The 163,989-nt window shown below is 43.3% G+C and carries 148 protein-coding genes, 14 tRNA genes, 1 other RNA gene, 2 pseudogenes and 1 riboswitch; of the genes and pseudogenes, 67 read left to right on the top strand and 98 right to left on the bottom strand.

Features of this window, described 5'->3' with window-relative positions:
• Both C3420_RS03305 and C3420_RS03300 read left to right on the top strand, forming a co-directional pair.
• The coding region (locus tag C3420_RS03305; protein ID WP_146048144.1) for a transposase family protein at window positions 1–339 on the top strand (339 nt) is incomplete at its 5' end.
• A 51-nt stretch (window positions 340–390) separates the two neighbouring features.
• Window positions 391–1,263, top strand: a complete 873-nt coding sequence (locus tag C3420_RS03300) for a hypothetical protein (RefSeq protein WP_103799685.1) — start codon at window positions 391–393, stop codon at window positions 1,261–1,263.
• Between the two features lie 37 nt (window positions 1,264–1,300).
• Here C3420_RS03300 and C3420_RS03295 read toward each other — a convergent pair.
• The 4 genes from C3420_RS03295 to coaD all read right to left on the bottom strand — a co-directional run bounded on the left by C3420_RS03295 (window position 1,301) and on the right by coaD (window position 2,610).
• Window positions 1,301–1,377: transfer RNA gene (locus tag C3420_RS03295), tRNA-Met, on the bottom strand.
• Between the two features lie 72 nt (window positions 1,378–1,449).
• An RNA gene (rnpB, locus tag C3420_RS03290) (RNase P RNA component class A) lies at window positions 1,450–1,827 on the bottom strand.
• Window positions 1,828–1,853: 26 nt separating this feature from the next.
• Window positions 1,854–2,117: a YfhL family 4Fe-4S dicluster ferredoxin gene (locus C3420_RS03285; RefSeq protein WP_008305083.1), complete on the bottom strand. Its 264-nt coding sequence runs from the start codon at window positions 2,115–2,117 to the stop codon at window positions 1,854–1,856.
• 1 nt (window position 2,118) lies between these two features.
• Window positions 2,119–2,610, bottom strand: coding sequence for a pantetheine-phosphate adenylyltransferase (coaD, locus tag C3420_RS03280; RefSeq protein WP_103799684.1), 492 nt, complete (start codon window positions 2,608–2,610; stop codon window positions 2,119–2,121).
• 139 nt (window positions 2,611–2,749) lie between these two features.
• Here coaD and smpB point away from each other — a divergent pair, with 139 nt between their 5' ends.
• Complete coding sequence (gene smpB, locus C3420_RS03275; protein ID WP_008305081.1) at window positions 2,750–3,229, top strand: SsrA-binding protein SmpB; 480 nt, start codon at window positions 2,750–2,752, stop codon at window positions 3,227–3,229.
• A gap of 59 nt (window positions 3,230–3,288) precedes the next feature.
• Here the strand turns inward: smpB and C3420_RS03270 are convergent, their stop codons facing one another.
• The 3 genes from C3420_RS03270 to rluD are packed head-to-tail and all read right to left on the bottom strand — an operon-like array spanning window position 3,289 to window position 5,723.
• Window positions 3,289–3,849: a flavodoxin family protein gene (locus tag C3420_RS03270; protein ID WP_008307619.1), complete on the bottom strand. Its 561-nt coding sequence runs from the start codon at window positions 3,847–3,849 to the stop codon at window positions 3,289–3,291.
• Window positions 3,850–3,889: 40 nt separating this feature from the next.
• Window positions 3,890–4,630 carry a peptidoglycan editing factor PgeF gene (gene pgeF / locus C3420_RS03265; RefSeq protein ID WP_008307617.1) on the bottom strand — a complete coding sequence of 247 codons (741 nt, stop codon included), beginning with the start codon at window positions 4,628–4,630 and terminating at the stop codon, window positions 3,890–3,892.
• A gap of 40 nt (window positions 4,631–4,670) precedes the next feature.
• Entirely contained in the window at window positions 4,671–5,723 is a 1,053-nt protein-coding gene (gene rluD, locus C3420_RS03260) for a 23S rRNA pseudouridine(1911/1915/1917) synthase RluD (protein WP_008307615.1), read from the bottom strand.
• Between the two features lie 71 nt (window positions 5,724–5,794).
• On the opposite strand from rluD, the gene C3420_RS03255 reads away from it, so the two are divergent.
• Together C3420_RS03255 and C3420_RS03250 are read left to right on the top strand one after the other, a co-directional pair.
• On the top strand, window positions 5,795–6,784 hold the full coding sequence (locus tag C3420_RS03255) for an outer membrane protein assembly factor BamD (RefSeq protein WP_004814916.1): 990 nt from the start codon (window positions 5,795–5,797) through the stop codon (window positions 6,782–6,784).
• 190 nt (window positions 6,785–6,974) lie between these two features.
• Entirely contained in the window at window positions 6,975–8,909 is a 1,935-nt protein-coding gene (locus tag C3420_RS03250) for a DNA primase (protein ID WP_103799683.1), read from the top strand.
• Window positions 8,910–8,974: 65 nt separating this feature from the next.
• Here C3420_RS03250 and hemA read toward each other — a convergent pair whose 3' ends face one another.
• Window positions 8,975–10,258 carry a glutamyl-tRNA reductase gene (gene hemA / locus C3420_RS03245; RefSeq protein ID WP_103799682.1) on the bottom strand — a complete coding sequence of 428 codons (1,284 nt, stop codon included), beginning with the start codon at window positions 10,256–10,258 and terminating at the stop codon, window positions 8,975–8,977.
• 79 nt (window positions 10,259–10,337) lie between these two features.
• Here hemA and C3420_RS03240 point away from each other — a divergent pair, with 79 nt between their 5' ends.
• The 11 genes from C3420_RS03240 (at window position 10,338) to panD (ending at window position 16,439) form a co-directional block, all read left to right on the top strand.
• Window positions 10,338–12,050 carry a tetratricopeptide repeat protein gene (locus C3420_RS03240; RefSeq protein WP_034425016.1) on the top strand — a complete coding sequence of 571 codons (1,713 nt, stop codon included), beginning with the start codon at window positions 10,338–10,340 and terminating at the stop codon, window positions 12,048–12,050.
• Between the two features lie 7 nt (window positions 12,051–12,057).
• Window positions 12,058–12,639 (top strand): lipoprotein insertase outer membrane protein LolB, encoded by a 582-nt coding sequence (gene lolB / locus C3420_RS03235; RefSeq protein ID WP_004814911.1) that lies wholly within the window; start codon window positions 12,058–12,060, stop codon window positions 12,637–12,639.
• 22 nt (window positions 12,640–12,661) lie between these two features.
• Window positions 12,662–13,492, top strand: coding sequence for a 4-(cytidine 5'-diphospho)-2-C-methyl-D-erythritol kinase (gene ispE, locus C3420_RS03230; RefSeq protein ID WP_004814910.1), 831 nt, complete (start codon window positions 12,662–12,664; stop codon window positions 13,490–13,492).
• Window positions 13,491–13,565 (top strand) — tRNA-Gln (locus C3420_RS03225). Before ispE ends, C3420_RS03225 begins: the two co-directional genes overlap by 2 nt.
• 26 nt (window positions 13,566–13,591) lie before the next feature.
• A tRNA-Gln gene (locus tag C3420_RS03220) sits at window positions 13,592–13,666 on the top strand.
• 18 nt (window positions 13,667–13,684) lie between these two features.
• A tRNA-Gln gene (locus C3420_RS03215) sits at window positions 13,685–13,759 on the top strand.
• Between the two features lie 91 nt (window positions 13,760–13,850).
• Window positions 13,851–13,925 (top strand) — tRNA-Gln (locus C3420_RS03210).
• 36 nt (window positions 13,926–13,961) lie between these two features.
• Window positions 13,962–14,915 carry a ribose-phosphate pyrophosphokinase gene (locus C3420_RS03205; RefSeq protein ID WP_008307606.1) on the top strand — a complete coding sequence of 318 codons (954 nt, stop codon included), beginning with the start codon at window positions 13,962–13,964 and terminating at the stop codon, window positions 14,913–14,915.
• A 100-nt stretch (window positions 14,916–15,015) separates the two neighbouring features.
• On the top strand, window positions 15,016–15,312 hold the full coding sequence (rplY, locus tag C3420_RS03200; protein WP_004814908.1) for a 50S ribosomal protein L25: 297 nt from the start codon (window positions 15,016–15,018) through the stop codon (window positions 15,310–15,312).
• A gap of 19 nt (window positions 15,313–15,331) precedes the next feature.
• Entirely contained in the window at window positions 15,332–15,913 is a 582-nt protein-coding gene (gene pth, locus C3420_RS03195) for an aminoacyl-tRNA hydrolase (protein ID WP_008307605.1), read from the top strand.
• A gap of 145 nt (window positions 15,914–16,058) precedes the next feature.
• Window positions 16,059–16,439, top strand: a complete 381-nt coding sequence (gene panD / locus C3420_RS03190; RefSeq protein ID WP_008307603.1) for an aspartate 1-decarboxylase — start codon at window positions 16,059–16,061, stop codon at window positions 16,437–16,439.
• Window positions 16,440–16,510: 71 nt separating this feature from the next.
• Here panD and C3420_RS03185 read toward each other — a convergent pair whose 3' ends face one another.
• Window positions 16,511–17,095 carry a GDYXXLXY domain-containing protein gene (locus tag C3420_RS03185; protein WP_008307601.1) on the bottom strand — a complete coding sequence of 195 codons (585 nt, stop codon included), beginning with the start codon at window positions 17,093–17,095 and terminating at the stop codon, window positions 16,511–16,513.
• Window positions 17,092–18,897, bottom strand: coding sequence for a DUF2157 domain-containing protein (locus tag C3420_RS03180; protein ID WP_005222921.1), 1,806 nt, complete (start codon window positions 18,895–18,897; stop codon window positions 17,092–17,094). The genes C3420_RS03185 and C3420_RS03180 overlap by 4 nt, the downstream gene beginning before the upstream one ends.
• A gap of 170 nt (window positions 18,898–19,067) precedes the next feature.
• A riboswitch (FMN riboswitch) is annotated at window positions 19,068–19,222 on the top strand.
• A gap of 106 nt (window positions 19,223–19,328) precedes the next feature.
• On the opposite strand from C3420_RS03180, the gene ribB reads away from it, so the two are divergent.
• Window positions 19,329–19,988, top strand: coding sequence for a 3,4-dihydroxy-2-butanone-4-phosphate synthase (gene ribB / locus C3420_RS03175; RefSeq protein WP_004814903.1), 660 nt, complete (start codon window positions 19,329–19,331; stop codon window positions 19,986–19,988).
• A gap of 65 nt (window positions 19,989–20,053) precedes the next feature.
• Here the strand turns inward: ribB and C3420_RS03170 are convergent, their stop codons facing one another.
• On the bottom strand, window positions 20,054–20,665 hold the full coding sequence (locus C3420_RS03170) for a LysE family translocator (RefSeq protein WP_005222924.1): 612 nt from the start codon (window positions 20,663–20,665) through the stop codon (window positions 20,054–20,056).
• A gap of 44 nt (window positions 20,666–20,709) precedes the next feature.
• On the bottom strand, window positions 20,710–21,198 hold the full coding sequence (locus C3420_RS03165) for a DUF1289 domain-containing protein (RefSeq protein ID WP_005222926.1): 489 nt from the start codon (window positions 21,196–21,198) through the stop codon (window positions 20,710–20,712).
• A gap of 188 nt (window positions 21,199–21,386) precedes the next feature.
• On the opposite strand from C3420_RS03165, the gene C3420_RS03160 reads away from it, so the two are divergent.
• From C3420_RS03160 to C3420_RS03140, 5 genes are all read left to right on the top strand, one after another.
• Window positions 21,387–22,319: a rhodanese-related sulfurtransferase gene (locus tag C3420_RS03160; protein WP_004814900.1), complete on the top strand. Its 933-nt coding sequence runs from the start codon at window positions 21,387–21,389 to the stop codon at window positions 22,317–22,319.
• A 207-nt stretch (window positions 22,320–22,526) separates the two neighbouring features.
• A complete protein-coding gene (locus tag C3420_RS03155; RefSeq protein WP_004814898.1) occupies window positions 22,527–22,805 on the top strand; it encodes a hypothetical protein in 279 nt (92 codons plus the stop codon).
• Window positions 22,806–22,889: 84 nt separating this feature from the next.
• The gene (locus C3420_RS03150; protein ID WP_005222928.1) at window positions 22,890–23,507 is read left to right on the top strand and encodes a DedA family protein; all 618 of its coding nucleotides are present in this window, start codon (window positions 22,890–22,892) and stop codon (window positions 23,505–23,507) included.
• A gap of 30 nt (window positions 23,508–23,537) precedes the next feature.
• Window positions 23,538–23,960 (top strand): ABZJ_00895 family protein, encoded by a 423-nt coding sequence (locus tag C3420_RS03145; protein WP_008307594.1) that lies wholly within the window; start codon window positions 23,538–23,540, stop codon window positions 23,958–23,960.
• 185 nt (window positions 23,961–24,145) lie between these two features.
• Complete coding sequence (locus C3420_RS03140) at window positions 24,146–24,586, top strand: ABZJ_00895 family protein (RefSeq protein ID WP_034593118.1); 441 nt, start codon at window positions 24,146–24,148, stop codon at window positions 24,584–24,586.
• A 79-nt stretch (window positions 24,587–24,665) separates the two neighbouring features.
• Here the strand turns inward: C3420_RS03140 and C3420_RS03135 are convergent, their stop codons facing one another.
• Window positions 24,666–25,190 carry a YecA family protein gene (locus C3420_RS03135; protein ID WP_004814890.1) on the bottom strand — a complete coding sequence of 175 codons (525 nt, stop codon included), beginning with the start codon at window positions 25,188–25,190 and terminating at the stop codon, window positions 24,666–24,668.
• Window positions 25,191–25,262: 72 nt separating this feature from the next.
• A complete protein-coding gene (locus C3420_RS03130; RefSeq protein ID WP_004814888.1) occupies window positions 25,263–25,469 on the bottom strand; it encodes a PA3496 family putative envelope integrity protein in 207 nt (68 codons plus the stop codon).
• A 398-nt stretch (window positions 25,470–25,867) separates the two neighbouring features.
• On the opposite strand from C3420_RS03130, the gene rpoD reads away from it, so the two are divergent.
• The 6 genes from rpoD (at window position 25,868) to C3420_RS03100 (ending at window position 32,438) form a co-directional block, all read left to right on the top strand.
• On the top strand, window positions 25,868–27,754 hold the full coding sequence (rpoD, locus tag C3420_RS03125; protein ID WP_008307589.1) for an RNA polymerase sigma factor RpoD: 1,887 nt from the start codon (window positions 25,868–25,870) through the stop codon (window positions 27,752–27,754).
• Between the two features lie 113 nt (window positions 27,755–27,867).
• Window positions 27,868–28,155: a YbeD family protein gene (locus tag C3420_RS03120; RefSeq protein WP_004814884.1), complete on the top strand. Its 288-nt coding sequence runs from the start codon at window positions 27,868–27,870 to the stop codon at window positions 28,153–28,155.
• A 167-nt stretch (window positions 28,156–28,322) separates the two neighbouring features.
• A complete protein-coding gene (gene lipB, locus C3420_RS03115; protein ID WP_005222932.1) occupies window positions 28,323–28,982 on the top strand; it encodes a lipoyl(octanoyl) transferase LipB in 660 nt (219 codons plus the stop codon).
• A gap of 75 nt (window positions 28,983–29,057) precedes the next feature.
• The gene (locus C3420_RS03110) at window positions 29,058–29,591 is read left to right on the top strand and encodes a hypothetical protein (RefSeq protein WP_005222934.1); all 534 of its coding nucleotides are present in this window, start codon (window positions 29,058–29,060) and stop codon (window positions 29,589–29,591) included.
• Between the two features lies 1 nt (window position 29,592).
• Window positions 29,593–30,777, top strand: coding sequence for an iron-containing alcohol dehydrogenase (locus tag C3420_RS03105; protein ID WP_103799681.1), 1,185 nt, complete (start codon window positions 29,593–29,595; stop codon window positions 30,775–30,777).
• A 269-nt stretch (window positions 30,778–31,046) separates the two neighbouring features.
• Window positions 31,047–32,438, top strand: a complete 1,392-nt coding sequence (locus tag C3420_RS03100; protein ID WP_005222946.1) for an APC family permease — start codon at window positions 31,047–31,049, stop codon at window positions 32,436–32,438.
• A gap of 81 nt (window positions 32,439–32,519) precedes the next feature.
• On the opposite strand, the gene C3420_RS03095 is transcribed toward C3420_RS03100, so the two are convergent.
• The 8 genes from C3420_RS03095 to rplU form a co-directional block, all read right to left on the bottom strand.
• A complete protein-coding gene (locus C3420_RS03095; RefSeq protein WP_051064890.1) occupies window positions 32,520–32,909 on the bottom strand; it encodes a hypothetical protein in 390 nt (129 codons plus the stop codon).
• Window positions 32,910–33,082: 173 nt separating this feature from the next.
• Window positions 33,083–33,559 carry a tRNA (cytidine(34)-2'-O)-methyltransferase gene (locus C3420_RS03090; protein ID WP_103799680.1) on the bottom strand — a complete coding sequence of 159 codons (477 nt, stop codon included), beginning with the start codon at window positions 33,557–33,559 and terminating at the stop codon, window positions 33,083–33,085.
• A 37-nt stretch (window positions 33,560–33,596) separates the two neighbouring features.
• Window positions 33,597–34,970: a siroheme synthase CysG gene (cysG, locus tag C3420_RS03085; protein ID WP_103799679.1), complete on the bottom strand. Its 1,374-nt coding sequence runs from the start codon at window positions 34,968–34,970 to the stop codon at window positions 33,597–33,599.
• Between the two features lie 71 nt (window positions 34,971–35,041).
• Entirely contained in the window at window positions 35,042–36,313 is a 1,272-nt protein-coding gene (gene serS / locus C3420_RS03080) for a serine--tRNA ligase (protein ID WP_103799678.1), read from the bottom strand.
• Between the two features lie 100 nt (window positions 36,314–36,413).
• On the bottom strand, window positions 36,414–37,169 hold the full coding sequence (locus C3420_RS03075) for a DUF3298 domain-containing protein (protein ID WP_103799688.1): 756 nt from the start codon (window positions 37,167–37,169) through the stop codon (window positions 36,414–36,416).
• Between the two features lie 173 nt (window positions 37,170–37,342).
• Complete coding sequence (lolA, locus tag C3420_RS03070; protein WP_005222953.1) at window positions 37,343–38,035, bottom strand: outer membrane lipoprotein chaperone LolA; 693 nt, start codon at window positions 38,033–38,035, stop codon at window positions 37,343–37,345.
• A gap of 240 nt (window positions 38,036–38,275) precedes the next feature.
• Window positions 38,276–38,530 (bottom strand): 50S ribosomal protein L27, encoded by a 255-nt coding sequence (rpmA, locus tag C3420_RS03065; RefSeq protein ID WP_004814861.1) that lies wholly within the window; start codon window positions 38,528–38,530, stop codon window positions 38,276–38,278.
• 19 nt (window positions 38,531–38,549) lie between these two features.
• Window positions 38,550–38,861 (bottom strand): 50S ribosomal protein L21, encoded by a 312-nt coding sequence (gene rplU / locus C3420_RS03060; protein WP_004814860.1) that lies wholly within the window; start codon window positions 38,859–38,861, stop codon window positions 38,550–38,552.
• A gap of 456 nt (window positions 38,862–39,317) precedes the next feature.
• Between rplU and sdsA the strand changes: the two genes are divergently transcribed.
• The 8 genes from sdsA to C3420_RS03020 all read left to right on the top strand — a co-directional run bounded on the left by sdsA (window position 39,318) and on the right by C3420_RS03020 (window position 50,811).
• The gene (sdsA, locus tag C3420_RS03055; protein ID WP_103799677.1) at window positions 39,318–40,295 is read left to right on the top strand and encodes an All-trans-nonaprenyl-diphosphate synthase; all 978 of its coding nucleotides are present in this window, start codon (window positions 39,318–39,320) and stop codon (window positions 40,293–40,295) included.
• Between the two features lie 15 nt (window positions 40,296–40,310).
• On the top strand, window positions 40,311–42,353 hold the full coding sequence (locus C3420_RS03050) for a site-specific recombinase (protein WP_103799676.1): 2,043 nt from the start codon (window positions 40,311–40,313) through the stop codon (window positions 42,351–42,353).
• Between the two features lie 744 nt (window positions 42,354–43,097).
• Complete coding sequence (locus tag C3420_RS03045) at window positions 43,098–44,366, top strand: efflux RND transporter periplasmic adaptor subunit (RefSeq protein ID WP_071320206.1); 1,269 nt, start codon at window positions 43,098–43,100, stop codon at window positions 44,364–44,366.
• A 12-nt stretch (window positions 44,367–44,378) separates the two neighbouring features.
• Window positions 44,379–47,555, top strand: coding sequence for an efflux RND transporter permease subunit (locus C3420_RS03040; RefSeq protein ID WP_071320205.1), 3,177 nt, complete (start codon window positions 44,379–44,381; stop codon window positions 47,553–47,555).
• On the top strand, window positions 47,555–49,021 hold the full coding sequence (gene adeK, locus C3420_RS03035) for a multidrug efflux RND transporter AdeIJK outer membrane channel subunit AdeK (RefSeq protein WP_103799675.1): 1,467 nt from the start codon (window positions 47,555–47,557) through the stop codon (window positions 49,019–49,021). Before C3420_RS03040 ends, adeK begins: the two co-directional genes overlap by 1 nt.
• A 137-nt stretch (window positions 49,022–49,158) precedes the next feature.
• Window positions 49,159–49,956, top strand: a complete 798-nt coding sequence (locus C3420_RS03030; RefSeq protein WP_103799674.1) for an RsiV family protein — start codon at window positions 49,159–49,161, stop codon at window positions 49,954–49,956.
• A gap of 57 nt (window positions 49,957–50,013) precedes the next feature.
• On the top strand, window positions 50,014–50,370 hold the full coding sequence (locus tag C3420_RS03025; RefSeq protein WP_103799673.1) for a YbjQ family protein: 357 nt from the start codon (window positions 50,014–50,016) through the stop codon (window positions 50,368–50,370).
• Between the two features lie 3 nt (window positions 50,371–50,373).
• Window positions 50,374–50,811, top strand: coding sequence for a YbjQ family protein (locus tag C3420_RS03020; protein ID WP_103799672.1), 438 nt, complete (start codon window positions 50,374–50,376; stop codon window positions 50,809–50,811).
• Here the strand turns inward: C3420_RS03020 and def are convergent, their stop codons facing one another.
• Entirely contained in the window at window positions 50,812–51,300 is a 489-nt protein-coding gene (def, locus tag C3420_RS03015) for a peptide deformylase (protein ID WP_103799671.1), read from the bottom strand.
• Window positions 51,301–51,617: 317 nt separating this feature from the next.
• Here def and C3420_RS03010 point away from each other — a divergent pair, with 317 nt between their 5' ends.
• Window positions 51,618–52,895, top strand: coding sequence for an MFS transporter (locus C3420_RS03010; RefSeq protein WP_103799670.1), 1,278 nt, complete (start codon window positions 51,618–51,620; stop codon window positions 52,893–52,895).
• Window positions 52,896–52,948: 53 nt separating this feature from the next.
• On the opposite strand, the gene C3420_RS03005 is transcribed toward C3420_RS03010, so the two are convergent.
• Together C3420_RS03005 and C3420_RS03000 are read right to left on the bottom strand one after the other, a co-directional pair.
• Window positions 52,949–53,446: a DUF2505 family protein gene (locus tag C3420_RS03005; RefSeq protein ID WP_005236909.1), complete on the bottom strand. Its 498-nt coding sequence runs from the start codon at window positions 53,444–53,446 to the stop codon at window positions 52,949–52,951.
• Between the two features lie 138 nt (window positions 53,447–53,584).
• Complete coding sequence (locus tag C3420_RS03000) at window positions 53,585–53,857, bottom strand: hypothetical protein (protein ID WP_103799669.1); 273 nt, start codon at window positions 53,855–53,857, stop codon at window positions 53,585–53,587.
• Window positions 53,858–54,014: 157 nt separating this feature from the next.
• On the opposite strand from C3420_RS03000, the gene C3420_RS02995 reads away from it, so the two are divergent.
• Window positions 54,015–54,896 (top strand): alpha/beta fold hydrolase, encoded by an 882-nt coding sequence (locus C3420_RS02995; protein ID WP_103799668.1) that lies wholly within the window; start codon window positions 54,015–54,017, stop codon window positions 54,894–54,896.
• Between the two features lie 34 nt (window positions 54,897–54,930).
• Here the strand turns inward: C3420_RS02995 and C3420_RS02990 are convergent, their stop codons facing one another.
• Window positions 54,931–55,416 carry a hypothetical protein gene (locus tag C3420_RS02990; RefSeq protein WP_103799687.1) on the bottom strand — a complete coding sequence of 162 codons (486 nt, stop codon included), beginning with the start codon at window positions 55,414–55,416 and terminating at the stop codon, window positions 54,931–54,933.
• Window positions 55,417–55,806: 390 nt separating this feature from the next.
• On the opposite strand from C3420_RS02990, the gene C3420_RS02985 reads away from it, so the two are divergent.
• Window positions 55,807–56,253, top strand: a complete 447-nt coding sequence (locus C3420_RS02985; protein ID WP_034701751.1) for a GNAT family N-acetyltransferase — start codon at window positions 55,807–55,809, stop codon at window positions 56,251–56,253.
• A gap of 13 nt (window positions 56,254–56,266) precedes the next feature.
• On the opposite strand, the gene C3420_RS02980 is transcribed toward C3420_RS02985, so the two are convergent.
• The 5 genes from C3420_RS02980 to C3420_RS02960 form a co-directional block, all read right to left on the bottom strand.
• Window positions 56,267–58,102 (bottom strand): diguanylate cyclase, encoded by a 1,836-nt coding sequence (locus C3420_RS02980; protein ID WP_103799667.1) that lies wholly within the window; start codon window positions 58,100–58,102, stop codon window positions 56,267–56,269.
• 173 nt (window positions 58,103–58,275) lie between these two features.
• Window positions 58,276–58,614, bottom strand: a complete 339-nt coding sequence (locus tag C3420_RS02975) for an FKBP-type peptidyl-prolyl cis-trans isomerase (protein ID WP_103799666.1) — start codon at window positions 58,612–58,614, stop codon at window positions 58,276–58,278.
• Window positions 58,615–58,714: 100 nt separating this feature from the next.
• Entirely contained in the window at window positions 58,715–59,338 is a 624-nt protein-coding gene (locus C3420_RS02970) for an MgtC/SapB family protein (protein WP_103799665.1), read from the bottom strand.
• A gap of 89 nt (window positions 59,339–59,427) precedes the next feature.
• The gene (locus tag C3420_RS02965; RefSeq protein WP_103799664.1) at window positions 59,428–59,958 is read right to left on the bottom strand and encodes a YaeQ family protein; all 531 of its coding nucleotides are present in this window, start codon (window positions 59,956–59,958) and stop codon (window positions 59,428–59,430) included.
• 100 nt (window positions 59,959–60,058) lie between these two features.
• Window positions 60,059–61,063, bottom strand: a complete 1,005-nt coding sequence (locus C3420_RS02960; protein WP_103799663.1) for a CobW family GTP-binding protein — start codon at window positions 61,061–61,063, stop codon at window positions 60,059–60,061.
• Between the two features lie 389 nt (window positions 61,064–61,452).
• Here C3420_RS02960 and C3420_RS02955 point away from each other — a divergent pair.
• Window positions 61,453–61,707: pseudogene (locus C3420_RS02955) on the top strand (hypothetical protein).
• Between the two features lie 327 nt (window positions 61,708–62,034).
• Window positions 62,035–63,639, top strand: a complete 1,605-nt coding sequence (locus tag C3420_RS02950; RefSeq protein ID WP_103799662.1) for a bifunctional 3-(3-hydroxy-phenyl)propionate/3-hydroxycinnamic acid hydroxylase — start codon at window positions 62,035–62,037, stop codon at window positions 63,637–63,639.
• 74 nt (window positions 63,640–63,713) lie between these two features.
• Here the strand turns inward: C3420_RS02950 and C3420_RS02945 are convergent, their stop codons facing one another.
• The 7 genes from C3420_RS02945 to C3420_RS02920 all read right to left on the bottom strand — a co-directional run bounded on the left by C3420_RS02945 (window position 63,714) and on the right by C3420_RS02920 (window position 69,623).
• A complete protein-coding gene (locus tag C3420_RS02945) occupies window positions 63,714–64,331 on the bottom strand; it encodes a glutathione S-transferase family protein (RefSeq protein WP_103799661.1) in 618 nt (205 codons plus the stop codon).
• A 129-nt stretch (window positions 64,332–64,460) separates the two neighbouring features.
• Complete coding sequence (locus tag C3420_RS02940) at window positions 64,461–65,354, bottom strand: LysR substrate-binding domain-containing protein (RefSeq protein ID WP_103799660.1); 894 nt, start codon at window positions 65,352–65,354, stop codon at window positions 64,461–64,463.
• Window position 65,355: 1 nt separating this feature from the next.
• Window positions 65,356–66,558, bottom strand: coding sequence for an MFS transporter (locus C3420_RS02935; protein ID WP_103799659.1), 1,203 nt, complete (start codon window positions 66,556–66,558; stop codon window positions 65,356–65,358).
• 31 nt (window positions 66,559–66,589) lie between these two features.
• On the bottom strand, window positions 66,590–67,153 hold the full coding sequence (locus tag C3420_RS02930) for a TetR/AcrR family transcriptional regulator (protein WP_171260588.1): 564 nt from the start codon (window positions 67,151–67,153) through the stop codon (window positions 66,590–66,592).
• Between the two features lie 132 nt (window positions 67,154–67,285).
• Window positions 67,286–67,807, bottom strand: coding sequence for an acyl-CoA thioesterase (locus C3420_RS02925; protein ID WP_004814807.1), 522 nt, complete (start codon window positions 67,805–67,807; stop codon window positions 67,286–67,288).
• 296 nt (window positions 67,808–68,103) lie between these two features.
• Complete coding sequence (locus C3420_RS17360; RefSeq protein WP_004814805.1) at window positions 68,104–68,280, bottom strand: hypothetical protein; 177 nt, start codon at window positions 68,278–68,280, stop codon at window positions 68,104–68,106.
• A 344-nt stretch (window positions 68,281–68,624) separates the two neighbouring features.
• A complete protein-coding gene (locus C3420_RS02920) occupies window positions 68,625–69,623 on the bottom strand; it encodes a patatin-like phospholipase family protein (protein WP_005222992.1) in 999 nt (332 codons plus the stop codon).
• A 122-nt stretch (window positions 69,624–69,745) separates the two neighbouring features.
• Here C3420_RS02920 and chrA point away from each other — a divergent pair, with 122 nt between their 5' ends.
• A complete protein-coding gene (chrA, locus tag C3420_RS02915; RefSeq protein ID WP_005222995.1) occupies window positions 69,746–70,954 on the top strand; it encodes a chromate efflux transporter in 1,209 nt (402 codons plus the stop codon).
• A gap of 51 nt (window positions 70,955–71,005) precedes the next feature.
• Here the strand turns inward: chrA and C3420_RS02910 are convergent, their stop codons facing one another.
• The gene (locus tag C3420_RS02910) at window positions 71,006–72,481 is read right to left on the bottom strand and encodes an alanine/glycine:cation symporter family protein (protein WP_005222998.1); all 1,476 of its coding nucleotides are present in this window, start codon (window positions 72,479–72,481) and stop codon (window positions 71,006–71,008) included.
• Between the two features lie 55 nt (window positions 72,482–72,536).
• Complete coding sequence (gene gltS / locus C3420_RS02905) at window positions 72,537–73,775, bottom strand: sodium/glutamate symporter (protein ID WP_005223001.1); 1,239 nt, start codon at window positions 73,773–73,775, stop codon at window positions 72,537–72,539.
• Window positions 73,776–74,665: 890 nt separating this feature from the next.
• Here gltS and C3420_RS02900 point away from each other — a divergent pair.
• Window positions 74,666–75,373 carry a nitroreductase gene (locus tag C3420_RS02900; protein ID WP_005223003.1) on the top strand — a complete coding sequence of 236 codons (708 nt, stop codon included), beginning with the start codon at window positions 74,666–74,668 and terminating at the stop codon, window positions 75,371–75,373.
• Window positions 75,374–75,421: 48 nt separating this feature from the next.
• Here C3420_RS02900 and C3420_RS02895 read toward each other — a convergent pair whose 3' ends face one another.
• Window positions 75,422–76,630 (bottom strand): multidrug effflux MFS transporter, encoded by a 1,209-nt coding sequence (locus C3420_RS02895; protein ID WP_103799658.1) that lies wholly within the window; start codon window positions 76,628–76,630, stop codon window positions 75,422–75,424.
• A gap of 150 nt (window positions 76,631–76,780) precedes the next feature.
• Here C3420_RS02895 and yccS point away from each other — a divergent pair, with 150 nt between their 5' ends.
• From yccS to C3420_RS02875, 4 genes are all read left to right on the top strand, one after another.
• Window positions 76,781–78,955, top strand: coding sequence for a YccS family putative transporter (gene yccS, locus C3420_RS02890; RefSeq protein ID WP_103799657.1), 2,175 nt, complete (start codon window positions 76,781–76,783; stop codon window positions 78,953–78,955).
• An 85-nt stretch (window positions 78,956–79,040) separates the two neighbouring features.
• Window positions 79,041–79,601, top strand: a complete 561-nt coding sequence (locus tag C3420_RS02885; RefSeq protein WP_004814787.1) for a YcxB family protein — start codon at window positions 79,041–79,043, stop codon at window positions 79,599–79,601.
• 166 nt (window positions 79,602–79,767) lie between these two features.
• Entirely contained in the window at window positions 79,768–82,404 is a 2,637-nt protein-coding gene (locus tag C3420_RS02880; protein ID WP_103799656.1) for a PepSY domain-containing protein, read from the top strand.
• A gap of 101 nt (window positions 82,405–82,505) precedes the next feature.
• A complete protein-coding gene (locus tag C3420_RS02875; RefSeq protein ID WP_103799655.1) occupies window positions 82,506–83,288 on the top strand; it encodes a YdcF family protein in 783 nt (260 codons plus the stop codon).
• A gap of 25 nt (window positions 83,289–83,313) precedes the next feature.
• Here the strand turns inward: C3420_RS02875 and C3420_RS02870 are convergent, their stop codons facing one another.
• The 12 genes from C3420_RS02870 to C3420_RS02815 all read right to left on the bottom strand — a co-directional run bounded on the left by C3420_RS02870 (window position 83,314) and on the right by C3420_RS02815 (window position 86,304).
• On the bottom strand, window positions 83,314–83,775 hold the full coding sequence (locus C3420_RS02870; RefSeq protein ID WP_103799686.1) for a DUF2750 domain-containing protein: 462 nt from the start codon (window positions 83,773–83,775) through the stop codon (window positions 83,314–83,316).
• Between the two features lie 73 nt (window positions 83,776–83,848).
• Window positions 83,849–83,924: transfer RNA gene (locus C3420_RS02865), tRNA-Val, on the bottom strand.
• Window positions 83,925–84,026: 102 nt separating this feature from the next.
• Window positions 84,027–84,103 (bottom strand) — tRNA-Asp (locus C3420_RS02860).
• A gap of 23 nt (window positions 84,104–84,126) precedes the next feature.
• A tRNA-Val gene (locus C3420_RS02855) sits at window positions 84,127–84,202 on the bottom strand.
• Window positions 84,203–84,233: 31 nt separating this feature from the next.
• Window positions 84,234–84,310, bottom strand: a tRNA-Asp gene (locus tag C3420_RS02850).
• A gap of 13 nt (window positions 84,311–84,323) precedes the next feature.
• Window positions 84,324–84,399, bottom strand: a tRNA-Val gene (locus tag C3420_RS02845).
• 21 nt (window positions 84,400–84,420) lie between these two features.
• Window positions 84,421–84,497, bottom strand: a tRNA-Asp gene (locus C3420_RS02840).
• A 49-nt stretch (window positions 84,498–84,546) separates the two neighbouring features.
• Window positions 84,547–84,623, bottom strand: a tRNA-Asp gene (locus C3420_RS02835).
• A 49-nt stretch (window positions 84,624–84,672) separates the two neighbouring features.
• Window positions 84,673–84,749: transfer RNA gene (locus C3420_RS02830), tRNA-Asp, on the bottom strand.
• A 29-nt stretch (window positions 84,750–84,778) separates the two neighbouring features.
• Window positions 84,779–84,854, bottom strand: a tRNA-Val gene (locus C3420_RS02825).
• Window positions 84,855–85,397: 543 nt separating this feature from the next.
• Window positions 85,398–85,904: a cell wall-recycling L,D-carboxypeptidase ElsL gene (elsL, locus tag C3420_RS02820; RefSeq protein ID WP_103799654.1), complete on the bottom strand. Its 507-nt coding sequence runs from the start codon at window positions 85,902–85,904 to the stop codon at window positions 85,398–85,400.
• Window positions 85,905–85,908: 4 nt separating this feature from the next.
• Window positions 85,909–86,304, bottom strand: coding sequence for a YbaN family protein (locus tag C3420_RS02815; protein WP_008307518.1), 396 nt, complete (start codon window positions 86,302–86,304; stop codon window positions 85,909–85,911).
• 88 nt (window positions 86,305–86,392) lie between these two features.
• Between C3420_RS02815 and C3420_RS02810 the strand changes: the two genes are divergently transcribed.
• From C3420_RS02810 to dapE, 3 genes are all read left to right on the top strand, one after another.
• Window positions 86,393–87,241, top strand: a complete 849-nt coding sequence (locus C3420_RS02810) for a DUF1853 family protein (protein ID WP_103799653.1) — start codon at window positions 86,393–86,395, stop codon at window positions 87,239–87,241.
• 138 nt (window positions 87,242–87,379) lie between these two features.
• Window positions 87,380–87,529 (top strand): entericidin A/B family lipoprotein, encoded by a 150-nt coding sequence (locus tag C3420_RS02805; protein ID WP_004814773.1) that lies wholly within the window; start codon window positions 87,380–87,382, stop codon window positions 87,527–87,529.
• A gap of 124 nt (window positions 87,530–87,653) precedes the next feature.
• On the top strand, window positions 87,654–88,790 hold the full coding sequence (dapE, locus tag C3420_RS02800; RefSeq protein ID WP_103799652.1) for a succinyl-diaminopimelate desuccinylase: 1,137 nt from the start codon (window positions 87,654–87,656) through the stop codon (window positions 88,788–88,790).
• Between the two features lie 73 nt (window positions 88,791–88,863).
• Here the strand turns inward: dapE and C3420_RS02795 are convergent, their stop codons facing one another.
• The 6 genes and pseudogenes from C3420_RS02795 to pilG form a co-directional block, all read right to left on the bottom strand.
• A complete protein-coding gene (locus tag C3420_RS02795) occupies window positions 88,864–89,325 on the bottom strand; it encodes a hypothetical protein (RefSeq protein ID WP_008307514.1) in 462 nt (153 codons plus the stop codon).
• Between the two features lie 3 nt (window positions 89,326–89,328).
• Window positions 89,329–93,828, bottom strand: a complete 4,500-nt coding sequence (locus C3420_RS02790) for an Hpt domain-containing protein (RefSeq protein WP_103799651.1) — start codon at window positions 93,826–93,828, stop codon at window positions 89,329–89,331.
• A 168-nt stretch (window positions 93,829–93,996) separates the two neighbouring features.
• The gene (locus tag C3420_RS02785) at window positions 93,997–96,066 is read right to left on the bottom strand and encodes a methyl-accepting chemotaxis protein (protein ID WP_071321158.1); all 2,070 of its coding nucleotides are present in this window, start codon (window positions 96,064–96,066) and stop codon (window positions 93,997–93,999) included.
• A gap of 45 nt (window positions 96,067–96,111) precedes the next feature.
• Complete coding sequence (locus C3420_RS02780; RefSeq protein WP_004814765.1) at window positions 96,112–96,648, bottom strand: chemotaxis protein CheW; 537 nt, start codon at window positions 96,646–96,648, stop codon at window positions 96,112–96,114.
• Between the two features lie 5 nt (window positions 96,649–96,653).
• Window positions 96,654–97,022, bottom strand: coding sequence for a response regulator (locus C3420_RS02775; RefSeq protein WP_103799650.1), 369 nt, complete (start codon window positions 97,020–97,022; stop codon window positions 96,654–96,656).
• A 30-nt stretch (window positions 97,023–97,052) separates the two neighbouring features.
• Window positions 97,053–97,435: pseudogene (gene pilG, locus C3420_RS02770) on the bottom strand (twitching motility response regulator PilG).
• A gap of 307 nt (window positions 97,436–97,742) precedes the next feature.
• Here pilG and C3420_RS02765 point away from each other — a divergent pair.
• From C3420_RS02765 to C3420_RS02750, 4 genes are all read left to right on the top strand, one after another.
• Window positions 97,743–98,402 (top strand): hypothetical protein, encoded by a 660-nt coding sequence (locus C3420_RS02765; protein ID WP_071321157.1) that lies wholly within the window; start codon window positions 97,743–97,745, stop codon window positions 98,400–98,402.
• 51 nt (window positions 98,403–98,453) lie between these two features.
• Complete coding sequence (locus C3420_RS02760; RefSeq protein WP_103799649.1) at window positions 98,454–99,587, top strand: efflux RND transporter periplasmic adaptor subunit; 1,134 nt, start codon at window positions 98,454–98,456, stop codon at window positions 99,585–99,587.
• A 21-nt stretch (window positions 99,588–99,608) separates the two neighbouring features.
• The gene (locus C3420_RS02755) at window positions 99,609–102,716 is read left to right on the top strand and encodes an efflux RND transporter permease subunit (RefSeq protein WP_103799648.1); all 3,108 of its coding nucleotides are present in this window, start codon (window positions 99,609–99,611) and stop codon (window positions 102,714–102,716) included.
• Between the two features lie 96 nt (window positions 102,717–102,812).
• Window positions 102,813–104,531, top strand: coding sequence for a proline--tRNA ligase (locus C3420_RS02750; protein WP_103799647.1), 1,719 nt, complete (start codon window positions 102,813–102,815; stop codon window positions 104,529–104,531).
• A 54-nt stretch (window positions 104,532–104,585) separates the two neighbouring features.
• Here C3420_RS02750 and C3420_RS02745 read toward each other — a convergent pair whose 3' ends face one another.
• From C3420_RS02745 to C3420_RS02705, 9 genes are all read right to left on the bottom strand, one after another.
• Complete coding sequence (locus tag C3420_RS02745) at window positions 104,586–105,989, bottom strand: hypothetical protein (RefSeq protein ID WP_005223032.1); 1,404 nt, start codon at window positions 105,987–105,989, stop codon at window positions 104,586–104,588.
• 117 nt (window positions 105,990–106,106) lie between these two features.
• The gene (locus C3420_RS02740; RefSeq protein WP_103799646.1) at window positions 106,107–108,347 is read right to left on the bottom strand and encodes a DUF6160 family protein; all 2,241 of its coding nucleotides are present in this window, start codon (window positions 108,345–108,347) and stop codon (window positions 106,107–106,109) included.
• 29 nt (window positions 108,348–108,376) lie between these two features.
• A complete protein-coding gene (locus C3420_RS02735; RefSeq protein WP_005223035.1) occupies window positions 108,377–109,102 on the bottom strand; it encodes a hypothetical protein in 726 nt (241 codons plus the stop codon).
• A gap of 12 nt (window positions 109,103–109,114) precedes the next feature.
• A complete protein-coding gene (locus C3420_RS02730; protein WP_103799645.1) occupies window positions 109,115–111,277 on the bottom strand; it encodes a hypothetical protein in 2,163 nt (720 codons plus the stop codon).
• 235 nt (window positions 111,278–111,512) lie between these two features.
• Window positions 111,513–112,082 carry a dCTP deaminase gene (gene dcd / locus C3420_RS02725; protein WP_004814752.1) on the bottom strand — a complete coding sequence of 190 codons (570 nt, stop codon included), beginning with the start codon at window positions 112,080–112,082 and terminating at the stop codon, window positions 111,513–111,515.
• Window positions 112,083–112,207: 125 nt separating this feature from the next.
• A complete protein-coding gene (locus tag C3420_RS02720) occupies window positions 112,208–112,801 on the bottom strand; it encodes a LysE family translocator (RefSeq protein ID WP_004814751.1) in 594 nt (197 codons plus the stop codon).
• A gap of 438 nt (window positions 112,802–113,239) precedes the next feature.
• The gene (gene apbC, locus C3420_RS02715; RefSeq protein ID WP_103799644.1) at window positions 113,240–114,523 is read right to left on the bottom strand and encodes an iron-sulfur cluster carrier protein ApbC; all 1,284 of its coding nucleotides are present in this window, start codon (window positions 114,521–114,523) and stop codon (window positions 113,240–113,242) included.
• 280 nt (window positions 114,524–114,803) lie between these two features.
• Entirely contained in the window at window positions 114,804–115,553 is a 750-nt protein-coding gene (locus tag C3420_RS02710; protein ID WP_103799643.1) for a hypothetical protein, read from the bottom strand.
• Window positions 115,554–115,937: 384 nt separating this feature from the next.
• The gene (locus C3420_RS02705; protein ID WP_103799642.1) at window positions 115,938–116,741 is read right to left on the bottom strand and encodes a hypothetical protein; all 804 of its coding nucleotides are present in this window, start codon (window positions 116,739–116,741) and stop codon (window positions 115,938–115,940) included.
• A gap of 184 nt (window positions 116,742–116,925) precedes the next feature.
• Here C3420_RS02705 and metG point away from each other — a divergent pair, with 184 nt between their 5' ends.
• From metG to C3420_RS02685, 4 genes are all read left to right on the top strand, one after another.
• Window positions 116,926–118,983 (top strand): methionine--tRNA ligase, encoded by a 2,058-nt coding sequence (gene metG / locus C3420_RS02700; protein ID WP_103799641.1) that lies wholly within the window; start codon window positions 116,926–116,928, stop codon window positions 118,981–118,983.
• Between the two features lie 138 nt (window positions 118,984–119,121).
• Window positions 119,122–119,478 carry a hypothetical protein gene (locus C3420_RS02695; protein ID WP_004814739.1) on the top strand — a complete coding sequence of 119 codons (357 nt, stop codon included), beginning with the start codon at window positions 119,122–119,124 and terminating at the stop codon, window positions 119,476–119,478.
• Between the two features lie 296 nt (window positions 119,479–119,774).
• The gene (locus C3420_RS02690) at window positions 119,775–120,743 is read left to right on the top strand and encodes an MBL fold metallo-hydrolase (RefSeq protein ID WP_213064663.1); all 969 of its coding nucleotides are present in this window, start codon (window positions 119,775–119,777) and stop codon (window positions 120,741–120,743) included.
• Window positions 120,744–121,192: 449 nt separating this feature from the next.
• Entirely contained in the window at window positions 121,193–122,380 is a 1,188-nt protein-coding gene (locus C3420_RS02685; RefSeq protein WP_103799639.1) for an ammonium transporter, read from the top strand.
• Between the two features lie 67 nt (window positions 122,381–122,447).
• Here the strand turns inward: C3420_RS02685 and C3420_RS02680 are convergent, their stop codons facing one another.
• Window positions 122,448–123,071 (bottom strand): LysE family translocator, encoded by a 624-nt coding sequence (locus C3420_RS02680; RefSeq protein WP_103799638.1) that lies wholly within the window; start codon window positions 123,069–123,071, stop codon window positions 122,448–122,450.
• A 111-nt stretch (window positions 123,072–123,182) separates the two neighbouring features.
• Window positions 123,183–123,362: an NF038215 family lipoprotein gene (locus C3420_RS02675; RefSeq protein WP_004814732.1), complete on the bottom strand. Its 180-nt coding sequence runs from the start codon at window positions 123,360–123,362 to the stop codon at window positions 123,183–123,185.
• Between the two features lie 176 nt (window positions 123,363–123,538).
• Between C3420_RS02675 and C3420_RS02670 the strand changes: the two genes are divergently transcribed.
• Entirely contained in the window at window positions 123,539–124,414 is an 876-nt protein-coding gene (locus tag C3420_RS02670; RefSeq protein ID WP_103799637.1) for a 1-aminocyclopropane-1-carboxylate deaminase/D-cysteine desulfhydrase, read from the top strand.
• Here the strand turns inward: C3420_RS02670 and C3420_RS02665 are convergent.
• Window positions 124,411–124,737 carry a DUF4870 family protein gene (locus C3420_RS02665; protein WP_008307481.1) on the bottom strand — a complete coding sequence of 109 codons (327 nt, stop codon included), beginning with the start codon at window positions 124,735–124,737 and terminating at the stop codon, window positions 124,411–124,413. The two genes, C3420_RS02670 and C3420_RS02665, sit on opposite strands and share 4 nt — an antisense overlap.
• A gap of 183 nt (window positions 124,738–124,920) precedes the next feature.
• Between C3420_RS02665 and C3420_RS02660 the strand changes: the two genes are divergently transcribed.
• A complete protein-coding gene (locus tag C3420_RS02660; protein ID WP_103799636.1) occupies window positions 124,921–126,120 on the top strand; it encodes an NAD(P)/FAD-dependent oxidoreductase in 1,200 nt (399 codons plus the stop codon).
• A gap of 30 nt (window positions 126,121–126,150) precedes the next feature.
• On the opposite strand, the gene C3420_RS17355 is transcribed toward C3420_RS02660, so the two are convergent.
• From C3420_RS17355 to eat, 7 genes are all read right to left on the bottom strand, one after another.
• Entirely contained in the window at window positions 126,151–126,303 is a 153-nt protein-coding gene (locus C3420_RS17355) for a hypothetical protein (protein ID WP_004814723.1), read from the bottom strand.
• 124 nt (window positions 126,304–126,427) lie between these two features.
• Window positions 126,428–126,595 (bottom strand): hypothetical protein, encoded by a 168-nt coding sequence (locus C3420_RS17350; RefSeq protein WP_171294434.1) that lies wholly within the window; start codon window positions 126,593–126,595, stop codon window positions 126,428–126,430.
• 68 nt (window positions 126,596–126,663) lie between these two features.
• Window positions 126,664–128,493, bottom strand: a complete 1,830-nt coding sequence (locus C3420_RS02655; protein ID WP_103799635.1) for a mechanosensitive ion channel — start codon at window positions 128,491–128,493, stop codon at window positions 126,664–126,666.
• Window positions 128,494–128,697: 204 nt separating this feature from the next.
• Window positions 128,698–129,072 (bottom strand): hypothetical protein, encoded by a 375-nt coding sequence (locus C3420_RS02650; protein WP_004814718.1) that lies wholly within the window; start codon window positions 129,070–129,072, stop codon window positions 128,698–128,700.
• Window positions 129,073–129,206: 134 nt separating this feature from the next.
• Complete coding sequence (gene eutC, locus C3420_RS02645) at window positions 129,207–130,025, bottom strand: ethanolamine ammonia-lyase subunit EutC (protein ID WP_103799634.1); 819 nt, start codon at window positions 130,023–130,025, stop codon at window positions 129,207–129,209.
• A 9-nt stretch (window positions 130,026–130,034) separates the two neighbouring features.
• Window positions 130,035–131,420, bottom strand: coding sequence for an ethanolamine ammonia-lyase subunit EutB (locus C3420_RS02640; RefSeq protein ID WP_004891714.1), 1,386 nt, complete (start codon window positions 131,418–131,420; stop codon window positions 130,035–130,037).
• A 25-nt stretch (window positions 131,421–131,445) separates the two neighbouring features.
• Window positions 131,446–132,888 (bottom strand): ethanolamine permease, encoded by a 1,443-nt coding sequence (eat, locus tag C3420_RS02635; protein ID WP_103799633.1) that lies wholly within the window; start codon window positions 132,886–132,888, stop codon window positions 131,446–131,448.
• A 150-nt stretch (window positions 132,889–133,038) separates the two neighbouring features.
• Between eat and C3420_RS02630 the strand changes: the two genes are divergently transcribed.
• On the top strand, window positions 133,039–133,461 hold the full coding sequence (locus tag C3420_RS02630; protein ID WP_004814711.1) for a hypothetical protein: 423 nt from the start codon (window positions 133,039–133,041) through the stop codon (window positions 133,459–133,461).
• Window positions 133,462–133,638: 177 nt separating this feature from the next.
• Here C3420_RS02630 and C3420_RS02625 read toward each other — a convergent pair whose 3' ends face one another.
• Entirely contained in the window at window positions 133,639–134,400 is a 762-nt protein-coding gene (locus C3420_RS02625; RefSeq protein ID WP_004814709.1) for a ferredoxin--NADP reductase, read from the bottom strand.
• Window positions 134,401–134,485: 85 nt separating this feature from the next.
• Between C3420_RS02625 and gigC the strand changes: the two genes are divergently transcribed.
• The gene (gigC, locus tag C3420_RS02620) at window positions 134,486–135,364 is read left to right on the top strand and encodes a LysR family transcriptional regulator GigC (protein ID WP_004814707.1); all 879 of its coding nucleotides are present in this window, start codon (window positions 134,486–134,488) and stop codon (window positions 135,362–135,364) included.
• A gap of 81 nt (window positions 135,365–135,445) precedes the next feature.
• Here the strand turns inward: gigC and C3420_RS02615 are convergent, their stop codons facing one another.
• The 16 genes from C3420_RS02615 to C3420_RS02540 all read right to left on the bottom strand — a co-directional run bounded on the left by C3420_RS02615 (window position 135,446) and on the right by C3420_RS02540 (window position 152,257).
• Complete coding sequence (locus C3420_RS02615) at window positions 135,446–135,808, bottom strand: hypothetical protein (RefSeq protein WP_103799632.1); 363 nt, start codon at window positions 135,806–135,808, stop codon at window positions 135,446–135,448.
• 202 nt (window positions 135,809–136,010) lie between these two features.
• Window positions 136,011–136,304 carry a cold shock domain-containing protein gene (locus tag C3420_RS02610; protein ID WP_103799631.1) on the bottom strand — a complete coding sequence of 98 codons (294 nt, stop codon included), beginning with the start codon at window positions 136,302–136,304 and terminating at the stop codon, window positions 136,011–136,013.
• 83 nt (window positions 136,305–136,387) lie between these two features.
• Entirely contained in the window at window positions 136,388–137,023 is a 636-nt protein-coding gene (gene upp / locus C3420_RS02605; RefSeq protein ID WP_004814701.1) for a uracil phosphoribosyltransferase, read from the bottom strand.
• Window positions 137,024–137,150: 127 nt separating this feature from the next.
• Window positions 137,151–138,695 (bottom strand): NADH-quinone oxidoreductase subunit NuoN, encoded by a 1,545-nt coding sequence (nuoN, locus tag C3420_RS02600; protein ID WP_005223070.1) that lies wholly within the window; start codon window positions 138,693–138,695, stop codon window positions 137,151–137,153.
• A gap of 3 nt (window positions 138,696–138,698) precedes the next feature.
• Complete coding sequence (gene nuoM, locus C3420_RS02595) at window positions 138,699–140,312, bottom strand: NADH-quinone oxidoreductase subunit M (protein ID WP_004814697.1); 1,614 nt, start codon at window positions 140,310–140,312, stop codon at window positions 138,699–138,701.
• A 1-nt stretch (window position 140,313) separates the two neighbouring features.
• Window positions 140,314–142,203, bottom strand: coding sequence for an NADH-quinone oxidoreductase subunit L (nuoL, locus tag C3420_RS02590; RefSeq protein ID WP_103799630.1), 1,890 nt, complete (start codon window positions 142,201–142,203; stop codon window positions 140,314–140,316).
• On the bottom strand, window positions 142,200–142,508 hold the full coding sequence (gene nuoK, locus C3420_RS02585; RefSeq protein WP_004814693.1) for an NADH-quinone oxidoreductase subunit NuoK: 309 nt from the start codon (window positions 142,506–142,508) through the stop codon (window positions 142,200–142,202). The genes nuoL and nuoK overlap by 4 nt, the downstream gene beginning before the upstream one ends.
• Window positions 142,508–143,026 carry an NADH-quinone oxidoreductase subunit J gene (gene nuoJ / locus C3420_RS02580; RefSeq protein WP_171058617.1) on the bottom strand — a complete coding sequence of 173 codons (519 nt, stop codon included), beginning with the start codon at window positions 143,024–143,026 and terminating at the stop codon, window positions 142,508–142,510. The genes nuoK and nuoJ overlap by 1 nt, the downstream gene beginning before the upstream one ends.
• Entirely contained in the window at window positions 143,026–143,568 is a 543-nt protein-coding gene (gene nuoI, locus C3420_RS02575) for an NADH-quinone oxidoreductase subunit NuoI (RefSeq protein ID WP_004814689.1), read from the bottom strand. Before nuoI ends, nuoJ begins: the two co-directional genes overlap by 1 nt.
• 18 nt (window positions 143,569–143,586) lie before the next feature.
• Window positions 143,587–144,603, bottom strand: coding sequence for an NADH-quinone oxidoreductase subunit NuoH (gene nuoH, locus C3420_RS02570; RefSeq protein ID WP_004814686.1), 1,017 nt, complete (start codon window positions 144,601–144,603; stop codon window positions 143,587–143,589).
• Window positions 144,604–144,606: 3 nt separating this feature from the next.
• Entirely contained in the window at window positions 144,607–147,285 is a 2,679-nt protein-coding gene (nuoG, locus tag C3420_RS02565; RefSeq protein WP_103799629.1) for an NADH-quinone oxidoreductase subunit NuoG, read from the bottom strand.
• Between the two features lie 11 nt (window positions 147,286–147,296).
• Complete coding sequence (gene nuoF / locus C3420_RS02560; protein WP_103799628.1) at window positions 147,297–148,628, bottom strand: NADH-quinone oxidoreductase subunit NuoF; 1,332 nt, start codon at window positions 148,626–148,628, stop codon at window positions 147,297–147,299.
• Window positions 148,625–149,134: an NADH-quinone oxidoreductase subunit NuoE gene (nuoE, locus tag C3420_RS02555; RefSeq protein ID WP_004814680.1), complete on the bottom strand. Its 510-nt coding sequence runs from the start codon at window positions 149,132–149,134 to the stop codon at window positions 148,625–148,627. Before nuoE ends, nuoF begins: the two co-directional genes overlap by 4 nt.
• 14 nt (window positions 149,135–149,148) lie before the next feature.
• On the bottom strand, window positions 149,149–150,936 hold the full coding sequence (gene nuoC / locus C3420_RS02550) for an NADH-quinone oxidoreductase subunit C/D (RefSeq protein ID WP_004891702.1): 1,788 nt from the start codon (window positions 150,934–150,936) through the stop codon (window positions 149,149–149,151).
• A gap of 88 nt (window positions 150,937–151,024) precedes the next feature.
• On the bottom strand, window positions 151,025–151,705 hold the full coding sequence (locus C3420_RS02545; protein ID WP_004814676.1) for a NuoB/complex I 20 kDa subunit family protein: 681 nt from the start codon (window positions 151,703–151,705) through the stop codon (window positions 151,025–151,027).
• A 6-nt stretch (window positions 151,706–151,711) separates the two neighbouring features.
• Entirely contained in the window at window positions 151,712–152,257 is a 546-nt protein-coding gene (locus C3420_RS02540) for an NADH-quinone oxidoreductase subunit A (protein WP_071321033.1), read from the bottom strand.
• 402 nt (window positions 152,258–152,659) lie between these two features.
• Here C3420_RS02540 and C3420_RS02535 point away from each other — a divergent pair, with 402 nt between their 5' ends.
• Window positions 152,660–153,016, top strand: a complete 357-nt coding sequence (locus C3420_RS02535) for a hypothetical protein (protein ID WP_071321034.1) — start codon at window positions 152,660–152,662, stop codon at window positions 153,014–153,016.
• 93 nt (window positions 153,017–153,109) lie between these two features.
• Here the strand turns inward: C3420_RS02535 and bfmS are convergent, their stop codons facing one another.
• Both bfmS and bfmR read right to left on the bottom strand, forming a co-directional pair.
• Window positions 153,110–154,777, bottom strand: coding sequence for a sensor histidine kinase BfmS (gene bfmS, locus C3420_RS02530; RefSeq protein ID WP_103799627.1), 1,668 nt, complete (start codon window positions 154,775–154,777; stop codon window positions 153,110–153,112).
• A 42-nt stretch (window positions 154,778–154,819) separates the two neighbouring features.
• A complete protein-coding gene (gene bfmR / locus C3420_RS02525; protein WP_004891693.1) occupies window positions 154,820–155,536 on the bottom strand; it encodes a response regulator transcription factor BfmR in 717 nt (238 codons plus the stop codon).
• 554 nt (window positions 155,537–156,090) lie between these two features.
• On the opposite strand from bfmR, the gene C3420_RS02520 reads away from it, so the two are divergent.
• From C3420_RS02520 to C3420_RS02505, 4 genes are all read left to right on the top strand, one after another.
• Window positions 156,091–158,925, top strand: coding sequence for a ribonucleoside-diphosphate reductase subunit alpha (locus tag C3420_RS02520; RefSeq protein ID WP_103799626.1), 2,835 nt, complete (start codon window positions 156,091–156,093; stop codon window positions 158,923–158,925).
• Window positions 158,926–159,259: 334 nt separating this feature from the next.
• On the top strand, window positions 159,260–159,538 hold the full coding sequence (locus tag C3420_RS02515; protein ID WP_004814665.1) for a hypothetical protein: 279 nt from the start codon (window positions 159,260–159,262) through the stop codon (window positions 159,536–159,538).
• A gap of 292 nt (window positions 159,539–159,830) precedes the next feature.
• Window positions 159,831–161,114 carry a ribonucleotide-diphosphate reductase subunit beta gene (locus tag C3420_RS02510; protein ID WP_004814661.1) on the top strand — a complete coding sequence of 428 codons (1,284 nt, stop codon included), beginning with the start codon at window positions 159,831–159,833 and terminating at the stop codon, window positions 161,112–161,114.
• 146 nt (window positions 161,115–161,260) lie between these two features.
• Window positions 161,261–161,809 carry a toll/interleukin-1 receptor domain-containing protein gene (locus C3420_RS02505; protein ID WP_103799625.1) on the top strand — a complete coding sequence of 183 codons (549 nt, stop codon included), beginning with the start codon at window positions 161,261–161,263 and terminating at the stop codon, window positions 161,807–161,809.
• A gap of 41 nt (window positions 161,810–161,850) precedes the next feature.
• On the opposite strand, the gene C3420_RS02500 is transcribed toward C3420_RS02505, so the two are convergent.
• Window positions 161,851–163,917: a TIR domain-containing protein gene (locus C3420_RS02500; RefSeq protein WP_103799624.1), complete on the bottom strand. Its 2,067-nt coding sequence runs from the start codon at window positions 163,915–163,917 to the stop codon at window positions 161,851–161,853.
• Window positions 163,918–163,989: the final 72 nt, after the last annotated feature.

Genomic DNA, 163,989 nt, shown 5'->3' with positions numbered 1-163,989 from the left:
GATTTCGGTGCAGTGCATGATTTCGAGTTGTTCAAACGCAATTTAAACCAGATTCCTTTTGGGGCTTTTATCCTTGCAGATAAAGGCTATCAGGGGATTTATGTGTTGTATCCGAATAGCCTGTTGCCATTAAAAGCCAAAAGACGCTGTAAATTGGATCCCGAACTAAAAATCTATAATCAGGAAATCAATAAAAGAAGAATAGCAATTGAGCATGTATTTGGCAGTCTAAAAACTTTCAAGATCCTTGCTGAGCGTTATCGAAATAGAGGTAAAAGGCTTGGTTTGAGATTCAATTTAATCGCTGGAATCTACAACTTGGAACTGAGCAAAAAATGATTTATGAAAGAGGTCTATTATATTTATTCCAAATAATTATTTTGAATAAATATGCAACTTTCAACTAAAACACTGGAAAAACTGCGCGAACTTATTAATGAAACTACCGAATATAGATCCGGCCCTAAAATTATAGATTTTTTTTCGGCTTTTGATTACACAGATGTATATGGTCAAGGTTTTCCATCAAGATGGGCATACACAGATTCTCGTTTAGCAAAGATAAATAGTAGCGAAAAGATAAAAATCTGCATTCAAAGACTCTTTAATCCTATTAATTATATGGATGACCTAAAGAGATTGGATACGCTAATAGCTGATTTTAATAAGTATCTTCAATTTGATAAATTTCTAGTTGTTCGAAAAAACACAGAAATTCATCTTAAACCTATTCATGAAATAAATCTCGATGAAAACTTACATACAGAAAAAGAATATCTAGAAAATAACTTTATTAAACACGAATTCAAAGTTGATTACTCACAACTCAATTTAATACCAACACTACTTCCTGTAATTGATAGTCGAATGCGAGAAATTGAAAAAGCATTTAAAGCAGAAGCGTACTTATCAGTAGTCTTACTAGCAGGTAGCACACTAGAAGGATTATTCTTAAATATTGCATCCTCAAACCCTAAGGTTTTTAATTTATCTCCACATAGTCCTAAAAAAGATGGAAAAGTTAAAAATTTTGATCAATGGACGCTCAATAATTTTATTGAAGTATCCCATTCCATTGGAATAATCGAGAAAGATACCTATAGATTCAGCAAAGAATTAAGAGATTTTAGAAATTATATTCACCCATTTCAGCAAATGACTGAAAGATTCTCACCTAGAGAACAAACAGCAAAAATTTGTCTACAGGTCTTAAAATCAGCCATCTCAGATATTCAAACTAACAAAAATAAATTTCAGCCATAAAAAAACCCACTCAATCGGAGTGGGTTTTTTCAGAATATGGTGGCTATGACGAGACTTGAACTTGTGACCCCCGCATTATGAGTGCGGTGCTCTAACCAACTGAGCTACATAGCCTTAAACTGTGCGCGCATTATGAGTTTTTCTAAAAAAAACGTCAACCCCATAATGCACTGATTGATCAAAATTTGGTGAAGTGAGCCGATAAGCCGGGTTCTGTCGAGAACGATCATTCCTCTAGGCGTACAATCACTCATACGCTCAAGCGACCTACCCGGATCCAGCATGGGCCATGCCTAAAGGATCCCTATTTGGTCTTGCTTCCAGTGGGGTTTACCATGCCATGAACTGTTGCCAGTCATGCGGTGCGCTCTTACCGCACCCTTTCACCCTTACCTCCGATTCCGATTGCTCAGAACCATAATGAAGGCGGTCTACTCTCTGCTGCACTTTCCGTCGGCTCACGCCGCCCAGGCGTTACCTGGCACCTTGCCCTATGAAGCCCGGACTTTCCTCCCCTGCTTCAATCACGGAGATCTCCACAGCAGCGATCGTCTGGCTCACTTCGAGCCGCATAGTACCAAATCTGGCGACTAATTGCTTGATGTTTTTTGAGCAGTCAGTTTTTCATACTTGGCCTGAAGCTCCTCACGCGTCTCGGCATGGTTCGGATCAAGCGGGATACAGTCCACAGGGCAGAATAACTGGCACTGTGGTTTGTCGTGATGCCCGACGCATTCTGTACATAAGTCCGGGTTAATTTCATAGATGACTTCACCCATGAAAATTGCCTCATTCGGACAGACAGGTTCACAGACATCACAGTTGATGCATTCATCGGTGATATATAAAGACACGCTACCAACCTTGCTGAAGTTTACGCTCGAAGGCTTCAACCACGTTTGGCGGAACAAACTTGGTCACATCACCTCTTAAACGAGCAATTTCACGCACCAATGTGGATGAAATAAAAGAATATTGCTCTGAAGGGGTTAAAAATACCGCTTCAAAATGTGAATCCAGCTGACGGTTCATATTGGCCAACTGAAATTCATACTCAAAATCTGACACTGCACGCAGACCACGCAGAACTGCTGTAGCATTCTGCTCACGGAAGAAATTCACCAGTAGGCCATCAAATCCTACAAATTCAACATTGTTCAAATGGCTCAACGACGCTTGGGCCAGCTCAACTCGCTCTTCCAGACTAAATACCGGATTCTTGTGATGTCCAATCGCAATTGCAACCACCACTTCATCAAACATCTTTGCTGCACGGGTCACCAGGTCAATATGGCCATTGGTGATCGGATCAAAGGTCCCCGGATAAATCACACGAGTTTTAGACATCCATTTGTACTCTGTTTGTTATGTAGAATCTTATTTTAGCAAAAACTTGTTTTTTTGGTGAATAATCCTCATTAATTTAAAAAACTTCACCTTATTTCTAGTTGCGGTACAATAGCAGCACGTTTGGAAGTATCAGATTATGGCGAAAGCATCTATTGTAGTAAAAAAAAATAATGGCGGTACCATTGCACTGAATAAACGTGCCCGCCACGATTATTTTATTGAAGAGAAATTTGAAGCGGGGCTTTCATTAAAAGGCTGGGAAGTCAAATCAATGCGTGCTGGTCGTATGACCATCGTAGAAAGTTATATTACCTTTAAAAATGGTGAAGCTTTCCTGTTTGGTGCCCAGATTCAGCCGCTATTGAGCGCGTCTACCCATGTGGTACCTGAAGCGACGCGTACCCGTAAACTGTTGCTGAATCGCCGTGAAATTGAAAAACTTCTGGGTGCAATTAACCAGAAGGGTTATTCATGCGTACCACTGGCTTGTTACTGGAAAGGTCCAAATGCCAAACTGGAAATTGCCTTGGTAAAAGGTAAACAGCTGCATGACAAGCGTGCAACTGAGAAAGACCGTGACTGGCAACGTGACAAAGCGCGAATTTTCCATCGATAATGGTTACATAATACCTATAAAAAAACCTCCATAAAATGGAGGTTTTTTTATGAATCCAACTAAGCCTTCAGATTCATACGGGCCAGCGTCAAGGCAATATATTCACCGAACCACAGCGCAGTTTTTAAATCCCCTTCAGGTGGGGTTACTTCAACAGGTGCATTGTCAGATTGGGTCATGAGGCCCAGAAAGCTCGACATGCGATTCAAATCGGTAGTGGATCGACCTGTCGGCATTAACGGTAGACCTGACCACAACATGCCATGTTGCATCGCAAACAGATTAATCTGCTGCAAGACAGCCAGCTTGTCCCCACTTAAGCCACCACCATTGGTAAAAGCTGCTGCCAGCTTGCCTTGCCAGCTACGTGCCAGCCAGCGCTTGGACGACTGCTCCATAAATAACTTCATGGCAGAAGTCAGACTACCCATATAGGTCGGACAGCCAAATACAATTGCATCGGCAGCGTCTAGCACCTCCCAATCCACCTGTTCCACATTCATCATATGCACTTGGACACCAGTTTTTTGTGCGCCTTTGGCAATGAAGTTTGCCACTTTAGCCGTGTGTCCATAAGGACTGTGATAAACAATCGCAACAGATTGGGAAGATAGGGACATAACAATCAAAAACCAAGAATTTCAATCAAGTTTAACATTTTCATGCCATAAACACGAATGTTGCCATGCGTCCGGTTTTGGCTTCACGGCGATAAGAAAAATATTCCTCTGGCTGGCGATAAGAACACTGATCCCCGCCCAATACGGTATTTATGCCGTGTTGCTGCAAGATATAACGCGCAATCGCATACAGGTCGGCATAATATTTACCTGCCTGTTCACCGGCCTGAAATGCACTGTCCAGTTCAGGATATTTACTACAAAAAGCAGCTTTTACTTCAGCGCCAATTTCAAAACATGGCTGACTAATGGCCGCCCCGAGCCAGGCCCAGGTCGGCGGAGTTTGCATGGCAGTAACTGTATTTTCCACAATCCCACCTGCCAGCCCGCGCCAGCCTGCATGTAAATTGGCAACTTCTGTGCCATCTGCATTTCCCAGTACCACAGGTAAACAGTCTGCGGTCATCATCATCAAGGCGTGCGCTTTGCGCTGCGTCACCAGACCATCACCGATCAGCGCCTCAAATGGCATCTTCTCATTGATGGTATGACAAATCGTGCTATGGGTTTGGGTCATCCAGGTGATTTTATCCACGCCAAAAGGCTGGAAGTCTTTTAGCAACTGGATGCGATGTTTTTGCACACGCGCCGGATTGTCATTGACATGCAATGCCAGATTAAAGCCCGCCAATTCTGGCTGCTCCGATGGCTGTACCTGTTCATGATGAACACGGGTCTGCCCTACATAAACGCCTTGAGGCAAACCTTGTACAAATTGCATGTCTCTTTCCTTTTAATGACCAATGCTGGAAATGAAGAAATTAATAAGCCTTGTTTTCGCTGCGCAGTACTTCAACCAGATTGGTGAAATCTTCTGGCCACGGCGCATTAAAGGTCATTTCTTCTTTGGTCCGTGGATGTTTCAGACCTAAAGTCGCAGCATGCAGTGCCTGACGTTTAAAGCCACGCAAGGTATCTTCAAGCAACTGTGAAGCACCGGCTGGCATACGGACACGCGGCATATACACCTGATCACCCACCAGACCATAACCGATATAGCTAAAGTGCACACGGATCTGGTGAGTACGACCAGTTTCCAGACGCGCTTGAACACGGGTAAAGTGCTGGAAGCGTTCTTTCACATTGTAATGCGTGACTGCATCTTTGCCACCTGGAAGTACGGTCATTTTGACACGATCTACCGGATGACGTTTGATTGGCTCATCAATGGTACCGCCGGCAATGATGTTGCCATACACAACCAGATCATAAACGCGGTACACCGATTTTTTCTCAAGCTGACGGCTTAAAGAGAATTGCGCTTCAAGGTTTTTCGCAACGACCAGTAAACCCGAGGTATCTTTATCGATACGGTGCACCAGACCGGCACGCGCCAGTTCTGCTGATTTTGGATAATGATGCAATAAGGCATTCACCAAAGTACCAGAACTATTGCCTGCACCCGGATGTACGACCATGCCAACTGGTTTGTTGACCACAATAATGTCATCATCTTCATAGATGATATCCAGTGGAATATCTTCAGGAAGGCTGCGGGTCTGTGCTTCAAGTTCAACATTTAATGTAAGCGTTTCAAAGCCATCACATTTATATTTAGGCTTTACAGGCTGGCCATTGACCAATAAATTACCGTCTTTGATCCACTGTTTCAGCTTTTCGCGGGAAAAATCGCTCCATACGAGCGCGGCAACCTGATCGATACGCTGGCCCAGATAGGTTTCATCCACTTGAAATTGCAACGCTAAACGTGTTGCAGTTGTGTCTGAAGTATGGTTATCTGCATCCTCAGAATCTTCAAGTAAATTAAAATCAGTTTCAGGGAAATTAGAATTGGAAGATTGTGCTTGACTCATTTGCTCATTCAGACAAAAGTGGTTTAATAGTGCAATTGTAGCTCATTGCCCGTATTAACAGAGGAATTTTTATGTCGCTACCACATTATAAAATGACAATGCTTGCAATTACGTTAGGCGTTGCATCGGCAATGGTAGGCTGTAGCAGTAATCCAACAAAAAAAGACGTCGTGGATAAAGGCCCTGAAGCCAGCGAACAGGTTTATATTCAAAAAGCACAAAAAGCGCTTGATCGTCAGCAATATAGTGATGCTGCACGTCAGCTTGAAGGTCTGGAAACCTATTTCCCTACCAGTCAGTATGCAGCTCAGGCGCAACTGGATCTGATCTATGTCAAATTCCAGCAAAAGGATTTTGAAGGTGCAGTAGCATTGGCTGAACGCTTCATCCGCCTGAATCCACAACATCCAAATGTGGACTATGCCTACTATGTGCGTGGTGTAGCCAACATGGAGCAGAACTATAACGGTCTGCTGCGCTATACCAAACTGAAACAGTCACACCGCGATGTCAGCTATCTGAAAGTGGCTTATCAGAACTTCGTCGATTTCATTCGTCGCTATCCTTCAAGCGAATATGCAGTTGATGCTGCTCAACGTATGAAGTTTATTGGTCAGGAACTGGCTGAGCACGAAATGAATGCGGCGCGTTTTAATATCAAGCGTAAAGCTTACCTTGCGGCTGTTGAACGTGCGCAATGGGTGATTGAACACTACCCACAAGTGCCACAAACTCCAGAAGCTCTGGCGACCATTGCCTACGGCTATGACAAGCTCGGTGATAAAGCCACTTCACAGCAATATATCGAAGTGCTGAAACTGAACTATCCAAATCTGGTGAATGCCGATGGTACAGTGGACTTAAGTTCAGCACGCAGTGAAGGCAGTTTCTTTAACCGTGCAACCTTAGGGATCTTCGGTAAAGAAGCGCGTACCTACTCAGGTTCTGACAATATTCCGGAACCAAAACAGGAACGCAGCCTGACCAATCGCATGTCATTTGGTTTGTTAGATCGCCCTAAAAACACTGAAACTGAACAGCCTGAGCCGACTGCTGAATAAGCCGACTGTTACAGGTGCAATTTTGCAAAGGGCAAGGTATCATACTTGCCCTTTTGCCATTTCTGAGCAGCGCTTGAACAAATCGTGCAAAAGGTATACAAAGGAATTTATATAGAGCCGGCTTAATTCCTACTCTTAATTTTTCAATGATTTACACCTTATAAACGCAGCACGAGAAGCTCAGCAGACTATGGCCATTCCTCAACATACGATTGATCAGATTCTCGATCGCACCGACATTGTCGATGTGATTGGTCAATTCGTGAAATTAAAAAAAACTGGCCGTACCTATTCGGGCTGTTGCCCTTTCCATCAGGAAAAATCGCCTTCTTTCCACGTTTACCGTGACAAGCAGTATTTTCACTGTTTCGGCTGTCAGGCCAATGGGAATGCCATCCGTTTTTTAATGGACATTGGCAACCGTAATTTCATTGAAGTGATGAAAGACCTGTCCAGTCAGACCGGCATTGAATTACCTAAAGATAATCAGGAATCCAGCAAGCTTAAATATAAGCGTGAAGCAGCGAAGCCTAAAGCTGCAACAAAACCGTCTGCGCCAAAGGCAGCAACCAATACATCCAATAATCAGAATCAGGCACCTTCAACTGCCAGTGATACTGCATCGGTCACCAGTTTTGACCCTTTTGCAGAGTTTAAGAATCCTGAACAGGATTACTATAGCGATCCGTTTGCTGCTTTTGAGCAAATGCCAATGCAGGACGCGCCTCAGGAAGGCAACCTGTTTGACCTATTGGAAAATATCGCACAGTTCTATGAGCGCCAGTTACCGAATAGTGCGAGTGCACAGCAGTATTTCCGCCAACGTGGCCTCAGTGCTGAAACAATTGCCTATTGGCGCTTAGGCTATGCACCGGAAGACTGGCAGCACCTGGAAAAAGCTTTCCCGCAGGATATTGAAGGTCTCAAGCTCTTAGGTTTGATTCGTACCAGCGACAATGGTCGTGATTTCGACCTGCTTCGTGACCGGGTGATTTTCCCGATTCGAGATGCGAAAGGTCGCGTGGTCGGCTTTGGTGGCCGTGCGCTCAATGATGAAATCAAGCCGAAATATATCAACTCGCCGGATTCGGAAGTTTTCCATAAGAATCAGTTGCTGTATGGCCTGTATGAGGGCCGTAAGCAGAAAGCCCAAGAGTGGCTGATGGTCGAAGGCTACATGGATGTCATTGCCTTGCAGCAATATGGCATTCATGGTGCTGTGGCGACACTGGGGACTGCCAGTAATACCGAACATCTGAATATCCTGTTCAAGCAGAATCATCGTATCACGATTGCCTTTGACGGTGATGCTGCCGGTCAGAAAGCGGCACGACGTACACTTGAGATTGCCCTGCCGTTACTCAATGATGGTCGTGAGTTGAAGTTCTTTGTACTGCCAAATGACCATGATCCAGATTCATTGATCCGTCGTGAAGGCATTGAAAACTTTCGCCGTCTATTAGATCAGGCTCCGCTGTTATCCGATTTTGTATTTGCTCATCTGGCCCAAAACCATGATGTGACCACACCTGAGGGTAAAAGCCAGGTCATGGCAGAGTTGCGTCAGCTAACCGAGCTATTACCAAAGCAAGGTTCTTATCGCTATCTGTTGCAACAGTTTTTCCGGGAAAAACTGGGCTTTAACCGCAAATGGCAACCCAAGGTTAATAATGACGCAAGCTTAAGCTTTAGTACTAAGATTGATGCTGAAGAATATGTAATTGCAATCTTGCTGAATCATCCCTATTTGTACATTCATTTTGAACCATTGCGTGCCTTGGTTTCACCGGACCAATTGCTCTATAAGATCTTGAATATTCTGAATGTGATTTTTGATGATCTACCAGATGATCCAGAATTGTCGACTTATTATGTACTCGGTGCCTGTGCCGCACATCACCATGAATTACAGCACATCCTGCAACATGCCAATGTCAGCGACTATACCTCTTCTCCTGAACAGGCAGACAAGCTGGCAGCTGATTTCTCGACCAAGCTGCAATATCAATGTTTAAAAAACAAGATTAAGTCGAAGAAATTTAGCAGTATTGAAGAAATGAAGAATCTGAAGTTGCAGATTTTTGAGATTGACCGGAAGCGTACGATGACACTGCTTGAAGAATAATTTTCTTATTTTAAGTTGAGTAATGGAGATCTGTAGATCTCCATTTTTTATTGGATCGAAAACATCTAGTGCTTTGGTTTACGGCGTTTTAGCATGACCTCATGCAAGGTATGCTGTACCATCTCAAAACAGCTCGGGTCTTCAGCTTTGGCCGCTTCACGCAGCACAATCGAAGTGGGATGTAGCAGCTTTTGAGTCAGACGATGTGATAAATCTGCCAGTACCTCTACAGCCAGATCACCTTTGGCAATACGTTGCATGGCATGGGCCAGTTCTTCTTCACGTAACTGTTCACCATAGTCACGATAGGCATGAATAGTGTCACCTGCCAGATTTACTTTCTGTTGGGTAACCAGTTCAGTTGCCAGCTGATTGACCATTACTTCTGCTTCAACCGCCGCCTGACGACGCTGTGCCAGGTTTTCCTCAATCACGCTTTGCAGGTCATCGACACCATAGAGATAGACTCCATCCAGCTTTTCAACCTTGGCATCGATATCCCGCGGTACAGCCAGATCAACCAGTAGCATTTGCTGGTAACGGCGTTTCTTTAATGCCGCTTTGACATCAGCAAAATGGATCACCTGATGCAGACTACCTGTACAACTGGAAATGACATCAGCACGATGCAGGTTCGCTGCCAGCTGATCAAATTCAATAATTTCAACATCGACACGATGCGCGATTTCCTGTGCCAGACTTTCAGCACGTGCGCGGGTACGGTTGCAGATAATGACCTTACCGACACCCATTTCCGCCAGATGCTTGGCCACTAGGCTATTCATTTCACCTGCGGCAACAATCATGACGGTCAGTTTTTCTGGCTTGGAAAAAACCTGAATCGCCAGCTGTGCCACCGCATACCCCATCGATACAGCATGACTCCCCACTGCAGTTTCCGAACGCACACGTTTGGCGGCATAGAAGGCATATTCAAATATACGGTTGAGGTTTGGCGAAACGGTATGAGCTTCTTTAGCCAGGGATAAAGCGGTTTTTACTTGTCCCAGAATCTGCGGTTCACCTAACATCAGTGAATCCAGACCACTGGCGACACGCATCAGATGTGTAACTGCCTGAGCATTTTCATAGCGATACACATGGTTTTGCAGCTGCTTGACATCAACCCCATTTTTTTGGGCGAGCCAGTTCAGCACCATGTCGACATTGTCAGACATCGCGTAGATTTCAGTTCGATTACATGTAGACACCACCACCATGTCATTCAGCTCAGGGTGCTGGCTTTGTTCAGCAAGCAAGACACTTAATTTTTCAGGATTAAAAGCAACTTGTTCACGAAGTTCTACAGAGGCAGTTTGATGGTTGACACCCAATGCAAAGAAAGACATATCAGGTCATCATTTCACTAAATTTATGCTATTGTGCAACATCGGTGTCATAAAAAGCATTACTTGGATCAAGAAAAAATTGCGATATATCAACAGCCGTGGTCACGGCCATACAATTAAGCAATATTCTACCACATTCTTACTTGTGGGTAGCATGGCTTCCACTGCCCAGCTTCAGGCAGCAGGAACAGTTTACCATGCCAACCCAAATTATGAAGCAATAAAACAGAGTATGATCGCCGAGTTTGCTTTAGCTTCCAACGACATTCCAACTGCACTACATAACTATACTGTGCTGGCCATCAAGAGCAATTCCACCACAGTAAAACAACGTGCCTTGAATGTTGCTTTGGAACATGATGATCTGCGTGCAGCCCTTGATATTTCGACACATTGGGTAGTTCAGGAACCACAAGATGTCCCAGCAATGTTCTATCTGGCGCATATCGCCTTAAAAGCCCACGAATATGAACTGGCAGCAGAAACCCTAGATAAAATTCTACAGATTGATGACAGTGCCGATCTGGAAGAAATTCTTGCAGGAATCGTCCCAACAGATACTGACGATCGAAATTATCTGATACAGGCACTCAGTTCCAGCAAAGCCAAAAATAACCCCTCTATTCTTGTCCTGGTCGCAGGACTGGAAGCCCAGAATGGTCAGTTTGAACAGGCACTGCTGACCATTAATCGTGCTCTAAAGAAGCGTCCCAGATCTACGGGCTATATTCTGCTGAAGGCCAATCTGTTACAGGCCTTAGATGACCAGGAACAGACCTTAAAATGGTATGAAAAAGCCAGCAACAAAAACCGCAACAATATCGAAGTGCGCCTGGCTGAAGTCAAATACCTGATCAAGCTCAATGAAACTAGATTAGCCCTGCAAAAACTGGAAACTATTCTAAAAAAATGGCCTACGCATGAAGAGGCCTTATTTATTGCAGGCCTGACCAGTATTGACCTTGAAGAGTACGACAAAGCAGAAAAATATTTGGTCGAACTGCGCTACTCAGATCAGTATCAGAATGAAGCTTATTATTATTTGGCGATTAATGCCGAGCGTAAGCAGCATTATGAAACTGCCAAGGCCTATTACCGTCTGGTGGATGGCAGCCTGTATACCGTTTCCAGGCGTAACATGATCTCTATCTTCAGCAAGCAGGAAAAACTGACAGATGCCCTGCGTTTCCTGACCCAGGAACGGGTTAATTATCCACAACATGCCAGTTTTCTGTATCTGGCTCAGGCAGATATCTTAAAAAAGATGGACAACAAGAAAGCTGCCCTGCGTCTACTGGAGGAAGCCAGCAACAATCTCCCAGATGATCCGGAACTGGTCTATGCTCAAGTACTATTGTTAGATCCACATCAGGATCGTCTTCTGCTCGATCAGTTGCTGAAACGCTTATTGAACATTGAACCGAATAATCCAGCTTATTTGAATGCCTATGCCTATACACTGGCAATGCAGAACCGTCGTCTGGAAGAAGCCCGTCGTTATGTCGAGCAAGCACTGGAATATGCTCCTGAGCAAGCCTCGATTTTAGATACCTTCGGCTTTATCTGCTATCAGCAAAATGACTTTGCTACTGCTGCTCTAGCTTGGGAAAAAGCCTACAACCTGAATCCGAGCGCAAAAATTGGCGTACGACTGGCTCGCTCACTGTACATGAACGGTGATATTGAACAATTCCAACAAGTCTTTAAACAATTACAACAAAATTATCCGGATGATCCTGAATTAAAGCAGCTTCATTCGTTATTGTTATCACCACCGATGAAAACGAGTTAATTCTATTATGCCTAAGCTTAGCCAGCTGGCCTGTTGCTTCCTTGCATCAGGCACTTTGATTCTGACCGGTTGTCAGCAGATTGCGCAACCCAAACAACCTGCCACATCGGCAATTCCAACTGCTGAAAATGAATTCCAGCTCCAAGGCAAGATTGGTGTGCGTACCCCACAACAAAGTGGCAGTGCCTTCTTTACCTGGGCACAGCAGCAGGAACAATTTGATATTGAACTGACGGGTATTCTAGGCGTAGGCAAAACCCAGATTTCTGGCCAACCTGGTCAAGTTTCACTGAATAGTGCCAAAACAGGTCTGATTAAAGCTGCTACACCAGAAGAGCTACTGCAACGTGCAACTGGCTGGCAGGCACCGATTACCCATCTGGTCGATTGGGTACAGGCTCGTCCTGCGACCAGCAATGCCCAATTGCAAAAAGATGATACTCAACGCATCAGCCAGATTATTGAAGATGGCTGGACCGTGGATCTCAGTTATGCAGCACAGGCACGTCTGCCAAACCGCCTGATTTTAAAACAGACACTTGGGAATGGCGGTGAAAACCGTATTACAATGGTGATTCAAAATCGTTAATGCATTTGATTGAAACTTAACCATGATTCGTGTTCCCTCGCCTTCTAAACTGAATTTGTTTCTCCACATTACGGGTCGCCGACCAGATGGTTATCATGAGCTGCAAAGTATTTTTCAGCTGATTGATTTGTGCGACTGGCTGGAGTTTGAGCAAACTGCAGATAAACAGATTCAGATTGAAGGGCTGGCATCTGTCGATCTGGAACAAAACCTGATCTATCGTGCGATTCAGGTGCTTAAACCTTATGCAAAAGCTTATTCGGGTCTAAAAATCCGTCTGGAAAAAAATATTCCGATGGGTGCTGGACTGGGTGGTGGTTCATCGAATGCTGCCACCACTTTAATTGTCGTGAACCAGCTTTGGGATTGTGGGCTAACAATTGAGCAGTTAGCTGAACTGGGTGTCAAGCTTGGTGCCGACGTGCCGATTTTTGTTTATGGCCGAAATGCATGGGCAGAAGGCATCGGTGAACACTTAACATTCATTGACTTAGATCAAAAACAGTTCATTGTGCTCAAACCTGACTGTTTTATCAGCACTCAACTGCTTTTTTCACAAAAAACGTTGACAAGAGACACGAAGAGCTCTAAATTTTGCGCCTATCAGATAACGCCATCTGATTTCGGAAATAACTTTGAGCCACTGGCAAGAAGCTTATATCCTGAAGTCGATGAAGCAATGCAGTATCTCGACCAGTTCGGTGTTGCAAAGCTTACAGGTACAGGTGCCTGCGTGTTTATCGAAGTAACTGAAAAGATGAATGTAACCAACATTCTTGAAAATGCACCATGTAAAGCTTACCTGGTGAATAGTTTACAAGAATCACCATTACGTCATTTTAAGGTTTGTTAGGGGTATCGCCAAGTGGTAAGGCAGCGGGTTTTGATCTCGCCATCCGTTGGTTCGAATCCAGCTACCCCTGCCATTTTTCACCTGTAGATGTACTGTAGTAGGGGCGTCGCCAAGTGGTAAGGCAGCGGGTTTTGATCTCGCCATCCGTTGGTTCGAATCCAGCCGCCCCTGCCATCTTACAGTCATCAAATTAGGGGCGTCGCCAAGTGGTAAGGCAGCGGGTTTTGATCTCGCCATCCGTTGGTTCGAATCCAGCCGCCCCTGCCATTTTCTCAAAAAAGACAGGACATGGTTTTGCAGTAAGAGTGTTAATTTACCTTGACACAATAGCGCAAAAATATTAAAGTTCTGCCGCATTAGGGGTATCGCCAAGTGGTAAGGCACCGGGTTTTGATCCCGGCATTCGTTGGTTCGAATCCAGCTACCCCTGCCATCTACTTCCATACATACCAACCGCCAAGGGTGCTTCATGCCCAATCTTGTCGTTTTTAGTGGAACCGCGCATCCACAATTCGCTCAAAAAGTCGTAAGTCACTTACATATTCCTCTAGGTGCTGCATCTGTTTCTACCTTTTCTGATGGTGAAATTGCTGTAGAAATCACTGAGAATGTACGTGGTAAAGACGTATTTATCGTACAACCTACTTGTGCCCCAACGAACGACAACCTAATGGAAGTCCTCGTGATGGCTGACGCGCTGCGTCGTGCAAGTGCTGGTCGTATTACCGCCGTTATTCCTTACTTCGGTTATGCCCGTCAAGACCGTCGTCCTCGTTCTAGCCGTGTACCAATTACCGCAAAAGTTGTTGCAGATATGCTGACGACTGTGGGTATTGACCGTGTAGTGATGATCGACCTTCATGCTGACCAAATCCAAGGCTTCTTCGATATCCCTGTAGACAACATCTACGGTACTCCAGCATTGCTTGCTGACTTACGTCAACAACAGCATCATAACCTGATGGTTGTTTCTCCTGACGTGGGGGGTGTAGTACGTGCTCGTGCTGTTGCGAAACAGATGGGTGATATCGACCTGGCAATCATCGATAAACGTCGTCAAAAAGCGAATGAATCACAAGTGATGCATTTGATTGGTGATGTAAAAGATCGTGACTGTGTCATTGTTGATGACATGGTGGATACAGCGGGTACGCTTTGCAAAGCAGCTGATGCATTGAAAACTTTTGGTGCTCGTAAAGTGGTGGCTTATGCAACTCACCCGGTACTGTCTGGTAAAGCGATTGAAAATCTTAAAAATTCTGTAATCGACGAATTGGTTGTAACTGATACCATTCCGCTTTCAGAAGAAGCTTTAGCTCTTGGTAAGATTCGCCAGGTTTCAGTAGCAAGCATGGTTGCTGAAACAATTCGTCGTATTAACAACGAAGAATCTATTAGCGCAATGTTCGATTCTTATCTATAATATAGCGCTGAATTTCCAAAGCCCTGCCATTTGGCGGGGCTTTCTATCACCGGATCGGTCGCAGGTCCGGTTCATTTAAAACTTAAATAGGATGTCTATCATGGCAAACTTCGTATTAAACGCAGAAGCACGTGAAGTAGCACAACAAGGGAAAGGTTCGAGCCGCCGCCTTCGTCATGCTGCTAAAGTTCCAGCGATCATCTACGGTGGCGAAGCTGCTCCTGTAGCTGTTACTCTTGAACTTCGTGAGCTTGTTAAAGCTTTAGAAAGCAATGCTTTCTTCGAAGAAGTTGTTGAAATCAACATCGACGGCAAAACTGAAAGCGTTAAAATCCAAGCGCTTCAACGTCACCCAGCTAAAAACACACCTATGCACGCTGACTTCAAACGCGCATAAGTGTTGATGGTGTAAATTAGTGTCAAATATTTCACTGATTGTAGGTTTGGGCAACCCAGGTTCTGAGTATGCCCAGACCCGCCATAATGCAGGCTTCTGGTTCGTAGAACGCCTTGCCAAACAATATGGCATTTCCCTCAAAAAAGACCCAAAATTCAATGGATTTAGCGGTCGTGGTAATATCGAAGGCCAAGACGTTCGTCTACTTCTTCCAACAACATTCATGAATCTTGTCGGTAAAAGTGTTGTTCCCTTTGCCAAATTCTATAATATCGCTCCTGAGTCAATCCTGATCGCACATGATGAGCTGGATATGAATCCAGGAATCATTCGCCTGAAAACTGGCGGTGGTCATGGTGGTCACAATGGTTTGCGCGATATCGTGCCGCACATCGGTCCGAACTTCCATCGCTTACGTATCGGTATTGGTCACCCAGGTTCTAAGGAACGCGTGTCCAGTCATGTACTGAGTAAGGCACCGAGCAGTGAGCAGACTTTAATGGATGACGCGATTGCACATGCCATGAATCGCATCAAGATGCTGGTCAATGGTGAAGTACAACAGGCCATGAACCAAATCAATGCCTATAAACCAAACTGATCATTCTATAAATTGTTGAATAATCTTTCTTGCCATCTTACGCATTTCAGAGCAAAATGCGTTTGCTCGATTGTTCACCATACAGCAAGCAAGATTGATTTAACCAAATGATCAAACTCTTAGGTCAACTCAGGGGACGCTAGCCATGCTATCTCGTTTATTAAAATGCAAAATTCACCGTGCTCACGTTACACATGCAGAACTACACTATGAAGGTTCATGTGCAATTGATGGCGTTTTGATGGATTTGGCTGGCATTCGTGAATACGAAGAAATTCATGTGTGGAACGTGACCAATGGTAAACGTTTTGCAACTTATGCAATTCGTGGCGAAGACAATTCAGGCATCATTTCAGTGAATGGTGGTGCTGCGCATCAGGCTGATGTTGGTGATATCGTAATTATTGCTACATTCGGTGATTTCACTGAAGCTGAAGCAAATGCCCACAAACCACGCCTTGTCTATGCAAATCCAGACAACACGGTGAACCACACAGCGAACTGTATTCCTGTGCAAGTAGCTTAAGTCCAAGATTTTAAAAAGCCCGCAATATGCGGGCTTTTTTATTGAAAAATACTTCTAAAAATAAACCTTAATTAACTGCCCTGTACCCAGTCTTTTTGGCTTTCGCAATTTAAAGCTCGCAGATTCTGATCTACCAGATTCGCCAATAAAGCCTGTCCATTATCTTTAACTTTAATCTCGGCATATTTTGCGTTGTGATAGCATGGCTCCAATCCTTCTGCAAACAGAAAGCTATTCGCTGCCGGATATAAATTGGCCAATCGGTTGGAAGGATTTTTTAGAAGCAAACGCGCGGAAGTTCCCTGATGAGTTTTTAAAAGATTTTCATCCAAGCTGGTTTGAATCACACGATGCTGATCATCTAGCTGCACATAGCTTAAAAGATGTGTCTGATCCTGAATACGCTTTTCTAAGGCTGCAATTTTCTTATCCGCTAAACCACCCTCTTCTCCACGGTCAGCTTCAGCATCACCCTCGAAATGCAGCTCATAATTCAGTGCCATATAATCGCCTTGCAAGATTGAGCGCGGATCGACCGGAGCAAGCTCAACAAAGATGGACTGGCTGTTCGCTAAATGATGTTCATGTTTGAGGATCAGCCCCACAAAGATCAGAATACTGAATCCGGCCAGAATCAGAGGAAGAAACTTTTTCATGCAGTTTCCTCCTGACCAGATCTAATCCTTACCTGCTTTAAGCCATAGACCATGCACCAAACCATGAGACCTGAGATGAAAATCGTGAGGCTCTTTACCAGGAAACTCAGCCCCAGATTGTAATACAGCATCCATAACCAAAAGATCAGCAATAAAATCGATAGGGCTTGAATCATTCGTTGCTGATAGACTACAGCCCAAGCCATGAGCAGCATAATGATAAAAATTTCAAAATAGCCCAACAGGATCAGTAATAAACCCAGAACCGGAATTAACCACAGCCATTTTTCAGAAAATTGTTGCCAGTTTTGCCAAATAAAACTGAACAACAATAAGCTCGGAAGAATATAAAACAGCAGAATTTGGTCAAAGCTGATCTGTCCGATGCTCTGCCAGTGCTCTAATCCGGTTACCGCCTGAACCACCGCTGAACCTGTCAGCATGGCAATCATCCAGAGAAAGATACTTTTCTGATAATGCGAAGATTGCCAATAATGAGCTGTTAGGAATAGTCCGATGAAAATGACATAGTTCAAGCTGGGTATGATACTGATCACGATATCATCATGTTTAAAAGAATTTTCTAAGATCAGAACCACGATTGCTAATGCATGGGTAATCAGCAGCTGCAGGGTCAAAATAGACCAGTGCATCCGTTTGATGATAGTAAGCCCCAGTATTAATAATTGCAGCAGCAAGACTACAACCATACTGTCGGTGAGCAGTTCTGTATGAATTAAAACTGCTGCCTGACCACAGATCCATAAGCAATAGGCAAACTGGCGCATAAAAACTGAAAGCTGCTGACCCTGCAGTTTCCAGGCGATGCCTATAAAGATGATCCCCATTAAGATTGAAAATGCTTCCCAGTAAGTCAGTAACAGGACTGCAAGAATAATCCCGGAAATCCAGGCACCGAGTGCCAGAGGAATCACGGAGAATTTGGTTTGTGGAAAAATTCTATTTAAAGCAAAACTGATTAAGGCAAACCAGCCAAAAATCAGCACAGCCAGCATAAATAGCCCAGCAGCTGAATTGGTCAGTTGATTTTCAACCAGTTCAAATACCCATAAGCTCACACTGGCAGCCAAACCTGCAATGAGAAGAATGGCTTCTAGCGCCTGATGTTTCCTATAAAAATAAAATGCGGCACCTGTCGGTAAAACAACTGAAGAAGCTAAATAGATCAGCTTAAAGTGATGGGTAAACTGCATCATGCTGCTGATCGAAATCACGATCACAAATGTGATAAACAGAAAACGTAGCAGCGAGTAATAGCGCATGGCATACGCAAAGCTAAGTGCTGTCAGCAAATTTAGACCAAGCAAATACAACCCTTCTGCTCTTCCCATCCAGAAGCTCTGTTTAAAATACAGATACAACATCAGCTGGCTCACTACGCAAAGCATGACAAAAATGCCAATATTGAAGCGATAGAGCCATGGTAGGAGCAAGGCTGACCAGAGCAGAAATAACAGATAACTATCTGCGCCAGTTTGATAAATCTGCCCAATCACTGCCAGACTTAAACCCAGCATGAGACCAGATACCGTATCCAGACTCTGTCTCACCCATTCCTGCTGGTCGAAGTAAATACTTGCTGCTGCACTACAGAATAAAATCAGCATCGGGATTGCCAGCTGAACCGGATCCGGTAGCATCCACCAGTTCGCTGCCATTAAATACAGCAAACTGACCGTGATGAGTGCCAAGCCCAAGATTTTTAAATAACGTAGTACTTCTACATTGCAGAACAGCAAGGGCGAAAATTGATTATTTCGAATCAGCTCAGTTTTATGCATTGTTAGAATGATTGAAGGATTTCTAATCTTCCTCACACCATAGCATGTTTCCAGTATTTTGCTAAAAACTTGGGTAATTCAGATTATCTGTTTTGTTTATCTAAAATTCTGCAAATTACTTTCCATTTCAACCATCCCATTTTTTTAAAATCAGGACTATAATGATCCTACATCGCTTCAGGGCGGGGTGTGATTCCCCACCGGTGGTAATTTCAGCTTGTTATAATCAGGCTTGAATCAGCCCACGAGCGGTCAATTTCGATTGATCTGCAGATCTGGTGCAAATCCAGAGCCGACGGTATAGTCCGGATGAAAGAAGACGAAAGCAGCACCAAGGCTGTATGCCGTGCATACACCTGTTTTTGCTATAAGCCTATTTTCACTCAGTCCTGAAATGTTCAATCATATTTTTAGTTTAGGTGAGCATTTCAATGTCAAGTTTGATTCAACCCGAAATTTTCTTTTCTGCTTTAGCCCCTGCTGAACAACGTATCCTTCAGGCACTCGAAGATCTCCGCCAAGGCAAACCTGTCCTGGTCATGGATGATTTTGACCGTGAAAATGAAGCCGATCTGATTGTGGCAGCTGAAACTTTAACTGTAGAAACCATGGCGCGTATGATTCGTGATGGTTCAGGCATCGTTTGCTTATGTCTGACTGATGAGCTGGCAAATCATTTAGAGTTGCCACCAATGGTACAAGATAACTCTAGTCAGTTTAAAACTGCCTTTACTGTAAGTATCGAAGCAGCAGAGGGTGTAACAACCGGTGTTTCTGCCAAAGACCGCACGACTACAATTAAAACAGCGATTAAAGACGGGGCAGTTGCCAGTGATCTGAATCGTCCTGGTCATGTATTCCCATTACGCGCCCGTGAAGGTGGTGTCTTAACCCGGCGTGGTCATACTGAAGGTACTATTGACCTTGCGCGTCTGGCTGGTTTAAAACCTGCCGGCGTGTTGTGTGAACTGACTAATCCGGATGGCAGCATGGCTTCTGGTATTCAGGTTCTGTCATATGCACAGACGCATCAACTAATCGTAATTACTATTGACGAACTGGTAAAGTATCGCCAGCAACACAATATATAAGTCTATTTAAAAAGAAAATCCCGGCATTTGGTTCGGGATTTTTTGTGTCATGTATATTGATTGAATTAACTGAAGATGGAATAAATTCCATACAGTGCAACCATTAACAAGATCAAGCCGCATAGCCCCAGTAAATGCGGATAAAGCTGAGACCGAGATAATCGCTGAAACCCCAGATACACCAGTGACAGGGTGAGGAAATCCAGAACAATCCAGCTGATTGTCAGAATCACCAAGCTTAAATCGAGGTTTGGGCTAATGCCTATAAATTGCGGAAAAAAGGCGGCAAAGAAAATAATATCCTTGGGATTAGAAATACCTACCAGAAAACCGGTACGAAAGCCGCCCTGTACAGGCTGCAGGCTTTGTGGTCCAGTTGATCCCTGCCCTTGCCAGACTTCCCTGAAAATCTGAATTCCCAGCCAGGCAATATACAAACAGCCAAGTAGCTTAATGCCATTCAGCCAATTTTCGTTAACAACCAGAAGACCTTTTAGACTGAGAATGGATAAACCAATCAGAACCAGTGAGGCAAAGTTAGTCCCGAAAATAGTCTGCAAGGCATGCTTATAGCCGCCTTTGAGCCCGGCACTAGCGACCAGTAACATTACTGGCCCGGGTGTCGCGATCATGATTACTACGGCCAGACAATACAGCAGATATTCGGTAATATTCACCCCATTCCTCCTTGTCTAATATAGTCAGTATAAAAAAAGAGGACCTACTCGTCCTCTTCTTCCATCTGGATCAGATGCTGACTCATCCCATCAGCACGCAAGAATGCCAGATCATAACTGGCTTTTGCCAATGCCAATACTCGACGTTCAAATTCATCCCAAATCGGACGTACCTGTTTGTAATGAATGCCTAGGCCACTCTCATCAGTCAAATGCCGGTTTTTTTCACACAATTTTAATGCATGATAGAGCTTACGCCCTTTACTGGCATCATCACGCAACCGCACCCGCTTGGACAATACAAATTTCTCGACATGGGCCATATCTGCCAGAGGCAGCATCGGGACTAGAATCTGATCAAGTTGAGCATCCAGACGTTGCCATACTGCGTTATGCTGTTCAGCCGTATAGGTATTCCACTGAATCACTTCATGATTAAAACGGCGACAACCGCGACATACCGCATCACCAAATACGGTCGAGCAACGCCCTGCACATGGGGTTAAAGATGCAATACGACGATCTGAACTCAAAACTTACTCCAACATTGCTGATCATTTCAGCACAGGCAGGTCTGTAATAATACCGGGTCGGGCAAGACTATACACGCTCTCCTGCATGAATTGAAGTCCCTATAAATGCTATGGGTTTTACTCGCATAATCATGCAAATCACGTTAAAATGTGCGCCTTTCAAATATCATGCTACGTTGGAGTATTCCATGAACGCTACTGTAGAACAGCTTGCACCTGTAGAACAGCAAGCGACGACTGGTTGGGTTGTTGCCGCACTTTATCAATTTAAGGAAGTTCAAGACCCCGCAGGTCTTCAGCAACGCCTCCTTGACCTGGTAAAAACCATCGACCTTTGCGGTACTCTAATTGTGGCAGGCGAAGGCATTAACGGTACCGTTGCAGGTAACCGTGAAGCCATCGACAAAGTACATCAGTTCCTTCTAAACGAAGGCTTCAACGAAATGGAATACAAGGAGTCTCATAGCTCTGACAAGCCATTCCGTAAAATGAAGATCAAACTGAAGAAAGAAATCGTGACGTTAGGGGTACCTGTTAAGCCACGTGATCTTGTCGGTCATTACCTTGATCCTAAAGAATGGAACGAGCTGATTGCGCGTGATGACGTGATTCTGGTCGATACCCGTAATGACTACGAATACAAGGCCGGTACATTTAAGGGTGCGATTGACCCGAAAACTGAAACTTTCCGCGAATTCCCGGAATACGTAAAACAGAATCTGGAACAGCACAAAGACAAGAAAATTGCCATGTTCTGTACAGGCGGGATCCGCTGTGAAAAATCAACCTCTTTACTTCTTCAAGAAGGCTTTACTGAGGTTTATCACCTGAAAGGTGGTATTTTGAAATATCTGGAAGAAACCCCACCAGAAGAGAGTCTATGGGAAGGTGAATGTTTCGTATTTGATGGCCGTACTGCCGTGACTCACGGTATGGAAGAAGGTCAAAATACTAAATGTCATGCATGTGGCTGGCCACTCACTCCCGAGGAAGCAGCCTTACCAAGCTATGAACACGGTGTATCTTGTGTGTACTGTATTGACAAAACAACTGAGAAGCAAAAAGAAGGCTTCCGTATGCGCCAGTCACAAATCCTCGCTGCAAAACGTAAACGTTTATAATGTGTAGAATGTAACTAGATGTATACAAGCCCTCATTTGAGGGCTTTTTTTTTTACACAAACTTCACAATCTAAATAAAAATCTCAACACGCTTTTACCAAGATTCCCCTTTAAAAAGAAAAAGTCTTGATAATCTATATACAGTAATCATTTTCCACCTAAGTGTTTAATTACTAAATATATTTTTTATATGAAAAGGAACACAAAATGGCAAAATCCTACGCAAAATATGAAGATAATATTGTTCAGTTTCAACGCAAGGATCAAGTAAAAGTACAGCGGACTGTTGAAGTCATGGACCAGCTGGAACATGAATCACATCTTTTTATTGTTGTGCTAGGAACTGTTATTGGTGCGATCTTAGCGCTATTTATTGGCTATCACATCAACACTGGCATCGTGCAATTTTTGCTATTAAGTATATTGCCAGTATTCAGTGCCTATCTGCTGCGTCGAGTTTATATCTATACCCTCACGCATAGCTGATTTGTGCGATCTACAATTTATCTACTTTACCCATTCTGGAATACTCCGTAGGATAAAAGCAGTATTTTCAATTAACTGCTGCTTATGAATCTAACTGACTGGATTATTTCTATTATGGAACAGCTGGGCTATTGGGGTATTGCCCTGCTCATGTTCCTCGACAATGTCTTCCCGCCTATTCCCTCTGAAATCATTATGCCATCTGCGGGCTATTCCGCGTCCCAAGGTCAATTAGTACTGGTCGGCGTGATCATTGCGGGTTGCCTCGGCTCCCTGCTGGCTGCTGCCTTACTTTACTGGATTGGTTATAAATTCAGTCATGAATCGATTTTCAGATTTGTCGACCGCTATGGTAAATATCTGTTTATTAAATCTGATGATGTAAAAAAATCTTTAGCATGGTTCGAGCAGTATGGTCATCGCATTGTTTTTGTTGGACGTATGATTCCCGCAGTGCGCTCCCTGATCAGTATTCCTGCTGGAATGAGTCGTATGCCCTTCTGGAAATTCATGTTTTATAGCAGCTTGGGAACAATCATCTGGACGACTTTTCTGGCCTGTATTGGATTTTATTTCGGCGAAAATCAGAACTTGATGCATCAGATTTTTAGCAAGGTCAGTTATATCATTATTGCAATTGTAGCGATTATTATCGGCTGGGTTCTGTACCGTAGACATCAACGCAAAAATCGTCCATCCTGAATAGTAAGTCCTGTTAAGGAGGCCAGAACGATGTCGCATTATCTTAAATATTTTGCAGCCGTTTATCTTGCCTTACTGGTTTTGGTTGGCATGATTGTGTATTGGTTAAACTTGGGTGCCATTATTTTCATTCCTGCATTAATTGCAGCAGCATTCTTGAGTGCCCGGCATTTTGTGCATAAGGAACTGCGTGTCCCTGACGCCAAGGAAAAAAATACCTTGGTCTGGGGCTCTACCATTATTGCCATGAGCCTTGGCTTTATTTTTATCTTGGTGATGATCTGGCTGCACCCTTATACCGAGGAAATTCTGCGCCGAATGAATTATACAGGCCGAGGCCCAAATTCATTTATTGTCGCTGCCTTGATTGCCTTGCATGCTGCCCTGTTTCATGTCGCCTATCATGGCTATACCCACTATAGCTTGGCTAAACAGCCAAAGAAACATGCTTAATTTCAATCGAGTTCAAATCATGTCACGTGATCCTTCTATGCTTCACGTGACATTCGTCGTATTCTTTTAATTTATCTTGCCGAATATTCGAGCAAATTATTAAAATAAACAAACTTGTTGGTATAGCTTTTCCCATTTTCAACCACACAAGCAACAACAATAAAAACACAATATTCGAGATAAAAATGATGATTAAAAAATATTTTGGCTATTTCACTATAGTTTATCTGGTCGCGATTCTGATTGTCGCTGGTTTAAATATGTTTATCGATTTGCCTGGCAGCAGCACTGCCATCCCGGCATTATTCGGTGCAGGGGCAGCGGCAGCGATCAAATTTGTTCAGGATCAACAGCGTCTACCAAGTGCTATAGAGAAAAAACAGTTAATTTGGGGGTGTCTAGGCATTAGCGTACTCATTGGCTTGATCTTATCCTTGTCAATATTGGGTATTGCAGAACAACGGGAAATTATCCTCGGTATGCTGGAATCTTTATCTTTTGGCATCTGGATAAGCGTATTGCTGCTAGGCTTGGCGATTCAATATGTTGTCCTTGCCTTATGTTTCGGCTGGATGAGTAAAAGCGCTCTTAAGGGTTTGGAAGCAAAAAAACAGGCCAAGGAATAACTGCTTAGCTTAAAATTACAGATATAAAAAAAGCAAATATGAAAAAAGCACCCGAAGGTGCTTTTTTCATTTGGGAGAATTAATCTGGTGTATGATACATCAGGTACAATTCATTCAGGTTTTCTGGAATTTCTTCCGCAAGCTCGTCCATTAATTGGCCATTACGACGGAAAGTTTCCATTTGTGGATCTTCTTCGTCAATTCCACTGAAGACCATGATTGGCAGAGTTAAATCCACCAGTTGTTCTTCAAATTCTTCTGCAAACCATGCTTCTTCGTTCAGGAACATGGCATCAACAAAGCCTACACTCCAGTCACCAAGACTTGATTCGGTATCTGCTTCCTCGATTTCAAACGGGAAAGTGATGCCTTCTTCATTGGCCAAGCTTTGACGGATAGATTCCAGCCATACTTTAACCTGTTCGATGATTGCTGCTGGAACTTTTTTCTGATTGTTATCAAAAAGCTCATCCAGCCATCTGTCAAACTGCGGACCTACTGCAATTGCACACAGGAAACCGTGAGTTGCCGCGAAATCCAGACCATACTCATTTTGGTCGCCATCCAGATAGTCACTCAACAGGTCTAAATCTAAAGCACTCATCTAATATCCAAACTTAGAAATTCCGAAAGGCCTAGCATAGCATTTATTCAGGCCATGCTAAATCCGAATTGCTTAATCTTCGTCGTCGAAGTCATCGTCATCGTCGAAGTCATAGTCAAAATCTTTGAGTTCGCGCTCGAGGCGGCGTTGAGTCAACAGGTCATCAATCAAACGACGTTTTTCCAACGACTCTTTTGCGCTGAGCTTGCTGGAAGCCTCATCGAAGCTAACATCATCATCACCGTAGTTATCATCTAGTTCAAAATCTGTAGAAGACACTAAAACTACCTCATTGTGAAAAATGTAAAGGGTCCTAGGCGCTATTTATCTTGCCTAAAAATACTTGTCAAGTTTTATTTAAATTTTAGTATCTTAAAATTGTAATTAGGGCTTTTTTTCCAAGTAAATTGTATGGCATGATATAATCCACCCTGCGTCCTTATATTTTTTGACTATTATATTTTTGGTCAGATACAGATACGCCGGGGCTGGACTTGAAAATAACAAATTCATCCCCATCTTAAATTACTGAATTTCATTTTAAATATTTTGTCAGACAGCCTCGATGCTGAATAATCTGATGAAATATGTAGGCTATTCACTAAATTTAATGAGCTTAAGTCGTGCAGAGTTGTACGATTTTTTACTGTCACAGATTCAACGAAGAGTAAGCAAAGATGAGCGATATGACTTCCCCTACTTCGCAAGTAGCGGCTCTGATTAGCCGAGGCAAAGAACAAGGTTATTTAACCTTCGCTGAGGTTAACGATCATCTCCCGGACTCAATCACAGAAAGTGAACAGATTGAAGATATCATTCAGATGTTGAATGACGTCGGCATTCCGGTACATGATCGCGCGCCTGAATCTGATGATGCGATGTTTGAGGATACTGCAGAAGCTGCCGATGAAGTTGCAGAAGAAGAAGCTGCAGCAGTACTTGCATCTGTAGAAAATGAGCCAGGTCGTACAACTGACCCAGTACGTATGTATATGCGTGAAATGGGTACTGTTGAACTTTTAACGCGTGAAGGCGAAATCAGCATTGCAAAACGTATTGAAGAAGGGATCCGTGACGTTCTTCACTCCATTGCTTACTGGCCAAATGCCGTAGAAGTTGTACTACAAGAATACAAAGATTATGAAGCTGGCGAACGCCGCCTGGCCGACCTGCTTTCAGGTTATTTAGACCCTGAAACTGATGATGATATTCCAGAAGTGCTGGAAGAAGTCGCTGACATCGAAGAAGATGAAGAAGCAACTACCAAGTCAACCAAAGATGTAAAACTGGATGATGAGGAAGATGAAGAAGAGTCTGACAGTGATGACGATTCTGAAGGTGACTCAGGTCCAGATCCAGAAATCGCTAAAGTTCGTTTTGCTGAACTTTCAGATGCCTGGAAAAATACCAAGGCTGTTATTGAAAAGCATGGCCGCAACAGCAAAGAAGCAGAAGACGCACTGCAAGCTTTAGCTACTGTGTTCATGATGTTCAAGTTCACACCGCGCCTGTTCGATATCATTTCAGAAATGATTCGTGGTACCCACGACCAGATCCGTAGTGCAGAACGTGAAGTAATGCGTTATGCAGTCCGTCGTGGCCGCATGGACCGTACCCAGTTCCGTACTTCTTTTCCGGGTCAGGAATCTAATCCAGCCTGGTTAGATGAGCAAATTGCAAAAGCGCCTGCTGATCAAAAAGCTTATCTGGAAAAAGTACGTCCTGACGTGCTAGCATTCCAGCAAAAGATTGCAGACATTGAAAAAGAACTTGATCTGAAAGTTCGTGACATCAAAGACATCGCCAAACGTATGGCGGTGGGTGAAGCGAAAGCGCGCCGTGCCAAGAAAGAAATGGTTGAAGCGAACTTACGTCTGGTCATTTCGATTGCGAAGAAATATACCAACCGTGGCTTGCAGTTCCTGGATCTGATTCAGGAAGGTAACATTGGTCTGATGAAAGCCGTAGACAAGTTTGAATACCGTCGTGGTTACAAGTTCTCGACTTATGCAACCTGGTGGATTCGTCAGGCGATTACCCGTTCAATCGCGGATCAGGCACGTACTATCCGTATTCCAGTACACATGATCGAAACCATTAACAAGATCAACCGTGTATCTCGTCAATTGCTTCAGGAAATGGGCCGTGAACCGACTCCGGAAGAACTGGGCGAACGTCTGGAAATGGATGAAGTGAAGGTTCGTAAAGTACTTAAAATCGCCAAAGAACCGATTTCGATGGAAACACCGATCGGTGATGATGAAGATTCGCATTTGGGTGACTTCATTGAAGACAGCAACATCACCTCTCCTGTGGATGCGGCAACGTCAGAAGGCCTGAAAGAAGCGACGCGTGAAGTACTGGAAAACCTGACTGAACGTGAAGCGAAAGTCCTGAAAATGCGTTTTGGTATCGACATGCCAACTGACCATACCTTGGAAGAAGTAGGTAAGCAGTTCGACGTAACCCGTGAACGTATCCGTCAGATTGAAGCGAAAGCCTTACGTAAGCTGCGTCATCCTTCCCGTTCTGAACACCTGCGTTCATTCCTTGAGAATGATTAAGATTTGATGCTTGTTCTGGAGACTTGAAATTTGTTTCAGGGTCTCCATTTTAACTAGCCAAGACAGACCCAAACGCCTGCATGATTGCAGGCGTTTCAAATAAGGGGACTACCATGTTAGACCGTACACCTTCTCGCGAATTACAGGAACATCTCTGGGTGTTCCCGATGGACTATCCGATCAAACTGATTGGCCTTGCTGGTATTGAGTTGCATCAGGCCGTAAATGAGATCTTTGTAAAGCATTTTCCTGAATTTGATGGCAGTAAAATGACCGTTACGCCTTCACGTACAGGTAAATATCATTCGATCACTGCACAGCTCCGTTTTCTAGAACTGGAACAAGTTCATGCGGTCTATGCCGACTTAGCCGCTTGTCCGCTGATCAAAACTGCGCTTTAAACCTGATTTTGCTTCATGCCAGGTACATAAAAAAACACGCTTATGGGCGTGTTTTTTTTATGCTTATGAATTTACTGTAGACAATGACGAGCAATCACTCCCCTATCTGCCGCTGAAATCATTATAATTATTGGCAGTATTTTTTAATCTTTCCAAGGACGCACACTGTGACTGATGCGGTTCAAAAACCCTGCCTGATTATTCGTCAATATAATGACCTGACTCCCTATGAAGACCGCTTTCTGGAAATGAAAGCCCTGACTGAAAACCGTGATGAAAACACCCCGGATGAGTTGTGGATTTTGCAGCACCATGATGTCCTGACTCAAGGGCAAGCGGGTAAGCCGGAACATATTCTGATGTCATCCAATATTCCGGTAATTCAGACCGATCGTGGCGGTCAAGTGACCTGGCATGGTCCGGGCCAGCTGGTGGCGTATTTTATGTTTGACCTGAACCGTCTTGGCTGGAATGTCCGTACGTTGGTGTCTTATGCCGAAAACCTGATGATTGAGCTACTCAAGAAGCATGATATTGAAGCCTATGCCAAACCGGATGCACCCGGTGTCTATGTCAATGAACGGAAGATTGGTTCCCTCGGCTTTAAAATCCGTAAAGGTCGCAGCTATCATGGTCTTTCCTTGAATATTGACTGTGACCTGACAGGTTTCCATACCATCAATCCATGTGGCTATGCAGGACTGGAAATGGTCCGCATTAACGACTTGGTCAACAACCCGCCAAAATTTGCTGACTTGTGTGTCGAAATTATTGAAACTTTAACCAGCAGCGGTTACTTTAAGGACGTTAGCGTCGAGCAAAGATAAAGCCTTTGCATTTCAACAATAAATAAATTAGAGTAATTACTCTAAACCAATAATATTCCAGGTAGGGATCATCACGTGATTGCAACTAAATCCGTTAAACCTGCTTTGCAACAGGCCTATGTCAAACTCATGATGGATGTGATTGGCAGAGGCTTAGTCATGGCAAGCCAGGTCGATGAAGAAATCAAAAAGGAAGTTGCCCAGTTTCCGGCGAATTTCAGTCTTTCCATGAAAGTCTTCCCCCACGGCCCGGCATTTATTGCCCGGGTTACTGAAGAGAAGCAACTTGAACTCGTGAAATCTATGGACACTGCACCTGACCTTACGATCACTTTTAAGCATCTGCATCATGCCTTTTTGGTCTTTTCATTTCAGGAAAGTACCTCACAGGCCTTTGCCCATGACCGCATGATTGCCGATGGTGATATCTCTTATGCTATTCGTCTGGTGCGTTGTCTGAATAAAATGGAAGCCTTGATTTTGCCGAAAATGGTGGCACAACTGGCTGTCAAAGAATATCCAAGTAATCTCAGCCTGAAAGAAAAATTAACTGAAGCAAGCAGCATCTATTTAAAAATTGCTCAATCTTATTTGAAACGGAGTGCCTAACATGACCAAGCCTTATTATGAATTTTTCTGTCCAGTCAAGGTGATTGCCGGTCATGCTGCGCTCGAACATATTCCGTTTGAACTCTCGACTTTAGGTGCCAAACGTCCACTCATCATTACCGATAAAGGCGTACGTGCCAATAACCTGCTTGTGCCGATTGAAGCTGCTTTTGAATCGACGGATGCAGAGATTGCAGCGATTTTTGATGATGTCCCACCCGATTCGAGCTTAGGTACAGTACGTCGTGCTGCACAACTATATCGTGACAATAACTGCGATGCGATTATTGCCATCGGTGGCGGTTCAGTTATCGATACCTCAAAAGCGACCAACATTCTGGTCTCTGAAGGTGGTGATGACTTGCTTAAATATTCTGGCGCACATAACCTGCCAAAGCCCTTAAAACCATTTTTCGTGATTCCAACCACGTCTGGAACAGGCTCTGAAGTAACCATGGTTGCAGTGGTATCGGATACTGAAAAGAACCTGAAAATGCCGTTCGCATCTTATTATCTGATGCCGCATGCTGCAATTCTTGATCCACGTATGACCCAGACTTTGCCACCGCATTTAACGGCAATGACTGCAATGGACGCGATGACCCATGCGGTTGAAGCCTATACCTGTATGGCAGCTAATCCGATTTCAGATGCTTATGCCACTGCAGCAGTGAAGAAAGTCAGTGAGAATCTGTTTAAGGTGCTGGATAATCCGTCTGATGCTCAAGGTCGTCTGGAACTGGCACAAGCTTCTACCATGGCTGGGATCGCTTTCTCGAACTCGATGGTTGGTCTGGTGCATTCACTCGGTCATGCGCTCGGTGCGGTGGCTCACTTGCCGCATGGACTATGTATGAACCTGTTCCTGCCTTATGTCCTGGAATACAACAAGGAAGTGAATGGTGGCAAGATTGCAGAGCTGCTTCTGCCACTGGCTGGCCCGGATATCTATGCACAGACCCCGGGGCATCTGCGTGCCAATAAAGCGATTGCAACCATTCAGGCGATGCGTGACCGTATTTATAGCCTGACTAAATTACCACGTACATTATGTGAAACAGGCAAGGTTTCTGAGGCACAACTGGATGAAGTTGCCGAGAAAGCATTAAATGATGGTTCCATCATTTATAACCCGAAAGAAGCCACGCTGGAAGATTTGAAAACCATCTTAAAAAAAGCTTGGTAATTCCTGAAAAATAAGCGAATATAGCGAAAATTTAGAGCCTGGTGTTTTTTTAAGCATCAGGCTTTTATCTTGCATGAAAATTTCATCATCAATCATGATAATTTTGGCATATTTCATGCTGTAGTAATCTCAAAAAAATTGCTAGCAAAAATGTTCATTCTAGAGTAGATTGGCGCGCTTTTGCTTAATTTGTAGGGGGGATCGTTCGTCTCAAACGATCCTTATTCAATATGACTGATCCTTGATCAACGATTAAGAGGATAACGCCGTTGACAAATTTCTCTGGGACTCAATCGGCAGCTAAACTGCAAAAAACGCTGGGACTCTGGCACATCATTATTATCGGTTTAGCTTATATTCAACCCATGACCTTGTTTGATACTTTTGGTCTGGTATCTGAAGAAAGTAACTTTCACGTTCCTACCTCTTACATTTTTGCACTGATTGCAATTTTGTTAACCTCTTTGAGCTATGGTCATATGATTCGTCGCTACCCATCTTCGGGTTCGGCCTATACCTATGCCCAAAAATCCATCCACCCAAATGTTGGTTTCATGGTGGGTTGGTCATCATTACTAGATTACCTGTTATCACCGATGGTCAATATCATCTTGGCTGTGATTTATCTGGAAGCACTTTTCCCAGATATGAATCATTGGGTCTGGGTCATTGGTTTAACAGCGTTCATGACTGCGATTAACCTCCGCGGTGCAAAATTTGTTGCCAACTTCAACAGTATGATTGTATTTGTACAGTTGGGCGTCATTGCATACTTCACCTGGATGGTTTATCAACTTCTGGAAGGTGGTGTAAATGCAGACGGCACATTAGTCGATGCAAAGTATCAATTATGGAGTTTAGAGCCATTCTGGAATGAGTTCACCTCTGTTGCTGCCTTGATTACCGGTGCAACCTTACTGTGCTTTTCTTTTACAGGTTTTGACTCTTTAAGTTCACTGGCTGAAGAAACCAAAGATACTGAAAAAACTTTGCCTAAAGCGATTTTCTTGACTGCATTAATAGCGGGTATCATTTTCATCATCAGTACTTACTTCATGCAGATCTTCTTCCCGAATGATCCAAAAACCTACTTTGAAGATATCGCTGCAACACAGCCTGATATTTTACAAGCAGTAGGTGGTGTGGCATTTAAGACAGTGGTACTTTACTTTGCGATTGTGACAGTTATGGCTTCTGGTATTTCAGCGCATGCGGGTGTGTCTCGTCTGATGTACGTAATGGGTCGTGATGGCGTAATTAACAAAAAAATCTTTGGTCACATCAGTCCGAAAAACTACACACCGTCATACAACATCCTGATCGCTGGTGCAGTTGCTTTAACTGCTGGTTTCATGGATCTTGACTTTGTCGTGTCACTGATCAGCTTTGGTGCGTTAACTGCATTCAGTTTCGTCAACTTGTCGGTGATTTCACGTTATGCACTGCGTGATGGCCGCACGAAGAGTGCCAAAGAGATCATGAATTTTGTCGTCGTTCCCTTACTTGGCTTCATTTCAGTGTTTGCATTATGGCTAGAAGTCGACGAAGCTTCGCTTAAATACGGTCTGATCTGGGCATTTGGCGGTATCTTGTACCTGGGTTATAAGACCAAAGGCTTCAAGCACCCTGCTCCTCAGCACAATGAATTTGATGATAAATAATATCCTTCTTATTCAAATAAAAAAGGCGCTTAGTGCGCCTTTTTTAGTTCTGATTTGTTTATTTTTTAGTTCAGTTCAAAATCATTTTAGACGACAGTTAAAGCCCATGCGGGTATCAACAATATTGTCTTTATAACCAAGCCGTTCGATAAATAGATTACGATTTTTTAAAACCTCCTGACTTTCAGGACTCAAACGCGCCTTGTTTTGTACAGCCAGATGATAGGTTTCATTCACCACACCCTGGAAGATATTACACACTTCCTGACGTTTTGGTTGATTCAGAATCCGTCCGCGCCAACTCCATTCAAAATCATCTTTGCTAAGGGTTTTACCCCAAGCTTCAATACGCTCATTCAGTTGCTGCTGCATCTCTGCCATACCCTGCCTGATTTCCTCCTGAGTAAGCGGTTTTACCTCTTCTACTGGCTGTTGTGGTTCTGGCTGTGCCTGGCTTGCTCCACTAAACATTAATAAAACCGCACAACTTGCTGTGATCCACCCCTTATTCAAGTTCTTTCCCTTTTTCCATGTTCTCAACTATTTATACCGAAGATAAGCCCAATGACCAACCACTGCACAAGCCTTGTTACATAAATAAAAAAAGCCACCAATTGGCAGCTTTTCTTAAAAAAAGAAACTAATTAAAGCATTTTAAACCCCTGCTGACGCCAGGCCTCGTACACAATCACTGCTGTCGCATTGGACAGGTTCAGACTACGCGAATTCTCAGCCATTGGCAGACGGATCCAGTGTTCTTTCGGAAACATCATACGCACATTTTCTGGCAGGCCGCGTGTTTCCGGCCCCATCAATAAAGCCACAGGACGATTTAAGTCTGAAGTATGTGGGGTTTCAGAACCTTTAGTCGTCAATGGATAGACCGCATCTGCACCAATGCCTTGAGAAGCCAAATCTACCAGACATTCTTCAATATTTTCCCAGATTTGCATATTGGCATATTCATGGTAATCCAGACCGGCACGTTTTAGCTTTTTGTCATCCAGTTCAAAGCCCAGCGGCTTGACTAAATGCAACTGTGCTCCCGTATTTGCGCATAGGCGAATAATATTACCTGTATTGGCAGGAATTTCAGGCTCATATAAAACAACATGGATCACAGCTTTTCTCTACTCTTGGGAGGAGTTAAGTGGTCGTTTACGACCACTTAAGTTTTTCACGTAAACGCACCACTTCACCAATAATGGTCAAAGTTGGTGCCTGAATATGGTGCTCATTCACTTTCGATGCAATATCTTGGAGCGTTCCCACCACTACTTTTTGCTCTGGTGTGGTGCCTTTTGAGACTAGGGCCACAGGCATATCTGGACGCTGACCATGCTCAATCAATTGTGCACAGATTTTTTCCAGTCCAACCAGTCCCATATACAGTACCAGTGTCTGGTTTTCATAGACCAGTTCATTCCAAGGCAGCTCTGGTGAACCCTCTTTTAAATGGCCTGTCAGGAAACGCACGCTTTGCGCATAATCACGGTGAGTTAATGGAATACCAGCATAGGCTGAGCAGCCAGACGCAGCAGTAATACCTGGAACAACCTGGAAAGCTACGCCCGCAGCAAACAGCTCTTCAATCTCTTCACCGCCACGACCAAAGATAAACGGATCACCGCCTTTTAGACGACAAACGCGCTTGCCTTCACTGGCATATTTTACCAGTAAGGCATTGATCCCTTCTTGTGGCACTGCATGATTAGATCGTGCTTTACCAACGTAGATCTTCTCTGCATCACGGCGGCACAAGTCCATGATTGATGCAGAGACCAGACGATCATAAATCACCACATCGGCTTGTTGCATTAAACGCAATGCTTTTAAGGTCAAGAGTTCTGGATCACCAGGACCTGCGCCAACGAGGTAAACCTCACCTTTTGGCTTTTGCCATTCCAGTAGTGCCTGTTCAATCAGATGATCAGCTTCAGCCAGATTGTCATTAAACACCTGTTCTTTCAAAGGACTAGCATAAAGCTCTTCCCAGAAAATACGGCGTTCATCTGGATTAGCAATCTTGGCTTTTACCGCGCTACGCCACTTCCCAGAGAATTCAGCCAGTTTACCCATACCATGTGGAATGGTGGTCTCTAGCTGGGTACGAATCTGACGGGATAACACCGGTGACGTGCCATTTGATGCTACCGAAATCACTAGCGGTGAACGGTCAATAATCGCCGGAACCATAAAGCGGCAATGCGGTGGATCATCTACACTGTTCACCAGAACATTTTCAGCTTCACAGGCATTAAAGACCTGACGGTTGACTTCAGCATCATCAGTCGCTGCAATCACCAGACGATAAGAGCGTAATGGAATTTCAGGATTGAAAGGTGCCTGAACATATTGGCCAGCAGTTGCTTGAATAATCTCAAGCAGAGCTGCTTCAATTTCAGGTGCAATTACCGAGATAACTGCGCCTGCTTTCTGTAGCAATACCGCTTTCCGGTACGCAATATGTCCACCACCAACAATCAGACAGGGTTGCTGCTGCAACTTTAACGAGATTGGGAAAATATCCACGAAAAGCCTCAAATATTTAGATCTGACTGTCTAAGCAATTTTCATGCACATTTTGGTGCATACACCGATATTTAGTCGATGTAAGTTGCACCACCCATGTACGGACGCAATACTTCAGGGATCTCAATTGAACCATCTGCACGTTGGTAGTTTTCCATCACAGCAAGTAAGGTACGACCCACTGCCAGACCTGAACCATTTAAAGTATGCACAAATTCAGTTTTCTTCTGGTCGGCCCGGTAACGCGCTTTCATACGACGTGCCTGGAAATCACCCATATTTGAACATGAAGAGATTTCACGATAGGTATTTTGGCTTGGTACCCAAACTTCCAAATCATAAGTCTTGGTTGAACCAAAGCCCATGTCACCGCCACACAGAATGATCTTACGGTATGGAAGGCCTAAAGCTTGCAAGATACCTTCTGCATGACCAGTCAAGTCTTCCAGTGCCTGCATAGAATCTTCAGGTTTTACGATCTGAACCATTTCAACTTTATCAAACTGGTGCTGACGGATCAGGCCACGGGTATCACGACCATAAGAGCCCGCTTCACTACGGAAACATGGCGTATGTGCAGCATATTTCAATGGCAGGCGGTCGGCATCAATAATTTCATCACGCACGAAGTTGGTTACTGGCACTTCAGCTGTTGGAATCAGATAAAATTCTTTTTCGCCTTGCAGCTTGAACAGGTCTTCTTCGAATTTGGGTAACTGACCTGTGCCACGTAGCGAATCAGCATTTACTAAATATGGTACATAGGCTTCGGTATAACCATTTTTGGTGGTATGCGTATCCAGCATGAATTGAGTCAACGCACGTTGTAGACGCGCTAAAGGGCCTTTAAGAACGCTGAAACGTGAACCAGTCAATTTAGTTGCTGTTTCAAATTCCAGACCGCCCATCATTTCACCCAGGTCAGTATGATCTTTGATTTCAAAATCAAATTCGCGTGGTGTACCCCATTTCAGGATTTCCACATTGTCAGACTCATCTTTACCTTCAGGAACAGATTCATCTGGCAAGTTTGGAATAGACAGGGATTTTTCTTCCAGTTCAGCTTGCAATTCAGCCAGTGCTGCTTCTGCTGCTTTAATTTCATCGCCAATTGCAGACATGCGTGCCATGATTTCAGACGCATCGCCACCAGCTTTTTTGATTTGGCCAACTTGTTTCGCACCCGCATTACGCTCAGCTTGTAGCGATTCAGTTTTAGACTGAATTTCTTTACGGCGAGCTTCAAGTGATGCCCACTCTTCGACATTCAGTTGAACACCACGTTTTGCCAAGGCTAAATTTACAGCCTCAATATTATTTCTGAGTAATTTCGGGTCGATCATAGCCAATCTTTAGATAAGAAAAAAACTGGCTATAGTGTAAGCTCTTAACGGCAAAAAATACAGTGACCTGGTGAATGGCTGCGCCTTATTAGCACAATATTTAAAGGGTTGTTTTTGGCAAAACGGATAAATATTCAGGTCGGATGATCCCGTTTAATGCCGTATAAGGTACTTTTAATTCTACCATTGCACTTGTGGACTTGCTCAACTCACCTGCTGGATAAATCAGTACCAAGCCTTGACTGTTAAAATAATAATTGTCACTTAATTCCAATTGCTTTGATGTTACTTGGGCACGATCCAACCAGTCTTTGTTTTCTTGATACAAGCTTTGTTTTAACTTTCCTTCAGTATTGCCCAGCATGATTTGATAAAGAGCCAGACGCTTCTTTTGCTTAAGGTCCAGATTGACGTATTCAGTATGAGATTGTGGCTGTGCTGCACGTTTAGGCTGATGAGCAGTTTTGAATATAAAAGTCACCAGATGACCATGCTGATTCAGGTAACTGGCCTGAATGGAACGCTGCTCAATAAATTTCGGCTGATCCTTTACTTTGATTTTATCAATGCTTACTTTCCTAAAGGCAACTGGTTCTGTACGCTGGATACGCTCTAGAAAATACTGGTCAATCCAAGCCATATTGGTATCTACAGTTTGCAGATCAAAGCGCACACAACGCTCTACTTCGCACACGACCTGATTAACACCTTTAACCGGAATGGTTTTGGATTGTATTTGCCCTGCTTCTTCTGTTTGCGCAGATGCATTGACTGAGGGCGTTTGAGGCTGACAGGCAAACAACCCAATATTTAAACATAAAATACAGCTAATCCAGCCGGTTTTAAATGAAGTCATTTTCATCCTAAGCACCTGAAATTTCATAATTTCATTGACTTGACTTTTGTTTATTCTAAAACGCCTGAATCTCCAGATATAGGCAAACCTTGTAATATCTCCAAATCCATTTCTATTATTGGCAAATAAAAAGCAACCCGAAGGTTGCTTTTTTATTTTGCTGATATTGATGCTTATTGATCAATAATGTCCGTTCCTTTAGGCGGTGTGAAATTAAAGGTAGATGCCGGAATGCTGGCATTCACTTTCACATTGCTAAAGTTGATATAAGTGGTTTGACCCAATGAATCTTCCAGAATCATCAGACTCGGTGCCTTGTTAGCGCCAAAGCTAATCGTCAGGCTTTCAAACACACCATCACTTGCCTTTGGATACAGCTTGTAATAGGTCTTGCCTTTGTTTGGCTGTGTCACACGATAAGACTGCATGATCTGGTTGGTATTTCCAGAGAGCAATAATGCTGGTGTATTGGAGACTTGTTCATCCAGGCTCTGACGAACGGCTTGCTGCAAGTCTGGGTCATAGATCCAGACAGTTTTTCCTGTGGTAGCAATTGTCTGTTTCGAAGGTGCCGTAGTTTCCCAATAGAATTTACCCGGACGCTGCACTTTCATCACACCACGAAAGGTCTGGTTCATGTGCTGGGCGCTCAAACCCTTTTTCTGAGTTGCTTTCGGATTGGTAATCTTGGTGGTTTGCTCAAAGTTTGCCGTTAAGCTACGGATATTACTGAGCTGCTTCACCAGATTGGCAGTGGCTTGCTGCTCCGTCGCTGCAGTTGCGGCAAATACAGTCGTGCTCATGACAGGAGCCAGTGTTGCCGCACCGATTGTTATGGCACATACAGTTTTACGAAGCATATTCATAATCTCACCTTTTTGTATTTGCATATCGCTATGTATCTAATGGCTCATCTTAAACGAATTTCAAAAACTAAGATGATAGAAAATAAGAAGTTTTGTATTGTTATTAATGCAAAATCCCTGCTTTTGTTCATCATGATGAAGATGAACGTTTATTCTTCAGCCATATGTTTCAGACTAACTCGTCAATCTTCAAGCATAAAAAAACCCACAGAATCTGTGGGTTTTTTCTATTGTCGCAGATTATGCTTCAACAGATACGTAGCGACGACCGAACTGGCCTTTCACTTCGAATTTTACTACGCCATCAGCAGTAGCAAATAAAGTATGGTCACGGCCCATACCTACGTTAACACCAGCGTGGAATTCAGTACCACGTTGACGAACGATGATGTTACCTGCAGTTACAGTTTGACCACCGTAAACTTTAACACCTAACATCTTAGGATTCGAATCACGACCGTTCTTAGTCGAACCACCGGCTTTTTTAGTTGCCATGTCTCATTACTCCTAGTAATTAGCCTGAAATGCTAGTAATTTTCAACTCGGTAAACCATTGACGGTGACCTTGTTGTTTACGGTAGTGCTTACGACGACGCATTTTGATGATGCGGATTTTGTCGTGACGACCATGGCTAACTACTTCTGCAGTTACTTTAGCGCCAGCTACCACTGGAGCACCGATTTGAATGCTTTCACCGTTTACAAGCATCAACACGTCATCAAAAGTAACAGTTGCGCCAGTTTCAGCTTTCAATAATTCAACTTTAAGGGTTTCGCCCTCAACTACACGGTGCTGTTTACCACCGCTTTGGATTACTGCGTACATAATGTACTCCAAATATGCCCGTGTCGTCGTGCCGATAAAGGGATATACCGGTCTTAAAACGTACGCCACTGGGGGTTATACAAGGGCAAAGATTTTAAGGGATATTCGTATAAACAACAAGCCATTTTATAGAAATATTGATGAACGCATTTATCCATCTCTTTGAGATTATACTAATTTTAGTAAAATCAGACACTCATGCAATTTTTCGCTACAAAAATCAACAGAGCCGGACGGTTATTTTTGAGTAGTATACTGAGCCACAAATTTCAGAGTACATGATCCGTAGAGGTAAATCGATAGAGTACAGTCAGCCACCAGAATCGGGCTGGATGGATTATATTCATCACAAAAAACTGATTTTTAGTGGAGTTTGTACGTTTCTTATGTTTCATGGATGTTATAAATTGTTAAACTATCGACTTGAGATTTACCAAACTAGAGGTTTCCTTTCACATGACCATCGACTTTAAGCAAGATATTCTCGCTCCTGTGGCACACGACTTTGCTGCGATGGACACATTCATTAATGAGGGGATTACTTCGAAAGTTGCCTTAGTCATGGCAGTGAGCAAACATGTGGTTGAAGCCGGTGGCAAGCGTATGCGCCCGATTATGTGTTTACTTGCAGCCAAAGCCTGTGGTGCAAATGAGCTGGATCAGCATCGTAAACTCGCAGCGATCATTGAAATGCTACATACTGCAACGCTGGTACATGATGACGTCGTGGATGAGTCCGGCCTGCGCCGTGGCCGTCCAACTGCCAATGCGACCTGGAACAATCAGACAGCTGTGCTAGTGGGTGATTTCCTAATTTCGCGTGCCTTTGATTTGTTGGTCGACCTTAACAATATGACCCTGCTCAAAGACTTCTCTACGGGTACCTGCGAAATTGCCGAAGGCGAAGTTCTGCAACTGCAATCGCAACATCAGCCAGAAACCTCAGAAGAAACCTATTTGAGCATTATTCATGGCAAGACTTCTCGCCTGTTTGAACTGGCGACCGAAGGTGCCGCTATTCTTTCCGACAAGACTGAGTTCCGTGAACCGTTACGTAAATTCGCCGGTCACTTCGGTAATGCTTTCCAGATTATTGATGACATTCTGGACTATACATCTGATGCTGAAACCCTAGGTAAAAACATCGGTGATGACCTGATGGAAGGCAAACCGACCCTGCCATTGATTGCTGCCATGAAGAATACTACAGGTGAATCACATGAAATTATCCGTCGCAGTATTGCAACGGGCGGAACAGATCATTTGGCAGAAGTCATCAAGATCGTAAATGATTCTGGCGCCTTGGATTATTGTCGCCAGCGTGCAACTGAAGAAACCGAAGCTGCGATCGCTGCACTGGATCTACTGCCGGATTCTGAATACCGTCAGGCGCTGATTAACCTAGCCAAACTTGCGCTTCATCGCATCCAATAGATACCTACCTCGCCTATGCATATTAAGTTTCTCGATATTTTCCAAAGCATGCAGCAACAGCTTGAGCAGCCTCAGGCAAAGCTGGATGAAAACCTGTTAATTGAACTCGTGAATCGTATACGACCAATAGACAGCAAGAATACCGAAGAAATAGAAGAAAAATTTCAGGCGTTTTTACAGTCTTTACTGATCACCCCCAATGCGGTTTCTACCCTGCAGACCTTTGTGCTGCGCGTGATTAACCGCTACAAACAGACCAGCCTGTTTTCTGATACAGGTATTTTATCCTTGGACGGTTTCTGGAATCAGCTCAATCAGCGTATTGGTGCACATATTCTGCCCATGATTCCGGATGATAAAAGCTTGCAGGAACTGATGCGTCGGGTATTTCATGAACGCAGTGACCGCTACTGGCTCGACTATCTGGCCGATGAAGACTGGCTGCGACTGTTTAGCGTGATGAATCAGGGTCATTCTAATCAGCCTGAAAAAACCCGGATTAAAGATGAACTGATCAAGGCACTGACTATCCTGTCATATCGCGTCAGTGGTATTGCCCTGCATCCTGAATTTATCAATGCCCAGCCTGAACTGATGGAATATGAATCGCCTTTTCTGATTCAGAACCGTGAGATCAATGAATTTATCCAGGAATATAAGAAGCGCTTTAATAATGTAGAACTGGTGGATTCAATCCTGCCACCAGACGCTTCCCAAGCTCTGGTCATGCTGGAGCAGTGTCACGATGTTGTCGCCAAAATTCGCCGCTCTACCAAACGGATTGGGGTCAGTGTCAGCCTGACCTATATGCTGGCCTTACTGGAACAGTGTCTGGAACGGATTGAAATCCTGCTGAATATGGTGCTGGATGATGATAACCTGCGTTATCAATCCATTGGCCTGTTTATCGCCGATATTACCGAAGCAATTTATAGTGAACGCAGTGTGCGTGCCTTACTGACTACCAATAGTGAACTCCTGGCTTTACAGGTGACTGAAAATGCCAGTAAAACCGGTGAACATTATGTAAGTACCGACAAGCAGGGCTTCCTGGCCATGTATAAGGCCGCAGCGGGTGCCGGGGTCATTATTGCCACTATGGCTACCCTGAAGATACTTATGGCACGTGTCACCATGGCACCGCTCATGCAAGCTTTTAGCTACAGCATGAATTACTCACTGGGCTTTATGCTCATCCATGTGCTGCATTTTACTGTAGCAACCAAACAGCCCGCGATGACCGCAGCTGCACTGGCTTCTACCGTACAACAGCGTAAAGGCTCTAAAACCGCGCAAATTGCTGAACTGGCCGCGTTGATCGTAAATATTATCCGGACCCAGTTTGTAGCAATCCTCGGGAATATTTCGATTGCCATACCCGTTGCTGCCTTGCTGACCTTTATGTGGGATGCAGCCCTTCATGAACCTTTAATGAATCATGCCAAAGCGGCCAAGACCTTACATGACCTGAACCCGTTTACTTCACTTGCGATTCCACATGCTGCGATTGCCGGGGTTTGTCTTTTCCTGTCTGGCCTGCTCGCAGGTTATTTTGACAATATGGCGGTATATCGTAAGGTCGGACCACGTCTGAAAGCCCATGCCCGTCTGGCTAACCTGATGGGACAAGAGCGTTTAAACAAATTTTCCGAATATATGGAACGTAATTTGGGAGCCTTGGGGGGTAACTTTATTTTCGGGATCATGCTCGGCAGTATGGGCACTATTGGTTTTATTCTCGGTATGCCGCTGGATATTCGTCATATTGCCTTTGCTTCGGCCAACTTTATTCAAGGACTGATAAATATTAATGGGCCTGATATTGGCCTGGTGGTGGTGTCGTTTCTAGGTGTTCTACTGATTGGTCTGACTAACCTGTTTGTCAGTTTTAGTCTGACCATTATTGTGGCATTACGTGCACGTCGGGTGCGTTTCGAACAATGGAAACCACTGGCGAAACTGGTCATGACCCACTTCCTGACTCGACCGAGCGATTTCTTCTGGCCACCAAAGCAAGATGTTGATATTGACGAAAATCATACAATCAGCAAAGGTTGAAACTGAGACAATTCTTGTTGATTTATCAACAGAATTACCTAATAAAAATATGGATTTTGTATAAATTACGCACACTTGAAAAAAAGTGTACTGACAAGTACACTTCAGGACAGACGGTTAACCGCTATCATGTCGGTTAGAAAGAACAAGGATATCTGGCATGCCCTACTTGTTGCTTTTTGTCGGTTTTTTTATTTAATTTTCAGTGTGTTCGTTCTTCTTGATTCAGTTTATAGCAAGTTTGATTTGCTGATTGCTGAATAAATAAAGTACTACACAGAGATCTGTCTGTATTAAATAACCGCAGCCATAAGGTGTCTGTATGGCATGCCATTTGTATTACTTTTAACCATCTGCTGGTGTATTGCCCCAGTTTGGTATAAAAAGTATGCAAACTTAATTTTATATGTATCGGAATTCTTGGAGGATTTATTCTCAAATGGCGACTTAAAATTCTCATTGCCTCAGTATGGCCTTCTGGATATTTCATAAATTGAACAATACAGATTGCCCATTCCAGTTATGTCGCTTGGTGATTTACATCAGCCAGCAATATCTTCCTCATAAACTGATGGTGTGATGGGCATAAGAATTTTAAAAAACCTTTGGTGAATATAGTTTCCTCCAGAAGTAATCGCCGACCGGAGTATAAGTTTTATTTGGATCTTGTCATTGTATTTAATTTTTTAAATACAATAAGTTACAAATAAAAAATTTAGATAAAAATCTAATCGAGGTGGAACAATGATGTCTGCAAAGCTTTGGGCACCTGCCCTGACTGCTTGCGCATTAGCAACAAGTATCGCGCTTGTTGGCTGTAGCAAAGATCCTAAAGAGGGCCAGCAAGCTGGTGCTCAACAGCAAATGCCACCGACTGAAGTTGGTGTGCTGGTTGCACAGCCACAAAGCGTTGAGCAGTCTGTTGAACTCTCAGGTCGCACAACAGCATTTGAGATTTCAGAAGTACGTCCACAGGCGACTGGTGTCGTGCTAAAACGCTTATTCAGCGAAGGCAGCTATGTCCGTGAAGGTCAGGCGCTGTATGAAATCGACTCTAGTACTAACCGTGCCACAGTGGACAATGCTCGTGCAGCAATTGCACGTGCTGAGGCAAATCTGGGCGTGTTACGTGTTAAAGAAGGTCGTTACCGTCAACTGGTTGGTACTAACGCGATTTCCAAGCAGGAATATGATGACATTGTAGCGCAGGTTAAACTGGCTGAAGCTGATTTGAATGCGAACCGTGCAACATTGCGTAATGCTCAAATTAACTTAGGCTATTCAACTGTACGTGCGCCAATTTCTGGTCAGACTAACCGTTCTTCAATCACTGCAGGTGCGCTGGTAACTGCAAACCAGCCAGAGCCGCTGGTAACCATTCAGCGTCTGGATCCAATCTATGTAGATATTAATCAGTCAAGCGCGGAATTGCTGCGTCTGCGTCAGCAGTTGAGTAAAGGTGACCTGAACAGCTCTAATAACACACGTGTGAAGTTAAAACTGGAAGATGGCAGCATCTATCCGGTTGAAGGCCGTTTAGCATTCTCTGATGCCAGCGTGAATCCAGAAACTGGTACAGTGACACTGCGTGCAGTATTCCCGAACAAGAATCACCTGTTGCTACCAGGTATGTTTGCTACTGCGCAAATCGTTCAGGGTGAAGTACCAAATGCTTACCTGATTCCTCAGGCAGCATTAACACGTACGCCTACCGGTCAAGCTATGGCGATGCTGGTGGGTGCTGATAATAAAGTGACTCCACGTCCAGTAACGACAGTCGGTACTCAAGGCAGCAACTGGATCGTGACTGAAGGTTTGAAGCCGGGTGATAAAGTGATTGTAGATGGTATTGCGAAAGTAAAACCGGAACAACAGGTCGTGGCTAAACCTTACCAGCCTCAAGCTGCTGCACCACAGGGTGCTGCACAACCCACTGCCCAACAACCTGGTGCAGCGCAAAAAGCGGATGATGCAAAAGAACAATCTGAACAAAAACCTGCTGCCAAAGCATAAGGAGTAAGGTTTATGGCTCAATTTTTTATTCATCGTCCTATCTTTGCCTGGGTGATTGCACTGGTCATCATGCTGGCAGGTATTTTGACCCTGACCAAAATGCCGATTGCCCAGTATCCAACCATTGCACCGCCTACAGTTACGATTTCTGCGACTTATCCAGGTGCATCTGCTGAAACGGTCGAAAATACTGTAACTCAGATCATCGAGCAGCAAATGAATGGTCTGGATGGTCTGCGTTATATCTCATCTAACAGTGCGGGTAACGGTTCTTCGTCTATTTCCTTGAACTTTGAACAAGGTGTCGATCCTGATATCGCACAGGTTCAGGTTCAGAACAAACTACAGTCTGCGACTGCACTTCTTCCTGAAGATGTACAGCGTCAGGGTGTGCGTGTTACCAAATCAGGCGCCAGCTTCCTGCAGGTATTGGCTTTCTATTCACCTGATGGCAGCATGAACGCCGATGATATCAAAGACTATGTAAATTCGAACATTTCTGAACCTTTAAGCCGTGTGGCTGGGGTGGGTGAAGTTCAGGTCTTTGGTGGTTCTTATGCTATGCGAATCTGGCTTGATCCAGCCAAAATGGCGAGCCTGCAAGTCACGCCAAGTGATATTGCGACTGCCATTCGTACCCAGAATGCTCAGGTCGCTGTGGGTCAGCTCGGTGGTGCACCAGCTGTTGAAGGACAAGTTCTGAATGCGACTGTCACCGCACAAAGCCTGCTGCAAACTCCAGAACAGTTCAGCAATATCTTCCTGAAAAACACCACTTCAGGTGCTCAAGTCCGTCTGGGCGATGTCGCACGTGTAGAACTAGGTGCAGACAACTACCAGTTTGATTCGAAGTTTAACGGTAAACCGGCTGGTGGTGTGGCAATTAAACTTGCCACTGGTGCTAACGCACTTGATACAGCCCAAGCAGTAGAAGAACGCTTAGAGCAGTTACGTCCGAACTATCCGCAAGGCATGGTCGACCAACTGGCTTTTGACACCACGCCATTTATTGAACTGTCGATCAAGAGTGTAGTTAAAACGCTGATCGAAGCAATTATTCTAGTGTTCCTGGTCATGTTCCTGTTCCTGCAGAACTGGCGTGCTACCATTATTCCAACCATGGCAGTTCCAGTCGTGGTATTGGGTACCTTTGCGGTGATTAACGTTTTTGGCTTCTCGATTAATACCCTAACCATGTTTGCCATGGTACTGGCGATTGGTCTTCTGGTCGATGACGCGATTGTTGTGGTCGAGAACGTCGAACGGGTCATGGTGGAAGAGCATCTGGATCCGGTTTCTGCAACTGAAAAGTCGATGAAACAGATTTCTGGTGCACTGATTGGTATTACCTCGGTGCTATCGGCAGTATTCGTTCCAATGGCTTTCTTCGGTGGAACCACCGGGGTTATTTATCGTCAGTTCTCGATTACGCTGGTCACAGCAATGGTCTTGTCGCTGATAGTGGCATTAACCTTTACCCCTGCCCTATGTGCGACCCTGCTGAAACAGCATGATCCGAACAAGCCGCAAAGTAATGGTATATTTGCGCGTTTCTTCCGCTGGTTTAATAGCAGTTTTGACAAGGTTTCTGTGAAATATCAGGGCGGCGTCAACCGTATGACTCACAGCAAGATTTTCTCAGGCGTGGTGTATGCCGTGGTACTGGGTATTATTGTGCTGTTATTCCAGAAACTGCCTTCTTCGTTCTTACCGGATGAAGACCAAGGTGTCGTTATGACGCTGGTTCAGTTACCACCAAATGCAACACTGGAACGTACTGACAACGTGGTTAACACCATGACGAATTATTTCTTGGAAAACGAGAAAGAGCATGTCGAGTCCGTGTTTAGTGTGGCAGGTTTCTCCTTTACCGGTGTGGGTCAAAACGCAGGCCTAGCGTTTATTAAACTGAAAGACTGGTCAGAGCGTAACAGTCCGGAAGCTCAAGTCGGTGCCATTATTCAACGTGGTATGGCGTTGAACATGATTGTCAAAGATGCATCTTATATCATGCCATTGCAGCTTCCTGCGATGCCTGAACTTGGTGTATCGGCTGGCTTTAACTTACAGCTCAAAGCTGCAAGTGGTCAAAGTCATGAGCAACTTCTGGCAGCACGTAATACGATTCTGGGGCTGGCAGCACAAGACTCGCGTCTCGCTGGTGTGCGTCCAAATGGTCAGGAAGATACTCCACAGTACCGTGTCATTGTCGATCATGCACAAGCCGGTGCACTCGGTGTCAGTGTTGCTGAAATTAACAGCACCATGAGCATGGCGTGGGGTGGTTCGTACATCAACGACTTCCTTGACCGTGGTCGTGTGAAAAAAGTGTACGTTCAGGGTGAAGCCAGCTCTCGTATGATGCCGGAAGACCTGAACCAGTGGTATGTTCGTAACAACCGTGGCGAAATGGTTCCGTTCTCGGCATTCGCAACGGGTGAATGGACTTATGGTTCGCCTCGTCTGGAACGCTATAATGGTGTATCTGCGATGAACATTCAGGGTACACCGGCACCGGGCGTGAGCTCAGGTGATGCAATGCGTGCGATGGAAGAAATCATTGCCAAGCTTCCTGAAATGGGCATGCAAGGTTTCGACTATGAATGGACTGGTCTGTCTCTGGAAGAACGTGAGTCTGGCGCACAGGCACCATTCTTGTACGCGCTTTCACTGTTGATCGTGTTCCTGTGTCTGGCTGCATTGTATGAAAGCTGGTCAATTCCATTCTCGGTTCTTCTGGTTGTACCACTAGGTATCGTGGGTGCATTACTATTGACCTTTGGCGGTATGATTCTGTTTAAAGACCCGAACCTGTCGAATAACATCTACTTCCAGGTAGCGATTATTGCCGTAATTGGTCTTTCTGCGAAAAACGCAATCTTGATTGTGGAGTTCGCCAAAGAGCTGCAGGAACAGGGCGAAGAGTTGTTTGATGCGACCCTGCATGCGGCAAAAATGCGTTTACGTCCAATTATCATGACCACTCTTGCCTTCGGTTTTGGTATACTTCCACTAGCACTTGCTTCAGGTGCCGGTGCGGGTAGCCAGCACTCCGTCGGTTATGGTGTCCTTGGTGGTGTAATCAGTTCGACTCTTTTAGGTATCTTCTTTATTCCTGTATTCTACGTGTGGATTCGAAGTATCTTTAAATACAAACCAAAACAACAAAATCAGGAGTACAAGTCGTAATGCAAAATATATGGTCTATTACAGGTCGTAGCATTGCGGTATCTGCCCTCGCGCTTGCTTTGACTGCATGTCAAAGCATGCGTGGCCCAGAGCCCGTTGCAGAGGCAAATATCCCAAGCAGTTATACCAATGCTTCAGGTACTTCTGTAGCAGAACAGGGTTATAAAGAATTCTTTGCTGACCAGCGCCTGTTACAGGTACTGGACTTGGCATTGACCAATAACCGTGATTTGCGTACTGCCGCATTAAACATTCAGCGTGCCCAACAGGCTTATCAGATTTCTGAAAATGACCGCCTGCCAACCATTGGTGCGAGCGGCAGCGTGTTACGTCAGGATACTGGCAGTAACAACCCGCAAAGCCGTGGCGCTGTAACGACTTATAATGTCGGTCTAGGCGTAACTGCATTTGAGCTGGATTTCTGGGGTCGTGTGCGCAGCTTGCGTGACAATGCACTGGATACTTATCTGGCGACTCAAAGTGCGCGTGATGCGACTCAGATTTCTCTGATCGGTCAGGTGGCCCAAGCATGGCTGAGTTACTCATTTGCCAATGCCAATCTGGCGCTGGCTGAGCAAACGCTGAAAGCCCAGCTTGAATCTTACAACCTGAACAAGAAACGTTTTGATGTTGGGATCGATAGCGAACTTCCAGTACGTCAGGCGCAAATTTCTGTTGAAACTGCGCGTAATGATGTTGCCAACTATCGCACCCAGGTGGCTCAGGCACAAAACCTGCTAAACCTGCTTGTGGGTCAACCTGTACCGGCTAACCTGTTACCGGCACAACGTGTTACCCGCATTACCTCTAATGCAGCACTAGGTGCTGGCTTACCAAGTGACCTACTGATTAACCGTCCGGATGTACGTGCAGCTGAATACCGTCTGTCTGCGGCAGGTGCCAATATTGGGGCTGCCCGTGCACGTCTGTACCCAACGATCAGTCTGACGGGTTCTGCAGGTTTTGCATCTGCGGATCTGGGTGATCTGTTCAAATCTGGCAGTTTTGCGTGGTCTATAGGCCCAAGTCTGGATATTCCAATTTTCGATTGGGGTACACGTCAGGCCAATATTCGTATTTCTGAAACAGATCAGCAAATTGCGCTGTCAGATTATGAAAAATCCATTCAGACTGCATTCCGTGAAGTGAATGATGCCCTGGCGGTACGTCAGAATATTGGTGACCGTATTGCTGCTCAACGCCGTCTGGTTGATGCGACTAACACGACTTACCGCCTGTCTCTAGCACGTTTCCGTGCCGGTATTGACAGCTATCTGACTGTACTGGATGCACAACGTGCTTCATATGCAGCGGAACAAGGTTTGTTATTACTTGAACAGGCGAATCTGAACAGCCAGGTTGAGCTGTACAAGAGTCTTGGTGGTGGTTTGAAAGTTAACACTTCAGACACCGTACCGTATCGCCCGTCTGTGACCGAACAGCGTCGTGCCGAACAGGCAAAATAAGCTTAATCTCTTTTTCAGAAAAGCTCACTTCGGTGGGCTTTTTTTATACGTTGGTCCAATAGCCGATATATTTTATTGAATCAAGAAATCTGTATACTCAATTGGATGAGACTTAACACTTTATAAAATGTAAATCGATGAAAAAAATATTGTTATCTGCCTTGGTAAGTTCAATTTTCTTAACCGCATGCCAACAAAAAAATACAGTAGATTCAAAACCTGAACCAACAGCGGAAACCGTCGCTGAAAAAGAAAGCTTACCGTTGATTAAGGCTAAAACTGAACGTGTACAGCTCAGTAAAAATGAAGTATGCCATCCAGCCAGTGAGGATGAGTTTGCCAGTTGCACTAAATATCATCTGCAAACAGTGAAAACGAATGTAAATTGGTTAAACCAATATTTTTTGGAGCGTTTACAAAAAGACCATGCTGAAGCTTTCGACAAATCACCTGCTGTAGAGGTCACTCTTGATCCTGAAATGCCATCAACCAACTACAGTACCACTGCTGTACGTTATATCGGTCAGCATTACAATATCGCAAACTTTACATACTTTTCCGAATATCACCCAGCAGGCGCTGCACATGGTATGCATCATAGTGACTACGTTATTTTTGATCTCAATACCAAGCAGCGTTTAAGCCTGAATGATATTTTGGCACCTGCAAGCAAAGAAAAACTCAAAACTGAACTTTACGAACATAATCGTGAGTGGCTTGAACAACATCATATTGAGCAAAATGCATTTGAAGTAAGTGATAATTTCTATTTCAATGCCAATGGAATTGTATTTGTCTATCCATTGTATGAATTGGCTTCTTATGCAGAAGGTATTACTGAACTTGAACTTCCCTATTGGTCAGCTCAAGGGGTGATCCAAACAAAGTATTTACCCCAGCTGCCTGAGTCATCTGAAGAAATTTATAATGACTAAACTATCTATTTTAAGTGTAATAATAATCAAAGTATTTTTTCTAATTTAGGGATATGAATGTTACTCAGCAATCTGGAATCTGTACCGGGACATACCATTCGCCAGCAAATCGATGTGGTCTATGGCAGTACTGTGCGCAGTAAGCATGTTGGACGTGATTTACTGGCCGGCCTGAAAAATATTGTCGGTGGCGAGTTGACCGCTTATACCGAATTACTGGAAGAATCCCGTCAGGAAGCCATGAACCGAATGATTGAAAAAGCTCGCAGTATGGGTGCCAATGCGATTGTAGGTATCCGTTTTTCTACCTCAAATATTGCCCAAGGTGCTTCTGAACTGTTTGTTTATGGCACAGCAGTCATCGTTGATCCGGTCATGCCTAAACTGCCTGATCCATTTCCACAGGCGAACTAATGCATGGATGGATTGATTGTACAGATTGTCATTTTCGCCATTCTGTTCAGCGTGGGTTTCGGTTTTGGTCGCTATAACGAGCGCAAGCATCTGCAATATCTGGATGAGCAGGAACAGCGTTTAGCTTATATCCGGGTCAATAATAGCCGTTTTAACGAATCTACATTCCCCGGTCATATGATCAGCAGCAATGTGGTCATTTCACATGATTACTTTAAATATGCGATTGCTAATGTGCAAAACATGTTAGGTGGTCGTTTGACCAGTTATGAGAGTGTCGTTGAACGGGCACGACGTGAAGCTATAGTACGGTTAAAACTGGAAGCAGAAAAAATGGGCGCTGACCAGATTATGGGAATCCGCCTCAGTACGACTGAACTTGGCATGCAAGGCGGTATGGTTGAAGTCTTTGCTTATGGCACTGCAATTCAGACCAAGTAATTATGCTTCTGCAAGCTTCTCTACAAATAGAATTCCATTCAGGTGGTCAATTTCGTGCTGTACAATTCGTGCCGGAAAGCCTTTGAACACTTGAACCATTTCATTTCCCTCTAACGTAAAATAACGTACCTGAATCTCTTCTGCTCGAACTACCTTCCCTCTTCGCTCGGGCACACTTAAACAGCCTTCCTCACCCAAGACTTGCGTAGCTGAGGCACTGATAATCTCCGGATTGATCATGGTCACAGCATCCATATACGGCGCATCCGGATAACGTAAATTGGGCCGTGATGCGACAATAATAATGCGTTTAGAGACATAAACCTGCGGTGCTGCAATGCCCACGCCCTGACGGTGCTGCATGGTTTCCATCAAGGCGCTGTTAAATTGCCGCAACCAGTCACTGTCAAATTCAGCCTGTGTGACCGGACTGGCAATTAGGGTTAAAACGGCCTCACCTTGCTGTGCCACTGCTAAGGTATTTGTCATCACGCTATCCTGTAATTTTTTCATCTAACTCTATCTTAGAAGGAAAATTACAGAATGAACACCATACTAAAATGAATAAATACGTCTAAAAAAGATAAGCTGTATTTTAAGTAATGTTTCGAACTCCAGCTTATTTTTGCCTTAAAAACTGCACTTAACAGGAAAATAATTAATCAAAACATTCCAAATTATTTTATTCATTTAAATTTTAATAACTTTTAGTTTAGATTAAACAAAGAAAGATTGATTATTCAAGAAAATAACCCTTCTTTAAAATCAGCACTCAAATCATGGATATTAAATAATGGAACGAGCACATGAATGCACAACCCTATCTGAGCCGTGCTGATAAACGCACCCTCGGACTATCGTCCCTAGGTGGTGCACTGGAATTCTATGATTTTGTCATTTATGTGTTCTACGCCAAATTGATCTCTGAACTGTTCTTTCCAAGTACCCTGAGTCCGTTTTGGACCATGCTAAATACCTATGGCATCTTTGCCGCAGGCTATTTCTTTCGCCCACTCGGCGGTGTGGTGATGGCGCATTTTGGGGATCTGATCGGTCGTAAAAGACTATTCAGTCTATCTATTTTGTTGATGGCGCTACCGACCCTCATGATCGGGATCATGCCAACCTTTGAAAGTATTGGTTATGCTGCACCATTGCTGCTGCTATTGATGCGTGTTGTTCAAGGTATTGCGATTGGTGGTGAAATTCCGGCTGCCTGGATCTTTGTGTCTGAGCATGTGCCTGAAGGCCGAATTGGGATTGCCAATGGCTTGCTGACCGCAGGCCTATCACTCGGAATTCTACTCGGTGCCCTAATGTCGCTGTTTATTTCCTTACAGTTCACTGAAGCGGAAATCAAAGACTGGGCTTGGCGCGTTCCCTTCATTCTGGGTGGAATTTTCGGTTTTATCGCTCTTTACCTGCGCAGTTATTTGAAAGAAACTCCAGTTTTTAAAGCCATGCAGGCGAAAAAAGAACTGGCGAAAGAATTACCGGTCAAGCAAGTGCTGTTAAGCCACAAAACTGCTGTAGGCATCGGGATGTTATTTACCTGGTTCCTGACCGGCTGTGTGGTGGTCTTGATTCTGGCGATGCCAAATTTACTGGTGGCCAGTTTTGGCTTCGAACGTGCTGATGCATTCAAGATGCAAAGTGCTGCAATCCTAATGCAAATGCTCGGCTGCATTATCGCTGGTGTACTGGCTGACCGTTTCGGTGCAGGGAAGGTCATTTTACTTGGCTCTATTTTTGTCGCGGCAATGGCTGGAATTTTTTATCACAGTCTGAGTCATGTTGAGGCGTCAACGGTGTTCATGCTTTACATGTTGCTCGGTCTAAGCTCAGGAACCGTGGGCATGGTGTCTTATAGCATGGTAAAAATGTTCCCGGCACAAATCCGTTTCAGCGGAATTTCATTTTCCTATAATCTGGCCTATGCGATTGCAGGTGGAATCACCTTGCCACTGGTGCAATGGTTGAGCCTGTATAGCAATATTGGCGCCCTGTACTATATCTGGACCGTTTGTCTAGTGACTCTCTTCACTGCCCTGCTTTACCGCAGCAAATTTGAAAAAACAGCCTAAAATAAAAAAGAGCCTGACTCACAGGCTCTTTTTCTAAGCGTGAAAATACGAGCTTAAGCTTTCAGATTCTTGCGTAGCTCATCTTCTACAATACTGATCTCGATTTCACTGAATTTACGAATTTCACCTTCGGCATGTTTTTCCAGCATGCCACCGACCAAAGGCACTTTCACATTCACCGTCCAGTTCAACTGGAACTGGATCTGCTGTTCATCACCTGTAACGGCACGCTGACATTTAGCTTCAATCGGCAGATTGGCACCTAGTTCCACGACTGAAGTCATTTCTTCTAGATTGCTAACATCGGTACGCTGCAAGCGAAACGCATCTTTCAGCAGTTTTTTGGCAATATCTGGGATTTTGACATCCAGATTGTAGGCACGTTTCAGGGTATACAGGTGTCCCTGCTTTTCTGAAACCAGAATTTCCATATTTTGAGCAGGGATCCGATGACAAACCGCTTCATGCAAACTGATGTCATTTGCCAGACGTTTAAACTCATCAATCGAAACACCGCGAATAATTGCATTTACGGTAAACTGGTGGGCCATATCTATTTTCCTTATTTTTATTAGGGGTTATGGACTCAAATTAAGTCAAATGAATCATCTGACAGAGAAGATAAGCTATTTAAGTCAATTTTACATCGGCTGTCATTATTTTTTTATTGAGAAAAATTGGCATTGAGGTCAATGTTTCCAGGCAATTTTTGCAGATATACAGGGTCCACAGCTGAGTAAAAGCTGAACTTCACAATACTCAATGACCGCATGAAATTCTTCTGCCCCATCATCTAGGCCGGAAGCATACCAGACCGTACCCGCAGGAAATTTCTTTAACCAGCTGGCCTTATAAAAATCAGAAACGGAATCAAACTGTAAATAGTGTTCCGGTTCTGCTTCAACCTGAGTCGCTAAAGCCATAAATTTCTGTAATTGTGCCTGATGAAAATCAATCAGCATGAGGCAGCCCTTCCTTTTGTATGAGGCGATTACATGCCATATAGGTAAGCATAGATGTCATTTACGACTCGTGAGTTTTGACATCATGGCTTAGATCAGATTAAAAATAATATAGATTCACCTCCCCTGATTCAATCCACGTATAAGGATATCCAGTATGCAACAAGGAAAAGTTCAGGTTGAAACCGTGCAGTTTCTGGCAGAAGATGGCTATACCTTAACCGGCAAGCTTTACCGCAGTGAATATGCCAAAGCCAATATTGTCATCGCCTGTGCGACAGGTGTTCCCCAAGCTTTTTACCGGCGCTTTGCCGATTATGCAGCACATGCAGGTTTTCAGGTACTGACTTTTGATTATCGTGGGGTGGCTAATTCTGCGCCTAAACGGTTAAAGAATTTTAAGATGTCCTATCTGGACTGGGGACAATATGATCTCAGCGCTGCGATTGATTATCTCAGACGAACCAGTCTAGACATTTATATGATTGGCCATTCCTATGGCGGACAGGCCTTGGGATTAAGCAAATATCATGATCGTATTGAAGCAATGTACTGCTTTGGCACTGGTGCTGGCTGGCATGGTTATATGCCTTTAACTGAAAGAATCAAGGTTCAGGTAATCTGGAATATTGTTTTTCCACCGATGGTGGCAGTGACAGGCTATTTGCCATGGAGCCGTTTAAATATGGGCGCCGACTTACCGCGTGATGTCTATCGTCAGTGGCGCAAATGGTGCAAAAATCCAACCTATTTCTTTGCCGATCCTGAACTGAAAGACCTACATGCCCATTATGCCGCGGTAAAAACACCTATTTATGCCGTAGCCGCACTCGATGATGCCTGGGCCTTACCTAAATCCAGACAAGCCTTTATACAACATTACCGTCAGGCCCCGTTGCATTATATTGATATTCAGGCGACCGATTATGGACTCAAACACATTGGACATATGGGTTATTTCCGTCAGGGCGCAGAACAGCTCTGGGATGAAGTGCTCGCCAAGTTCAGTGAATTACATCAACTCAAATATGCAGCTTGATTTTAGTCTCTAGAGTATTTAAGCATTTAGCTGCTTAAGCATAACGTGCCTGTTGAATATCGGTTCTGATTTCCTGACGGTGTTCCTCGCCGAAACGGTCGACATGGGCATAAAATATCCCATAACGGCCGACATAATATTCCAGTGACTGGTCATAAAAATTCCAGAAAATTGACCATTCGCCTAAATCCATCTGACGGATTTGTGTACCGGTATGCATCGGCATCTTACGGAGCAGTTCCTGCTGTAACTGCTCTGCTTCATTGCGATCCTGAATCTGAACCTGATGCTGGAAAAATAATTGCGCCACGTCATCAAACAGTTCCAGCTCATAGGCATCGACCACATGCAATGTTTCCTGAGACTCAGATTGACTCTCTTCAGTGCTACTGGAAATCGGGTCCGCTTTTTTGACACGTTTACTCTTTACATAACGCTGGGTTTTATAGATTTTCATGCCGATAAACCATATCGCATAAAGTATGAGCGCTAGACATGAAAAAATCAGGAATTTAAGAATCATTGATCATCTCGTGTGGTTAATTTTATTTTTATCACGGTCTGCCAATTCTTGATTTGGCGATCTTCTTTCAACTTAACACAAGTCTATTTTTTGTACAGCAAACTTAAGGATTTTTTTAGATCTTCTTGGATTTTTTCTTCAGTTGAGCCTTATTTCCCAGTATTCAATTTGAAATAAGGATCTAAAATCTTGTTAAAAATTAGAATGAATCCAGAAAGCCAATATTGATCAGGATAAATAAATCAGACAAATCACTACAGAATCGATCATCAACTTTGAATTCTTTAGCAAATGCACTCAAAAATCTACACGATTGGTATTTGTTTTTTTGAGCATTTTCCTTCAAATAAAAGGTCCCTCTTTATGGTCGAGTAAATGAATAAAATTATGATTCGTGAAGGGAAGATTCAAGATATACCTCAAATAATTCAGGTCATCCACGACAGTATTCAATCCTGTATTTTGGATCATCAACGTGAAGACAGCGTGATCCAACGCTGGCTGGAGCAGTTTAATCACGCCCAGCTGATTGTGGAAATGCTTTATAACGACTGCTGGGTGTATATTTTAAATGATCAGATTGTCGGCTTTTTGCTGGTCAGTGACACTGGAGAAATCCTGATGCACTATGTGGCTGCACGTTTCCAGCGACTCGGGTTTGGCACCCAGCTTTTTGATCAGATGCACAAATCCTTAGTGCGTAAAAATATCCATAAAATTAAAGTCCAATCGACTCAAACAGCTTTAAGTTATTATCAAAAAAACGGATTTTTCTCACCGAATCATCAATCGGAAAATGAAGAAAATTATCATTTATATAAATACGCTTTTTAAAATTAAAACTTTTTTATGTCATTTTAAGTTGATCTCGCCCTGCCTGCTTAGCCGCATATAACTGTACATCTGCCGCTTTCATCAGTGCATGAATATCTGGATATGGATGTGTTTGATCCATCCAGGAAATGCCCATACTGACCGTGACATAGGATTTATCATCTGTGCGATTTAAATGTTCAAATTGCTGTTCTCGGATCTTGATTAAAACTTTCTCCAGAGACTGTAAGGCTGCCTGAACAGGTACATCAGTGAGTAGAATCGCAAATTCTTCTCCGCCATAACGGGCTAAATAAGCGGATTCGGGAAGTACCGTCTGAATGACCTTGACCAGATTCTGTAAAATTTCATCTCCTTTTAAATGCCCATAATAGTCATTATAGTTTTTAAAATAGTCGACATCGAGCATGGCGAAAATCAGTGTACTGTGTGGATGTTGCTGACAGTATAAAAACTGCTGCTGGATTTGGTCATTTAAAGCACGACGGTTAAAGGCACCCGTCAAAGCATCAATATTCACCTGATGTTCGAGTTTGGCATTCAGTTCACGCAGTTGCTCGGTACGTGCTTTAACTTTCTGATCGAGTGAATTATTTAACTCTTTCAGATTCATGTTCAGCTGCTCTGTCGCATAGGTTTGATGGGCATAATTACGAGATTGTTGAAACATAATGATCAAGACATACAGGCTGGTCGAAATAAATGACAGATGCACGCTCTCAATTACATTCAGTAATACCAGATAATCATTAAGAAAGGTCACACACAAAAAGATGATGGCAAACAGGTTAGTGAACGAATATTCATCTCCTTGAGAAAGTGTCACATAAAACCCGTAAATAAAATTACCCAGTATCACCAGACCATAGATAACGCTATACAAAGCCAGACGCTCAAAAACTTCTGGTGTGCTAAACAAGGTTACTGCGATATTAAAAATTAGTAATCCCGCACCTACGTAATAAATTGAACGTCGGATATAACGTGGCTTAAACAGGTACATGTAGCTCAGGAAGAATAAGATTGCCAGAAAAGTGAACAGATATTCTAGACGAGCGCCCCATAACCAACTGATTTTACTTACAATGGCGTATGGATGTGGCGCAGAAAACAGATTATGCAGTGCCAAAAAAATAATAAATAAGCCAAAAATAAATACACTGCGGCTATTTCGCTCCACAGATCCGCGAAACAGGGAAAATAAAATGGTAAATAGTCCTACACCCAGCACTGTGCCACAGACCAAAGCAATACTCAGCATTTGCAACATAAACTGTCGGTTAATGGTCGCAGAAGGGCCAATTTTCAGAGGCTTTTCTAGTCCGCCATGTAAATTAGTATAGTTGGAAACCTGAATACTTAAGGTAAAATATTCATTCTGTGGCACAAAAGATGCGATCTTAGGAGCCTTTTCAGTCACCTGCCCTGTCGGGGTTTTACTGATTTTGCCAAGACGCAGCAAGATATCCCCATTTAAATAAATGCTATAAGCACCATACTGACTCGGAATCTGAATCGCTAAACGTTGTCCGATAAATTTTTTGGGAATTTTAAAATGGCTAATAAAAGTGCCATAAGTGGCATTGGTTCCGGTGAGACTCTTGAATGAAGCTGGAAGTTCAACTACTTGTGATTCGAGTTCAGGATCTGGTTGCTCAATGAACTGACGTGGATAGAACTGCCATTTGCCTTGCAACAAGGTGGTACTATCTTCATCAAATTTTAGTTCGGTGACCTCATTCTGATGAGCTAGGAAATAAGATTCTGGAGCAGCATCATATTGAGCCCACACGATCCGTGTAGTCCCCATCAAAAATATCAGCATCAACCACGATGCCAATATCAGCATAATCCCCCTAAACCTGAGCAAAAAGGCCATCCTGTAGCTACTGTTATTAATTCTAATGTACGTGGAATGTTGGATATTGCCAATGATTTTTCATATAAAAAAGCAGGATAACCGACGAGCTATCCTGCTGCTGAATTCCTGACATATTGTACTGTTCAGAAAGTCACATAATATCAGTCACGTGTTTTAACATCATACAGTTCGATTTCAAAAATCAGGTTTGAATTGGCCGGGATGATATTTCCCATTTTACGTTCACCATAAGCCAGATGAGCAGGTACGATCAGCTTACGTTTGCCCCCCACTTTCATGCCGACGATACCTTGATCCCAGCCTTTAATCACACGACCAGTGCCGATGACCGTCTCAAAATAATTACCACGATCCAGCGATGAATCAAACTTGGTTCCATCTTCCAGCCAGCCAGTGTAATGCGTGGTAATCAGTGCACCTTTTACCGCTTCTTTACCTTCACCCACTTTCAAATCAATAATTTCTAGCTCTTTGTTCATGACCAATATCCTTTCTCTGGCAAATACGCATAGTATAAACGGGATTAGGCAGAATTCCTTTAGCTTTAAGGTTTAAGGTTTAAGGTTTAAGGTTTAAGGTTTAAAAGCTGAGTTCCTGGATATTTGAATCATTCAGTAAATAGTTAGTCAATTTTTTATGATTTTCGGCGGAGCCAATTAAAATCCAGCGTCCACTAATACGATGTTCCGTTTTATGCTGCACACTGCGAACGACTTTCATATTATAAGTTTTAAATAATTCTTCGTATTGCTCTAAGGTTTTACGTTGATAAGGACAGATAATTCGGTAGGTACGTGCCTGACTTAAAGTTTCAATTCCCTCTTGGACATAGATCAGGAAAATCAGCACAATTAATACAATGAAAGTAGCAAACAGACTTAGCCATTCATAGCCTGCACCAGCTGCCATCCCTAATGCTGCTGTCATCCAGATGGTCGTCGCTGTCGTAATGCCTGAAATCCGGTTTTCATCTTTAAAGATAACTCCCGCACCAACAAAGCCCAAGCCAGTAAGGATATTGGCTGCAATCCGGTCCTGACTATCCAGACCAATTTTGATTGACATAATCGTGAACAAGCAGGAACTCAGACTGACCATGATCATGGTTCGCAAACCGGCAGACTTACTGCGATATTCGCGTTCTGCACCAATAATTGCACCAATACCGAGGGCAATGAGCAAACGATAAAGATCCGGATGCATATATTTATCCTTGTTTCATTTTTATTATTGTCAGGTATACGCAATTTCTGAATCAGGATACAAGCCGAGACTTGCATCCTTATTGGCTGTTATTGTAACTGTTCCCATTCAATTACAGCTTGGGCCTGATCACCGATCAAGGTCCACTCACCATCCATAACATTTAGTTGCAGTTGCATGGTACGTTCGCATAACTGTTGTACTGCTTCGGTGCTGGCAGTTGAAATTTTCCAGACCTCAACATTCGACAGCGTTTTCAGTTTGGAATTACGTTTATACCATTCATCAACTGAAGAACCATAAGCAACTACTGCGACCTGTTTGCAACGTGCGCTGGCTTTTTTGACTTTATCTTCGTCAGGACAACCCACTTCGATCCATTTCAATAATTGGCCAGTCAGGTCTTTTTCCCACAACGCTGGCTCATCAGTCTCAAACAGGTCTTTGGTAAATTCAAGTGCCTCGCCAGCAAAACGTGCATAAGCCAGAATACGTACCATCAGACGTTCAATGGTTTCCGAAGGATGCAGCGCCATCGTCAACTGATAGTCTTCATAACGATGGGTATCCATATCGGCAACATTCAAATCTGCCTTATAAATTGTCGCTTTTAACGCCATAACATAATCCTCAAATTTGGCGCCTAGCATATAAGATTTATTGCATTTTTGCTGGACAGATTTCGTCTTATCCAGCTATTTTCTCTGCGCAGATTTGAAGCTATTTTTCCTGATCAATCCGGCATTGCATTAAGGCGGTTTCAAATTCCAGCCAGTCACGTGAGGTCTGGTAAATCACTTCTACCCGGTTATCAATGCCTTCTTCAGCAGACTGATAATTAAACTGATCAGGATTGAAATTAAAGCTTTTCCAGCCCTGATTAGTATTAAAAATCCCTTTGATTCTGAGCCAATCCTGCTGCTCACAAAGCAGATCCAGCAGATCATAAAAATCAAACTGCCAGCGTTTTGGCAATTTCCAACCTGCCACCTGATAGCCTTGTGCACTTTCTACATAATGATAAGGCAACTGATGTACGATAGCCGGCACCTCTCCCAACACTTGGCGCTGTTGCTTGAGCAGTGGCTGGATCTGCCGTGGAGTACCCTGATAATCCTGTTTGATTTGCTCAATATCCAGCTGTCCGTTTTCTATCATCAGCCAGTGCTGGGCATATGGCTGATACTCAGCCTTGAGTTCAGTTAAAGCAGCATGATCAGTTTCAGTCATCAAGTCAGCATGGGAAATGACCACGATATTGGCAACTTTCAGCTGATCCGCATAAAGGTTCTGATGCGTCCAGTCCCGATCATGTAAACGTGAACCATCGACTACCGTGACCAAAACCTGCATTTTCAAATGACTCTGCCAATGCGGTTCGGTAAGCTGTTCCAGCAGTTGCCCGGGATGTCCGAGTCCTGTCGGTTCGATAAATAGCCGGTCCGGTTTGGTTTCTGACAATAGCCGGGATAAAGCAATCTGCATTGGCAACTGACTGCTACAACATAAACAGCCGCCGAGCAATTCTTTTACTGCATAGCCCTGATCCTGAGGCAATAATTGCTGGTCGACGCCAATCTGACCAAATTCATTCATCAGCACAGCCCAGACTTCCTGCTCCGGTTTCTGGCTCAGTAAATATTTTAATAAAGTGGTTTTACCGGCACCCAAGAATCCGGAAATGATGTGTACAGGAATAGGCTGCTGAGCGGCAAGAACTTTCAAAATTGATTCTCAAAGGTAGAATTAGAAGTAGTAAACCTGACTATTATAGAACACTGGACTCTTGCAAAAATATTCATACTTGGATGATTAGATTCTATTTATCTCGGTTCAAATAAAAATAACAGTCTGTAGTAAGTACTTATTAACCGTTAACTAGTTCACTTAAACGCTATATTTGAAATATTTACACACATTTCCAGCTAACAATTTCCTATACATTTAACAGAAGAAAACAAATTTCCAATGATTATATTTGCTTGGTTAACAGCTTCGTCCGGCTTTTGTTAATTGCTTTGCTCCATAAAATTTTCATGCTTAGGATGAATTCCTGCCGGATTGATGTGATGGTCATTCGGCAGTTTATAAATGTAATAAAAAGGATGCTCAACATGAAATATGCACAAATCTTACTTGCAACAACGCTTACTGCAGCCGCAGCTACCAGTTTTGCAGCAAACAACACCACTGACACGAAGACCACTGAGTAACAGAAAGTCACTGTGACAACTCAGGAACTTCCTGCAACGAATAACCCAAATCCAAATGTAACCACAGCTGGACCTGCTGACCAGCCTGCTGCGTCTGAAGCTGCTACAGAAGACAAAGATGGTAAAAAAACGACTAAGTCGACATCGACTCGTTAATCAGGTTTAAAGCAACATCTCGTGCAGTAAATCTCCAGTAGGTTTGACCTATGCTGCCGGATGTAGACTAAGGCTGAATCATGCAACTGCGTGATTCAGCTTTTTTATACCTTATAGGCTATTCACTATAGCCAGAAATGATCATAGGATTCATTCATCTTATGAATAAATTTAAATATTATTATTTATTATCAATAACTTATTAAAATAAAATTCTTTTCAACTAAATCTTTTTGATAGACATGACCTACTATGGACTAGCTTGTTTAGCGCTATTGATTGTTCCTTAATAGTCTCAATCCTGAATTGATGGAATGGACATTCGCGATGAGCAATACAAATTACACCACTGAAGTGGCGATTTTGGGGGCCGGCCCGGTAGGTTTAACAATTGCCAACTATTTAAGCAAACAGGGTGTACAGGTCACTGTGGTTGAACAGCTAGATAGTCTGATCGATTATCCGCGTGCCATCGGCATTGATGATGAATCCTTGCGTACCATTCAATCTTTGGGACTGGTTGATCAGGTCTTGCCGCATACGACCCCGAATCATGCCATGCGCTTCCTGACACCCAAAGGCCGTTGCTTCGCAGACATTCAGCCACTGACTCGTGAATTTGGTTTCTCCCGCCGTAATGCTTTCATTCATCCACAAGTAGATAACGTTCTGCTAGAAGGCCTCAAACAATATAAAAAAACTGAAGTACTTTTCTCTCGCCATCTGACACATTTCAGCCAGGATGCTGAGGGTGTAACTTTAAATGTTCAGACTAAAAATGGCAGCTTAGAAACCATTCGTGCGCAATACCTGATTGCCTGTGATGGTGGAAACTCTTATGTACGCCGTACCCTCAACATTCCATTCGAAGGTGAAACTGCGCCAAACCAGTGGATCGTGATTGATATCGATAATGACCCATTGGCAACCCCACATATTTATCTATGTTGTGACCCGGTGCGTCCTTATGTATCAGCTGCCCTGCCGCATGGCATTCGCCGCTTCGAATTCATGGTTATGCCAGGCGAAACTCAGGAAGAACTCAGTAAACCGGAAAATATTGCCAAACTACTATCTAAAGTTTTACCAAATACCGATGGAATCGAAGTGATTCGTCAACGTGTCTATACCCACAATGCACGTATTGCAGATAAATTCCGTGCTGACCGTATCCTGCTTGCTGGTGATGCTGCGCACATCATGCCGGTATGGCAAGGCCAAGGCTATAACAGCGGTATGCGTGATGCCTTTAACCTGGCCTGGAAAGTTGCATTGGTGATCCAGGGTAAAGCAAGCCATGAATTACTGGACTCTTACCAGGTAGAACGTAAGGATCATGCCAAGGCGATGATCGATCTTTCAGTCATGGCAGGCCACGTCCTTGCTCCACCAAAAAAATGGCAAGGTTTTGTGCGTGACGGTATTGCCTATGCATTGAACTATATTAAGCCAATCAAACAGTACCTGCTGGAAATGCGCTTTAAACCAATGCCGAAATATCATGATGGTGCGTTACTGGCGAATGCTCAGAAAGATTCTCCAGTTGGCAAAATGTTCATTCAGCCACAGGTCAAACTGGAATCTGGTGAAACAGTATTACTGGATGAAGTCATTGGTAATGATTTTGCTATCATTGCCTGGGGTGTAGATCCGAAATGGGGCTTAAGCAAGGAATCAATGCAGCAATGGAAAAAACTTGGTGTGAAGTTCATTCAGGTCATTCCTGCGGTCCAGCTGTCTAATCAACAGCGCAAGCAATATGAAGATGTTATTACCATTGGTGATATCGGCACTGATATCCGTACATGGTTTGGCAAGACCCAAGATTCTATCGTCATCCTGCGTCCAGACCGCTTCGTAGCAGCTCTTGCCATTCCTCAATCTATGGAAAGCACAAGCAAGGCGCTGTTCAACAAGCTTCATGTTAAATAATAATTGACCTGACTTAAAAAACCACGCTACGGCGTGGTTTTTTTATGTATGGATGACAATAAATAAGGTTTCAGCTAAGTACGGTATCGCTGAAACCATGGAATATCTTTGAGTGAATCACGGTACGCCATCTGCTGTAGAAAAGGCTTGAACTCATCAAAAGGTGGTAATATTTCGGAGGAAATAACAAAGATTAAACAATAAGCCACATATAAATCTGCAGCCGAACATTTTTCACCAAGTAAATATGGATTCGCTTTCTGTATTTCGTGCTTAAGGAAACTAAACACAGAATCTTCGTGACCAAAGCTCAGGCTTCTACGATTCTTTTCGATCTCTGTCTGAAGTACCTTGAGGTTTTTGATATCAATATATTCAGTCAAAGGACCATGGCAGAAGAACATCCATTTCAGATAAGCCCCGCGTTTAGGGTCATCTAGTGCAGGTGCCAGACCTTTCTCCCGATATTTATCTGCCAGATAGACATAAATTGCTGCCATTTCTGAAATGACAATATCGTTATCCACCAGACATGGAACCTTGCCCATGGGATTAATCTGCTCATAAGCTGGCTGGTGCATCTCAGTATAAGCAATTTCAATCTGCTCAAGCTGATTTTCAATTTCCAGCTCTTTCAGCAAGGGCAACAAAGTCAGGCCGCGAGACTGCGGATTATTATATAAGGTCATCATAATCGTGGACCTATGGTTTATTTTATTCCCTGACTATAGCGTTATTTTAGAGCGTAATGAGTGAGGATATGCTACCAATCATTTCATCCTCATCTGTGTCGGTTTCCCTAGCCGATCCCTCTCCCTAAATTAAAATAAATCCAGGCAGAATTTTTCTTTTAACACTTTCAGGATCAGGTTAATCACTTCATGTTTCTGATCCTTGCGATAAGTCGCATACAAACCAATCATCGGGAGCGGCTCGATGGTCTTTTTCACCATAATATTTTCACCTAATAACGGAATGACATAAGCCGGTACTAAACTCCAGCCTACTCCCATACCGACCAGATTCACATTCAGCAAAATATTGGTGGAATACTGCACCACATTCACGTTCAGTTTCGACTGCCTAAAGAAATCATCAATAATCTTATGCAGCTGTGGCGAGGCTTGTTCATCACTAATCACAAAGTCCTGATTTTCAAACTTCTTGATGCTGACATAGGGCATTTCTGCGACCGGAGAATTTTTCGGCACAATCAGCGTCAGTGGCTCATCAAAAATCTGAACGGACTCAAACTCATCCGACTGATCTCGGTAGCGGGTAAAGGCAATATCAATACTGCCCTGTCTCAGCGCGCTAAACTGTTCTGCATCGGTCAGGCTATGAAACAGTGCTTTCAGTTCAGGAAAATGTGCACGGATATTCGGCATGATATAAGGAAAAATTTTCATTTCCGCGACCGGTACGAAGCCGATATTCAGCTGACCTTTATGTGCATGGGCGATCTGACGGGCTGCCTGCACGGCACGTTCCGCATGTTCTAAGCTCAACAGAGCTTCCTTTAGAAAAGCCTGTCCAGCTTCGGTCAGCTCAACCTTGCGGTTATTCCGCTCCAGCAATTGCGCATCTACTTCACGCTCCAGATCCTTAATCTGCTGACTTAGTGAAGGCTGAACAGTATTCAGTTTTTCAGCTGCCCGAGTGAAATTCAGCTCTTCAGCCACTGTAACAAAATAGCGTAAATGTCTTAATTCCATTTTATTCTTCCGGTAAGGATGCTGAAATCGAAGGTCGCTTCCTGGCCACATATTGACGGTAGATCAATAAAGTGAAAATCACCATCACTGCACAGAACATATAGGTCTTTTCAAAACCGTATTGCGCAATGATCATACCCATCACTACTGAACCCACTGCCAGTCCAATATCAAACAGGGTAAAAAAGGTAGAAATTGCATGGCCCATACGCTGTTTTTCGACAGATTGAATCGCCAGCGTCTGTAAACATGGAAATAATGAACCGTAACCAATTCCGATAAATACCGCAGACAACCACATAGTCCATTGGCTGGACATGACACTGACAATCATCATGCCAATCGCAAAGAAAATAAAGGAAGGATAGATAACTGCACTTGGTCCTTTACGGTCGTAAATTTTGCCCACCCAAGGCCGTACCAACAACATGGACAACGCGAAGACAATAAAGAACAGGCTGACATAGGCTAGCAGCTGCTTGGTTTCTGCAAAGACCGTAATAAAGCTGGTAATACTGGAATAAGCAAATGCAGTAAGTAGTGCTACAAAGCTCACAGCCAGGACTTTAGTTTCAATAATATCCTGCAAGCTTAATCGCGATTTTTCTGCGGTTTTTAGTTTCGCTTGAGGCAGCTCTCGAATATTCAAGATTAAACTAAAAATCAATCCCAAACTGATCAGGACGGCGAGAATGCCAAACAGCATCTGAAAGCTGGTGAACTGAATCGTAGTTAAAGCAATCAGCGGACCAAATACTACGCCCAGATTGGTCGACATGACGAAATAGCCCATACCTTCCCCTTTACGCTGATCCGGAATAAAGTCATTGGCTACCGGTACGGTCACCGTAGTCAAAATACTGAACCAGATACCATGCAGAAAACGCACGATCAGTAATGAACTCATGCTATCAATCAGCAGATAACTAAAGGCAAACAGCGCAAATAGGAGTCCTGCCCCACGCATCGCCAGTTTCTTACCCAATTTCTCAATAATCAAACCTGAAAAAGGACGAATGGCAATAGAAGACACCAAAAATAAGGTCAGCGCCAAGCCCGCTTCTTTCACCGTTCCACCCAGATCCGTGGTGATGTAGATTGGCAAAATCGCGATCAGGGCAAAATAATAGGTAAACAGAAATAAATTATTCAGTACGCACAAAATAAATGAGCGATTCCATAAGGGAGCTGTCGTGCTAGACATAAAAACCAACTATATACAGAAAATTCTAAAATCAGGCCTGAGGTCTTGCAGGCTGTAGGTTCAGTGCAACCAGCGCGCGAATATAATTCTCATCCGGCATTTTGTTAAAAAAGATAATCTGGTAGTGAATCGGCCCGTACAAACAGTCCAGCATCAATTCAAAATTATAGTCCCCATAGATTTCTCCACGCTCAATCGCTTGCTGGATCAAGCCGCGCATTTGTTCTCGACGCGGTAGCAGATACTGGGTGAAAAATTCCCCTGCAAGTTCACGATGATTAGCCATCACCACCAGTAATGCCCGTCCTACCGGATGATCCAGTGCCTGAGATAACCGTATTAATTGCTGTACCAGGTTATCTTCCAAGGACCTGGAAAAATCCAGATCAAAAATAGACGCGGTATGTGCTCTGAAGGTATCCAGAACCAGTTCAGACTTATGTTTCCACCAGCGATAAATGGTGGACTTACCCACCCCCGCCCGTGCAGCGACATCTTCAATGGTGAGCTGATGATATTCATATTCAGTCAATGCTTCCGCCACCGCCTGCAAAATACATTTCTGACGACGTGAGCCTTTTTCTTCTAGTGTCATATAATCCATCAAAAAACGAAACGATACGTATCGTTTCATATTAGATGATTTATAGGGTTATGACCAGTCCATATGAAAAGTACAGGCCAAAAAAAGACCTCAAATTTGAGGTCTTTTTTCACTTTATAGAAATTAGCTGTGGGCTGTTTTCTTATAAATACTGCAAGAAGGATGATGATTTTCTTGCAGTCGAGCAATCTTACGCTGTTCAGCTGCTTCAAAACGACAACGTTTCCAGTCATTATCAAGATTCAGTGGCGGAATATGTTGCGGTTTACCATTTTCATCGACTGCCACCATAGTAAAGTAGCAGCTGTTGGTATGACGCACAGTACGTTTTTGGATATTCTGCGCCTCTACACGGATCCCGATTTCCATCGAAGTACGGCCCACATGGTTCACACTCGCCAGGAAAGTCACCAGTTCACCCACGTGAATAGGTTCTTTAAAATTCACTTTATCCACGGACAGCGTAACCACATAACTGCCTGAATAGCGGCTCGCACAGGCATAAGCAACCTGATCCAGCAATTTCAGAATGGTACCACCGTGGACATTTCCTGAAAAATTCGCCATGTCTGGCGTCATAAGAACAGTCATTGTTAATTCTGACTGATCGTCTGAAGCTGGTGCAATTTGATCTAATGGGGCCATCGCTTTCTTTGAACTCTTTGAATGACAATGATATAAGCACATTATTATATCGTTTTTACTACTAATTAAATGTTCTATTCGGCAAAAAATCCATCATTATTATTTATATGAAAAATGATTTCATACAGAAATAAATATAATAGAAGCCGCTTGAATGATATTCCATCGAACCTGTATTCCAGAAAATCATTATTCATTTATTATTTTCATGATGAATAATCTGTATATAGATTGAATTAAGAATTTATCCAGACTGTTTTCATAACCTCTCATAGATAAATTCTTCTACTCATCCTTTAGTCAGCACTGAGTCTTAACATTTCCTGAGCGACATTTTGATAACTCAATACTTGCTGACCGTCGAGCTGTGTTTCTACGGTATAAGTGCCATCCTGATGTGTAGCAGTTACTTTAAAGATGTATTGCTCAAACTGAGCCAGTTTGACCTGCTGCCCGACTTCAAGATTATTCATATGTCATCCTAGATTTGATCTTATCTGTTTTCATCAATTGCATTCTGACATGACTGATTGAATTTTCAAACAATTGATAAACTTAAGTATATAAATAACCATATAAAATTCTAAAAATATATACTTTAATAATATATTAATTCTAGTAATTTATTTAAATTTCAGCAGCTTATATTTTTAAGGCTGATTGTTTTTTATTAATATATACTTAATAACACTTAGCTCATATTTTCTATAGATTGATATTTTCTTATAAGTAATTCTTATTATTTTTTTGAATATATGAATTAAAAAACCCTCATTTATTACAAATAAGGGTTTTAATTGAATAGCTACTTTAGAGATTATTTTTCACGGGCCAGTAACTGTGGAATCTGATGTCCCTTTGCATAATCATATTTCTGATATACCTGTTCAATTTCAAGCAATTTCCCCCGTGCCGCTTCAATACCCGCTTCCATAGTCATGGTTCTGCCACGCACATCAAAAATATGTCCTTTCTCACGCAAGTCTGGCTGGATCACTACATCCGCATGTTTTAATTCTTCAAAGGCAAGTCGCTTCTGCATGATGTTGATGTTCTGATTAAACAAGCCCCAGACATTGGTCGTTTCGGTATGAATCGGCTGCGCCAGAATATCTATGGCAATGACAATATCTGCACCCAGTTCACGAGCAACATCTACAGGTACCGGACTAACCAGACCGCCATCCACATATTCCTTTTCTTCAATCATGGTGGGAATAAACATACTTGGAATCGCGACCGATGCACGTACCGCCTGACCGGTATTACCATAATTAAATACGACTTTCTTGCCTTCTTTCAGGTCTGTCGCCACCACAAACATGGGGATCTTCAGGTCCTGTAAAGGAACATTGTCTACCTGCAAGTTGACATAATCTTCGACTTTTTTGCCATCAAAGAAGCCTTTTAGATCGATTCTGAAATCACGAACATCATTGGCTTTCATGCTCAGCGCAATATTGCGCAGCTCAATCGCAGGTTTGCCACTGGCATAAATAGAACCCACAATACTGCCAGCACTGGTTCCCACAATCATGTCCGGCTGAATGCCTGCCTGCTCCAGTACCTCAATCGCGCCAATATGCGCATAACCACGAGCACCACCACTGCCTAAAACCAGCGCAACCACAGGACGCTGCTCGGTCGTTTTAATCTTCAGAAAATCGATTTGATTCGGACGTGCTTGTGCTGTGCTGTACTGCATTTGCTTGGATTGAATACCTGCATTCACTGCCATCACTCGCTGATCAGGCATGCTCTGACAGCCGTTTAAAAACAGTCCCAGCATGATGAAGCTCAACCCATAGTTCCGCATACAGCACTTATCCTCATTTTAATAGCTGCATAGTGTATAAACACCATGTTAAATTAACTGTTGAATTTCGTAAATTTGTCATACAGTTTGAATAACTTGTAGCTATTTAAACCTGTATTATCATGCAGTCACCTACCCTTTATCAGATTTTTCTGACTTTCTTCAAGCTTGGATGTACCGCATTTGGCGGACCTGCTGCACATCTGGTATTTTTTCACCATAAGATGGTCGGTCAATTGAACTGGTTGAATGATACCCAATATCAACAACTGGTGGCATTGGCCCAACTCCTGCCAGGACCCAGTAGCAGTCAGGTCGGCATCGGCATCGGCTATATGCAACGAGGTTATAGCGGTGCCTTAATGGCCTGGCTAGGTTTTACTTTGCCATCTGCACTGTTAATGACTTTGGTTGCCCTGCTCGGACAACGCTACTTTCACATTTTAAACTCGCATAGCTTTCATGTGATCCAGCTTATTGTGTTTGCAGTGGTCAGCTGGGCATTCTGGCAAATGTTGCGTAGCTTCTGTAAATCCTGGTGGCAATATAGCCTGATGATCGCTGCCACAATCCTTCTGGCCGTCATCCCACTCAGCTTTAACCAGATCCTGGTGATTCTACTGGCTGGCTTGATCAGTATTGCGATGAGCAAGTTTCAAAGTCAAGCACTGTTACAATCGACACCAGTGAAAAATGCCACTCTAGACACCCCCTATATTCAGAAAAAGCATGCAATTTACTGGTTTATCGCCTTTTTGCTGCCCTTCATAAGTATCCCCCTTCTGGTTCAGTACCTGCACTGGTCTGAACTCGGTTTCTTTGCCGATTTCTATCGAACAGGTTCTCTGGTCTTTGGTGGTGGACATGTCATTTTGCCCCTGCTTCATCAGGACTTTGTCAGCACCCAGCTGGTCAGTGCACAGGCTTTTGACCTAGGCTATGCTTTTGCCCAGTTGATGCCTGGTCCGCTGTTCAGTTTTGCTAGTTATCTTGGTGCTTTATTGGACTGGACGGATCAGCTCTGGCTCAATGCCCTACTGGCGACTATTGCTATCTTCTTGCCCTCATTCTTACTGATTTTTGCAAGCTTACCTTACTGGTCCTGGCTGATGCAGCAAGCTGTGATCCGTCATGCAGTGGCAGGGATTAATGCAGCAGTGGTCGGACTGTTACTTTATCTGGTCCTGCAACTTGGACAAAGTTACCTGAAGCGCTGGGAAGATGTGGTATTTGTAATCGTGATAATTTACCTGCTACGGTCAAAACTTCCACTCTGGTTCAGCCTGATTACAGGCTTCGCAGTCTATTATAGCTATCTCAGTTTTTTATAAACTGGAGCCATAAAAAAGCCCCGAATGATTCGGGGCTTTTTCAATAGGGTTTTACCAGATATCGGATTTGACTTTGTCTTTAAACTTAGGATGTTGATCCAGTTTAAACACTGGCTCTTTCACCCCACGCTTTAACTGACCAGTATAGTCTTTCAGAAGCATCAGGATAAATGGCATCAATAACAGAATCGCAATCAGGTTAATACTTGCCATCACGCCCATGAACAGATCTGCCATGTTCCAGATCAGTGGTACGCTGGCAATCGAACCGAAATACACCATGAACAGTACCAGAATACGGAAGATCATCATCACACCTGGATTGTTATTGATGAACTGCACATTCCCTTCTGCATAGGCATAGTTCCCGATAATGGAAGAGTATGCAAACAGGAATAGAATCAATGCCAGGAAGTCATCCCCCCAGGCACCGATCTGGCTTTCTAGTGCCATCTGGGTCAGGGTTACGCCTTCAAATCCGGCATTTTCATACAGTCCAGACACCAGAATAATGATCGCGGTACATGAACACACCACAAAGGTATCTACAAATACACCCAGCATTTGTACTAGGCCCTGATTCACCGGATGTTTTACATCCGACGCAGCAGCAGCATTCGGCGCAGAACCCATCCCTGCTTCATTAGAAAACAGGCCACGCTTGATACCCATCATCATCGCCATAGAAACCATGGCACCGAAGAAACCACCTGCAGCAGCTTCAAACTCAAACGCTTTAGTGAAGATCAGCTGGAAGATAGATGGCAGCATATCGTAATTGATCACAGCAATATAAAGCGCCACAATCAGATAGAGAAGCGCCATAAATGGCACAAAGCTTTCAGCAACTTTTGCAATCCGCTTGATGCCACCGAAAATGATCACCGCAGTGATCAAGACCAGAAATAGACCTAACCATGAAACTTCAAGGTCAAAACCACCCAATGGCAAGTTCAGATTCGCCTGATCCCAGCCCCAGGCATGTGAAGTTGCACCAATAATCGCATTGGCCTGCACCGCATTAAAGACAAAGCCGTACGTCAAAATCAGCGCGATAGCAAAGAGGATACCCAGCCATTTCTGTTTCAAACCTTGCGTAATGTAATACGCTGGTCCACCACGGAACTGCTTGTTCTGGGTATCACGAATCTTGAACAGCTGTGCCAATGAAGATTCAACAAATGCCGAACTCATCCCCAGAAAAGCGGTAAACCACATCCAGAACACGGCACCTGGACCACCAATGGCAATGGCAATCGCAACACCAGCAACATTACCCACACCTACACGGCTAGCCAAACCCGTTACAAAGGCCTGGAATGGCGTAATCCCATGCTCATCCTTGGTTTCATTCCGGCTGCGTTTCATGACTTTCATACTGTGCCAGAACAGACGAATCTGTACGGCCCCAGTCATGATGGTATACAGAATACCCACTGCCACTAGGAAGACGACCAGAAAATCCCAAAGTGGACCATTTAGGGCATTGACCCAACCCAGCAGGGTTTCATTGAGCTGTTCATTCATATTCAATCCTTTCTATCCGTCTTAGATTTATTGTTATGACTCTGCATATCTATCCTTATACAAAGAATTTCAGAATTACCTGAATCACAGTGGCATTGATCAAGTCTACGAAGAACGCACCACAGAGCGGTACAATCAGGAAGGCCTTATGTGATGCACCGTACATATTGGTAATGGCCTGCATGTTTGCAACTGCCGTCGGTGTTGCCCCCATACCGAAACCACAGTGACCTGCTGCCAGGACAGCCGCATCATAGTTTTTGCCCATGACACGAAAGGTTATGAATGCTGCGTACAGTGCCATGGTAATAGTCTGTGCACCGAGGATCACCATCAGTGGGCCCGCAAGGTCGGCTAATTGCCATAATTTCAGAGATAACAATGCCATTGCCAGATAAAGTGATAATGAAGCATTACCAAATACATCAATCGCGCGATCAAAGACCTTAACCTTAAACACACCTTCAAGCACGTTACGCAGGATTACACCACCAGCCAGCGCCCAAACGAAGGTTGGCAGTTCAAATGCAGTACCTTTACTGAAACCGGTCATAAATTCTGCAAATGCCAGACAGCCTGCAAACAGACCCAGTGTAGTAATTGCATTATCTGCGGTAATCAGGCGTACGCGGTGTGGATATTCAAATGGAATGTATTCAGTTGAATTCACATCTAGCGGAGTATTATCACGTTTTTCAACCTGAGCCGCAGTACGAGGCGTGGCTAATTCATGGCGGTTAATCAGCATTTTCGCCAAAGGGCCACCGATGATACCGCCAATGATCAGACCGAAAGTCGCACTGGCCATACCAATCACCAGGGCACCCTGGATACCATGTTGCGTTTCCAGAATCTCGCCCCATGCACCTGCCGTACCGTGACCGCCAGTGAGTGTAATTGAACCTGCAATCAGACCAATCAGTGGATCAATACCCAACAGGCTAGCCAATGTCATACCGACAGTGTTCTGTACTATGATAAACACTGAAACTGCGATCAGGAAGATCACCAGACCAATACCACCTTCACGCAGCTTGGCAAAGTTTGCACTCAAACCAATCGATGCGAAGAAGATCAGCATAAAACTGGTCTGCAATTCTGCACTTGTGGTAATACTGTAACCCCACAAGCTATGGATGATCAGGGAGATAATCGCTGCAACCAGACCACCTGCAACAGGTTCTGGAATGTTATAGCGCTTTAAAAAATCGATTTTATTGACCAGGAAACGACCGAGCAATAAGACAATCACTGCAGCAATCAAGGTATAAAATGCGTTAAAAGTAAAATCCATAATTATTTGCCCAAGATGATTCTGAATTTTTGTTGTTCTAAAAGTAATCTTTTGACCTAAGTTTAGTGGATGATGTCCACCTCCCTACCCTATATCAGTCAACACGGACAGTAATCTCTTTTAGAAAAACAAAACAATTCAGCACCTGATTCAAATTCGTTAATGCAATCTGGCAGATTGCATATAACCCTAAGACCATCTTAAAAATACAATGTGCGAAATCTTGAGGCTGTTAAACAGTCGGTTCTGCATCGAAAGATGAGATAAAAGCTTCATCATCCTGCAGGATCTCGAAGCACAATATTTTTAAATTCATTCCAAACCCACAGATACGCTACAGAAATACCGCGATAACCACAGTTTTTTATATTTACGATCCGTTCAGAATGTTTAGAATGAACCTTCAGATGAAAAGTCGGACATTATGCGGTGTCTTAATGCACTGTATTATTGTTTTTTATTAACAATATTTTGACTTTTCATAAAAATAATTCATAAATAGATAATTTTTTGATCTATCTTTCCTTATTTTAAAGTTTTAACAATTCATTATAAATACCGCATATTTAATGGAGATTCATTGAAGCTTCGATCTATTTTATTAGGATTATTGTAGTCTATATTGCTTATACAGCATTTTTATGAAAGTTTTATTTATCTTAATCACAGGATATTTAAGAAAAAATTAATTTATAGATAGCTAATATCGAATTTAGCCAAGAATAAAAGGTGCAGCGGCATGTTTTAGAGTAATGAAGTATTGATCAATTCTTAAAAACCAATATTTTTAGCTTAGCCTTTGTTCATAGATGAACTTACTTCATCGCATCAGTTAATATCATTTGTTTAGTTTATAGTCAGAACTTACCATCAAGGAAATAACAATTCATATGGATCAAACAATCGTCAATGCTGTGGATCAAACCATCACTTCCCGTCATTCAGTTCGTGCTTTTCTGAATACGCCTGTAGATCAAAATACCTTGAAAGATATTTTAACGGTTGCCAGTCGCGCACCTTCCGGTACCAATACCCAGCCCTGGAAAGTCTATGTACTTACAGGTAAAAAACGCGATGAACTGGTCGAGAAAGTATGTCAGGCACAAATGGAGATTTATCAGAATCCAAAACTGGCTGAGCAATACAAAGAAACTTTCTCTTATTATCCTGAACAATGGCTTTCACCTTTTATTGACCGTCGCCGTGAAAATGGCTGGGGACTGTATGGCTTGCTGAATATTCAGAAAGGCGAAAAAGAGAAAATGGCACGCCAGCAGTTGCGTAATTTCCAGCTGTTTGATGCTCCAGTAGGTTTATTTTTTACTGTACACAAATCATTAGGCATTGGCTCGAAAATGGATATTTCCATGATGATCCAGAATGTGATGCTGGCAGCTAAAGCACGTGGATTAGATACTTGCCCACAGGCAGCTTGGAACTATTTTCATCCTATTGTGCTAGACGTGGTGGGTGCTCCTGAAGATGAAGAATTGGTTTGCGGTATGGCTCTCGGCTATGCAGATCCAGAGGATATTGTAAATACTTTCATTACGCCACGTGTGCCAGTTGAGGACTTCGCTGTCTTTTTAAATGACTAATTGTCTGAACTTGTAAGCTTATCTTGAGCAGTTATGCCGTCCCTATGTTTAATCCCCTTTAGGCGACGGCAGCTGCAGACGGTAAATGGTCACTGCCGCAATCCCAACAAAGATCGCCATTACCAGCGCCATATTAAATAAAGCATTCCACCACATAAAGTTCAGCAGAATCCCGCCAAGCAGACCACAGGCAAACTGCATGCTGCCCATAATGGCACTGGCAGTTCCAGCACGTGCCCCCTGCTCAGACATCGCAATCGCCATGGCATTTGGTCCGGTAAAACCAGTAGATGCCACCACCATAAACATGGCAACAATGACCAGAATTAAAGATTCAGTCTCAATTATTCCCAGCACCAACAAAGCAATTACGCCACTAAGTTGTAAGGTCGTTCCAATTCTTAAACGACTTAAAATCCCAAACCGATGTGCCAGCTTTTTATTCAAGGTGGAAAACAGCATAATCCCGACCGCATTACCACCAAAGACATAAGCAAACTGCTGCTCACTTAAATGAAAATGATCCATCAGAATCGCTGAAGATGAGGTGATATAACAGAACAAGACTGCACTGGAAAAACAACCAGCAAACATTGGCTTTCTGAAACTTTCATCCTGAAAAATTGCCTGATATAGGCTCATGACCTGGGTAAAATTCAGTTGTAAACGGCGTTCTGGCTCTAGGGTTTCTTTAAAGAAAAAATGTACGCATGCCAGAATCACCAGACCAAACAGCATCAGCAATACAAAAATCATATTCCATTCAAATACCAGCAATACCCAGGCACCCATACTCGGCGCTAGAATTGGAGCAATCGTACTGACAATCATCATGCTGGCAAAAGCCTGAGCTGCTGAATGCATATCTAGGCGATCACGGATCGCAGCGCGGGCAATTACCACACCGACACATCCGCCTAAGGCTTGCAGCACCCGTGCGGCAATTAGACTCCATTCATTTTGAGCAAATACACAGAGCAGACTTGCCACTGCATATAAGGCTAAACCAAAGTACAATGGCGGTTTACGTCCGATACGGTCACTGACCGGACCATAGACCAGCTGCCCGATCGCTAGCCCCAGAAAATAGGCGGGCAAACTGTTTGCCACCTGCTGGGTAGTGACACCAAAATCATCAGCCATTTGTGGCAATGCCGACAGATACATATCAATAGAAAGCGGGCCAAGTGCAGTGAGGGATGCCAGTAATATGATCCAGGACATGGCATAGTTTTTATTGGTCGTTGTTGTCGACATAATAATATTTAGAATTTAAATGAGCGCTGTGCAGACAAGTTTACACAGGGCATAGTATGATTTGTGAAGCAAATTTACTTATTTTTATTGCTAAATTTTCACACATTTATTAAGTCTTTATCTAAAGACAGTGGTATAGAAGGACGAATCTTGAAATCCTGGCTCACTCGTTTCAAGCAAACCACCGGCAATACGACGTTTATGTATAATCTGCGGATGATCATTGCCTTTGCAGGAACTGCCTTTGTGCCTTATCTGATGGGTCAGCAGTTAATGACCATTCCACTGACCTTGGGTGTGGTGGCAGCAGGTTTAAGCGATATTGACGACCGCTTCTCGGTCCGGATTCTGAATCTCCTCTATACTTATATTGGCTTCTTTATTACAGCCTCTGCCGTTTATCTGTTATTTCCGTACCCGATCCTGTTCGCCTTGGCACTCATCGTGTCCTGTATTGGCTTAATTCTGCTCGGCTCGCTGGGACGGCGTTATGCTACGATTTCCTATGGCTGTCTGGTGATCTCGGTCTATTCCATGCTCGGGGTAGAACTGTTTGATAACTGGTACACCCAGGCAGGCCTGCTGGTTATCGGTGCCATGTGGTATGGCCTGTTATCTACAATTAGTTTCCTGCTGTTCCCTGCCCGTCTGGCACAAGACAATTTGGCCAAGTGCTATTCGTCGCTCGGTAACTTTCTTTATGCCAAATCGAATCTATTTGATGTTGATATGACATCGAGTAGTTATCAGCAAAGCATGATTGAACTTTCACTTGAAAATGGCAAATTAATTGCGATTTTTAATGATATGAAAGCTGCTTTACTGACCCGACTCAAGGGAGATCGAGGACAGAAAGACACCCGTCGCAGCCTGCAATATTATTTTATTGCCCAAGACATTCATGAGCGGGCGGACTCAGCGCATATTGATTATCAAAAACTAGCAAAGATTTTTGAGCATAGCGATATTCTGTTCCGCTTTCAGCGCATTTTGTCGATTCAGGGCAAAGCCTGTAAGGACCTGAGCGAAAGTATCCTTCAGCGTAAAACCTACCAGCATAATTCGCGGTTTAAGCATGCCTTTAAGAATCTGCGCTATTCACTGGATAAGTTACGTCAGGAACAGCAATATGATGAAGTCTGGATCAATGCACTGTTTTCTCTGTATCAGAACTTAAAATCGATTGATGCCCAGTTACGTAACCTGGAAACCGAACGCAATATTAAGTTCGAGCGTGCCAAACATATTGAAAACCAGCTCAAAGATGACGACTTAAAAGGCTGGGAAGATATCCGGATCAGGATCAAACAGCATCTGACCCCGGAATCCGTACTGTTCCGTCATGCGGTGCGTTTGTCGATTGTACTGCTGATTTCTTATATCTTTGTACAGCTGACCAATATCGAATATGGATACTGGATTCTGCTGACTGCCCTGTTCGTGAGTCAGCCTAACTTTAACGCCACCAAGCGCCGCTTACGTCTGCGGATAATCGGCACACTAATTGGGATTAGCCTGGGCTTTGCCGTTCTGTATTTTGTCCCTTCAATCGAAGGTCAATTATTGCTTCTGATCCTGAGTGGCGTGCTGTTCTTTGAATTACGCAGCAAGCAGTATGCGCAAGCTACAGCCTTCATCACCATTCTGGCTTTGATCAACTTTAACCTGGATGGGATGGGCTTTTCCGCAGCATTGCCACGGATGATTGATACCCTCATTGGCTGTGCGATTGCCTGGTTCGGGGTGAGCTTTATCTTCCCGGACTGGAAATTCCGCCGTCTGCCGCGTTCAATCAAACGTTCTTTAAATGCTGAGGTCGATTATCTTAGCGAAGTGATTGAACAGTATAAAACTGGGCGTAACAATGGTCTGCGTTACCGGATCGTGCGTCGCGCTGCACATAATACCGATGCTGAAGTTGCTTCCCTGATTTCGACCTTGGCGACTGAGCCCGATTTTGATCCTTTGCAAAAGAGCCAGGCTTTCGAATTCCTGTGTCTGAATCATACCCTGATCAGCTATATTGCTGCGCTAGGTGCGCATCGTGAAAAAATCGAAGACCAAGAAATTTTGAGTCTGCTAGATCAAGCGCTTGAAGACATTCGTGGGGCATTACTGGCCGATAAAGTGCCCGGTTTCAATGCACAGAATATGATCCACAATATTCGTCAACGCCTGTCACACCAGCAGGATGAAGACCAGAAATCCCTGATCATTTTGCAGCAACTGTCCCTAATGTTCAGTATCTTGAATCAACTCAGCCAGTTAAAGCAAAGTTTAAGCCATGAACGTGATGAACAGGCAACCGAATTAGCCTCATTATAATTTGACTGATTTTGGAACAATATACTCACTGAATTGGTACAAATAATGCTAAACTTTTTGCAGTTTTAAATTTGTAAATTTCACTATGACCGCGAAAAATTTATACGCCTATACCCTACAGCCTGTGAACTATGAAGTGACAGAACAGGAACAACGTCATGCTCAGCTAATGATCTGGCGCAGTACCAATAAAATTGGCATGAAAGCCTGGCTGATCATGGGTGCAGTTGTGGCACTTTCTATTCTGGGCATTATCATGCTCAAGAACTATTCTACAATTTTTTGCTGGGTGGCACTGGTGTGTGTGGTGCTGTACTACCTGATCCGTACTTTTGGTCTGGAATGGTATGTAAAGCGCAAGATGAACGAATTTCCAGTTCAGGAAATTAAAGGTATTCGTCTGGGTGTACAACCTCACGGGATCGTGATGCGTCAGAAAATGGGTCTACAAGAAGGTGTAGGTGCGATTGGCTGGAAAGACATCTATGAATGGTACAATACACCTGAATTCATGCTGGTTAATTTCAAAGTTAAAGGTCAGCAAGGTGCTTATATCCTGCCAAAACGCCTAGATAGCAAAAATTTCTCATTCGAAACCATTCGCAAGCATTTACGTGAAGAAGTAGGCGAACCGAAAGAAATCTGATACGAACTTTCATTAAAAAACCTCCTACCTGGGTACGGAGGTTTTTTTGTATTCATAATTGTAAACGATAATGAGAATAAATATTATCCGCAAAATCCATCATTCTATTGCGATATTCCTTTATAATCAGACCATTTTCTAATATTCGTATTTTCATCCAACGACCATGTTTAAAAAAACCTTTTTCCAGATCCACTGGTTTCTTGGAATTACTGCCGGTCTGGTCCTGTCAATTATGGGCGTTACCGGGGCAATATATTCCTATGAACAACAGATCCTGAAATGGATCAATACGGACAGTTATACCGTACAGGCACAATCAGGGCCGAAACTCAGCCCGGCTGAGCTGTATCAGCATTTTAAGCAGCAAAATCCTGAAATGCAGATCAACAGCGTGAGCCTGGATGCCAGTCCAACAGGATCCAGTACGGTTAATATTGCCAAAGAAGGTGCTCGTCGTGGTTACAACATGATGGTCAACCCCTATACGGCTGAAGTACTGCCTGAAATCAAAGGCCGTGAGTTCTTCCAGTTCATACAGCAGCTACACCGTTATTTAACCATGGGTCCTGTCGGCAAGCAGATCACAGGTGCCTGTGCCCTGATGCTGATTTTCTTTGTCTTGTCGGGTCTTTACCTACGCTGGCCAAAACGCCATTCAGTGAAGCAGTGGCTAGCTGTGAAGCCGCAACTGAAAGGTCGTAACTTTATCTGGGATCTGCACGCGGTGGTTGGAACCTGGGTCGTGATTTTTTACCTGATCCTGGCGTGTACCGGACTGTACTGGTCTTATGACTGGTGGCGCAACGGTATGTTCAAGGTGCTGGGTGTAGAACGTCCACAACCTGAAATGCAGCAAGGTCAAGGCGGCCGTGGTGGTGAAGAACAAGGTCGTAGGGCTGGCGAATCACGTGGTGAAGGTGCAGGCGAACGTGTTCCACGAAGCGAAGGTCAGCGCGAAAATCGCGGTGAAGGTCGCGAAAGAGGTGTTGATGATACCCTTCTACTTACTGCATTGAACAAGAGCTGGGCAGGTTTCCAGAATAAATTCAATGACAAATATTCAACAGTTACTTTTAATATTCCTAAAAAAGCCGATGGTGAACTGAAACTCAGCTTTACCGATGTTGAAGTTCAGCATGAGCGTGCCCGTAATAATGCTACTTATAACTATCAGGATGCAGCATTTACATCGGTAGAAATGTATGAAGACAAAAAGCTGAATGAAAAGATCATGAGCAGTATGCTACCGGTGCACCGTGGCAGCTTCTTTGGTCCGATCTACCAGTTCTTTGCCATGGTCGCCTCACTGCTGATGCCACTTTTCTTTGTGACCGGCTGGATGCTGTATCTGAAGCGTCGTAAACAGAAGAAATTAACTCTTGCCGCACGTCAAGGCGCTACAGCCATCGATATTGATCCAAATGCCAAGTCTTGGCTGATTACGTATGCCACACAAACCGGTGTTTCTGAACAGCTGGCATGGCGTACCGCAACTGCCTTGCAACAAGCACATCAACCAGCAACGGTAAAAGCCGTACAACAGCTGACGCTGGCTGATCTGCAACAGGCTGAACAGGTGCTCTTTATTGCAAGTACTTATGGTACCGGTGAAGCACCAGACCTGGCTTCGTCATTTGAGAAGAAAATTATGTCCGGTCAGGCTGACCTGAGTCATCTTCATTATGCTGTACTGGCGCTGGGTTCTAAAGAATATCCGGATACTTTCTGTAGTTTTGGTCACCGTATTGATCAATGGCTGAAAAATAATGGTGCTCAGCAATTATTTGCCACTATTGAAGTCGACAATGCCAGTAACGAGCATATCCAGCAATGGAATGCCGCACTCGCTCAGTCAACTCATCTAGAACTTCAGGCCATGGATATTGATAAAACCTTTGACCATTGGACCCTTGTAAAACGTGAGGTGTTGAATCCAGGCAGTCTGGGAGCTCCAGCCTTTAACCTGGAATTTAAACCTGAACATGAAGCACAATGGCAAGCGGGTGATATTGCAGAAATCCAGCCAGGGAACAGTGCTGAACGCATTGCGCAATTCCTGGCAGCACACCAAATTCCTGCAGGTACTGTGGTTGCCTCTATGCAGCAACGTATAGAAGACATCCTTTGGAATCGTGATCTGACTCAGCCAATTCTCCCATTTATTTCTTCAGAAGAATTACTGAATCAGTTACCCGTGTTACCAACACGTGAATATTCTATTGCCAGTATTCCAAGCCAACAGATCTTGCGTCTGGTGGTTCGTCAGCAACAGGATGCCTCTGGTGAACTTGGTCTAGGTTCAGGCTGGTTAACACAATATGCCGCACTCAATGCACCTATTGCCTTGCGTATTCGCAGCAATGATTCCTTCCATCTGGTGGATGATAACCGCCCAATTATCTGTATTGGTAATGGTACCGGGATCGCTGGCCTGATGAGTTTACTGCATACTCGTAACCGTCAGGACTATAATGAAAACTGGCTGATCTTCGGTGAACGTCAGCGTGCACACGATTTCTTCTATCAGGAAACCCTGGAAGCCTGGTTGACTGTAGGTACATTAAAACGTCTGGATCTGGCATTCTCACGTGATCAGGCTGAAAAAGTTTATGTACATCACAAGCTCCGTGAACAGGCGGATGAGCTGAAAACCTGGGTAAACAATGGTGCTGTGATTTATGTCTGCGGTAGCATTGATGGCATGGCCAGTGATGTCGATCAGGCACTGATTGATATTCTAGGTGAATCAACTGTTGATCAGTTACGTCAGGACGGTCGTTATCGCCGTGATGTGTATTAATCAGTAAGTGATGAAAAAAACCGGGCCATGTTGCCCGGTTTTTTTAATTGCCTATGAGACTGAAATGCCTACAATAAAATATGAAAATTACAGGATCATTCATGTCAGATTTTTATAAACGCCTGATCAGTAGTATTGTAGGGATTTTACTGAGTGCAGACAGTCTCTGGTTACTCTTACAGAACAAGATTCATCTGGGAATCTTGCTACCACTATTGATTGGCGTGTTACTGATTATTTACGCCCTGTTCTTTTCCTATTTCCAGCAATGGCACCAGCACTCCAGGTTTCGTTCCAGTGTATGGAAATGGATGTGGATTGGACTTTTTACCTGGGTCGCCAGTGTTCTGATCTTCTTTGGTTATATTCAAAGCAATATCAATAGTGATAATACCCAATTGCCAACCAAGGCAATCCTGGTTTTAGGTAGTGGTATAGAAAACAACCGACCCTCGCCAACCTTGCAAAAACGTCTCGACACTGCAGCTGACTATGCGCAATTCCATCCAGAAGCATTAATCATTATGACGGGCGGCTTGAGTTTTCAGGAGAAATATACTGAAGCCGAAGTGATGCAGGCTTACCTTAAACAGTCATATCCTGCTGTTCGTAATCTAGTTGCAATGGAAGATCAAAGTACCAGCACCGAACTCAATCTGATCAACTCCAAAAAGATTTTAAACCGTCATCAGATTACTTTGAATGATCCAATTACTATTGTCACCAGTGACTTTCATAGCATTCGTGCTCGTGCCATAGCCAGACATCAAGGCTATACACAGATCATTAGTATTAGCGCAGAAACGCCGCTATATATTCGCTATAACTCGTGGCTACGCGAGTATTTTGCTTTTCTTAGTGGCTGGTTGCTGAATGAATATTAAAAAAGAGTTATTTAAAAGATGAAAATCAATGCAATCGGATTTGGCGTGGCAATGGAATATTACCGTTTTTAAAGATCTCCGGCTTCTGCACATAAATCTGATACAAATAATTCTTGATATCCAGCAGCATTTTTTCTGGTGCCACCAGAATATTTTGCCCTTCAGGCGTCAGATCGAGAGATAAAGCAGTATGTTCTTCACGCAGAAAAGGAATCACTTTTTCAATGAAGTCTTTAAAGCTGATTTCCTGAATCTCGTATTTTTCCCAGTTATCTTTGATCAGCAGTTTCGCCAGGCCTTTACTCTGCCAGGTTGCAAAAGCCTTTTGCCCTGTTGGCGTTGCACAGAGTGCCCAGCCATCTTGGTATAAGGCGTAAATGCAGCCTTGTGCCACAATTGTTTCAATGAACTGTTTATAAACTTGTAGAGGATCGTAAGGAGTATTTTGAGTTTTAGCCGCGGCCTTGCGCTGATATGGATTTCTCATAGCCATGAAATTTTATAAATTATTATAGACTTAGGATTCTATGGAAAATTTAGATTTTAAGCAAGAGAGAATATGGTGGGCGCTGACGGGATCGAACCGCCGACATTCTGCTTGTAAGGCAGACGCTCTACCAACTGAGCTAAGCGCCCTGAAGAGTAAAAAATAACATCGTTATTTTTTATGATGCAAGACAAGCGAAGCGCGTAGTCTTGGACTTTGATAACACATTTTCCACATCAGGAAATGAAAAATGGCGCAGCGGACGGGACTCGAACCCGCGACCCCCGGCGTGACAGGCCGGTATTCTAACCAACTGAACTACCGCTGCGTGTCGTATATCTATAAAAGATATGGTGGGCGCTGACGGGATCGAACCGCCGACATTCTGCTTGTAAGGCAGACGCTCTACCAACTGAGCTAAGCGCCCTTAAAGGGTCAAACTGTTTCGATTCTAAGGATGGCGCAGCGGACGGGACTCGAACCCGCGACCCCCGGCGTGACAGGCCGGTATTCTAACCAACTGAACTACCGCTGCATCACAAAAAATCTGGTGGGCGCTGACGGGATCGAACCGCCGACATTCTGCTTGTAAGGCAGACGCTCTACCAACTGAGCTAAGCGCCCTCAAAAGGTCTATTATGTAAATGGCGCAGCGGACGGGACTCGAACCCGCGACCCCCGGCGTGACAGGCCGGTATTCTAACCAACTGAACTACCGCTGCACTTACACAATGTCGCTATTGTGGCAAACGATTCATCAAGAACTTAAAGTGGCGCAGCGGACGGGACTCGAACCCGCGACCCCCGGCGTGACAGGCCGGTATTCTAACCAACTGAACTACCGCTGCACTTACACAATGTCGCTATTGTGGCAAACGATTCATCAAGAACTTAAAGTGGCGCAGCGGACGGGACTCGAACCCGCGACCCCCGGCGTGACAGGCCGGTATTCTAACCAACTGAACTACCGCTGCACTAAAAGATCTTAACTTTAAAAGAAGCTTGGTGGGCGCTGACGGGATCGAACCGCCGACATTCTGCTTGTAAGGCAGACGCTCTACCAACTGAGCTAAGCGCCCTTTCAAATCGACTTCATCGCTTGATGAGGTGCATTATAGAGAATCTTCACAGCGTGTCAAACGCTTTTCCGAATGTTTTCCACTTTTTAGGTTCGAGTGATTAAAAAATAGGTTGATCGCCAAAAAAAACAACACTTTTTGTTTATTTTTTAAGTCTATACCGAAATTCATTGAATCTCAAACTCAGATAAGGCGGTATTCATTGCTTGCTGGATCGTTCCTTTTATACACCATACGGTCCAAAAGCTGCTATTTCGCCGAAATAGTATACAAAGCTTTATCTAAGGACACGTTGTGATCATGTAAAAACGTATCTGTAATTATTTTTAATCAAAAATAAGTCGGGATTTATGCCATATTTTTTCGATTCAGGAGGAAATTCAGCTTATTTCAAAGGCAAACCATGCTTTTCATTATGCTCTAAAGCTGCCTGGTCACTCATATTTAAAGGTGAATAGTGAGATAAAATCCTTTTACGCTCTCTACCCTATCTCACTCTCTGTAGAGATTTAAAATAGGAGCCATGAAAACATTGGTAAAAGACTATTTTTCTAAAGAATGTTCTGAGATATAAACCAGAGCCTGCTCATTAACCAGATCAAACAGCTCGATCAGGTCGGTATTACGCATACGGATACAGCCATGTGACATTGGTATCCCCATCGGTTCTGTATCTGGCGTGCCATGAATGTAGATATAACGGCGGTAAGTATCACAACCTTCACCATAGTTAAAACCGTCTTCCAAACCACTCAGCCATAAAATCCGGGTCAGAATCCAGTCCCGATTGGGAAATTCTGCTGCCAGTGATTCAGAATAAATCTCTCCTGTAGCCTGACGGGCAATGAATACACTATTCAATGGTGTATCAGCCCCGATTTTTTGCGCAACTTTATGCCAGCCTCGAGGCGTTTTACCACTATTTTCTATTTCTCCGATACCATTTTTACCACTTGAAATTGAATAACTCTTGGCAAAACGAGGTAGATACAGTTTTTGTGCAGCCAGATCAATCTGAATATCGGCTTGTTCTATAGTCCATTGCTGCATACATTTATTCCCTTTCAGACGGTATATGCTTTTCAGAGATTGGCTTGGGTTCCGGGCGGCACCATAACCAGATTGCCACGATTAGCATGGTCAGATCAGTAAAGATTTTGACAGCCAGCGGTGCATTGGTAAATAACATGATAATCCCGCTAACCAGCATCATGATACTGGCAAACCATTTGGCTTTACGCGGCACGGTCCGATTGGCACGCCAGTCGCGTAAAGTCTGTCCATATTTAGGGTGATTCAGCAGCCACTCATCCATCTGCGGCCAGCCTTTAGAGGCAGCCCATGTGGCCAGAATCAAGAAAACCGTTGTTGGCATGCCAGGCAAAACCGCACCTATAAAGCCTAATGTCACAAAAATGACCACCAGACTTCGCCAAAACAACACTTTCATACAGCAACCCTAACCATGGAATTGGGGTAGTATAAGGTGTTTTTGATTCTTATCCGTTGTCTTTCTGCATATTTAGCTAGGACTCTTCATGCCTGTACCCTGCCTGACTCAGGACTTTATTGAACCGTGGCAACAGTATCAGCATCCACTGGTACGTCAGCTGGCATTCGCTGTTGGCAGTCCAAATATCCTTTCTCAGGTGCCTGACAAACTTGAACTAGAGCATGCCTTTGACTTGCATTCAGATCAAATGTGGCAACAATATCTGGAAAATTATCATCCACGACTTTTAGAACTGGATCAAAATCCACAGGCTTTGGAAAACTTTATTGCACAACTCAAAAGTACCCGTCTTGGACTGCGTTTCGAAATGCTGATATGGTTTTGGCTGCTGGATAAGGGTTATCATCCCTATACCCTGCTTGGACATAGTATTCAGAAGATTGACGGATCCAGAACCTTGGGTGAACTCGATTTTCTGCTGTTCAATAAAATCAGCGGAAAAATTGAACACTGGGAAATTGCTTTAAAATACTATCTGGCTGAAGCAGATTTTAGCTTGCCGCATTGGTATGGCTTAAACCGAAGCGATACCTTGAATCGCAAGTTGCAGCATTTCACCCAAAAACAGTTCCAGTTTCCGGATGCGCTGGATTATCCGATTGATCAGCGATTCTGCATATTGAAGGGACAACTGTATTTACCAGTCCATCGCAGCGCGCCTATTCCAGACTGGGTGAATACAGGACGGCGTTTGGGCAGCTGGGGCTATCAGATTCCAGACCGGGAACAAGGCTTTTATCGTTTGCAACGACATGAATGGATCTATCCAAACCGGCATATGAGCAGTGACTATCCACAGTGGTGGACTAATGGCTTATATAAATCGGCACTCAGCGGAGATTTCTATATGTTCCGTGTCCCGACACTGATCTAGGATATTTACTGAAAAATTTGATAACTATTACATTAATTTACGCAAGCACTATGAAAACCATATATTTTTTCTTTCGTATATTTTCTAATCTAACTTCCACATCATAATAATTTTATTATTGATAACACGGAGATGATGATGAAAAAAATTCTTGCAACTTCTTTAATCTTGGCATTTGTACTTACAGGTTGTAATACTGTGAAAGGCGTTGGTAAAGATGTGTCTAAAGCGGGTGAAGCCGTGACTGGTACAGCAGAAAAAACTTCTGATGAAATTCGCCGCAACTAATCTTATTGCCTTAGTAAAAGAACCCTGCGCTTGTCAGGGTTTTTTTATGTCTGAGATTCCCAAATTACTATTTCTTCGCCTATCATAGTGCCCACAATATTCTTGATTTATGAATGAATCTCATATGACATCTTCCGCAACTCTCGATTTAAGCCTGCAACTGTTACGTCAGCCTTCCGTTACTCCAGTCGATCATGATTGCCAGAACATCATGGCAGAACGCCTGAAAAAGGTAGGCTTCAATATCGAAAACATGCGTTTTGAAGATGTCGACAATATCTGGGCACGCAAAGGGACGGATGGCCCGGTGTTCTGTTTTGCAGGTCATACAGATGTAGTGCCAACCGGCAACCTGGATGCCTGGAACTCTGACCCGTTCCTGCCAGAAATCCGTGATGGTAAACTTTATGGTCGCGGCAGTGCAGATATGAAAACTGCCTTGGCAGCCATGGTTGTTGCTACTGAGCGCTTTGTAGAGAAATATCCAGATCATAAAGGTTCAATTGCTTACCTGATCACTTCTGATGAAGAAGGTCCATCAATCAATGGTACGGTAAAAGTCATTGAGGCCTTAGAAGCGCGTAATGAGAAAATTACCTGGTGTCTGGTAGGTGAACCATCTAGTACCAATAAACTTGGTGATATTGTTAAAAACGGCCGTCGTGGCTCATTGAATGCCAACCTGACTGTCAAAGGTAAACAAGGTCATGTAGCCTATCCCCATCTTGCTGTGAATCCAATTCATACTGCATCTAAAGCCATCGCTGAACTCTGTGAAACTGTTTGGGATAATGGCAACGAATACTTCCCGGCAACCTCTTTCCAGATTTCCAATATCAATGCTGGCACAGGTGCAACCAACGTTGTTCCAGGCACAATGAATTTGCTGTGCAACTGGCGTTATTCAACTGAAGTGACTGCTGACGAATTAAAAGCACGCACTTTAGAAGTTCTGGATCGTCATGGTGTGGAATATGACATTCAGTGGACTTTATCTGGCCTGCCATTCCTGACACCAGTCGGTGAACTGGTGAATGCTGCTAAAGATGCGATTCGTGATGTCACTGGTACTGAAACCGAACTGTCAACTTCTGGAGGTACTTCAGATGGCCGTTTCATTGCCCCTACCGGTGCTCAAGTCCTTGAGCTAGGCGTATTAAATGCCACCATCCACCAGATCAATGAGCATGTCGATATTGCAGATCTGGAACCACTGGCTGAAATTTACGAAAAAATCCTGATCAATCTGTTGGCAAACTAAGCCAGATTGAAAAGCTCCAAATAAAAAAGGAACTCCGTTGAGTTCCTTTTTTATATTCTTAGATCTATATAGCTTAATGGCCGACCAAGGACTGAATATGTGCCATCTGCGGAATATGGTACATCGCCTCGCCCATACGTACATACTGGAAAATCGTCGGATCTGTCACTTCGCGTTCATCATCGACAATTTCCGAAATACGTAAACGGATAGTCTTTGGCATTTCATTGCACATCAGGGCAAAACGCTGATTCGCTTCATCCCCTTCAATGACTAATGCTACACCATTCTTACGGTCTGGATCATTCACTGCATAAACTGGAAGTTGTGCATCATGCCACTCTACAGTTTTTACCTGTGTAGCACTATCCAGCGCTGATAGAACAATGTTCTGCGGCAGCAACATCGGATCCTTGCCATGACAGTCGATGATATACGCATCAATAAATCCCGTAGATACGGTAATGAGATGCTGTAGCTCCTGCTGGCTGATTTTATCGGCCGACACTGCGTTCACATTAGTCTGACTATTCATTCATTACCCCTGTTGAGCAGCAATTAATTCTTGAACATTGGCAAGCAGCTCCGCTTCCTGGAACGGTTTACCCATATAGTGTGTCACACCCAGACTGAAGGCACGCTCACGATGCTTCTCCCCAGTACGTGAGGTGATCATGATAATTGGCAAGTTGCGGTGAATATCATGATGGCGAACCAGGTTAATTACTTCGAAACCATCCATACGTGGCATTTCAATATCCAGCAACATCAGGTCTGGACGGACATTTTCCAACTGTTCAATCGCGTCGACACCATCTTTGGCAGTGACAATATCATAACCCTGACGCTCTAACAGACGTGACGTTACCTTACGTACAGTTACCGAGTCATCGACAATCATGACCAGACGACGTGCATTACCACGACGCGACAGATCCTGCTGATCAGATAACTGTTTGATACGCTGAGTCGCCTGAACCTGACGGGCAATATTCTGACCATCCAGAATCAGACAGACCTGACCATCACCAAGAATGGTTGCACCTGCAATTACACCGACACTGGCAAACTGCTGCCCAATTGGTTTTACTACAATCTGTGCACGTGAGCCAACTAATTGATCCACCAGCAAAGCGATACTTTGACCACCATTACCCTTGATAAGGAGTACTGGTAATGAATGCGCGACATTGTTCAAACGTGGAATTGGCTGATTAGAGACAAACTCAGACAGATAGCGCAGCTTGTAGTTCACACCATCAATCTTGAAGTAATCATCCTTACTGTTGAAGTAAGTTTCCAGTGTTGCTGGTGCAATACGGACAATACGGTCAATCTGTGCCAGAGAAATGGCAAATTGCTGGTCACCTGCTTTCACCATCAAGGCATCACTGACTGCCACAGTGGTCGGTACGCGAATCGTAAAGGTCGTGCCTTTGCCCAGTTCAGAATTTACCGAAACGTGACCGCCCAGCGTTTTGATTTCGCTTTGTACCACGTCCAGACCAACACCTCGACCCGAAATCTGGGTGACTGCTTTAGCCGTACTGAAACCTGGATGGAAGATGAATTGCAGCAATTCTTCCTGATCCACCTGCTGTTCCGCTTTGATCAAGCCCAGACTGATGGCTTTAGCACGAATACTCTCCGCATCAATCCCCTTACCATCATCACTAAAGGAGATAATGACGTCGGTACCCTGACGGCTAATGTTCAGGACAATTGAACCGACTTCTGGCTTATTCAGCGCAAGCCGTTCTGCAGTATCTTCTAGACCATGGTCAATCGCATTACGCAGCATGTGCTCAAATGGGTTTACCAGACGTTCCAGAATGGTACGGTCGAGTTCACCTTCGGTATTCTGAACAATCAGCTCTGCCGGACGGTTCAGTGTGGTCGAAGTTTGACGTACAATACGTTGTAAACGTGGCAACATACGGTCAAATGGTACCAGACGGGTACGCATCAGACTTTCCTGAATCTCAGCCTGGATACGCGATTGTTGCAATAGCAAACCTTCGGTATCACGGATTTTTTCTGCCAACGTGGTCTTAAAGTCGACCAAGTCCGATGCAGATTCAGCAAGAGATTTAGATAACTGATTCAGGGATGAATATTGGTCCATCTCCAAGGGGTCGAAGTCAGCATAGCGTGAATTTTCTGAGCCATGTTTGGCAATAATCTGAGACTCCAGCTCGCCTTCCATACGGCGCAGCTGATCAGCCAGACGTTTGATCGCCAGTTCCATCTCATTTAAGGTATTGCCGAGTTGCCCCAGATCCATCTCGATACGCGAACGGTTAATTGCATTTTCGCCTGACAGGTCAATCATCTTCTCGACCAATTCGGCTGAAATACGGATCATCTCGTTATTGCTATCGCTTGAGGTGTTCTCATTCCACTCACCCATCATATTTGGTGGTTCAGTACCATCACCCTGGACAAACTCGAAACCAGTTGTAACTTCCAGATTTTCAGTTTTGGTCAGACGTTCAGGTAGCTGTGCAGTGACATCTACAAACTCAATCGCATCCAGCGCTGCTTTGATTTGCTCAAAACCATTGTAATCATGATCAAAAATGGCTTGACCCAGCCATTTCAGGGTCTTTTGTAGCAGACTGTCATAGGCATTGGAGTTAAAATGATGAACAGCAAACTGTTCAAATGCACTTTCCAGACCATAAGCAATACTTGCGATGCTTTCATTGCTGATCATGCGGGCGCCACCCTTGATACTGTGGGCAGCACGCTGAAGTTGCAGCAATAAGCTACGGTCACTTCGCTGATCGAACCATTGGTTCAGTAATTTTTCTGCATTTTCCAGAATCTCTTGCGATTCTTCCAGGAAGGTTTCTTCAACAATCGATTGCAGATCATCTTCATCAGCAAGCATAGATTCAGCTGACTCAGCCGTAAGTGTTTCGCCTGACTGATGTTCCTGAATTTGCTCATCTGATGCAGGAACAGATTCAGTTTCAAAGCTGTCTACTCGCTCAAGCGCTTGTGATTCCACAACGATCTCAGCAGATTCCGATGCATCGTCAATAACTTCTAGTTCTACAGAAGTCTCTGCTTCTACCGTCTCAACAGCAGCCACCGGAGTTGCAGTAGCTGTTCCAGCCACAAGTGCCTGGATATTTTGCAGCATATGAATAGCTTCAGGTGCCGGATAATCGATCTTGTCATCACGAATACTCTGGATACGGTCTGACACGTTATCCTGTACCAGTCGGATAATCTGGATCAATGCAGGTGTTACGGTAATCTGCTGACGGATCACGCGCTCATAAATACTTTCCAGCTCATGTGCAATCGAACCGATATGCGTGGCAGCAATCATGTTTGCACCCCCCTTCAGGGTATGCAAATAACGCATCAGATTGTTCAATGAATGAGTATTTTCAGGTTCTTTGGACCAGGTATTCAGGTCTTCATCAATGCCTGCCAGCAACTCATCTGCTTCTTCCAGGAAGATATCCAGCAAGTCTTCATCGAAATCACGGTTGGCATCTTCAGCGTCCTGCTGCTGACGATCCGCTGCAATACGCTGGCTGAGCCCAGTAAAATCAACTGCTGTGGATATATTTGACTCTACTGGGGCAGATACCGCAGTTTCAACAACTTTGTCTGTAGCGAATACTTCGATGTCTTGCTGTACAAAGGCAGACAGATCCGCCAGAAGTTTTTCAACTTCGGCATTCAAAATCACCCGCTGTCCTGCCGCGAGCGTATCGAACAGGTGAATAAATTCCTGGTGTGCCTGTGCAAACAGTTCGAAGGCATAATCACTTTCAAGCAAGACCGGTCTCGCCAGCAAAGCATCATAAGCTGCTTTTAACTGGGATGCGAATTCATGAATACCGATCGATGCACGGTTATCCGTATGTACCATCAGCTCTGCGGCTTGCTGGCTCAAAGCTTCAATATAATCTGGATATTCTTCAAGTACCCGCTTATCAAACTCAAATTCGGCATCCAGTAACTGATCAATATTCAGTTCAACCAGACGTGTAACCATACCTTGAGATTGATCAGCATCCTGCTGTTCAGTCACAGTAAAGCCATAGGTATCCCAGGCATCCTCAAAAGTAGCAGAAATCCCTGCCAGCTTTTCAGTATTACCTTGTTTCAATAGATGTAAATAATCACCGATAAATTCTGAATATTGCTGTAATAGTGCTGTTTCTTTGGAAGTTGAAGCAATTTCATCCTGAACCAGCGTTTTAAATAAATTCTCTACTTTAACGCTGGCCTCACAGATATCATCAATTTGTGCCATAGAAGAGCTGCCACGCAGGGTATGCAATGCACGAATCAAACCATTATAGTCTTGCTTGGCACTATTTTCGTGTTTCAGGAAATCATGGATTGTCGCAAGATGTTCCTCGGCTTCTTCAACAAAGATCGCCACCGTTTCTTCAAGGTCAGTACGTTCTTCAGCAACTTCTACTCGTCCTGCGGTAGCAGTTTCAGCAATCTCTACTCCTGATGAATCTGCTTCTGCAGTATCCGCAAGTTCAAGACCTGTTAGCTGACCTTCAGCAGTCAGATTGTCCGCAAGTAGCAATAATTCTTCAAGTGCCGGTTCTGGACTCAATTGCTGTTGTAATTGTTGTCCTAAAAGTACGACTGGACGTAAATCCACGGTTAATGGCTGTACCTGCTTAAAGCATGGATACAATACATATTGATAGATATTTAAAGTTGCTTGCGCGAACTTCTGAATGACTGGCGTTAATTTGATTGAACCGGAAAGTACGCGGTTCAAAGTATCTTCAACTGCCCAGGCAATTTCACCCGCCTGCTTCGCACCGACCATACGACCCGAACCTTTCAGCGTATGGAAATGGCGGCGAATGGTGGTTAATGTTTCTTGATGATCTGGTGTGGCAAACCACTGTGGCAATAAAGCATTTAACTCGACAAAGATTTCTTCAATCTCTTCGACAAATATCTCTAAAATTTCAGCATCTTGATCAAGATAACTATCTTCAGGAAGCGCTGTTGTTTCAACTAGATCTTTTAATATTTCTTTCATAGCTAAGGCTTCTTACGTTCTGCCGCCAAGAAGGGCGCTCAAACTTGATTGTGACCGTCACGCGAGACCTAACGTTTGAAGTTAAGTACATCTTGTCGAGGCTTGATCTGTATGTGGAGGTGTCCTAACCGGAATTAAGACACGCTCCTTCCCCCAAATTTGTCTGACTTATTCTGGAAGTTTAAAGTCAGATACAGATTCACGTAATGCATCGGCCATGTTGGCAAGTTCAGATACCGAACGTGCCGTATCGAAGGTTGCAGTCGTTGTTTGTGAAGTAATTTCCTGTACAACGTTCATCGTCGTTGCAATATGACCCGCAGATGCAGCCTGAAGTTTTGCTGCATCGGAAATGTTCGCAATCAGTTTTGCAAGGTTATTCGATACGGTTTGAATCTCGTCTAGTGCCACACCGGCATCTTTAGACAGGTTCGCACCACGCACAACTTCGGCAGTAGTCTGTTCCATCGAAATTACAGCTTCGTTGGTATCGGTCTGAATGGTTTTTACCAGGCCTTCAATCTGCTTGGTCGCAGATGCAGAACGTTCTGCCAGACGCTGTACTTCATCGGCAACTACGGCGAAACCACGGCCTGCTTCACCCGCCATAGATGCCTGAATCGCAGCGTTCAGTGCCAGGATGTTGGTCTGATCGGCAATATCGTTAATCAGTGCAACGATGTTACCAATCTCTTGAGAAGACTCACCCAAACGTTTAATACGTTTAGAGGTTTCCTGGATCTGTTCACGAATCGTATCCATACCCTCAATAGAACGATGTACAACGTCTGCACCATTTGCTGCAATTTGTACTGAACGTTCCGCAACGACAGCAGACTCTTCGGCGTTGGCAGATACCTGGTCAATCGACAGTGCCATTTCGTTAATCGCTGCAGATGCACCGGCAATCTCTTGTGCCTGGTGTTCAGATGCTTCGGCTAACTGGTTGGTAATGCTCTGAGTAGTTGCAGTATATTGTGCAACTTCCTGAGATGTTTCAGTAATACGCGATACCAGATCACGTAATTGATCGATCGCGAAGTTAATCGAGTCAGCAATCGCACCAGTAAAGTCTTCAGATACCGTTGCATATGAACGTAAGTCACCATCTGCAAGGTCTGCAATTTCGTCAAGTAAACGAAGAATCGCATTCTGGTTACGGTCATATTCTTCTTGTAGGCGAGTTACACGCTGTTTATCCGATGCACCACGTAATGAAAGCAAACGGAATACGCAAACAATGAAGCCAGCCAGGAAGGTAAGTAACAATATTGCCGGAATAACTGTTTTTAAGGTTGAACCACCTGACAGTTTGTTCAGGTTATCTAATAGTTGGTCAGATTGAGAAAAAATAGATGCAGATGCCTGACGTACTTTTACAATCTGCGCTGAGTTTTTCAAAATTGTAGATGCAGCTGACTGTAATACATCATCATATTCAGCTTTAATACCTTCTAATGACTCACGTAAGTTCGGATCATCAATACGTTGTACACCTAGTTGTGCTGAACCATCTAACTGTGCATTTAAGTAAGCACCGAATGTTTCAGTATCCGAACTGAAGTCATCTGCAGACTCACGTGAACCATCTGTACCGGTTAACACCAAGCTGATCGAACGCAAGATACGTTCTGCAATGAATACCTGGTTTTTGGCAATAACCACCTGGTTCGATGGCATGTCCTGACGTGCCATCTGATCGACCATCAAGTTATATTCTGCCTGAATCCCTGGAATCGCTTCACCAATCGCGATGTTAGTATCGTAAAGTTGGTTAATGATTTTTTGTTGTGAAGAAATCAGGTCAATACTTGAAGATACTTCGGTCCATTGCTTGTCTACCGCTTGCAGGGCTTCATTATTCGAATGGATACTTTTTACTGTTTCCAGATTTTCAGCAAATGACTGCTGTGATTCGGTCAGATTCTTCATTGCCTCAGGCGTGCCGGAAGCAGTCGCTTCAGTTGCTTGACGCGAAATGGTTTGTGAAAGTAGACGCAATTCACCCAAACTTTGTGTAAGTTCGTTGGCACGAGGAACGCTATAGAAAAGGTATAACAGCGTGATAGTTGCAGCTACGAGACAGCCAATTGCTCCGTAAATGAGTGGCTTAGACTTTTCACTATCACCAAATACACGTGATAGCTGATCTGCTTGTGATTGAATCTTGGCTAAAAAAGCATTACCGCCGCTGCGGCTACTCTCGCCTGTATTTTTCTTCTTAAGCTTAAAGCCCATAAAGCTTCTCCCCGAATTTACGCCCTTTTTACTTTCGTGCGACAATTAATTTATAAATTTTATAGATGCATTCATGTATTTTGGATTTTGCAACAAACGACTGAATAAAAAGACATGCCACTGCTGATTGTGCTGGTGGAAATACCCCTGACAATATTCCTGTAAATTTTTGTCTAATTCAGTTGTTTTAGAAAAGAAACTTTTCTTATTAAAGTGTTGAATCCCCAAAACCTGATCTACAACCAGGCCGACATACTGATCATTATGGTTAATGCATAATACTTTTTGAGTAGGTGAATACTGGCTTCTATGTCCAGACATGTATTGAGCCAGATCTGAAACTGAAAGCAGTCTGCCCCGAATATTTGCCAGTCCCACTACCCATGGCTGAGTATTGGGAACAGGTGTATATTTTGGCGGATAGATAACTTCCGATACTTCCCCGAGCGGAGCAACAAAATATTGCCCCATCATTTCAAAAGCAATGCCTGACCATCGGTTGACTTCGTTGTCATTGGAAACGTAGTTTTTGTTACCCCGTTTCGCAATCCGAAGCAGTTCGATAAATCCATTCGCTGCCATAGCGCTTATCCTGCATTGAGGTGTTGCTTAATCACATCAATTAACTGATTTTCATCTACAGGTTTGGTCAGATAATCTGCTGCACCCTGACGCTTACCCCATACACGGTCAGTTGCCTGATCCTTGGTACTTACAATGACAATTGGAATATGTTTGGTTGTTGCCCCACGAGCGATCTGACGTGTCGCCTGAAAACCGTTTACCCCTGGCATGACGACATCCATTAACACCAGATCAGGTAATTCTGTCTGCGCCATGGTCACCCCATCAGCCCCATTTGCTGCTTCAATCACGTCAAAGCCGTGCTTGGATAGAATTTCGCGGAAACGAAAAGTTTCGGTCGGTGAATCATCTACGATTAGAATACGTGGCATGCCAATTTCCCCAAGAAAAAATCAAATAAATTAAGCACTGATATGGTTGCGGATTGCGTAAGCAACTCATCTTTGCTAAATGGCTTGGTGAGATATTCATCTGAACCTACCACACGGCCTTTGGCCTGATCGAACAAACCATCTTTACTCGATAGCATAATAACAGGAATGTTCTGATAACTTTGCGAGTTTTTAATTAAGGCACAAGTCTGATACCCATCAAGGCGAGGCATCATGATATCTACAAAAACGATGTCGGGATTTGCTTCTGCAATTTTTGACAATGCTTCAAAACCGTCTACTGCGGTAATGACTTCACAACCTTCACGCTGAAGAAGAGTTTCTGCTGTACGACGAATGGTTTTTGAATCATCAATGACCATCACTTTTAGATTTTGGAATTTATCGTCCATTTCTTACCCCTTCCCATTCAGAAACCATAAGCGACCACAGGCTTATAGCGGAATTTTATATAAGTGTCGATTATTTTTAACATACCTGTCTAGAGATTATCAACGAGCATTTTCTACACAAGTAGTCAAAAAATTATAATTTCAATAACGACTTCACACTTTCCCTATTTCAATGATTTTTTTTTGAGTGGTAATAGTTTTTTATTGTCGGAATTAGGAATAATATACCAATATTATTACTTCTAATTAAGTAATTTAGTCAACTTTAAAAGAACTTTATTAGTAAACTTTTTTCGCGGAGCCGATAATGCGCCAGTTTGGGGAAAAACCTGCTTATATGGGTCAAAGAAAATCCATAATCAGGCAGACTGCTGTTTTAATGGTACTTATGCTGCAAACCATGTTGACTATTAGCCATGCATCTACAACAAATAACGTGCCTCAAAAAGCAAAATGGTATCGTTATTATGATCATAAGGGGGTAGCAAATATTAGCAGCAACGTGACCCCCAACCATATTCGTTATGGCTATGAAGCCCTAGATCAGAATATGCAGGTGATTCAGCGCGCCAAACCTTATAATGTTGAAGCAGATATTCGTCAGGCACCTCAACGCGCAGCACATGCCAGACAACAGGCAGAAGACCAGAAGTTAAAACGTGCCTATAATAATAGTCAGATTGCATTACAAAAAAAGAATGAAGTACTCTCTCAGCTGAAAAAGCAAATGGCTTTCCAACAAGAGCAACTTAAGCAGCTACAAAAAGATCGGATTATGTTTGTACGTCAGGAACGTGAATTTCTGCGTAAAGGTAAAAATGTACCTGAGCACCTTAAAAAAACCTTAGTTACCAATGAAAAAAATCTGACTGCACAAAAAGAAAATATTCAATCTTTACAAAGTCGCTATCGAAATCAGGAAGCAGAATACGACAGAATTATCCAGCGTTTAAAAGCGCTTGAATAATCTTTTATTCCTGATGCTGCTTCTGTGGTCAGCGCTATAAAAAGGACTCCTATGCACCCTGCACAGCATACTTATTTTTCGAAAAATAATATCAGTCGCTCTACTTTTGTCATGAGTCTGCTCTGTATGAGTCTGCTCCTAACTGCATGTAATAAACAAGAAACAGCTGATTCAACGCCCTCAAAAAATCAAAACACTGTAGAACTGATTACTCAAGACCTGATTGAGGTAAAGACAGGCAATGCTGTGCAAAAAACAGCATTTACCGGGACTATCCGTGCGGTAAATCAAAGTAGCATTCAGGCTCAGGTGACCGCTACAGCGACCAGTGTCAATGCTCAAGTCGGGCAACGCGTTCAGAAAGGTCAGGTGCTGGTTCGCCTGAATAATCAGGACAATGCTGCGCGTCTTGCACAGGCCCAGGCCAATCGTGCATCGGCTCAAGCACAGGCGAATCAGGCACGCCTCATGATGGAACGTAAGCAGCGCCTACTCAATCAAGGTTTTATTTCCAAAGCTGAATTTGAACAAAGCCGTGTCGACTATCAAACACAATTAGAAAATGTTCGTGCACAACAGGCCAATGTCGATATTGCACAAAAGGCAGATCGGGATGGCATCATTAGCAGCCCGATTAGTGGGGTAATTACCCAACGTCAGGTTGAGCCAGGTCAGACTGTCGCTCCCGGTCAAACCATTTTTGAAATTGTCGATCCAGATCAACTGGAAATTCAGGCTAAAGTGCCGAGCGACATGCAGGCTGACCTGAAAACTGGCAGTAAAATTGAATACCATATTCAGGGCAATCCAAACCTGCTTACTGCCAGTATCAGCCGGATTTCGCCTATTGCAGATCAGGCCAGTCGTCAGATTGAATTCTTTGCTCGTCCAAATGAAACCATTACTTCTTTAAGTATCGGCTCCTTTGTGGATGGCGAGATTCTCAGTGCTCGTCAGATTTCCGGACAACTGATACCTCTGGATACTATTCGGGATATTCAGAATAAGCCTTATGTCTGGGCTGTTCGCCAGAATAAGATCATCAAAGTAAATGTGGATGTACTAGAACAGCGTTATAACAATAATCTTGCCGTCGTTCGCGGACTTGAAAGTAGTGATCGGATCAGTCGAATCAGCTTCACGGATGCCGATATTAATAAAACCGTCACCCTTGGCCAGAACTAAAATCATAAAAGGATTATCAAGATGTGGTTGACGCGTATTAGTGTGAAGTTTCCTGTATTTACCATCATGATGATGTTCTGTTTGATGGTACTAGGCCTCGCTTCCTGGCAACGTATGGGTGTGGAAGAGTTTCCCGATGTGGATTTCCCCTTTGTGGTGGTCTATACCAACTATCCAGGTGCTTCTCCTGAAACGGTTGAATCTGAGATCACCAAAAAACTGGAAGACCAGATCAATACCATTTCTGGCCTTAAGCAAGTGATTTCACAATCCAGTGAAGGCCTGTCGATGATTACGGCAGAATTTAACCTGGATGTACCATCAACCACTGCTGCACAGGATGTGAGAGATAAAATTGCGTCTGTTACTGCTGATTTTCGTGATGAAATTCAGGAACCCGTGGTTGAGCGTTATGACCCATCTGCCAATGCAGTCATGTCGATCGTATTTGAATCCGACAAAATGGATCTCAAATCATTAAGTTCTTATCTTGATCAACGTATTGTGCCGCAGCTACGTACTGTTCCCGGTGTGGGTACAGTCAACCTGCTCGGTGATGCCCAGCGTCAGATCCGTATTCAGGTTGAACCACAAAAATTACAAGCTTTTGGGATTGGTGTAGACAGTGTCATTAACACACTGAAATCTGAAAATGTTGAAGTTCCTGGTGGTACGCTGAAATCTGGCAATTCTGAGCTGGTGATTGAAATCAATTCTAAAGTGCTGCATCCACAAGCCTTTGGGGACCTAGTCATTGCTAATAAAAATGGTGCGCCTATTTTCCTGAAACAGGTTGCCAAGATTGAGGATAGTCAGGCCGAACTGGAAACAGGTGCTTTCCTGGATGGCAAGGCAGCAGTGGCTATCGATATTCTGCGTAGTTCTGACTCTAATGTTATTGAAGTTGTCGATGAAACTTATAAAACTTTAGAAAGCATTAAAGCCCAGCTCCCGCAAGGTACGACCTTGCAAGTGGTGGTCGATTCCTCCAAAAGCATTCGTGGAACGATTGGCGATGTGGCACGAACCATCATTGAAGGGGCTGTGCTTGCAGTACTGATCGTATTGCTATTTTTAGGTTCTTTCCGTTCTACTGTCATTACTGGCCTTACTTTACCGATTGCCCTGCTTGGCACCTTAACCTTTATCTGGGCCTTTGGTTTCACCATCAATATGATGACGCTGCTGGCACTTTCGCTCAGTATTGGTCTGTTGATTGATGATGCCATTGTGGTCCGGGAAAATATTGTACGTCACAGTGATATGGGCAAAGACCATGTCACTGCCGCTCTGGATGGTACCAAAGAAATTGGTCTGGCTGTTCTCGCTACGACTCTGACCATTGTTGCGGTATTTTTACCCGTTGCTTTTATGGGCGGTATTATTGGTCGTTTCTTCTTCCAATTTGGCGTTGCGGTAAGTACCGCTGTGCTGATTTCCATGTTTGTCAGCTTTACCCTGGATCCAATGCTGTCTGCGCATTGGGCAGAGCGTAAAAAGGATCCAAATAAAAAACCTAATGCGGTAAAACGCTTTTTTACCTGGATTTCCAATAAGCTCGATGGCTTAAGCGATGTCTACGAGAAATTACTCAAACTGGCACTGCGTTTTAGATTGATCACGATTCTGATTGCAGTTGCTTCTCTATTTGGCGCTCTCGGACTCTCCAAATTGATTGGTACCGAATTTGTACCTGTACCAGACAAAGGTGAAATCCGGATTAAATTCGAAACTCCGGTTGATTCATCTCTGGAGTATTCTCGGGCCAAACTCCAGCAGGTTGATCAGATCATCCGTAAGCATCCGGATGTACGTGCGACTTATGGCGTCATTAATGGGGTTACCGATCGGGGCAAAAACCATGTCAGTCTGCGCGTCACCGTGACCCCACGGACTGAACGTGAAAAAACCCTGAACGACCTTAACAATGAATTCCGTGAGCGCTTGCAGTCTGTAGGTGGGATTACCATTACTTCAGTCGCCTCTGCAGATGAAACTGTTTCTGGGGGGCAAAAGCCCATCATGATCTCTATTAAAGGGCCAGATCTGGATGAATTACAAAAAATTTCTGACCGCTTTATGGCAGAGATTAGCAAAGTAGAGGGTGTGGTTGACCTTGAAAGTTCATTGAAAGAACCCAAGCCTACTCTGAGTGTACAGGTCAATCGTGTACTGGCAAGTGATCTTGGTCTTTCAGTTAATCAGATTGCCAATGTCATACGTCCGTTAATTGCTGGTGATGATGTCACCTCCTGGCAAGATGAAAAAGGTGAAACTTATGACGTGAATCTACGCCTGACTGAAGATAAACGTACTCTACCAAGTGACTTACAGAATATGTATCTCACATCAAATAAGACTGATGCGAATGGTCAACCAATCATGGTTCCCCTCTCAAGTGTGACAAAATTTGAGGAAAAACTTGGAGCATCCCAGATTAACCGTCGTGATCTGGCACGTGAAGTCTTGGTAGAAGCCAATACTGCTGGTCGTCCTGCAGGTGATATCGGCACGGACATTAGCAAGGTACAGGCTGATTTTAACTTACCACCGGGCTATAGCTTTGATACTCAAGGCGCCAATGCTGATATGGCCGAATCCGCAGGCTATGCCCTGACAGCGATAACTCTATCGATCGTGTTCATTTATATTGTACTCGGTTCACAGTTCAACAGCTTTATTCACCCAGCTGCGATCATGGCTTCATTGCCCTTGTCCTTGATTGGTGTATTCCTAGCCCTGTTCCTGTTTAACTCGACCATGAACCTATTCTCGATCATCGGGATCATTATGTTGATGGGTCTAGTGACCAAAAATGCTATCCTGCTGATTGACTTCATCAAGAAAGCCATGGATCGTGGCGAAGATCGCTATGAAGCCATTATCGCTTCAGGTAAGACCCGTTTACGTCCAATCCTGATGACAACGAGTGCCATGGTCATGGGTATGGTTCCACTCGCACTTGGACTCGGTGAAGGTGGTGAACAAAGTGCACCTATGGCACATGCGGTGATTGGTGGGGTGATCACCTCCACCCTGCTGACCTTAGTCGTTGTTCCAGTCATCTTTACTTATTTAGATGACTTTAAAAATTTTATGCTGCGCCATACACGTAAAATCATGTCATAATTTATTGCATAACAGTGGGGTGACATTCTGAAATGTTCACCTCATTTTTTATTGTATAATCTCTGCTTTAACGCTTAATTTTTTAGGACAGTTTCCATGCGCGCGAGTCGCTTTTTATTTGCAACGTTGAGAGAAACCCCGAACGATGCTGAAGTTATTTCACATCAGCTAATGCTTCGTGCCGGTATGATTCGTAAGTTGGCTTCAGGTTTATATACCTGGCTGCCGATGGGCGTTCGCGTATTAAATAAAGTTGAAGCGATCGTTCGCGAAGAAATGGATCGTGCTGGTTCATTACAGGTGTTGATGCCGGTAACTCAGCCTGCTTCACTTTGGGAAGAATCTGGCCGTTATGTTCAATATGGTCCTGAACTGCTTCGTTTCAAAGACCGTCATACCAATGATTTCGTACTTGGTCCTACACACGAAGAAGTCATTACTGATCTTGCGCGCAATGAGTTAAAAAGCTACAAGCAATTGCCTGCCAATTTCTATCAAGTACAGACTAAATTCCGGGACGAAATTCGTCCACGTTTTGGTGTAATGCGTTCACGTGAATTCATCATGAAAGATGCATATTCTTTCCATGCGGATCAGGAATCACTACAAGAAACTTACGACAAGATGTATGATGCGTACTGCAAAATCTTTACCCGTTTAGGTTTAAATTTCCGTCCAGTACAGGCGGATACCGGTTCAATCGGTGGTTCAGGTTCTCACGAATTCCACGTCCTGGCTTCAAGCGGCGAAGATGATATCGCATTCTCGACTGAATCGGATTATGCAGCCAACATCGAAATGGCTGAAGCAGTTCTGGTTGGTGAACGCGCTGCACCTGCTCAAGAATTAAAAGTTGTTGACACGCCAAATCAAAAAACCATTGCTGATGTATCTCACTTCCTGGGTACTGATCCTGCACATTCAGTGAAAGCTCTCCTCGTTCAAGGCGTTGCAAAAGAAGCTGGTCAGCCTGCTCCAGTTATTGCTTTGTTCCTTCGTGGCGACCACGAACTGAATGAAATTAAAGCTGAAAAGCATCCACAAATTGCTGCTCCTTTAGCGTTTGCAACTGAAGCTCAACTTACTGAACTTGGCTTAACGGCAGGTTTTGTAGGTCCACAAGGTCTGGTAGAAAAAGGGATTACGGTTATTGTTGACCGGGCTGCTTCTGTACTTTCTGATTTTGTTGCCGGTGCAAACGAAGCTGACAAGCATGCGACTGGTGTAAACTGGGACCGTGACGCACAATTTACTGAAGTTTATGACCTGCGTAATGTAGTTGAAGGTGATCCATCTCCAGATGGTAAAGGTACCCTTCAAATCAAGCGTGGTATCGAAGTCGGTCATATCTTCCAGTTAGGCAAAAAATACTCAGAAGCGTTAGGCTGTAAAGTCCTTGGCGAAGATGGTAAGCCATTTACTGTAACGATGGGTTGTTACGGTATCGGTGTGACTCGTGTGGTTGCGTCTGCAATTGAGCAAAACTATGATGAGAAAGGCATCATCTGGCCAGCTGCAATTGCACCATTTGAAGTTGCCATTGTGCCGATGAATGCACACAAATCACCGCGTACTTTAGAAGCTGCTGAAGCGCTTTATGCAGAGCTTCAATCTGCAGGTTATGACGTACTGCTGGATGACCGTAATGAACGCCCAGGCGTAAAATTCTCTGACCTTGAGCTAACTGGTATTCCACACCGTATCGTGATTGGTGAAAAAGGTCTGGATGCAGGCACTTTTGAATACAAAGGTCGCCGTGATGCTGAATCAGTCAACCTTTCTAAAGAAGAGTTATTGGCTAAAATTGCGAAATAATTTGTCTTTGAAGTAAAAAATCCCGCTAAGTGCGGGATTTTTTTATGTTTGAAATTAACAGAACTTGTGCCCGCCGAAACAGTTAGATGTAACCGACTGATTCTGCAAGACCTGATTTTGTAAGGTTAATCGCGCAGGCTGTCCAGTATAATATCCTGTATAGGCGCCAACATTGATATTCATTTTTCGTTCAATTGGGGTGCCTGCTAAAGAACCCAGCGCTTCAATCACTGATACATCTACATTATGATAACTTGCCATCAGCTCAGTAGTCAGTGCTTTAGCAACTTGTGGCAATACAGCAGACACATCTACCAAATCTTTTGTTTCTAAGTATCCCAAGTCAATTGGATCTTTAAACGACATCCACCACCCTGCTTTTGCTATATCTTTATCGTCAGCGCCTAACCACTGCACATCACGGCTTTGCAAAGACAGATATCCACCTGTACCGGATAATGGAATGTTATGAATCATATTTAAGGCTTGAACAAAGGTAATATCCATATTCAAGTTTTCTAAGGTTGATCCTTTTGCCATTTTAAAGAATGAGTGATCTCCGACCTCAATACTCCCTAATGAAATTAGAGCAGGAAACGTGACATATAGCTGGTCTTTAGAAAAGTCTGGTGTGCCATTTACGTCAGGCCCATACGAACCACTCTCTGATGCAGCAAGTGGAATAGATGTTAAGGTAGAACGAATACCAGAAACGACTGCTGAGTTAAGACGTTTACCGGTTACGACTGTTTCTGGCATCACAAAATCTGCACGCATCGAAGGTACAGTAATTCCAGTATGACCTTCAGCACCAGGTTTACTGGTATAAGTACGGTCTTGTCCTAAAGCGGTTAATGTACCACTAATTTTCTGATCTGATGCATTACCAAAGGTTGCAGCCTTAGTATAGGAGTGACCTTCTGTTTGAGCCATTTTCATATAACCACTGAAGCTTTTAATTCCGTCTTGTGGATCTGGAATATTGTCCGTACCCAAGGTCAGTAAGCCTAAAATTTCTTCTGCACCTAGACGAAAACCCACAACTTCACGTGTAGCTGTCTGATTACCACTGATTGCAAACTCAATAAATGGATTGGTAATTTGAGCACTGGTTGCAGCACGTTCACCCGTAAAACTTGGAGAGCCATCGGTCTTTTGCCCTGTTGCTGGACCACTTAATGATATATTGGAAATATCAATATCACAGGCATTTGCACCATTCATCCCACCACAGCCCAATTGGAGACTTTTAATATTAACATTAAGTTCCATTAATGCTTCTAGGCCTAGTTTATGAAACTTGATACCTTGCCCTGAATCATAATTAGTCTGCATATTTAAAAGAGCTTGGCCTTCTACTGCTGCCAGTTCCTGATCCGCTAAAGCAGTTAGAGCAATCCCTTGCTGTGATGTTGCTAGTATTGCAAATGCAAGACTGCTCATTATTATTTTTTTCATCTTATAATCCCATGAAGTATCAGTTACTCAATTTAGAACAATAATTCATTAACATTTCATTATTTATCTTACTTACCAGTATGTGACACAGCACACTTCTGTAAGAAGATGACCCTTTTAACGTGGCGTTATTCCTAAAGTACTACGCATCGTTCCACCTGTTAACGCAATTGATGCCATATTCTGCATAGTATTATTAGTGGTCATTGCGAAATTGGTTCTAAATGGGGTTGCCAGATCCTTAGTATGATTCAAGTCAATCTGACTATCCAAGGTCACTGTATCTGTACTTAATTTAACTTTTGTATTAAAACCTAAATTTCCTTCCAGACTGTTCAAAGTTAATGCTGAACTTTGTACAACCTGACCATTTTCACCAATATCTTTGTTGATTAAACTAAAATAACTACCTACATAATTCTCATCATTACGTTGCGCAGCAGTTAAATCTTTAAATTTGAAATTACCTTTCAATCCAAGGAAGTTACTATCAGGATCAGCAGGAGTCGGATCTACTCCTGGAATAATGCGTAGTTCACCTGAACCATCTAGTTTTAAAGCAATCGTAGTCAAAACATCATCAGGTTTTGAGAAGCTATCGTTAGCAACTACAGCACCACATAGCGCAGATCCTGAAGTACAGTTATATTTTGAACCAGGCAATTGGCCAATGGCTAATTCCGCTTGTGCTGCAATTAATAAATCATCTGCACGAATATATAGTCCACTATCTTCATAGCTAATCACACCTTCAGCTTGAATCAGAGCATCAATGTTACGTAAACCAGCATAATAATTCACAGCTTCGCCATGTACGCCATTTTGACCATCAATTAAAAGAATAGAGGTGGTACTTGGCAAACCCGTTTTAGCATCAATACCATAACCCTCGGTTGATGCAAGAACATTGTAAGCTATCCCCTGTTTACCATTATAAGTTGTACCGGTCAAAGCTACATTGGCATTCAGGTTATAGACTGGAATACCTATACCCCAAGAACCACCATCGCCTGTAAGAGCGGCAATCGAATTGTCTGAAATAAAGCGCGCTTTACTGGCGATTGACTGAAAGTCCATGCCACGTACTGCTATAAAGGCATAATTTTCAGTAGACTTTAGATTTTGCTTACGAATATGATCATTCTGCATTAAGGTATTTTTTAAATTTTCATTTATCAGAAAATCTAAGCTTTTACCTGAAATCGTATTGACATAAATATCACCAAAATCAATATAAGCATTTTGCTGCTTTGTAAGTGCCCTTAAATTAGAAAACTCAATTGCATAACTTCCTTTCCCTGTATGACCTATTTCTAATGTTGTTGGTGTATTTTGGCTATTGGACGCATTGGTGAAATCAGTGGATATACCCAAATGCAAGCCACCAGTATTGGTGATATTTTCATAACCTGTTAAAGCATTGTAAGTCTGACCATTGGTATTGACTCCAAATTTAGTAATATTAGACTGATTACCATTCATAAATATTTTTGCGTTGGTTATATCGCCTGATGCGCCCATACGCATAATATTTTTGACTACTGCTTTAGAAGTTGCATCTTGTTGGGTTACATAACGCAAATCCAGATTTATACCAGGATTAGTAGCGCCAGAACGTCCCGCTGCCACATCAGTGTTATCAGCAACACGTCCTAAATGCACAATATTAGTTTCACTATTAATATTCGGTTTTTCTGCAGTATTGTATGTACTTAGGACAATACCTTCATGCTGGTTTACAGACATATATCCAAAACCAGAGAAGTTAAAATTAAAGTCTTTTAATAGGGTTTTATTATTCCCTAAGGCATGACTTATATTCGCATTTTGCAATTGAAAATCTAGATAAGCGAGCTCTTTACTGTTAAATAGCCCTGCTTGTGTTTCTAAAAGCATTTTTATTGGAGAGTTGGTTTGTATACCCAACTTACCCAAGCTACTTACATTTGCCACATTCCGATTGATAGCATGACACGTTGCTTCACTACAGTTTTTTTCAACAATATTTAAGTTTGCCTCTGCATTAAATGGATCAACACTAAATGCCAGCCTGATCCCTGTGCCGACCTCTGTAGCACCTACATCAAGATGTAATTGGCTCACTATAGGATTGTTATTAACACCTAATACATTTACTTGATGCAGCCCCAAACCTCTTTGTACATTCTGATCACCGGTAGGATCAAGCCAGTTGGCTTGTTCAATGTACACTTTTGAAACTTCGTGGGTAAGGCTAAGCCCGTCTTGACCTGTAACTTGTCCTAAGTCCTGATCTTGGATAGCCTCTAAAGCATAGGTTTGTTGTGCCAAAAATACACATACAGTGAGGAGTTTTAATTGCATTTTTTTTGTTTTCATATTGATATCCTTATCCTTCACTTAAGATTTTAGCAACGGCTTTGTGCCCCACCTGAGCAGTTATAGCTAAAGATTTTCAATTTTCCAGACATATGCATATTGCCATGCACATTGAGCCCCATAAAACCTTTTTCTTGTCCAAGATCAAATTGAGGAACTGCTTTTTCTGCAGTTGTAATGTTTCCGTTAATATCGGTAATTTTTTCTACGTATGTGTCATATTTATCGACATTTAAATAACCTTCTTCTTTATTATCTGCCTCGTCTGTAGTCCCTGTTTCAACCGCTAAGGTACTAAACCCAAGATTACGTATTTTAAGCGGACTTTCATCATAAAAAGTGACTTGCATCGCAGCTTGGGGAATATTCCGATAATTAATGATAGTAGCCCCATCTATAGAAAAACGGTCAATTTGCAAGGTACCCTGAATATCTTTAAAAACCAGCCATTTCTTATTGCCATCCTCATCCACATGATTATTAGGTGAAATAGCCAAACGACAGAACAGATTATCTGTACCACATGAATTTGCATCAAAATCGTAATATACAGTTGCAATGCCGTTTTCAATTCCATGAATATTTTTAAGATTTGGGTTAGTAGCATATCGATGATTTAAAGAAAAGGTCCAACTTAGGTCTGCCCCCCCTTGTCCAACTACCTCTTTCATTTCTTGTTGATTTAAATTCACTAAATTGGCATAGCTAGATAACGATACACACATCAAGGTCGCTAAGGTCATTTTCTTTAACATGGCTAACTCCCTTTATAGTCCTGTCGTTTTAATTTTTAGATGTTGGATCAGCACCCCATCAATTGCCACTGAACCAAAGTTTTTAAACTCGGTTCCATTTTCTGCGGTGCTCTTGAACATAATTCCCGTCGCATTGTCGCCTTTATTTGCATCTAAAAGGTTGCCTGGCAGATGATCTACAGTACCAATTGAAATACTACTGTGAGTTGCATTCCGCCCTTGATATTTTGTGACCGTATCCCGATCATTGGCTTTAATTGCTGTGCCACAGGTATACACATTACAGGTAGACCCTTCTAGGCTGCTGGTTCCTAAGTATTCAGTCAGACCATATTGTGTGTTATAGGCAGTATCACCCGGTTTAAAATTACTACTCTTATAATTCTGGTAGATTTTATTGTAAATTTCTGGAATATCTGGAATACGGGTAACCTCCAAAATAATATTATTACCTTCTGAACCCACTATAAAAGGCTGATACATATTACCGAGGACAAGATTGATATTAGGACTATATAAATACAAGCCTTCCTGTTCTTCAAAAATTGGGGCTGGTGTACCTCGCACCATAGCAGGTGTAACGACCGTATTATCTTCGTTTTCAACTGCTGAGCTAATACGAATACCACGTGCATCCAGATTTGAATCAAGTTTACTCAATGTCGCTGGATTATCATTGGTATTCAAACGTAATAATGCGGCTAAGCCTAAAGTCTTATTATAGTTTGCATCATTTGATTCAGCTGTTTGGAATAAACGGACTTGCGAACCATTTAGACTTAAGCCATTGGCCACCACTTGCATACGTAGCCGTTGATCTAACTCTAAACCTGAAGTCGGCGCACCTGTTGCTGGATCAATCTGGTTACTTGAATCCAGACTTCTAGAAAAGATATCCGTCCAGAAACCTAGTTTTATATTGTTGTCATCTGCAGTCGCATATTGAGGGATTAATGCCAATGGTGCTTCTAGTGCTAGATAACCGATGTTTTTATCTGCATTTTTAAACTGTTTAACTCGCTCTGTACCTGCACGGAATAACCAAGGGTTTTCAGCTGAACCCCAGTTAAACCCTTCATTGCTATAACGTGTGCTTAATGAGCCATCACTTTTAGATAATGCCAGACCGTATATAAAAACATCTGCCTTGGTCTTTAAGGATTTGACCGGGGAATTTGCTGCCGCCTGTAATGCGCTGGCTTCAGCAGCCGCAATAATTAATGCCAAGATTTGTTGCGTTGCTGCGTCTGCAGCATCTTCAGCGAGCTGAGTGGCATTATATTTTGCACGTAACTCTGCAGCAAGACGCTCTCGAGTAATTTCATTAGAAATCAGACTATTAACTGTTGCAGTAATTTGATCGGATCTGACGAAGTTAGTTAGACTTTTATAAAATGTCGAATTGGTAAGATCACTATTAGCAGTCAATGCACCTGGACCATAAAGTAAATTAATCATTTCATAAGTATTACCAAGGGCATACTCTTTGGCTTTTTTTTCATAACCTAAAATACCTGTAGGATCAAGACTTACGGATGATAGAGAATGTTTTGTGGTGCCATCTGTTGCTAATCCTGGGCCATCTTTATAAATACCATCCCATCCCCATGTTCCATTCCTATAATCTGCAAGACGTTGTGTGTAATATTGTTGAATAATAGGAGTCTTGAACAATGCTTCACGCGTATCTAACAAAAAGGTTTCTCTTTTTGCTTCAGCATCAGTCTCGATATTAGCGCTATAACTAGTTAATAATGTAGAATATTGTGAGTTATAAGTGGTGTCATAAGTATTTTTATACAGCATACTATAATTTTGATCTGCTTTCCCCTGTAATACACTTTTATTGTATGTATCCGCATACACACGATCATAGGCACGTTGTCCTAACTGGGTATAGTTTTCCCCTGTAGGAATAATGCGAATGAAACCTGTATCTGCTTGACCAGGATTATCAATGTCACGGGTATAACTAGAGCCTGCCGATACATCATTCGGTGCCTGAAATACCATTTTGAAATCATTTAGAGTAAGTGCAATCCCTTCCCCTGTCGTATCTGCTAAAGATTCATCCGATAACTGCTGCAAAGCATAGGTAGAAGGCATGCATAACAAACTCACCATGCTTGCTAAACACGATTTTTTAAAGATGGAATGTTTACCGTTCAAAATCATCTTCACTGTCCTTTTATTATCAGATGCTCCGCATCTTTATCTTTCAGCTTCCCAGCTGCAATTTCTATTTTTGAATGATGCATCGTGCATCTTTTAATTAGATTTCTGCATCCATTATGCTTATTTTCCATTCAGATGCAAAAAGCAAAGTGCTGAATAGCCAAGTTTCCGATGAATGAAAACTCAAAAAAATAAACGGGACCTTAAGCCCCGTTTATTCAATACTTTAAACTAATTATGCTTTTGGCAAAGTCACACCAGTCTGGCCCTGATACTTACCGCCGCGGTCTTTGTATGAAGTTTCACAAACTTCATCAGATTCAAAGAACAGCATCTGTGCTACCCCTTCACCCGCATAGATACGTGCAGGAAGGTTCGTCGTATTGGAGAACTCAAGGGTGACATGACCTTCCCACTCTGGTTCAAGTGGAGTCACATTCACAATAATACCGCAACGCGCATAGGTAGATTTACCTAGACAAACAGTCAGTACATTACGTGGAATACGGAAATATTCTACAGTACGTGCAAGCGCAAATGAGTTAGGCGGGATGATACATACATCAGATTCGATGTCGATAAAGCTTTTTTCATCGAAGTGTTTCGGATCTACAATTGCAGAATGCACATTGGTAAATACCTTGAATTCACGTGCACAACGAACATCATAACCATAGCTTGATACACCATAAGAAATGAGTTTTTCACCATTCTCATCAAAACGAACCTGGTTCTCTGCATAGGGTTCGATCATGCCATGCTTTTCGCTCATTTCGCGAATCCAGCGATCAGACTTAATTGCCATTGGTACTAATCCAAAAATCTTAAATTCAGTTATTGCGACGTACTTTAACTGAAATTCACCTCAATGAAAATAAGTGTTCTTTCTTGATGCTACTTTGAAATTTTAATAAGATTTTTTGAGTGAAGTTACAGACTCATAATCGCTGAATAACTCAGCGGTACAGAAAAGCTCATCAGTACCAATGATGCGGTCTTTTGCATATTTTTTTGGTTGAGCCAGCGATTATTATTACGACCCAGTAAAGTACCGAAGAATGTCCATAAAACTGCAATTGGAATTAATAGTCCTATAAACATCAGCATATGTACGACATAGTAATAACTGTTCTGCCATGCAATTACGGGGAAAATTGCCGATGCAAACAATAAGGCCTTAGGGTTCAGTAAAGTTGCTAAAAATAACTCTCTGGCACGAATGGTGAATTGACTTAAACTGTCAGCAACTTCTGCTGTACGCCATAATCTGATTGCCAAATAGAGAATATAACAGGCGCTAAATAATTTCAGGATATTCGGTAAAGCTGGCAGATGGGTTGAAATCTTGCCAATCAGGATTCCCCAAAAACTGATCGCAAGCAGATAGCCTAACGCTTCAGCAGGAATAAGATAAAATGATTTCCTAAAACCTGCATGGATCCCGGAAGATGCCAATAAGGTATTGGTTGGGCCTGGAGTCAATAAAATTGTGACTACTAAACCAATAAATAACCAAGAAATCATGGGTTGACCTCGCTGTAATGCTTGCAGCATAGATCAGAATATTTTTACCTGCAAAATCTTATTTGTAAGAAGAATTATAATTTTTTGGAATGATTTAAATTATAATTTAAATTCAAAAACTTATATAAAAATAATGCTAAAATTAAGTGATATACGATAGAGTCATTTTAGTTGACTCCGACTTATTCATGAGAAAATTCTACTGAAAACACTAACTCAAAAATTAAATTTTTATATCTTTAAAATGATTCATCTAATAATACATTTCTGATTTTTTCATCTTCAAATCTTTCAAAGTCACTCAGCTTATTTCTACTTATTGTCTTAATTTATTTTCTTGCTTTTATTGGGCCTACTTGCTAGGAAATACTTTCATTTTACTGTCAGCTTTAAAATAAAAACCCCAGCCTGGACTGAGGTTTTAATCAATGATCTCTATTAAAAAATACGGGACTGATCTTTTTGAGCCTTTGGCAGTTTGGCTGCAATCTTTTCGGCAATCGCCATATAGCTATCAGCAGCCTCATCTCCAGCAATCACTGACGGCGTTCCGGCATCGGCATTTTCACGGATTACAGCATTTAAAGGCAGACGGCCAAGTAGTGGAATATTGTACTGTTCTGACAATTTATCGCCACCACCAGTACCAAAAATCTGTTCTTCATAGCCGCAATTTGAACAGATATGAGTCGACATATTTTCAATCACACCCATGACTGGAATCTGTACACGGTTAAACAGTTCAATTCCTTTGGTAGCGTCCAGTAATGCCACATTTTGTGGCGTTGTCACAATCACTGCGCCAGTGACTGGGATACGCTGCGCTAGAGTCAACTGGATATCCCCTGTACCTGGCGGCATATCAATCATCAGGACATCCAGATCTGGCCAAAGTGTCTGATTAAACAATTGCATCAATGCGCCCGTTGCCTTTGGACCACGCCATGCCACTGGTGTATTGTGATCACCGGTTAAATGACCAATTGACAGCACCGCCAAGCCATAGGCATCTAATGGTACAAAGTTTTCAGCTTCAATCATCGGGGTTTTACCCGCATTACCGAGCATTGTTGGAATACTTGGACCATAAATATCCGCATCCAGTACACCGACTTTTAAACCCTGTTTTTGTAAAGCCAAGGCCAGGTTCACTGTTGTGGTTGATTTACCCACACCACCTTTACCAGAAGACACTAGAATCACATTTTGAATACGTGGATGCTTCGGCACATCACGCTGTTGCGGGGCAGCTTTTTGAATAGGCGCCTCTTCTTGTTGCGGTTGATAATTTTCATTCGCCTGCTTTACAGCATCAGTACTTGCAGATGCATCCACCACGGGTGGTAAATTCGATTTTGGTGCTACTGTGGTTTGCAGCTGGCTAGAGCAGCTTTCACCTTCAGCATGATGATGTCCGCACCCGCCCTCTTTTTTATGACCCGTTTTTTGCTGGATCACATGCATATTGAGTTCTTTGATGCCACATTTTTCCAGTGCATCAGTCAGTTCATCATGAATCTGCTGTAGTTGCTCTTTTTCTTCAGGATAGGTATTAATCGTGATCTGTAAGATCTCACCTTGTACATTGACCTGAGTAATCCGATCTTTCAAGGCATTGTTAGAATTTGGCAAGATATAATTTTGCAGTACATTCTGCACAGCTTCTTCGTTCACCTCCTTGGAAGGCGAAAAAACCGATTTAAGCGAAGAAAGCCACGACATAGGTTACTCCAAAAATGTAGATCGATATCTAAATAGCTTAGTTTAACGGGCTTTTCACTTAAGGTTAAGCATTCTGCCCATTAAGATGAGGGAGATATTTTCAATTTCCAACTATTTTACTTGGTTTTATTAATTTGTGGCGAATAGAAATAATGGAAAGTGAAAGGGAATAAGATATAAGGTAGTTTTTAGTATGCGAATAATTATTTTTATAATAAGAGTCTGATTAGATTCAGCCACCTCAACCCTGTTATGGTTGAAGTGGCAGTGCGATCAAAGCTTATTTATGATTTTTATTGTGTTCGGACTTATCTTGCTGGTCCTTGGTGTTTTTGCCTTGATCCTGTTTAGACTGGTCTGCATCAGATTCTGAATCCTTATCTTTGGCAGCCTCTTTTTTATCAGACGTATTCTCCTTAGAAGTGTCATCTTTAGCGTCTTGATCTTTAGATGAATTCTCTTTCATTTTAATCATCGTATCGGTGGCCATCTGTTTCAGCTCAGCCAGTTTGACAGAAGCTTCATTCACCAGCTCAGTAATCTTCTGTTTAGTATCATCAAACTTATGTAGGGCTTCATCTTTAAGATGAGTCATACGATCCTGCTGATCTTGACCATTGCCATGTTGCTGGTCTGATTTTCCGTCTTTATGCGCAGCCTGTTTGGAATCATCTGCATCATCATTCTGCTTGGCTTCAGACTTGCCATTTTTTAGCTCATTCAGAATCTTTTCGCCTTTCTGCAATAGCTCTTCACCAATAGCAATCGCCTTGGCTTTTAAGTCATCCATCTTGGTCGTTTCATTTTTTTTATCTGACTGCTCACTATCTGAGTCATTAGCGCTCTGCTTTTCAGATTTATCATCCGCCCCGTTCTTCTGAGCCTCTAATACTTCCTGATGTTCCTGTTTGTGCTGCTTGTCTATCTCGTTTTGCTTCTGCTCTTTTTCAATTTGATCATGTATTTCACGTGCATGTTGCTGTTTATCTTGGTTCTGCTTAGAAGTACTTGTCTGGTTATTCTGAGTCATGAGTACCCTCCTTAGGTAAGTCATATAAGTTATCAGACAATTATTTAGCATAAAGCAGAGAATGAATCGGGCGAATTAAGCAAACTGCAACAAAGCCTGTACATGTTGTTGCTGATCATTGCATCAGATAGCACAAACCTTACGATCTTAAATTTTCATCAACACCAACTGGACGAGATGGTGCTCTGTATTTTGAAGATTCTATTTATCTTATTCCTTGCACCATCGGTTAGTATTTTACTGTCATCATGACATTGCATTTCCTTTAGCTTACCTATTCAAATGCTGTTATAGCCTGATTTTTCAAGCTAAAGGATGCTTATGATCGATATATATTAAACATTTACAGGATGAGTAAAACTAAAGATAGCAAGCGACCTTAGCTTAAGCACGCACGGTACTCATAAAACTTACTACCGAGAACAACCAGATGAACAGGATAAAACTGCGCGCTTGGGTGAAATGTGCCACATCTGTGCCATGCAAAATGTTGTGGCGTGTTGCAGTGACGTTCGAACTAGAATCCATCTTATAGGCAGCCAGCTCTGCAAAGTATGGATTCAGTTCTGCAGCGATTTTAGATTTATGCCACAGGCTCTTAATCTCGTTGCCTTTCAAACCTGGTACAATTTTGTAGACATCAACAAATTTAGTGCCGTTTTGCTTTAAGAAACCTTGTTGGATTAAGACGTCGGTGAGTAAACCTTCAAGCTGTGCATAGAGCAAAGGTACACAACCTGCATAACAGCCCAATTTATACATTTTAAAGGCTTCAACAATCACGGGACGGCGTAAGGCTTTATGGGCTTCATCTATTTGCATTGCATCAAAAGCAGTCAGTACGTCTTTTTGGAAATCTTCACTATTGATGACATCGAGTAGGTTAAAGGCTTTAACATCTTCATAGGCATGAATCTGTTGCCAAAAATGCATCAGGTTTAAGGCATCATTGGCCACTTTTGAACCAACAGGTTGATCAAGCTGATCTGCCCATACATTAAAATAATCATCCTGCTGTGCCAGTTCACGTAAGATATTGATTAAAAATGTATGTTCGCCTTGTGAGATCTGATCTAAATAGCTTTGCGCATCTTCAAGGATACGTTTGCCTAAAGTCTGTTGTTTGATATTCGATTTAATCCGTCTGACTGGTTGATCATCTTCAAAATCATTGTAATCGTCATACATGGTCAAGCACTCAAGCAAATGGCGGATAGGCTATTATCCCTGATAATCCTGCCATAAAGTAGCATTTCATCGATGTGCAACTTTGTTATTGAAAAAGAATTCACCAAAAGCCTTATGCAAGTCATGTCTATCTCATGTAAAATTACCGCCCATTGCATAAAATACGAATGAGAGAGTCAGATCCGTGCGTAATATCTTAGTCACTAACGCCCTTCCATACGCCAATGGCCCGATCCATATGGGTCACCTACTCGGTTATATCCAAGCTGATATATGGGTACGTGCGATGCGTGCAATGGGTCATAACGTGACTTATGTATGTGCGGATGATGCGCATGGTACGGCGATTATGCTGCGTGCTGAAGCCAATGGCATTCCCCCTGAACAGCAAATTGCCAATGTACAAAAAGAACATGAGCGTGACTTTTCCGGCTTTAAAGTGGACTTTGACCACTACGACTCAACCAACAGTGCAGAAAACCAAGCTCGTGCTTCTGAGATTTATATCAAGAACCGTGAAGCAGGCAACATTGCAGTTCGTCCTGTGACTCAATTGTTTGACCCTGAAAAAGGCATGTTCTTGTCGGATCGTTTCATTAAAGGCACATGCCCAAAATGTAAAGCGGAAGATCAATACGGCGATTCATGCGAAGTGTGTGGCACAACCTACAACGCAACTGAATTGCTCAACCCAAAATCGACACTAAGCGGTGCGACGCCTGTCGAGAAGTCTTCAGATCACTACTTCTTCAAGCTGCCTAATTTTGGTGAATACCTGCAAAAGTGGACCCGTGACCAAGGCCGTCTGCCTGTGTCGATTGCCAACAAGCTGGATGAATGGTTTGAAGCAGGTTTGTCGGACTGGGATATTTCCCGTGATGCGCCTTACTTCGGTTTTGAAATTCCGGATGCACCAAACAAATATTTCTACGTTTGGGTGGATGCACCGATCGGCTATATGTCGAGCTTTGAAAATTACATCAAAGCCAAACGTCCTGACCTCAGCTTTGATGATTACTGGAAAAAAGATTCTCAAAATGAGGTGTATCACTTCATTGGTAAAGACATCGTGTATTTCCATGCGTTGTTCTGGCCTGCAATGCTTGAAGGTGCAAACTACCGCACGCCTACAAGCTTATTTGTTAATGGCTTCTTGACTGTAAACGGTCAGAAAATGTCTAAATCTCGTGGCACATTCATTAAAGCTGAAACCTATTTAGAGCATTTAAACCCTGAATATTTACGTTACTACTTCGCGTCTAAACTTTCTGATAAAGTTGAAGATTCTGACTTAAACCTTGATGATTTCGTTCAAAAAGTGAATTCAGATTTAGTTGGCAAAGTGGTGAACATCGCAAGTCGTTGTGCGAAATTCATCAATACGAAGTTTGACAACAAACTTTCTGCAACATGCGCAGAGCCTGAATTGGTGCAAAGCTTTATTGATGCAGGTGATTCAATCGCTGCCGCTTATGAAGCACGTGAATTCTCGACTGCGATTCGTGAAATTATGGCGTTAGCTGACAAAGCCAACCAATATATTGATGAGAAAAAGCCTTGGGCTTTAGCGAAAATTGAAGGCGAAGAACAACAAGTTCATGACGTGTGTTCTGTGGGTATTAACCTGTTCCGTCAATTGGCGGTTTACCTTGCGCCTGTATTGCCAACATTGGCTGAACAAGTTCAAGCGTTCTTACAATTAGACAGCTTTAACTTTGAATCTCGTAAGCAAGTATTAGTAGCGCACGAAATTGCATTGTTCCAACCGTTAATGCAACGTGTTGATCCAAAAGCTGTGGCTGCTATGGTGGATGCATCTAAAGATTCTTTAGCTGCACCTGCCGAAGCACCAAAAGCTGAAAAGAAAAAAGAGAAAGCCAAAGAGAAGAAAGCTGAGCCTAAAGTCGGTGAAGCGGAAATCATTAATATTGATGATTTTATGAAAGTTGACCTTCGTGTAGCGGAAGTATTAGACGCTGCAACGGTTGAAGGTTCTGATAAGCTGCTTCAATTGACTCTAAATGTCGGCGAAGCTGAGCCACGTAACGTGTTTAGCGGTATCCGTGAGTTCTATCAGCCTGAAGATTTAAAAGGCAAATTGGTGGTGATGGTGGCCAACCTTGCACCACGTAAGATGCGTTTTGGTATTTCTAACGGTATGGTGTTAGCTGCGGGTAATGGCGAAGGTGTTTGGGTGATTTCACCTGAATCTGGTGCGAAGCCGGGTGATAAAGTGTCTTAAGATGTAGGTCTTAAATAAAAAGCCTCTACTAATGTAGGGGCTTTTCTATACCATTTATATAATTTATTTCCTTGTTTTAAAAAAATATATCGATAAAATCAAAGCGCTTTTTATTTTTTATAACTATTCGGGGTAAACATGAAAAAATTACTAGTTTCAGTTCTAGCGATGTCAACAATTGCATTTACAGGCTGTTCAGTTCGTATGGCAGATATGACCGTAGCTTCTACAAAGAACTATAACTTGAACTCAAACCAATTTGTGAAAGGTCAACGTGTCACAGGTGAAGATAAGGTTCCGGTAGTTTTATTCCCATTAGGTATTCCTAACTTCAAAACAGCGGTAGATCGTGCAATTGAGAAAGATCGTTGTGCTGTGGCTTTATCTGATGTTGTTATTACTCAACTGAATCAAGCATTTATTGTAGGGCAGATCGGTTACCGTGTTGAAGGTACGCAGGTGATTGATCGTTCACAGCCAGAATGTAAAAAATAATTTTTAGTTGTAAAAAAGCCTCTACGTTGTAGGGGCTTTTTTGTTTTTGGGATTTCCCTCACCCCGACCCTCTCCCATAGGGAGAGGGAGAATCCATTATTAAATCAATATTGGAATGTTACCTTACGAAGTTGCATTTCTCATCCGTCAAAACTAAAGTAAATAGTATATAACCTTCATCTCAACCTTCTTTCTGAGCCATATGTGGCGCAAGAAAAAGAGCTTTCAAAAAATTTTAAAATTTATATCTAAGTATGATAAAAAATATCCATCCCTTTAAAACTTATAAGAACCCCATGAAAACATTTAACCCCCTATTCCTCACACTTGCTCTAAGCACCACAGCCCTCACCACCCAAGCGGCTGAAACCACTATTCCAGCTCAAAAACAAGTCGCTGGCTATTACCATCACCAAATCGGCAACACTCAAATCACCGCCCTGCTCGATGGTACAAACTATTTAAACCCAGCTTTATTTAAAGGCTTAAGTGACAGCGAAAAAACGGGCATTCTCAAAAAATACGCTGCCATCAACGAGAAAGGCATACAAACCTCAGTCAATGCTTTTTTAATCAATACAGGCAACCAACTACTAATGGTCGACAGCGGTGCTGCAAGCTGCTTTGGCACACACTTAGGTTCAATCTATAACAACCTAAAAGCTTCAGGGTATCAGCCTGGACAGGTCAATAGCATTTTCCTGACCCATTTACACCCTGACCATGTCTGCGGCATCTCAAATAACGGTGTAGCAAATTACCCAAATGCCACACTGCATATTTCCAAAACCGAATATGACTACTGGCTCAGTCCAAACACCATCAAGAAACTACCCAAAGAAAACCAAGAGAAATTTTTAGGCACAGTTGAGAAAATTAAAGCCGCACTTGCACCGTATGAAAAAGCCAAAAAAATTAAGGTCTTTTCAGACAAAGCTTTCGCTTTGGGTGATATTCAATTTAAGCCATCTTTCGGTCATACCCCAGGGCATTACAGCTTTAAACTGAAAACCGATGCTCAAGAAGTGGTATTTATTGGTGACATCGTGCATTCACATACCTTGCAGTTTGATGCACCAAAAACAGCGGTAGATTTTGATATAGACCCTAAGGCAGCAGTCGAAACCCGTCTTAAACATTTTGCTGAATATGCCAAAGCGGGTCAGTTGATTGCTGCACCACATTTACCTTTCCCCGGGATTGGGCATATCTATTCAAAAGATGGTCAAAGCTATCAGTGGATACCGGTACACTTTAAAGATTAATTGAATACTGTGATTGCAATATTCAGCTATGAAACCCTAAGCTTTTAGGGTTTCATTTATTTTATAAACACCTAACCAATAAGTATTAAAGATCTCAGACTCAAAAATCACGTTTAGATTGAGAATTAAAATCCGCTACTTCACTTAATTTTTTAAATTTTTTCTTAAAAATTGCTTCACATTCATTGTGCACCTTTAGCACTCATTTCTAGCATTCAATTGAGTCCGATAAATCTAAATATTTAAAAATTAGGTATAAATTTTAAATTTATCACCTCTTGTAGTGTCTTAGTTTGGTGCAAACAAGTCACATTATGCCTTATATCGAGTCTTATTAATTTCAATAAATTCTTCATCAAAATTTCCCTTGCTAGTGCCTCTTTTAGAATCATTTTGCCTCTATATACTGGGTTTCTTTTGTGATTCTACGCACTAAATTGGAACGCACCATGCAAAATATAGACTTATTATTTCTCCTTCTCGGTGCAGTTCTGGTGCTTGCCATGCATGCAGGATTTGCTTTTCTGGAACTTGGAACAGTTCGACATAAGAATCAGGTCAATGCCTTAAGTAAAATTCTAACTGACTTTGCCATCTCTGCAATCGCATACTTTTTAGTGGGTTACTATATTGCCTATGGACAGCATTTTTTCCATGATGCCAATACCTTAGCAGCTGATCATGGCTATAACCTGATGCGCTGTTTCTTCCTGCTTACCTTTGCTGCCGCCATTCCAGCGATTATCTCTGGTGGTATTGCTGAACGGGCCAAAATGCGCTCGCAGGCTTTAGCAACTTTATTTCTGGTTGCCCTGATTTATCCGTTTTTTGAAGGCATGATCTGGAATGGTAACTTTGGTTTCCAGGACTGGTTGGCTCAGGCATTTGGTGCTAGCTTTCATGATTTCGCCGGTTCAGTGGTGGTGCATGCCATGGGTGGCTGGATCGCACTGGCTGCAGTAATTCTGCTTGGTGCACGTCATGGCCGCTATAAAAATGATGGCCGGATTACAGCACATCCGCCTTCATCGATTCCATTTTTGGCTTTAGGTTCATGGATTTTAATTGTCGGCTGGTTTGGTTTTAATGTCATGAGTGCCCAGCGCCTCGATGCTATTTCTGGACTGGTCGCCATCAATTCTTTAATGGCAATGGTTGGTGGAACAATTGCAGCCAAAGTGGCAGGTAAAGATGACCCGGGCTTTCTGCATAATGGACCATTAGCCGGTTTAGTAGCGATCTGTGCAGGCTCAGATGTGGTACATCCATTGGGTGCGCTTTTTATCGGGATCAGCGCAGGCGTGATTTTTGTGAAACTGTTTACGTATACCCAAAATAAACTCAAAGTGGATGATGTGCTTGGCGTCTGGCCTTTGCATGGTGTATGCGGAGCTTTTGGGGGTCTTGCTGTGGGTATCTTCGGTCAGCAATGGCTGGGAGGCATGGGTGGTGTTTCTTTAATTTCACAGCTAGTTGGTACAGTTCTCGCCATTATTTTTGCTTTAGCAGGTGGCTTCCTGGTCTATGGCCTGCTCAAAGTATGGATTGGTATTCGTCTCACCCGGGAAGAAGAATTTACCGGTGCAGACCTGTCCATTCACCGTATTTCTGCGAATTCTGAAGAAAATATTTTTTAAATGCTTTCGTAAAAAAGCCCCTATTGCAAGGGGCTTTTTTTATCTGCAGCGGAGCTTATAGAAATAATTACTTCATACCAAAAATCAACTTTAAACCGAGTACAGTCATTACCGCACCTGCAGCACGATCAAAGCCTGCTTTGAATTTTAAATACACACGACGTGGCTTTTCTGCAGACAAGGCAACTGCCACCAAAGAACACCATCCCGCATCAATAAAGAAACATAGGACCGGAAGCACGACATAGAAATAGGCCGGAATTTCTTTAGGTAAAAGTGCAGTAAAAATACTGGCTAATACAATGGCAATTTTGGGGTTAGATAATTGAGTGATCAAGCCTGTGGTATAAGCACGACGCAGTGACATCTGGGTATTGCTGTCTTCATCGGCATTAATCGGCTCTTTGGCATGTTTAATAATTTTAAATGCCAGCCAGAGCAAATAGATCCCACCACAGATTTTTAAAGCCAGATAAGCAGATGGCACAGCTAGTAAAAATGCCTGTAAGCCTAGAACTGCGAGTAGACCAAAAACAGCGGCACCTGTACCGGTTCCTAATGCCGTAAACAGGCCATGCTTGCGCGAAATAGCAATTGAATTTTTTGCCACATAAATCGATGTCGGCCCAGGGCTCATTGCGCCTAACATTAATGCAAAGGCAATTGAGCCCAAAATCCAGAATGATTCCACAACACAACCCGGTTAAATCTTGATTGCGCTATTCTAAGCAAAATGCAGCACGAATGCTGCATTTTTATAGTGAAAAATCTTAACTTTATCTAATAAATATTCAGTTTAAGTTTACTGAAGCTCTTGGGCGATAAATTGCGGTTTAGACAAATGATAGTCGTGATCATGTACCGGCATTCCGCCTATGATCATGGTTCTGACTTCAGTTTTCGGTTTATTCATTTTGTCATTATCACAGCCAGCCAGACTGGACAGAAGTAACGCAAGCACAACATAGGATAGATGTTTCATTTGCTACCCTCCTGACAGATTCCCTTAACTTTAGATTAGCATTTTATGTCTGTTTTTTATTCGATTATTTTGTGACAAGCTGCATCATTCAAGAGTGCAGTTAGAATAGGAATAAAGTCACTTTCGGGTACGCTTAACTTGGTTATACTGTTGCCGTTCTCACTTTTAAGATTGCCATGTTTGATTCGATTGCCCAGCAATTCATAGACCAAACCCTGAATGTACACGGTATGCAACTGACCATACGTCGGTTGGATCTGGTGCATCCACGGATTTCGGGCAACAAGTTTTTTAAGCTGAAATATAATTTTCTGCAAGCGCAACAACAAGGGTTTAAAAAGTTGCTGACTTTTGGCGGTGCTTATTCAAATCATATTGCAGCGACGGCATTTGCGGCACATCAGTTTGGTTTTGAAAGTATCGGCATTATTCGTGGTGAAGAACTTAAAGAAAAACCCTTAAATCCTACCTTAAAGACCGCGCAAGACTTTGGCATGCAGTTGCATTTTGTCAGCCGTGAGGATTATCGACGTAAACAGCAACCCGATTTTTTGGCAGAATTGCAGCAGCAGTTTCCAGATCATTACGTGATTCCTGAAGGGGGTACCAATACGCTTGCTATTCAAGGCTGCCAGGAAATTTTAAAACAGAGAGATCGACAGTTTGATGTGATCTGTTGTGCAGTGGGCACAGGCGGTACAATTACAGGACTGATTGAAGCCAGTCAAAATCATCAACACATTTTAGGTTTTTCTGCACTGAAAGGGACATTCTTAACAGAAGATGTCGCCAAACTGACCCACAAGAAAAACTGGCAGATTATGGATGACTATTGCTGTGGTGGTTATGCCAAAACTACAGCTGAACTGATTCAGTTTATTCAGAACTTTGAAGCTGAATACGGTATTCCTCTAGAACAGATTTATACCGGGAAAATGCTGATGGGTCTGACTGAGCTGATTGCAAAGGGTTATTTCCCTGCTGGATCAAAGCTATTGGTCATTCATACTGGAGGCCTGCAAGGCAAAATCCCTGAGCTGTATACAAATTAAACCGGATTAATCGGCTCATTATTATTTAAAGCCATCAAACCTTTGGCTAGACGGTAAATGTGCCAGATAAACACTACAAACAGAATCCCGAATCCAATCAGAATCGTGGTTAATAAGCCACCGATCAGATAACCAATTAAACTGATCCAGAAGGTTCGAATCTGCCAGTCGCTATGACTTTCCAGCCAGGTGCCGCGCATTTCATTGCGTTTCAGATAGTTCATAATAATGGCAACAATCGGCGTCAGGCCGACAAAGAAGCCCAGAATATACAGAATATAAGTAATCAGATTATATTGTTTTAATTGTTCGATATTCGCCATCAGTCTTTCTCCTGGGCTTTTTATCCTCATGTATAAAACTATAGAAGCAGCTTTTCAGTATTTCAAATCAGTTGTGATGAATGTCTGATGAATATCTGTAATTCGATTTGCTTCAGGATGAATAGAGAAAGCTGAAATAAAATTGTCTATAATGCTTTCCTTTTCTTCTCCCTTGAGTGTGTCATGTCTTCCAAGCAATACGATGTTCTAGTCATAGGTGCAGGTGCGTCAGGTTTAATGACAGCATATATGGCTGCGCAACGTGGTCGTCGTGTTGTCGTGGTTGAAAAGGCCAATAAGGTCGGTAAAAAGATCCTAATGTCTGGTGGTGGCAAATGTAACTTCACCAACCTGTACGTCGAGCCGGAAAATTTTATCTCGCATAACCCACATTTTGTTATTTCAGCTCTGACTCGTTATACCAACTGGGATTTCATTGGCATGGTGTGCGAGTACGGTATTGAATATGAAGAGCGTAAGCATGGGCAGCTGTTTACACTGAATGGCGCCAAGGAAATTCTGGCAATGCTGCTGTCTGAATGTGATAAGACCGGTCTGGTCGATATTAAAACGAGTTGTGAAGTCAAAGCAGTCAACGCGGTCGACGATCAAGGTTTCCAGGTTGCAACGTCTTTGGGATATTTTGAAGTTGAATCTGTCGTGGTGGCTTCCGGTGGCCTGTCAATTCCGACCCTGGGTGGTTCTGGTATTGGCTATGAGATTGCCAAGCAATTTGGTCACTCTATCTATCCGACCCGTGCCGGTTTGGTACCCTTCACCTTCTCGGATAATTTTAAAGAAGTTACGACGCGCTTAAGTGGTAATGCGGTAGAAGCAACTTTATCCAATGAGCTGAACAGCTTTACTGAAGCCCTGCTGTTTACCCATCGTGGCCTAAGTGGTCCAAGCTCGTTGCAATTGTCTAACTACTGGGATGTTGGTCAAAGCTTTAAGGTCGATTTCCTGCCAAGTGTGGATCTGTTTGATTTCTTCAAATCCAGAAAACAAAGCCAGCCAAAAGTCTTGTTACGGACCCTACTCACCGAGCACTTACCCAAAAGTGTGGTACTGGAATTACAGAATCTGATCTGGACTGAGGTTACAGAAACCTCGATTGGCAATATCAGTGATGATAAACTAGAACAGATCGCCAAACGTTTGCACAGCTTTGAAGTGAAACCATCAGGCACCGAAGGCTATCGTACTGCCGAAGTAACGCTAGGGGGTGTAGATACTACCGAAGTTTCTTCCAAGACCATGGAAAGCAAGAAACAAAAAGGTTTGTTCTTTGTCGGTGAAATTCTGGATGTTACCGGACATCTGGGTGGATTTAATTTCCAATGGGCATGGTCATCGGCGCATGCCGCATCAGAATATGTTTAATTTATAAATACTCTAAAGTCAGTCTCAAGTTCACTCCAGATAGTCTGTTTTAAACAGCTTAAGATTGGCCGTATTTTCAAGACGGTCAATCGTCAGCTGCATTTTTCGGCCGGCTTCTTGCAAATAATATGGTGCTGCATTTGCAGTAGAGCTAATAAATTTAGACTGTTTTAATTTCCACATATTGTTGATCTCCTTTGTCTTTATATTATTAATGCAATAAGAATACCAAAATTTATTTAGTATTCATTTGAATATTCTATATTTTCAACATGACAATTCTATTTCAATCAATTAACAGGATTTTTTAGTTAAATTCGTCTGTATCCGGCATGTTCTTTTCCAGCACTTGTTCAGAGCGCTTATCTGCTTTGCTCTTAACAAAGACAAATCTATAGGCAGCAGTAAAAAAGCCAATCGTAATTCCTGCAATCACTAAAGGTGCTAGAACTTTATTCGGTTTTTTTGCATTCATTCATTTTTCCTCATGACTGAACAAAATCGACCACTTAAGCGTGGCCGATTTTATTTGATTGGAACAGGTTAATTCAGGTCATCTTTCTTTGGACGACTATCGACATTCGGTTCGTCTTCACCTGTAGAGCCAAATGGATTATTAGCTGGTGGATGAGTTGGATCGACGTCGAGTGAGTCCGGTACAGCCTGATCTATATCTGGAGTAACCTGATCAATACCCGATGCTTCATCATCCTGCGGTGCAGTAGTAAGTGATGCAGGGGTACTATTCGATAAGTCCGTACGCATTGGCGCATTGTCATCATTCTGACCTGGAGTAGGCACGATACTCGCTCCTGTTGTAGTAGCTGGTTCAGTCGCAGAAGTCGCACTACCTGAACCAAAAGCTGAAGTCATGATATCAGTATCTTTTTTCAAGGGATTTGGTTCTTTGCCTTCACGTTTGGCTTTATCAATCAAATCCGTCAGAACACGTTCTGCCGGCTGACGACCACCAAGACCGAATGCCAGAGCAAAAGCCACTGCTACTGCGCCCAGAGTCAGACCGAATGCAAGGTTTACAATCGAATCGGCAATGCCCATTGCGCGTAAGCCCATTGCAACTACCAGACCCATAATCAGGACACGAACCAGATTGGCTAACCAGCGTGAACTGTTATATTCACCGCGCTGCACTACATTCGCAACCACATTTGCCAGCCAGAAGCCAACCACCAGAATCACTGCGCCGAGCAGGATGTTCGCACCGAAGTAAATGAACATCGCAATCAGGCTACTTACCTGTTCAAAGCCAAGACGGTTCGCCGCTTCAGACACAGCAAACAGCATAGTGAACAGAATGATCAGGACGCCCACGACATGCGAAATTTTAGTGGTACCCAGGAAACGTTGTAAGTCTAGCTTGGCCGGAACTTCATCTACACCCGTACCTGCCAGAACTTCAGTAACCAGCTTCGCGACCAGTTTCGATACGACATAAGCCAGAATCAGAATCAGGGCTGCGGCAATGATATTTGGAATGGCATTCATTACCTCATACAACATCGCGGTTGCAGGTTGTGAAATCGCCTCAATACCGAGAGCTTCAAAAGCGATGATCAGCGCTGTAATAATGATTACAGCAAAGATGAAGGAACCAATCACCTGAGGAACATTAGAGTTCTTGAAGATGCCAACTTTTTCTGCCTGTTGCTGTACATTCATACTACGCAATAAACCTTCTACAATGCCACGAATGATTTTCGCCAGAATATAGCCGACAAAAACAATCACACCGGCAATAAAGATATTAGGCAGATAACCAACCACATCATTGACCATGTTCTGAACTGGATACAGCAGACCACTTAAACCCAGAATCGAGAGTACGATAGGCAGGAATAACAACAGAATCAGCCAGTAAATAATTTCACTGATATTCTCACTTAATGGCTTTACACCAACTTCTGAACTGAGTTTTTCATCCAGTTGAGTGCGGTCAAGCAGTTTCTGTAGTCCCACCTTGACCAGATTGGCAACAATCCAGCCAATGAATCCGACAGCAATCGCAGCAAGCAATTGAGGGATAAACAGCAGGAAACGCTGAATCATGTTACTGAACGGTCCACTGACATTGGTCAGATTCAGCACATTCAGTGCACCAATAACTGCCATAATCAGGATTAACCAGAAGACAATTCTTGTGATGATATTTTCAATATTGGAACGATGGCCAGTCGCATGGTTTAGCCGCTCATTGGTGCCAAGCTTTTGCAGGATTTTTTTTACGCCTGCAGAGACCAGCAATGCAATAACCCAGCCTATCAGCAGGATCGCCACTGCACTTAATATGGGATGAAACTGTTCCCAATAGTACATGGCATCATAACCGCCTGGGCCTCTCATATATTCATTCATGTTGTCATGCCCTCTATGGTTTTACTTTATTTATAAGTATTTACAGACTTCTTTTTTGGAAAGTTGTAAAGCCGTCTGTCATGCATTATTCACATTAGAATTGGAGCTTTTTTTATTCAATTGAGAAATGCACAACTACAACAAATCCGCACATTAGATTGCAAAAAAGCCCTGATTCTTAACCAGGGCTTTTTAAGAGGGTGCCTACTGACCAGCACCTCGACTAGATCCTTCTGAGTCGGTTGCTATACCAACATCCATACCTCCCGCTGTATCTTCTGCGGTAGCTTCAGTCGTACCAGTAACACCACTTAAGTTCGCAGGCTGATTCAGATCCTGACTACGCCCTTCCTCTGACTGAGCTGGGGTCGTATTGTTCATGGTTGCTGGTTGAGCTTGCGGATTTGGATGACCCGGAGGTGCTTCTTCTGGTGAAGGCTTAATATCGGCAAACATATAAAGTAGCAATGCCAGCAGGAAGACACCCACTAAAATTAAAATATAGACAGGAATTCTTTTCTTCTGCCGTGTATCTTCATCATAGCCTGAAGGTGGTGTTTTGTTGAAATCATTAGCCATAACCATCCTCACTGTTTTTTATTCATGTGTGGATTTCATCATAACAAGTTGATTTTTTAACTTGTGTGACAAAAATAAGTGAGATGGTGACGGCGTGTAAGTCTGTAACAGCGTAGAAGTTTCTACACTATTGGTTATTTAAATAATCCTTTGCCTGGCTCATGCCGAACTTCAACCAATGTTTCATGTTCATCTTTTAGCTGTACGCCCGAAAGCTGCAATGCACAGGATTTTTGCATGAGTGCGATTAAGCGTTGGATCGCCAGCGGATAGGACAGACCTGCCGGACGAACATTGGAGATACAGTTTCTAAGTGCATCATGGCAGCCTTTAAAAGCACTATAAGTATAATAAATTCCCATACTATCCGGAGAACTTAACCCTGGGCGTTCACCAATGAGCATCACCAGCATTTTGGCTTTTAAAATTTCTGCAACCTCATCTCCCAGTGCGACACGGCTACCACGGGCAATAATTACAGGAGCTAACCTCCAGCCTTGTACTTTGCAAGCTTCTACCAAAGCAGGAATAAAGTGTGGTGTATTTTCTTCAATAGCACGTGCAGATAGTCCATCTCCCGCGACAATCACCACATCCCACGTGTCATGATGTTCATTCCGGTATTGCTGTAACATCATTTTAGATTCATCAGACAGGATACGGCCCAAATCGGGGCGTTTTAAATAGAAATCCTTTTCCACTGCCTGGCTTTCAATGTCTAAAATCGTTAGACCAGTCCTGCTTAGACTTGCTTTAAGTTGGTCAGCAGCAAGTGATTTAAGCACAGCATCTTTGGCTTGGGCATGTGCCAGCTGAAACTCCAGACTTGGTCGGGTTGGTAAACTGCCACCTGCCCGGCCTAAGGCTATACGCGCATCGGTATAGGCTTTGAGCTGTTGCCAGGGATTGTCTTGCAGCTGTGACTGAAATTGCACATCAGGAACCAGTTTCATCAGCACTCCTTAAGACAGCATCAAACGGGAAAACTGTTTGGGTAATTCAGTCGGCCACTGCAACTGATGGGCTTGCTGAGAAAGAATACCCTGCTGTTGCAGCCAGTGGTCAAATTCAGGCGCCGGTTTTAAGCCTAATAACTGACGAATATATAAAGCATCATGGAAAGAGGTAGTTTGATAGTTCAGCATCACATCATCTGAACCCGGAATCCCCATGATAAAATTCAGTCCGGCATTGGCGAGTAGAGTCAGCAAGATATCCATGTCATCCTGATCTGCATCGGCATGGTTGGTATAGCAAATATCACAACCCATCGGCACGCCGAGCAGCTTGCCACAGAAATGATCCTCCAGTCCTGCCCGGATAATCTGCTTACCGTTATACAGATATTCCGGGCCGATAAAGCCGACCACGGTATTGACCAATAAAGGGTTAAATTTACGTGCCACGGCGTAGGCACGTGCTTCCAGAGTTTGCTGATCGACCCCATGATGACCATTACTGGACAAAGCACTGCCCTGTCCAGTTTCAAAATACATCACGTTCTGACCCACTGTGCCACGTTTCAGGCTTAAAGTCGCTTCATAACCTTCCTGTAAAAGTTCCAGATTAATGCCGAAGCCGGTATTAGCTTTTTCAGTTCCCGCGATGGACTGGAACATCAGGTCAATCGGGATATTTTTATTCGCCAACTGAATCCCTGAAGTGATATGGGTCAGCACACAGGACTGGGTCGGAATCTGATATTCATGAATAATATGATCCAATAATTTTAATAACTCGGAGAGGTTTTGCAGGTTGTCAGTCGCAGGATTAATCCCGATCACCGCATCACCACTGCCATACATCAGCCCATCCAGGATCGATGCTGAAATTCCCATCAGATCATCGGTGGGATGATTCGGCTGCAAGCGGGTGGAAAGATGTCCTTCCAGCCCGATGGTGTTTCTAAATCGGGTCACCACCCGGCATTTTTTTGCCACCAGAATCAGATCCTGGTTGCGCATGATTTTACTGACCGCTGCCACCATTTCTGGGATCAGCCCCATTTTTAAGGCCGTAATTTTTTCAGTGGTGGCATCTGTACTCAACAGCCAGTTACGAAAATCCCCCAGAGTAAAATGCGAGATCGGATAGAAGGCAGCGGCATCATGTTCATCCAGAATCAGTCGGGTCACTTCATCCTGTTCATAAGGTATTAAAGCTTCATTCAAAAACTGCTGTAATGGTACTTCTGCCAGACACATTTGTGCAGCAACCCGCTCAGTTGCATCATGGGCAGCAATCCCTGCCAGCTGATCGCCAGACCGTTCAGGGCTAGCCTTGGCCATCAGTGTTTTTAAGTCTTCAAAAATATAGTGCTGACTGGCCACATTGATCTGATACAGCATAAGCATGTTCTCCCTTCAAGATGATTTATTTCAATTCCTTTTCTGCTGCTTCAATACGGGCAAATTCTTCTTCCGGTGTGCCTGCCACCAGATGATGACGGCTATACAACAGGAAGTAGAGAATCAGTACGACATAAATCGCAGCTGCCATTAACCAGACTTTTGGATCGACCAGGAAGCCAGCGACCACTGCAATGGCTGCAAGCACTAAAGCAATCGATGCCGTGACAATACCGCCCGGTGCTTTATACGGGCGTGCCAGATTTGGTCGAGATACTTTGAGTTTAATGTAGGACATCATCATCAAGACATAGGAAATCGTCGCGCCAAAAACTGCCATAAGGATCAGCAGATCACCTTCACCTGAAAGTGACAGCAGAAAGCCAATAATCCCCGGAATAATGATGGCCAGATAAGGCGCATGATTGCTGTTGGTCAAAGACAATTTTTTCGGTAAATAACCGGCACGTGACAGTGCAAAAATCTGACGGGAATAGGCATAAATAATCGAGAAAAAACTCGCGATCAGACCCGCCAGCCCGACAAAATTCACAAAACTTGCCATCCAGGTATTAGACCCATAGACTGCAACCAAGGCATCGACTAGTGGCGCACCAGAATCTTTAAGGGCATCTGCACCGGCTGCACCAGGACCGAGTAACAGAATACTTAACGCAAAGAATGCCAGAATCAGCATGGAACCAATCAGACCTCGCGGTAAGGATTTTGCCGGATCTTTGGCTTCTTCTGCCGCTAATGGTACGCCTTCAACAGCAAGGAAGAACCAGATTGCATAGGGCACGGCCGCCCAGATACCGAGATAACCCAATGGCAGGAAAGTGCTGGCACCCGCCGCTTCAGTACTGACCGCAATATCAAACAGGTTTGCACTATTAAAATGCGGCAACATGCCGAAGATGAATACCATCAAAGCTACCGCAGCAATTGCGGTAATCACGAACATGATTTTAAGTGCTTCACCAGCACCTTTCAGATGCAAGCCCATAAAGATCAGATAGCTGACCAGATAAATGATCCAGCCACCAATACCAAATAAGGCTTCGCAATAGGCACCAATGAAACAGGCAATGGCTGCCGGTGCAATCGCATATTCAATCAGGATCGCGCTACCTGTCAGATAGCCACCAAAGGGACCAAAAGCAGTCCGGGCAAAACTATAACCCCCACCAGCAGTCGGCAGCATGGTCGACATTTCCGACATGGCCAGACACATGCATAAATACATCAATGCCACCACAACAGTGGCAATAAACATCCCGCCCCAACCCGCCTGAGCCAAACCAAAATTCCAGCCGGCAAAGTCACCGGAAATCACATAGGCCACCCCTAAACCCACAAGCAGCAGCCAGCCTACAGCACCTTTTTTTAGCTGTCGCAGGGCAAAATAATCTTCTTGTACTGTTGTTTCGGTGACGCCGGTATCGATGACACTTTTTGACTCTGACATAGCAACCTCTTTGTTTTTATCTTTGTTCCCTGAGGATATGCATAAGCCGTACCAGTTCATCCATTGTCCAGGGAAAGCAAACTGAATCGCTGCCCTATCGGTACGAAATGCGCTATAATCATCCACCTCCTATTTATACACTCGATTTTTATGGCGTATCGTCAACAAAGTGTATCGCTTGATCTTGACACTGACGTCACACATCAATGTGCGTTACACCACACCCGCGATCAGCATCTGATTGGAATTATTGAATTCAGCAAGCCAAGCTTTTTGCTGCGCTGGCAGGATTTGGAATATTTCCGTCGTCGTACCGAAGAAATGTCGGTGATGCCATTCCCGGACTGCGTGAATGCAATGATCATTGATGTGCGTAATGTCGCAGCCTGGCTCGACAATGACGTACCCATCATTCCATGGCGCTTACTGGAAGAAGAATGTCCGGTACGTCTGGTCGTGCCTGCGGAACGCATCGAACATTATGCCGGTTTCTTTGAACCGACGTGGCTGACCTCTGATGTAGAGACAGCGATCCAGGAAATCCGGGACTTTATGGATATGTTTGTCCATTAAGAGATACAAAGTAAAAAACCTCCGACATGGAGGTTTTTTTGTGTTTAAAGAAAATAAAAGTCTCCCTTTACTAAAGGGGGATTTAGGGGGATTCTGATTTCAAGAAATATTTTTTAACTTAATCCCTTCCCTTGCACAGCGATGCTGCTCAACCCAAAGGACGAGGGAGAATAATGCTTACCAATAATTCTCGACTGCAATATTTCCTTCACCACGACGGTTCATGGTCAAACCACGTGCTTTTAATGCTTCTTTGGTATCTTCAACCATATCCGGGTTACCGCAGAGCATGACATGGCTGGTTTCAGGATTAAGCTGCATAGCTGCGGCTTTTTCCAGTTCACCATTTGCAATCAGAACCGGTAAACGGTCATGCAATGCTGCTTCAGGATCACGGGTAATAATTGGAATAAATTTAAAACCGCTATGTCCTTCACCAAAGCTTTCTGCAATTTCCTGAATACGCTCTACATAAGCCAGTTCAGCTTGCGTACGCACGCTATAGACCAGATTAATTTGCTTATAGTTATTCCAGGTTTCAAAGTCTTGCAGCATGGATAAAAATGGCGCCAAACCTGTACCTGTTCCCAGTAACCATAAATCTTGTGGTAATGGCAGCTGGTAACGTGCCAAGGTCAGATAGCCATAAGGAATCTTTTCCAGGTAAAGTTCATCACCCACTTTAAGATGTTGTAAATTTGAAGTAAATTTACCTTCAGGCACCACGATTGAGAAAAATTCCAGGGTTTCATCGAAAGGTGAAGACACCACTGAATATGCCCGGACAACGAGTTCATCTCCTATCTTCAAGCCAATACGCGCAAACTGCCCTGCAGTAAACTTGAAATGTGCAGGTCTGGTCATGGTGAAACTAAACAGCGTATCGGTCCAACGGTGTACAGATAAAACCTTTTCTAAGCTAAATTTTTCAATAGACATGATTCAAACGTGGCATCAAAGACTATGCTCATGGTAGCATGACAGCATAATTTATTAATATTTTTTAAATGTTAAGGCTCTATTCATGCGCATGACTCTACGCCAGTTGGCTGTTTTTGTAGCAGTTGCTCAAGAAGGTACCGTCACCAAAGCCAGTGATGCAGTCAAACTCACCCAAAGTGCGGCGAGTATGGCTTTAGCAGATTTAGAAGATGGTCTTGGCGCACCTTTATTCGACCGTCTAGGCAAGCGTTTACAGCTCAATGATTTAGGTCGTTTTCTTCTCCCGCAAGCACTTGAAATTCTTGGTCGCTGTGAAGCTTTTGAACAAGCTGCTAAAGGTGAACTGCAAAGCATTGACCTGCGTCTCGGTGCGACCCTGACCATTTCCGACTATCTGATGCCAGACCTAATGGCGGATTTTTTAAAAATCCAGCCACAGGCACACTTGCAACTTCAGGTGGGTAATACTCGCCAGATGATTGAAGCCGTCAACCAGTTCCAGCTGGATCTTGCGCTGATTGAAGGTTCCTGCCACTTGCCACAGCTGCAATGCATCCATTGGCGTGATGATGAACTCGCAGTGTGCTGTGCTCCGGATCATCCACTTGCTCAGTTAAACCGTCCACTGACTGCTGAAGACTTTAAATCTGTAGAATGGATTTTGCGTGAAGAAGGTTCAGGTACGCGCGAAGTCTTTGACAATGCCATTCTGCAAGATGTTCCAGATGCTAATATCCGTTTGACACTCGGTCATAACGAGGCAATTCTGAAGATAGTTGCAGGTGGCATAGGTATGTCCTGTATTTCTAAACTGGCAATTGAACCTTTACGTGAAAAAGGTCAGTTGGTGATTCTTGATACACCCTTCTGGTCTCTAACCCGTCCATTATTTATGCTGGTACACCGTCAGAAGTATCAAGGTCCAGGTTTAAAAGCTTTTATGAAATTCTGTGAAGCCTAAATTTCTGTTCAAATTAAAAAAGCGCCTTAAGGCGCTTTTTTAAGAATGGGACAAATATCTTATTAAAAACTGAAGACTGACCTAAATTTCTCCAAATATCATGAAGCCAAGCGCTGATACAAAAGCCAGCCAGAGTGTAGGACTAAAGAAAATACTGTTACGTACTGGAACAGCCACCATGGCAGGTGCTAGAGATGGTAGTACGACTACTTCAGGAACAAATTCCTCTTGGGGTTTGATATCTAGACGCACCATATTGTCCAATTGAATCTTATTCTGTTCTTCAATGATTCTGAATTTAAGCCGCTCTCCAACTTGAGGCATTATTTCAGGTGAAGGTAATTGCTGTAACTGGAAACCTAACTCCTGTGCCGTGTTTGCCAGTTCAATGCTTCCGGTCCCGCTTAGGGAGTCATAGGTTTTAACTCTTCCATCTGTAAACATGATATATGTCCCTGAATCATCATAGATGCGTATTTTAAGTGGAAGGCCATAAGATATATTGTGAGCTTTAGTAGGTATTTTATTGTTTTAGCAACATCGCATAGCATTTAAGTTAAAAAAACCGTTATAAAATTACATTAAATAAAAATCAAATAAAAAGAGGCTCTAAAGCCCCTTTTCAGTTTAAATGGAAAGTAAAAATTTAACGTTTTAAGCTAGACAATAATTCAGTGGTAATTGAAGTATTTACCGCGACAGCCTGGGCTTTTTTCGCTTTCTTGGACTTATCAGCTACGCGTTCAATTTTAATAGCTTTGTACTTATCACCATTTTGAACCACATTAAACTTTACCCGATCATTACGCTTTGGCTCACCTGAGTCTGCAGGAAAATCCGAGATATGGAAAAATACATCACCTTCTGGAGATGAAATAAAACCAAAGCCCTTCTCTGCATTGTATTGTTTGACTTTGCCTTGATATTGTTCAGAACTCATTTACGTACCCTAATCTGACCATTATATTGTTCAGTATATAAAAAAGAGGCTATAAAAGCCCCTTTCCTGTTCATCTTCAAAAATCAGTCTTTTTGAACCGAACCAAAAATCTTGTCACCCGCATCGCCCAGACCTGGAACGATGTAACCATTTTCATTCAAGCCATCGTCCACCGCAGCCGTAAAGATCACCACATCTGGATGTGCTGCTTCAACACGTTTAATACCTTCTGGTGCAGCAACCAGTACCATCACACGAATGTCTTTACAGCCGCTTGCTTTCAGCACATCAATTGCAGCCACCAGAGAAGAACCCGTCGCTAGCATTGGATCAATAATCATCGCAATACGGTTTTGTACATCTGGTACCAGTTTTTTATAGTAAGTCCGTGCTTCTAAAGTTTCTTCATCACGCTCAAGACCCAGTACAGATACTTTAGCGCTTGGAATCAGGTTCAGAAAACCATCCAGCATACCAATGCCGGCGCGTAGAATTGGCACAACGGTAATTTTCTTACCAGCGATACGGTCTACAGTGACTGAGCCGTTCCAACCGTCAATTTCATGCTCAACAACAGGAAGATCCTTGGTCGCTTCATAAGTCAAGAGCATGGTCACTTCTTGAGCCAGCTCACGGAAGTTCTTGGTACTGATGTCTGCACGACGAAGTAAACCGAGTTTATGTCGGATTAAAGGATGACGGATTTCATGGATAGCCACGGGAGAACACCTAAAAGGTTAAAGATAAATTGCTGCTTATTATAAAGCGATTTTCGTTTTTATATAAATAAAAAAGCCCCCTATCGAGGAGGCTTTTTTTGTAATAACGTTCTAATCTTTCGATTAATTAGTTATAACCGCTTTGCACCAGAGTGAAAATGAACTGTTGAAGCTCAGGTGAGATTGCAAAGAAAGCAAGCTTAGAGAATGCAATCATTGGATCTGGATAAACACCCAGGATCAGTACCAGTGCAGCCACTGCCAGCACCATAATACCACCCACTTTTTGACCCCAGTGATTTACAGCGTCAAGACGAGGCGTTTCTGGTGGAGTCATGTACATTACCACCATTACACGCAGGTAGTAATACAGACCAATACCTGAACCCAGGATGACCATTGCAGCAAGGAACCAAGACTCGCCTGCTACCGCAGTTTTTATAACCAGGAACTTACCAATAAAGCCCGCTGTTAATGGAATACCAGCAAGAGACAGCATCATCACCGTTAATACAGCAGTCAATACTGGACGGCGCCAGAACAGACCACGGTACTCAGCCAAACTACCTGCTTCATCCGTATTGTTATACGGACTAGACATTAGGGTTACTACACCGAATGCACCGATTGTCGTCAACACATAAGTGATGATATACACATTCACGCTTTCGAATGTCGCGAAGCCCTGGATTTGCAGGAAGTCGGAGTTACGTGCAGAAACGATGGCAACCAGTACATAACCGAAGTGAGCAATTGAAGAGTATGCAAGGATACGTTTCAGGTTCACCTGTTTCACTGCCAGCAAGTTACCAGCAAGAATCGAAAGCACTGCAAGGATCGTAATGATGGTGACGAAGCTGTCTGCCAAGATTAAACCTGAAGACAATACATAACGCACAAACAGACCCAACATTGCTACTTTTGCAACAGTCGCAAGGAAAGTTGCAACTGGTGATGGAGCGCCTGCATATACGTCTGGTGTCCACTTGTGGAATGGTGCAAGCGATAGTTTGAATGCCACAGCAAAGACAATTAGCGCAAGACCGATTACCACAGCTGGCTGGCTAAATGCAGAGAACATTTTGCCTGGTTCAGCAGTGAAGTTCAGTGTACCTGTGTACGCATAGATGTAAGCCATACCCATCAGCAGCATTGCAGATGCAGTTGCTGACAATACCAGGTATTTCACACCCGCTTCAAGCGACTGAGAACGTTGATGTGTATATGCCAACAGGCCGTAAACCGGAATCGACATTAACTCAAGGCTGATGAAGAATGAAGCATAGTGCGTGCTTGCCACCATTAACATTGCACCCGCAACTGAACACAACATCAAGATGTAGAGTTCTTCGCGGTTGTCTTTATAGGTTTCAATGTATGCATGTGACAGTGTGCTACACGCAAGTGCAGCAATCAGGATCACAAACTGGTACAGCATCGTAAACGGATCTACGATGAACAGGTTCATCACGTTGGCAGGTGCAAATTTACCCGCCAACAGGACGAAGATCATATATAACGCAGCCAGGTTTAAACCAATAACTGTCGTCGTCGCAACCAGGTTGTGGTTACGCTTAACTGCTGTCACCAGCATTGCAACGATCGCAGTCAACGCCACGATCATCACAGGTGCTAGGGGCATAAGCTCAGAAAAAGACATTGTGAAGTTCATGGCTTATTGGATCTCCACATTTTCAGCTGAAACGGCAGCTTGCTGCACAGCATCAGCTGCTTCAGACACAGGAATGTAGCTATTTGCTAACCACGCCATGCTTGAGTTCGAAATATCAAGGAAGCTTTGTGGGTATAGACCAAGCCATAACAGACCAAACGCACAGATCAACAGGATTACCACTTCACGCGCATTCAAATCTTTCAGCGGATTCGTGTAATGCTGTTTTTGCTCTTCGTTTGGCGTACCAAACAGTGATTTGTGAATCATGATCAGACCATACAGACCAGCAAACACCAAGCTGATTGCAGCAAGGATTGTATAAGTCGGATATTGACCAAATGCACCCATCAGGATCAGGAATTCACCGATGAAGTTACCTAGACCAGGAATACCCACCAACGCTGCTACGAAGAACATCAGGAAGAATGCCAGGTATGGGAACTGACCGCGCATCCCCCCCATTAGACGCATGTCACGTGTGTGAACACGTTCGTACACCTGACCACACATAATGAACAATGCCGCAGATGACAGGCCGTGAGCCAGCATCATGATCATCAGACCTTGGAAAGTCAGTACGTTACCTGCATAAAGTGCAAGTAGAACGAAGCCCATGTGTGAAATAGATGTGTAGGCTAACAGACGTTTCATGTCGGTTTGCTGGAATGCACACCATGCACCGTAGAAAATACCAATCAGACCCAGAATGATCGCAATGTCTGCAAACTGAGCCGAAGCTGCCGGGAAGAACGGCATAACGAAACGCAGTAAACCGTACGCAGCAGTTTTAATCAGGATACCTGCAAGGTCAACAGAACCCGCTGTTGGTGCCTGAGCATGCGCATCCGGTAACCAGCCGTGCAGTGGGAAAACTGGAAGTTTGACTGCGAAACCGATGAACATACAGATCATGAAGGCATAAGCCAATGCTGGAACTTGCGTATCCAGTGTATTCGCAACGCCCAACAGGAAGTTGTAGTCAAAACGGATTTCACCAGTCATTGAGTAACCAGCAACCACCAGACCCAAGATACCAATCAGCATCACCAGACCAGCAACCTGTGTGTAGATGAAGAACTTGGTTGCAGCATATACACGTGACTTGCCTTCTGCCCCTTTATGACCCCAAAGCGCAATCAGGAAGTAGATCGGTACCAGCATCATCTCCCAGAAGAAGAAGAACAGGAACAGGTCAATTGCCAGGAACACACCAATTACGCCACCCAAAGACCATAAAAGGTTTAAGTGGAAGAAACCAACGTTTTTCTGAATCTCACCCCATGAACAGCCGACTGCCAATACACCAAGCAGTGCAGTCAAGCCAACCATCAGTAAAGATAAACCATCCACCGCTAGGTGAATGTTAATGCCCAGGGTTTGAATCCAAGGCAATTTGAACTCAGCAGCCCACGAAGGTGTAGCACCGCCTAATTCATAAACATAAGTACCGTTTTGCCAGAGAACCACGGTTAACACCAGGGTTACCAGCATCCCGATTAACGCGATATAACGCGGTAGAGACTGGTCGAGCTTGTCGACCAACCAGCATACAAAACCTGCAATGAACGGAATGAGGATCAGAGCCGGCAAAATCATGTTGTTTGGAGCTTCCATTTTATTTCCCCACTACCTGAATCACGAGCAAGATCATCAGTAGGACAACGACACCGAGCCCCATACTAGATGCATATTCACGCAGTGAACCAGTTTGACGTGAGCTGGTAAAGCTGTGACCACCTTTTACAAGTGCAGGCAGTACTAACCACAAGCCATCAATTGGATCACGACCGAACAATTTCGCGAAGAATAAATAAGGCTTCACAAAGATCAGGTCATACAGTGCATCAAAACCAAGTGCATTGCGGCAAATGTTCGCAAGACCAGCACCCAGTGAAGTTTTAGCAAACGATTTCACTGCATTATAAGCAAAGGCAAATAACACTACGCCTAGCGCAAGACCTGCTAGCGCAATACCTACCGCAGTATATTCTGCAGTATGCATGCCATGCTCAAGTGCTTCAGGAATATTAAACGCAGGAACTTTAGCTGAATTCAGGATGTTTTCTACAGGCGCTTTCAGTGCTGCACCAACGAAAGTAGAAAGAACTGCAAGAATCGCCAATGGACCCCAGTAAGTCACACCCTTGATTTCGTGATAAGGGGTATTTTCTTTACCGAAGAATACAACCCAGATCAGACGGAAGGTATAGATTGAAGTCAGGAACGCCCCTGCAACACCTACCCAGTACAGTGAGTTATATACCGCAACTGATTGACCTTGTACCCATACCGCACCCAGGATGGCATCTTTCGAGAAGAAGCCCACAGTGATGAATGGAATTGCAGCCAATGCACCGCCACCAATCGCGAAACAAGCAAACAGGAATTTGTTCTTGTAGAACAGACCGCCCATCTTGAAGATATTTTGTTCGTGGTGGTAAGCCAGAATCACCGCACCAGAAGACAAGAATAATAATGCCTTGAAGAATGCGTGAGTCAGCATATGGAACAAACCTGCCTGGTAAGCTTCAGCACCAACAGCCATAAACATATAGCCCAACTGACTCATGGTTGAGTAAGCAAGGATACGTTTGATGTCTGTTTGAACAAGCGCAGCAAAACCAGCTACAAGTAATGTCACCGCCCCAGTAATCGAAATGAACATCATCACTTCAGGCGCAAGTTCAAATACTGTGAACAGACGGCAGCACAGGTAAACACCCGCTGTGACCATCGTTGCAGCGTGGATCAATGCAGATACAGGTGTTGGACCAGCCATCGCGTCAGCTAACCATGTTTGTAACGGGATCTGTGCAGATTTACCTGCAGCTCCCAGGAACAACATCAATGCAGTCCAGATGGTCAGTGATGAGCTTTGAGTCATCACAGTCGCAGCATTTTCAACGATGTACTGAGTATTCAGCGTACCGAATTGCTGGAAAATCAGGAACATTGCGATCAGCAGGAATACGTCACCGACACGAGTCACAGTAAATGCTTTAATTGCAGCTAAACCGTTTTTCGGGTTCTCGTAGTAGTAACCGATCAACAGGTAAGAACACAGACCTACGCCTTCCCAGCCCAGGAACAATAACGCCAGGTTATCGCCCAGAACCAACAGCAACATGCTCGCAACGAACAGGTTGAAGTAAGAGAAGAAACGTGCGAAGTCTTCTTCACCGCGCATGTACCATGATGCAAAGATATGGATCAGGAAACCAACGCCAGTCACCATACCAAGCATTAACAGAGACAGACCGTCTAAATGCAGGCTGATGCCAGGAGCAAAACCGCCTACATTGAACCAGGTCCAAAGATGCTGAACTTGAGCAACGGAACCGTTAGCCGTAAAGTCCATACCCGCGATCAGTGCAAATAATGCAGACAGACCTACGGCACCCACACCAATAATGGCTGCAACAGATTCAGGAAGCTTGTTACGCCCTGCCGCTAAAAGGACAAAACCAATGAGCGGGAATAAAATTGTTAGATATAAATAACTCATCCGCGCATCTCACTAGCAGCATCCACATCCAGATGATGGAAGCGATGATAGAACTGAAGGACGATCGCAAGACCAATACACGCCTCTGCCGCAGCCAGCGTCAGAATAAAGATGAACATGATCTGACCATCTGGCTGTGCCCAGGCACTGCCCGCCAGGACAAACGCTAAAGCAGCAGCGTTCATCATGATTTCAAGGCTCATTAGAATGAATAACAGGTTGCGTCGCACCATTACACCGTAAAAACCCAGTGCAAAAAGAATGGATGCAACGATCAAACCATGCTCTAAAGGGATGTTGCCCATTATTTATTGTCCTCTTCTGCACCTGGTTCACGTTTGCCAAGATGGTAAGCAGCAACAAGTGCGCCTAACAGTAACATCGCAGCAACTTCTACCAATAGTAAGTACTGTGTAAAGAGCGTTTGACCAACTGCTTTAGGGCCAACAATTTCCGCACCCATCACCAGAGATGGCTGAGCGTAATCTGAGTTCAGCACCCAAACCAAGATCAGACCGATCAGGAAGCTCATGAGTGCCGGGTAAGCCCAGGCACTTGAAGTTAACCACTTACGCTCCTGCTCAATGGTTTGTTCACCCAGGTTCAGCATCATGACCACGAATACGAACAAGACCATGATCGCACCAGCATAAACGATGATCTCAAGAGCACCGGCAAACGGTGCTCCCACGATCATGAACATGCCTGCAACTGCAAGAAGTGAAACAATCAGACTTAACAAAGCATGTACCGGGTTCGCGTTAGTCACTACACGAACCGTAGAGACGATGGCCACAAGCGCCATCAGATAAAACGGCCACATCATGGTAATAGACTCCGTACATCAACAGGCGCACTTTCACGCTGTGCCTGACCTTTCTCTTTACCAGTTACAGCCATACCTGTTACGCGATAGAAGTTATAGTCAGGATATTTACCAGGACCAGAAATCAGTAAGTGTTCTTTTTCATAGACTAAGTCTTGACGAACATATTCACCGAGTTCGAAATCAGGTGTCATTTGAATTGCAGTGGTTGGACATGCTTCTTCACACATACCGCAGAAAATGCAGCGTGAGAAGTTGATGCGGAAGAATTCCGGATACCAGCGACCATCTTCTTTTTCTGCTTTTTGCAGAGAGATACAGCCTACCGGACAGGCAACCGCACACAGGTTACATGCAACACAACGCTCTTCGCCATCTGGGTCACGCGTCAATACAATACGGCCACGGAAACGTGGTGGCACGATTTCCTCGGCTGGTACTTCTGGGTACAAGATGGTGTCACGTTTGCGCGTTGCATGGCTGAACACCATGAACAACGAACGAACGATTGACCCGAATCCAGCTAGAAATTTAAACATTTTGTTCTCCCTGCTGTCTTAGGCCTGATTCATCAGAATCACAGCACCAGTCACCAAAAGGTTAACCAACGCCAATGGCAAGCAAATTTTCCAACCAAAGTTCATCACCTGGTCATAACGTGGACGCATTAATGAACCACGTGCCAGTACGAACATCATTACAAAGAATGCTGTTTTGATAATGAACCAGAATGCGGGTGGAATGAATGAAATTTCCAGGTTGAAAGGTGCTAACCAGCCACCGAAGAATAAGGTTACGATCAATGCAGAGATCAGTACGACGTTGACATATTCCGCAACGAAGAACATACCCCATTTCATACCGCCATATTCCACGTGGTAACCTTCAGCCAATTCCTGTTCTGCTTCTGGTTGGTCAAATGGATGTCGGTGAGTAACCGCCACACCTGCAACCACGAAGATCAGGAAGCCAAGGAACTGAGGAATCACAAACCATACATCGCGTTGTGCTTCTACAATTTCACGCATGTTGAATGAACCAGCAATTGCCACTACACCCATCAACGAGATGCCCAGGAACACTTCATAAGAAATAGTCTGAGCTGCAGAACGTAAACCACCTAAAAGCGCGTATTTGTTATTCGATGACCAGCCACCGAACAGTACTGCATAAACAGCAATACCTGCCATTGCCATAAAGAACAACAGGCCGATGCTCATGTCTGCAACACCCAGGTAAGGTGAGACAGGAATAACCATGAACGATAGCACTGCAGTTGCCATCGCTACTGCAGGCGCCATACGGAAAGTCAGCTTGTCAGCAAATTTTGGTGTCCAGTCTTCCTTGAACATGATTTTCAGCATGTCGGCAACGATCTGGAACATACCACCCGGACCTACACGGTTAGGACCGTAACGGTCCTGCCACAAGCCCAGTAAACGACGTTCAATGAATGACATCAACGCTGCGATCAGTACAACAACCAGCAAGATCACGATCGCTTGAATGACTGAATAGGCAATTGGCCAGTTTTCAGCCCACAGCGGCGTCTGACGGATCAATTCTTGTTCCATGAATTACACTCCTACCGCGACTGAAACAGGCTCTGCAAGAGATACCGTCGGTGCTAGACCAATTGGGTAACCAATATAACCTGTAGGTAAATATTCAATCACTTGTACAGGAAGAACGATTGAAGTCTCGCCTGCTTTCACAGTGATCTTCTGACCGTCTTGCAGGTTCAAGCGTGTAGCATCCTGTTCGCCCACTGCAAATACTGCATCCGGAATACGTGATTCCATTGCTGGTGTTTTGATCGTGAATTCGCCAGAGGCAAAGATGTGATGCATCGGTACCAGACGGAAGCTTTCAGCGTTCACAAGCACAGGTGCTGGTGCAACAAAAGTACGCGCTGGACGTTTTGGTAACAGGTCAAACAGACGGATACCAGAGTCACCACCTTTCAGATGACCACCCACTTTATCCTGGAATTTGTTCCAGGCTTGTGGAGAGTTCCAGCCCGCTGACCATGCAAATGGCACAAGTGGAGATGGAGTCTGGTCACCCACATAACCTTCCATAGAGAATGTTAATGCAGTGTCTTGGTCAGTCGGCTGTTTCGGCTCGTGTACAGAAAGCGGTGCACGCATTGCAGTACGGCCAGAATAACGACGTGGTTCACGTGCAACTTTCAGACCATGAACACGGAAGCCCGCGTCTGGAGCAACGTCTTGAATCGCTTCAAGTGCAGGAACATTTTTCGCTACTGCATCAATCACGTCATCAAGTACAGTCCAAGAAATTGGCTGACCTTTCACACCAGTTTCAATGGCATGCAACCAGCGCCAAGATTCTTTGATTGCCAGTTCAGGATTGTAATAGCTTGGGTCATACACTTGGTAGAAACGTTGTGCACGACCTTCTTGAGATACCACAGTACCGTCACCTTCAGCAAACGATGCAGCAGAAAGTACGATATTGGCTTTCTTCACTGTCTCAGTTTCAGAATGATCAAGCACGATCACTTCTTTACCTGCCAGTGCAGCATCTACCTGAGCGGTTGGTAAACGACGGTAAAGGTCGTTTTCAACAATCACCACAGTGTCGTAATCTTGAGCGAATGCTTGTTCAAGACTGTGACCACCGAAAATTGCCAGACCCATTGAGTTCACTTCAGGAACAGTCAAAGTCAGACCAGCATTACCAAGGTTCTGTGCAACTTGTGCAGCAGCTTCCATAATCGCAGCGTCTTGCAAGCTAGTACCAGAAACAATCAGTGGTTTCTTCGCAGCTTTCAGCGTATCTGCAATCGTTTGTGCAAATGCTTTGGCATCATCATCCAAACCAAGGATGCTTTCGCCCTTCACACCTGCTGCAATCGCAAAACCTAAACGCGCGATGTCGTTTGGAGATGCAACCACTTCACCTGTTGCTACGTCAGCTAGACGTGTTTGTGTTGCTGCCAAAATGTAAATCGGAGATTTTGCATCTTGCGCAATACGTTGAACAGGCTCAGCCAGCCAGTCTGGTGTACGGCGTTCTGCCGCCATTTCTTTACCTTTGTTCTTCGCAGCTTGGCGAACAGATAAAGCCATGCGTGGCGCAGTTTGAGTCAGATCTTCACCCAGAATCAGAACAGCATCGTAGCTTTCGATTTCACGCATGTTCGGGTTATAAACACCCTCGGTTTGCATGATTGAAGCAGCCAGTTCAACTAGGTTCTGCTCTTTTTGAGACATACCCGTTGAGTAGTTGTCCTGACCAACTAACTCGCGTAATGCATAGTTGGTTTCAAGTGACGCACGTGGAGAGCCGATACCCAGAACTTTTTTGCCTTGGATATTTGCAATCACAGTATCCAGTGCAGTATCAACTGAAATAGTTTCTACGTTGTTACCTGTACGGAACTGTGGCTGACGTGGACGATCTTCACGGTTTACGTAACCTGTACCGAAACGACCTTTGTCGCACAGGAAGTACTGGTTAACATCACCATTGAAACGGTTTTCTACACGACGCAATTCACCATAACGCTCACCCGGAGAGATGTTACAACCTGAAGAACAGCCATGACATACGCTAGGCGCATACTGCATGTCCCATTTACGGTTATAGCGTGCTGAGTGAGTCTTATCGGTGAATACACCAGTCGGACATACTTCAGTCAGGTTACCCGAGAATTCAGATTCCAAAGTGCCTGATTCTGGACGGCCGAAATACACACGTGATGCATTGGCATATACGCCAAAATCAGTACCGCCAGCATAATCTTTGTAGTAACGCACACAACGGTAACATGCGATACAACGGTTCATCTCGTGCGCGATAAACGAACCAAGTTCCTGGTTGTAATGCGTACGTTTAGTGAAACGGTAGCGACGACGGTCATGCTGTGTCATTACTGTCATATCTTGCAGGTGACAGTGACCACCCTCTTCACAGACTGGACAGTCGTGCGGGTGGTTGGTCATCAAGAATTCAACAATCGAAGCACGAAAATCTTTTGCTTCTTTGTCTTCAATCGAGATGTAGGTATTGTCAGACGCAGGCGTCATACATGACATGACCAAACGGCCACGCGTATCTTCTGGATTCGCGTATTGGGTCACAGCACATTGACGGCAAGAGCCGACAGAACCTAAGGATGGATGCCAACAAAAGTATGGGATGTCGATGCCCAGACTCAAACATGCTTGTAGCAAGTTCTCTGAGCCGTTGACTTCATACGATTTTCCATCGACATGAATTGTAGCCATAGTCGAATTCCTTAAGCTTGTTCTACGTTGCTGGTTTGAGCTGCGGCATTCACCACTTTTGCTTCAAACTCGCCACGAAAATGTTTGAGTGCGCCCATTAACGGTTCCATCGCACCTGGTGCATGAGCACAGAAAGTTTTACCGATCCAAAGCTTACGGGTAAGCTCTTGTAAGTGATCGATATCTTCTTTCTTACCTGTACCATCTTCTAGTGCTTTAAGCGCTTTCACCGCCCAAGGCAAACCATCACGGCAAGGTGTACAGAAACCACAAGATTCACGCGCAAAGAATTCTTCTAGGTTACGTGTTGCTGAAACCATACATTGAGTTTCATCAACCACCATCAGCAAACACGTACCCAGACGTGAACCTGCTTTCATGATGCTTTCCGCATCCATAGGAAGGTCAATATGTTCAGCTGCCAGGAAGTCCGTGGATGCGCCACCTGGTAACCAAGCTTTCAGTTTCAGGCCATCACGCATACCACCGGCATGATCTTCAATCACTTCACGTGCAGTGGTACCAAATGGAAGTTCCCATAGACCAGGAAATTTAACTTTACCTGATGCACCATAAATCTTGGTACCTGGATCTTTCGATTTACCCGCAGATAAGCCGATGTACCATTCAGGACCACGCAGCATGATGGCTGGCAAGTTGTTGTAGGTCTCTACGTTGTTGACAATCGTAGGACGACCCCAAGCACCTGCAACCTGCGGGAATGGTGGTTTAGTACGCGGATTGGCACGGCGACCTTCAAGCGAGTTAATCAATGCGGTTTCTTCACCACAGATATAACGACCCGCACCAGTATGCACGTGTAATTCGAAGCTCCAGCCTGAATCTAGGATGTTGTCACCCAGGTAACCTTTGGCACGAACTTGCTCAAGTGCTTCATTTAAGTACTGAGCAGCTTCGATGTATTCACCACGGATGAAGATATAACCATGGGTTGCTTCAAGCGTATAACCTGCAATCAACATACCTTCAATCAGCTGGTGTGGAAGATCTTCCATCAACAGACGGTCTTTGAAAGTACCTGGTTCCATCTCATCGGCATTACAAATCAGGTAACGAGGACCTGAATTGTCATTTGGCGCCATCAAAGACCACTTGATACCTGCCGGGAAGCCTGCACCACCGCGACCCTTAACAGTCGCTGCTTTAATGATTTCAAGCACATCTTTAGGCGGCATGGCCAGCGCTTTCTTAAAGCCTGCATAACCTTCTAAAGCTTCGTAGTCATCAACACTACGAACATTGGCTTGTTTGCTCAAACGCCAGGTCAATGGATGCGTTTCTGGATTACCGTCGCCATAAATTGGTTTTGGTTCAGTATTCATACATACTTCTCCAATAACTGTTTAATTGAGGTCACTTCAACCAGACCATGAGTATCTTCATCAATCATCAGGGTTGGACCTTTGTCACAGTTACCTAAGCAGCAGATTGGTAGCAAAGTAAAACGACCATCAGCGGTTGTTTGACCAAACGAAATCCCCAATTCACGCTGGAAAGCTTCTGCTAAAGTTTCCGCACCCATCAAGAAGCACGCAATAGAGTCACATAACAGGATCACATGACGGCCTACCGGCTGACGGTAAATACGGTTATAGAAAGTCGCAACACCTTCAAGGTCGGCAAGGCTCATGCTCAGCATCTGCGCGATGGCATTCATCTGTGCATCGTCTACCCAGCCATTGCGACGCTGTACACACTTCAGCGCATCTAGGCACGCTGCACGTGGGTACGGATAGTGACCAATGTGATGTTCAATCTCGTGGATTTCATCAGCTGTCAAAATCCCTTCAACATTCACACGTGGCTTTTTATCAGTCAAAATCATCATAAAGCGTTTACCCCTTAGCGATCCACGTCAGCCATTACGACGTCAATTGTCGCTAAATAAATGATTAAGTCAGACATCAGACTGCCGTTAATCACGGAAGGCATTTGCTGCAAGTGGGTGAAGGTCGGTGTACGGATACGAGTACGGTAACTCATGGTTGACTTGTCTGAAGTCAAGTAGTAGTTCGATGCACCTTTTACCACTTCCGCCATTACAGATGCTTCACCTGCAGGCATTACAGGACCCCATGACACGCTCAGGAAGTGCGTAATCAAGGTTTCAATATCTTGTAAAGTCTTGTCTTTTGGTGGTGGAACAGCCAGTGGGTGATCCGCTTTGTATGCACCAGACGGCATATTGTCCAGACATTGCTTGATGATTTTCAGCGATTGTTCAATTTCACGATAGTGAACGATCACACGTGCATATGCATCGCCTTCGTACTCCACCGGCACTTCGAAATCATAGTTTTCATAACCACTGTATGGACGGTATTTACGTACGTCAAAGTCGATACCTGTTGCACGTAAACCGGTACCTGTTACGCCCCAAGCCAATGCAGATTTTGCATCGTATTGCGCAACGTTACGGGTACGGCCTTCAAATACTGAGTTTTTCAGTGCTGCAGTGTGGTATTCCTTCAAACGTTTTGGCATCCAATCCAGGATTTCACGGATCAGGTGCTGCCAGTTGTTTGGAAGGTCATGCGCAGTCCCGCCAATACGGAACCATGCTGGATGCATACGGTAACCGGTGATCGCTTCAATCGCGTCATAGATCTTTTGACGGTCGGCGAACATATAGAATACTGGCGTCATACCACCAGCATCCTGAATCGCAGTACCGATATACAGCAAGTGGTTGTTGATACGGAACAGTTCCGACATCATGACACGAATACATTGCGCACGCTCAGGCACGGTAATGCCGGCCATTTGCTCTACACCCATCACGTATGGCATGTTTTGCGCACAACCACCAAGGTAGTCGACACGATCTGTATACGGAATGAATGAATGCCAGGTTTGACGTTCAGCCATCTTTTCCACACCACGGTGGTGATAGCCGATATCTGGTACGCAGTCTTTAATTTCTTCACCATCCATCTGCAAAATCACACGGAATGCACCATGCGCAGACGGGTGGTTAGGACCCAGGTTCAGGAACATGAAGTCTTCGTCAGCTGTGCCGCGTTTCATGCCCCAGTCTTCAGGAACGAAACGAAGATGTTCCTGTTCGTAGTCCTGCTTCGCCTGGTTCTGACGGTACGGCGTATATTCAGTCGCACGTGCAGAATATTCTTTACGAAGTGGATGACCTTCCCAGTAAGTTGGCAACAGGATACGACGAAGCATTGGATGCCCTTCGAAGTTGATGCCAAACATATCGTAGGCTTCACGTTCATACCAGTTGGCATTTGGCCAGATGTTGGTTGCAGTCGGGATATTGAGATCGCTCTCACTCAATGCAACTTTAATACGGATGTCCGTATTACGCTCTAGCGACAACAGGTGATAGAACACAGTGAAGTCAGACGCAGGTAAACCGTCGCGGTGCGTACGCAGACGCTCATCTACCGCTGACAGGTCGAACAACATCACGTATGGACGTGACACTGTACGCAAGAACATTAAAACGTCTTGTACACGTGCGCGCTCAACCCAAACTGTCGGGAAATCCTCGAAAGTTGTTTGCACATAGAAGTTCTCACCAAACTTGGTTTTGAGCTCTTCTACAATTGCAAATGCAGGGCGGGAATCAACAGATGTTGATTCTGGCATAGCAATGTCAGTTTCAGCCATTGGCTTGGCTTCCTATTTAATACAAATTCAGTCAACCTAAACGACAACTACACCCAAGTCGGGTGCATAAAGAAATTTGTCGCTTAAATTATTTAATTTCATCCATTGAGCGCAGATTTTTCACAGCAATACGCTGATCTTTCTTACGGTCACGTTCTGGCATCATCTTTGGCTTATACACTGGCTGAAGATCATCACCAATCACCGCAGAAAGCGGACGACGCTCAAGTTGAATCTGGTCTTGCAATAGCATGAGTGCTTGAATCAATGCTTCAGGACGTGGCGGGCAACCTGGAATGTACACATCCACCGGAATAATTTTATCCACGCCTTGTACAACTGAATAAATGTCGTACATACCACCTGAGTTGGCACATGCACCCATTGAAATAACCCATTTCGGTTCAAGCATCTGTTCATACAGACGTTGAATCACCGGAGCCATTTTCACGAAGCAGGTACCTGCAACAATCATCAAATCCGCCTGACGCGGTGAAGCACGAATAACTTCGGCACCGAAACGTGACAAGTCATGCACGCCAGTTAAGGTCGTTGCATACTCTACGTAGCAGCAAGATGTACCAAAGTTGAACGGCCAAACTGAGTTCTTACGACCCCAGTTTACTGCAGTGTGCAGCACATCTTCTAAGCGAGTCATGAATACGTTTTTATTCACTTCTTCTTGTAGTAACGGATCGTCGACAACAATACGTTCCTGAAGTGGATATTGATCAGCATCCGGATTCGCACGGGTTAGAGTGTATTTCATCCCGGGTTACTCCTTATTAGATAATGGAGCCGGTGAACCTTTCACACGACCAGATGATTGAGCTGGAATTTGACCAGTCGGGTCTATAACCAATTCTTCAATTGAGTTGAAGCGAGTGATTTCTGCGATATCCATGTTTGGCGAACCAATCTTAGTTTTAACTCCTGTCGCCTTACGTTTGTCTGAAGGTGCCCAGTTAAGTGCGCCGGTGGATAATTCGTAAATCAAACCGACAAGTAAAACTAAAATAAAGATAGCTGCAGTTGCAAAACCAATCCAACCCACTTCACGAACAGAAACTGCCCATGCATATAGATAAAGTGCTTCTAAATCGAATACGACGAAGAAGATTGCAACTAAATAGAATTTTGCAGACAAGCGGATACGAGCTCCACCTGCGCTGACTACGCCTGACTCAAACTGCTCCTGCTTGGCACGGCCCCATGATTTACCCCCGAGGAGTAATGGGACAGTGAGCATAAAGACGCATAAAAATGTAACGCCGATCACGAAGGCAATAATTGCCCATTCGTATGGAGTAATGGCACTCATGCGGGGATAACTCCTGGCAGGCCTATGTATTAACAAAGAATGTATGTATTGGCCTTCAAATACACCAAACACAAAATTAATCCCGCCAATTGTACCTGATTTTGGATTTCACTTGCTAGCTTATAAGTCTTAGTCTTTTGGATGATTTTTTGGACGAATACCCGATTTTTCTAGGTTCTATCGCCCATGTTACGAAATAATCGCTTTAATAAATCAAAAACAATAAATTCATTATTTTTTCCAAAATCAGTTTAATTGTTTTAATGGCTGATTCTACTGAAACATAATTACTGCCTGTGAATTGTGTACTTTTTGCAACCACTTGCATCTGCAACTTCATCCCTTTATCGCTTTGTGTTATTCCTATAAACAGCATAAAAATGAACAAGAAGGATTGAATATATGAGTTTAAAGTTCACCCACAAACCTGATTATTTTCTCTATGCCCAGCTATTTGTTCGACATCTTGAAAACTATATTGTGAAGCATCCTGAGGAAAACACTCCTAATTTCAACTTGCAGGATATTTATGATCTGTTTGGCAAGGATTTCGCTTCTGCCTCGACAAATTTAGAAGGCATTTTAAATATTGCTGATGAATATCGCGTGGAAACTCTGCATGGCGACCAAAAACTGATTCAGAGCTATAGCATCGATGGAAAGTACAATAAACTTCTGATGAATCTGAATTCGGAAGCGGCCAAAAGTTTACGCGAAGGTAAACCGATCATTGAGCCCGATGCTGAAATCCATAAATAAAGCAAATTATAAAACCTGAGTGCTTTCATTAATTAGCCTCAATAAAAAAACGATGCGGATGTATCGTTTTTTTTATAATCCACAGACACCTTTTTATAAGGAATCCAGGTCTTCTTTATGCTCTTCAACAGCCTTAAAGCGGGATTTCTTCTTATAACGTTGAGCTGGCCAGCTCATGGTAAAGCGTGCACCACCCAGCTTAGGACTTTGATCTACTTCGACCTTGCCACCAAACCAGAAGGCAATCCGGCTAACAATCGACAAACCCAGGCCATAACCACCAGATGCACGGGTACGGCTGTCATCCAGACGCGAGAAGGCTTCAAAGACGCGAGCACGATCTTCTTCCGGAATCCCCGCACCATCATCTTCTACACAGATATAAGCCTGTTGATTGGCATCAATACCACCGCTAATCATGATTCTTTCATCACAATAGCGCACAGCATTCCCCACCAGATTTTGTACCACACGATGCAGATAACGACGCTCGGCCTCAACCTCGATATCCATCGGCACCTGATGCAGCTCAACCTTCTTACCAGTTTTTAGCGCTTCAGTTTCAGCTACAACCTGATCCAGCACTTCATGCAGATTAATCTTCTCGAAATCAAGGGAAGGTGTACCCTGCTCCAGTTTGGCATAGGTCATGATCTCATCAATCAGCTTGTTCAAGGCCTCGATGTCTTTATCGATCTGCTCCATCTGTTGCAGACGATATTCATAATCTTCTTCATCCACCAGCATTTCCATAGCAAAACGGATCCGCGCAACAGGAGTCCGCAGTTCATGTGAAACTGCACGCATTAACTCACGCTGAGCTTCGATCAGACGCTGAATATGATCTGACATGGCGTTATAGCTGGATGCCAATAATGCCATTTCATCTTTACCATCTATCGCCAGACGCACCGACATGTTACCGGACTTCATCTTGTTCAGGGCATAGCTAACTTCACGCAGCTTACGTTGCATTGGCACCAGCAAACCATATACCCCCAGACTCAGCACAAACATACTTAGCAAGGTAATCCCGGCCGCTAACTGGAATGGCATCCAGTTAAACAAAGGCACAGGCCCCATCACCAGTACTTCAGACACTGAGCTCGGAATCGGAGAAACAATTGAAATAGTGGTACCGCGAATCGTGGCACTATCCCGGTAGAGGATAATGCTGTGATCTAGACGTAGACGGCCAATCTGTTCTGAATCGAGCGGCAGGCTTTGCACATCCTGAATACTGATTGGATAAGAAAAATACTTCTGGATCTTTTCCAGATATTCTTTTTCCTGACCTGGGTAATAAACCAGATAGTCCAGAATAAATACCGGCAGCGCCTTCATCTGGCGCTCGGTAATATTGTCTGCCTTTATATATAGAAAATGCTTTGGATCATCACGCAGTCCAATGACCACATAAGCCACTGAGGTTTGTGCATCCCAACGCACTACCGCCTTACGGTCTTCAATACGACGTTTCTCTGCACGGGTCAGATCAACTTTTTCAGCTTCTACATAATAGATCGGAAGCTCCAGTAAATCTGAAGCATCCGAAATCCAGTCCAGTTTCTGCTGCATATTCGGCTGGCGTGCTACCCCTTCACTCATGATATAGGCCATACCATCAGTCAAGGACTCACGATATACCTGCGCCCGCTGGTAGTTAATAATCTGCACCAACAGATAGCCGAACAGGGTCACCAGGAGTACCAGAATGACAAGTCCTGCATAAATACGCAAAAATATATTGTGCTTGAACACTTATAAGCTTTCCCGCTTATTCAGCTTAGGAATGGCATGTATTTACATGCCATTGGTTTCCTTAACGAACAGATAACCTTTACTACGAACTGTTTTAATACGTTTAGGGTTTTCTGGATCGTCCCCAATTTTCGGACGGATGCGCGAAATACGAACATCAATTGAACGGTCCTGGCCATCATATTCAATGCCACGAAGACGCTCGAAAATATCTTCACGCGAAAGAATACGGCCTGCATTTGATGCAAGCAACCACAACAGATCATATTCTGCACTGGTAAAGTCTACCAATTCACCATTCAAGGTCACAGAACGGCCACCATTATCGATCACAAGATCGTCAAATTCAATACGTTGAGCCACTTCATCTTCAGGCACTTTATCAGTACGACGCAACAAGGCACGAATACGTGCCAGTAGCACACGCGGCTGAACCGGTTTAGCGACATAGTCGTCCGCACCCATTTCCAAACCCAATACCTGATCCATATCTTCAGTACGTGCAGTCAGCATCAAAATCGGTTGATGATAATGTGGACGAACTTCACGACAGATGGTCAATCCATCCGCACCTGGCAACATAACATCTAAAACTACCATGTCTGGCTGCTCGGCGATAATGCGGCGAATCGCACGATTACCGTCGGGCTCTACCCCTACCTCAAGTCCGTTACGAATAAGATATTCTTGAGTTAAACGAGCAAGACGCTCATCATCTTCAACGATTAGAATTTTGGGTAACTTTTCTTCTTGGCTCATATATTGTGCACCTTTATTCGATGGACGTATCCTTTTGAAATCTGATAGATACGGTGGATATAGCAAGCAATATACACACGTTTACATTGTAAACAAGATAGCGTTCACCAAACTGATACATCAAAGTAGCATTTTGTAATATTTTTTTGCAGATATTTCTGTTAGCGACATTTTTTATACAAAACATTGAACAAATCTAGGCTAGGTAATCGTCTATCTGAATAAAAAATGCCCCTCAATTTGCTCAAAAAGAGTTATCCACAATGTTATCTATAAGTACTTCTTACCAGCTTTGTTATGCTATGCCTTGCCGAATAAGGCTTGCACCAAGATGATAAAAAAAAGGATTTTTTTAATAAAGTTTCTCACGTTGTTTCACTAAAATATTTATTAAAATGTCAATATTGATCTACCCTAAATTTTCCCGTATCTTGTGTTCAATTAATTTTTAAACCACTAGGTATTGTGTTTATTCCTCAAACACTGTGGCATAAAATTGCCCAGTTCAAACGGTCCATAAACATAAAAATAGATGACAATGGAGCTATGCTAAAATGAGCGTAATTACTTCAACTCCTGGTCAACTTCAGGTGATTAAACGCACCGGTGATGTTGCCACTTTTGATGCAGAAAAAATTTCTGTCGCAATTGGTAAGGCTTTTTTGGCTGTTGAAGGTCAACAAAGTGCTGACTCAAGCCGTATTCACGATCGTATTGAGCAGCTGACGGAAATGGTCATGAACACTTTCAAACGTCGCTTGCCTTCTGGTGGGACGATTCACATTGAAGAAATCCAGGATCAGGTTGAACTTGCGCTTATGCGTACCGGCGAACAGAAAGTTGCGCGTGCCTATGTCATCTATCGCGAACAACGTTCTGACGCTCGTAAGCAGCTGGGTGCTAACCATCACCCTACCCTGCAAACTACTGATGCAGCGGGTAAGCTCAAACCGCTTGACCTGAGCCAACTGACTGAAACTGTTGCTAAAGCTGCTGAAGGCCTTGAAGGAATCGACGTTCAGGCAATTGTCGATGAGACCGTAAAAAACCTGTATAACGGCGTAAAAGAGTCAGACATCTCTACAACCATGATGATGGCGACCCGTACCCGTATCGAACAAGAACCAAACTATACCTATGTGACTGCACGTCTATTACGTAATGACCTGGTAGCAACTGGTTTGGAATTCCTGGGTCTACCTGCAGATACCGTTGAAGGCGATGCGCTGGAAACTTACCTGAAAAAAGGGATTGAGCTAGAACTTCTTTCACCTGAATTATTAAACTTTGACTTAGCTAAACTTGCGACAGCGATTCAACCAGAACGCTCTAACCAGTTTACTTATCTAGGTCTGCAAACATTATTTGACCGTTATTTCATCCACTCGGATGGCGTACGTTTCGAATTGCCGCAATTATTCTTTATGCGTGTTTCAATGGGTCTGGCCCTGAACGAAGAAAACCGTGAAGAGCGTGCAATCGAGTTCTATAACCTGTTATCTAGCTTCGACTACATGGCATCGACGCCGACCCTGTTTAACTCAGGTACCTTACGTCCACAGTTGTCTAGCTGCTACTTGACTACAATTGATGATGACCTGTTTGACATCTATGGCGCGATGCGTGATAACGCAATGCTGTCTAAATGGGCAGGCGGTTTAGGTAATGACTGGACACCAGTTCGTGCCCTGAACTCATACATCAAAGGTACAAATGGTAAATCACAAGGTGTGGTTCCGTTCCTGAAAGTAGCGAACGATACAGCTGTTGCAGTAAACCAAGGTGGTAAGCGTAAAGGTGCAGTATGTGCATATCTTGAAACTTGGCACCTGGACATCGAAGAATTTCTGGAACTGCGTAAGAACACTGGTGATGACCGTCGTCGTACCCACGATATGAACACTGCGAACTGGGTTCCTGACCTGTTCATGCAACGTGTATTCGAAGATGCAGAATGGACACTGTTCACACCTTCTGAAACGCCTGATCTACATGACTTAACAGGCGCAGAATTCGCTGAGCGTTATGCTTACTACGAAAGCATTGCCAAAGAAACAAACATGCTGCACAAGAAAATCCGTGCAAAAGATTTGTGGCGCAAAATGCTGTCGATGCTGTTTGAAACTGGTCACCCGTGGATCACATTCAAAGACGTATGTAACCTGCGTTCACCACAGCAACACGTAGGCGTGGTTCACTCTTCTAACCTATGTACAGAAATTACGCTGAACACCAGCAAAGAAGAAATCGCGGTATGTAACCTGGGTTCGATCAACCTGGTACAACACGTTCAAGGCGGTGTACTTGATCGTGAAAAACTGGCACGTACAGTTAAAACTGCGGTTCGTATGCTGGACAACGTGATTGACATCAACTACTACGCTGTTCCTCAAGCACGTAATTCAAACCTGAAACACCGTCCAGTTGGTATGGGTATCATGGGCTTCCAGGATGCGCTCTACGAAATGAACCTTGCTTATGGTTCTGATGCTGCGGTTGAGTTTGCTGATGAATCAATGGAAGTGATTTCTTACTACGCGATTTCAACTTCAAGTGATCTTGCTGTTGAACGTGGTACGTATGAAACATTCAAAGGTTCATTGTGGGATCAAGGTATTTTACCAATCGACTCACTTGACCTGGTTGCGAAAACTCGTCCAGAACGCATGTTCGAAGTGGACCGTACACAACGTCTGGACTGGGATACTTTACGTGCCAAAGTTCAAAAAGACGGTATGCGTAACTCGAATGTGATGGCGATTGCTCCGACTGCAACAATTTCAAATATTTGTGGCGTGTCTCAATCAATCGAGCCAACCTTCCAGAACCTGTATGTGAAATCGAACCTGTCTGGTGAATTCACCGTGATTAACCCATACCTGGTACGTGCGTTGAAAGAACGTGGTCTTTGGGATGCAGTCATGGTCAACGACCTGAAACATTTCGAAGGTTCTGTGCAGAAGATTTCCCGTATTCCTGAAGAGCTAAAAGCGATCTTCGCGACTGCATTTGAAGTTGAAACTCGCTGGATCGTAGATGCTGCTTCACGTCGTCAAAAATGGATCGACCAGGCTCAGTCTCTGAACCTTTACATCGCTGGTGCAAACGGTAAGAAACTGGACATCACTTACAAGATGGCTTGGTTACGTGGTCTTAAGACAACTTATTACCTACGTGCATTGGGTGCGACTTCTGCTGAGAAATCAACGATTAATACTGGCGCACTAAATGCTGTTAAAGCGACTGCAACTGCAGCGCCTGTTGCGGCAGTCGCTCCAGCAGTTGAAGCAAAACCTGAAGTTCCTGCTGAGGAAGAAGGTTTTGCAAATGCAGCACCAGTACCAATGGCATGTTCAATTGATAACCCTGATTGTGAGGCTTGTCAGTAATCTGACAGGTTTTAAATCCTCCCCGACCCTCCTTTAATAAAGGAGGGAGAAATTCCCCCTTTTATAAAGGGGGATTTAGGGGGATTAAAAATTTTGGATTAATTATTTAAATAGTTAATTCAACTCGAAGGTAAAGTAATTCCTACTACTAAACCCAAGAGACAAATTTTAGACATAAAAAAAGGGAATCTTCCTACAGATCCCCTTTCTAGTCTAAGAAGCGAGTTCTTCGACATATTGCTTCGCAAAAAGCAGGTAAATAATCGCCTGATCTCGCAATATCGTCAAGGACTTTTAAGTAAAACTGTCCAACATATATGCGAGGTAAAGCAAAATGACAGTTTATTCTGTAAGTTATGACTTAAATAAAGCAGGTCAAAATTACAAAGATTTAATCGCTGAAATTAAAAGTTTCAATGGTTATTGCAAGGTAATGGATTCATATTGGTCCGTTTGCTCTAATGGTAATGCTTCTGCAGTATCAGAAAGACTTAAAAAACATATGGACAACAATGACTCTTTATTAGTCATAGAAACTTCAACCAATCGACAAGGTTGGTTAAATAAAGATATTTGGGACTGGCTTAAGCAGCATCAAACTAATTCAGCTTGATACCAATAAAAGGAAACCACCATGCCTCCAATGACTCACAATTATCTGTTAGGACTTGTCGCATTGGTCGTTTCCTTTGTACTTACCTTTTATTTGCCAATTGCCTATTTCTGGTTAAAGGCTCATAAATCGCGCAAGCAAAATAAGTAGTGGGGATTTTTGCTCTTCCGTACAAAAGCAGAGCAGTCATCGACAAAACTTAATTTTGCTTACATAAATTGAGCGTATAGTAGGACATTTCAGCGAGGCTGAATGTCTAATAAAAGATATAAGCATCGAAGAGAGAACTGATATGTCTATCTTAAGTTGGGACGATTTCGAAGATGATTCGCAAAAACCAGCTGCACAAACACAGCAGCCTGCGCCCGTCGAGCCGCAAAAAGCGTCTAATTCACAGGTGGTACCTGATGCAAGCAACACATCGTCGGATGTGGCAGCTGCACAACCCCTTAGAGCCACTCAAAACCGAGGATCAAATCCAACCGATTCGTTGGCAAGAGCATCTGCTTCCCTAGAGCAGCTTGATGTTGCTCCAGGCTTGGAAGAGCTTGAAATGGGCGCGCAACGTGTACAAGTTGACGACAAGGCAATGATTAACTGTCGTGCGGACTTGAACCAGCTTGTTCCATTCAAATACGAATGGGCTTGGCAGAAATATCTGGACGGTTGTGCAAACCACTGGATGCCGCAAGAAGTGAATATGAACCACGACATCGCGCTATGGAAGTCTGAAAATGGCTTGACTGAAGATGAACGTACCATCGTGATGCGTTCACTTGGTTTCTTCTCGACTGCGGATTCACTAGTTGCAAACAACCTGGTACTGGCGATTTACCGTCACATTACCAACCCTGAATGCCGTCAATATATCTTGCGTCAGGCATTTGAAGAAGCGATTCACACGCATGCGTACCAATACTGTATCGAATCTTTAGGTATGGATGAAGGCGAAGTCTTCAACATGTACCGCGAAGTACCGTCAGTTGCACGTAAAGCTGCATGGGGCTTGAAATATACGCAACAGTTAAGCGATCCAACATTTAAAACTGGAACGCCTGAAAACGACCAGATTTTGCTTCGCAACCTGATCGCGTTCTACTGTGTACTTGAAGGGATCTTCTTCTACTGCGGTTTCAGCCAGATTCTTTCGATGGGTCGTCGTAACAAGATGAATGGTGTTGCCGAGCAATTCCAGTACATCCTGCGTGATGAATCAATGCACCTGAACTTCGGTATCGATATGATCAACCAGATCAAGATCGAAAACCCGGGTTTATGGACCACTGAGTTCCAGGAAGAAATCATCCAGATGATTCTTGAAGGTACCATGCTGGAAATCGAATACGCACGTGACACGATGCCACGCGGTGTATTAGGTATGAATGCTGGCATGATGGAAGAATACCTAAAGTTCATTGCGAACCGTCGTCTGGCGCAGTTAGGTCTGCCTGAACAGTTTGCTGGTGTGAATAACCCGTTCCAGTGGATGTCAGAGATGATGGACTTGCGTAAAGAGAAGAATTTCTTCGAGACGCGCGTAACAGATTACCAAACTGGCGGTGCATTAAGCTGGTGAGGTTTAGCTTAAAATGATCCGATATCTGCGTAAAACGACACATCTTATGTCATTTGCGACACATAGATGTCATTAGTTAAATCGAAAGCCATTCAGAAATGAATGGCTTTTTTAAATAAGAAAATTAACCAATAAGAACTTGGAATATGAAATTTTATACCCGATCAGAAGCGCGTTCAGCAGCTACTAGAGCTCAAGCTAAATCTAAACACATTATGCTTGACTCAGTACTTAATGAAGCTATCAAAAATCAAGAGATGCAAAATAGATTTGATATATTTTTATCACATGCAATTAAAGATGCTGATTTAATTTTAGGTGTTAAAACTTTATTAGAAGAAAGTGGTTTTACAGTATATGTTGATTGGATTATCGACCCTTCATTAGAAAGAGATAAAGTAAATGCAGCTACAGCAGACATTTTAAGAAAACGAATGAGACAATGTAAATCTCTTATATATATTCACACTTTTAGCTCAAAAGAATCTAAATGGATGCCGTGGGAATTGGGGTACTTTGATGGGTATCGCCCTGAAAAAGTCAGCGTATTACCATTAACCTTTGAAGAAGACAAAGAGTTTAAAGGACAGGAATATCTTGAACTATATCCAACAATTACTAAGAGTGAATACCTAGACGGGCTCAAATATGCTTGGGTAAAAGGAAAAAGACTACCAGATTTTATTAATCAATAATAAAACAGTTAGATTGCTATACAGCAATCTAACAGACCTAATCATGATATTTCCTTCATACCTTTTAGAATCAAATGGATAATCTCATCAATAAATGGTGTTTCCATTAATTTCTTATAATCAACCAAAGATAGCCCAGCCGATGATGCCAACTGATTAATATCTATATTTTGAATCTTATGGACAATATCAGGATAATGCATTTCATAACCTTTAGTAGAAAGATACTCTACTAATTCATTATAGCCTTGATTATTTGCCAACTGCCAATCTAGTGTCAAAACCTCAGGTATGTGATTCTGCCCAGTAATAGCCATACAAATATCACGTGTGATACCACCTAAACCACCAACTAAATATATTGGCTTGTTATGCTCTATTGATATTAAGAATTCCTCTAAAACACCAGGCATTTTCCCTTTATAACCTTTAGATTTTCCTCCAGCTAAAATCCTAATATCACTTTTAGATATAGAGCTTTCTCGCATAAAAGTTAAACATCTTGACCACACATATTGATCATGAACATCTACAGGTTGTAAAAATTTAGATTGATCAACTTCAGATTCTAAATCATGAGGAACAGAATACTTAATATGTGAAATTATCTGATCATATTTAGCTTTCCATTTATTCAAATTATTTACGAGATGTAATGGCCAAGCCAAATGATTCTCAACCTTAAATTCTCTTTCAGGTAATCTATTTTGTAAAATGCTGGCTTCATCAAGAATGAATTCAGTAAAACCATCATCCCTTAAGTCTCCACCGAAAATAATAGTATTACCTCTTACCAAAAGATGTCTAGCAAGTTCTTGTGAGAATCGTTTCAACTCATCTTCATGGATATGTATATTCTCAAAATCTGCACCATATTCAGATATCGAAATACCTATTTTTTTGTTTTGTGTATTCGAATCGCCACATGTCCATAAAGGAGTTGAAGGCTTAACTTTTAAGAATTCTAGCCAATCCATTTCCTCTGCATAAATAGGAGGTTCGGGATAACAAATTTTTAAAGTCTCATTTTCAACCATCTCACTTCTTAAAGAGACTATCTGTTGAATTTCAGGAGGACGGGCCAATACGACTGCTGTCGAATCAATCCAGGATTGTTTTTTATAATAATTAAGCAAGGAGATAGAAAAATTAAATCTAATTGTTTCAATTAGGGCAGCAACTAAAATATTCAAAATTTCCAATTTAGTTGGCTTATCAGAAGGTGCAATATGCACACAAGGCACATTAGCAGCTGGCGGGAATATTCTATCCTCGTAAACTTGTAAGCAATTTACTGAAACAATCGGTCTATTATTTTTTTTAGCTTCCAAAATTTCACGTTGGCACCAATAACGAGACGAATATGCATCAGTCGTAATAGCAATTAAAGTCGATTCATTAATATGATTTATTATCTCCGTGTCAAACTGGTAACCAACTGAAATTTCAGAAGCATCAAAGAAGTTTTTCATATTCGTGGTATCAATATAATGCTTAATTGCTTTTGCATATATTGCACCCGTTTCTCCCTTCTTAGCATGACTTAAAAAAAGATGAATCGACGTATTTGAGCCTAAGGGTGACGCTCTTCTCCCAACAAAACCAAATCGATATAACTCATGTGATAATTTTAAAATTGATTCTAGCTCATGTGTTTGATCATCATCTGAAAAACTAAAATCATATAATCTCAAAGCATTTCGATTATAAAGAGACCCTTTATGGTAACAATGTTTTATACCCTCTTTATCAAATGCTACAGGAATAAGTGACTGATTTTCTTCTACAGGAAAGGTCTTAAAGTAATCAACCCATCTTTCATCTGTAAGAGTATTTTCGCTAAGAAAAACAAACACTATATTTCTTTGAGCTAAACTAGATGGATAACTCGGAGTTTCATTTAGACCACTATAAAAAAATGTAGGAATATTTAATTCCCGTGAAAATGGTCGCTCAATATCTCTTGTTAAAAACTTTCTAAAAGGTATACAGTTTTTTTGAAATGATTCATTATCTGCCTGATGCCAAACAAAATGCACTGCTATTGGGGGTGTAATAATATTAGTCAATTTAAAACTCCAGATATCTAATAATTTTTTAATTAACATGCGGCAACAAAAATTATTAGATATCTATTAAAAATAATAAACTATATAAACTTAATTAAATAAACTCAGGTG

The sequence above is a fragment of the Acinetobacter sp. ACNIH3 genome, assembly GCF_002918965.1.
Lineage (GTDB): Bacteria > Pseudomonadota > Gammaproteobacteria > Pseudomonadales > Moraxellaceae > Acinetobacter > Acinetobacter schindleri.
This window is presented reverse-complemented; position numbering and strand designations above follow the sequence as displayed.

Excerpts from the sequence above, each read along its gene's own strand:
- C3420_RS03300 (WP_103799685.1), top strand. The coding sequence starts at position 391 with ATGCAACTTTCAACTAAAACACTGGAAAAACTGCGCGAACTTATTAAT.
- coaD (WP_103799684.1), bottom strand. The coding sequence starts at position 2,610 with ATGTCTAAAACTCGTGTGATTTATCCGGGGACCTTTGATCCGATCACC.
- smpB (WP_008305081.1), top strand. The coding sequence starts at position 2,750 with ATGGCGAAAGCATCTATTGTAGTAAAAAAAAATAATGGCGGTACCATT.
- C3420_RS03270 (WP_008307619.1), bottom strand. The coding sequence starts at position 3,849 with ATGTCCCTATCTTCCCAATCTGTTGCGATTGTTTATCACAGTCCTTAT.
- pgeF (WP_008307617.1), bottom strand. The coding sequence starts at position 4,630 with ATGCAATTTGTACAAGGTTTGCCTCAAGGCGTTTATGTAGGGCAGACC.
- rluD (WP_008307615.1), bottom strand. The coding sequence starts at position 5,723 with ATGAGTCAAGCACAATCTTCCAATTCTAATTTCCCTGAAACTGATTTT.
- C3420_RS03255 (WP_004814916.1), top strand. The coding sequence starts at position 5,795 with ATGTCGCTACCACATTATAAAATGACAATGCTTGCAATTACGTTAGGC.
- C3420_RS03250 (WP_103799683.1), top strand. The coding sequence starts at position 6,975 with ATGGCCATTCCTCAACATACGATTGATCAGATTCTCGATCGCACCGAC.
- hemA (WP_103799682.1), bottom strand. The coding sequence starts at position 10,258 with ATGTCTTTCTTTGCATTGGGTGTCAACCATCAAACTGCCTCTGTAGAA.
- lolB (WP_004814911.1), top strand. The coding sequence starts at position 12,058 with ATGCCTAAGCTTAGCCAGCTGGCCTGTTGCTTCCTTGCATCAGGCACT.
- ispE (WP_004814910.1), top strand. The coding sequence starts at position 12,662 with ATGATTCGTGTTCCCTCGCCTTCTAAACTGAATTTGTTTCTCCACATT.
- C3420_RS03205 (WP_008307606.1), top strand. The coding sequence starts at position 13,962 with ATGCCCAATCTTGTCGTTTTTAGTGGAACCGCGCATCCACAATTCGCT.
- rplY (WP_004814908.1), top strand. The coding sequence starts at position 15,016 with ATGGCAAACTTCGTATTAAACGCAGAAGCACGTGAAGTAGCACAACAA.
- panD (WP_008307603.1), top strand. The coding sequence starts at position 16,059 with ATGCTATCTCGTTTATTAAAATGCAAAATTCACCGTGCTCACGTTACA.
- C3420_RS03185 (WP_008307601.1), bottom strand. The coding sequence starts at position 17,095 with ATGAAAAAGTTTCTTCCTCTGATTCTGGCCGGATTCAGTATTCTGATC.
- C3420_RS03180 (WP_005222921.1), bottom strand. The coding sequence starts at position 18,897 with ATGCATAAAACTGAGCTGATTCGAAATAATCAATTTTCGCCCTTGCTG.
- ribB (WP_004814903.1), top strand. The coding sequence starts at position 19,329 with ATGTCAAGTTTGATTCAACCCGAAATTTTCTTTTCTGCTTTAGCCCCT.
- C3420_RS03160 (WP_004814900.1), top strand. The coding sequence starts at position 21,387 with ATGAACGCTACTGTAGAACAGCTTGCACCTGTAGAACAGCAAGCGACG.
- C3420_RS03155 (WP_004814898.1), top strand. The coding sequence starts at position 22,527 with ATGGCAAAATCCTACGCAAAATATGAAGATAATATTGTTCAGTTTCAA.
- C3420_RS03150 (WP_005222928.1), top strand. The coding sequence starts at position 22,890 with ATGAATCTAACTGACTGGATTATTTCTATTATGGAACAGCTGGGCTAT.
- C3420_RS03145 (WP_008307594.1), top strand. The coding sequence starts at position 23,538 with ATGTCGCATTATCTTAAATATTTTGCAGCCGTTTATCTTGCCTTACTG.
- C3420_RS03140 (WP_034593118.1), top strand. The coding sequence starts at position 24,146 with ATGATGATTAAAAAATATTTTGGCTATTTCACTATAGTTTATCTGGTC.
- C3420_RS03135 (WP_004814890.1), bottom strand. The coding sequence starts at position 25,190 with ATGAGTGCTTTAGATTTAGACCTGTTGAGTGACTATCTGGATGGCGAC.
- rpoD (WP_008307589.1), top strand. The coding sequence starts at position 25,868 with ATGAGCGATATGACTTCCCCTACTTCGCAAGTAGCGGCTCTGATTAGC.
- C3420_RS03120 (WP_004814884.1), top strand. The coding sequence starts at position 27,868 with ATGTTAGACCGTACACCTTCTCGCGAATTACAGGAACATCTCTGGGTG.
- C3420_RS03105 (WP_103799681.1), top strand. The coding sequence starts at position 29,593 with ATGACCAAGCCTTATTATGAATTTTTCTGTCCAGTCAAGGTGATTGCC.
- C3420_RS03095 (WP_051064890.1), bottom strand. The coding sequence starts at position 32,909 with ATGTTTAGTGGAGCAAGCCAGGCACAGCCAGAACCACAACAGCCAGTA.
- serS (WP_103799678.1), bottom strand. The coding sequence starts at position 36,313 with ATGATCGACCCGAAATTACTCAGAAATAATATTGAGGCTGTAAATTTA.
- C3420_RS03075 (WP_103799688.1), bottom strand. The coding sequence starts at position 37,169 with ATGACTTCATTTAAAACCGGCTGGATTAGCTGTATTTTATGTTTAAAT.
- lolA (WP_005222953.1), bottom strand. The coding sequence starts at position 38,035 with ATGAATATGCTTCGTAAAACTGTATGTGCCATAACAATCGGTGCGGCA.
- rpmA (WP_004814861.1), bottom strand. The coding sequence starts at position 38,530 with ATGGCAACTAAAAAAGCCGGTGGTTCGACTAAGAACGGTCGTGATTCG.
- rplU (WP_004814860.1), bottom strand. The coding sequence starts at position 38,861 with ATGTACGCAGTAATCCAAAGCGGTGGTAAACAGCACCGTGTAGTTGAG.
- sdsA (WP_103799677.1), top strand. The coding sequence starts at position 39,318 with ATGACCATCGACTTTAAGCAAGATATTCTCGCTCCTGTGGCACACGAC.
- C3420_RS03050 (WP_103799676.1), top strand. The coding sequence starts at position 40,311 with ATGCATATTAAGTTTCTCGATATTTTCCAAAGCATGCAGCAACAGCTT.
- C3420_RS03045 (WP_071320206.1), top strand. The coding sequence starts at position 43,098 with ATGATGTCTGCAAAGCTTTGGGCACCTGCCCTGACTGCTTGCGCATTA.
- C3420_RS03040 (WP_071320205.1), top strand. The coding sequence starts at position 44,379 with ATGGCTCAATTTTTTATTCATCGTCCTATCTTTGCCTGGGTGATTGCA.
- adeK (WP_103799675.1), top strand. The coding sequence starts at position 47,555 with ATGCAAAATATATGGTCTATTACAGGTCGTAGCATTGCGGTATCTGCC.
- C3420_RS03030 (WP_103799674.1), top strand. The coding sequence starts at position 49,159 with ATGAAAAAAATATTGTTATCTGCCTTGGTAAGTTCAATTTTCTTAACC.
- C3420_RS03025 (WP_103799673.1), top strand. The coding sequence starts at position 50,014 with ATGTTACTCAGCAATCTGGAATCTGTACCGGGACATACCATTCGCCAG.
- C3420_RS03020 (WP_103799672.1), top strand. The coding sequence starts at position 50,374 with ATGGATGGATTGATTGTACAGATTGTCATTTTCGCCATTCTGTTCAGC.
- def (WP_103799671.1), bottom strand. The coding sequence starts at position 51,300 with ATGACAAATACCTTAGCAGTGGCACAGCAAGGTGAGGCCGTTTTAACC.
- C3420_RS03010 (WP_103799670.1), top strand. The coding sequence starts at position 51,618 with ATGAATGCACAACCCTATCTGAGCCGTGCTGATAAACGCACCCTCGGA.
- C3420_RS03005 (WP_005236909.1), bottom strand. The coding sequence starts at position 53,446 with ATGGCCCACCAGTTTACCGTAAATGCAATTATTCGCGGTGTTTCGATT.
- C3420_RS03000 (WP_103799669.1), bottom strand. The coding sequence starts at position 53,857 with ATGCTGATTGATTTTCATCAGGCACAATTACAGAAATTTATGGCTTTA.
- C3420_RS02995 (WP_103799668.1), top strand. The coding sequence starts at position 54,015 with ATGCAACAAGGAAAAGTTCAGGTTGAAACCGTGCAGTTTCTGGCAGAA.
- C3420_RS02985 (WP_034701751.1), top strand. The coding sequence starts at position 55,807 with ATGATTCGTGAAGGGAAGATTCAAGATATACCTCAAATAATTCAGGTC.
- C3420_RS02980 (WP_103799667.1), bottom strand. The coding sequence starts at position 58,102 with ATGCTGATATTGGCATCGTGGTTGATGCTGATATTTTTGATGGGGACT.
- C3420_RS02975 (WP_103799666.1), bottom strand. The coding sequence starts at position 58,614 with ATGAACAAAGAGCTAGAAATTATTGATTTGAAAGTGGGTGAAGGTAAA.
- C3420_RS02970 (WP_103799665.1), bottom strand. The coding sequence starts at position 59,338 with ATGCATCCGGATCTTTATCGTTTGCTCATTGCCCTCGGTATTGGTGCA.
- C3420_RS02965 (WP_103799664.1), bottom strand. The coding sequence starts at position 59,958 with ATGGCGTTAAAAGCGACAATTTATAAGGCAGATTTGAATGTTGCCGAT.
- C3420_RS02950 (WP_103799662.1), top strand. The coding sequence starts at position 62,035 with ATGAGCAATACAAATTACACCACTGAAGTGGCGATTTTGGGGGCCGGC.
- C3420_RS02945 (WP_103799661.1), bottom strand. The coding sequence starts at position 64,331 with ATGATGACCTTATATAATAATCCGCAGTCTCGCGGCCTGACTTTGTTG.
- C3420_RS02940 (WP_103799660.1), bottom strand. The coding sequence starts at position 65,354 with ATGGAATTAAGACATTTACGCTATTTTGTTACAGTGGCTGAAGAGCTG.
- C3420_RS02935 (WP_103799659.1), bottom strand. The coding sequence starts at position 66,558 with ATGTCTAGCACGACAGCTCCCTTATGGAATCGCTCATTTATTTTGTGC.
- C3420_RS02930 (WP_171260588.1), bottom strand. The coding sequence starts at position 67,153 with ATGACACTAGAAGAAAAAGGCTCACGTCGTCAGAAATGTATTTTGCAG.
- C3420_RS02925 (WP_004814807.1), bottom strand. The coding sequence starts at position 67,807 with ATGGCCCCATTAGATCAAATTGCACCAGCTTCAGACGATCAGTCAGAA.
- C3420_RS17360 (WP_004814805.1), bottom strand. The coding sequence starts at position 68,280 with ATGAATAATCTTGAAGTCGGGCAGCAGGTCAAACTGGCTCAGTTTGAG.
- C3420_RS02920 (WP_005222992.1), bottom strand. The coding sequence starts at position 69,623 with ATGCGGAACTATGGGTTGAGCTTCATCATGCTGGGACTGTTTTTAAAC.
- chrA (WP_005222995.1), top strand. The coding sequence starts at position 69,746 with ATGCAGTCACCTACCCTTTATCAGATTTTTCTGACTTTCTTCAAGCTT.
- C3420_RS02910 (WP_005222998.1), bottom strand. The coding sequence starts at position 72,481 with ATGAATGAACAGCTCAATGAAACCCTGCTGGGTTGGGTCAATGCCCTA.
- gltS (WP_005223001.1), bottom strand. The coding sequence starts at position 73,775 with ATGGATTTTACTTTTAACGCATTTTATACCTTGATTGCTGCAGTGATT.
- C3420_RS02900 (WP_005223003.1), top strand. The coding sequence starts at position 74,666 with ATGGATCAAACAATCGTCAATGCTGTGGATCAAACCATCACTTCCCGT.
- C3420_RS02895 (WP_103799658.1), bottom strand. The coding sequence starts at position 76,630 with ATGTCGACAACAACGACCAATAAAAACTATGCCATGTCCTGGATCATA.
- C3420_RS02885 (WP_004814787.1), top strand. The coding sequence starts at position 79,041 with ATGACCGCGAAAAATTTATACGCCTATACCCTACAGCCTGTGAACTAT.
- C3420_RS02880 (WP_103799656.1), top strand. The coding sequence starts at position 79,768 with ATGTTTAAAAAAACCTTTTTCCAGATCCACTGGTTTCTTGGAATTACT.
- C3420_RS02875 (WP_103799655.1), top strand. The coding sequence starts at position 82,506 with ATGTCAGATTTTTATAAACGCCTGATCAGTAGTATTGTAGGGATTTTA.
- C3420_RS02870 (WP_103799686.1), bottom strand. The coding sequence starts at position 83,775 with ATGAGAAATCCATATCAGCGCAAGGCCGCGGCTAAAACTCAAAATACT.
- elsL (WP_103799654.1), bottom strand. The coding sequence starts at position 85,904 with ATGCAGCAATGGACTATAGAACAAGCCGATATTCAGATTGATCTGGCT.
- C3420_RS02815 (WP_008307518.1), bottom strand. The coding sequence starts at position 86,304 with ATGAAAGTGTTGTTTTGGCGAAGTCTGGTGGTCATTTTTGTGACATTA.
- C3420_RS02810 (WP_103799653.1), top strand. The coding sequence starts at position 86,393 with ATGCCTGTACCCTGCCTGACTCAGGACTTTATTGAACCGTGGCAACAG.
- C3420_RS02805 (WP_004814773.1), top strand. The coding sequence starts at position 87,380 with ATGAAAAAAATTCTTGCAACTTCTTTAATCTTGGCATTTGTACTTACA.
- dapE (WP_103799652.1), top strand. The coding sequence starts at position 87,654 with ATGACATCTTCCGCAACTCTCGATTTAAGCCTGCAACTGTTACGTCAG.
- C3420_RS02795 (WP_008307514.1), bottom strand. The coding sequence starts at position 89,325 with ATGAATAGTCAGACTAATGTGAACGCAGTGTCGGCCGATAAAATCAGC.
- C3420_RS02790 (WP_103799651.1), bottom strand. The coding sequence starts at position 93,828 with ATGAAAGAAATATTAAAAGATCTAGTTGAAACAACAGCGCTTCCTGAA.
- C3420_RS02785 (WP_071321158.1), bottom strand. The coding sequence starts at position 96,066 with ATGGGCTTTAAGCTTAAGAAGAAAAATACAGGCGAGAGTAGCCGCAGC.
- C3420_RS02780 (WP_004814765.1), bottom strand. The coding sequence starts at position 96,648 with ATGGCAGCGAATGGATTTATCGAACTGCTTCGGATTGCGAAACGGGGT.
- C3420_RS02775 (WP_103799650.1), bottom strand. The coding sequence starts at position 97,022 with ATGCCACGTATTCTAATCGTAGATGATTCACCGACCGAAACTTTTCGT.
- C3420_RS02765 (WP_071321157.1), top strand. The coding sequence starts at position 97,743 with ATGCGCCAGTTTGGGGAAAAACCTGCTTATATGGGTCAAAGAAAATCC.
- C3420_RS02760 (WP_103799649.1), top strand. The coding sequence starts at position 98,454 with ATGCACCCTGCACAGCATACTTATTTTTCGAAAAATAATATCAGTCGC.
- C3420_RS02755 (WP_103799648.1), top strand. The coding sequence starts at position 99,609 with ATGTGGTTGACGCGTATTAGTGTGAAGTTTCCTGTATTTACCATCATG.
- C3420_RS02750 (WP_103799647.1), top strand. The coding sequence starts at position 102,813 with ATGCGCGCGAGTCGCTTTTTATTTGCAACGTTGAGAGAAACCCCGAAC.
- C3420_RS02745 (WP_005223032.1), bottom strand. The coding sequence starts at position 105,989 with ATGAAAAAAATAATAATGAGCAGTCTTGCATTTGCAATACTAGCAACA.
- C3420_RS02740 (WP_103799646.1), bottom strand. The coding sequence starts at position 108,347 with ATGAAAACAAAAAAAATGCAATTAAAACTCCTCACTGTATGTGTATTT.
- C3420_RS02735 (WP_005223035.1), bottom strand. The coding sequence starts at position 109,102 with ATGTTAAAGAAAATGACCTTAGCGACCTTGATGTGTGTATCGTTATCT.
- C3420_RS02730 (WP_103799645.1), bottom strand. The coding sequence starts at position 111,277 with ATGATTTTGAACGGTAAACATTCCATCTTTAAAAAATCGTGTTTAGCA.
- dcd (WP_004814752.1), bottom strand. The coding sequence starts at position 112,082 with ATGGCAATTAAGTCTGATCGCTGGATTCGCGAAATGAGCGAAAAGCAT.
- C3420_RS02720 (WP_004814751.1), bottom strand. The coding sequence starts at position 112,801 with ATGATTTCTTGGTTATTTATTGGTTTAGTAGTCACAATTTTATTGACT.
- apbC (WP_103799644.1), bottom strand. The coding sequence starts at position 114,523 with ATGTCGTGGCTTTCTTCGCTTAAATCGGTTTTTTCGCCTTCCAAGGAG.
- C3420_RS02710 (WP_103799643.1), bottom strand. The coding sequence starts at position 115,553 with ATGACTCAGAATAACCAGACAAGTACTTCTAAGCAGAACCAAGATAAA.
- C3420_RS02705 (WP_103799642.1), bottom strand. The coding sequence starts at position 116,741 with ATGTATGACGATTACAATGATTTTGAAGATGATCAACCAGTCAGACGG.
- C3420_RS02695 (WP_004814739.1), top strand. The coding sequence starts at position 119,122 with ATGAAAAAATTACTAGTTTCAGTTCTAGCGATGTCAACAATTGCATTT.
- C3420_RS02690 (WP_213064663.1), top strand. The coding sequence starts at position 119,775 with ATGAAAACATTTAACCCCCTATTCCTCACACTTGCTCTAAGCACCACA.
- C3420_RS02685 (WP_103799639.1), top strand. The coding sequence starts at position 121,193 with ATGCAAAATATAGACTTATTATTTCTCCTTCTCGGTGCAGTTCTGGTG.
- C3420_RS02675 (WP_004814732.1), bottom strand. The coding sequence starts at position 123,362 with ATGAAACATCTATCCTATGTTGTGCTTGCGTTACTTCTGTCCAGTCTG.
- C3420_RS02670 (WP_103799637.1), top strand. The coding sequence starts at position 123,539 with ATGTTTGATTCGATTGCCCAGCAATTCATAGACCAAACCCTGAATGTA.
- C3420_RS02665 (WP_008307481.1), bottom strand. The coding sequence starts at position 124,737 with ATGGCGAATATCGAACAATTAAAACAATATAATCTGATTACTTATATT.
- C3420_RS02660 (WP_103799636.1), top strand. The coding sequence starts at position 124,921 with ATGTCTTCCAAGCAATACGATGTTCTAGTCATAGGTGCAGGTGCGTCA.
- C3420_RS17355 (WP_004814723.1), bottom strand. The coding sequence starts at position 126,303 with ATGTGGAAATTAAAACAGTCTAAATTTATTAGCTCTACTGCAAATGCA.
- C3420_RS17350 (WP_171294434.1), bottom strand. The coding sequence starts at position 126,595 with ATGAATGCAAAAAAACCGAATAAAGTTCTAGCACCTTTAGTGATTGCA.
- C3420_RS02655 (WP_103799635.1), bottom strand. The coding sequence starts at position 128,493 with ATGAATGAATATATGAGAGGCCCAGGCGGTTATGATGCCATGTACTAT.
- C3420_RS02650 (WP_004814718.1), bottom strand. The coding sequence starts at position 129,072 with ATGGCTAATGATTTCAACAAAACACCACCTTCAGGCTATGATGAAGAT.
- eutC (WP_103799634.1), bottom strand. The coding sequence starts at position 130,025 with ATGAAACTGGTTCCTGATGTGCAATTTCAGTCACAGCTGCAAGACAAT.
- C3420_RS02640 (WP_004891714.1), bottom strand. The coding sequence starts at position 131,420 with ATGCTGTATCAGATCAATGTGGCCAGTCAGCACTATATTTTTGAAGAC.
- eat (WP_103799633.1), bottom strand. The coding sequence starts at position 132,888 with ATGTCAGAGTCAAAAAGTGTCATCGATACCGGCGTCACCGAAACAACA.
- C3420_RS02630 (WP_004814711.1), top strand. The coding sequence starts at position 133,039 with ATGGCGTATCGTCAACAAAGTGTATCGCTTGATCTTGACACTGACGTC.
- C3420_RS02625 (WP_004814709.1), bottom strand. The coding sequence starts at position 134,400 with ATGTCTATTGAAAAATTTAGCTTAGAAAAGGTTTTATCTGTACACCGT.
- gigC (WP_004814707.1), top strand. The coding sequence starts at position 134,486 with ATGCGCATGACTCTACGCCAGTTGGCTGTTTTTGTAGCAGTTGCTCAA.
- C3420_RS02615 (WP_103799632.1), bottom strand. The coding sequence starts at position 135,808 with ATGTTTACAGATGGAAGAGTTAAAACCTATGACTCCCTAAGCGGGACC.
- C3420_RS02610 (WP_103799631.1), bottom strand. The coding sequence starts at position 136,304 with ATGAGTTCTGAACAATATCAAGGCAAAGTCAAACAATACAATGCAGAG.
- nuoN (WP_005223070.1), bottom strand. The coding sequence starts at position 138,695 with ATGAACTTCACAATGTCTTTTTCTGAGCTTATGCCCCTAGCACCTGTG.
- nuoM (WP_004814697.1), bottom strand. The coding sequence starts at position 140,312 with ATGGAAGCTCCAAACAACATGATTTTGCCGGCTCTGATCCTCATTCCG.
- nuoL (WP_103799630.1), bottom strand. The coding sequence starts at position 142,203 with ATGAGTTATTTATATCTAACAATTTTATTCCCGCTCATTGGTTTTGTC.
- nuoK (WP_004814693.1), bottom strand. The coding sequence starts at position 142,508 with ATGGGCAACATCCCTTTAGAGCATGGTTTGATCGTTGCATCCATTCTT.
- nuoJ (WP_171058617.1), bottom strand. The coding sequence starts at position 143,026 with ATGTGGCCGTTTTATCTGATGGCGCTTGTGGCCATCGTCTCTACGGTT.
- nuoI (WP_004814689.1), bottom strand. The coding sequence starts at position 143,568 with ATGTTTAAATTTCTAGCTGGATTCGGGTCAATCGTTCGTTCGTTGTTC.
- nuoH (WP_004814686.1), bottom strand. The coding sequence starts at position 144,603 with ATGGAACAAGAATTGATCCGTCAGACGCCGCTGTGGGCTGAAAACTGG.
- nuoG (WP_103799629.1), bottom strand. The coding sequence starts at position 147,285 with ATGGCTACAATTCATGTCGATGGAAAATCGTATGAAGTCAACGGCTCA.
- nuoF (WP_103799628.1), bottom strand. The coding sequence starts at position 148,628 with ATGAATACTGAACCAAAACCAATTTATGGCGACGGTAATCCAGAAACG.
- nuoE (WP_004814680.1), bottom strand. The coding sequence starts at position 149,134 with ATGATGATTTTGACTGATAAAAAGCCACGTGTGAATGTTGAAGGGATT.
- nuoC (WP_004891702.1), bottom strand. The coding sequence starts at position 150,936 with ATGGCTGAAACTGACATTGCTATGCCAGAATCAACATCTGTTGATTCC.
- C3420_RS02545 (WP_004814676.1), bottom strand. The coding sequence starts at position 151,705 with ATGAAATACACTCTAACCCGTGCGAATCCGGATGCTGATCAATATCCA.
- C3420_RS02540 (WP_071321033.1), bottom strand. The coding sequence starts at position 152,257 with ATGAGTGCCATTACTCCATACGAATGGGCAATTATTGCCTTCGTGATC.
- C3420_RS02535 (WP_071321034.1), top strand. The coding sequence starts at position 152,660 with ATGAGTTTAAAGTTCACCCACAAACCTGATTATTTTCTCTATGCCCAG.
- bfmR (WP_004891693.1), bottom strand. The coding sequence starts at position 155,536 with ATGAGCCAAGAAGAAAAGTTACCCAAAATTCTAATCGTTGAAGATGAT.
- C3420_RS02520 (WP_103799626.1), top strand. The coding sequence starts at position 156,091 with ATGAGCGTAATTACTTCAACTCCTGGTCAACTTCAGGTGATTAAACGC.
- C3420_RS02515 (WP_004814665.1), top strand. The coding sequence starts at position 159,260 with ATGACAGTTTATTCTGTAAGTTATGACTTAAATAAAGCAGGTCAAAAT.
- C3420_RS02510 (WP_004814661.1), top strand. The coding sequence starts at position 159,831 with ATGTCTATCTTAAGTTGGGACGATTTCGAAGATGATTCGCAAAAACCA.
- C3420_RS02505 (WP_103799625.1), top strand. The coding sequence starts at position 161,261 with ATGAAATTTTATACCCGATCAGAAGCGCGTTCAGCAGCTACTAGAGCT.
- C3420_RS02500 (WP_103799624.1), bottom strand. The coding sequence starts at position 163,917 with ATGTTAATTAAAAAATTATTAGATATCTGGAGTTTTAAATTGACTAAT.